Origin of the sequence: Sphingobium sp. TB-6 (assembly GCF_012927365.1) — a bacterium.
Classification (GTDB): Bacteria; Pseudomonadota; Alphaproteobacteria; order Sphingomonadales; family Sphingomonadaceae; genus Sphingobium.
Window position 1 is genome coordinate 55492 of sequence record NZ_JABBGL010000005.1, and the last position, 229871, is coordinate 285362.

208 protein-coding genes and 3 tRNA genes (2 of these 211 only partly in view) are annotated in these 229871 nt (G+C 63.6%); 103 read left to right on the forward strand and 108 right to left on the reverse strand.

Annotated elements, in window-relative coordinates:
- On the forward strand, window positions 1-17 hold the 3' portion of the coding sequence (locus HHL26_RS08680) for a WYL domain-containing protein (protein WP_082748618.1). Its footprint begins 757 nt before the window's first position; the window shows 17 of its 774 coding nt (coding positions 758-774); its start codon lies beyond the left edge, outside the window; the stop codon is at window positions 15-17.
- Complete coding sequence (gene ligA / locus HHL26_RS08685; RefSeq protein WP_066558926.1) at window positions 17-2152, forward strand: NAD-dependent DNA ligase LigA; 2136 nt, start codon at window positions 17-19, stop codon at window positions 2150-2152. Before HHL26_RS08680 ends, ligA begins: the two co-directional genes overlap by 1 nt.
- A 131-nt stretch (window positions 2153-2283) precedes the next feature.
- On the opposite strand, the gene yghU is transcribed toward ligA, so the two are convergent.
- Window positions 2284-3153 (reverse strand): glutathione-dependent disulfide-bond oxidoreductase, encoded by an 870-nt coding sequence (gene yghU / locus HHL26_RS08690; protein ID WP_066558923.1) that lies wholly within the window; start codon window positions 3151-3153, stop codon window positions 2284-2286.
- Between the two features lie 160 nt (window positions 3154-3313).
- A complete protein-coding gene (locus tag HHL26_RS08695) occupies window positions 3314-6271 on the reverse strand; it encodes a TonB-dependent receptor (protein ID WP_237230066.1) in 2958 nt (985 codons plus the stop codon).
- A 463-nt stretch (window positions 6272-6734) separates the two neighbouring features.
- Here HHL26_RS08695 and groES point away from each other — a divergent pair, with 463 nt between their 5' ends.
- The gene (gene groES, locus HHL26_RS08700; RefSeq protein ID WP_066558920.1) at window positions 6735-7022 is read left to right on the forward strand and encodes a co-chaperone GroES; all 288 of its coding nucleotides are present in this window, start codon (window positions 6735-6737) and stop codon (window positions 7020-7022) included.
- A gap of 76 nt (window positions 7023-7098) precedes the next feature.
- Window positions 7099-8745 (forward strand): chaperonin GroEL, encoded by a 1647-nt coding sequence (gene groL / locus HHL26_RS08705; RefSeq protein WP_066558918.1) that lies wholly within the window; start codon window positions 7099-7101, stop codon window positions 8743-8745.
- Between the two features lie 179 nt (window positions 8746-8924).
- Here groL and HHL26_RS08710 read toward each other — a convergent pair whose 3' ends face one another.
- Window positions 8925-9137 carry a hypothetical protein gene (locus HHL26_RS08710; RefSeq protein WP_145907343.1) on the reverse strand — a complete coding sequence of 71 codons (213 nt, stop codon included), beginning with the start codon at window positions 9135-9137 and terminating at the stop codon, window positions 8925-8927.
- Window positions 9138-9180: 43 nt separating this feature from the next.
- On the opposite strand from HHL26_RS08710, the gene guaB reads away from it, so the two are divergent.
- From guaB to HHL26_RS08725, 3 genes are all read left to right on the forward strand, one after another.
- The gene (gene guaB, locus HHL26_RS08715; RefSeq protein WP_066558913.1) at window positions 9181-10638 is read left to right on the forward strand and encodes an IMP dehydrogenase; all 1458 of its coding nucleotides are present in this window, start codon (window positions 9181-9183) and stop codon (window positions 10636-10638) included.
- 46 nt (window positions 10639-10684) lie between these two features.
- Window positions 10685-11860 carry an RsmB/NOP family class I SAM-dependent RNA methyltransferase gene (locus HHL26_RS08720; RefSeq protein WP_066558911.1) on the forward strand — a complete coding sequence of 392 codons (1176 nt, stop codon included), beginning with the start codon at window positions 10685-10687 and terminating at the stop codon, window positions 11858-11860.
- 92 nt (window positions 11861-11952) lie between these two features.
- Window positions 11953-12471, forward strand: coding sequence for a tetratricopeptide repeat protein (locus HHL26_RS08725; protein ID WP_066561869.1), 519 nt, complete (start codon window positions 11953-11955; stop codon window positions 12469-12471).
- A gap of 48 nt (window positions 12472-12519) precedes the next feature.
- On the opposite strand, the gene HHL26_RS08730 is transcribed toward HHL26_RS08725, so the two are convergent.
- The 5 genes from HHL26_RS08730 to lptD form a co-directional block, all read right to left on the reverse strand.
- Window positions 12520-13311, reverse strand: coding sequence for a transporter (locus HHL26_RS08730; protein ID WP_066558910.1), 792 nt, complete (start codon window positions 13309-13311; stop codon window positions 12520-12522).
- Between the two features lie 28 nt (window positions 13312-13339).
- Window positions 13340-14182, reverse strand: a complete 843-nt coding sequence (gene rsmA / locus HHL26_RS08735; protein WP_066558909.1) for a 16S rRNA (adenine(1518)-N(6)/adenine(1519)-N(6))-dimethyltransferase RsmA — start codon at window positions 14180-14182, stop codon at window positions 13340-13342.
- A gap of 5 nt (window positions 14183-14187) precedes the next feature.
- Entirely contained in the window at window positions 14188-15225 is a 1038-nt protein-coding gene (pdxA, locus tag HHL26_RS08740; protein WP_066558906.1) for a 4-hydroxythreonine-4-phosphate dehydrogenase PdxA, read from the reverse strand.
- On the reverse strand, window positions 15203-16588 hold the full coding sequence (locus HHL26_RS08745) for a peptidylprolyl isomerase (RefSeq protein ID WP_066558904.1): 1386 nt from the start codon (window positions 16586-16588) through the stop codon (window positions 15203-15205). The genes pdxA and HHL26_RS08745 overlap by 23 nt, the downstream gene beginning before the upstream one ends.
- A gap of 86 nt (window positions 16589-16674) precedes the next feature.
- Window positions 16675-18939, reverse strand: a complete 2265-nt coding sequence (gene lptD / locus HHL26_RS08750) for an LPS assembly protein LptD (protein WP_066558902.1) — start codon at window positions 18937-18939, stop codon at window positions 16675-16677.
- Window positions 18940-19128: 189 nt separating this feature from the next.
- On the opposite strand from lptD, the gene HHL26_RS08755 reads away from it, so the two are divergent.
- From HHL26_RS08755 to ndk, 3 genes are all read left to right on the forward strand, one after another.
- Window positions 19129-20589 (forward strand): leucyl aminopeptidase, encoded by a 1461-nt coding sequence (locus HHL26_RS08755; RefSeq protein ID WP_066558898.1) that lies wholly within the window; start codon window positions 19129-19131, stop codon window positions 20587-20589.
- A 14-nt stretch (window positions 20590-20603) separates the two neighbouring features.
- The gene (locus tag HHL26_RS08760; protein WP_066561868.1) at window positions 20604-21041 is read left to right on the forward strand and encodes a DNA polymerase III subunit chi; all 438 of its coding nucleotides are present in this window, start codon (window positions 20604-20606) and stop codon (window positions 21039-21041) included.
- Between the two features lie 81 nt (window positions 21042-21122).
- Entirely contained in the window at window positions 21123-21545 is a 423-nt protein-coding gene (gene ndk, locus HHL26_RS08765) for a nucleoside-diphosphate kinase (protein WP_066558896.1), read from the forward strand.
- 241 nt (window positions 21546-21786) lie between these two features.
- Here ndk and HHL26_RS08770 read toward each other — a convergent pair whose 3' ends face one another.
- Window positions 21787-22461 carry a glutathione S-transferase family protein gene (locus HHL26_RS08770; protein WP_197672720.1) on the reverse strand — a complete coding sequence of 225 codons (675 nt, stop codon included), beginning with the start codon at window positions 22459-22461 and terminating at the stop codon, window positions 21787-21789.
- A gap of 173 nt (window positions 22462-22634) precedes the next feature.
- Here HHL26_RS08770 and HHL26_RS08775 point away from each other — a divergent pair, with 173 nt between their 5' ends.
- A complete protein-coding gene (locus HHL26_RS08775; RefSeq protein WP_066558895.1) occupies window positions 22635-23426 on the forward strand; it encodes a sulfite exporter TauE/SafE family protein in 792 nt (263 codons plus the stop codon).
- 260 nt (window positions 23427-23686) lie between these two features.
- Here HHL26_RS08775 and HHL26_RS08780 read toward each other — a convergent pair whose 3' ends face one another.
- From HHL26_RS08780 to HHL26_RS08790, 3 genes are all read right to left on the reverse strand, one after another.
- Complete coding sequence (locus HHL26_RS08780; protein ID WP_169576067.1) at window positions 23687-24586, reverse strand: zincin-like metallopeptidase domain-containing protein; 900 nt, start codon at window positions 24584-24586, stop codon at window positions 23687-23689.
- A gap of 599 nt (window positions 24587-25185) precedes the next feature.
- Window positions 25186-26742, reverse strand: coding sequence for a HEPN domain-containing protein (locus HHL26_RS08785; RefSeq protein ID WP_169576068.1), 1557 nt, complete (start codon window positions 26740-26742; stop codon window positions 25186-25188).
- Window positions 26739-27374 carry a hypothetical protein gene (locus HHL26_RS08790; RefSeq protein WP_169576069.1) on the reverse strand — a complete coding sequence of 212 codons (636 nt, stop codon included), beginning with the start codon at window positions 27372-27374 and terminating at the stop codon, window positions 26739-26741. Before HHL26_RS08790 ends, HHL26_RS08785 begins: the two co-directional genes overlap by 4 nt.
- A 134-nt stretch (window positions 27375-27508) precedes the next feature.
- On the opposite strand from HHL26_RS08790, the gene HHL26_RS08795 reads away from it, so the two are divergent.
- The 4 genes from HHL26_RS08795 to HHL26_RS08810 all read left to right on the forward strand — a co-directional run bounded on the left by HHL26_RS08795 (window position 27509) and on the right by HHL26_RS08810 (window position 30268).
- On the forward strand, window positions 27509-27697 hold the full coding sequence (locus HHL26_RS08795) for a hypothetical protein (RefSeq protein WP_169576064.1): 189 nt from the start codon (window positions 27509-27511) through the stop codon (window positions 27695-27697).
- 285 nt (window positions 27698-27982) lie between these two features.
- A complete protein-coding gene (locus HHL26_RS08800) occupies window positions 27983-28417 on the forward strand; it encodes a DUF488 domain-containing protein (protein WP_346765574.1) in 435 nt (144 codons plus the stop codon).
- A complete protein-coding gene (locus HHL26_RS08805; RefSeq protein WP_169576070.1) occupies window positions 28401-29192 on the forward strand; it encodes a hypothetical protein in 792 nt (263 codons plus the stop codon). The genes HHL26_RS08800 and HHL26_RS08805 overlap by 17 nt, the downstream gene beginning before the upstream one ends.
- 68 nt (window positions 29193-29260) lie before the next feature.
- Entirely contained in the window at window positions 29261-30268 is a 1008-nt protein-coding gene (locus HHL26_RS08810; protein WP_169576071.1) for a DUF3644 domain-containing protein, read from the forward strand.
- Here HHL26_RS08810 and HHL26_RS08815 read toward each other — a convergent pair.
- The 12 genes from HHL26_RS08815 to HHL26_RS08870 form a co-directional block, all read right to left on the reverse strand.
- On the reverse strand, window positions 30261-31367 hold the full coding sequence (locus HHL26_RS08815) for a Fic family protein (protein ID WP_169576072.1): 1107 nt from the start codon (window positions 31365-31367) through the stop codon (window positions 30261-30263). The two genes, HHL26_RS08810 and HHL26_RS08815, sit on opposite strands and share 8 nt — an antisense overlap.
- Before the next feature lie 183 nt (window positions 31368-31550).
- Window positions 31551-34538: a DEAD/DEAH box helicase family protein gene (locus HHL26_RS08820; protein WP_206377409.1), complete on the reverse strand. Its 2988-nt coding sequence runs from the start codon at window positions 34536-34538 to the stop codon at window positions 31551-31553.
- Complete coding sequence (locus HHL26_RS08825; protein ID WP_169576073.1) at window positions 34535-35050, reverse strand: gamma-glutamylcyclotransferase family protein; 516 nt, start codon at window positions 35048-35050, stop codon at window positions 34535-34537. Before HHL26_RS08825 ends, HHL26_RS08820 begins: the two co-directional genes overlap by 4 nt.
- Window positions 35050-36990: a site-specific DNA-methyltransferase gene (locus HHL26_RS08830; protein WP_169576074.1), complete on the reverse strand. Its 1941-nt coding sequence runs from the start codon at window positions 36988-36990 to the stop codon at window positions 35050-35052. The genes HHL26_RS08825 and HHL26_RS08830 overlap by 1 nt, the downstream gene beginning before the upstream one ends.
- 21 nt (window positions 36991-37011) lie before the next feature.
- Window positions 37012-37782: a DUF4391 domain-containing protein gene (locus tag HHL26_RS08835; protein ID WP_169576075.1), complete on the reverse strand. Its 771-nt coding sequence runs from the start codon at window positions 37780-37782 to the stop codon at window positions 37012-37014.
- The gene (locus tag HHL26_RS08840; protein WP_169576076.1) at window positions 37779-40979 is read right to left on the reverse strand and encodes a helicase-related protein; all 3201 of its coding nucleotides are present in this window, start codon (window positions 40977-40979) and stop codon (window positions 37779-37781) included. Before HHL26_RS08840 ends, HHL26_RS08835 begins: the two co-directional genes overlap by 4 nt.
- Before the next feature lie 11 nt (window positions 40980-40990).
- Window positions 40991-41323: a HigA family addiction module antitoxin gene (locus HHL26_RS08845; RefSeq protein ID WP_169576077.1), complete on the reverse strand. Its 333-nt coding sequence runs from the start codon at window positions 41321-41323 to the stop codon at window positions 40991-40993.
- Window positions 41324-41407: 84 nt separating this feature from the next.
- On the reverse strand, window positions 41408-44167 hold the full coding sequence (gene mobF / locus HHL26_RS08850) for a MobF family relaxase (protein WP_169576078.1): 2760 nt from the start codon (window positions 44165-44167) through the stop codon (window positions 41408-41410).
- Complete coding sequence (locus HHL26_RS08855) at window positions 44167-46002, reverse strand: type IV secretion system DNA-binding domain-containing protein (RefSeq protein ID WP_169576079.1); 1836 nt, start codon at window positions 46000-46002, stop codon at window positions 44167-44169. The genes mobF and HHL26_RS08855 overlap by 1 nt, the downstream gene beginning before the upstream one ends.
- A complete protein-coding gene (locus HHL26_RS08860; protein ID WP_169576080.1) occupies window positions 45999-46370 on the reverse strand; it encodes a hypothetical protein in 372 nt (123 codons plus the stop codon). The genes HHL26_RS08855 and HHL26_RS08860 overlap by 4 nt, the downstream gene beginning before the upstream one ends.
- Before the next feature lie 207 nt (window positions 46371-46577).
- Entirely contained in the window at window positions 46578-47132 is a 555-nt protein-coding gene (locus tag HHL26_RS08865; protein WP_206377410.1) for a hypothetical protein, read from the reverse strand.
- A gap of 112 nt (window positions 47133-47244) precedes the next feature.
- Window positions 47245-47418, reverse strand: coding sequence for a helix-turn-helix domain-containing protein (locus HHL26_RS08870; protein WP_169576081.1), 174 nt, complete (start codon window positions 47416-47418; stop codon window positions 47245-47247).
- Between the two features lie 439 nt (window positions 47419-47857).
- Between HHL26_RS08870 and HHL26_RS08875 the strand changes: the two genes are divergently transcribed.
- Both HHL26_RS08875 and HHL26_RS08880 read left to right on the forward strand, forming a co-directional pair.
- Window positions 47858-48703 carry a macro domain-containing protein gene (locus tag HHL26_RS08875; protein WP_206377411.1) on the forward strand — a complete coding sequence of 282 codons (846 nt, stop codon included), beginning with the start codon at window positions 47858-47860 and terminating at the stop codon, window positions 48701-48703.
- Window position 48704: 1 nt separating this feature from the next.
- Window positions 48705-49265, forward strand: a complete 561-nt coding sequence (locus HHL26_RS08880; protein ID WP_169576082.1) for a TIR domain-containing protein — start codon at window positions 48705-48707, stop codon at window positions 49263-49265.
- A 265-nt stretch (window positions 49266-49530) separates the two neighbouring features.
- Here HHL26_RS08880 and HHL26_RS08885 read toward each other — a convergent pair whose 3' ends face one another.
- The 3 genes from HHL26_RS08885 to HHL26_RS08895 form a co-directional block, all read right to left on the reverse strand.
- Complete coding sequence (locus tag HHL26_RS08885) at window positions 49531-50412, reverse strand: hypothetical protein (RefSeq protein WP_169576083.1); 882 nt, start codon at window positions 50410-50412, stop codon at window positions 49531-49533.
- Window positions 50413-50419: 7 nt separating this feature from the next.
- Entirely contained in the window at window positions 50420-51628 is a 1209-nt protein-coding gene (locus HHL26_RS08890) for a site-specific integrase (RefSeq protein WP_169576084.1), read from the reverse strand.
- A gap of 165 nt (window positions 51629-51793) precedes the next feature.
- Window positions 51794-51867, reverse strand: a tRNA-Cys gene (locus HHL26_RS08895).
- A gap of 203 nt (window positions 51868-52070) precedes the next feature.
- Between HHL26_RS08895 and HHL26_RS08900 the strand changes: the two genes are divergently transcribed.
- The 6 genes from HHL26_RS08900 (at window position 52071) to HHL26_RS08925 (ending at window position 61278) form a co-directional block, all read left to right on the forward strand.
- Window positions 52071-52703: a protein-L-isoaspartate O-methyltransferase gene (locus HHL26_RS08900; protein WP_066558893.1), complete on the forward strand. Its 633-nt coding sequence runs from the start codon at window positions 52071-52073 to the stop codon at window positions 52701-52703.
- 19 nt (window positions 52704-52722) lie between these two features.
- On the forward strand, window positions 52723-54189 hold the full coding sequence (locus HHL26_RS08905) for a TolC family outer membrane protein (RefSeq protein WP_066558888.1): 1467 nt from the start codon (window positions 52723-52725) through the stop codon (window positions 54187-54189).
- Window positions 54190-54257: 68 nt separating this feature from the next.
- On the forward strand, window positions 54258-54749 hold the full coding sequence (locus HHL26_RS08910) for a DUF2497 domain-containing protein (protein ID WP_066558884.1): 492 nt from the start codon (window positions 54258-54260) through the stop codon (window positions 54747-54749).
- A 217-nt stretch (window positions 54750-54966) separates the two neighbouring features.
- Complete coding sequence (locus HHL26_RS08915; RefSeq protein WP_066558882.1) at window positions 54967-57009, forward strand: S9 family peptidase; 2043 nt, start codon at window positions 54967-54969, stop codon at window positions 57007-57009.
- A 40-nt stretch (window positions 57010-57049) separates the two neighbouring features.
- Entirely contained in the window at window positions 57050-59749 is a 2700-nt protein-coding gene (locus tag HHL26_RS08920) for a valine--tRNA ligase (protein ID WP_066558881.1), read from the forward strand.
- A 77-nt stretch (window positions 59750-59826) separates the two neighbouring features.
- Window positions 59827-61278, forward strand: a complete 1452-nt coding sequence (locus tag HHL26_RS08925; protein ID WP_066558880.1) for an MATE family efflux transporter — start codon at window positions 59827-59829, stop codon at window positions 61276-61278.
- A 4-nt stretch (window positions 61279-61282) separates the two neighbouring features.
- On the opposite strand, the gene HHL26_RS08930 is transcribed toward HHL26_RS08925, so the two are convergent.
- Window positions 61283-62941, reverse strand: a complete 1659-nt coding sequence (locus HHL26_RS08930) for an ATP-binding protein (protein ID WP_066558879.1) — start codon at window positions 62939-62941, stop codon at window positions 61283-61285.
- A gap of 185 nt (window positions 62942-63126) precedes the next feature.
- Here HHL26_RS08930 and HHL26_RS08935 point away from each other — a divergent pair, with 185 nt between their 5' ends.
- Complete coding sequence (locus HHL26_RS08935; RefSeq protein ID WP_066561866.1) at window positions 63127-64209, forward strand: acyltransferase; 1083 nt, start codon at window positions 63127-63129, stop codon at window positions 64207-64209.
- On the opposite strand, the gene HHL26_RS08940 is transcribed toward HHL26_RS08935, so the two are convergent.
- The 11 genes from HHL26_RS08940 to HHL26_RS08990 all read right to left on the reverse strand — a co-directional run bounded on the left by HHL26_RS08940 (window position 64177) and on the right by HHL26_RS08990 (window position 74772).
- Window positions 64177-65193: an LLM class flavin-dependent oxidoreductase gene (locus HHL26_RS08940; protein ID WP_066561864.1), complete on the reverse strand. Its 1017-nt coding sequence runs from the start codon at window positions 65191-65193 to the stop codon at window positions 64177-64179. The genes HHL26_RS08935 and HHL26_RS08940 overlap by 33 nt on opposite strands.
- Before the next feature lie 53 nt (window positions 65194-65246).
- A complete protein-coding gene (locus tag HHL26_RS08945; RefSeq protein ID WP_066558875.1) occupies window positions 65247-65687 on the reverse strand; it encodes an Hpt domain-containing protein in 441 nt (146 codons plus the stop codon).
- A 57-nt stretch (window positions 65688-65744) separates the two neighbouring features.
- Window positions 65745-65981 carry a sulfurtransferase TusA family protein gene (locus HHL26_RS08950; RefSeq protein ID WP_066558873.1) on the reverse strand — a complete coding sequence of 79 codons (237 nt, stop codon included), beginning with the start codon at window positions 65979-65981 and terminating at the stop codon, window positions 65745-65747.
- Window positions 65968-67338, reverse strand: a complete 1371-nt coding sequence (gene der / locus HHL26_RS08955; RefSeq protein WP_066558871.1) for a ribosome biogenesis GTPase Der — start codon at window positions 67336-67338, stop codon at window positions 65968-65970. Before der ends, HHL26_RS08950 begins: the two co-directional genes overlap by 14 nt.
- A gap of 117 nt (window positions 67339-67455) precedes the next feature.
- The gene (locus tag HHL26_RS08960; protein WP_197672719.1) at window positions 67456-68805 is read right to left on the reverse strand and encodes a PQQ-binding-like beta-propeller repeat protein; all 1350 of its coding nucleotides are present in this window, start codon (window positions 68803-68805) and stop codon (window positions 67456-67458) included.
- 8 nt (window positions 68806-68813) lie between these two features.
- Complete coding sequence (locus HHL26_RS08965) at window positions 68814-69512, reverse strand: tetratricopeptide repeat protein (RefSeq protein WP_066558863.1); 699 nt, start codon at window positions 69510-69512, stop codon at window positions 68814-68816.
- A gap of 74 nt (window positions 69513-69586) precedes the next feature.
- Window positions 69587-70459, reverse strand: coding sequence for a 3-methyl-2-oxobutanoate hydroxymethyltransferase (panB, locus tag HHL26_RS08970; protein ID WP_066558862.1), 873 nt, complete (start codon window positions 70457-70459; stop codon window positions 69587-69589).
- A 161-nt stretch (window positions 70460-70620) separates the two neighbouring features.
- On the reverse strand, window positions 70621-73095 hold the full coding sequence (locus HHL26_RS08975; protein WP_066558860.1) for a TonB-dependent receptor: 2475 nt from the start codon (window positions 73093-73095) through the stop codon (window positions 70621-70623).
- 165 nt (window positions 73096-73260) lie between these two features.
- Entirely contained in the window at window positions 73261-73452 is a 192-nt protein-coding gene (locus HHL26_RS08980) for a YezD family protein (RefSeq protein WP_025549910.1), read from the reverse strand.
- 97 nt (window positions 73453-73549) lie between these two features.
- Window positions 73550-74218: an alpha/beta hydrolase gene (locus HHL26_RS08985; RefSeq protein ID WP_066558859.1), complete on the reverse strand. Its 669-nt coding sequence runs from the start codon at window positions 74216-74218 to the stop codon at window positions 73550-73552.
- A gap of 173 nt (window positions 74219-74391) precedes the next feature.
- Entirely contained in the window at window positions 74392-74772 is a 381-nt protein-coding gene (locus HHL26_RS08990; RefSeq protein WP_066558857.1) for a PRC-barrel domain-containing protein, read from the reverse strand.
- Between the two features lie 87 nt (window positions 74773-74859).
- On the opposite strand from HHL26_RS08990, the gene HHL26_RS08995 reads away from it, so the two are divergent.
- Window positions 74860-75291, forward strand: a complete 432-nt coding sequence (locus HHL26_RS08995) for an OsmC family protein (protein ID WP_066558855.1) — start codon at window positions 74860-74862, stop codon at window positions 75289-75291.
- Here the strand turns inward: HHL26_RS08995 and HHL26_RS09000 are convergent.
- The 12 genes from HHL26_RS09000 to HHL26_RS09055 form a co-directional block, all read right to left on the reverse strand.
- Window positions 75283-76188: a DMT family transporter gene (locus HHL26_RS09000; RefSeq protein WP_066558854.1), complete on the reverse strand. Its 906-nt coding sequence runs from the start codon at window positions 76186-76188 to the stop codon at window positions 75283-75285. The genes HHL26_RS08995 and HHL26_RS09000 overlap by 9 nt on opposite strands.
- 50 nt (window positions 76189-76238) lie before the next feature.
- Complete coding sequence (locus HHL26_RS09005) at window positions 76239-77045, reverse strand: class I SAM-dependent methyltransferase (RefSeq protein ID WP_066558851.1); 807 nt, start codon at window positions 77043-77045, stop codon at window positions 76239-76241.
- A gap of 125 nt (window positions 77046-77170) precedes the next feature.
- The gene (locus tag HHL26_RS09010) at window positions 77171-78697 is read right to left on the reverse strand and encodes a CpaF family protein (RefSeq protein WP_066558849.1); all 1527 of its coding nucleotides are present in this window, start codon (window positions 78695-78697) and stop codon (window positions 77171-77173) included.
- A gap of 72 nt (window positions 78698-78769) precedes the next feature.
- Window positions 78770-79333: a hypothetical protein gene (locus HHL26_RS09015; RefSeq protein ID WP_066558847.1), complete on the reverse strand. Its 564-nt coding sequence runs from the start codon at window positions 79331-79333 to the stop codon at window positions 78770-78772.
- Window positions 79330-81300, reverse strand: a complete 1971-nt coding sequence (locus tag HHL26_RS09020) for a hypothetical protein (RefSeq protein WP_066558845.1) — start codon at window positions 81298-81300, stop codon at window positions 79330-79332. Before HHL26_RS09020 ends, HHL26_RS09015 begins: the two co-directional genes overlap by 4 nt.
- A gap of 124 nt (window positions 81301-81424) precedes the next feature.
- Complete coding sequence (locus HHL26_RS09025; RefSeq protein WP_013846041.1) at window positions 81425-81679, reverse strand: ATP synthase F1 subunit epsilon; 255 nt, start codon at window positions 81677-81679, stop codon at window positions 81425-81427.
- Between the two features lie 117 nt (window positions 81680-81796).
- Window positions 81797-83242 (reverse strand): F0F1 ATP synthase subunit beta, encoded by a 1446-nt coding sequence (atpD, locus tag HHL26_RS09030; protein ID WP_066558844.1) that lies wholly within the window; start codon window positions 83240-83242, stop codon window positions 81797-81799.
- A gap of 24 nt (window positions 83243-83266) precedes the next feature.
- Window positions 83267-84151: a F0F1 ATP synthase subunit gamma gene (locus HHL26_RS09035; protein ID WP_066558838.1), complete on the reverse strand. Its 885-nt coding sequence runs from the start codon at window positions 84149-84151 to the stop codon at window positions 83267-83269.
- 3 nt (window positions 84152-84154) lie between these two features.
- On the reverse strand, window positions 84155-84781 hold the full coding sequence (locus HHL26_RS09040) for a LysE family translocator (protein WP_176392265.1): 627 nt from the start codon (window positions 84779-84781) through the stop codon (window positions 84155-84157).
- A gap of 3 nt (window positions 84782-84784) precedes the next feature.
- Complete coding sequence (atpA, locus tag HHL26_RS09045) at window positions 84785-86314, reverse strand: F0F1 ATP synthase subunit alpha (RefSeq protein ID WP_066558832.1); 1530 nt, start codon at window positions 86312-86314, stop codon at window positions 84785-84787.
- 2 nt (window positions 86315-86316) lie between these two features.
- The gene (locus tag HHL26_RS09050) at window positions 86317-86871 is read right to left on the reverse strand and encodes a F0F1 ATP synthase subunit delta (protein WP_066561862.1); all 555 of its coding nucleotides are present in this window, start codon (window positions 86869-86871) and stop codon (window positions 86317-86319) included.
- Between the two features lie 218 nt (window positions 86872-87089).
- The gene (locus HHL26_RS09055; protein ID WP_066561859.1) at window positions 87090-88628 is read right to left on the reverse strand and encodes a serine protease; all 1539 of its coding nucleotides are present in this window, start codon (window positions 88626-88628) and stop codon (window positions 87090-87092) included.
- A gap of 116 nt (window positions 88629-88744) precedes the next feature.
- Between HHL26_RS09055 and ada the strand changes: the two genes are divergently transcribed.
- Both ada and HHL26_RS09065 read left to right on the forward strand, forming a co-directional pair.
- On the forward strand, window positions 88745-89806 hold the full coding sequence (gene ada / locus HHL26_RS09060) for a bifunctional DNA-binding transcriptional regulator/O6-methylguanine-DNA methyltransferase Ada (protein ID WP_066558828.1): 1062 nt from the start codon (window positions 88745-88747) through the stop codon (window positions 89804-89806).
- A gap of 85 nt (window positions 89807-89891) precedes the next feature.
- Window positions 89892-91385: a hypothetical protein gene (locus tag HHL26_RS09065; protein ID WP_237230064.1), complete on the forward strand. Its 1494-nt coding sequence runs from the start codon at window positions 89892-89894 to the stop codon at window positions 91383-91385.
- On the opposite strand, the gene HHL26_RS09070 is transcribed toward HHL26_RS09065, so the two are convergent.
- The 3 genes from HHL26_RS09070 to HHL26_RS09080 are packed head-to-tail and all read right to left on the reverse strand — an operon-like array spanning window position 91354 to window position 94393.
- Complete coding sequence (locus HHL26_RS09070; RefSeq protein ID WP_066558826.1) at window positions 91354-91509, reverse strand: DUF1289 domain-containing protein; 156 nt, start codon at window positions 91507-91509, stop codon at window positions 91354-91356. The two genes, HHL26_RS09065 and HHL26_RS09070, sit on opposite strands and share 32 nt — an antisense overlap.
- Window positions 91509-93680: a primosomal protein N' gene (locus HHL26_RS09075; RefSeq protein WP_066558823.1), complete on the reverse strand. Its 2172-nt coding sequence runs from the start codon at window positions 93678-93680 to the stop codon at window positions 91509-91511. Before HHL26_RS09075 ends, HHL26_RS09070 begins: the two co-directional genes overlap by 1 nt.
- 47 nt (window positions 93681-93727) lie before the next feature.
- The gene (locus HHL26_RS09080; protein WP_082748616.1) at window positions 93728-94393 is read right to left on the reverse strand and encodes a DUF2490 domain-containing protein; all 666 of its coding nucleotides are present in this window, start codon (window positions 94391-94393) and stop codon (window positions 93728-93730) included.
- Between the two features lie 143 nt (window positions 94394-94536).
- Between HHL26_RS09080 and fsa the strand changes: the two genes are divergently transcribed.
- From fsa to HHL26_RS09095, 3 genes are all read left to right on the forward strand, one after another.
- Window positions 94537-95190: a fructose-6-phosphate aldolase gene (gene fsa, locus HHL26_RS09085; protein WP_066558821.1), complete on the forward strand. Its 654-nt coding sequence runs from the start codon at window positions 94537-94539 to the stop codon at window positions 95188-95190.
- Window positions 95191-95288: 98 nt separating this feature from the next.
- Window positions 95289-95618 carry an antibiotic biosynthesis monooxygenase gene (locus HHL26_RS09090; RefSeq protein ID WP_066558819.1) on the forward strand — a complete coding sequence of 110 codons (330 nt, stop codon included), beginning with the start codon at window positions 95289-95291 and terminating at the stop codon, window positions 95616-95618.
- Window positions 95619-95814: 196 nt separating this feature from the next.
- Window positions 95815-97860: an acyltransferase family protein gene (locus HHL26_RS09095; protein WP_240962410.1), complete on the forward strand. Its 2046-nt coding sequence runs from the start codon at window positions 95815-95817 to the stop codon at window positions 97858-97860.
- On the opposite strand, the gene HHL26_RS09100 is transcribed toward HHL26_RS09095, so the two are convergent.
- Window positions 97831-97907: transfer RNA gene (locus HHL26_RS09100), tRNA-Arg, on the reverse strand. The two genes, HHL26_RS09095 and HHL26_RS09100, sit on opposite strands and share 30 nt — an antisense overlap.
- An 86-nt stretch (window positions 97908-97993) precedes the next feature.
- On the opposite strand from HHL26_RS09100, the gene HHL26_RS09105 reads away from it, so the two are divergent.
- Window positions 97994-98713 (forward strand): queuosine precursor transporter, encoded by a 720-nt coding sequence (locus tag HHL26_RS09105; protein WP_066561854.1) that lies wholly within the window; start codon window positions 97994-97996, stop codon window positions 98711-98713.
- 2 nt (window positions 98714-98715) lie between these two features.
- Here the strand turns inward: HHL26_RS09105 and truA are convergent, their stop codons facing one another.
- Window positions 98716-99462, reverse strand: a complete 747-nt coding sequence (gene truA / locus HHL26_RS09110; protein WP_066561852.1) for a tRNA pseudouridine(38-40) synthase TruA — start codon at window positions 99460-99462, stop codon at window positions 98716-98718.
- A 4-nt stretch (window positions 99463-99466) separates the two neighbouring features.
- Window positions 99467-100375 carry a methionyl-tRNA formyltransferase gene (gene fmt, locus HHL26_RS09115; protein ID WP_066561850.1) on the reverse strand — a complete coding sequence of 303 codons (909 nt, stop codon included), beginning with the start codon at window positions 100373-100375 and terminating at the stop codon, window positions 99467-99469.
- Between the two features lie 187 nt (window positions 100376-100562).
- On the opposite strand from fmt, the gene recR reads away from it, so the two are divergent.
- Window positions 100563-101159 (forward strand): recombination mediator RecR, encoded by a 597-nt coding sequence (recR, locus tag HHL26_RS09120; RefSeq protein ID WP_066558817.1) that lies wholly within the window; start codon window positions 100563-100565, stop codon window positions 101157-101159.
- Between the two features lie 31 nt (window positions 101160-101190).
- On the forward strand, window positions 101191-101721 hold the full coding sequence (gene def, locus HHL26_RS09125) for a peptide deformylase (RefSeq protein WP_066558815.1): 531 nt from the start codon (window positions 101191-101193) through the stop codon (window positions 101719-101721).
- Between the two features lie 211 nt (window positions 101722-101932).
- On the opposite strand, the gene HHL26_RS09130 is transcribed toward def, so the two are convergent.
- The 3 genes from HHL26_RS09130 to HHL26_RS09140 form a co-directional block, all read right to left on the reverse strand.
- On the reverse strand, window positions 101933-103288 hold the full coding sequence (locus tag HHL26_RS09130; RefSeq protein ID WP_066558812.1) for an amidohydrolase: 1356 nt from the start codon (window positions 103286-103288) through the stop codon (window positions 101933-101935).
- Window positions 103289-103390: 102 nt separating this feature from the next.
- On the reverse strand, window positions 103391-104182 hold the full coding sequence (locus tag HHL26_RS09135) for a 3-hydroxybutyrate dehydrogenase (RefSeq protein ID WP_066558809.1): 792 nt from the start codon (window positions 104180-104182) through the stop codon (window positions 103391-103393).
- A complete protein-coding gene (locus HHL26_RS09140; RefSeq protein WP_066561847.1) occupies window positions 104179-105357 on the reverse strand; it encodes a DUF3734 domain-containing protein in 1179 nt (392 codons plus the stop codon). Before HHL26_RS09140 ends, HHL26_RS09135 begins: the two co-directional genes overlap by 4 nt.
- A gap of 157 nt (window positions 105358-105514) precedes the next feature.
- Here HHL26_RS09140 and HHL26_RS09145 point away from each other — a divergent pair, with 157 nt between their 5' ends.
- Window positions 105515-106387 (forward strand): neutral zinc metallopeptidase, encoded by an 873-nt coding sequence (locus tag HHL26_RS09145; RefSeq protein WP_066558806.1) that lies wholly within the window; start codon window positions 105515-105517, stop codon window positions 106385-106387.
- 6 nt (window positions 106388-106393) lie between these two features.
- Here the strand turns inward: HHL26_RS09145 and HHL26_RS09150 are convergent, their stop codons facing one another.
- Both HHL26_RS09150 and HHL26_RS09155 read right to left on the reverse strand, forming a co-directional pair.
- On the reverse strand, window positions 106394-106711 hold the full coding sequence (locus HHL26_RS09150) for a hypothetical protein (RefSeq protein ID WP_066558803.1): 318 nt from the start codon (window positions 106709-106711) through the stop codon (window positions 106394-106396).
- A 239-nt stretch (window positions 106712-106950) separates the two neighbouring features.
- Entirely contained in the window at window positions 106951-107142 is a 192-nt protein-coding gene (locus tag HHL26_RS09155) for a hypothetical protein (protein WP_066561846.1), read from the reverse strand.
- Window positions 107143-107213: 71 nt separating this feature from the next.
- Here HHL26_RS09155 and HHL26_RS09160 point away from each other — a divergent pair, with 71 nt between their 5' ends.
- The 6 genes from HHL26_RS09160 (at window position 107214) to xth (ending at window position 113259) form a co-directional block, all read left to right on the forward strand.
- Complete coding sequence (locus HHL26_RS09160) at window positions 107214-109913, forward strand: bifunctional [glutamine synthetase] adenylyltransferase/[glutamine synthetase]-adenylyl-L-tyrosine phosphorylase (protein ID WP_066558800.1); 2700 nt, start codon at window positions 107214-107216, stop codon at window positions 109911-109913.
- A gap of 2 nt (window positions 109914-109915) precedes the next feature.
- On the forward strand, window positions 109916-110377 hold the full coding sequence (gene bcp, locus HHL26_RS09165; RefSeq protein WP_066558798.1) for a thioredoxin-dependent thiol peroxidase: 462 nt from the start codon (window positions 109916-109918) through the stop codon (window positions 110375-110377).
- Window positions 110374-111183 carry a ferritin-like domain-containing protein gene (locus HHL26_RS09170; protein ID WP_066558796.1) on the forward strand — a complete coding sequence of 270 codons (810 nt, stop codon included), beginning with the start codon at window positions 110374-110376 and terminating at the stop codon, window positions 111181-111183. The genes bcp and HHL26_RS09170 overlap by 4 nt, the downstream gene beginning before the upstream one ends.
- A 107-nt stretch (window positions 111184-111290) precedes the next feature.
- Window positions 111291-112013 carry a M23 family metallopeptidase gene (locus HHL26_RS09175; protein ID WP_197672718.1) on the forward strand — a complete coding sequence of 241 codons (723 nt, stop codon included), beginning with the start codon at window positions 111291-111293 and terminating at the stop codon, window positions 112011-112013.
- 79 nt (window positions 112014-112092) lie between these two features.
- Window positions 112093-112419, forward strand: coding sequence for an iron-sulfur cluster insertion protein ErpA (erpA, locus tag HHL26_RS09180; protein WP_066558789.1), 327 nt, complete (start codon window positions 112093-112095; stop codon window positions 112417-112419).
- A 66-nt stretch (window positions 112420-112485) separates the two neighbouring features.
- Window positions 112486-113259: an exodeoxyribonuclease III gene (xth, locus tag HHL26_RS09185; protein ID WP_066558787.1), complete on the forward strand. Its 774-nt coding sequence runs from the start codon at window positions 112486-112488 to the stop codon at window positions 113257-113259.
- Window positions 113260-113311: 52 nt separating this feature from the next.
- Here xth and HHL26_RS09190 read toward each other — a convergent pair whose 3' ends face one another.
- Window positions 113312-114193: a metallophosphoesterase gene (locus tag HHL26_RS09190; RefSeq protein WP_066558781.1), complete on the reverse strand. Its 882-nt coding sequence runs from the start codon at window positions 114191-114193 to the stop codon at window positions 113312-113314.
- A 67-nt stretch (window positions 114194-114260) separates the two neighbouring features.
- Between HHL26_RS09190 and HHL26_RS09195 the strand changes: the two genes are divergently transcribed.
- Complete coding sequence (locus tag HHL26_RS09195) at window positions 114261-115181, forward strand: diacylglycerol kinase family protein (protein ID WP_066558779.1); 921 nt, start codon at window positions 114261-114263, stop codon at window positions 115179-115181.
- Window positions 115182-115189: 8 nt separating this feature from the next.
- Here HHL26_RS09195 and HHL26_RS09200 read toward each other — a convergent pair whose 3' ends face one another.
- Entirely contained in the window at window positions 115190-116347 is a 1158-nt protein-coding gene (locus HHL26_RS09200; protein WP_066558777.1) for a GNAT family N-acetyltransferase, read from the reverse strand.
- A 155-nt stretch (window positions 116348-116502) separates the two neighbouring features.
- Between HHL26_RS09200 and HHL26_RS09205 the strand changes: the two genes are divergently transcribed.
- Complete coding sequence (locus HHL26_RS09205) at window positions 116503-117570, forward strand: fatty acid desaturase (protein ID WP_066558774.1); 1068 nt, start codon at window positions 116503-116505, stop codon at window positions 117568-117570.
- Between the two features lie 51 nt (window positions 117571-117621).
- Here the strand turns inward: HHL26_RS09205 and lptG are convergent, their stop codons facing one another.
- On the reverse strand, window positions 117622-118725 hold the full coding sequence (gene lptG / locus HHL26_RS09210; RefSeq protein WP_066558773.1) for an LPS export ABC transporter permease LptG: 1104 nt from the start codon (window positions 118723-118725) through the stop codon (window positions 117622-117624).
- A gap of 3 nt (window positions 118726-118728) precedes the next feature.
- Complete coding sequence (lptF, locus tag HHL26_RS09215; protein WP_066558771.1) at window positions 118729-119949, reverse strand: LPS export ABC transporter permease LptF; 1221 nt, start codon at window positions 119947-119949, stop codon at window positions 118729-118731.
- A 131-nt stretch (window positions 119950-120080) separates the two neighbouring features.
- On the opposite strand from lptF, the gene HHL26_RS09220 reads away from it, so the two are divergent.
- The gene (locus HHL26_RS09220) at window positions 120081-120575 is read left to right on the forward strand and encodes a DUF2141 domain-containing protein (RefSeq protein ID WP_066558768.1); all 495 of its coding nucleotides are present in this window, start codon (window positions 120081-120083) and stop codon (window positions 120573-120575) included.
- Between the two features lie 10 nt (window positions 120576-120585).
- Window positions 120586-121554: a diacylglycerol kinase family protein gene (locus tag HHL26_RS09225; RefSeq protein ID WP_066558766.1), complete on the forward strand. Its 969-nt coding sequence runs from the start codon at window positions 120586-120588 to the stop codon at window positions 121552-121554.
- A 45-nt stretch (window positions 121555-121599) separates the two neighbouring features.
- Here HHL26_RS09225 and phoB read toward each other — a convergent pair whose 3' ends face one another.
- From phoB to HHL26_RS09260, 7 genes are all read right to left on the reverse strand, one after another.
- Window positions 121600-122301 carry a phosphate regulon transcriptional regulator PhoB gene (gene phoB, locus HHL26_RS09230; protein ID WP_066558764.1) on the reverse strand — a complete coding sequence of 234 codons (702 nt, stop codon included), beginning with the start codon at window positions 122299-122301 and terminating at the stop codon, window positions 121600-121602.
- A 2-nt stretch (window positions 122302-122303) separates the two neighbouring features.
- Entirely contained in the window at window positions 122304-122999 is a 696-nt protein-coding gene (gene phoU / locus HHL26_RS09235) for a phosphate signaling complex protein PhoU (protein ID WP_066558761.1), read from the reverse strand.
- 19 nt (window positions 123000-123018) lie between these two features.
- The gene (gene pstB / locus HHL26_RS09240; RefSeq protein WP_269465587.1) at window positions 123019-123819 is read right to left on the reverse strand and encodes a phosphate ABC transporter ATP-binding protein PstB; all 801 of its coding nucleotides are present in this window, start codon (window positions 123817-123819) and stop codon (window positions 123019-123021) included.
- Between the two features lie 5 nt (window positions 123820-123824).
- Window positions 123825-125069: a phosphate ABC transporter permease PstA gene (pstA, locus tag HHL26_RS09245; protein ID WP_066558759.1), complete on the reverse strand. Its 1245-nt coding sequence runs from the start codon at window positions 125067-125069 to the stop codon at window positions 123825-123827.
- Complete coding sequence (pstC, locus tag HHL26_RS09250) at window positions 125066-126460, reverse strand: phosphate ABC transporter permease subunit PstC (protein ID WP_066558757.1); 1395 nt, start codon at window positions 126458-126460, stop codon at window positions 125066-125068. The genes pstA and pstC overlap by 4 nt, the downstream gene beginning before the upstream one ends.
- 10 nt (window positions 126461-126470) lie before the next feature.
- A complete protein-coding gene (locus HHL26_RS09255; RefSeq protein ID WP_066558755.1) occupies window positions 126471-127526 on the reverse strand; it encodes a substrate-binding domain-containing protein in 1056 nt (351 codons plus the stop codon).
- 154 nt (window positions 127527-127680) lie between these two features.
- Window positions 127681-128949, reverse strand: coding sequence for an ATP-binding protein (locus HHL26_RS09260; RefSeq protein ID WP_066558752.1), 1269 nt, complete (start codon window positions 128947-128949; stop codon window positions 127681-127683).
- Between the two features lie 98 nt (window positions 128950-129047).
- Here HHL26_RS09260 and HHL26_RS09265 point away from each other — a divergent pair, with 98 nt between their 5' ends.
- From HHL26_RS09265 to HHL26_RS09285, 5 genes are all read left to right on the forward strand, one after another.
- Window positions 129048-129473 carry a hypothetical protein gene (locus HHL26_RS09265; RefSeq protein ID WP_066561843.1) on the forward strand — a complete coding sequence of 142 codons (426 nt, stop codon included), beginning with the start codon at window positions 129048-129050 and terminating at the stop codon, window positions 129471-129473.
- A gap of 111 nt (window positions 129474-129584) precedes the next feature.
- Complete coding sequence (locus HHL26_RS09270; protein WP_066558750.1) at window positions 129585-130769, forward strand: glycosyltransferase; 1185 nt, start codon at window positions 129585-129587, stop codon at window positions 130767-130769.
- A 67-nt stretch (window positions 130770-130836) separates the two neighbouring features.
- Window positions 130837-131118, forward strand: coding sequence for an HPr-rel-A system PqqD family peptide chaperone (locus HHL26_RS09275; protein WP_066558747.1), 282 nt, complete (start codon window positions 130837-130839; stop codon window positions 131116-131118).
- The gene (locus tag HHL26_RS09280) at window positions 131115-131978 is read left to right on the forward strand and encodes an HprK-related kinase A (RefSeq protein ID WP_066558744.1); all 864 of its coding nucleotides are present in this window, start codon (window positions 131115-131117) and stop codon (window positions 131976-131978) included. Before HHL26_RS09275 ends, HHL26_RS09280 begins: the two co-directional genes overlap by 4 nt.
- Complete coding sequence (locus HHL26_RS09285) at window positions 131975-132964, forward strand: nucleotidyltransferase family protein (protein ID WP_066558739.1); 990 nt, start codon at window positions 131975-131977, stop codon at window positions 132962-132964. Before HHL26_RS09280 ends, HHL26_RS09285 begins: the two co-directional genes overlap by 4 nt.
- Window positions 132965-133043: 79 nt before the next feature.
- On the opposite strand, the gene HHL26_RS09290 is transcribed toward HHL26_RS09285, so the two are convergent.
- A complete protein-coding gene (locus HHL26_RS09290) occupies window positions 133044-133892 on the reverse strand; it encodes a methyltransferase domain-containing protein (RefSeq protein WP_066558737.1) in 849 nt (282 codons plus the stop codon).
- A gap of 41 nt (window positions 133893-133933) precedes the next feature.
- Between HHL26_RS09290 and HHL26_RS09295 the strand changes: the two genes are divergently transcribed.
- The 5 genes from HHL26_RS09295 to HHL26_RS09315 all read left to right on the forward strand — a co-directional run bounded on the left by HHL26_RS09295 (window position 133934) and on the right by HHL26_RS09315 (window position 136420).
- Window positions 133934-134692, forward strand: a complete 759-nt coding sequence (locus HHL26_RS09295; protein ID WP_066558730.1) for a ComF family protein — start codon at window positions 133934-133936, stop codon at window positions 134690-134692.
- Window positions 134693-134736: 44 nt separating this feature from the next.
- The gene (gene grxC / locus HHL26_RS09300) at window positions 134737-134994 is read left to right on the forward strand and encodes a glutaredoxin 3 (protein ID WP_066558728.1); all 258 of its coding nucleotides are present in this window, start codon (window positions 134737-134739) and stop codon (window positions 134992-134994) included.
- Between the two features lie 4 nt (window positions 134995-134998).
- A complete protein-coding gene (locus HHL26_RS09305) occupies window positions 134999-135829 on the forward strand; it encodes a carbon-nitrogen hydrolase family protein (protein WP_066558725.1) in 831 nt (276 codons plus the stop codon).
- On the forward strand, window positions 135826-136308 hold the full coding sequence (locus HHL26_RS09310) for a DUF1178 family protein (protein WP_066558722.1): 483 nt from the start codon (window positions 135826-135828) through the stop codon (window positions 136306-136308). The genes HHL26_RS09305 and HHL26_RS09310 overlap by 4 nt, the downstream gene beginning before the upstream one ends.
- A 35-nt stretch (window positions 136309-136343) precedes the next feature.
- Window positions 136344-136420 (forward strand) — tRNA-Arg (locus tag HHL26_RS09315).
- A gap of 149 nt (window positions 136421-136569) precedes the next feature.
- Here HHL26_RS09315 and HHL26_RS09320 read toward each other — a convergent pair.
- The 3 genes from HHL26_RS09320 to HHL26_RS09330 form a co-directional block, all read right to left on the reverse strand.
- Window positions 136570-137088 carry a GNAT family N-acetyltransferase gene (locus HHL26_RS09320; protein WP_066558716.1) on the reverse strand — a complete coding sequence of 173 codons (519 nt, stop codon included), beginning with the start codon at window positions 137086-137088 and terminating at the stop codon, window positions 136570-136572.
- Between the two features lie 107 nt (window positions 137089-137195).
- Complete coding sequence (locus HHL26_RS09325; protein ID WP_066558714.1) at window positions 137196-138944, reverse strand: MFS transporter; 1749 nt, start codon at window positions 138942-138944, stop codon at window positions 137196-137198.
- A 14-nt stretch (window positions 138945-138958) separates the two neighbouring features.
- Window positions 138959-140401 carry a DcaP family trimeric outer membrane transporter gene (locus HHL26_RS09330; protein WP_082748912.1) on the reverse strand — a complete coding sequence of 481 codons (1443 nt, stop codon included), beginning with the start codon at window positions 140399-140401 and terminating at the stop codon, window positions 138959-138961.
- Between the two features lie 179 nt (window positions 140402-140580).
- Here HHL26_RS09330 and acs point away from each other — a divergent pair, with 179 nt between their 5' ends.
- Entirely contained in the window at window positions 140581-142533 is a 1953-nt protein-coding gene (gene acs / locus HHL26_RS09335; protein WP_066558707.1) for an acetate--CoA ligase, read from the forward strand.
- Window positions 142530-143150 (forward strand): response regulator transcription factor, encoded by a 621-nt coding sequence (locus HHL26_RS09340; protein WP_066558705.1) that lies wholly within the window; start codon window positions 142530-142532, stop codon window positions 143148-143150. The genes acs and HHL26_RS09340 overlap by 4 nt, the downstream gene beginning before the upstream one ends.
- On the opposite strand, the gene HHL26_RS09345 is transcribed toward HHL26_RS09340, so the two are convergent.
- Window positions 143140-146469 (reverse strand): PAS-domain containing protein, encoded by a 3330-nt coding sequence (locus HHL26_RS09345; protein ID WP_066558701.1) that lies wholly within the window; start codon window positions 146467-146469, stop codon window positions 143140-143142. The two genes, HHL26_RS09340 and HHL26_RS09345, sit on opposite strands and share 11 nt — an antisense overlap.
- A 115-nt stretch (window positions 146470-146584) precedes the next feature.
- Here HHL26_RS09345 and HHL26_RS09350 point away from each other — a divergent pair, with 115 nt between their 5' ends.
- Complete coding sequence (locus tag HHL26_RS09350; protein WP_066558698.1) at window positions 146585-147205, forward strand: glutathione S-transferase; 621 nt, start codon at window positions 146585-146587, stop codon at window positions 147203-147205.
- A gap of 34 nt (window positions 147206-147239) precedes the next feature.
- On the opposite strand, the gene HHL26_RS09355 is transcribed toward HHL26_RS09350, so the two are convergent.
- From HHL26_RS09355 to HHL26_RS09365, 3 genes are all read right to left on the reverse strand, one after another.
- Window positions 147240-147611: a YciI family protein gene (locus HHL26_RS09355; protein WP_066561837.1), complete on the reverse strand. Its 372-nt coding sequence runs from the start codon at window positions 147609-147611 to the stop codon at window positions 147240-147242.
- A 103-nt stretch (window positions 147612-147714) separates the two neighbouring features.
- Complete coding sequence (locus tag HHL26_RS09360) at window positions 147715-148566, reverse strand: hypothetical protein (protein ID WP_237229812.1); 852 nt, start codon at window positions 148564-148566, stop codon at window positions 147715-147717.
- Window positions 148566-149672: an endonuclease/exonuclease/phosphatase family protein gene (locus HHL26_RS09365; protein WP_145907340.1), complete on the reverse strand. Its 1107-nt coding sequence runs from the start codon at window positions 149670-149672 to the stop codon at window positions 148566-148568. The genes HHL26_RS09360 and HHL26_RS09365 overlap by 1 nt, the downstream gene beginning before the upstream one ends.
- A gap of 458 nt (window positions 149673-150130) precedes the next feature.
- On the opposite strand from HHL26_RS09365, the gene HHL26_RS09370 reads away from it, so the two are divergent.
- On the forward strand, window positions 150131-152668 hold the full coding sequence (locus HHL26_RS09370; RefSeq protein ID WP_087573385.1) for a TonB-dependent receptor: 2538 nt from the start codon (window positions 150131-150133) through the stop codon (window positions 152666-152668).
- A gap of 51 nt (window positions 152669-152719) precedes the next feature.
- On the opposite strand, the gene HHL26_RS09375 is transcribed toward HHL26_RS09370, so the two are convergent.
- The 7 genes from HHL26_RS09375 to HHL26_RS09405 form a co-directional block, all read right to left on the reverse strand.
- Complete coding sequence (locus HHL26_RS09375; RefSeq protein WP_066558696.1) at window positions 152720-154066, reverse strand: HAMP domain-containing sensor histidine kinase; 1347 nt, start codon at window positions 154064-154066, stop codon at window positions 152720-152722.
- A gap of 1 nt (window position 154067) precedes the next feature.
- Complete coding sequence (locus HHL26_RS09380) at window positions 154068-154751, reverse strand: response regulator transcription factor (protein WP_335339735.1); 684 nt, start codon at window positions 154749-154751, stop codon at window positions 154068-154070.
- Window positions 154720-156180, reverse strand: a complete 1461-nt coding sequence (locus HHL26_RS09385) for an ectonucleotide pyrophosphatase/phosphodiesterase (protein WP_082748612.1) — start codon at window positions 156178-156180, stop codon at window positions 154720-154722. The genes HHL26_RS09380 and HHL26_RS09385 overlap by 32 nt, the downstream gene beginning before the upstream one ends.
- A 4-nt stretch (window positions 156181-156184) precedes the next feature.
- Window positions 156185-158506, reverse strand: a complete 2322-nt coding sequence (locus HHL26_RS09390) for a TonB-dependent receptor (protein ID WP_066558693.1) — start codon at window positions 158504-158506, stop codon at window positions 156185-156187.
- Window positions 158507-158728: 222 nt separating this feature from the next.
- On the reverse strand, window positions 158729-159478 hold the full coding sequence (locus HHL26_RS09395; protein WP_066561831.1) for an SDR family NAD(P)-dependent oxidoreductase: 750 nt from the start codon (window positions 159476-159478) through the stop codon (window positions 158729-158731).
- 71 nt (window positions 159479-159549) lie between these two features.
- Window positions 159550-161784, reverse strand: coding sequence for an amylo-alpha-1,6-glucosidase (locus tag HHL26_RS09400; protein WP_066558691.1), 2235 nt, complete (start codon window positions 161782-161784; stop codon window positions 159550-159552).
- A 31-nt stretch (window positions 161785-161815) separates the two neighbouring features.
- Window positions 161816-162910, reverse strand: coding sequence for a glycosyltransferase family 4 protein (locus tag HHL26_RS09405; protein ID WP_066558689.1), 1095 nt, complete (start codon window positions 162908-162910; stop codon window positions 161816-161818).
- A gap of 277 nt (window positions 162911-163187) precedes the next feature.
- Here HHL26_RS09405 and HHL26_RS09410 point away from each other — a divergent pair, with 277 nt between their 5' ends.
- The 9 genes from HHL26_RS09410 (at window position 163188) to epsC (ending at window position 171872) form a co-directional block, all read left to right on the forward strand.
- Window positions 163188-163727 carry a hypothetical protein gene (locus HHL26_RS09410; RefSeq protein WP_066558687.1) on the forward strand — a complete coding sequence of 180 codons (540 nt, stop codon included), beginning with the start codon at window positions 163188-163190 and terminating at the stop codon, window positions 163725-163727.
- Between the two features lie 129 nt (window positions 163728-163856).
- A complete protein-coding gene (locus tag HHL26_RS09415) occupies window positions 163857-164309 on the forward strand; it encodes a hypothetical protein (protein WP_066558684.1) in 453 nt (150 codons plus the stop codon).
- On the forward strand, window positions 164306-165016 hold the full coding sequence (locus HHL26_RS09420) for a response regulator transcription factor (protein ID WP_066558682.1): 711 nt from the start codon (window positions 164306-164308) through the stop codon (window positions 165014-165016). The genes HHL26_RS09415 and HHL26_RS09420 overlap by 4 nt, the downstream gene beginning before the upstream one ends.
- Before the next feature lie 207 nt (window positions 165017-165223).
- Entirely contained in the window at window positions 165224-165922 is a 699-nt protein-coding gene (locus HHL26_RS09425) for a carbonic anhydrase (protein WP_066558679.1), read from the forward strand.
- 4 nt (window positions 165923-165926) lie between these two features.
- Window positions 165927-167423, forward strand: a complete 1497-nt coding sequence (locus HHL26_RS09430; RefSeq protein ID WP_066558677.1) for a SulP family inorganic anion transporter — start codon at window positions 165927-165929, stop codon at window positions 167421-167423.
- A gap of 292 nt (window positions 167424-167715) precedes the next feature.
- Window positions 167716-168558 (forward strand): TorF family putative porin, encoded by an 843-nt coding sequence (locus HHL26_RS09435; protein WP_066558674.1) that lies wholly within the window; start codon window positions 167716-167718, stop codon window positions 168556-168558.
- A gap of 191 nt (window positions 168559-168749) precedes the next feature.
- Window positions 168750-169460 (forward strand): response regulator transcription factor, encoded by a 711-nt coding sequence (locus tag HHL26_RS09440; RefSeq protein ID WP_066558671.1) that lies wholly within the window; start codon window positions 168750-168752, stop codon window positions 169458-169460.
- Window positions 169457-170776, forward strand: coding sequence for an ATP-binding protein (locus HHL26_RS09445; protein ID WP_066558669.1), 1320 nt, complete (start codon window positions 169457-169459; stop codon window positions 170774-170776). The genes HHL26_RS09440 and HHL26_RS09445 overlap by 4 nt, the downstream gene beginning before the upstream one ends.
- A gap of 91 nt (window positions 170777-170867) precedes the next feature.
- The gene (gene epsC, locus HHL26_RS09450; protein WP_066558668.1) at window positions 170868-171872 is read left to right on the forward strand and encodes a serine O-acetyltransferase EpsC; all 1005 of its coding nucleotides are present in this window, start codon (window positions 170868-170870) and stop codon (window positions 171870-171872) included.
- A gap of 113 nt (window positions 171873-171985) precedes the next feature.
- On the opposite strand, the gene HHL26_RS09455 is transcribed toward epsC, so the two are convergent.
- Window positions 171986-173650 carry an alkaline phosphatase family protein gene (locus HHL26_RS09455; RefSeq protein ID WP_066558665.1) on the reverse strand — a complete coding sequence of 555 codons (1665 nt, stop codon included), beginning with the start codon at window positions 173648-173650 and terminating at the stop codon, window positions 171986-171988.
- A gap of 77 nt (window positions 173651-173727) precedes the next feature.
- Between HHL26_RS09455 and HHL26_RS09460 the strand changes: the two genes are divergently transcribed.
- The 9 genes from HHL26_RS09460 to HHL26_RS09500 all read left to right on the forward strand — a co-directional run bounded on the left by HHL26_RS09460 (window position 173728) and on the right by HHL26_RS09500 (window position 183649).
- Window positions 173728-175749: a protein-disulfide reductase DsbD domain-containing protein gene (locus HHL26_RS09460; protein WP_066558663.1), complete on the forward strand. Its 2022-nt coding sequence runs from the start codon at window positions 173728-173730 to the stop codon at window positions 175747-175749.
- A complete protein-coding gene (locus HHL26_RS09465) occupies window positions 175749-176486 on the forward strand; it encodes a TlyA family RNA methyltransferase (protein ID WP_066558661.1) in 738 nt (245 codons plus the stop codon). The genes HHL26_RS09460 and HHL26_RS09465 overlap by 1 nt, the downstream gene beginning before the upstream one ends.
- Window positions 176487-176573: 87 nt before the next feature.
- Window positions 176574-177632, forward strand: coding sequence for an efflux RND transporter periplasmic adaptor subunit (locus HHL26_RS09470; protein ID WP_066558655.1), 1059 nt, complete (start codon window positions 176574-176576; stop codon window positions 177630-177632).
- Window positions 177633-177644: 12 nt separating this feature from the next.
- Window positions 177645-180749, forward strand: coding sequence for an efflux RND transporter permease subunit (locus HHL26_RS09475; protein ID WP_169576085.1), 3105 nt, complete (start codon window positions 177645-177647; stop codon window positions 180747-180749).
- A 20-nt stretch (window positions 180750-180769) separates the two neighbouring features.
- Entirely contained in the window at window positions 180770-181318 is a 549-nt protein-coding gene (locus HHL26_RS09480; protein WP_066558651.1) for a TspO/MBR family protein, read from the forward strand.
- 46 nt (window positions 181319-181364) lie between these two features.
- Entirely contained in the window at window positions 181365-181655 is a 291-nt protein-coding gene (locus HHL26_RS09485; RefSeq protein ID WP_066558646.1) for an accessory factor UbiK family protein, read from the forward strand.
- A gap of 92 nt (window positions 181656-181747) precedes the next feature.
- Window positions 181748-182254, forward strand: coding sequence for a YbjN domain-containing protein (locus HHL26_RS09490; protein ID WP_066558644.1), 507 nt, complete (start codon window positions 181748-181750; stop codon window positions 182252-182254).
- Between the two features lie 10 nt (window positions 182255-182264).
- The gene (locus tag HHL26_RS09495; RefSeq protein WP_066558642.1) at window positions 182265-183077 is read left to right on the forward strand and encodes a pyrroline-5-carboxylate reductase; all 813 of its coding nucleotides are present in this window, start codon (window positions 182265-182267) and stop codon (window positions 183075-183077) included.
- A gap of 68 nt (window positions 183078-183145) precedes the next feature.
- A complete protein-coding gene (locus HHL26_RS09500) occupies window positions 183146-183649 on the forward strand; it encodes an asparaginase domain-containing protein (RefSeq protein WP_066558638.1) in 504 nt (167 codons plus the stop codon).
- Window positions 183650-183731: 82 nt separating this feature from the next.
- On the opposite strand, the gene HHL26_RS09505 is transcribed toward HHL26_RS09500, so the two are convergent.
- The 8 genes from HHL26_RS09505 to HHL26_RS09540 all read right to left on the reverse strand — a co-directional run bounded on the left by HHL26_RS09505 (window position 183732) and on the right by HHL26_RS09540 (window position 191393).
- Entirely contained in the window at window positions 183732-184163 is a 432-nt protein-coding gene (locus tag HHL26_RS09505; protein WP_066558636.1) for a DUF2147 domain-containing protein, read from the reverse strand.
- Window positions 184164-184296: 133 nt separating this feature from the next.
- Window positions 184297-185289 carry a type II secretion system F family protein gene (locus tag HHL26_RS09510; protein ID WP_066558635.1) on the reverse strand — a complete coding sequence of 331 codons (993 nt, stop codon included), beginning with the start codon at window positions 185287-185289 and terminating at the stop codon, window positions 184297-184299.
- 16 nt (window positions 185290-185305) lie between these two features.
- Entirely contained in the window at window positions 185306-186304 is a 999-nt protein-coding gene (locus HHL26_RS09515) for a type II secretion system F family protein (protein ID WP_066558633.1), read from the reverse strand.
- A 71-nt stretch (window positions 186305-186375) separates the two neighbouring features.
- Window positions 186376-187662 (reverse strand): pilus assembly protein CpaE, encoded by a 1287-nt coding sequence (locus HHL26_RS09520; protein WP_066558630.1) that lies wholly within the window; start codon window positions 187660-187662, stop codon window positions 186376-186378.
- 1 nt (window position 187663) lies between these two features.
- Complete coding sequence (locus HHL26_RS09525; protein ID WP_066558625.1) at window positions 187664-188332, reverse strand: CpaD family pilus assembly protein; 669 nt, start codon at window positions 188330-188332, stop codon at window positions 187664-187666.
- Between the two features lie 17 nt (window positions 188333-188349).
- Window positions 188350-189849, reverse strand: a complete 1500-nt coding sequence (locus HHL26_RS09530; protein WP_066558622.1) for a type II and III secretion system protein family protein — start codon at window positions 189847-189849, stop codon at window positions 188350-188352.
- Between the two features lies 1 nt (window position 189850).
- On the reverse strand, window positions 189851-190867 hold the full coding sequence (cpaB, locus tag HHL26_RS09535) for a Flp pilus assembly protein CpaB (RefSeq protein WP_066558619.1): 1017 nt from the start codon (window positions 190865-190867) through the stop codon (window positions 189851-189853).
- Window positions 190868-190919: 52 nt separating this feature from the next.
- The gene (locus HHL26_RS09540; protein ID WP_066558617.1) at window positions 190920-191393 is read right to left on the reverse strand and encodes a prepilin peptidase; all 474 of its coding nucleotides are present in this window, start codon (window positions 191391-191393) and stop codon (window positions 190920-190922) included.
- 42 nt (window positions 191394-191435) lie between these two features.
- On the opposite strand from HHL26_RS09540, the gene HHL26_RS09545 reads away from it, so the two are divergent.
- Genes HHL26_RS09545 through HHL26_RS09555 form a run of 3 tightly spaced genes read left to right on the forward strand, consistent with a single transcriptional unit; the run spans window position 191436 to window position 193702 of the window.
- A complete protein-coding gene (locus tag HHL26_RS09545; RefSeq protein ID WP_082748608.1) occupies window positions 191436-192401 on the forward strand; it encodes an alpha/beta hydrolase in 966 nt (321 codons plus the stop codon).
- The gene (locus tag HHL26_RS09550; RefSeq protein ID WP_066558614.1) at window positions 192398-193501 is read left to right on the forward strand and encodes an FAD-dependent oxidoreductase; all 1104 of its coding nucleotides are present in this window, start codon (window positions 192398-192400) and stop codon (window positions 193499-193501) included. The genes HHL26_RS09545 and HHL26_RS09550 overlap by 4 nt, the downstream gene beginning before the upstream one ends.
- A 24-nt stretch (window positions 193502-193525) precedes the next feature.
- Window positions 193526-193702, forward strand: a complete 177-nt coding sequence (locus tag HHL26_RS09555) for a DUF1508 domain-containing protein (RefSeq protein ID WP_082748606.1) — start codon at window positions 193526-193528, stop codon at window positions 193700-193702.
- 16 nt (window positions 193703-193718) lie between these two features.
- Here HHL26_RS09555 and HHL26_RS09560 read toward each other — a convergent pair whose 3' ends face one another.
- Window positions 193719-195047 carry an oligosaccharide flippase family protein gene (locus HHL26_RS09560; RefSeq protein WP_066558611.1) on the reverse strand — a complete coding sequence of 443 codons (1329 nt, stop codon included), beginning with the start codon at window positions 195045-195047 and terminating at the stop codon, window positions 193719-193721.
- A gap of 119 nt (window positions 195048-195166) precedes the next feature.
- Here HHL26_RS09560 and HHL26_RS09565 point away from each other — a divergent pair, with 119 nt between their 5' ends.
- Entirely contained in the window at window positions 195167-195934 is a 768-nt protein-coding gene (locus HHL26_RS09565; RefSeq protein ID WP_066558608.1) for a phosphocholine cytidylyltransferase family protein, read from the forward strand.
- Here the strand turns inward: HHL26_RS09565 and HHL26_RS09570 are convergent.
- Genes HHL26_RS09570 through HHL26_RS09580 form a run of 3 tightly spaced genes read right to left on the reverse strand, consistent with a single transcriptional unit; the run spans window position 195922 to window position 198529 of the window.
- Window positions 195922-196350 carry an HIT family protein gene (locus HHL26_RS09570; RefSeq protein WP_066558605.1) on the reverse strand — a complete coding sequence of 143 codons (429 nt, stop codon included), beginning with the start codon at window positions 196348-196350 and terminating at the stop codon, window positions 195922-195924. The two genes, HHL26_RS09565 and HHL26_RS09570, sit on opposite strands and share 13 nt — an antisense overlap.
- Window positions 196347-197441, reverse strand: a complete 1095-nt coding sequence (locus tag HHL26_RS09575) for a CDP-alcohol phosphatidyltransferase family protein (RefSeq protein ID WP_066558602.1) — start codon at window positions 197439-197441, stop codon at window positions 196347-196349. The genes HHL26_RS09570 and HHL26_RS09575 overlap by 4 nt, the downstream gene beginning before the upstream one ends.
- On the reverse strand, window positions 197438-198529 hold the full coding sequence (locus HHL26_RS09580) for a glycosyl transferase (RefSeq protein ID WP_066558600.1): 1092 nt from the start codon (window positions 198527-198529) through the stop codon (window positions 197438-197440). Before HHL26_RS09580 ends, HHL26_RS09575 begins: the two co-directional genes overlap by 4 nt.
- A gap of 153 nt (window positions 198530-198682) precedes the next feature.
- On the opposite strand from HHL26_RS09580, the gene HHL26_RS09585 reads away from it, so the two are divergent.
- From HHL26_RS09585 to lpdA, 8 genes are all read left to right on the forward strand, one after another.
- Window positions 198683-199471, forward strand: coding sequence for a succinate dehydrogenase iron-sulfur subunit (locus HHL26_RS09585; protein WP_066558598.1), 789 nt, complete (start codon window positions 198683-198685; stop codon window positions 199469-199471).
- 34 nt (window positions 199472-199505) lie between these two features.
- Window positions 199506-199937, forward strand: coding sequence for a PaaI family thioesterase (locus HHL26_RS09590; RefSeq protein ID WP_066561829.1), 432 nt, complete (start codon window positions 199506-199508; stop codon window positions 199935-199937).
- Entirely contained in the window at window positions 199934-201061 is a 1128-nt protein-coding gene (zapE, locus tag HHL26_RS09595; protein WP_066558595.1) for a cell division protein ZapE, read from the forward strand. The genes HHL26_RS09590 and zapE overlap by 4 nt, the downstream gene beginning before the upstream one ends.
- A gap of 284 nt (window positions 201062-201345) precedes the next feature.
- Entirely contained in the window at window positions 201346-202308 is a 963-nt protein-coding gene (gene mdh, locus HHL26_RS09600) for a malate dehydrogenase (protein ID WP_066558590.1), read from the forward strand.
- 104 nt (window positions 202309-202412) lie between these two features.
- Window positions 202413-203297, forward strand: a complete 885-nt coding sequence (gene sucD, locus HHL26_RS09605; RefSeq protein ID WP_046764645.1) for a succinate--CoA ligase subunit alpha — start codon at window positions 202413-202415, stop codon at window positions 203295-203297.
- Window positions 203298-203383: 86 nt separating this feature from the next.
- On the forward strand, window positions 203384-206179 hold the full coding sequence (locus HHL26_RS09610) for a 2-oxoglutarate dehydrogenase E1 component (protein ID WP_066558588.1): 2796 nt from the start codon (window positions 203384-203386) through the stop codon (window positions 206177-206179).
- Between the two features lie 8 nt (window positions 206180-206187).
- Window positions 206188-207435, forward strand: a complete 1248-nt coding sequence (gene odhB / locus HHL26_RS09615) for a 2-oxoglutarate dehydrogenase complex dihydrolipoyllysine-residue succinyltransferase (RefSeq protein ID WP_066558585.1) — start codon at window positions 206188-206190, stop codon at window positions 207433-207435.
- A gap of 131 nt (window positions 207436-207566) precedes the next feature.
- Entirely contained in the window at window positions 207567-208967 is a 1401-nt protein-coding gene (gene lpdA / locus HHL26_RS09620) for a dihydrolipoyl dehydrogenase (protein WP_066558582.1), read from the forward strand.
- Window positions 208968-209050: 83 nt separating this feature from the next.
- Here lpdA and HHL26_RS09625 read toward each other — a convergent pair whose 3' ends face one another.
- The 3 genes from HHL26_RS09625 to gph all read right to left on the reverse strand — a co-directional run bounded on the left by HHL26_RS09625 (window position 209051) and on the right by gph (window position 211812).
- Window positions 209051-210223 (reverse strand): GGDEF domain-containing protein, encoded by a 1173-nt coding sequence (locus HHL26_RS09625; protein ID WP_066558579.1) that lies wholly within the window; start codon window positions 210221-210223, stop codon window positions 209051-209053.
- A 150-nt stretch (window positions 210224-210373) separates the two neighbouring features.
- Window positions 210374-211147, reverse strand: a complete 774-nt coding sequence (locus tag HHL26_RS09630) for an enoyl-CoA hydratase-related protein (protein WP_066558577.1) — start codon at window positions 211145-211147, stop codon at window positions 210374-210376.
- Window positions 211144-211812 (reverse strand): phosphoglycolate phosphatase, encoded by a 669-nt coding sequence (gph, locus tag HHL26_RS09635; RefSeq protein WP_066558575.1) that lies wholly within the window; start codon window positions 211810-211812, stop codon window positions 211144-211146. The genes HHL26_RS09630 and gph overlap by 4 nt, the downstream gene beginning before the upstream one ends.
- Before the next feature lie 151 nt (window positions 211813-211963).
- Between gph and glmU the strand changes: the two genes are divergently transcribed.
- From glmU to glmS, 3 genes are all read left to right on the forward strand, one after another.
- Window positions 211964-213256 carry a bifunctional UDP-N-acetylglucosamine diphosphorylase/glucosamine-1-phosphate N-acetyltransferase GlmU gene (gene glmU, locus HHL26_RS09640; RefSeq protein ID WP_237230062.1) on the forward strand — a complete coding sequence of 431 codons (1293 nt, stop codon included), beginning with the start codon at window positions 211964-211966 and terminating at the stop codon, window positions 213254-213256.
- Between the two features lie 29 nt (window positions 213257-213285).
- Window positions 213286-214110 (forward strand): metallophosphoesterase, encoded by an 825-nt coding sequence (locus HHL26_RS09645; protein WP_066558569.1) that lies wholly within the window; start codon window positions 213286-213288, stop codon window positions 214108-214110.
- Window positions 214111-214192: 82 nt separating this feature from the next.
- The gene (gene glmS, locus HHL26_RS09650) at window positions 214193-216016 is read left to right on the forward strand and encodes a glutamine--fructose-6-phosphate transaminase (isomerizing) (protein WP_066558566.1); all 1824 of its coding nucleotides are present in this window, start codon (window positions 214193-214195) and stop codon (window positions 216014-216016) included.
- On the opposite strand, the gene HHL26_RS09655 is transcribed toward glmS, so the two are convergent.
- Window positions 216003-216197 carry a KTSC domain-containing protein gene (locus tag HHL26_RS09655; RefSeq protein ID WP_066558564.1) on the reverse strand — a complete coding sequence of 65 codons (195 nt, stop codon included), beginning with the start codon at window positions 216195-216197 and terminating at the stop codon, window positions 216003-216005. The two genes, glmS and HHL26_RS09655, sit on opposite strands and share 14 nt — an antisense overlap.
- 121 nt (window positions 216198-216318) lie before the next feature.
- Between HHL26_RS09655 and HHL26_RS09660 the strand changes: the two genes are divergently transcribed.
- Window positions 216319-216831 carry a GNAT family N-acetyltransferase gene (locus HHL26_RS09660; RefSeq protein ID WP_066558562.1) on the forward strand — a complete coding sequence of 171 codons (513 nt, stop codon included), beginning with the start codon at window positions 216319-216321 and terminating at the stop codon, window positions 216829-216831.
- Between the two features lie 22 nt (window positions 216832-216853).
- Here HHL26_RS09660 and HHL26_RS09665 read toward each other — a convergent pair whose 3' ends face one another.
- Together HHL26_RS09665 and HHL26_RS09670 are read right to left on the reverse strand one after the other, a co-directional pair.
- Window positions 216854-218467, reverse strand: a complete 1614-nt coding sequence (locus HHL26_RS09665) for a carbon-nitrogen hydrolase family protein (protein WP_169576086.1) — start codon at window positions 218465-218467, stop codon at window positions 216854-216856.
- Between the two features lie 101 nt (window positions 218468-218568).
- On the reverse strand, window positions 218569-219789 hold the full coding sequence (locus HHL26_RS09670; RefSeq protein ID WP_066558559.1) for an NADP-dependent isocitrate dehydrogenase: 1221 nt from the start codon (window positions 219787-219789) through the stop codon (window positions 218569-218571).
- A 178-nt stretch (window positions 219790-219967) separates the two neighbouring features.
- On the opposite strand from HHL26_RS09670, the gene HHL26_RS09675 reads away from it, so the two are divergent.
- Together HHL26_RS09675 and HHL26_RS09680 are read left to right on the forward strand one after the other, a co-directional pair.
- On the forward strand, window positions 219968-220702 hold the full coding sequence (locus tag HHL26_RS09675) for a phosphatidylserine decarboxylase (RefSeq protein ID WP_066558558.1): 735 nt from the start codon (window positions 219968-219970) through the stop codon (window positions 220700-220702).
- The gene (locus HHL26_RS09680) at window positions 220702-221478 is read left to right on the forward strand and encodes a phosphatidylcholine/phosphatidylserine synthase (protein ID WP_066558557.1); all 777 of its coding nucleotides are present in this window, start codon (window positions 220702-220704) and stop codon (window positions 221476-221478) included. The genes HHL26_RS09675 and HHL26_RS09680 overlap by 1 nt, the downstream gene beginning before the upstream one ends.
- Before the next feature lie 3 nt (window positions 221479-221481).
- Here the strand turns inward: HHL26_RS09680 and HHL26_RS09685 are convergent, their stop codons facing one another.
- Window positions 221482-221709, reverse strand: coding sequence for a hypothetical protein (locus HHL26_RS09685; protein ID WP_066558554.1), 228 nt, complete (start codon window positions 221707-221709; stop codon window positions 221482-221484).
- Window positions 221710-221957: 248 nt separating this feature from the next.
- Here HHL26_RS09685 and rpsB point away from each other — a divergent pair, with 248 nt between their 5' ends.
- From rpsB to bamA, 9 genes are all read left to right on the forward strand, one after another.
- Window positions 221958-222716, forward strand: coding sequence for a 30S ribosomal protein S2 (gene rpsB, locus HHL26_RS09690; RefSeq protein WP_066558552.1), 759 nt, complete (start codon window positions 221958-221960; stop codon window positions 222714-222716).
- A 99-nt stretch (window positions 222717-222815) separates the two neighbouring features.
- Entirely contained in the window at window positions 222816-223745 is a 930-nt protein-coding gene (gene tsf / locus HHL26_RS09695) for a translation elongation factor Ts (protein ID WP_066558550.1), read from the forward strand.
- A gap of 214 nt (window positions 223746-223959) precedes the next feature.
- Window positions 223960-224685, forward strand: a complete 726-nt coding sequence (gene pyrH, locus HHL26_RS09700) for a UMP kinase (RefSeq protein WP_066561828.1) — start codon at window positions 223960-223962, stop codon at window positions 224683-224685.
- 6 nt (window positions 224686-224691) lie between these two features.
- Window positions 224692-225249, forward strand: a complete 558-nt coding sequence (gene frr, locus HHL26_RS09705; protein ID WP_066558549.1) for a ribosome recycling factor — start codon at window positions 224692-224694, stop codon at window positions 225247-225249.
- Window positions 225250-225292: 43 nt separating this feature from the next.
- Window positions 225293-226072, forward strand: a complete 780-nt coding sequence (locus tag HHL26_RS09710; RefSeq protein WP_066558547.1) for an isoprenyl transferase — start codon at window positions 225293-225295, stop codon at window positions 226070-226072.
- 5 nt (window positions 226073-226077) lie between these two features.
- Window positions 226078-226857: a phosphatidate cytidylyltransferase gene (locus tag HHL26_RS09715; protein WP_066558545.1), complete on the forward strand. Its 780-nt coding sequence runs from the start codon at window positions 226078-226080 to the stop codon at window positions 226855-226857.
- Complete coding sequence (locus tag HHL26_RS09720; RefSeq protein ID WP_066558544.1) at window positions 226857-228014, forward strand: 1-deoxy-D-xylulose-5-phosphate reductoisomerase; 1158 nt, start codon at window positions 226857-226859, stop codon at window positions 228012-228014. The genes HHL26_RS09715 and HHL26_RS09720 overlap by 1 nt, the downstream gene beginning before the upstream one ends.
- Window positions 228011-229144: an RIP metalloprotease RseP gene (gene rseP, locus HHL26_RS09725; protein ID WP_066558543.1), complete on the forward strand. Its 1134-nt coding sequence runs from the start codon at window positions 228011-228013 to the stop codon at window positions 229142-229144. The genes HHL26_RS09720 and rseP overlap by 4 nt, the downstream gene beginning before the upstream one ends.
- 113 nt (window positions 229145-229257) lie before the next feature.
- On the forward strand, window positions 229258-229871 hold the 5' end (the start) of the coding sequence (gene bamA / locus HHL26_RS09730; RefSeq protein WP_066558541.1) for an outer membrane protein assembly factor BamA. 2053 nt of this gene lie beyond the right edge of the window; 614 of the gene's 2667 nt are visible here — the first part of the coding sequence; the start codon lies at window positions 229258-229260; its stop codon lies off the right edge, out of view.

The window sequence follows — 229871 nt, forward strand, 5'->3', positions numbered from 1 at the left end:
TCAAGAATCAGGGCTGATGACCGACCCCACGCAAATGACCGAAGCCGAAGCCGCCAATCGCCTGATGCGCCTGGCGCGCGAGATTGCACGTCACAACCGCCTTTATCACGATCAGGACGAGCCGGAGATTGCGGATGCCGACTATGACGCGCTCGTCCGCGAAAATAATGCGCTGGAAGCCGCCTTCCCGCATCTCATCCGCAGCGACTCTCCCAACGCCCAGGTCGGCGCAGCGCCCACCTCTTCGCTGAAGAAGGTGCAGCATGCCGTCCGTATGATGAGCCTCGACAACGGCTTTTCCGACGAGGACATAGCCGAATTCATCGCCCGCGTCCGCCGCTTCCTGGCGCTGCCCGAGGATGCCCCGGTGGCGCTGACCGCCGAGCCCAAGATCGACGGCCTGTCCTGCTCGCTGCGCTATGAAAAGGGCGAACTGGTCCTCGCCGCCACGCGCGGCGACGGCACGACCGGCGAGGATGTCACCGCCAATGTCCGCACCATCGACGACATCCCGCAGTGCCTGACGGGCGAAGCCATCCCCGATCTTTTCGAGGTCCGGGGCGAAGTCTATATGGCCAAGGCCGATTTCGTTGCCCTCAACGCGCGTTTGGCGGCCGAAGCCGAAGACCCGGAAAAGGCCCGCCAATTCGCCAACCCCCGCAACGCAGCCGCCGGATCGCTGCGCCAGAAGGACGCCGCCGTCACCGCCAGCCGCCCGCTGCGCTTCCTGGCCCATGGCTGGGGTGAGGTCAGCGCGGTCCCCGCCGAAACCCAGCTCGGCGTCATGCAGGTGATTGCGAACTGGGGCTTGCCCGTTTCCGACCGGCTCACCTGCGTCGACACGCTGGAAGCGCTGATCGCCCATTATCGCGCCATAGAGGCGGCGCGGGCCGACTTGCCCTTCGACATTGACGGCGTGGTCTATAAGGTCGATCGGCTCGACTGGCAGCAACGCCTGGGTTTCGTCGCCAAGGCTCCGCGCTGGGCCATCGCCCATAAATTCCCCGCCGAACGCGCCCAGACCACGCTGGAGGCGATCGATATCCAGGTCGGGCGCACCGGCAAGCTGACGCCGGTGGGCCGTCTGACCCCCGTCACTGTCGGCGGCGTCGTCGTTTCCAACGTCACCCTGCACAATGCCGACGAGATCGAGCGTCTGGGCGTACGTCCCGGCGACCGCATTGTCGTGCAGCGCGCGGGCGACGTCATTCCGCAGGTGGTCGACAATCTGACCCGCGATGCCGTGCGCGATCCTTTCACTTTCCCCGATCATTGCCCCGTTTGCCATTCGGAAGCCGTGCGCGAAGAGGGTGAGGTCGACATCCGCTGCACCGGCGGCCTGATCTGCGCGGCGCAGCGTTTCGAACGGCTGCGCCATTTCGTCAGCCGCGTCGCGCTCGATATCGAGGGGCTGGGCGAGAAGAGCATAGAGGAATTTCTCGATCTGGGCTGGATCACCGAACCCGCCGACATTTTCCGCCTGAAGGCTCACCGCCCAAGCCTGTTGGGCCGGGAGGGCTGGAAGGAAAAATCGGTCGACAATCTCCTCGCTGCCATAGAGGCGAAGCGTCGGCCCGACGCCGCCCGTCTGCTCTTCGGCCTGGGTATTCGTCATATCGGGGCGGTGACGGCGCGTGATCTGCTGAAACGCTATACGACGCTGGAGGCGATTCACGCGCTTGCCCGAGAGATCATCGCCCTGCGCGATGCCGCCGAGCCTGCGGAGGGGGAAGAGGAAGGCCGCTTCCGCAACCGCCTCGACAAGGCGATCGCGGAACATATCGGCGTCGAAAATGTGGGCTCAGCGGTCGGCCATGCACTGGCCGATTTCTTCCACGAGCCGCATAATGTGGAGGTGTGGAACGACCTGCTGAGCGAAGTCTCTCCGCCCGATTATGTGGTCGAAACCACCGCCAGCCAGGTCACGGGCAAGACGGTCGTCTTCACCGGCAAGCTGGAAACCATGAGCCGCGACGAGGCCAAGGCGCAGGCCGAACGGCTGGGCGCCAAGGCCGCCGGCTCGGTCAGCGCCAAGACCGACCTGGTGGTCGCCGGTCCCGGCGCCGGCTCGAAACTCAAACAGGCCGCCGCGCTCGGCATTGAAGTGATCGACGAAGCCGCCTGGGCGGAGATCGTGAAAGCGGCGGGATAGTGTGTGTGTGGCCGGTTTTGGACATTTCCAAGACATCCCCCTCCCGCAAGCGGGAGGGGGAATGGCGGGAAGCCACCCGGCGCAAAATTTCAAAACCGCCTAGGCAAAACCGGACAAGGATAAGGTCGCCCTCAGCTCGCCCCCTCCAGCTTGTCCTGCGTGCGCGTCGCAAAGTCGCCCGCTTCATGGCGTTCGTGTAGCTGTTCTTCCAGCGGCCCGTTCGCCTTGTTGACCATCCGCCCGCGCTTCACCGCGGGCCGCTCGTCGATCTGCTTCGCCCAGCGCAGCACATTCTTGTAGCTCTGCACGTCGAGAAACTCCGCCGCATCATAGGCGCGGCCCAGCGCGACGCCGCCATACCAGGGCCAGATCGCCATGTCCGCTATCGTATAATCCTCGCCCGCTATATATTCATGCTCGGCCAGTTGCCGGTCCAGCACATCGAGCTGCCGCTTGGCCTCCATCGCATAGCGGTTGATCGCATATTCGAATTTCTCCGGCGCATAGGCGAAGAAATGGCCGAAGCCGCCACCCAGGAGCGGCGCGCTGCCCATCTGCCAGAACAGCCAGTTGAGCGTCTCGGTGCGCTTGGTCGGATCGGTCGGCAGGAAAGCGCCGAATTTCTCGGCCAGATAGACCAGGATCGAGCCGGACTCGAACACCCGGCGGGGCGGAGAGACGCCATGGTCCATCAGCGCCGGGATCTTGCTGTTCGGATTGACCGAAACGAAGCCGCTGCCGAACTGATCGCCATCTCCGATACGGATCAGCCAGGCGTCATATTCCGCATCCTTGCCTGCCTTCAGCAACTCTTCCAGCAGGATCGTCACCTTTTGCCCATTGGGCGTGGCGAGCGAATAAAGTTGCAACGGATGTTTGCCGACCGGCAGCGCCTTTTCATGGGTCGGTCCCGCGATCGGCCGGTTGATGTTGGCAAAGGCGCCGCCATTATCCTTGTCCCAGGTCCAGACGCGCGGCGGAATATAGGCTGTGTCGGTCATGCAGGCGATCCCTCTAAAGGCTTCTAACAGGGGCGGCGGGTAGCGAGGAGGTCCACCGCTCCGGCGCTAGGTAAGGATCGCCCGCCCGCGATACAAACGCGCGCGCGCAAAAAAAGGGCGGCCCAAGGGAGGCCGCCCTTTCTCCCCCTTTAACGGAAGATCAGAATTTGAAGCTTGCCCCCGCCTTGAAGGTGCGGCCGATCAGCCCGGCATAATGCCAAGTGGTCAGGAAATTGGGCGAGCTTGTATAGGAAGCGGGCGCCAGCGGAGCCCGGCGACCGAACACATTGCCGACATTGGCGAAGAAGGTGAAATTCTCGTTCACTTCCACCTGAGCGTTCATGTCGACATTGATGAAGCTTTTCACATGGCAGAATTTGTCGGAATAGAGCGGATTGCTTGAATAGAGATTGTGGGCGCAGGAAAGGTCGAGCGATCCTTCGTCCGCCGCCACCGCCTTGATCTTGCCGACATAATAGGCCGTCGCGGTCAGGGCGAATTTCCTGATCTGCAACGTATTCTGCCAGTTGCCGCGCCAATCGGGCGTGCCGTTACCCGACGACAGCTCATAGGGGCCCATGGTGCCCGCATATTTCTGCACGCCCTTGGCAGTGTGCAGATCATATTGGATCACATGGGTCGCTTCGATCCGGCTCGTCCACATGATCTCGTCGCCCAGCGGAATCTTGGCGGTGGCCGAGAAGTCGACGCCCGACGTCACTGCATAGTTGGCGTTGACGAACGGTGCGTTGATGATCAGCACGCGGGGCAGGGCATTGGGGAATGCCGGGTCGGGCGCGTCGATGGCGTAGCAGCTATAGCCCGGCCCTACGGCAGCCACCGCAGCACAGGCAGCGGCCACGTTCGACTGTCCATAATAGGCGTTTCGAGCATCGCCTGTTTGCGGCCCCGCGACGATCAGGTCCGATTTCTTCACATTATAATAATCGACGGTCAGGCTCAGCCAGCGGGTCGGCTCGAAGATGGCGCCCGCCGTGAAGCTGCGCGACACTTCGGGCTTCAGGTCGGGATTGCCGGTCAGGCCGGACCCTAGCCGATATCTCTGCGAATAGCCGTTATTGCCATGCGCCAGTTGGAAGGAGGTTGGCGGCGTGAAGTTGGAGAAGCCCGCAAACTGGCTGCGCGGGTTCGATTCCGCGAAGGTCGGTGCCCGGAACCCCTTGGAGAAGGTGCCGCGCAGCGCCAGTTGCCGGATCGGCGTGAACTTCACCCCCAGCTTGGGCGAGAAGTGGCTGAACCCTTCCGAATAATGGTCGTAGCGGCCGGATGCGTTCACCTCCAGACTGTCGAGGATCGGCGCCTGCACTTCGAAATAGGCGGCCGAAACGGTATGTTTGCCGAAGGCCGCGGATGTCGTCAGCGTCCAGGTGTCCAGCGCCGCATTCTGGTTGTTGTTCTCCAGCATCTCATGGCGCACCTGCCCGCCGATGGCGATCTGGAGCGGGCCGCCCGGCAGGTCCATCAGCTTCTTGGTCACGGACGCATCGACCGAATACATTTCCGAATGCGACGGCGTGGTGATGTCAGGCGACACGAAGTCCCGCACCGCCTGGCTGTTGGCGGAGGGATTGACGAAATTATAGGCGCCCGTGTTGATCGCGTTCAGCGTGTTGGCGATGTTCAGATAGCCATATTGCGTGATCTTGAGGTTGTCGCGGGCGTAAACCCCGTCGATCTTCCAGTTCCAGTCGTCATTGATGCTGCCGCTGAAGCCGCCGGCGAAGCGCCACACCTCATTGGTGCGGTCGCTGCCCGCCGGAATGTCCCCGAACAGATAATGGATGCGCGCCGCGCCATTGGCGGGATCGTTGGCGAAGGCGGCCGCAAAGGGGTTGTTCGGATTGAGCTGACGATTGGCCGCCGTGGCGCAATTGACGCCCGCCGAGCAGATATAGACCGGCAGCACGATCCCCGGATTGTTCGACGCCAGCGATGGCGAAGCGCCGAAGGGCTGGGTGGCGCGCAGGGCGCGTGGCTGGTTGATGATGCTGACGAAGCTGTTGGAATACATGCCGGTCAGATAGGCTTCGACATTGTCGTTGATCCGCACGCTGATGCGGCCGCTAAAGGCATAGCGCCGCTGAAGGGGCGCGAGCTGATTATATTGATCCTCCAGATTATATTTGCAGACGGTGCCGACCTGCGCTCCCGTCTGGGTATAGGTGCCGTTGGCGCAGTTCAGGTTGAGCGCTTGATATTGGTTCGTCAGCAACGTGCCGCCGCCGGCAAGCGGATTGTTGAGGTCGGTCTGGCTGACCCGGGTTACCACTGCGGTCGGCGTGCCGTTATCTGCCTGGCCGGTCAGCGTGCTGTCATTATTATTGTTATCCAGCCCGCCGATGGAGGTCAGGTCCAGCGTGTTGTACGGAAAGCCACGGCTGTGGTTGGTGACGCGGCCGTCGCGCTGATATTCGCCGTTGACGTAGATATTCCAGCCCTGATCCTCATAGTCGCCATAGCCGGCGGTCAGGTCCAGCCGCTGGTGCGCGGCATCGCCCTGGAAGGCGGCGCCCGCCTCGGCGCTGCCCGCAATGCCGTTGAAATGCTTCTTCAGGATCAGGTTGACGACGCCGCCGATCGCATCGGCGCCATAGGTGGAGGACGCGCCGTCCTTCAGCACTTCGACCCGCTCGACCAGGCTGAACGGAATGGAGTTTAGGTCGACATAGGCATTGTGCCCGTCGTCGTTGATCGGGAAGTTGGTGGAGCGCAGCCCGTCCACCAGAACGAGCGTGGAGGACACGCCCAGGCCGCGCAGCGACACGGCCGAACCGCCAGCGGAAAAGCCGCTCTGGAAGCCGGTGCCGATGGATCCGGCGCTGTCGGCGGACACGGACCGGATGGCGTCGGAAGCAGTGGTGATGCCCGCCTTTTGCAGCGTCTCGGCGGTGAGAACCGTAACCGGGGATGGCGTTTCCGTATTGGTGCGGCGGAATAGTGATCCGGTGACGACGATGGTTTCGCCCTCATCGGCGGTGGAGGAGCTTTGCGGAGAGCTTTGGGCCAAGGCTGGTGTCGCCGCGACGGCGCTCAAGCTGGCAAGGGCAAACACGGAAAGGGCCGCGCCATCACGCAGCCGGGCAAATGTCTTCATCATAGACATCAGGCTATCCCCTCTGTGGCGCGCGCCGCGGTCTGGGAATGCCGCGACATCACGCTGCTTTTGTCCGACCATCCGCTATCCGGTTGAGCCGACAGGGGAATGTTGCTGTTCTGTTTTATTCACGTAAAGCAGTATTTCCCCGGCATCGGCCTGCATTTGTCGTATTTTTTGCACGTAGAAGCATTTTGGCAACAGTTTGACTGTCTCTGTCCGCACGGAAGTCTTATAGCGGCATCGTCATAATCTCTTTCGTTCTGCGTTCGGAAAATTCCGGGTCCAAAAAAATACGGGTGGCTCTTGATCTCCGGGCTTTCCCGTCCATATGAAACGGCGCTGGCACTCCCTGATCGGGAGTGCTAACAGACACGGGTTCATCGGGAGAAGGAGCCGGAGTCGCCGTCCATGGCGGTTCCACCTCATCCCATTTAAACGTCGTAAAGAGGGAAAGGCACACAACATGGCATTTCGTCCGTTGCATGACCGCGTTCTCGTTCGCCGCGTAGAGGCGGAAGAGAAGACTGCCGGCGGCATCATCATCCCCGACACCGCCAAGGAAAAGCCGCAGGAAGGCGAGATCGTCGCTGTCGGCACCGGCATCAAGGCCGAAGACGGCAAGGTCACTCCGCTGGACGTGAAGGCGGGCGACCGCGTGCTGTTCGGCAAGTGGTCGGGCACCGAAGTCAAGGTCGACGGTGAAGACCTGCTGATCATGAAGGAATCGGATATTCTGGGTGTTGTCGCCTAAAGGCGACGGGCTGGGCGTCGTCGTCTGACCTACTCAAGATTTCCCCGCACACACATTTGCAAGAAGGTTTTTACCCATGGCTGCAAAAGAAGTAAAATTCTCCCGCGACGCCCGTGAGCGCATTCTGCGCGGCGTCGACATCCTGGCCGACGCGGTCAAGGTGACGCTCGGCCCCAAGGGCCGCAACGTCGTCATCGACAAGAGCTTCGGCGCCCCCCGCATCACCAAGGACGGCGTCAGCGTCGCCAAGGAAATCGAACTGAAGGACAAGTTCGAGAATATGGGCGCCCAGATGGTCCGCGAAGTCGCTTCGAAGACCAACGACATCGCCGGTGACGGCACCACCACCGCGACCGTTCTGGCCCAGGCGATCGTTCGCGAAGGCATGAAGTCGGTTGCCGCCGGCATGAACCCGATGGACCTGAAGCGCGGCATCGACCTCGCCGTCGCCAAGGTCGTCGAAGACGTCAAGGCCCGCTCGAAGCCGGTTTCCGGTTCGCAGGAAGTCGCCCAGGTCGGCATCATCTCCGCCAACGGTGACGTCGAAGTCGGCCAGAAGATCGCGGAAGCGATGGAAAAGGTCGGCAAGGAAGGCGTCATCACCGTGGAAGAGGCCAAGGGTCTCGACTTCGAACTGGACGTCGTCGAAGGCATGCAGTTCGACCGCGGCTATCTGTCGCCCTATTTCATCACCAACCCGGAAAAGATGGCTGTCGAGCTGGCTGATCCGTACATCCTGATCCACGAGAAGAAGCTTTCGAACCTGCAGTCGATCCTGCCGATCCTCGAAGCCGTGGTTCAGTCGGGCCGTCCGCTCCTCATCATCGCTGAGGATATCGAAGGCGAAGCGCTGGCAACCCTGGTCGTCAACAAGCTGCGCGGTGGCCTGAAGGTCGCTGCGGTCAAGGCTCCCGGCTTCGGTGACCGCCGCAAGGCCATGCTGGAAGACATCGCCGTCCTGACCAAGGGCGAAGTGATCTCCGAAGACCTCGGCATCAAGCTCGAAAACGTCACCCTTGGCATGCTCGGCACCGCCAAGCGCATCACGATCGACAAGGACAACACCACCATCGTCGATGGCGCCGGTGATGGCGAAGCGATCAAGGGCCGCACCGAGCAGATCCGCGCTCAGATCGAGACCACCACGTCCGATTATGACCGCGAAAAGCTGCAGGAGCGTCTGGCGAAGCTGGCTGGCGGCGTGGCCGTCATCAAGGTCGGCGGCGCCACCGAAGTCGAAGTCAAGGAGCGCAAGGACCGCGTCGACGACGCGCTGCACGCGACCCGCGCAGCCGTTGAAGAAGGCATCGTCCCCGGTGGCGGCACGGCTCTGCTGTACGCGACCAAGGCTCTCAATGGCCTCAAGGGCGCCAATGACGACCAGACCCGTGGCATCGACATCATCCGCAAGGCCATCGAAGCGCCGCTGCGCCAGATCGCCCAGAATGCGGGCGTCGACGGCGCCGTCGTCGCTGGCAACCTGCTGCGCGAGAATGACGAGACCAAGGGCTTCAACGCCGCGACCGACACCTATGAGAACCTCGTCGCCGCTGGCGTCATCGACCCGACCAAGGTCGTTCGCGCCGCGCTGCAGGACGCCGCTTCGGTGGCCGGCCTGCTGATCACGACCGAAGCGACCATCGCTGAACTGCCCGCCGACGACAAGGCGCCGATGGGCATGCCCGGCGGCGGCATGGGCGGCATGGGCGGCATGGACTTCTAAGTCCTGCCCTCAAGCGAAACAGAAAAGGCTGGCGGAGCAATCCGCCAGTCTTTTTCTTGTGGCCGTTTTGGGTGGGGAGCGGCCTTCATTTCCGCCATCCCGGCGAAAGCTGGGATTTCAGGCGATAGCGCTCGACCTAGCCTCACGAGAACCCAGCTTTCGATGGGATGACAATATCATCAAACGCTCACTTTTTTGGCCATTTCCGGACATTTTCGAAGTTCGTCATTCCCGCCTTCGCGGGAATGACAAAACAGGAAGCGTCCGCCTTCCACCCAATCTAACCCCTCGACACCCCGTCCAAAATATCCCCGCAATAAAATACCATCGGGGGTCTGGCCGTTTTGCTGGTTAATGGTTACATGGGCCGCCACGAATCCCCCAGCGATCATGCTATGCCCCTGCATGGTCCGCGCAGCAGAAAGTGGCTTTTACATGGATATTCGCCTTGGCCTCACCTTCGACGACGTGCTGTTGCAGCCCGCCGAATCCGATGTGTTGCCCAGCCAGGCGGACACCAGCACTTACGTAACCAAGGCGATCAGGCTCAACATCCCGGTCCTGTCGTCCGCCATGGACACGGTGACGGAAGCCGACATGGCAATCGTCATGGCGCAGTTGGGCGGGATCGGCGTGTTGCACCGCAATCTCTCGATCGAGGAACAGGCGGACGCTGTGCGCGCGGTCAAGCGCTTCGAAAGCGGCATGGTGGTGAACCCCATCACCATCACCCCCAATGCCACGCTGGCCGATGCCCAGATGCTGATGGCGCGCCACAAGATCAGCGGCATTCCAGTGGTCGAGGCTACGGGCAAGCTGGTCGGCATCCTCACCAACCGCGACGTGCGCTTCGCGGAAAACCCGGCCCAGCCGGTGAGCGAATTGATGACGCACGACAATCTTGCGACGGTGAAGACGGGTGTGGGCCAGGATGAGGCGATGCGCCTGCTGCACCAGCGGCGCATCGAAAAGCTGCTGGTGGTGGACGATCATTATCATTGCGTCGGCCTCATCACCGTCAAGGATATCGAGAAGGCCGTCACCTATCCGCAGGCGACCAAGGACGCTTCGGGCCGCCTGCGCGTGGCGGCGGCATCGACCGTGGGTGATGCAGGGCTGGAGCGCAGCAAGGCGCTGATCGACGCGGAGTGCGACCTGATCGTCATCGATACCGCCCATGGTCACAGCAGGCAGGTCGCGGTCGCCGTCGAGGCGGTGAAGAAGCTGTCCAACCATGTTCAGGTCGTGGCCGGCAATGTCGCCACCGCCGAGGCGACCAAGGCGCTGATCGGGGCGGGCGCGGATTGCGTGAAGGTGGGTATCGGGCCGGGGTCGATCTGCACCACCCGCGTGGTCGCGGGCGTGGGCGTGCCACAGCTTACCGCCGTCATGGATTCGGCGGAGGAAGCTGCCAAGCAGGGCGTTCCGGTGATCGCGGACGGCGGGTTGCGCACCTCGGGCGATGTGGCGAAAGCGCTGGCGGCGGGCGCAGGCTGCGTCATGGTTGGCTCACTGCTGGCGGGCACGGCGGAGGCGCCGGGCGAAACCTTCCTCTATCAAGGGCGCGCCTATAAGAGCTATCGCGGCATGGGCAGCGTCGGCGCGATGGCGCGGGGGTCGGCGGACCGCTATTTTCAGGCGGACATCAAGGATCAGATGAAGCTGGTGCCCGAAGGCATTGAGGGTCAGGTGCCCTTCAAGGGACCGGCGAAGGATGTCATCCATCAGCTCGTCGGCGGCGTGAAGGCGGCCATGGGCTATACCGGCAGCCGCACGATCAAGGATCTTCAGGAGCGGGCGCGCTTCGTTCAGATCACCAATGCCGGATTGTCGGAAAGCCATGTGCATGATGTGACGATCACGCGGGAAGCGCCCAATTATCCGACGCGTTGAAGCCTTGTAAATTCCCCTCCCGCTTGCGGAAGGGGGGAGTGTTTTGATGACCCCTTCCGCTCGTGTCCAAGCCGCCATCGAACTGCTCGACGCCATCATCGCCTCGGCGCGGGATGGCGGTCCGGCGGCGGACACGCTGATCGCCCGCTATTTCAAGGAACGGCGCTATGCCGGGTCGCGTGACCGGCGGGCGGTGCGGGACCATGTCTATGACGCCGTGCGGCGCGTGGCCGATCGGCCCGAGAGCGGGCGCGCCGCCATGGTCGGGCTCGTACGGGAGCGGGCGGAACTGGCGGCGCTGTTCGATGGGTCGGCGCATGGCCCTGCGCCGATCACCGATGCGGAAGCGGGCGCCCTGGCCGGCATCGTGCCCAGCTGGATCGAGCCGCTGCTGGCCGCGCCGGTGGAGCGCGAGGCGTTGCTTGGTCGGGCGCCCGTCGATCTGCGCGTCAATCGGTTGAAGGCCGATCTGGACAGGGTCGCGCCGCATTATCCTGAAGCGATCCGGCTATCGGGACTGCCCGACGCGTTGCGCCTGCCCGAAGGCGCGCCCGTCGAGCAGAGCGATCCCTGGAAATGGGGTCAGGTCGAGGTGCAGGATGCGGGCAGCCAGTTGATCGCGCTCGCCTGCGCCGCCGCGCCGGGCATGACCGTGATCGATCTTTGCGCCGGGGCGGGCGGCAAGACGCTGGCGCTGGCCGCAGCGATGGCGGGCAAGGGGACGCTGATCGCCGCCGATACCATCCGTTCGCGCCTAGCCCGGCTCGATCCGCGGGCCGAGCGGGCCGGGGCGACCTTCATCGAGACACTGCTGCTCGATCAGGGGCATGAGGCGGGTGCGCTGGAAAGTCTGAAGGGCCGGGCGGATGTCGTGCTGGTCGACGCGCCCTGTTCGGGGACCGGCACCTGGCGGCGCAATCCGGAGGCGCGCTGGCGGCTGACTCCGGCCCGGCTTGACCGGCTGGTGGCGGAGCAGGCACGTATCCTCGATTTCGCGGCGCCCTTGCTGGCGCCGGGCGGTGCGTTGGTTTATGCTACCTGCGCGCTGACGGACCGGGAGGGGCGGGATCAGGTGCGGGCATTTCTGGAACGGCATGACGGTTGGACCGCCGAAAGGATCGAAGCGGCGATGGGCCGTGCCCATGGCGATGGATTGCTGCTGACGCCGGGCCATGACGGCACCGACGGTTTCTATGTCGCGCGCCTGCGGCGGGCCGTTTGAAAGAGTCGATGGACAAGCGGGCGCAAAATCGCGACACTTGTCAGCCGGAATTCGGGTCGGAATCAATGCCTGAAACATGGCTGGAGTTGTGCATGCGTTTTACCCCTGCTTCGATCGCCTTGGCTGTCCTGCTGACTACCGTTTCCAGCGCAGGCCTGTCGCAGCGGCCGGATTCGCAGATATCGCCCTTGTCGGTAGAGTGGCAGAAGGCGGGCGAGACGGCGCGCAAGGCGGGCAATTATCAGGGCGCGACCGATGCGCTGGAAAGCGCGCTGGCGGTCGATCCGCGCAACCGCTCCGCCTATATCGAGCTGGCGCAGGTCGCTCGGGCGCAGGGTTTGCAGGGCAAGGCGATCCGCCTGTATCGCGAGGCGCTGTTGCTGGAACCCAATGATGTTGCTGCTCTGGTGGGACAGGGCGAGGCGATGGTCGAAAAGGGTGCGATCGCCAAGGCCAAGGAAAATCTCGCCCAGGCGCAGGGGCTGTGCAAGGCGAACTGTGCCGCCGTGGGCCAGTTGGCGGCAGCGATCGAAAAGGGTCCGCCCGCGACGGTGTTGAGTTCGAAGGATGCGGTGCCAGCGCCCAAGGCGGCGGCGACCGAAACGCCCTGATGGCTTACCTTCGGATGCAGGAACACATCTGATTAAACTGGAGACGTTTCAAAAACGTCGTGACAGGCCGATATAGATTTCCGCGTCCGGCGTAGCGTGGTTGAGGCCGAAATTCGCCCCGGCATCCAGCATGAGAGACGCCTGCGGCTTGAAGGCGAGCGAAACGGAGCTGAGGGTCTGGGTCGACGATTCCTCCGGGTCTCGATCGTGAATGACCTGCATTTCCAGCGAGGCATTCCATTTCTCGCCAAGATCGGCGGACAGGCCGCCCGCGCTGCCATAAGCGAGGTGGCGGCCATGGCCGCCTTCATCGGCGGCGGCGTCGATTTCCGGGGTGGCGATCAGGCTGAGATTGTCGGTCAGCGCATAGCTGAAGGGGAGCTGGAAGGAAGCGCTCCAGGTGCCGTCGCTGACGGCATCGCTTCCGGTCGGCAGAGTGATCGTCGCCGCGCCCGCGAGCGATAGCGCATCGCCATCGGGATTGAACAGGGCGCGTTTGAGACCCAGGCTGAGGTCGCCCATGCCGGACGCATGACTGCGCCCACCACTGAGCCGATCAATGTCGCGCCGCCATAAATAGGCTGTCCAGGCTGCGTGCAGTTCGGTGTTGCCGTCGAGGCCGTAGCGCCATTCGGTGTCGCCCAGAGTGACGCTGGTCGTCTTCCGCTCGGGCGTCTTGTCGCGGGCAAGGTCGGCCAGACCGATTTCCACCTGCCAATGGCCCTTGTCCAAAATGCAGGGCGGGGTGTCGAGGCCGGGGCGTTCCGGGCAGAAATCGCGCAGTTGCGCCTGCGCCGGGCTGGCGAGAAGGGCGAGAAGAAACGGGAGGGTACGCAGCATGGACGGCCTTTGAAAGCTTGGCGATTCGTCAGGAACGGCCCATCATCCGTGCGGTTGCGACGAATTCCTCGACGCTTACGGTTTCGGCCCGGCGTTGAGGGTCGATGCCGACCACCTCCAGCGCGTCCAGTGCGCCGGGCAGGCCTTTCAGGCTCTGGCGCAGCATCTTGCGGCGCTGGCCGAAGGCGGCTGCGGTGAGGCGTTCGAGATGCTTCAGTTGCACGCCTTCGGGCGCGGGTTTGGGGGTGATGTGGACGACTGCTGACATCACCTTAGGTGGGGGCGTGAAGGCGCTGCGGTGGACCTTCATCGCAATCTTGGCGTCGCTCCGCCATTGGGCGAGCACCGCGAGGCGGCCATAATGGTCGCCGCCGGGCTTGGCGGCGATGCGCTCGGCTACCTCCATCTGGAACATCAGGGTCAGCGTCGACCACCAGGGGAGCGGAGCCCACTCTGCCGAAAGCCAGCCGATCAGCAGGGCCGTGCCGACATTATAGGGCAGGTTGGCGATGATATGCGCGCCTTCGCCCGCTTCGGCGCGGGCATTGATCTGCATGGCGTCGCCGGAAATGACGCGGAGCTGGCCGGGAAAGGCTTCGGACAGTTCGGCCAGCGCCGGAAGGCAACGACGGTCGCGTTCGACGGCGACCAGATTCGCGCCCGCCCTCAGGATCGCGCGAGTGAGGCCACCGGGACCGGGGCCGACTTCGAAGGCCGACTGGTCCTTGATCGGGCCGGGGATGGCGGCGATGCGATCCAGCAATTGCTCGTCCAGCAGGAAATTCTGGCCGAGCGCCTTGCTCGCCTGAAGGCCGTGGGCGGCGATGACCTCCCGCAGTGGTGGGAGCTTGGGGCGGATATCAGCAGTCATGAGGCTCAGCAGCCGGGGGTCAACCGGGCGCGGGCGGCTTCGGCGGCCATCCGGATCGCGGCCATCATCGCGCCGGGATTGGCGCTGTCCTTGCCTGCTATGCCGAAGGCGGTGCCATGGTCGGGCGAGGTGCGCACGATGGGAAGGCCCAAAGTGATGTTGACGCCCTCATCGAAATTCAGCGTCTTGATCGGGATCAGCGCCTGATCGTGATACATGCAGAGCGCGGCGTCATAGGTTTCGCGGGCGCGGGTGTGGAACAGGGTGTCGGCGGCGAGTGGGCCGATAATGTCGTAACCCTCGGCCTGGAGCGATTCCACGGCCGGGCGGATGATGTCGATCTCCTCCCGGCCCAGCGCCCCGCCTTCGCCCGCATGGGGGTTGAGCCCGGCGACGACCAGGCGCGGACGACCGATGCCGAAATTGCGCTGGAGTCCCTTGGCGGTGGTGATGGCGCGGGCGCGGATCAGATCGATCGTCAGCACGGACGCCACATCGGCCAAGGGGATATGGATGGTGATCGGCACGACCTTCAACGACGGCCCGGCCAGCATCATCACGGCGTTATGCGGCGCCACGCCGCAACGTTCAGCGATGAACTCGGTCTGCCCCGGATGGGTGAAGCCGACGCCGTAAAGCTGTTCCTTGCCCACCGGCGCGGTGACGATCCCCGCCGCGGAACCGCTGCGGGCGAGGCCGACCGCGACTTCCAACGCCTGAAACGCCGTGCGCGCGCCGTCCATGCTGGGCGTGCCGGGGATGATTTCGCCAGCATCGGCCACCTGCAGGCAGGGGAGGGCGTCGTCGAACGCCATGATCGCTTCCTCCGGCGAGCTGACCATCTGGACCGGGCCGGACCAGACCGCCCGCAGCGAAGCGGCGTCACCGACCGCGAAGAAAGGCGACAGGCCGCGTGCCTCCCGCATCACCCAGCTTTTGGCGACGATTTCCGGCCCAATGCCCGCCGGATCGCCAAGCGAGACGGCGAAGGGCGGCCCCATCGCGTGAGGGTCCGCCGGATCAGTTATAGTCGATAACGGCATCGCGGCGGAGATCGCGCAGATAGATGCGCGCGCGCTTGTTGACCCGTTCCTCCTCAAGCTGCGCCATGATCTGTTCTGCATTGGGCGCAGCGGCGGAAGTGGCTTCGTCACGGCCGCAGACGACCAGCACGCGCACGCCGTCCGCGATCGAGCCGAAGGGCGGCGTCGCCTCGCCCACCTGGAGGTTGAGCAGAATGTCCTGCAACTGCGGCGGCAGATCGCGCAGCTTCACATTGTCATTGTCGACCACGTCGGCGCCGATCTTGCCGCCCAGTTCATTGGCTTGGCCGCAGCCCTTGATGGTCTTGACCTGCGCGGCGAAGGCCGCAGCTCTGCTGCTCGCCTGTTCCTTGGTCGTGCCGGCGGGGAAGCTGACGGAAAGCTGCTTGAGGCTGAGCAGGGCATCGCGCGGATCGGCGGTCAGCACCTTACGCTTGTCCATGACATAGATGACCGACACGCCGCCGGGCACGCTGATCGGCCCCGCGATCTGGCCGACCTGCATTGCGGCCGCGGCCTGCGCCAGTTCGTCGGGCAATTGGGCGGGACGGACCCAGCCCAGATCGCCGCCGACCGCCGCCGTCGAAGCCTCGGAGAATTGGCGGGCATAGGCTGCGAAGCTGCCGCCCTGCTTGATCTGCTCGATGATGTTGCGGGCGTTGGCCAGGATCTGCTGCTGATTTTCGGGCGTGGCCGAGAGATAGATCTCACCGATGCGGAACTCGTCGCTGCCCTTGGCCGCATTCATGCGGTCGACCACCGACTTCACCTCGTCCTCCGACACGTTGACGAAGGGCTGGATGTTGCGGCGGAGCAGGCGGCTCCAGGCCAGTTCGCCCTCGATCTGGCGCTTGATGCTGGCGGACGCGCTGCCCTGCGTGCGCAGATATTGGTCGAACTGGGCGGGGGACTGGCGGAAATTGGCCGCGACCCTTTCATAGCTTTGTTCGATCTCGGCCTTGTCGACCTTGATGTCGTTGGCGGCGGCTTCCTGGATCTGCAGCGTCTCGTCGATCAGGTTGCGCAGAACCTGGACGCGAAGCCGCTCCTTCTCCTCGTCCGACACCTTGCCGCCATTGGCGGTGATGATCAGGGCCAGACGCTGGTCGACGTCGGTGCCGGTGATGATGCGGCCGTTGACGATGGCGGTCGCCTTGCGGACATTGGGATCGCTCTTGCCGAAGACGGTCACGTCCTTGGGCAAGTTGAGCTGCTGGGTTCCGACATTGTCATCGTCATTGACCGTCTGGGCAGCGACGCTTTGCACGCCCGTCGCCAGGAGGGCCGAGGACAGGAGCATGGTGCGAAGACCCGACCGGACATGGCGGCCAATGCGGTAAAACGGGAAAACGACAGGCTGCATCGTCGACAAAACTCTCCAATCGGTTCGGCACGAGATGCGCCGATCCGCCTTAACCGGTGCTGAGCGGAAAGCGGGAAGGCTGATCCTTATATGCCAATATTCCGAAAAGCCAGCCGAAGCTGGAAGCTATTGCCCTTTCGTGCATCGCCCAACACCTGATAGTCGCGCCGCCAGGTAAGGCCGAGCGTCAGGCAATCATCCTCATAGGCGATGCCGAGGCGGTGGCGGACGGGTTCATAACCGTCCGCGACAGACAGCGGATCTTCCTTCGCATCGGTGAGGTCGATGACGGTCGAGCCGAAGACCGACCAGAAGCGCGCGAACTGGACGCGGGCGCCCAGACGCAGTTCCTCGCGGTCCTGCAAATCCTCCAGATTGAGATTGGCATCGCGGTTGAGCCGCAAATAGCCGACCGTCGCATAGGTCTTGCGGCTGCCGATGGTGGCGTCGATCTCATTGCGGCGGACGGAGAGGTTGTCCTTGTCCAGCCGGAATCGGTGGGTGAAGCTAATGAAATCCTTGTAGCGGACGGTGGTGCGGCCGACGATGTCGGACAGGCGATCCGACAGGCCGGTGCCATCGGGCAGGATGCTTTCCCGGCTGTTGAGGCGATAGCTCTGCCCCACCACGCTCTCCAGCGAGAAGTTCGGGAGCGACAGGCTATATTCGAGGCCATAGGTGATGCGGCTCGAATCCTCGAACCGGTCGTAGCCGGAAAAGCGGTTGAGCGCGAAGAGGTTGCTGTCCTCCAGGTCGATGGCGCGGGCGTCTTCATTGGGGACGGAGAGATTGGCGATCCTGGGCGCGGCGACCATCTGCACGCGTGGGGCGATGCGCTGGACGCCGCCGAAAGCCTCGCCCATGAAGGGCCAACGCACGTCGATCGCCGCCGCCGCGATGCCGCGCGCCTTCCAGCCCGGATCGCCGGCATAGCTCACCACGCTGGTCAGCAGATTGTCGCTGCTGTGATAGACGTCGCCGCGCAAATAGGTGGTGAAGGTCACTTCCTGGCCCATCGGGGTCAGCTTGCGCAGATTCCATTCGAAGGCGGCGAAGGCGCGCTGCGTATCCTGGCCATGGGTGCGGGTGATGGCCAGGCTGTTCGCCTGCAACTGCACCACGCCGCCCAGCAGCGGATCCTTCATCCGCAGGCGATAGTCGATGACAGGCAGCGCGATCGGCATCTGCCCCTGCGAATCGCCGGTGCGCAGCGTCTGCACAGCCCAGCCGGCGATCGAGAAATAGCTGTTCTCCCCGATCCGCTGCGCATTGAGGGTCGAACGCAGCCGGTCGTCGCGGCTGATGTCGTAACGGCGCAGGAAGGTACGGTCCGTCGCGGTCCGAATCGATCCGCCGATGCTCCATTCCGGCGTCAGTTGTAGCGCGCCGCTGGCGTCCATATAGCCGCGGAAATCCTTTTCCGATCCCGCCGGGGTCGTGGAGGAGGCGCCGCTGGTGGCGACGCGGCTGCCATAGGTGGCATAGCCGGTGATCTGATAGGCGCCCCGGTCCCACAGATGGCGGTAATTGGTCTCCAGCATCGGCAGCGTGTCGGTATAGACATGCGGCGTGATGGTGAGGTCGCGATTGGGCGCGAGCTTCAGATAATAAGGCAGCGCGACCTCGAACCCGTTGGTGCGGTCGTAGCGCAGGTTTGGCACCAGCAGGCCGCTGCCGCCATTGTCGCCCACCGGATGGGAAAAGCCGGGCATCGGGATCAGCGGCAGGCCGAACAGCTCGATGCTGGCGTTGGTATATTTGACCCGGGCCTTCACCGGATCATAGACGACCTTGACCGCCTTGATCTGCCAGGTCGGCTCCTTGGGGCAGCCTTCATGATCCTCGACCACGCAGCCGGTATAGGCGGCCTTGCGCAGCGTGTAGACGCCGTTCACCCGCTGGCCGTTGGCGGCGGCCAGGCGTCCGCCCGATTGCAGCACCAGCAGCATGTTCTGGACCATGCCGTCCTGGAGGGAATCGGTGACGTCGAACCTGTCGCCATAGGCGATATTGCCTTCAGGGTCGGTGACGGAGACATTGCCGGTCGCTTCGACCTTCCCCGTATTGCGGTTCCAGATGACCTTGTCCGCGCGCAGCCGGTTGCCCTCGCGCAGCAATTGCACATTGCCGCTGGCGGTCACGACCTCGCTGTTGCTGTCATATTCCAGGGCGTCGGCGGCAAAGCCGATCTGATCGTCATTTTCCGGCACTGGGGCGTCGGGCGTGCTGATCGTGGTCTGCGGTTCCTGGAGCTGTTGGGCGGTGGCATGGGGCGCCAGCGCGAGGCACGGAAGGGCCGCGCCTACCGCCAGAACCTGTTTGAAATTCAAGAGGGATGGGGAATGATGCAAAGGGATGGAGCCTCTTTGAGGGGGCGCTTTGTTTCCCGCCTATCGCATGCCCTATTGCACCGCTTTGTCTGCGCTGCAATCGTCTGGACCAACAGTTTTGCCGGAAAATCGGTCGAACGGCTTTGCCAGACAAGCTAAGCCGCACTATCTGACAGGCATAGAATGTTTGCAGGAAATAAAGGATCCTAGATGGAAATCGCGTTCAGCCCGATCCGTCCCGAAGCCGATACATTGGTCTTCGCCGTGCCGAAGGGCGGCTTCGATGCGCTGCCGCTCGGCGCGGCGCCGGTGTTGGCGGCTGGCGCTGCCGCGGCGCGCTTCGCCGGGGAAGCGGGGTCGAGCTTCGAGAGCTTCGTGGAGGAAGGCGGCAAGGTGCTGCGTGTGGTGCTGGTCGGCACCGGGGTGGGCAGCGACGCGGATTATGAGCGCGCGGGCGGCGCGCTGACGGCGCGGCTGGCGACCAGCGGCGCGGCCCATGCGGCGGTCGAATTTTTCGGCGGCGCGAGCGGGGAGAAGGCGGCGCAACTGGCTTTCGGGGCGCTGTTGCGCGGCTGGCGAATCGAAACATATCGCACGCGGCAGCCGGAAAAGTCCAAGCCGACGTTGCAGAAGATCACGCTGGTCTCGGCCGATGCCGGGGCGGCATGGGAGAAGCGGGCGGCGGTCGCGTCGGGCGTGGCCTTCACCCGCGAGCTGGTGTCGGAACCGGCGAACATCCTCTATCCCGAAAGCTTCGTCGAACGCTGCAAGCCTCTGGAAGAGCTGGGCGTCAAGATCACCGTGCTGGACAAGGCGGCGATGGCGGACCTTGGCATGGGCGCGCTGCTGGGCGTGGCGCAGGGTTCCGTGCGCGAGCCGCGCCTGCTGGCGATGGAGTGGGACGGCACGCCATCTGCGGGTGCTGGTGGCGCGACCGAAAAGCCGCTGGTCTTCGTCGGCAAGGGCGTGACCTTCGATACGGGCGGCATTTCCTTAAAGCCCGGCGCGGGCATGGAAGACATGAAATGGGACATGGGTGGCGCCGGGGCCGTGGCGGGCGCGATCAAGGCGCTGGCCGGGCGCAAGGCGAAGGTCCGCGTCGTCGGCATTTGCGGCCTGGTCGAAAATATGCCCGACGGCAATGCGCAGCGGCCGGGCGACATCGTCACCTCCATGTCCGGGCAGACGATCGAGGTGCTGAACACCGATGCCGAGGGGCGTCTGGTGCTGTGCGACGTCATTACCTGGGCGCAGAAGACCTATGCGCCGGAGGTTATCATCGATCTCGCCACGCTGACCGGGGCGATGATCATTTCGCTTGGCAATGAATATGCGGGCATCTTCTCTAATGATGACGGCCTGGCCGACGATCTGATCGCGGCGGGCAAGGCGGCGGGTGACCAATTGTGGCGTTTCCCGCTGGGCGACGCCTATAACAAGCTGATCGACAGCCCGATTGCCGACATGAAGAATATCGGTCCGCGCTATGGCGGTTCGATCACCGCGGCGCAGTTCATCAAGCGCTTCGTCGACGAAGGCGTCAAATGGGCGCATCTCGACATTGCCGGCATGGTCTGGGCCGACAAGCCCGGCGCGACCTGGGACAAGGGCGCGACCGGCTATGGCGTGCGGCTGCTCGACCGCTATGTCGCGGACAAGTTTGAAGGTTGATGCCAGAAAGTCCGATACAGGTCGACTTCTACCAGCTCAGCCGCGATCCGGTGGAACAGGTGCTGCCCGCCATTGCGGGCCGCATTCTGGGACTGGGCGAGCGGTTGCTGGTGGTGGCGCAGGAATCCGATCGGCTGGATCGGATTTCCGCAGGCCTGTGGGCCGGACCGCCAGAGAGCTTCCTGGCGCACGGGAAGGTGGGCGAGGGAGCCGAGTCGATGCAGCCGGTTTTGCTGGCGACGGATTGCGTCGCCGCCAATGGGGCACGGCATGTCGCATTGGCGGACGGCCTATGGCGCGAGGAAGCGCTGGAATTCGAGCGCGCCTTCTATTTCTTCGACGCGGAAACCATTGAAGCCGCTCGGGCAAGCTGGCGCGATCTTGCCAAGCGCGAAGGCGTGACTCCCCGCTTCTGGCGGCAGGAAGGCCGCAAATGGGTCCAGGGGCCGTAAATCAGCCCCTCTTGCGATAGGCATCGGCCCGGTCTAAAGGCGCGCCATCTTATCCCAAATAATTCGGAGCTTTTGAGCCTCATGGCCGTTACCCGCACCTTTTCGATCATCAAGCCCGACGCGACCCGTCGCAACCTGACGGGCGCCGTGACAAAGAAGCTGGAAGAAGCGGGCCTGCGGGTCGTCGCTTCGAAGCGCATCCGCATGAGCCGCGAGCAGGCCGAAGGCTTTTACGCCGTGCACAAGGAACGCCCTTTCTTTGCCGATCTGGTCGCGTTCATGATCTCCGGCCCGGTGGTCGTGCAGGTTCTGGAAGGCGAAGACGCCGTGAAGCGCAACCGCGACATCATGGGCGCCACCAACCCGGCCAATGCCGATGAAGGCACGATCCGCAAGGATTATGCCGAATCGATCGAAGCCAATTCGGTCCATGGTTCGGACAGCGAGGAAAATGCCGCGATCGAGATCGCCTATTTCTTCAAGACGGACGAAATCGTCGGCTGATCCGGCGCGATAGTTTGGAAAAAGGGCCGGGGGCGATAAGCCCGCCGGCCCTTTTTTGTGGTGGAAATGGGTGGAAGGCGGACGGTCTGCTTCGCGCTGCTTTTCTTGAAGCGCATCGTGCTCCTGCGAAGGCAGGAGCCCAGTTCCTATGGTGCGATGATCCACCAGCGGCGGAACTGGGTTCCTGCCTTCGCAGGAACACGGATCCGCTCAATTGCAGCAATTGGCCACTAACGACCACTCATCCCAATTGCGGCGGAACTTCGAAACGGTCGATCACCCATTCCTCCGCCTGGGCGCCGCCGATCCATTCCTGCATCCAGGGATGGTTGATGACTGCGCGCATATAGGCCTCGGCAAAGCGGGCCACGGGGAGTTGATAGGTGATGAAGCGGGTCACGACCGGCGCGAACATCACGTCGACCGCGCCGAACTCCCCGAACAGAAACTCCCCCTCACCGCCATAGCGGGCGCGGGCTTGCGCCCAGAGCTGCATGATCCGGCCGATATCTTGCGCTACCGCTTCGGACGGCGGGACGGGCGCATAGATCTGGCGGATGTTCATGCTGTGCTCGCGGCGCAGCGCGGCGAAGCTCGAATGCATTTCCGCCGCCATTGATCGGGCCATGGCGCGAGCGGCAGTGTCGGCGGGCCAGAATTTGTCGCCGCCCGACTTTTCATTGAGATATTCGACGATGGCCAGGCTATCCCAAACGACCATATCGTCGCCGTCCCAGAGAATCGGCACCTTGCCGGACGATGGCGCGAATTCGTCGCCCTCGCGCCGCTTCTCCCACGCTTCGTCATAGAGCGGCACGACCACTTCCTCGAAAGGAAGGCCGGACAGCTTGCACGCCAGCCAGCCGCGCAGCGACCAGCTCGAATAGGCTTTGTTGCCAATGAACAGCTTCATCATGCTTTGTCTTTAGACGGCGGGAGCAAGGGAAGTCGAGAGCATCGCGCTATCGGCGCGGTGAACAGCATTTGTTTTGATGGCGATAAATTTCCAATCCAAAAAGGGGGCTGGCTGGCGCGGGCTTTGGGCTCTAGATGTCTACCAAATTACTCATAGAGAGTTTGGGGCGGAATATGGATTGGTTGCACGCGATCGCAGGCCTTTTTGTGGGCCTGATGGTCGGCATGACCGGAGTGGGGGGCGGGTCGCTGATGGCGCCGATCCTGATCCTGCTGTTCGGCGTCGCGCCCACGACGGCGGTCGGCACGGACCTGTGGTTCGCATCGGTCACCAAGGCGGTCGGGGGCGCGGTGCATCACCATCAGGGCGGCGCCGATGGCGGTCCGGACTATGAAGTGGTGAAGCGCCTGATGATCGGCAGCATCCCTGCCTCCCTGATCGTATTGGCGATCCTGTCGCAAATGCATATCGGGCAGGTCAAGGCCGGCGTGATCACGGGTGCGCTGGGCGTGGTGCTGATCGGCACGGCGATCGCGACCTTGCTGCGCGGGCGTTTCCACAAATGGGCGCTGGCCCGCAGGGTCGGCACGGCCGACCGCTTCACCCGCTGGCAGCCGGCGCTGACCGTGCTGGCGGGAGCCTTGCTGGGCGGGATGGTGACGCTGACCTCCGTCGGGGCGGGCGCGATCGGGGCGACGCTGTTGCTGGCGCTCTATCCGCTGCGCATGCGGATGCAGCGGCTGGTGGCGACGGACATCGTTCATGCCGTGCCGCTGACGCTCGTCGCGGGGCTTGGGCATTTGTGGATCGGAAACGTCAATCCGGTCCTGCTGGTCAACCTGCTGGCCGGATCGCTGCCGGGCATCGTGATCGGATCGCTGCTGGCCACGCGCACGTCGGATCGCGTGCTTCAGCCCTTGCTGGCGACGGTGCTGGTGGTGGTGGGGTGGCGCCTGATCGTTTGACCGGCATGATATCTGGAGGCCGAGCCGGAATCGAATTGATAACAAATTTGTTTGGTTTTTCAGAGATATAGTGATTACCATTCGAAAAATGGGCCCCCAAAAAGGCCACAGTTCGGTCAGGCTGCAATCAGGAATCACATTGATTTCCCAATACTTATACCACGAGGCCAGGCCGAAGGGAACGTCCCGCGCATAGCTGGGTGGTGGGTAGCTCAAACAAGGTGGCCGCCCCTGATTGGGCGGCCCTGATCGTTGCCGGGCTATGCTGCCTCTTTGATCGCTTTGGGGTTCGCCAGTTGCTGCAGATAGGCAACGGCGCGCTCGGCATGGGCTGCGGCCTGCACAATGGCGCGCGAATCGTTTTGCAGCACCTTGATCCAGCTTGCGATGTAGCTCGCATGATCTGGGCGCGGCTCGATGCAAAGCCCAAGGTCGGCGGCAAGGAAGGCCGCGCCTAGCTCGGCAACCAACTCCTCGCGGGCATAGCCTTCGTCACCCCATTTCTCGCGGCGAAAGCTGCGATCAAGGCGGCTCTCATGGCGAGTCCAGTGCACGGTTTCATGGCCTCTGGTGGTGTAATAGCCGTGGGCATCGTGGAAGGCCCCGAAGGGCGGAAGCTGGATGCGGTCGGCTGACGGCACATAATAGGCCTTATCGCCGCCGTGGTTCACGGTTGCGGGGATGCTGGCAAAGAACGCCTCGGCCGTTTCGATTCGCTCCACCTCCGGCGAGGGTTCCACGATACGGAATCGCTCGGGCAATCCGTCGATCTGCGCCACGTTGAAGACGGTATAGGTCTTCAGGAAACGGAACGTCTTTTCCCGGTCCTCGCCGCTCGCCTCGTCATGCACGGTCCCGCTGCTGTCGCCATAATAGACCACGGTTGCGCCGCGCTCGCCCTTGCGCACCTGCGCGCCCAAGGCTTGTGCCTGCTTGTAGGTCATCCATGACGGGCTGACGAACCCGGATGCTTGGGCCTCTATCCACAACAACAGAACATTGATCCCGCGATAGGGCTGGCCGGTGGCGCGCAACGGTCGGGTCTGCCCCGATGCGGCCATGTCGCCCCCGCTCCACGGTCTGATCCACGGGCGGGCGCCTTGTTCCAGTTCGGCCAATATGCGGTCGGTGATGCGGCTGTGGGGGTCTTGCTTGGTCATGATCTTCACTCCCTTCCAATCCGCGCAGCGGGTCATGCCGCGCATGACCCCTGCCGACCCGGCGAGGGGCGGAGAGAGAGGGGGCAAGGTCTGGTGCCGGTGGGTGGTGCGGGCGCAGCGCAGCGAGCCACGGCCACCAAAGCATGGCCTTGCAGGGAGAGAGAGGCAGCGCCTCTTTCTTCCTCGAATCGGAGAAAGGTCGCGCCACTGCGGCGCTCAGCGTCGGGCAGGCCTGCCCGCCCTAGCTTACGTCAGGGATGGCAACCGTCCGGTCTTGTCGAGGTTATTCACCGCAACAAGTGCGGCGAATCGGGCCGTCATTCACCGCTTCCAACTTGCGCTGGGTTTGGATCGGCAGGCTGCTCCTTGCAGCGGCTCGAACGCCGATGTTGGGAAGCAAGGTTACAGCTAACCCAACCCATAAGCTGGGCGTTGAGTGGATGACCGGAAGCTGTGTTGGCATTTTAGGATTGAGGAACTCAATTTGCGATTGAAAAAGTCAGTTTGAGTGAATGGAGGCAAATTTCTCTCAACTTTGAATTGGAAAAGTCAGTTTTGCGGAATGAGCGCCTGAAACACTGCAATCCCGACTGATTTTGTCAGCCGACCGATTCGTTCGCGCGATTTTCCTCAAACATTCTTGTGCGCCCGAAACGCAATCTCCCATCGGGTTCCGCCATATATTCAACCGTCGCGACAATCGGTGGACGGCTCTTGTCGCAATAGCGCACGGTAATGGTGTCGTCCCTGATGGCAGGGCAAAGGCCGGAGCCATAGAGAATGTCCGCCAGCGCGTCGAAGGTCGTTGCCTTGGCGCGATAGGCTCCGGTCCAACGTACCGCCCAAATGTCCTCGTTGGCTTTGACGCGGTAGCCCGCCCGCTCTGCAACGACCATGACTGCGCCCAGCACCGTGTCCGCGCGCACATTGAAGTCCAACACGGCGGACGGGTCGGCGGGTTTGGAACGGGCTGCCTGCGCTGGATAGACGGACCTCACCTGCCATAGGGCCTCCGCGCCAGCCATAAAGAAACACAGGCCGATCATAGCCAAGGGGATACGGTCAACCCATCGCATGAACCTGTCCGAACGCCAGAAACGGTGAACGGGAATGAGCCGATTCCATCGGACCCGCAAAGGGCGCGCGCGGCGCGCAACCCGCCATGTCCGTTGCAGCATATTGGCGCGGTGGATGGGCTGGGGAAGCGTGGCAATCATGATTCGTTCTTTGGGTGGCGGGAGCGTCGGCGCTGGCGGCCCTGCGACAAGCGAGGCTTGATGATCGGCGCAGACGCACTCCGCCCGTTCCGCCAATATTTCGACTCGCGCGAACGCCCATGCCAGTTCCTGCGGCGAGATGCGGTAGGATCGCCCATAGCGCGCCTCGACATAGGCTCGGCGGATGCAACCGAAGGCGCGGCGCTCGAACCGGCTGACTCGCGGCCACGCTGAACACAGGCGCGCGTCGAGCGCTTCGGCGGCTTCGCGCAATTCGTCCAGCGCGTGGGTCCGCGGGCCGTGGAGGGTGATCGACCACAGCACGCATTGATAGAAATGTTCGCACGCCTGATGCAGCAGCAGCGCCGCCAACGGCGCGTTGCCCTGATCCCGGTAGAAGGTGGCGCCCGCCAGAAAATCGCATCCGTTCCTGTGCCAGCGCCGATACTCCGCGACGCCGCGTATGGCCCGGTCGCGCACGGGGAGATCACGCGGCGCTTGCAGGCGCAGGCCATCCATCTGGTAGAGGGCTATTCCTTGCTCCGCGATGGTGACGAAATGCGGAACGCCCTCGACAAGAGCGCTGTTGATCCGCTCCAGACTTTCGACGGTTAGCCGCACCGGGCGGGTGATCTCGCCAAACTCCCATGCGCGGCGCAACCGGTCCCGCACCAGCCGCCAGTCGCCTTCACTGCGGGCGAGGCGGGGATAATTGACGATCGCCAGCAGGCGGAACGATTCTCCCGGCGCGAGCTGTTCCCAATTCTTCTCGGCATGGGGGCCATGCAGGATCAGGGTCAGAATCTGGCCCTCCCGATACTGCTGCGACAGCCTACCCTTGGCTGTTTCCTCGAATGCCTCGAACAGGATCGTTGCGACGCGAAGAAGCTCAGCCCGGATCGGCATGGGCAGATGGTCGGCATCGGTTCGCAGCATCATGACTGCACCTCCCGCTGGCGGCGCTCAAATCCCTGTGGGCGGGGGTGGCCGGTTCCGTCTGCCACGCGGTCTAGCAAGGCGCGCACAAGCGGACGGACCCTATCAGGCGTGAAGCCGCCGTCATCTATGGGTGGGTCGCCGATCAGGTGCGGATAGCCCCATTTCCAATAGGGCGAGAGGATGACCGCGAGCCGCGCCATGTCAGGGCAGTCATGCCCAAACCCTGTAGCGTTGGCGTAGGCCAGGGCCTTCGCAATGTCCTGCTGGATATGGGCCGCGTTCCAGTCATCGGGGAAACCAATGTCCAGAAGATAGGCGCACAACGCCAGCTTGGCGATGGCGCCCGCCTGATGCAGCGTCACGCGGACGTGTTGCGCGAAGAAACCCGCCTCGATCGGAGCGAGTGCGATTTCCGCGCTATCATAGCGGTCGCGACTGAGCGCACGGCCTGTCTTGGTGCGAACAAGGGTGGCGGGTTCGTCCTCATAACGTTGGTGAAGCGACGCCAACGCCGTCGCCCAAGGCGAGGCGATCGTCGAGGCGGTGATAGGCGCTACGGTCAAGCCATGCAGCAATGCGCGTCTGGAAGTGACGATTCTCGAATCGAGCGGTGGGCAGTTGCGTAAGCTCATCAGCCTTCCTTCCTTCAGCCCTCGGATACGCAGCAGTCGCACCGGAACCTATAACCGGCACCGCTTATAGCGCGAAAGGGAGGAAATATGCAATAAGCGGTGCCGGTTATTCTGCTTCAGGTTGAACAGGTGCCATGCGCGGCTACGACAACTATATGGGAAGACCGCCGCTCAACTTAAAATCGACCAATGTTCGTTTGCCCGAAGGGTTAGGCGAACGAATTGACAAGCTAGTCGGGCGTCAGCGGCGTGCGGCTTTCATCCGGGACGTGCTGGAACGCGAAGTCGAGCGGTTGGAAAGCGACAAAGGCAAAGCAGGATGAATGACTGCCGGTTAACCGAACAACTCATGCTGGTCCCTACCAACGTAGGAAGGTTAGCTTTACTCTTGAACCGGTCATTCGCAGGTCGACGAATTGAAGGGCGGCCGTGCGCCCGCCGACAAGGGGATGGAGCTGCAAATTTGCATAGTGCATCGATGTCCGATGGAAATTCGCACGCTTCTCGCCTAGGTCGCCGGTGATGATATCGGTCGCCAATTCGCCCGGGAGGCAGAGCTGAACAAGATTTACACGCTGGGATATGAAGGCGCCACCGTTGCAGATTTTATCGCGACATTGAGGCAGGCTGGTATTTCCTTGCTGCTCGATGTGCGTCAGTTGCCTCAGTCCCGCCGGCCGGGGTTCTCCAAGCGTGTCCTGTCGGAAGCGCTGGAGGAAGCAGGCATCGGTTATCGGCATATGCGACAGCTGGGCGATCCCAAGCCTGGGCGTGACGCCGCGCGCCGTGGTGACATGGTCGCGTTCCGCTCGATTTTTGGAGCCCACTTGGAATCCGAGGAATCGCAGATCGCCATCCAGGTTGCAGCCACCGTGTCCCAAGAGGAGACAGTGGCGCTCATGTGCTACGAGCGTGCACCGAAAGATTGTCATCGATCTATTGTAGCGGAAAGGATTCGCGACATAGTATCGGCGGAGATCGTTCACCTTGGGGTACAGCCTGGTCGAGCGACCGGGAGAACCATTGATGGCGTTAGTACCTGAGGGATCACTAGAACACGTCGAAGACGAAGCCTTCATCATCGTAAAGGCGGCCCCTCGTGCAAGCCAGACCTATGGTGAGACGGTCTGCATTGCAGCGATCGACCATAATGGTTGCTGGGTGCGGCTTTACCCGGTGTCCTTTCGCGATCTTTCCGACGCTCAGCAGTTCGGTCGATGGGATCGCATCACCTACCGCTGGCGCAAACCGACTGCCGCAGCCGATCGCCGTGTCGAATCCCGCCGTGTCGATCAGGGCAGTATCGTCATCACGGGAAAGATGCGCGATAGCGACCGACACGCGTTCCTGAACCGAGCCGCCGTCACCTCGCTCAAGGCGGAGCGGGAAAAGGATCGTAGCCTCGCGGTCCTGCGCTGCGAAATCCTTGAGTTCTGGCCTGAGCGCCAATCGGCCGAGGAAATGGAAAGGCAACGTGCCGTCTATGATGGCATGCGGCAGCAGAGCGACTTCTTCAGCCAAGCGAACCTCATTCCGCGCGAAGCGTGCCCATTCGTCTTCAAATACCGCTACCGTGATGATGATGGCGTGCATGTCGGCACCTGTCAGGACTGGGAAACCGAGGCCACGTTCCTTCGCCGTCGCGGTGAAATGCATAGCGAGCAGGCCGCGCTCGATTGGATGGTCCAACGGTTCGGTGTCGAATTTCCAAGGGACGGTATGGCGCTTGCCATGGGAACGCACAGGTATCGGGCAGACCAATGGCTGATCAACGGCGTGCTCAGGATGAAACCGACGAACCAGATGACGATGCTATAGCCGTGGCGTACCCAGCACTGCACGAAGCTTAACCGGACGGAGCGACCGGATTGCCGACCCCGAAGTATATGTTGCTGGTTGCGAAGTCCCGAGCGGCCTGTCTTTCCGCCGTCGAAAGCTACAATAGGGCTTCCTCGCTGTATCGCGAGGAGACCTTCGCCATCCTGATGATCAACGCTTGGGAGCTGCTACTCAAGGCTCGCATCATGCGCGAGCATGGCGGCAAGGCCAGCGCTCTGCATGAATTTCGCCAGCGGAAGAAGAAGGACGGGACGCCGAGCAAATTTAAGGAGGTCAAGATCACCCGGTCCGGCGCACCGATGACGATAGGCATCGACCGTTGCTGGAACCTGGTGTCCAACTACTCCAAGGACAGGATCGACGCCCATTGCATTGCTAACATCGAGGCGTTGATGGAGATTCGCGACAGCGCAACCCACTTCGTCGCCACCGATGCGCTGCTCCGCAAGAAACTCACCGAGATTTCGTTGGCTGCGGTGCGCAATTACGTCGAGGCGGCGCAGTCCTGGTTTTCCATCTCGTTCTCCGATCTCAACATTGCGTCGATCCCCATCTCCTTTGACCTCGATCAGAAGGAGGTTGATGCAGTGGCGAAGAAATCCGCCGATGCGGTGATCAAGTTCCTGGCGCACATGCAAAAGGTCGAGGCTGCCTTGCCCAACGACCAGTCGCCCTATTCCTTCACCGTCCGCGTCGATTTCGATCTGATCAAGAAAAAGGATGGCGCTGCCGTCAAAGCCGCAGTCGTCGCAGGAGCGGAGGCCGATCTGACGGTCACGGTGGAAGGGGATAAGGTGCCAGCGGGTTTCAGCCTGACGTATGATGCGCTGATTAAAAAGCTCAAGGAGCGGTATTCCGACTTCAAGCAGAACGTCGATTTCCACGCTCTGATGAAGGCAGTGAAATCGAACGAAAAGCTCTGCTACGAACGATATCTCGATCCCGATAAGCGCAAGGGCACCAAGAAATCCTACTTCAACCCCAACGTATTGAAGGAATTCGACGCGCACTATACGCGGAAGGAGGCAACCCTGTTTGAGCCGGCGCCTACGTAACTTCCGGCGCGAGCGAATAGCTGGTGCTGCGCCCGCCAGCGGGGTCTTTCACAAGGATGCCGCGTTGAATCAGATCGCTGATGTCACGCAATGCTGTGTCGGACGACGCCTTGGTGATCGCCGCCCATTTTGCATTCGTCAGCTTGCCCTCGAAGCCCTCCAGCAAGCGGCTGACGACCTTACGCTGGCGTTCGTTCAAAGGCTGATCCGCAACCGATTCCCAAAACCGGGCCTTGCGCATGACGCTGGCGAGGATGGTTTCAGCCCGGTCGAAAGCGCGATCAAGGCAACCGATGAACCATAACAACCAGGGTGTAATGTCCAAGTCGCCCTTCTGCGTCGATTCCAGCATATCGTAATAGGCTTTGCGTTCGATGCGGATTTGCGCGGACATGCTGTAGAAACGCTGCGCGGTTCCCTCCGCGCGCGCCAGTGCAAGATCGGCGATGGCACGGGCGATCCGCCCGTTGCCGTCATCGAAAGGGTGGATGGTGACGAACCACAGATGCGCGATCCCGGCTTTCAGGGCAGGATCGGGCGTTGCCGTCTCGAACCAGTCAAGGAAACGCGTCATTTCCGCATCCAGCCGCTCCGATCCCGGTGCTTCATAATGAACACGCTCACGGCCTATCGGCCCCGACACAACCTGCATCGGTCCGCCTTCGGCGGCGCGCCACGCGCCTACGGTGATCCGGCTCATGCCGCTGCGCCCAGTGGGGAACATCGCCGCGTGCCAGCCGAACAGCCTTTCGGCGGTCAACGGCTGGACATAGTTCTGCGTAGCATCCAGCATCATTTCCACGACGCCTTCGACGTTGCGATCCGCTTCGATCAAGCCGCCGATGTCCATACCGAGACGGCGGGCGATGGAGGAACGCACTTGTCCCCTGTCTAGCATCTCCCCCTCGATCTCGCTGGATTTAAGGACATCTTCAGTCAGGGCGTAGAGCACGGCCTCCGCACGTAGCGGGAAGCCAAGCGCCTCCATATGGCCGATCAGCCGCCCCTGCCGATGACGCATGGCGGCAAGCGGCTGAGCAATTTGCTCGTCGCTCCAGCGCAGGTTCGGCCAATCGGCTTGCTCATGGATGTATGTCATTATCACCGCACCTTCTGCGGTGATAATAGTGGTCATTCACCGCAAAGTGCAAGAGTATTCACCGCAAAATATGCAGCGAATCTCCTCCGGCTGTAAGTCGTCAAAGCGCGTCCGGCGCTTTTTAGTCTCGCCGTTGCGCAGAACGGTGTCGGGTAGCGGAATGGGCGGCCTTGCCCGCCCATATCAGCAATGTTCCATCAGGTCGCCGATCTTGGTGGCTTTCACGTAACGGGCTGGGTTCTCGCTGACAGCAAGCGCTTTGAAGTGAGCTTCGCCACAGGCGATCTTTGCGGCTTCGTTGTCGCGCAGGTCGTCTGTGAACAGACTGCCCTTGGTTTCGACCACGAAATAGAGATGTTCCGCTCCGTCAACTTGCACCAGCACCGCCCAATCGGGATTGTAGGTGCCAAGCGGTGTGGGGACTTTGAACCAGCCGGGCAATTTGGCGTAGACTTTCACTGCCTCGTTCTTTTCGAGCTGTTCGGCGAAGGTGCGCTCGACGCCGCCGGAGTCGTAGATGACGTGCTCGAACACGGATTTCTGGGCATTCTGAAGCATATTCTTCAGGTAGCCGGTCAGTTCCTCCTGCTCGAACAGCTCCTGAGCGTAAAAATGATCGTCGCCGATCCGCTGATATTTGATGCCGTCCACAAGTGCGAGGCGTTTGGTGCGGCTGATGGTTTCCGCCGCAAGCTCGATGAAGGCTTGGGGATTGCGCTTGAAATCGTCAAGCCTGTCGCTGCTGGTCAATATGGTGACGAGGCTGCGGCGCGTCAGTTGTGTACGGTCCTGAAGGTCGGTCAGTACGTCGGGAAGGGCGATGTCGCCCTCCTCGATGGTCACGGGGCCGGAGGTCGCGGTTTCGGTGGCGATCACGCCGCCCTGGCCGATGGCGAGGTCTGCCTTGCGGATGATGGCCTTCGCTTTGGTAATCGGCGGGGCGCTGGCGATGGCCTTGGTGCAATCCTCAATCAGCTTGGCGTTGTCAAAGTGGACGCGATACGTCGTCCGGTGCTTGATGCGGTCCCATAGCGCCTGAAACTCGGCGCTATGCAGTACTTCCTTGCGCACACGCACCGCCTTGCGGTCGTCGGCGTTCTTGATGTCGAGCCTGCCCGCGATCTTGCGCAGGACCGCCTTGATCTGCGGAAGGTGCGCGACGTGTTCGTCGGGAACCGTCAGCGTTCCGTCTTTAAGCGCAGTGCGCAGCTTGTCCTGCACCTTGCCCTTGGCGTCGATGAAGTCGGCGTTTTTGAGATATTCGCAGATCGCGGCGGATTCCTCGAAGCCCAGCATGGTGAGCGTTCCGTCTTTCCGCTGGACGGGGATGGCCGCGAACTGGTGCTTCTCGACGATGCCGAAACGGATGCCGGAATCGGCCTCGATCTCCTTCTGGAGATTTTCGGCAAAGGCTTCGTAGCTCTCGGTGGCGATCACGGTGAGGGTGTTGATCTCGAAGCCGCGCAGGCGTTCACCCTGCTGATTGACACAGAGACGCAGGCCGCGCCCGATGGTCTGGCGGCGTTCACGCTCGGTCCCGATTTCGCGCAGTGCGCAAATCTGGAACACGTTGGGATTATCCCAGCCCTCTTTCAGCGCCGAGTGGGAGAAGATGAACTTGAGCTTCGTATCGAAGCTCAGCAGCTTCTCCTTGTCCTTCATAATGAGGTTGTAGGCGCGTTCGGCGCTGTCGCGGCCCGCCTGATTGCTCTCGGCGGTGTTCGTCCATCGCTTGTTCTTGTCGATGGAGAAATAGCCGTCGTGGACGTCCTCGGCGTCGGTTGCGAGGTCCACTTCCTTGAACATGCTCGCGAATTCGGGTAGTTTGGCGGCCCGGCGATATTCTTCCTCGAAGATCGTCGCATATTTGCCTTTCACCGCGCTTCCGTGTTCGTCGTAGGAACGGTAATGTTCCACGGCGTCGATGAAGAACAGGCTCAGCACCTTGATCCCAAGCGGCGCAAGACGGCGCTCCTTCTCAAGATGCTCAGTGATGGTGCGGCGGATCATCAGCCGCCTGATGGCGTCGGCGTCTACGTCACCGATTGCCTGACCGACAGTGAGGAAGGACTCGGACCCCGCTGTTTTTACCTCAAGCAGAGAGTCGCCGCTTGCCACGCGGATTTCGCCGATGCGGCAATCCTTGTAGATGGCGCGACCTGTTGTGTCCTCCAGGTCGTCGCCGTCCTGCACTGTGACTTCCTTGCGGCGCACCTGCCCGCCCTGCTGCACGTCGATTTCGACGCGGGCGGTCACGGCACCGCGCGCATTGCTGGCGGATAGAAAACGCAGATAGGCTTTGTTGTGCCCACCTTCGATTTCGAGCGAGGCCACTTCGATCTGCTTGACCAGCTTGCGCTCATAGGCGTCCACCGCGTCCAGCCGGTAAACCATGTGGTGTTTGTCGGCATGGGTCGCCGAATAGCGCAGCGTGCAAAGAGGGTTCATGGCGCTTAGGGCTTCTTTGCCACGCCCTTCAAGGCCACCGTCCACGCTCTGCGGTTCGTCTACGATAATGACTGGGCGGGTGTTACGGATAAGATCAATAGGGGCTTCGCCACCTGTTTGTTCATTCGCGCCCTTGCCGTAGATGTTATTTACGTCCTTCTTGTTGATCGCGCCCACGGTCACGACCATGATTTGAACGGTCGGGCTGGTGGCGAAATTACGCACCTGACCCAGCTTGGCGCTGTCGTAGAGGAAATAGTCAAAGGGCTGGCCGGAATAGAGGGCCTTAAAATGATCCTCAGTGATCTGAAGTGATTTATAGACGCCTTCCTTGATGGCAACGGACGGCACCACGATAACGAATTTGGTGAAGCCGAAGCGTTTGTTCAGCTCGAAGATGGTGCGCAGATAGACGTAGGTTTTGCCGGTACCCGTCTCCATTTCCACGGTGAAGTCGCCGGATGCGAGGCTCGCGGATGGCGGCAGGCCATTGCAAAGCTGAATCTCGTTCAGGTTGGAAATGATCTCGTCGTCGAGCAGGGTCAGGCGATTGCCGATACCCAGCGCGTTTTCGACAAGGCCAAGCTCCTGCTGCGCACCGCCACCAGCTTGTCTGGTGACGGTAAATTCTGTGCGGTTGATTTCCTGTCCGCGAAACAGGTCGCAGACGGCTTCGATGGCAGTGTGCTGGTAATCAAGGTCCGGTTCGAAATGCAGTTTCATGCGCGTGCCCCCTCGATTAGCACTATGCGCTCATCGTGGCGTGCGCGGTTGGCATCCTCGTTTGCTGACACGGATTCCAGTGAAGCGATATAGGGGGCGGGCAACTCATGCTCTTGCGCGCCCGCGATGACCAAGGCGCGATACCAAGTGTAGGGACGGAGTGCGGGATCGGTGTCGGTTGCCCGATAAGCCCTGGCTTTTACCAGATCGCCGTCACTAAGAACCTCGACCTCGATTTCTTCGTAACCGGCACCCAGACCCTCGGCTCTGTCAAGCGCGGCCTTCTCTTGGTCCGCGATCTCATAGAGTACACCAAAGACCGAAAGGCCAGGGGTGGCGCTAGCGACAATGTCGCACTTGCCCGATCCGTCCTTGCTCCGCTTGTGCCAGCGCAGCTCATGGCCGGGTAGCTCGGCAATACCGAGTGGGCGTGCGGATGGACACCGTTCGCGCAGACGCGCGACAGGCATATTGGAACCAAAGGCGAACGAGACGAAACTACCCGCGCTCATTACAGGCTCCTCACGTCGAGGATACCGTTCTGGTTGAGGACCGCTGCCATGTTGGCTTTCGCCACATCATCGACGAAGCCGGAATCCTTGAACACAACGCGGGTATCGACGGCGGGAGCCAACTCCTTCCGCCACGCGACGATGCCATTTGCGAGCGTTTCGACGGTATCCTTGGTAAGACCATCGGCAAGGCAAACGATCAGCGCGCCGCCACCGATGGAATGAACTGCCTTTCCGGCAATGTCCTTCTTCTCGATGGGGACGCACAGGTCGAGGCCTAGCTTGAGCAACAGCTCGTAGAGCACGTCCTGCTCGGTGCGGCCCGCCACAAGATGTTCGGTGCTCGCGAGCAGAGTGTCTTCCAGCGCGGTGGGATTTGGATCCCATGAAACGAGGTTGGAGGTTTCCAGCTTATAGACACGAAAGCCTAGATCGCCTGCCAAGCCTGGCGCATCAGCCTTCAACCTAGCGGCAGTTCGGCGCAGGCGCTCCTTGGTTAACTCTGCTATATTTTGCGGCTTTTCGATACGCTTGCAAAAATCGGCTGCAACCTTCTGATCCTTGTTGCTCGCGTCGAGCGGCTCGGGAAGTTGTACTAGCATGTAACGACGTTTCCGGCCATCTGCCGCATTTTGAGCCAAAGTGGCATGAGCAGAGGTTCCAGACCCGGCAAAGAAGTCTAGAACAATGTCGCCGTCCTCAAGAGCGGAGAGCTCAATGACGTGTTGCAGCAAACCAACTGGCTTCGGAAATGTAAAAACCTTTTCACCGTCAAACAGAGCTTTAAGGTCGCGAGATGCCTTCTTGTTCCCTTCCAGCTTTGACCAAAAATTAGAAGGCTGCTTCAGGCGACCCTCAAGATAGAATTTCTGGTAAGGCTGCCACTCGTAGCTATTACCCTTCTTGGCCTTGGCCCATTCAATGAGTCCCTCTTCGACCATTTCGTTAAATCGGTCGAGGCCGCAAATCCAACGACTTTCGTACCCAGCCGGTGCAATCGGGTAAACCACCGTCTCGTCGGGCGCCGTGAGAGGGTAAAACATGCTCGGCCGATCTTCTCGGCGATCCTCTCCGCCCGTTCTTCTGAGGGTGCGGGTAAGGTATCTACCTTGATCGTCTTCCTTGTCGTAGATTTTGGCATCTTCCTCGGTGAAGTTCACCCCCTCAATTTTCGCATCTGGACTGCGAGAATAAACCACGATGTAGTCAATTTCTCCGACTAGGGCTTTATTTCCTCCACCGGTCGGGGTTCCAGTCGCCCTTGAAATACAGCCCACTAGGCATTCTGGACCGAATATCTCGTCGCAAACTCCCCTTAGATTATGAACCTCAGATTCATCGATAGAAATGAAGATCAAGCCATCTGCACGGAGTAGCGACCGAGCCGTCTTGAGGCGAGGATACATCATATTGAGCCAGTCCGTATGGAAACGGCCCGACGATTCGGTATTGGAAGATACCTTTTGCCCGCCTTCATCAATCTGCCCAGTCAAACTGAGATAATTCTTGATGCTGTCCTGATAGTCGTCGGGATAAACAAAGTCCTTCCCAGTATTGTACGGCGGGTCGATGTAGATAAGCTTGACCTTGCCTGCATAGCTTTTTTGCAAGAGTTTCAGCACCTCAAGGTTGTCGCCCTCGATCATGAGGTTCTGCGTGTTATCCCAATCGACGCTCTCATCCGGGCACGGCAAAAGTGTGCCGGTGGACGGCGTCAACGCGATCTGCCGTGCCTTGCGCTTGCCGTGCCAGTTCAGCCCGTATTTCTCGTCCTTCTCATCGACGGCTCCACCCAGCAGTTGACGGAGCACATCGAAGTCGATGCCACCATCCTTGAATGCATCGGGGAACAGAGCTTTCAGGGAATCGACGTTCCCGGCCACAATGTCGGCGCTTTTGGTAGCAGGATCATCCAAAACGAGTTTCTTGAGTTCAGGCATGTAAGGCGGCTTCCCTGTGAGTCACAGTTGGTTCATGTAAGCAGCGAGGTCGGCCTCGCGGCGCTGAATTTCGAGGTTAAGGTCCACGCGGCGGCTAAGCTGCTTCTCGCGCTTCGCCTTGGCGCGCAAACCTTCAATTGCTTTAGAGAGTCTGGCGTGCGCGTCCAGCGCCTCGTGGCGGCGGTCGATGGCCTCATGGTCGTCGGTCGCGGCGTACACGCCCGTCACGCAGGCGGCATTGATTGCCTCTATCCGCGCAATCCAGCCCGCATAGAGGGCGAACAGGTCGGTGCGCGGCTGCTGCGCCAGCGCGAGACTTTTCAGGAACGCGACCTGCGCGGAATCTAGGGCACCCGCCCGCAGGCCGCTGGCCGTGACGACCTGCTCGATCACCGTGCGGCCTGCTTCGTTCTGCGCATGGCGCTTATGCGCCGCCGACATGGCAAGGCCGCCTTCGTCGGCGGTGACAAGCAGCAGCGGATAGGGAATGGCGCGGTGCATCAGCTCGATCAGTCGAGCCGCCTTGGCACCGGAACGGAATGCGCAGCCGACAACAGCGATCTCAAGATATTCGCGAGTATCGTCGGAAAAGGTCGGCACGCCGATGGTGGCGGGCTTGCAGGCAGCGAACCATTGCAGTTCGTCGATCCCGTCCTGAATGGCGCCCTTATCGGCGGCGGTCGGCGCACCCTGCTCGATCAGCAGTTTCTTTGGAACACGGGCATCGACGCGCGCGCCGGGCGGGAGTCCCAGCGCATTGACGATCGTGAGGAAGTCCGTGCTTGCCGTCATGCGCTCTCCGTTTCCGGCAAGATGACGAGAAAGGCGATGACCTCGAAGTCGTTGATACCGGCAAACTCGCCCCTCAGGCCGTGGGTGCCGCCGGGGCTGAACAGGCTAGCGACTGCGCGCTCCTCGCTCTTGCCGGCGATCGAGGCGACGGCCCGCGCAAGAAGTGTCTGATAGTCCTCCATATCTCGCCCGAATTTGGTTTCCTTGTCGAAGCGCGCACACGCTCCGGCATCCGGTAGGTCGCGACCGATGGCGGCTTTCTTGAGCCGGTCGAGCACCTGCTTAGCCTGCGTATAGGGTAACAGCACCTGGCCATCATCGCCGACATGGACGACGAAATTGGGACTTAAGGGGTATCCGGGTTCGGCGGCGCGTTCCGCTGCTTCACCAACAGCTCGCAGGCAGAAAATGGCGCCGGGCGGTAGGTCGTTTTCAGAGGCGGATGCGTCGGGCGCTGGCACGACGGCATAGGTGCCGGGCGGCAGGCTCTCCAGCCGCTCGCGGTGTTCGCGTATATATCCGGCCAGGTCGATGCGGAAATCGTTGAGAGTGAGGTCGGCGATGGAAACGCCGCTGGACAAGTCCTCAAGGTCGATCACCGCATCCTGCAATTTTTGCAATTGGGCACGGCGATATTCGAGGTCGTTCATCTGGTTTCCAGCCTGAAACTCGATGACGTTTTCCTCGCCGGTCGCCGACACGTCGAGCAGCACCATGCGCCCGCTAACGCGAGATTCGAGGTCCAGATATTCGTCCAGCTCCATGTTGGGCCAGAAATTAACCAACTGGATGCGGGTATTGGTCGAGCCGATTCGGTCGATGCGTCCGAACCGCTGGATGATCCGCACGGGATTCCAGTGAATATCGTAGTTGGTGAGAAAATCGCAGTCCTGAAGGTTCTGGCCTTCAGAAATGCAATCGGTGGCGATGAGCAGGTCAATCTGGCCTTCGGCGCTTAATTCCTCGGGGCGCTCTTTTGAGCGCGGCGAGAAGGCCGAGAGGATCGAACTCATTTCACCGCGTAGTCCGCGCAGGGTCGTCTTGTTCGCGCCCGTCCCGGTGACGACAGCGGTTTCAAGGCCAAGCTCGTTTTTCGCCCAGCTCGAAAGCTGCGCGTAGAGATAGTCTGCCGTGTCCGCAAACGCCGTGAACAACAGGATTTTGCGGTTCTCGCCATTGATCGGCGCAGCGACCTTGCTGGCGATTACTTCGCGTAGCGCGGCCAGCTTGGCGTCGCGTTCCGACGTGACGGCCTGCGCGGCGGACAGCAACGTCGCTAGGCGGTTGCGGTCCTCGATCAAATCCTGTCGCCAGCGAACACGGTCAACGTCGTGGAGCAAAACCTTGACCTTGCGTCCCACCAGTAGAGCCTCGAAGGCGGGATCGTCTATATTGACATCATCTACGGCGATCTCGTCCACGCTCTCCTCGTGGGCGTCGATTTTCGCCAGCAGCGCGTCCACGTCGGCAAGCTGGCGCTTGATGGTGAGCGCGAAGGACGCGACCGAGCTTTCCATGCGCTTGAGGATGTTGACGCGCAGCAGGTGAATGAGACTTTCCTCGCGGTCCACCTGACGGAAAAAGCTTTCGCCGCCCCTGATCTTGGTGCTGTATTTCTCATCATAGACGGCCTGCTTGTGGGGCACGACGTAGCGCAGCGGCGCATAGGCCGCGAGCGTAAGCCGCCTGATCTCGTTGTTGATCTCGCGGATGGGGCGGAACTCTCCGGCCAGGTCCACGTCCGCCTTGATGTTAACGGGGCGCAGGCGCTCCGGGAACTGGCCGGTTTCCTCCGTGCCGTAATAGCGTTGGACGTGTTTGCGGGACCGAGCGATGGTCAGTAGGTCGAGCAGCTTGAAATAATCGAAGCCGAGCATGTCCATGAGGCGCGCGGGGCGGCGGTCGGCTTCGGGTAGGTCCAACCAGCGGTTAAACTGCGTCTGCGCTTTGCGGATGGTCGCCTCGATGCTCTGGATACCGTGGCCCATAAGCGCGAGGTCATTGCCCTCGGTCATGAAAGCAATCTGATTCTTGAGGTCGGCCAGCCGGTTGTTGACCGGTGTGGCGGACAACATGAGTACCTTAGTTTTGACGCCCGATTTGATGATCCGCTTCATCAAATGATCGTAGCGGGTATCGCGGTCCTTATGGGTCGCTTTGTTGCGGAAGTTGTGGGACTCGTCGATCACGACTAGGTCGTAGTTGCCCCAATTGACGTGGCTGAGGTCGATGTCACCCGACAGGCCGCCCTCACGAGACAGGTCGGTGTGATTGAGCACGTCGTAGTTGAAGCGGTCGGACGCAAGGATATTGCGGCGGTCGTTGGCTTTGTAGAGCGTCCAGTTGTCGCGCAGGCGCTTAGGGCATAGGACCAGGACGCGGTCGTTGCGCAGCTCGTAGTATTTGATGACGGCAAGCGCCTCGAAGGTTTTGCCGAGGCCGACGCTGTCGGCGATAATGCAGCCGCCGATACGCTCCAGCTTGTCGATGGAACCAACGACACCGTCGCGCTGAAACTTGAACAGCTTTTTCCAGACGGTGGTGTTGCGGATGCCGGTGGCGGATTTGATGATCCGCTCCTCGTCCAGCTCATCGCCGATGTCCTTGAACAGCTCGTAGAGCACCTTGAAATACAAGAGCGACGGTGGTCGGTGCGCCGCAGCATCGTTGAGGCTGGCGGTAATCTGACTTGCTGTCGGCTTCACGCTGGACCAATTCGCGTGAAACCAGTCGGCATAGGCAGCGGCTTCCGCATCCGTGTCGGAAAGCTGGACAAGGCCAAGCCGGTCGCCCGGCGTGACGCCCAGGCCCTCGGTCGTGAACGGGCATGTACCGGTCAAAACATGGCGATTGTCGTTGTTGGTTACGACGATCATGGATTGGGGCGGCGCTGTGGGGACGTGTCGAACCTCGGCGTGCTTGTCCAGCCATTCACCGGCCACTTTGGCGAGCCAACGCCCTTGCAGTTTGCCTCGCGCGGCAATGTCGCCCAGCCCGCCGTAGAGGGAATCGACGACCGCGCTGTCGGCACCGAGAAGAATACGGCAGCGTCCGACCTTTTTCAGGTGGTCGTGAGTTTCCGCAAATGCGTAAAGCGAGAAGTCTGGTGACACAAGATCAATTGCTGAACCCGCTTGAAGCCAGTTCCGAAGCCGATCAATAACGCGCTCATTTCCGCTATTTCGTAGAAGTTGCATTCAAGGTCCGCTCAAATGGAGGCCGAGGGCTGATTAACCAGTTTACCCTTATATGGAGCGTCCTTATTTTCTGCTTCTCGCTTGTGGGTCTGCGTGATGTCGTGGCTATTTTGCATTCGTTTGCGGGTATCTATCAACACGCCCAACGCCTTCTCGATCCGCAACGCCATTTCCGGTGACAGTTTCACGCGCTCATTGAGCAAGGTCGAATGTGTCGCGCACGTCACGCCCAGCACCTCCGCCGCAGCCGTGACGAACCGGGCCAGCGGCTCGATGATCTCATGCTTGATGAAACCGCCGGGATGGGCGGGGTTCTTCAAGCGGATGTCTGCAATCGCGGCCATAAGCCTCGCCCCCCTGCATCGTGCGCCGTTGAGCGACACTATAAAGTTATCGTAACGCGGACAACCTCGCTCCTCTCCCTATCTTTACCCCATCTCAGCCCCTGCTGCCTTGTCGGCCGCAGGCGTAGGCATAACCACCTGCGCGATGGCGGTTTGCACCTCTCCAGCGCGCTCGCTGATGGCGGATACCAGCTTGCCGCGATCGTTAGTGAAGATGGTCGCCGATTCTTTGGCGCGGGAAATCCCCACGTAGAAGCTCTTTTGATCGACAAGGTTGGTCGCGCGGCTGTCGGCATGGATCATCACATGATCGGCGGTGCGGCCTTGGGCGGCAAAAGCGGTGTCCACATAGGCATGGGCAATGTGCCGGTCGCGGGCGGAATCGAGGTTCAGCGTCTCGATCCTGCCCTGCGCGGTCTGGATCGTGGCGGTACGGATCTGTTCGTCCACGGCGATCACTTCGCCGCGCCCACCGTTGATCCGGCCTGACTCGCGGTCGTTGCGGGTGAACCGGATGCTGTCGCCGGTTTTCAGGTCCATTGGCTGCGGCGTAAACGTCTGCACCTTGCCCGCACCCCATTGCCGCAACCGCCAATCCACCTCGTGCCCATCCTCTGATTTGAGCGTGATGGCGGCTTTAGCCGAGTCGATGGATTCCACGCGGTAGGCTTCGCCGCGCGTCACGCCCTTGTCGGCATAATCGCGGGTGAAGCGAACAACATCGCCCTTGTTGTAGCTCAGGGGATCGCGGGCTTCGGCACGGGTCAGCCCTTTGTTGGCAAGGCTCTGCATGGTGACGGCGGGGCCGGTCAGTGCCCCCGATCTGGAAAGCGCGGCGCGAATGTCGGCGGTCAAGGCATCGCGCCCTTCGCGCGACGGCTCGATAACGAGGGTGCGGGCGCGCTTGGCCTTGTCCAGCGCCGCATATCGCTCGGCGATGGCAGCGAAGCGTTCGGCGCGGTCGGCATTCTCGACAATTTGGCCGCCGCCATTATCCAGCGCGACCAGGGCTTTCCTGGCATCGCCTTCGATAGACGCCAGCACCGCCTCCTTGGTGGCGTCGTTGGTCTGCCGCACGATCTCGTCCAGCCTGGCGGTTTCCATTCCCGCGCCCTGCAACTGGGTGAAGGCTGCGCCCGCCTCAACGGAACCAAGCTGCTTCACGTCGCCGACAAGGATGACGCGGGCATCATGCTTGTCGGCCAGGTCGAACAGGCGGGCGGTATCGCGGGCGGATAATAAAGAAGCCTCGTCCACGATCCACGCGGCGGACTGGCCCGGTTGGGGCCGCTCAGGCGACAACAGGTGCCGTGCAACGGTATCGCCGCGCGTGCCCAGTGCCTCGCCCAACACCATCGCCGCCGACGCGGTGGGGGCCAATGCCGTCACGGCCATCCCGCGCGCCTCGGCCTCGCGGGCAAAGGTCGCCAAGACGGTCGTGGTCTTGGCGGTGCCCGCGTAACCCTGCAAGGCGGTGATCCGGTTGCGGCTGGTCAATAGCTGCTCGGTGGCGGCGCGCTGATCCGCATTCCAAGAGAAACCTGCCCGTTCCGCCCGTGCCGATGCGGCAGCGATGGCCTTGGCGGCAGCAAGCTCTGACGCGATGGGCGCGAACACGCCGCGCCCCTCCGCCTCGATCCGCAGCATCCTGGATTCGGTTTCGACATTCTGACGGGTGGTGAACCCCGCAAACTCCGCACCGCGCCGATCCTGAAAGGCCCGGTCGATCAACTCGCCCTGTTTCGTCGCTGCCCCTATGGCGGTCCCGATCTGCGCATAGCCGATCTTGCCCAGCCCGATCCGTCCGGCTTCTTCCTGCAAGGCGGCTGCGGAAAATACTGATTGCCGTTCGCCCAGCTTGTCGACCGCATGGGCAACGGCCCGATCCGCCATCGTCGCTTGGTGATCTATATCGGCGTGACGGGAAGGATCGGCGGCCTTGGCCTCGGCCTGTTCGATCATCGCCAAACGCGCCTCCGGCTCAAACCCGGCCTTGCTCGCCGTCTCGCGCCAATCCGCGACAAGGGAGGCATGATCGGTCGCGACCTTGGCTTGCCGGGTGTCGAGCGTGGCAACCTGCTTCTCAACGGCGCTGGCCGTGTCGCGGGACGTGCCGCGTTCCGCCAATGCCGCCTCGATCTCGGCGCTGCGGGTGCTGAACGCAGCCATCACTTCGGCGGATAGGCCCTTGATCTCGAACATCGAGTCCTTGCCCGTCTCGATCTCATAACCCAGTTCGCGCACCTTCAAGGCCAGTTCCTGCCGGTAGATCGCGCCGATCTGCTTTTGAAGCTGGTAGATGGCGCGCGGCTCAAGGCTGCGCCAAGCGCCATCCTCGTCCCGCGTCGCGTTCATGATGACATTGTGCGTATGAAGCTGCGGGTCCTGAGCGCGACTGGTGCCATGCTGGAAACTGGCGATCACAAGATTGCCGGTCGCCTCACGGGTGACGGTGCCGCCGTCGCGGACGCGGGTGGCGGCCATATGTTTCTCGACATGGGCCATCGCGGTACTGACCGCTTCGCCATGCGCGGCGATTAACCGCCGGTCGCCCGCCACCTCGGCGATGATGGAAATTGACTTGGGCGCGCTCAATGTCACGTCCCAGCCGGGGCGATGCTCAAGCTGGCCGTCGCGAAAGGTGCCAAGCTGCTGATCGGCGATCCTGCCATCCAGCAGGGCGCGGAACTGGTCGCGGTTCACCTCGCCGGACAGGCCCAACGCCTCCGCGCCCGCGCCCTGCCATTCGGAAGGTGAAAGCCCGCCTTCCGAATAATAATCGTCGGCTTCATAATAGCTGCTGGCCTGCGCCGAACTGGTCAGCGCCGATACCGACGCCACCATTACACCGGCCCTTGGCTGGCGGGTGAGGGCGGGGTCGGCGACGGCACGGGTGCAGCGGCTGCCGTCTGCTTCCAAAGCGTGGTGTCGGGATCGCCCGCAATGAATCCAGGTTGGCGAGGTGCGCCGCGCCGCGCGACATGATCGGCGGTGAGCCTGATGCGCGCCACCGGCAAGCCATCAGGGAACAGCAAATACCCCTCGAACTTGGGCAGGCGCAATTCGCTTTCCAACACGGCGGGCCGCATCTTGCGCATCCGGCCCAGGGTGGTGCGGGCTTCGTCATCGCCCTCGGCCAGCGCGTCGGTCATGGTCTGGATTTCGACCTCGCACTCGCCGATGGTCTGGCTGGCCCATTGCCGGGTTTCGCTGTCGATGGTTTGCAGGAACAGCTTGGTATTGCAGCAGCCCAGCATGGATTCGGCGATCTGCGGCCCATAGCGATGCCGCATCTGGCCCAGCGCCTGAAAGGTCAACACCACGGCGGCCCCGAACTTGCGCCCTTCGGGCAGGAGTCGCGCCAGATTATCGACGCGGGGCAGGTCGGCCAGTTCGTCCAGCACGAACCAGATGCGCCGGTCGGGCGAGGGGGGAAGCCCCAGCACGGCGCTTGCCGCGCATTCCAGCCAGCAGGCGAGCAAGGGCTTCGAGGCCTCGAAATAATCCTCCTTGCGGGGGACGAAAATCCACGGGCGCGCCCCGGTGCGCTTATCCAGCCCGTGAATGAAGTCCCGGAAGGCAAAAGGTTCACCGCCGCTGCTGTCCGCGCGGAGGAACTGTATCAGGTTCGCGGCCTTGGCGAGCATGAACAACACGCTGCCCGTTGCCCGGTCGGCATCCTCGGCGAAGGTCCGCGCCGACGAACTGCCTGCCAGCCAGATTTTGAGGTCGTCTTTCGTTCGGTCCTGAAGCGCGTCCAGCAGGTCCGGCAAGGTGCCTTTGCCTTCCCGCCACAAGGCGCGGATCATATTGGCGACAAGGATGCGGCTGGTTTCCAGCCACACGTCGCGGTCACTCTGGCCCGTCTCGGTGATAAGCTGGTGCGCGATGCGATCGGCGTCGGCGGGATGGGCGATCTCGGCGAAGGGCGACCAGAAGGCGCATCGGGCATCGAAGGGATTGAGGATGATGTCGCCGCGCTCGGGCCGGTAATAGTGCGCGATGAACTCGCCGCTGGTGTCGTAAACCAAGGCAGCTTCGCCGCGTGCCTCGATCCCGTCGAGCAACTGACGCAGCGCCGTGGTCTTACCTGAGCCGGTCGTGCCAATCATCGACAAGTGCCGGGTTTCCAGCCGCGACGGGATCGGCACTGTGCCGATGGCGAGCGCGCGGGAATCTGCTTCGGCGCCGGTCATCTTGGCAAGCTGCTTCTCGGTTGTGACCAGGGTTCCGGCGATGACGCGATCCCGCAAGGCGCGTTCACGCCGCCGCCGGACGGCCCCGCGAAACAGAAACAGGCAGGACAGCCAAGCGGCGAAGCCGAGTCCGCCCCCGCGCTTGGCATCAGCATAGGCCAATTCAACCGATTGTCGGCAATAGGGATGCGCGATCACGGCGCGGGCGGACCGGCCGGGATAAGTCTGGCCGCCGATGCGGACGCTGACCTCGGCATCGGCGAACGTGCCCGAAGCGAGCCACAGCTTCGCCCTCGCCACAGACCAGGCGGTAAGGGCATCCACCCTGTCCTGATCCAGCGTCGCATAAGGCGCGGCGACCGCGCCCAGGGCAACGGATGACAGCATGATACCGGTCTGCCGCTTGAAGCGGGACCACTGGTTGCCGCGATATTGCCGCCGCAAGGCGTCTGCGTGGATGCGGCGATCATGGGGTTGTATCATGGCCGCTTCTCCTGGGAGAGTCTGCGCTGGCGATCATAGGCGGCGTTGATCTCGGCGGTGATGACCTCATCGCTCTTGCGCGCGCCGGTCGCTGCGCTGCGGGCGTAGCAATAGGCGGCGCAGGCAGTGAACAGCGCCCGGTCCAGCATCCGTTCGACATCGACCATACGGGTGCTGACCGATGCCAGTTCGGCGACCATTTCACTATCGCCAGTGTCGCGGGCTGGCGGACTTATCTGTGTCGCGATCCCGGCTTTGACGCTGCGCTGGAGCATCGCATAGGCGCTGATGCCTTGCCGTTCGGCCAGCGTCCGCAGGGTCTTGTCGAGCGCCACGGGCAGGCGGAGGGTGTGACGGACCAGCTTCATTGCCTGCCTCCACCGCGACAGCGATCCGCTGTCTCGGAACGTGGCTGAAATCCAAGCTTTGATGGCCGACGAGAAACGGTGCTGTCTGATCGCTGTCCCGAAAAATGACGGAAAAGCTGGATGCACCCGTGCGTGAGGTGTGTATCTGAATTGCTGGCTCGATGCGTAGCATCGCAGCCCCGCAATATTGCCACATGTGCGTCCGGCTCAGGCATGGTCCGGCCCTTTCCGGCTATCGGACGGGGGCACCGGTTCCGGCTCTCCGAACTGCTTCGCCACCCATTGGGCGATGACAGCTCGGGCCGCCTGGTCAGCCTTGTGTCGGTCGATCTCCCGGAGGGCGCGCGGCTGGTCGTAAAGGTCATGCTCGATGATCCAGTCACGAATGGCCCGCTCGACTGCTTTCTGCATCCGTCTGTCGAGCCGGTCGGCTTCGACGGGATCGAGATGAGCGGTCACGCCGGGAGACTCGATCAATCCGCCAAGCGGAAGATAGCTCGTGCCCGCGTTCTGCAAGGGGCCGTCGATACGCACGGTCGAAACCTCGCCCCGGTGAATATGGAGCGGCGGACGCTCGTTCAAATGCCAATGCGCAATGGAGCAACGATAGGTCTCGCCGTCCTCGCTATCGGCGAGTAGCTTCTTGATGAGCGGCAAGGCGACGCAGGCAGTGCGATAGTCGGCGGTGAAGCGCAGAGTGACCTTGCGGCCCGTCCAGAGGGAATCGGCAAGCCGATCCAAGGTGCGATGGAAAATGAGCATGGGATATCCTTTCGTGAAATCACGATGGCGGGTGTTCATTGAGGTTGAGGGGAAGCGCAGGCGCGAAGCGGCCCGCCCACCAATCAGGCTGGGGTTGTCGAGCGGCTGTAAATCAGGCGACGGGTCGTGATTGCGCCAAGCGCCGGATAGACTCGGTCGTCAGCAAGGTTCGCCTGCCGATCTTGATGGCGTCCAGTCCACCAGATTTGATCAGGACGTAAACCGATGACCGCCCGACGCCGAGTGCCTTGCAGGTGTCATTGATGGAAATGGCAAGAGGTTCCATGTGCGTCTCCGTGTTTGCCGATTCGCGGCGAGAGACGGTTCAGGTTGCACACGTTCGCCTGTGCGTCGTCCAGTAATGGGAAGGCCGTGGGAAACTGCCGATGATGCGCGGATACGAAAATAGATGGCGTCGTCCGAAAATCTTTATGCCGTAGCCAAAAATCGGACGTGTTGCTGATTCCTGCCAACCTAACTCAGCGATCCAGATAATGACCCGCATGGGGTATCAGAAAAATTGCTTTCGGGTGCGCAGACTGGGGAATCGGATGTTTCTCCAGTGGCAGTTTCTCGACTGCTCCGCGCCATTTTCTGACTGTAACGTTTTCTATTAGTGGTCTTTAAACTGCTCTTTGTCCACGCAGGCAGGGGTGGATTACAATCTGCGAACACATTAGAACCCGTTTCGGCTGCGTACCTTTTGCGGCAGGCGGGGAATCAAAATGCAAGCGTTGTCGGATTTATGGCATGGCGTAAGCCGTCATCCTTGGAAAACGATAGGCTTAGTCTACCTAGCCTTCAGTGCTCTGTTTACGTTGTTTCAGGCAGTCAACTTCTTTGACAATAAAGTTAAATTTGAGGGATTGATTTACCTCGCTCTATTGACTTCCCTCAGTGTAGCCTTCGCTTTTTGGAGGGTCTGGAAACCTTCCAGAATTAGCATTTCTGTCGATCATACAAATACATCTATTGAAATCGTATTTGGCGATTTATTCCGCATGCCCGGAATAAAAATAATATCGGTCAATAATTTTTTTGACAGTGAGCTTGGAAAGCCCGTGTCGGACAAGAGTCTCCACGGGATATTTATCAAGCGCTCGTTTGGCGGACATCCACAGGGTTTTGATGCACAAGTTGATGCCCAATTGGCAAATGAACCATCTGTCGATGTGCCACAAAAGCAGGCTGGCAAAACAAAATCATATGAGATCGGCACAACTGCACTGATCGATGTAGCGGGTGACACATACATCTTGGTTGCTCTGGCTGAGAGTAACCCGGCTACATGCAAAGCATCTTCGGATGTCACGAAGATGTGGCTTGCTCTTCACGGTGCTTGGCAACGCGCTCGGATCGAAGCAGGTGGGCACGATATCAATGTGGCTTTGGTCGGAAGTGGGTTGGCGGGGCTTGGACTGCCGACGCGTGATCTCCTAAATCTGATCATTCTTTCTGCGATAACTGAAACGAAGGCGCAAGAAATTACGAGAAAAATCAGGATTGTTCTCTATCGTGATCGCTTCGAAGATTTAGATCTTCGTGATGTTAAGCAGCATTGGGAAGAATAGTATGGCTTATCGAAACGGAACCTACGTAGCTTTTCATGCCAATGGGACGAATATCCCCGGTGGAAACTCGGATATTGATTATTATAATTTATTAAAGGCGTGGTCATCCAAGACAGATGACGATTTTACGATGTGCAATAGCCACGAAAAAACAGCGGCAGTCAGAGATACAAGTAGCAGCGAACGACTCATGGAAGTACTGCGCGATCGCCTTAAAAATTCAAAAAATATGATCCTGATAATCGGGACTACCACAAAGCTTGATGACGACTGGGTTCCATTTGAAATAAGTCAAGCTGTAGACAAGTTTAAAATACCCATCATTGCTACTTATACGAATATATCAACGCCGATTAAGAATCCATCGGTATATAAGGCGAGGTGGCCTGCAGCGCTAGCAACAAGAATTAACAACGAGACCGCGAGCGTTATCCATATTCCCTATAAGAAAACTGTATTGCTTGATGCTATTGGACAATTCAGTCACAATAAGTTGCCCAAGGGCAAGGGTTTGGGCTTCTACAACGATGATGCATATCGGAGCTTTGGAATCGTTGGCTGAAAACCTGAAAGTCGTCCAAGTCAGTGCCTTTAACTGGCCGCAGAGGGAACGGCAACTTACGTAAATCTCTCACTCGTGGGTTGCCAGTCCGCTACCGCCATTCTCAGCGGGAAACGGTGCCGAATTGAATGGCTGCTTTCGAGCGTTGCGATTTGGCACGGGAATGACGACGAAATGGTCGAATCCGGCCAAGCAGTTCGCCGCCAGACGAGTCATCGTAAGTTGGAATTGCGAGTTAGGTTCGCTGGAATCGGCGGGGAGTCGGTTAACTGCCCTTGGCAGGGGCGATTTTCTCCAAATGCGCGCAAATTTTTTCTGCATAGGGAGCCAGAAGGTCGCCGCGTGGCACGTCGCCGGACTCGTCGGCATGTTCCTCAAACCATTCCGAGAGCCGCTTCTTAATCGCCCTGATCGCCGCTGCCCGGTTGCTCAGGTCCAGCGCGCTGAACCGACCGTCGCCGATCAGAGATATAAGAGCGTCGCTATAGGCATATTTCGCGTTCCGGCCTGGACCACCGGCCCGCTTGGGCTTGATGCCGAGTTCCGTGATAATTTCGTCGGGGTCTTTCTCGATCTTGATCGCTCCGGAAATCCGGTTCCCGCCCGGCGCGAGGCAAAGCGCCCGGACGGCGGCAAATTCTGATAGAAGCAGGACCCGCAAATTCCCGAAGAAATAACGGCGCTCCAGATAAATCGGGGTGCCCCTCCAGTTGCGGTAGTAGGCCCTTGGTGCGCTTTCGCGCTGGAGATAGGCAAAGAGCTTTTCAAGCGTTTCCCGCGTCTCGTTGCTGGCGTTGGCGTAGATTGCCTCTCGCGGCTTTCGCAGCCTTCCGGTCCCGTATTGGAAACGACGCCAGAGCAACGCCATGAACAGCGGAATGAGGCAGGCTGCGATAGCTATGCTCAAGAAGCTATCGGCAACCGCTTTGGATGCCAGCGCCGCGAAAATGGAGAGTATCAGGCATAATGCGGGAATTGTGAGAATGACGGGAACAGACCACGTATAGACTGATGCTTGCCGTCCTATGTGATCTTCTACCGCCTGGATGACGCTATCCAGCTCATCGCGCGCCTGGTCTTCATTTTCATTCAGGATGCGCAAGGCGATTCTCCGAAGTGAGCGGTCATCGTCATTGCGATCCATCATTTATCCCTCATCGTCGGACTGGTGTATTGCCGCTATCGCGCAACTGGTCCAGATAGTTGCTCCACCATTGCGCCATTTCAATACGTTCGCCCCAATAGGCGGACTGGTTGTAAATGCGTCGCACGCTGCCCGCGACCATATGTGCGAGCGCCCGCTCGATGGCATCGGGATTCCATTTGCCCGATTCGTTCAGGAGCGAGGACGCGGACGTGCGGAAGCCGTGCGCGGTCATCTGGTCCTTCGAATAACCCATTCGCCGCAATGCCGCGTTGATCGTGTTATCGCTGATCGGCCTCGCGCGCGTCCGTATTGACGGAAAGGCGTAGCGCCCGGAGCCGGACAGGGATCGCATCTCCGAAAGGATCGCCAACGCTTGCCGGGACAAAGGCACCGAATGGGGCTGGCGCATCTTCATCTTCTCTTCCGGGATGATCCAGACCGCTTTGTCGAAGTTGACCTCTGTCCATTCCAACTGTCGGATTTCACCGGGGCGCTGGAACACATGCGGCGTGAGTTTCAGGGCATACATAACGGCGGGATCGCCCTGATAATCCTCTATTGCCCGGAGCAATGCGCCGAACGTCGCGGGATCGGTGATCGCTGGGAAGTGTTTGACTTTCGCTGTGGTCAGCGCACCTATCAGCAGTTGAGCCGGGTCGCGCTCTGCCCGTGCCGTTGCCACCGCATAGCGAAACACGCGGCTGGCGAAAGATCGTAAGAGATTCGCCGTCTCCAGTCGGCCTCGCCGTTCATGTTTCCTCAGTTCATGCAGCAGTTCCTGCGGCGTGATCTCCGTTATAGGACGCTTGCCGAAATCGGTGCCAAGCAGCTTCACGAACCAGCGCATCTTTTCCAGCGTCGGCTCCGCCAGCCCCTCCCGCGTTTTCTTCTCGATCAGTTCCTCGGCCACGCTGCCGAAGCTGTTGCTGGCGCGGATGCTTGCCTCGATCCGCGCTTGCCGTTTGGCACTGTTCGGATCAATCGAATGAGCAAGCTGTCTGCGGGCGGCATCACGCGCCGCGCGCGCCTCGGCCAGCGTGATCTCCGGGTAAGACCCCAGTGCCAGTTTGCGCTCCACGCCATTCATTCGGTATTTGAGGCGCCACAGCTTGCTGCCCCTTGGGTTGACCAGTAGGTAAAGCCCCTGAGAATCTGTCACCTTGTAAGGCTTCGCTTTTGGCTTGGAGTTTCGGATTGCCGTATCGGTCAGCGCCATTGGGGGCCTCGATAATGTGGGGGCCTCGCGAGGCCCCCAAGACAGGCCCCCATCGTCTGCGGTTACAGGCAAATAGAGGCGGTCGCTGCCAATCAGCGATTACCTGTAAACTAGCGGAAATAAGGGGTTTTTTCAATTATCAGCGAGCATTGGCTGACAGCAATCTGGAGGCCCGAGCCGGAATCGAACCGGCGTGCACGGATTTGCAGTCCGCTGCGTCACCACTCCGCCATCGGGCCTCGGCGTGGGTGGCCGCAAATGTGCGGCTTTTGATGCAAAGTCAAGCAGCACTGTGATATTGTCGGGCAAGATTCCGGCACTCGGGCACGCAAAGCCGCTTGGCGTGGCCTTTGCGCTGATTTAGAGGTCCGGAATTATATCCTTTGCTGTATTGCCTTATTAATACAGTCGTCATAGAAGCTATCCTGATCGAGGAATTGTCGTGACCGAGCAGAATTTTTCATCGATGCGGACCGCCATGGTCGAAAGCCAGCTTCGCACCAGCGATGTGGATGATCAGCGTGTGATCGCGGCGATGGCGCATGTCGCGCGGGAGGATTTCGTGCCGGCCGAGCGGCGCGCGATGACCTATGTCGACCGGCCGATTCCGCTGGCGGGAGGGCGCGCGCTCAATCCGCCGCTGGTGACCGGCCGCCTGCTTAAGGAAGCGCAGATCGTTGAGGGCGACAAGGTGCTGCTGATCGGTGCCGCCACCGGCTACAGCGCGGCGCTGCTGACGGCGTTGGGCGCGCAGGTGACGGCGGTCGAGGAAGAAGGCGGGGCCGAGATTTCTGTCGAGGGCGTGACGGTCGTTCGCGGTCCGCTGAATGCCGGTGCGGCTGCCGGGGCGCCTTATACTGTGCTGTTCATCGACGGCGCAGTGGAGGAAGTGCCCGCCCCGCTCGTTCAGCAGCTTGCCGATGGCGCGCGGGTCGTGACGGGCATCGTCGAGCGCGGCGTTACCCGTCTGTGCAGCGGCCGGGTGGTGTCGGGCGTGCTGGGTCTTTCCAGTCTCGCTGATTTGGAAATGGTTGTGCTTCCGGGCTTTGCCGCGCCGGAACGGTTTGTGTTCTGAAGGACCGATTGGGGGAGACATGACGGCAAGACATCGGTTTTCTGGGCGTTGCGCCCTGTTCCTGTTGCTGTCGGTGTCCTCCGCCATGGCCGGCGCGGCCCATGCGGAGACGTTGCAGGGCGCGCTCGCCAAGGCCTATCGGTCGAATCCGACGCTGACGGGCGCACGCGCGGGGCAGCGGGCGACGGATGAGAATGTGCCGATCCAGAAGGCGTCGGGGCGGCCCGCGCTGGATGCGACGGGCAGCTATTCCGAAAGCATTCTCAAGCCGACGATCAGCTTCACTTCGCCGCAGCGGACGCTGAATGCGAATGCGCAATTGAGCGTGCCGCTTTATACAGGCGGGAGCGTGCGCAACGGCATCAAGGCCGCCAAGACACGGGTGGCCGCCGGGCAGGCCGATCTGCGCGGCACGGAGGCGAGCGTCTTTTCGCAGGTCGTCGCCGCCTATATGGACGTCATCCGCAACGGGGCGGTGGTTGCGCTCAACCAGGCCAATGTGCGGGCGCTGGAGGTCAATCTCCAGGCGACCAGCGACCGGTTCGAGGTAGGCGACGTGACCCGCACCGACGTCGCGCAATCCGAGTCGCGCCTGGCGCTGGCACGGTCCGACCTGCAGGGCGCTGAGGCCAATCTCATTACCGCCCGTGAAAATTACATCGCGCTGGTGGGCGAGGCGCCGGACGCTCTGGAGCCGCCGCCGCCCTTGCCGGGCCTGCCCGCGACCCCGGACAGCGCCGTGCAGGTGGCGCTCAAGGACAATCCGGACATTCTAGTCGCGAAAAAGCTGCGGGAGGCTCAGCAATTCGACGTGCGCGCGGCCAAGGGCACGGTGCTGCCGACGGTATCCGCCTTCACCCAGGCGGGCTACACCAACTATCTCGACACGCTGACCAGCAGCGCGACCGGATCGCAAATCAACAAGCAGGCGTCGGCGGGTGTCCAACTGAACATCCCCTTCTATCAGGGCGGCCGTCCGGCGGCGCAGGTGCGGCGCAGCCAGGCGCTGGAATCGCAGGCGATGGAGAAGGAAATCGAGGTCGAGCGCGGCGTGATCGCGCAGACCCGGTCCGCTTATGCGAGCTGGCAAGCCTCGCTGGAGAGCATCCAGTCGAACCAGAAGGCGGTCGACGCCGCGAACCTGTCGCTGGAAGGCGTGCGTGCGGAAAACTCGGTCGGCAGCCGCACCATCCTCGACATATTGAATGCCGAGCAGGAGGCGGTGAACGCCAAGGTCCAGTTGGTGACGGCGCGGCGCAATGCCTATGTCGCGGGTTTCAGCCTGCTCGCCGCCATGGGCCATGCCGAGGCGGACGATCTGAACCTGGAAGCGGGCACGCTCTACGACCCGATGGTCAATTATGATCGGGTGAAGGGCAAGTGGTTCGATTGGGATTTCGACCCCGCGCCGAAGCTGCAATCGACGCGGACCGTTGACTCGCCGGCGCAAAACGCCAATGTGGACCCCGGTTTGGCGCAGCCTTAACGCAATTTTAACCCCGAAAGCGTTCCTTTGTGGTATAGCGTTAACGGGAACTGGAATAGGGGTTAACCATGGGCGATATGAGCAAGGAACCCTCGATGGAGGACATTCTCTCGTCCATCAAGCGGATCATCGCGGAAGAAGGCGAAGAAGCTGTGCAGACCTTGCCGCGCCGCGTGCGGGGAGAGGCGGCGCAGAAGGTCCGGCCTGGACCCGTCGCGGAGGCAGTGCCGGAGCCTGCCAGCGATGAAGTGCTGGAACTGACCGACGAGGTTGCTGTGGAGGAACCCATGCCTGCCCATCGAACGTCCCGTGCGCCCCGGCCCGTGGCTGAACAGGAGGGTGTGTCCATCCTGTCGGTCGAGAGCGAGGTTGCGGCCCGCCATTCGCTTTCGGCCCTGTCGTCCATGCTGGTGACGCCCAAGGAGGGCGAGGACAATACGCTCGACGGGTTGGTCCGCTCGATGCTGAAGCCGATGCTGAAGGAATGGCTGGACCTGCGGTTGCCGCAGATGGTCGAGGATATGGTCGCCAAGGAAATCGCCCGCATCACTGGCCGTTGAGTCGAGAAGTCTTGGTGATTCGCGCGCGCATGGCGGGCGGTTGCTTGTCCTATGTTCCGCCTGCGCTTAACTGAACGCCGATTTCATCGTCTTTGTTCTTTTATTACGCTTTGGTGGTTGATCCTTGCGAGCAGGCGAGGCGTTGCCTACACCCTTTCCATAGCTGTCGACGCTGCCCCCAAGAGAGCGGCGCGACCTGATTCAAGGGTGTTCATCCATGAAATATCTTCTGCACGCGGGACTTGGCGCTCTGGCCTTGGCCCAATCGGCGCTGGCCGTTTCGCCGGCGTCGGCCCGGCCGTTCACGCCCAGCGACATGGCCAGTCTCCATCGCGCGTCGGCCCCGGCGGTTTCGCCTGACGGGCAATGGCTCGCCTATCAATTGCGGGTGACCGATCTTGCCGCGAACAAGGGACGGACGGACCTCTATCTGCTGGACTTGAGCAAGGCGGGCGCGGCGCCGCGCATGGTCGCCTCGGTCGCGGACAAGAATGAAAGCGCACCCGCTTTTTCGGCTGATGGGAAATCGCTTTATTATCTTTCCAATCAGAGCGGCGATGATCAGCTTTGGCGGGTGACCGTCGCGGGCGGCAAGGGCGAGCAGGTGACTCAGGCGCCAGGCGGGATTGCAGGCTTTCTGCTGAGCCCAGCGGGAGATCGGGTCGCGCTGTGGGCGGACCGGCCGGTGGGGGCGAAGACGATCGACGATGCAAAGCCCGCGACGCCGCCGGGCGCTGGTACGGGGCGCGTCTATGAACAGCTTTTCGTGCGTCATTGGGACACATGGGCGGACGGGCAGCGCTCGCAGATCTTCGTGATGCCGCTTTCGGGCGGAAAGGCGGTGTCGGTGATGGGCGCGCTGGTCGGGGACAGCCCGTCCAAGCCCTTTGGCGGGGCCGAGGAGATCGCGTGGAGTGCCGACGGCAAGACGCTGTTCTTCGCGCTGCGCGAGGCGGGGCGGATCGAATCGCTGTCGACCAATCTCGATATTTTCGCGGTTCCGGCGGATGGCAGCGCGGCGCCGGTCAATCTGACGGATGCCAATGATGCGACGGATACCATGCCGACCGTGTCGCCGGATGGGAAATGGCTCGCTTATGCGGCGATGAAACGGCCCGGCTATGAGAGCGACCGGCTGGTGCTGATGCTCCGCAACATCGCGACGGGCGAGACGAAGGCGCTGACCGAGGCTTGGGACCGTTCGGTGGCATCCATCGCCTGGGCGGCGGATGGGAAGGCGATATTCGTCACCGCTGATGATGTGCTGGACCATCCGGTCTTTCGAGTGGATGCTGCTTCGGGCAAGGTCACGCGGCTGACACAGGCGGGCCATGCGGGCAGCGTCGTGCCGCTGCCCAAGGGTGGGTTCGTCTATACCCTCGACAGCATCCAGTCGCCGACCGATTTCTGGAAAATGCCGGCCAAGGGGAAAGCCGTGCGACTCACCAGCGTCAATGCGGAGAAGCTGGCAGGGGTGGATGACGTGTCGGTCCAGCGCTACAGCTTCAAGGGCGCCAATGGCGACACCGTCTGGGGACAGATCGTGAAGCCCAAAGGTGTGACGGGCAAGCTGCCGGTGGCCATGCTGGTCCATGGCGGGCCGCAGGGAAGCTTCAACGATAGCTGGTCCTATCGCTGGAATCCCAAGGCTTTCGCGGCGCATGGCTATGCCGCCGTCATCGTCGATTTCCATGGCTCGACCGGCTACGGCCAGGCCTTTGTCGACAGCATCAACCAGGATTGGGGCGGCAAGCCGCTGGAGGATCTGAAGCTGGGCCTGGCGGCGGCTGCGGCGAAGGATGCACAGGTCGATGCGGGCAATGGCTGTGCGCTCGGCGCAAGCTATGGCGGCTATATGATGAACTGGATCGAGGGCAATTGGCCCGACGGCTTCAAGTGCATCGTCCAGCATGACGGCGTGTTCGACGCCCGCGCCATGGCTTATGAGACCGAAGAGCTATGGTTCGACGAATGGGAACATGGCGGGTCTTATTATGAAAAGGCGCAAGAGTTCGAGAAATGGAATCCCGTCAACCATGTGACCCAATGGAAGACGCCGATGCTGGTGGTGACGAGCGAGAAGGATTTCCGCATTCCCTATACCCAGGGGCTGGCGGCCTTCACGGCGTTGCAGCGGCGCAATGTGCCTTCCAAGCTGCTGGTGTTTCCCGATGAGAATCACTGGGTCTTGAAGCCGCGCAACTCGCTGCAATGGTATGATGAGGCGCTGGGCTGGCTTGACAAGTGGACCGGCAAGTAAAGCTGGAATGCCATGAGAAGGCGCATTAAGGCGCCTTCTCATGACCGAATTGCCCAAGACCTTCGACCCCGCCGATATCGAGTCCCGCTGGTACGCCCATTGGGAGAAAAATGGCTTGTTCCGCCCGGAGCGGTCCGGCGCGGAGCCCTTCACCATCGTCAACCCGCCGCCGAACGTGACGGGCAGCCTGCATATCGGCCATGCGCTGGACAATACGTTGCAGGACATCGTGATCCGCTATGAGCGGCTGCGCGGCAAGGATGCGCTGTGGGTGGTGGGCACCGACCATGCAGGCATCGCGACGCAGATGGTGGTCGAGCGGCAGATGGAGGCGCGGCAGGACAAGCGCACCAATTACACCCGCGACCAGTTCGTCGAGAAGGTCTGGGAATGGAAGGCCGAGAGCGGCGGCGCGATCACGCGCCAGCTTCGCCGTCTGGGCTGCTCGATGGACTGGGCCAATGAGCGCTTCACCATGGATGAGGGCTTTTCGAAGGCCGTCATCAAGACGTTCGTGGAACTGCACAAGCGCGGCCTGCTGTACCGCGACAAGCGCCTGGTGAACTGGGACCCGCATTTCCGTTCGGCCATCTCCGACCTGGAGGTCGAGACCAAGGAAGTGAAGGGCGGCTTCTGGCATTTCCGCTATCCGCTAGCCGATGGCGTGAAACTGGCCAATGGCGCGGACCATATCGTCGTCGCCACCACGCGGCCCGAGACGATGCTGGCGGACATGGCGGTCGCCGTGCATCCCGAAGACCCGCGCTACAAGGACGTCATCGGCAAGGATATCCTCCAGCCGATCACTGGCCGCCGGTTCAAGATCGTGGGCGACGATTATGCCGACCCGGAACTGGGGTCGGGCGCGGTGAAGATCACGCCGGGGCATGACTTCAACGACTTCGAAGTCGGCAAGCGCGCGGGCTTCAAGGCCGCCGACATGCTCAACATGTTCGATGCCGAAGCCAATGTGATCCAGACCGCCGACGGCCTGATCCCGGAGCGCTTCCTGGGCCTGCACCGCTTCAGCCGCGACGGCGTGGACGGCGCGCGCGAGCTGGTCGTGGCGGAGATGAAGGCGCTGGGCCTGCTGGTCCCGCACATCAGCAAGACCAAGGAAGGCGAGGAAGTCGAATCCGACGCCGAGCCGCGCACCATCCAGACTCCCTTTGGCGATCGTTCGGGCGTGGTGATCGAGCCGTGGCTGACCGATCAATGGTATGTCGATGCGGAGAAGCTGGCGGTTGCCCCCATGCAGGCGGTGCGGGACGGGCGGATCGAGATCGTCCCCAAGACGTGGGAAAAGACCTTCTTCAACTGGATGGAGAATATCCAGCCCTGGTGCGTCTCGCGCCAGCTCTGGTGGGGGCACCAGATTCCGGCGTGGTATGACGAGGACGGTAATCCCTATGTCGCGGAGAGCGAGGAAGAGGCGCAGGCGCTCGCGGGCAACAAGACGCTGACCCGCGATCCTGACGTCCTCGACACCTGGTTCTCCTCTGCGCTCTGGCCGTTCGGCACGCTTGGCTGGCCGGAAGAGACCGATACGCTCAAGCGCCATTATCCCAACGACCTGCTGATTTCCGGCTTCGACATCCTGTTCTTCTGGGATGCGCGCATGGCGATGCAGGGGCTGGAGTTCATGGGCGATGTGCCGTGGCGCAAGCTCTACCTCCACGGGCTGGTGCGCGCCGCGGACGGGCAGAAAATGTCCAAGTCCAAGGGCAATGTCGTCGACCCGCTGGGCCTGATCGATAAGTTCGGCGCCGACGCGCTGCGCTTCTTCATGAGCGCCATGGAAAGCCAGGGCCGCGACGTGAAGATGGATGAGAAGCGCGTCGAGGGCTATCGCAACTTCGCGACCAAGCTGTGGAACGCGGCGCGCTTCCTGCAATCCAATGGCGTCACCGCTTCGACCAGCCATGAGGCGCCCCATGCGGAGGCGCCGGTCAACCGCTGGATCATTGCCGAGACGGTCGCGACCGTGCAGGCGATCGACACCGCGATGACCGAATTGCGTTTCGACGCGGCGGCGAACGCCATTTACCATTTCGTCTGGGACCAGTTTTGCGACTGGTATATCGAACTGACCAAGAGCGCGATGGATGACGAAACCCGCGCCGTCGCGGGTTGGGCGTTCGATCAGATATTGGTGATGTTGCATCCCTTCATGCCCTTCATCACCGAAGAGCTGTGGCATCTGACGGGCGAGCGGGAGACGGCGCTGATCGTCGCGCGCTGGCCGCAGGCGCTCTATGCTGTGGATAGCGAGGCGCAGGCGGAGATCGACTGGCTGATCCGCCTGATCAGCGCGATGCGCACGGCCCGAACCGAACTCAACGTGCCGCCGGGCGCGAAGCTGGGCGTGGTCGTCCAGGATGCGTCGGAGGAAACCCGCCGTCGCATCGATCGTCAGGGCGCGGCGCTGGCGCGGTTGGGCCGGGTCGAGAGCCTGTCCTTTGGTGACAGTGTCGAGGGCGGCGCGGCGCAGATTGTCGTCGACGAGGCGACCTTCATCCTGCCGTTGGAAGGCGTGATCGACACCGCCGCCGAAAAGGCCCGTCTCGCCAAGGCGCTCGCCAGCGCGGAGAAGGAACGGGATTCCCTCTCCGGGCGTCTTTCCAATCCCAGCTTCGTCGAAAAGGCTAAGCCCGAAGCCGTCGCCAAGGCGCGCGAGGACCATGGCGAAAAAGCCGCCGAAGCGGAAAGATTGAAGGCGGCGCTGGAACGGCTCGCCTGATTTGCCGGCGCATCCGATCGGGATGCGCTGACCAAGGGCCAGCAGGTGCCGCGCTGCATCCGCAAGGGGGAACGGTCATGGCTATAGGGGAACATCGGGCCAGGGATCTGACGCAAGGGCCGATCGCATCGACCCTGCTGCTGTTCGCCGTCCCGACGCTGGCGTCCAACATCCTTCAATCGCTGAACGGCTCGATCAACGCCGTCTGGGTCGGCCGTTTCCTGGGGGCGCAGGCGCTGGCGGCCACCGCCAATGCGAACATCACCATGTTCCTGATGTTCTCCGTCGTTTTCGGCTTCGGCATGGCGTCGACCGTGATGATCGCGCAGGCGGCGGGGCGGGGCGATCTCGACGCGGCGCGCCGCGCTTTCGGTTCGGCCGTCGGCTTCTGTACCCTGTTGGGTCTCATCGTCGCGACCGCCGGCTGGATCGGCGCACCCGCTTTGCTGCGGCTGCTGGCGACGCCGGTGGAGGCGTTCGACCTGGCGCTCATCTATTTGCGGGTGATCTTCATCGCCATGCCGGCTTCCCTGCTCAGCGTCATGATGATGATGGGCCTGCGCGGGACGGGCGATGCGCGCACGCCGCTGATCTTCATGTTCGTGAGCGTGGGCGTCGATCTGGTGCTCAACCCGGTGCTGATCCTGGGCCTGGGGCCGATACCGGCGATGGGCATCGGCGGGTCGGCCGCGGCGACGGCGACGGCGGGTGTCATCAGCCTGATCGGCCTCATCCTCTATACCTATGCCAAGGATCTGCCGCTGCGTCTGCGCGGGCGGGAACTGGCCTATCTGCGCCCGGCGCCGGAGCAGATGCGGGTCTTGTTCGGCAAGGGGTTGCCCATGGGACTGCAGATGATCGTCATGTCCGCTTCCGGGCTGGTGATGATCGGCCTCGTCAATCGGGAGGGTTTCCTCGTCACCGCTGCCTATGGCGCGGCCCAGCAGATCTGGACCTACCTCCAGATGCCGGCGATGGCGATGGGCGCGGCGGTCAGCGCCATGGCGGCGCAGAATATCGGCGCCGGGCGATGGGACCGGATCAGCCGGATCACCGGCTATGGCATGGGCTATCTGTTGCTGATCACCGGCACGATGGTGGCCGTGATCCTGCTGTTCCACGCGCCGCTGCTGTCGCTGTTCCTGGGGCGGAACGAAGCCGCCATCGCCGCTGCATGGCATATGCAGCTTTTGGCGAGCTGGAGCTTCGTGCTGTTCGGCTGCACGATGATCCTGTTCGGCGTGATGCGGGCCAATGGCGTGGTGGTAAGACCGCTGCTGATCCTGATCTTCACCCTCTTCGCGGTGCGGCTAGGCTTCTATCATCTGGGTTATCCGCATATCGGGGCGGACGCGCTGTGGCTCAGCTTCCCGGCGGGTTCGGCAGCGGCCTTCCTGCTGGCCGGGCTGGTCTATTGGCAGGGGGGCTGGCGCAAGGCGAAGCTGCTCGTCCCCGTGAACGAGGAAGAGTGCCGCGAAAGCATTAATGCGGAGAGCGAGCCTGCCGGCCGGATCGTCCCGGCAGGGTAAAGTCTTACCGCCCCTGACTGCGCCAGCGGGTGATGGTGCGGTCGAGAATCTCCGCCTCGCCGCCTGACTGACGCCACAGCTCCGTGAAGCTCGGGTCGCCCGAGGCCGGACGCCGTTCTTCTTCCAGATTGTCGAGCGCGACGCGGATCGGTACGGCGACGCCTTCGCCGCAGATGATCGCCTCGCGGTTGCGCAGCGCGGGGATGGAATCGAGGAAGCCGCGCGCGCCTTCGGGCATGGCGGCCTTCACGAAGGCCTGGTCGCGGTCGTTGTTGAGGCGCATCGAGATGATCGTGCCGCATTGCGACAGCACGCCTTCGGCCAGGTCCGACGGACGCTGGGTGATGAGGCCCAGCGATACGCCATATTTACGGCCTTCCTTGGCGATCCGCTCCAGGATGCGGCGCACGGCCTGACCCGATCCGGTGGTGGAGGAGGGGATGTAGCGATGCGCTTCCTCGCAGACCAGCAGGATCGGCCGTTGCGGCTCGTCACGCGCCCACAGGGCATAGTCGAACACCAGCCGGGACAGCACCGACACGACGACCGACGTGATGTCGGACGGCATGGAAGACACGTCGATGATGGAGATCGGCTTGCCGCCCGAGGGCAGGCGGAAGATCTTGGCGATGAATTCCTGCATCGAATCCGCGACCAGCATGCCGGAGAACATGAAGCTGTAGCGCGGATCGCTCTTGATCTCGTCGATCTTGGTCTTCAACCGCATATAGGGCAGCGATCCGGTGCCCTTGTCCAGCTTCCCCATCTCGTTCTGAAGGATGTTGGTGAGGTCGGAGAGCAGATAGGGAACCGGCGAATCGACCGTCAGCCGCCCGATGCTCTCCGCCAGCCGGTTCTTCGACCGTGCGGCGAGCAGGCATTTGGCGAGGATGTCGCAATCAACGGTCCGCTCGGAACCCTCGGAGGTGACGAACACCTCGCAATGCTCCTCGAAATTCATCAGCCAATAGGGGAGGGCGAGGTTGTTGACGTCATAGACCGCGCCATTGGTCTGGAAAGCCGCGCCATATTCGCCATGGGGGTCGATCATCACGATATGGCCCTGCGGCGACAGGTCGCAGATGCGGTGGAGGATGAGCGCGGCGCTGGTCGACTTGCCGGTGCCGGTCGACCCCAGCAGCGCGAAATGCTTGCCCAGCATGGAGTCGACATAGAGCGCGGCGCGGGTGTCGGCGGTGGGATAGACGGTGCCGATCTGCACATGAGGGCGGTCGTCGGCGGAATAGATCTGCTGCATGTCCTGGCTGGACACCGGATAAACCTCCGTCCCCGGCGTTGGATAGCGGGTCACGCCGCGGCGGAAGCGGTAGATGCGGCCCGTCAGCTTTTCCTCATCGCCTTCGCCCAGAAAGTCGATGTCGACGACGATGCTGTTGCTGTCCTGGCGGTCCATCGCCATGCGGCGCACGCTGGCGATCAGCCAGACATGGCCGACGCGCATCTTCACCTGGGAGCCGACTTGCCCCGCCATGGCAAGGGAAGGATCGGGATTATGCGACAGCGCGGCGATCCGCGTGGCGTCGATGATCAACTGCGAACTGGACCCCGCAATCTGGAAAACCATGCCCATGGCGTCGACCGAAGCCTGAAAGACATGCGGCTGCGCGCCTGCGAAATGGTCGGCACCGTGCATCTGGGTCATGAACCTTTTTCCCCTCGACCGGACGGGATTCCGGCACGTCGGATCGATTTAACCGGCGACTGGTAAAGAATCTGCTTATTCCGGCCCCATAAACAGGAAGCGGCCGGACGCCTGCGCCGCGATGTCAGAGGAAATGCGTGTCAGGCCTGGTCGTTGAAACATTTGCCGAAAATCGGGAAAATCGCTTGACCGCCGTGCTGACGACCGATGCGGCGCGGCGTTCCGATGCGATCTCCATCGCTCGCGTTATCTGCATTTTGGGAGTGGTGTACGTCCACGCCTGGACGGGTCTGAGCGGCCATGATCTGGAAAGCCTGCGGGGAACGCCGCAGGACAGCCTGCGTTGGGGATTGATGGAGATTTTCGGGCGCAGCGCGGTGCCGTTGCTGGGCCTGATTTCCGGTTGGCTGGTCGCGGGATCGGCGCGCACGCAGGATTGGGTGCGCCATGTCGGGCGCAAGGTGCGGACGATCCTGCTGCCGATGATCCTGTGGAATGCGCTGGCGATCCTGTTCGTGTCCGGCGCGGCCTGGGTGCTGGGCCTGTCCGCGCCCGTGCCGTCGTCCACCGACTGGATGTTCCAGGAACTGTTCATCGTCAGCCGCAATCCCGACATCAATGTCCAGATGCCGTTCCTGCGCGACCTGTTCCTGTGCATGATCGCCGCGCCGCTGTTCGTGCGCCTGCCCGGCTGGGCGCTGGGCGCGGTCGCGGCGATGGCGGCGTTGTGCCAGATCATGGGCTGGGGACCGCCGGTACTGATGCGGGCGACGATCCTGTTCTTCTTCATCATGGGCATCATTGCCCGGCGCGAGGGGCTGGCCGATCGGGTGGCGGCGCTGCCCTGGACGGTCGCGGCGCCCCCTTTCGCGCTGCTGATGACAGCGCAGCTCCATGTTTCCCTGCATGTGGGCGCTTTGCCGCCGGGCATCGGCATGGCGGTGCTGGACATGGCGGTGCGGATCGCGGCGGCGCTGTTCTTCTGGCGGCTGGCCTGGTCCTTGGCGGCCAGCGCGGCGCGCGGGATGCTGCTGCGGATCGAGCCCTTCGCCTTCTTCCTCTTCTGCTCGCACCTCATCCTGATCTGGCTGGGCGGACCGGTGCTGGGGACGCTGTTCGGCAAGCTCGGCTCGCCTTTCTATCCCGCCTATCTTCTGGTGCAGCCCCTGCTGGTGTTGGTCGCCGTGGTGCTGCTGGGATCGCTGCTCAGCCGCGCCGCGCCGGGACTGGCAAAGCTATTGAGCGGCGGCCGCCTCATGGCCGCCTGACACGGCTCGCCCTGCGGCGATGGCGATTTCGATGCTGCGCTTGCGGGCCTCCAGATCGTGGATATGGCCGCCGATGATGATCTCATCGACCTGGGTGCGGCGGATGAAAGTGGCCAGATCCCGCTCGACATCGGCCTGGGTGCCGATACTCGAAGCGCTCAGTACGTCGGCCAGCATGGCCTGCGCCTGGGGCGGCAGGCTTTCATAATAGCCGGGAACAGGGGGTTGCAGCTTGCCCGGTTGGCCAGTGCGCAGCCGGACGAAGGCCTGCTGCATGGAGGTCGCGATCAGTTGCGCTTCCTCCACGGTGTCGGCGGCGAAGACATTATAGCCCGCCATCACATAGGGATATTTGAGTTGCGCCGATGGCCGGAAATCGCGGCGGTAGATGGCGATCGCCTCGTCCAGAGCGCCCGGCGCGAAATGGGAGGCGAAGGCATAGGGCAGGCCGAGCGCGGCGGCCAGTTGCGCCCCATAGAGGCTGGAGCCGAGAATCCAGAGCGGCACATCCTCGCCAGCGCCGGGCGTCGCCTGGAAGCCCAGGCGCGCATCGCCCGCGAAATAGGCTTGCAACTCCATCACGTCGCGGGGGAATTCATCCGGGCCGCCGCTCAGCGTCCGCCGCATCGCCTGTGCCACGCGCTGGTCCGAACCGGGCGCCCGGCCCAATCCCAGATCGACGCGGCCGGGAAACAGGGCGGCGAGCGTGCCGAATTGCTCCGCGATCAGCAGCGGCGCATGATTGGGCAGCATGATGCCGCCCGCGCCGATGCGGATGTGGCGGGTAGCCTGTCCGATATGCGCCAGCACCACGGCGGTTGCGGCCGACGCGATCCCCGGCATGCCATGATGTTCGGCCACCCAATAGCGGTGGAAGCCGAGGCTTTCGGCATGGGCGGCAAAGGCGGCGGCGCGGCGGAGCGCTTCGCCGGGGCTGCTGCCTTCATTGACGGGGACGAGGTCCAGAACGGAAAAACGAGTCATGGCCCGCATATGGGGGGATGACCCGTTTTATTTCAATACTTATGTGACGCGGTTCAGACGGCGCGGCCGAATCCCTGCGCGGGACCGTCGACGCGGCGGCCGAAGCCCTGGGGCCGACGGGCGACCAGCGGATTGGCGTCGCGGTCTAGCAGGGCCATCGTCTCGGTAAAGCAGGGGCGCAGCGCGACCACATCCTCGATCAGCTCGTCCGGGCCTTCCCGGCTTTCGACGCAGCGGCGGGCGACCATCTCGATCTTTTCGGCCATGGCGCTCAGACGATAGGCGCCGAACTGCGCCGACTCGCCCTTCAGCGTATGGGCCGGGGTGACGAGCGCGGCGGCGTTGCGCGCGCGAAAGGCTTCCTCAATCGCGCCGATCGCCTTGCCGCCATCTTCCCGGAAATAGCCGAGAATCCGCAGGAAGGCGGTACCCAGCTCCGATCGGGATTTGGCAAAATCGGTCCAGTTGACCAGTTCGGCCTCTTGATATGACACGCTGCGACACTCCCTGTTCTGCCGCAGCGAGTATAGAAGAGGGGCGTAAATATGGGGTTAAGCTGTGATGGCCATGGGCTGGGGCGACCGGCCAATCGTGAAGAGGTGCGGCCCTTTGGCCGTGAAGGTCCAGCCTTGCTGCCGGGCCAGCGCCTCCAGCTCCGTCGGCGCGATGGGATCGTCAGCCTCGATCGTCACCGCATCGCCCGAGCGCATCGCCCGCGCCACACGCAGCGCGGGCCAGGGACATTTCATGCCCCTGGCGTCGATATGTGCCGCATCACTTGTTGGCATAGGGGTTTTTGGCGCTGCGTAGCGTCAGGCGTACCGGCACCGCGCCGAAGCCCAGTTCCTTGCGGATGCCGTTCACCAGATAGCGGCGATAGCTTTCCGGCAGCTCGTCCAGCCGCGTGCCGAACAGCACGAAGGTCGGCGGGCGGGTCTTGTTCTGGGTGATGTAGCGCAGCTTGATCCGCTTACCGCCGGGCGCGGGTGGCGGATTAGCCTCCAGCGCGCGTTCGAACCAGCGGTTGAGGATGCCGGTAGACACGCGCTGCGACCAGGCGGTGCGGGTTTCGAAGGCGACGCGGATGAGGTCGTCCAGCCCTTTGCCGGTTGCCCCCGACACGGTCATGATCGGCACGCCGCGTATCTGCGCGAGGCCGTCGGACAGCGCCTGCTTGATGCCCTGGTAAAGCGCCGAGCCGTGCTCCACCGTATCCCATTTGTTGAGCGCCACGACCAAGGCGCGGCCTTCCTCCACCACCTTGTCCGCGATGCGCAGATCCTGCGCCTCCAGCCCGCGGGTGGAATCGAGCAACAGCACCACGACCTCCGCGAAATTGACCGCGTTGAGGCCATCGGACACGGCCAGCTTTTCCAGCTTGTCCTGCACCTTGGCGCGCTTGCGCATGCCAGCCGTGTCGATCAGGCGGACGGGGCGTTCATTGCCGTCGGGGCTGGTCCATTGCCAGTCGACGGCAATGCTGTCGCGGGTGATGCCGGCCTCCGGGCCGGTCAGCAGGCGGTTTTCACCGAGAAGCCGGTTGATGAGCGTCGACTTGCCCGCATTGGGGCGGCCGACAATGGCCAGCTTCAACGGCGCGGATTCGAGGTCGGCCTCGTTCAGCTCGCCTTCTTCCTCTTCCTCCTCCTCACGGTCGATATAGGGGAGGAGAGCCTGGAACAGATCGGCCAGCCCCTGGCCATGTTCGGCGGAGAAGGGGATGGGGTCGCCCAGGCCCAGGCTGAACGCTTCCATCACGCCATCATCGCCCGCCCGGCCCTCGGCCTTGTTGGCCATCAGCACGACCGGGGCGTCGCCCTCGCGCAGCCAGCGGGCGATTTCCTCATCCAGTGGTGTTATCCCGGCTCGGGCGTCCACGACGAACAGTGCGACGTCGGCATTTTCCACTGCCGCTTGCGTTTGCATGCGCATGCGGCCGGGCAGGGTCTGCGGATCCTCATCCTCATAACCGGCGGTGTCGATGATGGTGAATTCGACGCCGAGAAGATTCGCCTGCCCCTCCCGCCGGTCGCGGGTCACGCCGGGCTGGTCGTCGACCAGCGCCAGCTTCTTGCCGACGAGCCGGTTGAACAGGGTGGACTTGCCGACATTGGGGCGTCCTACGATGGCAACGGTGGGCAGCATAAAAGGCCCGTATCCTTCAAAATATTGGTGCTCCTGCGAAGGCAGGAGTCCAGTCCAAACAGCGGAACTGGACTCCTGCCTTCGCAGGAGCACGGTTACTTAACATCATTGAGGGCGTTAACGAAACGCCGTCAGCTTGCCGTTGTCGGCAAGGATATAAAGCGTGTTGTTCGCCACGACCGGCGAGAGCGACATCGACCGGTCGAGATCGATTTCCGCCTGGATCTTGCCCGTCGTCGGATCGACATAGTTGAGGTCGCCATGGGTCGAAACCAGGATCAGGCGACCGCCCGCCAGCACCGGCCCGGTCCAGCGGATCGCCTTGTCCTTCTTCTTTTCCTTCTCCCAGCGGCGCAACTGGCTGATCCAGCGGATCTTGCCGGTCGCGCGGGCGACGCAGAGCAGCTTGGCGTCGCTGGTCACCGCAAACACCCATTCGCCCACGACCGAGGGGGTGGAAATGCCCGCAATGTTGATTTCCCAGAGGCGCTGGCCGCTCACCAGTTCATAGCTGGCCATGCGGCCGCCCTGACCGATGGCGAAGACGCGACCACGATCGATCACCGGATCGGCGTCGATATCGGTGAGCGATGCCACCGCCGTCGAGATGCTGGTGCGCGACAGGGCGTCGCCCCACAGCGTCCGGCCATTTTCATAGCGATAGGCGGTCAGCTCGCCCGAGCTGTAGCCTGCTATCACCGTGCCCTGCGCGGCGGCCGGAGCGGCCACGCCGAAAATGCCCGTGACTTGCAGCGTGCCGCTGTCGGTCCACTGCACTTCGCCGTCCGTCTGGTTGAGCGCGAAGATCTGGTTATCCTGGCCCATCACATAGACATGGCCGTTGGCGAGCGTCGGCGCGCCACGCAGCGGGCCGCCAGGGCGCTTCTTCCACAGGACTGCGCCCGTATTGGCGTCTATGGCGGCGACGTCACCCACGCCGGTGCTGGCATAGAGCTTGCCGTCGATCACGCTGACGCCGCCGCCGAACAGGGCGCGGCCGCTGCCTTCGGCGGGCAGGGCGGTCTGCCACAGCTTCGCGCCGCTGTTGGCGTCGAACGCGATCACCCGCGCATCGGCGTCGATGACATAGAGCTTGCCGCCGACCACCACCGGGGCGGAGGCGAGGCGCGCCTGAGGCGTGCTGCCCGAGATGGAGGCGGTCCATGCCTGCGAGGGCGAAGCGCCCAGCGCGAGATTGCCCATGGTCTTGGCGGGGCTGCCGCCCGGCTGCGACCATTGGTCATTGGCATAGGGTTCGGGCAGGGCCACCGGCACGTCGGCCAGGGTCGGATCGACCTCCACACCCTGTTCATTGCTGAGGATCGAGGTGCGCTTGCCGATTACCGGGGTCTTGGGGCCGCCCTTCTTGCCGCCGATCACGCCGCAGCCCGCGAGCAGGGCGATCATCGCGGCCACAGTCACGGCGCGGCTGGCGCCCGAAAATTTCGTCATGCTGTGCTTTCCCATGCGCCCAATCATTCCTGTCCCGCCACGATCGGCGTTTCGACTGCATCCACACCCAATAAGCCCGCCATCTGTCGCGCGCGTGAACGGATCGACTGCGGCACGTTCCTGTCCTTCGCCATGGCGGCGAACAGTGGCCCGGCCAGGTCGGGCTTGCGCAACTTCATATAGGCGATGGCGACCAGTTCCCCGGCGCTGCCGAACCAGGGCGCGCCCTCGACGGCGAGGGGCTTCAGGCGATCGATCACCTGCTGCGGAGCCAGGCTTTCATATTCCAGCGTGGTCTGGCGGATCAGCGCCAGGTCGCGATAGGGCTGGTCGAGCGAGCTGTCGCTGGCCATCGCCTGATAGGCGGCGATCGCGGCCTTGCTGTCGCCCTTGCGCGCGGCGGTGCCGGCCTTCACCAGCAGGGCAGAAGCGCGGAAGCCGGGCTGGCTCGCCTGTGTCAGCGTTTCGAGCTGCTTCACATCGGGCGTGCCCCCGCCGACCGCCGTGGCGATCACCTTGTCCATCTCTTCCGAAACGGCCTGCGATTGTGTCTTCGTATAATGCTGCCAATAAAGCCATCCGCCGAACGCGGCGAGCCCCAGGATCACCAGCACGACGATCCAGCGGCCGAAGCGCTGCCAGAAGGTCAGCAACTGGTCCTGCCGGACGGCCTCATCGACCTCACGCATGAAGGCTTCGCTGTTTTGCGGCGTCAGGGCCACTTGGGTCTCCAGAAATTCGTCAGATAAGGCACGCGGAAGGCGCGATCATTAGCGGCGCACTGCGCTCACGCAAATCACTTTTTGGGCCGATAGACCTGATCTTCGGTCGGAAAGTGCCGGTTTCGGACATCTTCGGCATAACGGGAGGCGGCGTTGCCGATCGTTTCCGCGATATTTTCATAACGCTTCACGAAGCGGGGCACGCGCTCGAACATGCCCAGCATGTCCTCCGCCACCAGCACCTGCCCGTCGCAATGGGCCGATGCGCCGATGCCGATCACCGGCACGTCGACGCTGTCGGTGACGGCGATGGCGATGTCCTCCATCACGCCCTCGATCACCATGGCGAAGGCGCCCGCCTGCGCGACGGCGCGGGCGTCGGAGATGATCTTGGCATGCTCCTCCTGGCTCTTGCCGCGCGCGCCATAGCCGCCCAGCGCGTTCACCGCCTGCGGGGTGAGGCCGATATGCGCCATCACCGGAATGCCGCGCTGGCTGAGGAAGGAGATGGTTTCTGCCATCGCCACGCCGCCCTCCAGCTTGACGCCCGCGCAGCCGGTTTCGGCCATGATGCGGCTGGCGCTGGCAAAGGCCTGTTGCGGGGAGGCTTCATAGCTGCCGAAGGGCATGTCGACGAGCACGACGCTATGATAGCTGCCGCGCACCACGGCGGCCCCATGGGCGATCATCATGTCGAGCGTGACAGGAAGGGTGGAGGGCAGGCCGTACACCACCTGGCCCAGAGAATCCCCGACCAGCAGCATGTCGCAATGCGGGTCGAGCAATTGCGCCATCCGCGCCGTATAGGCGGTCAGCATCACCAGCGGCTGCTGCGTCTTGCCCTCGAACTTGCGGCGCTGGATGGCGGGCACCGTCAGGCGCTTCATCGGCGCGGGCGTGGGATTGGCGCGGCTGGTCGACGTATCGAGCGTGAAGGTCGTGGACATGGGACGCCCTCTACCCCAGCCTGATCGCTGGCGCAAATCGGGCAGAAGTCCAATCCGATCATGGCGGCATCGAAAAATGCGGGGAGCGACAGGGCTGTGTCGCTCCCCGCAGGGGTGAACCTCGTTGGATGCCGGCCTCGATCATGAGGCCGTGGGCGCTATCAGAACGAGAATTTGATCGTTCCGCCCCAGGTCTGCGGGTCGCCGGGCTGACCGGCGATCAGGCCGGTGTTGCCGGGCGCAACCTGGAGATTTTCGATATAGTTCACGTCGAAGGCGTTGCGGACCCAACCGAAGATGTCGAACCCTTCGCCACGGAAACCGGCCCGGACGTTGGTCAGCGCATAGCCCTTCACCTGCGTGTAGATTGACGGCGAGGCGTTCGAATTCCAGTGCGAACGATAATTGCCGTCGACGCCCAGATAGATCTGGCCTTCCTTCGCCAGCAGCGTGACCGGAATGTTGTATTCGGCACCGTAGGAGAAGGCCCATTTTGACACGCCGGGCAGACCCTGGCCCGAGATGTCGCATGCCCGCGGGCTGAGCGATGCTCCGGGATGAGTGGGCGTGTTGCCGGCCTGGCCGGGTGCGTCCGGCGTCTGGGTGCCAGTCACGAACGTGCCGCCGGACAGTTCGGGCGGGCAGGGCGCGTTGGTGAACTTCTTGTACTTGGCGTCGGTATAGGCGCCATTGGCATAGGCGGTGAAGCGATCGCTGGCGACGATCTTGAGGTCTGCCTCGATACCCTGCGACCGGACCTTTTCCGCATTGGCGAGGTAGCCGCGCACCGTGCCGAACTGTCCGCCGTTCACCGTCGCCTGGAAATTCTTGATCTCCGTGCGGAAGGCGGTGAGGTTGAAGGTCGCCCGGCGATCCCAGAACTGCGTCTTGAGGCCGATTTCATAATGGTTGACCGATTCCGGCTTCACCGTGCCGGCGGCGTAGTTCACCGTATTGTCGGAATTGAGCGGCAAGCCGTTCTGGTTGATGCCCAGCGTCTTGAAGCTCTTGGCGTAGGTCGCATAGGCAAGGATGTCCTGCGCGATCTTGTAATTGACGTTGAAGTCGTAGGTGAAGTTCCAGGCGCTGTCGGACGGCGAGCTGACCTGCGGCTGATAGACGCCGCACTGCGCTGCGAGGACCGTGCCGGCGGTCGGGGCTGGAGTGCAGGAAATGACCTGGCCTGTGCCATTGGTCACGACGCGCTGATAGAAGCCCGACTTCTTGTCATAATTGAGGCGAGCACCCGGCTGGATAGTCAGCGCGTTGGTCACTTTCCAGCTCAACTGGCCGAACAGTGCCGCGCTCGTGCTCTTGAGCCATTGCGTATTGCTGGCGGTCAGACCCTGAAGGATGCTGGGCGTGGTGGCCTGCGTGCCGGTCAGGCTCCAGCGGCTGGCGTCGGCACCCTGTTGCTCGGTGCCCTGGGTGTCGATCCGCTGCTTGAAGCCGAACAGGCCGAGGACGAAGTCGACCTTCTGGCTTTCGTAATTATAGCGGAACTCCTGGCTATACTGGTCCTGCTGCGAGGGGTTCTGCGATTTCGACACGACCGACAGGCCGGTGAAGTCGCGGTCGTTTTCGGGCTTCCAGTCCCAGAAACGCCATGCAGTGACGGAGGTCAGCGTGCCGGGGCCGACATCCCACTTTATCTTCGCCGACACGCCGCCGATCTTGTTGCCTGCATTCAGGTTGCTGTCGAGATCGGTCAGCCGGTCGTAGGGATTGCGGCTGGGGGTCGCATAGTTGCGGCCGGGATTGGCAGCGTTGATCGCTGCGACGAGCGCGTCATATTGGCGCGTGATCGGGCGTTGGGTCGTGCCGACGCGCACGAACACCGTGCCGCAGCATTCCGGATCCTGCTTGCTATAGTCGCCCGACAGGGTGATGCTGAAATCATCGGTGGGCTTGAACAGCAACTGGCCGCGAATGCCCAGATTGTCCTGTTCGTTGATCCAGCGTTTGCTCGTCACATTGTACAGCGTGCCACGGCGGCTGGTCGAGGCGATCGCGATGCGGGCGGCGATCGTGTCCGACAGCGGGCCGGAAATGGCGGCCTTCGCCTGCTTGTAGTTGAGGTTGCCGACGGTCAGCTCGGCGCGGCCCTCGAAATCGAAGGTCGGCTGGTTGGTCGTGATGTTGATCGCGCCTGCCGTGGTGTTCTTGCCGTAGAGCGAACCTTGTGGACCGCGCAGCACTTCGACCTGGGCGACATCGAGGAAGTCGAAGGTCGCGGCGGCGACGCGCGAATTGTAGACGTCGTCGACATAGATGCCGACGCCCTGCTCAAAGCCGTCGCTGGTCAGACCGAACGGCACGCCAAGGCCACGGATGTTGACCGAGGTGTTGCGCGGGTTGGTGGTGTAGACCTGCAGCGTCGGCGCCAGTTGCTGAAGCTTCACGACGTTGAAGTTGCCGGTCGCCTCGATGCTGTCGCCGCGGATCACGGAGATCGCCAGCGGCACTTCCTGCGCGGTTTCCTGCCGGCGGCGGGCGGTGACGATGATCACTTCCCCGCGGGCAGTGGCTTGCTCGGCGCTGTCCGCAACGGGTTGAGGCGCGTCCTGCGCAGATGCACTGGACGCAATGATGGATGCGCTCGCCACCCCGGCGAGCCACAGAAAACGCGCAATCATGTATATTCCCCTTCCGGATGTCCGGTGAATGTTGATCGCGGCCTCTGCGGTGATCCGCTCAAAGCCGTTGGTCTGGGAATGGAAAATGTGGCCCACCCCTTGCCACTTGTTATTCGGCCCTTATGCGGGCCTTATTCGACAACCCTGCGTGCCCCCGCGCTTCTTTCAGGCGGTCAGGCGTGTCTTTTCCGTAACGTCGATCTGCACCACGCGCGCATCGTGAACGGTCAACGTGACCGACCCGAAACGAAGCGCTTCGAGCACGCTGCGCACCTTCTCGATGCTGACGGCGATGTCGTGGCGCTGCCCATCGCTGCGGCCGTTGCGGGCAAATTCAATCGATCGGTTTTCACTCATAAACACCTCTTAGCCGCTCTTTATCTCAACTGGATTGATAGACAAAAAAGCAAATATAAGGGGCGCTCAAGTTTCTCTTGTCGCGCCCCGGAAAAATCTAGCCGTTGACCCGCAGCGCCGCCAATCGCCGCTCCTGATGCGCCAGTGGTATGGCGGGCCTTAATTGCCGCATCGCAGAGGCCTGCTCATGCGCATTGTCGATCAGTTTTTCGAGCAAGGCTTGACCGAAGCGCCACTCGCCCAGGCCCGCTTCGGCGTTGATATGGCCGCAAAAGCCCGCGTCGACGAAGCTGCTGCCCCAATTCTTGCCGACGCTATGGGCGCGTTCGAAGAAGATATAGGGGTCGTTGCGGCTCGCCACGACGATCGACGGGAAGGGCAGTTGCGCGCGGGGTGTGGGGCCGAAGCCGCCGATCGTCTCGGGCGTTTCCATCCGGTCGCAGTCGGGCGGCGCCACCAGCAGCGCGCCGGTCACCGGCCAACCATAGGCCTGGCTCTGCAAGGCGCCCCACCAGGCCACCGCGAGGCAACCCAGGCTGTGCGCGGCCAGGATGATCGGTCCGTCCGCTGCCCGGATCGCCGCGTCCAGCCGCGTGACCCAGCTATTGCGGCTGGGGCTGGCCCAGCTTCCCAGATCGACGCGTTCGCAATCCCCGCGCGTTTTTTCCCACAGCGTCTGCCAATGATCGGGTCCGCTATTGTTGAGACCCGGTATGGTCAGCACGACCGGCTGGCGCGCGTCACCTGAATGTCCGAATCGCTCCATGGTCAGATCCTCGTCCTATTGTCGAGGGAGAGATAATTCTATTTATCCAGTAGACAATGGCCAAGCGACAAAATGTGTCGGAATCTGGGCAGCCCGATTCATCTGGCGTTCATGTAGCCGGAAGGGTCGCTCAATACCTCCTTTGCGCGCCCATCTACAGCGTTTGAGACCCGTTACCAGGGGTAGATCAGCCCATAATATTGGAAGACGCTGCGGCCATAGGCGTCGTCATAATCGGGCCGTTCGTCGGGCAGATGCCGGGGCGCGTCGTCCAGGGTTTCCTTGGCCAGATCGACGACATAGCCGCCCTTGTCGGTATCGTAGCTCAGCATCGACCAGGGCAGCGGATAATGATCGTTGCCCATGCCCAGAAAGCCGCCGAAGGACAGCACGGCATAGCGCACCTGTCCGCTTCGCTTGTCGACCATGAAATTGGAGATATGGCCCAGTTTCTCGCCCTGGCGATTATAGACGGTGGTGCCTTCGACCCGGTCAGACGCGATCAGGTCGTGATGATTTTCCGCGGCCAATTCGGCCCCAACTAAGTCAGACATTGTCACTCTCCTGCGAAAGAATCGCGCTATGGTGATGAAACCAAGGGGCGGCGGCGGGGTTCCCCATCCGCAGACAGGAGGACGGTCATGAAGATCAATCGCAGCGGATCGGCAGTGTGGAGCGGCGGCCTGAAGGACGGCAAGGGCGCGATTTCGACCCAGAGCGGCGCGCTGGACGCGCATCCCTATGGCTTTGCGATGCGCTTCGAAGGGGTGCCGGGCAGCAATCCGGAAGAGCTGATCGCCGCCGCCCATGCCTCCTGCTTCACCATGGCGCTGTCGCTGATTCTGGGCGAAGCGGGGCTGACGGCGGAGAAGATGGAGACGAACGCCGTCGTGACGCTGGAGCAGCAGGAGGGCGGTTTCGCCATCACCGCCAGCAGGCTGAGCCTGAAAGCGACAATCCCGGGCGCGGACGATGCGCAGTTTCAGGAACTGGCGGCCAAGGCGAAGGCCAATTGCCCGGTTTCGAAGCTGCTGAATGCGGAGATCAGCCTGGATGCGGAACTGCTAGGCTGATCGGAATCGCCTGGCGCGGACATGTTCGCGCCAGGCGATGTACAGGCCGCTCGCGATGATCAGGACCGCGCCGATCCAGGTCGTCGCCATCGGCCAATTGCCCCAGATCGCCCAGCCAAGCAGCGTCGTCCAGACGATCGAGCTATAGTCCATCGGCAGCACCACCGACACGGGCGCCCAGCGCAAGGCGGCGGTCATGCAGATTTGCGCGATCCCTCCCGTCACGCCGATCAGCAGCAGCAGCCCCCAGGTCGCGGCGTCATGAGCCTGTCCATAAAACAGCATGGCCGCGCCCAATGGCGGCAGGGACAGCAGGGTGAACCAGAAGACGATCACCCCGGCATTTTCCGTCCGCCCCAGTTCGCGCAGGACCAGGCTGACGCTGGCGGTGATGAACGCGGCGGAGAGAGCCACGGCGACCCCGATTGCGGGGAAATGCCCCGCATCCGGTCGGACCATGACGATCACGCCCAGAAATCCGACCAGAACGGCGCTCCAGCGGTGCACGCCGGTCGCTTCGCGCAGGATCAGGGCAGACAATATGGTGCCGAAGATCGGCATGGTGAAACCGATGGTGACGGCTTCCGCCGGCAGCAGCAGAATATAGGATAGGAAATTCAGCACCATGCCGGTCAAGCCGATGACCATGCGCGTGGCATGAACGCCGATGCGGCGGGTGCGGATCGACCCGGCGCCGGTGGTCGCCGCGATCCAGGCGAAGACCACGGGCAGCGCCAGCGCCTGGCGGTAGAACAGCGATTCGACGACATGCACGCCGCGCGCGTCGGCCAGCCTGACCGTCACGAACATGATCGACAGGCAGATCACCGCAACCAGCCGCAGCGCGATGGCGGTAAGCGGGCGATGGGGACGGCTGGAAAGGGACGAGGGCGGCACGCGACCGCCTTAGCCCGGCTGCGCGATGAAGCAACAGCTTAGGTGCCGCGTTACTTCACCGGCTTGCGAAACCGCAGCGTCATCCGGTCGCTTTCCCCGATGGCGATATATTTCGCCTTGTCGACCTCCCCATTGCGCAGTGTCGGGGGGAGCGTCCACACGCCTTTCTCCCAATCGGCGGTGTCCATGGGATTGGCATTGATCTCCGACGACCCGGCATATTCGAACCCGGCCGCTTCCGCGAGGCGGCGGATGGTCGAAACCTTAAGGTAACCGCTGGTCTTTTCCTGCGCCGTATCGCGTCCTTCGGGCAGGCGATGATCGACGATACCCAGCGTCCCGCCCGGCTTGAGCAGATCGTAGAAAGCCTTGAACGTCGCCGTCTCGGTGCCGCCCATCACCATATTATGGACATTGCGGAAGGTGAGGAGCGTGTCGACGCTGCCTGCCGGGATCAGGCTGGTCTGGTCGGGAAAGGGAACCAGCTTCACCTTGCCGTAAATCTCCGGCTTTGCGGCCAGAAATGCCTTGTAGCCGTCCAGGTAGCGGCCTGTCGGCTGGAGCGCGTAGAAGATACCCTTGTCGCGGAGCAAGGGCGCCAGGATTTCCGTGTACCAGCCGCCGCTGGGGGCATATTCGACCACGGTCTGGTCTGGTTTCACCCCGAAAAAGGCGAGCGTTTCGGCTGGGTGGCGGTATTTGTCGCGCGCGATATTGGCAGGCGTGCGGCTGGGGGCTGCAATTGCGGCTGCGATCGGATCGGCCGCCTGATGGTGCCCCGAATGCTGGGCGGCCAGGGGAAGCAGGGGCAGGGAGAGGCCGGTCAGCAACAGGGCGGTGCGGGCGAGACGGTTCATCGGCAATCCTCTCTTCACGGGGAGAGGGGATGATGTGCCGGCGATGCGGGGCTGGCGCAAGCGGGCCGGCGAGAAATGTCCCGCCGGCAACAGATTGTCACAGATCGGCTTTTACGGGCCGGTCGTTACAGGCAGGCTTCCAGGAAAGGCTGGTCGAAACCGAACATCCGCGCCTTGTCGAGCGTGTAAGGACGCAGGCCCATGGAGCGATATTCTCCGATGATCTTCCCGCTGTCATCCTCGTCATGATATTCGAACTTGAACAGTTCCTGGGTGACGATGACGTCGCCTTCCATGCCGATGACTTCAGTGACGTTGGTGACGCGGCGCGAACCGTCGCGCAGGCGCTTCACCTGCACGATCAGGTCGACCGAGTCGGCAATCTGCTTGGAAATCGCCTCCTTGGGGATCTTGATGTCGCCCATCAGGATCATATTCTCCATACGGCCCAGGCATTCTCGCGGGGAGTTGGAGTGGAGCGTGCACATGGAGCCGTCATGGCCCGTGTTCATCGCCGCGAGCAGATCGAAACATTCCGCGCCACGAATTTCGCCCAGGATGATGCGGTCGGGACGCATACGCAGCGCGTTCTTGACGAGGTCGCCGATGGTGATCGCGCCTTGACCTTCCAGGTTGGGAGGGCGGGTTTCCAGCGGCAGCCAGTGCGGCTGTTGCAGCCGAAGTTCCGCCGCATCCTCGATGGTCAGCACGCGCTCGCCCGGATCGATCATCTTGGAGAGCGCATTGAGCATGGTGGTCTTGCCCGAGCCGGTGCCGCCCGAAATCACGATGTTGAAGCGGCAGGCGCCCGCGATCTTGAGCGCGGTGGCCATTTTCTGGCTCATCGCGCCCCACTGGGCGAGCATGTCGATGGTGATCGGCTTGGCCGAGAATTTACGGATCGAGATGGCGGTGCCGCGCAGCGACAGCGGCGGCACGATCACGTTCACGCGGGAACCGTCGGGCAGGCGGGCGTCGGCCAGCGGCGTGGTCTGGTCGACGCGGCGGCCGACCTTGTTCACGATGCGCTGGGCGATCTGGAACAGATGCTCCTCGTCGCGGAACTTGATCGGCGCGATCTGGAGCTTGCCCTTCTTTTCGATATAGGTCTGGTCGGGGCCGTTGACCATGATATCGGTGACGTCCGGATCGGACAGCAATTCTTCGAGCGGGCCGAGGCCCAGAAGCTCGTCGACCAGCACCTTTTCCAGCGCGAACTGCTCGCGCCGGTTCAGGGTCAGTTTGAGTTCGGCCAGCACTTCCATGATGATCGGCCGGAATTCCTCGGCCAACTCATCCTTGGTCAGCGTCGCGGCGGCTTCAGGATCGACGCGCTCCAGCAGGCGGGGCAGCACCTGCTCCTTGATCTTGTGGACTGATGCTTCAAAGCCCTGCGGCCCGGTATCGACGGCATGTTCGGCATTGGCGCGATCCGACAGGCGCTGCATCGCATCGGCATTGCGCAGCATCTGGCCGGTCGGCGCGGAAAGGGGATCGAGCGGGGCGTCCGTGGGCAGCGCCGTCATGTCCAGCGGCGGGAATTGCTCGCCGCCCTTGATCTCCTCCTTGGGCGCGCCTCCCTGCATTGGCCGAGCGATGCCGAAACCCGGCTTGATGCCGGCGGGTCCATTTTTTCGTCCAAACGCGCTCATAATTCTCCGCCGAAATAATCTGGATCAGCTCTGATTGTTAAAGGTGAATAGAGTGGAAACTTTGATAAATGGCTAATGGCGTGGCGTCGGCGAAGGCGCGGTAACGAAACGCGGGTCGGCGCCGAACCAGCCCCCGATCATCCGCCCACCGGCCAGCAGGCGCCGCCCCTGCGGGGTGATATGGATGCGTCCCTGGTCGATGCGGATATTGCCGGACAGGGTCTGTTCCGCCACGCGCCGGTCGATCTGGCGCATATCGCCCAGATATTCCCGCACATAGAGCTGCTCCAGCCTGGCGGTGTCCAACGCCCCGTCATGGCGCTCGATCCGGGCGAGCAGGAACATGGTGATCGACCGGTCGAAGGTCACGGGGAAGGTGATGAGGAAGCAGATGTTGAAAGACAGCGAGAGGGCAATCGCGCCGACCAGCGTCGGATGGTCCAATCGCAGCCGGTGACGTAGCAGCAGGCCAGCGATCAGCATCAGCAGGGCGGCAAGGCCCGCGATGATGATCCCCCGATAGAAGAGGATGCCGACATCGCTTAGCAACGGGCTGCGGATCAGGCCGATATAAAGGAGGAAGCCGATCGCCATCGTCAGCGCATAGGCGAGGACGAGCGTGATGAGGGTTTTCATGGACGATCAGCCTTTGGCACGGGGGCGATGCAGATGAACTGCGAGCGATATACGCAGGGGAAGGCTGCGGGCGGTCCGCCATGGCGGCGCCAGATCGGATCGCGCTGAGCGAACAGCAGATAGTCGATATGCGCGGTGCGGACGCGGCGGAGGGTGTCCTGTGCGGGGAGAGGGCGGGTAAAGATCGGAGACAGCGAGGCCATGCGATCTGCGGTCGCTTTTACCCCGGCGCCGAAAAGATAGGCCTGCTCATCAGCGACGGCAGGCCAATGGCGACCGTAAAGACCGAAATCCACGGCTCTTAACGTAATGGAGGGATTGTGCTGCAACACGGCGTCGGGCGGCAGATGGCGATCTGCCCATTCATAGGCCTGTCGTTGCGCATAGCTGGTGGACGGGGAGTTATTGAGTCCGATCGGCCGTACTGCAAACAGGGGCAGTCGAATGAGGCGCATGCCAAACAGATCCCAGGCTGTTCCGGCTGAACCCAATGCCAGAAGTGCAAGCGCCATCGGGTGGAGTTTGCGGATGGACGGGACGCTCTGAGCCAGTCTCAGGGTCCAGATCAGCACCGCCATTACGGGGAAAAGAACGGCGCGCCAGCCCAGATCATTGTTGATGATGACGGATTTGAAGAAGCTGCCGATAAATAGCGTGGTGATCGTGCTCCACAACAGAAGTTGGCGAACGGCCAGACCCCGGCTGTCCGGCCGCCGGTGCCTGCGCCAGTAGAGATAGGCGCCCAGACCGCAAAGGCCGAATTCCAGCCCATAGTTAAGGGGGAGAAGGATCAAGCACCAAAGCTGCGTCGTCGGCGTATCGGCCGCGAAGAGAACAGTGAAGGGCCGGACGCTGAAGGCGATAGGAAAGGCCTCTGGCGCGCGGCCGTGAATGATGTCGTGCAATTGCGGGAACGACAGCAGGAGAGCGATCGCCCCCGCTATGAATAGCGTGAAGTCCCGTCGCGACAATCGCAGGATTGTCCACCCCATGAGCAGCGGCGCAATGGCCAGGGCGATCCATACCGACTCGCCAAACATGGTCGCGAACGCGGCTCCCGCTGCCGAACCGAGCAATAGCCGGTTACGTGGCGTGGCCCGTGTTACCAGCAACATCCCTGTCCATGCGGCGGCCATCGCGGATACATGATGCGGTACCCAAAGAACGGACGTCCCCAACATGCGGATTTCTGTGTTCCAGCTATCGAGTTCCGGTTCGATGCGATGGACCACAAGATAGCGCAAAAGCATGAACAACAGGTCGGCGCCCGCGACGAAACACAGGATGGCGGCCAGCAACAACAGGCGTGGGCCGCGACCGGGACGGATGAAGGCGGCATCGGCGGCAACGCGCCAAAGGAGCGCCACCACGCCGAAACCCGTCCAGTAGATCGTACCGCTGAAAGCCATGCGGGCGCTGATCGCTTCTCCGCCGATCCATTTGATCGCGGCGGGCCATGCATAGAAATAATGATAATAGCCCGCGATGCCATCACGCGCGAAAAAGGGATCGGCAAACGGGATGCCGTGGTGGACGATCTGCTCCACCACAGCGGCATGCTTGACCATGTCGACTGCGATCAGGCTTTGATAAAGCTTACCCTCCATGTCGACATCGACGAGGCTCCAGGCGCAGATCAACCACCAGATGACGGCAAGCAAAAGAAAGGGAATAAGGGATGTGATCCGGTCCCGGCCCTTAAGCAAGGGCGTCCCCCAAAGGGCGAGCATGCCGTTCAACAGGAGCATGCCCGGAATGCCCGCGACGCGGATCAGCAGCGTGTCGAAGACGGGCAGGATCGCGAGGCCCAGCAGCATGGCCCAGCCGATCCGTTGCCAATAGGTTTCGATCGCAAGTCCCGCTCGGGATAGCAGACGGACAAGGCCCAGACCCGGCAAATACAAGACCAGCGGCGCCAGCAATGTGGCGAGAGCAAGGCCTGCAAGGTCTTGGAACATATAGGACATGGATACTCCCCAATTGAGCATCCGATTACCGGCGCAAAGTTAAGGAGCTGCTAACCAAAAAGGCCGCGCTCCGATACGGGAGGCGGCCTTTTGCTTGTGACGGGAGCGGGCGGTCTGTGGCTTGTCAGCCGGCATGTTCCGCAAGGACGGTCAGGCCCTTTTCATTCACTTCGGCAAAGCCGCCGCGGACCGGGATGACTTCAGGCGCGGAACCCGCGCTGGCGAAGATCTGGATTGCACCGTCGCGGACGGTCGACATGAAGGGCGCGTGGCCCTCCAGCACGCCGAAGTCGCCATCGGTGCCGGGGACGACCACCTGATAGACCTCTTCCGAGCGGACGAGCTTTTCCGGGGTCACGAGTTCGAAATGCAGTGCCATTTTTCTCTATCTCCCCCCTCCCTGTAGGGAGGGGTCGGGGGAGGGGATGTTCGCGGAGGGCGCGCCGTTACAGGCCCTCCCCTAACCCCTCCCTAAAGGGAGGGGAATGTAGAAGTCTTACGCCGCTTCCGCAGCCAGCTTCTTCGCCTTTTCGATGGCTTCGTCGATGCCGCCGACCATGTAGAAGGCGTTTTCGGGCAGATGATCATATTCGCCTTCGACCACGGCCTTGAACGACTTCACCGTGTCTTCGATCTGGACGAACTTGCCCGAAATGCCGGTGAAGACCTCCGCGACGTGGAAGGGCTGCGACAGGAACTTCTGGATCTTGCGGGCGCGGGCGACGGTCAGCTTGTCCTCTTCCGACAGCTCGTCCATGCCCAGAATGGCGATGATGTCCTGAAGCGACTTGTACTTCTGCAGGATCGCCTGAACCGCACGGGCGGTTTCGTAGTGCTCCTGACCGACGACGCGGGGTTCCAGAACGCGGCTGGTCGAGTCCAGCGGATCGACCGCGGGATAGATGCCCAGTTCCGAAATGGCGCGGTTGAGAACGGTGGTGGCGTCCAAGTGCGCGAATGAGGTCGCGGGCGCCGGGTCGGTCAAGTCGTCTGCGGGGACGTAGACGGCCTGCACCGAGGTGATCGAACCCTTGTTGGTCGAGGTGATGCGCTCCTGAAGGGCGCCCATGTCGGTGGCGAGGGTCGGCTGATAGCCCACGGCCGAAGGAATACGGCCGAGCAGAGCCGACACTTCCGCGCCCGCCTGGGTGAAGCGGAAGATGTTGTCGACGAAGAACAGCACGTCCTGGCCTTCCTGATCGCGGAAATATTCCGCGATGGTCAGGCCCGACAGGGCGACGCGCGCGCGGGCGCCCGGCGGCTCGTTCATCTGGCCGTAAACCAGGGCCACCTTGGAACCTTCGCTGATCGCGTTGCCGTCGGCGTCCTTGGCGATAACGCCGGCGTCGAGGAACTCGTGATAAAGGTCGTTGCCCTCGCGGGTCCGTTCACCGACGCCCGCGAACACGGAGGTGCCGCCATGGCCCTTCGCGATGTTGTTGATCAGTTCCTGGATGAGCACGGTCTTGCCGACGCCCGCGCCGCCGAACAGGCCGATCTTGCCGCCCTTTGCATAGGGGGCGAGAAGGTCGATGACCTTGATGCCGGTGACGAGGATGCTGGCGTCGGTCGACTGGTCGACGAACTCGGGAGCCTTGGCGTGGATCGGGGCGGAGAGGGTGGTTTCCACCGGGCCGCGCTCGTCGATCGGCTCACCAACGACGTTCAGGATGCGGCCGAGCGTGGCCGGGCCGACGGGAACGCGAATCTGCGCGCCGGTGTCGGTCACTTCCTGACCGCGGGTCAGGCCGTCGGTCGAGTCCATCGCGATGGTGCGGACGGTGTTCTCACCCAGATGCTGTGCGACTTCCAGCACCAGCCGCTGGCCGTTGTTGCTGGTTTCCAGCGCCGAGAGAATGAACGGCACCGCATCGGGGAAGGTCACGTCGACGACAGCGCCGATGACCTGCGAGATGCGGCCTACATTGTTGGTGGTTGCCATGACTGCTTCCTTGCGTGCGTGATCTTAGAGGGCTTCGGCGCCCGAGATGATTTCGACGAGTTCGGTGGTGATCGCGGCCTGACGGCTGCGGTTATACTGAATGGTCAGTTTATTGATGAGGTCGCCGGCATTGCGGGTCGCATTGTCCATGGCGGTCATCGAAGCGCCCTGTTCGGACGCATTGTTTTCCAGCAGCGCCTTGAAGATCTGCACCGTGATGTTGCGCGGCAGCAGGTCGTCGAGGATCGCTTCCTCGCTCGGTTCATATTCCACCGTCGCGGCGATGGCATTGCGGTCGGCATCCTCGGGGATCTTGACCGGGATGATCTGCTGCTCGGTCGGGATCTGCGCGAGGGCCGACTTGAAGCGCGAGAAGAAGAGATACGCGACGTCGAACTTGCCGTTCAGATACATCTGCGTCAGCTCGTGCGCGATTTCTTCGGCCTGCGAATAGCCGGGTTCCTTCGCGCCGGTGGTGTCGAACTGGGCGACGATCATGCCGGGAAAGGTGCGGTTGATGACCGGACGGCCCTTGCGGCCGATGAGGTAGAAGCGGACGGTCTTGCCCGCGTCGATCAACTCCTGCGCCTTGGCGCGCGCGGCCTTGACGATGTTGGCGTTGAACGCACCGGCGAGGCCACGGTCGGAGTTGGCGACCACCAGCAGATGGACCTCATCCTTGCCGGTGCCGGCCAGCAGCGGGGAGGCGCCTTCGCCCGAACCGCCCGCGATCTTCGAAGCCAGCGAGGCGACGACCGCTTCGAGGCGGCTGGAATAGGGGCGCGCGGCTTCGGCAGCGGCCTGCGCCTTGCGCAGCTTCGCGGCAGCGACCATCTGCTTGGCCTTGGTGATCTTCTGGGTCGACTTCACCGACCCGATCCGCAGCTTCAGTTCCTTGAGGCTAGCCATAGTTCAAACATTCCGAGCAAGGGCCAGACGGCCCGCGAGACCAAAGAAACCGACGCCCATGGCGCCTTCGAACCAGCGCATCGCGCTGCTCTGCCCGACCTTGCGGCCCGCCTTGACGGCGAGAGCCGCTAGAAGGGCGCACCAGAAGAAGCCCAGCCCATAGACGATCGCGATCAGCAGCATGCCCTGCCACGGTGCGTCCGGGCCGGTGCCGACAAATTGTGGCAACGCGGCGAGGAAGAAGATCGCGACCTTCGGGTTCAGCACGGTGCTGATGAAACCCTGGGCGAAGGGCGATCCGCCGATCCGCAGTTTAGGCGTTTCCGACGCGGGCGCGGGCTTAACAGCGCCGCGCAGCATCGAAAGACCGAGCCATGCGAGGTAGATCGCGCCAGCAATCTTCACCGCCACGAACAGCCCCGGCACCGCGTTCAAGACGCTGAGGAAGCCGAAGCCGCACAGCGCCATGTAGAACAGCCCGCCGAGCTGGATGCCGCCGATCGCCGCCATTCCCGCCTTCAGCCCGCGCCGTGCCGCGTGACCAGCCACCAACATGGTGTCCGGTCCCGGCAGCAGCACCAGACCGATCGCCATGACGGTCCAGGCAAGGAGGGAATGGGCGGTCAGCACGTCTTAGGCGAAGGTCTTGCCGAACGAGTCCAGCGCGGCCTTCAGCTTGGCCTTGGGCTCGTCGCCCAGATCCTTGCTGTCGCGGATCGCGGCGAGGACATCGGCATGGTCGTGACGCAGATAGGCGAGCATCAGCTCTTCATAGCGCGTCACATCCTTGACCGGCACGCTGTCCAGATAGCCGTTGGTGCCCGCGAAGATCGACGCGGTCTGCTCCTCGAAGGGCAGCGGCGAGAACTGGGCCTGCTTCAGCAGTTCGGTGAGGCGCGCACCACGGTTCAGCAGCTTCTGGGTCGAAGCGTCGAGGTCCGAACCGAACTGGGCGAAGGCCGCCATTTCGCGATACTGAGCCAGCTCCAGCTTGATCGAGCCGGAAACCTTCTTCATCGCCTTGGTCTGCGCGGCCGAGCCGACGCGCGATACCGACAGGCCGACGTTGATGGCCGGACGGATGCCCTGGTAGAAGAGGTTGGTTTCGAGGAAGATCTGGCCGTCGGTGATCGAGATCACGTTGGTCGGAATGTAGGCCGACACGTCGCCCGCCTGCGTTTCGATGATCGGCAGCGCGGTCAGCGAGCCGGCGCCGTTGGCGTCGTTCATCTTCGCCGCGCGCTCCAGCAGGCGGCTGTGCAGGTAGAACACGTCGCCGGGGTACGCTTCACGGCCCGGAGGACGGCGCAGCAGCAGCGACATCTGGCGATAGGAGACGGCCTGCTTGGAAAGGTCGTCATAGACGATCACGGCATGCATGCCGTTGTCGCGGAAATATTCGCCCATGGTGACGCCGGTATAGGGCGCCAGATACTGGAGCGGAGCGGGCTCCGAAGCGGTGGCGGCGACGACGATGGAATATTCCATCGCGCCATTTTCTTCGAGCTGCTTGACGATCTGCGCGACAGTCGAGCGCTTCTGGCCGATGGCGACGTAGATGCAGTAGAGCTTCTTGCTTTCGTCACCCGAAGCGTTGATGCCCTTCTGATTGATGAAGGTGTCGATCGCGACGGCGGTCTTGCCGGTCTGACGGTCGCCGATGATCAGCTCGCGCTGGCCGCGGCCGACGGGGACGAGGGCGTCGATGGCCTTGAGGCCGGTCTGCACGGGTTCGTGCACCGACTTGCGGGGGATGATGCCCGGAGCCTTCGTTTCGACGCGCTTGCGCTCGGTATATTGGATCGGACCCTTGCCGTCGATCGGGTTGCCGAGGCCGTCGACGACGCGGCCGAGCAGACCCTTGCCGACCGGAACGTCCACAATGGTGCCGGTACGCTTGACGGTGTCGCCTTCCTTGATCTCGGCGTCCGAGCCGAAGATCACGACGCCGACATTGTCGGCTTCGAGGTTCAGCGCCATGCCCTGCACGCCATTGGCGAACTCGACCATTTCGCCCGCCTGGACGTTGTCGAGGCCATGGACGCGGGCGATGCCGTCACCCACGGTCAGCACGGAACCGACTTCGCTCACCTGCGCTTCGGTGCCGAAATTGGCGATCTGGTCCTTGATGACCTTCGAAATTTCTGCGGCGTTGATATCCATGTTCAGCCTTTCATCGCCAAAGCGAGACTATTCAAACGGGTGCGGATGGAGGAATCGATCATCTGGCTGCCGATCTTGACGACCAGCCCGCCCAGGATCGCGGGATCGACCTTTTCATCGACCGCGACGTCGCGGCCGACACGGGCCTTGAGGCTCTTCTGCAGAGCGGTAATCTGGGTTTTGCTGAGCGGATGGGCGCTCGTCACTTCGGCGCGGGCTTCGCCCTTGTGATTCGACAGCAGCGTCTCATAGGCGCGGATGACGGCGGGAAGCTGCGACAGGCGACGGTTCTGGGCGAGCACGCCAAGAAAATTCGTCGTCAGCGCATCGATCGCCATGGAGGATGCTACGGCCGCGATCGTCTTGCCTGCTGCGTCGCGGCTGAGGACGGGGCTGTTGATCAACCCCTTGAAATCAGTCGATTCGGCCAAAGCCGCCTTGAGCGCCGCCAAGCTCGCCGCGACGGTGTCGAGCGTCTTGCCGTCGCGGGCCAGATCGAACAGCGCCACCGCATAGCGGCCGCTGAGGCTAGCCTGAATACCGCCGGTAGTCTCCACGCGCTTACCGTCCTCCACTTGATTTCCTGGCATTTGATTTGCCGGTCATGCAAAAAGGGGGCGCGGTTCTGATCCGTCCCGGTCCCCTGTTGGGGGGCCGGTTAGCAGTGGGATTGTGACTATGCAAGTCATGGAACGCGATTCGACCGTTCGGATGAAAACATCGCGATTTGACTGAGTTTTTATGACGCCCGAATCGACGATTTTGTAGGCCGTCTTCACCGGACGGCCGGAGCGAGCCGACCCTTTTGGCAATGATAGACGATCCGCTCATTGGGCTGGGCAGGCAGCAGGGCGGCAAGATCGCTCTGCAACGAGGCGATTTTCGCCAGCAGCGCGGAATCGTTGCCGCAGCCCTTGATCGGCCCGTCCCCCAGCGCACGGATCTTGGCCATGGTGTCGATATCGGGCAGCCAGCGCTGAACCCGCAGCATGCCCGTGGCGGGATCGAAGCGGCTGACCGTCACGAAACCATGGTCGTCGGGCACGTTCGCGCGCTGCCAGCCGGTGCCGGACGAGACATATTGGGTGTTGCCGTCGACGCAGCCGCCCTCGGCCCAGTGGAACCCGATGTCATTGGGTTCCGATATGGTGAGCCGGCTGCGATTCACGTCCACGCGACAGATATTGTCGCCCGCCCAGGCATAGGCATTGTTGCCGGTGACGCTCTTGTCCTCGGGCAACTGGATGCGTTCGTCGATGCTGGAGAAGCTTGGCTTCAGGAAGAACAGCCCGATCGCACCGAACAGCAGCAGGCCGCCGCCCGCCAGCCACCAGGTCGCGCGTTTTTCCCGTCCCTGGCTGTAGAAAAGGCCGCCCGCGCCAAGCCCCAGCACGGCCAGCGCCAGCAGCACAGCTGCGCCGGCCATGGCATTCTCCCGGGCGGAGATGACATCGCGCTCGGCGGTGTCGCGGGCCTTGTTGATCGCGGCTTCGCGGGCATCGGCGCGGGCGCGTTCGGATTGCTCGCTCCGCGCGTCCTCGCGCTGGGTGAGGGCGGCTTCGGCGGCGTCGGCCTCCGCCATCGACCGGCAGGGGACGACGGTATGCAGCGATGCAACGCCTGCTTGCCGCAGGAAGGATGCGATTTCCCGCCACGACACCGCAAATCCGAACTCCGCATCGTTGCCGTCCGACACGGAACCGAAACTGTTGACCCCCAGCACCCGGCCGCAATCGTCCACCAGCGGCCCGCCGCTATTGCCCGCCGCCAGCGGCGCGGTATGCAGCACCGTATCGAAATTCTGGCTCGCCCGGCCGGAGGAGACATTGCCGCTGGTCTTCACCGTGCCCAGCGGTTCGACCAATTGCTTGAGGCCCAGACCCTGGGCGCGGTCGACCGTGCCGGGATAGCCTATGGCGGTGACATGCTGCCCATCGCTGACCGCCCCCGCGTAAAAGGTGCTGACCGGCAGCCTGCCTTCCTCCAACTGGATCAGCGCCAGGTCGTTGCCGGGCGAAAAGGCGATGATCTTACCGCCATATGTCTTGGTCCCCTCCGAAGGGATGACGCCGATGACGAGATTTTTTTCCTCCCGCATCAACTCGACCACATGGGCGTTGGTGATGATCTTGTCCGGCGCGACCGCAAAGCCGCTGCCATGCCCCACGAAATAGGCGTCGGAGCCGTTGGTCGCCACCAGCACGACGCGGACCACCCCGCGGGCGGCGGCGGCGATATCCTGCTGCTCGGCGCGCGCGCTCAAGGGCGCGACAAGAGCGAGGATTAGGGCGAGGCGACGGAGTAGTGCGACCATGATTGGCGGCATTCATATGCGATGGTGGGATTGAGGCAATGCGGAAATGCGCGAAACCGCTTTTTGACCGCAAGCGGCGGGAAGTCTGATGTCTTCCCATCGGCTATGCCCTATCTATGAACGAGATGAGACAGCCCCAAGCCCCAATGCATGCCATGCCGGATGCCGATGCCTGCTGGGACGCATTTCTGCGCCGGGATCGCGGCTTCGACGGGCGGTTCGTGGGCGCCGTGCTGACCACCGGCATCTATTGCAAGCCAAGCTGCGCCGCGCGGCACCCCAGGCGGGAGAATATGATCTTCCTGCCTGACCCGGAGGCGGCGCGCGCGGCGGGTTTCCGCGCCTGCCTGCGCTGTCGCCCCGATGAGGTGGGGCGCGACCGGCTGGCGGTGGAGGCGGCGGTCGCTTTCATCGCCGCCGCCGAAACGCCGCCTTCGCTGGAGGAAGTGGCCGGTCATGCCGGCTATGCGCCGCATCATTTCCACAGGCTGTTCAAGCGGGAAACGGGCATGACGCCCGCCGCCTACGCCCGGTCGCTGCGCACCGAACGGCTGAAAAGCGCGCTGGAGGAAGGGGGCAGCGTCACCGGCGCCATCTATGAGGCGGGCTATAATGCGCCCAGCCGCGCCTATGCCGATGCGGAGCGGCATCTGGGCATGACGCCCAGCGCCTGGAAGGATGGCGGCCGGGGCGTGGCGATTCGCCATGCCGTGGTGCCGACCAGCCAGGGTCCGGTGCTGGTGGCGGGCACGGCGCGAGGCCTGTGCCGGATCAGCTTCGACGAGGATGAAGCGGATTTGCGGCGGCGCTTCCCCAAGGCGGAGATCCTGCCGGCGGACAAGGCGCTGGCAGGATTAGCGGAGCAAGTTGCGCGGCTGGTGGATGATCCGGCGCATGCGCCTGATTTGCCGATGGACCTGTGCGGAACGGCTTTCCAGCAGGCGGTCTGGGCAGCGCTGCGCGCGATCCCGCCGGGGCAGACGCGCACCTATGGCGAAATCGCGGCGGCGATCGGCAGGCCGGGGGCGGTGCGGGCCGCCGGAACGGCTTGCGGGGACAATAATCTGGCCGTGCTGATTCCCTGTCACCGGGTCTTGCGGAGCGACGGGAGCCTGGGCGGCTATGCCTATGGCGCGCAGCGCAAGCAGGCTTTGCTGGAGCGGGAAAGACAGGGCTGAGACACCGCTTTTCGCTTTTCTTACAGCAGGCTATCCGCCATGAACGCGACCATGGTTCAATGCCATTGCAGGGGGTGGCGTGAAGATTCTGGGGTTGAAGGGGCTGCTGGTCCTGGCGGGCGCGCTGGCGCTTGTTCCGGGAACGGCGCAGGCGGCATGGTTGCAGGCGAAGAGCCGGCATTTCACCATTACCAGCGATGGCGGCGAAGCGAAGCTGCACGAATTTGCCGAGAAGCTGGAAAAGTTCGACGGCCTGTTGCGCAACGCGACCGGCATCGACGATCCCGAGGCTGGCAGCCCGGTCCATGTCTATCTGCTGTCGAACGACTCCAAGGTGAAGGCGCTGGCGCGCAACCCCAATATCGCGGGCTTCTATACGACGTCGGATCGCTTCGCCTATGCCGTCCTGGCGCGCGGCGCGAAGATGAGCGAATATGATGTGGGCGCCGAGGACATATTGTTCCACGAATATAGCCATCATTTCATGCTGCACCATTTCCCGGCGGCCTATCCGGCCTGGTATGTGGAGGGCTTCGCGGAATTTTTCTCCGTCGTGAAATTTCCCAAGGATGGGTCGATCCAGTTCGGGCGCATCCCGATGGCGCGGGCGCCCACGCTGGTGCAGGATTCGCCCTATCCGCTGAAGGATCTGTTCGCCCGCGACACCGAAGGGCTGGGGCTGCGGGATGGAGACCGCTATTATGGCACGGCCTGGCTGCTCACTCATTATTTCCAGTACAAGACTGACCGGCGAGCGGAAATCAGCCATTATCTGAAGGATTTGACCGCCGGCGTGCCGGATATGAAGCTGGATGGCTATTTTGCCGGCGGCATCGATGGGCTGGAAAAGGACCTCAAGGCCTATATGCGCCGTCCGCTGTCGGCATCGCGGCTCGACCCCAAGGCAGTGACGGTCGGCGCCATCACGATTAGCCCGGTCGATCCGGCGCGGGGCGCGCTGATCGAGGATGAATTGTGGCTGATGAACCATCCCCGCACCGAAGACCTGCCCCAGATCGTCAGCGCGATCCGGGCCACTGCCGCCAAATTCCCTTCGAGTGGCTATGCGCTGGCGCTGTTGGCGGAGGCGGAATGGGATGCTGAGGAAAAGGCGGCGGCGCTGGCCGACGCCGATCGGGCGATCGCGCTCGATCCCGGACTGTCGCGGGCCTACAGCATCCGGGCGCGGGTGCTGCTGGAGCGGGCGCGTGACGATGACCGGGAGGAGGATTGGAAGGCTGCGCTCAAGGCCATCGTCAAGGCGAACCGTGCGGACACCGAGGATCCGGTGCCGCTGGCGCTCTTCTACCGCTATCATGCGATGAAGGGCGGGCCGATGCCGGATATCGGCTATGACGGCTTGGCCAAGGCTTTTGAGCTGCTGCCGCAAAGTCCGGAATATCGCATGACCTATGTGCAGGCCCTCGCATTCCGGGGGAAATATGCCGAGGCGTCCCGGTTGCTCGATCCGCTGGCCTATTCGCCGCATCCCTCCGGCATGCGCGACGCGGCGCTGGCGCTCAAGAAACGTTTCGATGCGGAGGCGGCTAAGAAGAAAAGCCCTTCAACCGTTCCATGATCGCCCGCCGCTGGGCCTTGCTCATGCCCGTCCAGCGCCGGATTTCGTCGGTCGTCCGCCCGCAGCCGGTGCAGATGCGCCCGGCCTTGTCGAGCTTGCAGATGTTGACGCAGGGGCTTTCCATCACATGAAGCTGTAGGGATCGACGTCCACCGCGACGCGCGTGCCCGACTTCCAGGTAAGGTTGCCCAGCCATTCGCGGATGGCGCCCTGCACGTCGACCTGCCGCGTGGCGTGGATCAGCAGGCGGTGGCGATGCCGTCCGCGCAGCATGGAAAGCGGCGCGGGGGCGGGTCCGTAGACGCGCATCCCTTCGATCAGCGGGGCCGACTTGCCGATCAGTCGGGCGATTTCGGCGGCTTCGTCGGCATTCTCGCTGGAAACGATGATCGCAGCGAAGCGGCCGAAAGGCGGGGCGTTGGCGTGACGGCGATTGGCTGTCTCCACCTCGTAGAAGCGTTCCGAATCGCCCGCGATCAGCGCCTTGATCACCTCCGCCTCGGGCATGCGGGTCTGGATGAAGACGCGGCCGGGCTTCTGCCCGCGTCCGGCGCGGCCCGCCACCTGGACGATCTGCTGGAAGGTGCGCTCCGACGCGCGCAGGTCGCCGCCTTCGAGGCCCAGATCGGCGTCGATCACCCCCACCAGCGTCAGGTTCGGAAAATGATAGCCTTTTGTGACGAGCTGCGTGCCGATGATGATGTCGACCGCGCCCGCCTCCACCGACTTCACGAATTCGGCCACCTTGGCAGGGGACCAGAGCGTGTCGGAGGTGACGATGGCGGTACGCGCATTGGGCCAGAGTGCCTTCACCTCGTCCGCGATCCGTTCGACGCCGGGGCCGCAGGCGACGAGGCTGTCCTCCTCCTTGCAATCGGGGCAGAAGCGGGGGGCCGGGATGACATGGCCGCAATGATGGCAGGCAAGGCGATGGGTCAGCCGATGCTCGACCATCCAGGCGGTGCAATTGGGGCACTGGAAGCGATAGCCGCAATGGCGGCAGAGCGTTAGCGGCGCATAGCCGCGGCGGTTGAGGAAGAGCAGGCTCTGCTCCTCCTTGGACATATTTTCATCGATGGCGCGAACCAGTGGCGGGGCGATCCAACGCCCGCGTTCCGGCGGGTCGGTCAGCAGGTTCACGCCCTCGATCGCAGGCATTTGCGCGCCGCCAAAACGGGAGGGCAGCTTGATCTCGCGATAGCGGCCCAGTTCCACCTGATGCCGCGTCTCGATGGCGGGCGTGGCGGAGGCCAGGATGACGGGGAATTTCTCGATCAGTCCCCGCATCACCGCCACGTCGCGGGCGTGATAATGAACCCCGTCCTCCTGCTTGAAGCTGGCTTCATGCGCTTCATCGACGACGATCAGGCCCAGATTGGGATAGGGCAGGAATAGCGCCGATCTTGCGCCCACGACCACCGCCGCCTCGCCCGCCGCGATTGCCCGCCAGGCGCGCCGTCGTTCGCTCTGGCGCAGGCCGCTGTGCCAGTTGACCGGCACGGTGCCGAAGCGCTTTTCGAACCGTTCGAGGAAAGGCTCGGTCAACGCGATTTCGGGCAGCAACACCAGCACCTGCCGCCCCCCCCGAATGGCGGCGGCGATGGCCTCGAAATAGACCTCCGTCTTGCCCGATCCGGTCACGCCGTCGAGCAGGAAGGGGGCGAAGGCCCGTTCCCTGACCGCGTCGATGAACTGATCGGCGGCCGCGCCCTGCTTGTCGGACAGCAGCGGCGGGGCATGATCGGGGTCGGGCGCGGGGAAGGGCGTGTCGACGCTGACCTCCACCGCTTCGAAGGCGCCCGCCTTGATCAGCCCGCGGATCACCGCGTCGCTCACCCCGCCGATCATCGCCAGCTCGCGGATCAGCCCCTGCCGCTCACCGATGCGCTCCATGGCTTGGGCACGCTGCTCGGTCATCCGGTCCGGCAATTCACCCGTAGCGCGATATTCGATGACGGTCCGCGCGCCCTCCAGCGCCGCCATCGACGCCAGCGTCATGCGCAGCACGGCGGCGATCGGGGCGAGATAATAGTCCGCCGTCCATTCGATCAGGCGGCGCAGCGTTTCGGGCACCGGCGGCGCGTCGACCAGCCCCACGATATTGCGCAGCCGATTGTCGCCCACCGTCTCGATCTCTGGGAAGCTGTCCTCCTCCCACAGCACGCCGACGATCTGGCGCGGCCCCAGCGGCGCGACGACGATGCTGCCGGGCCTGGCGTTCATCCCGTGCGGCACCCGATAGTCGAGCGGCCCCAGGGCGGCGTTCAGCAGGATGACACGGGCGCGCGAACTCATGGCCTCCTCCCTAATGGCAGGGGCGGGTGAGGCAAGGCCAAGAAGCGTCAGATTTTCCAGTTCAATGTCAGCCAGGGGATATGCGCGACCGCATCGGGACGGGCATCGCGGAAGGTCTGCTGGCGCATATAGAGCAATTGCACGTCCAGCGCCTTGCCGATCGGATGGCGCAGGCCGATCTGGTTGCGCATGACGGCAAGGCCGGTCTTGTCGCTCGGGCGGGCGCGGTTCAGGTGGAACATCAGCTCGGTCGTGGCGATCAATGTCCATTTTTGCGCCGAATCGAGCGGGATCGATGCCTGCACCCGCTGGCGCAGCCGCCAGCTTGCCTCGTCGGCGGTATCGAAAAAGCGCTGTTCGATCCGGGTGCGGGAAAGCCATATCCCCCTGGTCAGCGTCACCTGCTGGAACAGCCGCATTTCCTGCTCCGGCCCCGAATGGAAATAGGCAAGGCCGCCGCCGATCTGCACGCCGGTCGCGATTCGATGATCGATCAGGATGCGCGTCGTCTGCTGACCGCCGTTGGAGGCGTCGCGGCGGAAGCGCTGGCTGAGGTCGAGGCTGATAATGTCGGCATCGCTGGCCTTGATCGTCAGCGTTTCGGTCAGCCATGCCTGGGTTTCGCTGGTCGCCGCGACGGCGGGTGCGGCTGCGAATATTGCGATGGAGGCAAGCGCGTCCCATATATGGCGCGGACGCAAAAGGCGGAGCATGGATCGGTCCTTTGGAAAGGTACCGCCGTCATAATGTTGCGCCGGGCCCAAGGTAAAGGGCCGGGCTCGGGCAATAATGGCTAATCGGGCATGGAGCGGCTAAAGGAGACGCGATTCGTCCTTACCCTCCCTGGAGCAGACCCATGAAATTCTTCGTCGACACCGCCGACACCAACGAAATCCGCGAACTGGCCGCCACCGGCCTGCTGGACGGCGTCACCACCAACCCCTCGCTGATCCACAAGTCGGGCCGCAAGTTCCTGGAAGTGGTGGAGGAAATCTGCGGCATCGTCGAAGGGCCGGTCTCGGCCGAAGTCGTCGCGCTCGACCATGAGACGATGATGAAGGAAGCCGCCGTGCTGCGGAAAATTGCCGACAATGTCTGCATCAAGGTGCCGCTGACCATCGATGGGCTCAAGACCTGCAAGGCGCTGACCGGCGAGGGCGTGATGGTGAACGTCACCCTCTGCTTCTCGGCCAATCAGGCGCTGCTGGCGGCCAAGGCGGGCGCGAGCTTCATCTCGCCCTTCGTTGGACGGCATGACGATAATGGCTTCGACGGCATGAAACTGATCGAGGATATCCGCCTGATTTACGACAATTATTCCTTCGCTACCGAAATTCTGGTCGCGAGCGTGCGTCACCCGATCCACGTGCTGGAAGCCGCGAAGATCGGCGCCGACGTGATGACCGCGCCGCCCTCGGTCATCAAGGCGCTGTTCAACCATGTGCTGACCGAAAAGGGCATTGCCGGCTTCCTGGCGGACTGGGAAAAAACCGGCCAGTCGGTTCTCTGATTTTCTCTTCGGTGAAGGGCGCGCGGGGAACCGGGCGCCCTTTTTCTGTCGCAACTTCTGCCGCCGCGCATCATTCTCTCCAGAAAAGGAGAGAGCCGATGTTCGTCGCGGTCTATTGGTGGCGTGTCCACCCCGGCAAGGAGGAGCAGTTCCGCAAGGCCTGGCGCCGGGGAACCGACCTCATCCGCGAAAAATATGGCAGTTATGGATCGCGGCTGCACCGCGATGCGGACGGGCGTTTCGTCGGCTATGCCGAATGGCCGGACGAAGCGACCTGGCGCGCCGCCTTCGACCAGAAGATGGTCTATGACGATCCGCAAACTCGCGCCGCCTTCGTCGATGCCATTGCGGAAGTTCCGCCCGACACCGATCCGATCTTCACCATGACCGTGATCGACGACCTGCTGCTGCGATCGGCAGCGGCCTGACCAATCGGCCTAAGCCCGCATCCCTTCCGTTCGCTTCCCCTGCGCCTTCCAGCCAGCCCTCTAACACCTTTGACCCTTGCGACTGTCCCGATGCGCTGATGCGCCGGGCGATACAGGCTCTATCACCATGATTGCCTGCCAAGTCCCTGGAAAAGAGGAGCGAAAGAGCATCGCCGCCAGCGCATCCTGTTCCGTCTTGCCGGTCCCCCTGGCGATAGAGGGGGGTTCCGCCTCAGCCTATCGGCGCGACATCGATGGGTTGCGCGCTTTGGCGGTCCTGCCGGTGCTGTTCTATCATGTCCGCCTCTGGCCCTTTTTCGGGGGCTTTGTCGGCGTCGACATCTTCTTCGTCATCTCCGGCTATCTGATCGCTTCGATCATCGCGCGGGAACTGGCGGAAGGCAGGTTCAGCCTCACCGCCTTCTATGCGCGGCGCATCCGCCGCATATTCCCCGCTTTGTTCGCGACGATCGCCGTCACCATAGTGGCGGGCAGCCAGATACTGCTGCCGCTTGATTATCGAGCGCTCGGGATGAGCGCGACGGCAACGGTGCTGTTCGCCAGCAATCTCTATTTCGCTCGGCACAGCGGCTATTTCGGCAGCGCGGCGGAGGAAGCGCCGCTGCTCCACACCTGGTCGCTGGCGGTGGAAGAGCAATTCTATATCCTGTTCCCGCTGCTGATGCTTTGCGCTTTCTGGGCGGGAGGACGGACCCGGCTTTTGCTGGCGGCGATGGCGCTCCTCTCCTTCGACTTCGCGCTGTTGCTGGTCGACCGGGCGCCCGTCCTGGCCTTTTACCTGCCTTTCCCCCGTGCCTGGGAGTTTCTGGCGGGGGCGCTGCTGGCGACCGGCCTGTTGCCGCCGTTGCGGAGCGGATGGGCGGCGCAGCTTTGCGCGCTTGCCGGTATCGTCTCGATCGGCTGGGCGGTCTTCGGCTTTTCCGGCGGGACCGCCTTTCCCGGCCTGAACGCCCTTTACCCCGTGCTGGGGGCGATGCTGATCCTGCATGCGGGACAGGGCGGTTCGGCGGTCGGCCGGATGCTGAGCGGCGCGCTGCCGGTGGCGATCGGCCGCATCTCCTATTCGCTCTATTTGTGGCATTGGCCGATCGTCGTTTTCTGGACCTATCGCACCGATGGCGACTGGCGGTTGCGGGAACAGGTGCTGATCGTGCTGCTCTCGCTGCTGGTCGCCGCCCTTTCCTGGCGTTTCATCGAAGAACCGTTCCGCAGGGCGCACTACTTCACGATCGGCCGCGCCTTCGCCTTTGCCGGAGCGATGGTGGTTGCCGGGTGCGGGGCGGGGGCATTGCTTTACCTTTCCGGCGGCCTACCTGCGCGGGTGGCGCCCTCGGTCGCGGCGCTCGACGCGGCGAGCCGGAGCATGGCCTATCTGCCGGAGCGCTGTTCGGGCATGGCGGCGGTGCGGCACCGAACGCTGTGCGCGGTGGGCGCGCATAACGGTACGGCGCCCAGCTTCCTGCTGTGGGGCGATTCCCATGCCCATGCGCTGAAACCCGCTTTCGATCAGGCAGGCGATGCGCTGGGACTTTCCGGGCGGATCGCATCCTATCCCGCCTGCCCGACGCTGCTCGGCCTCGACCGGCTCGACCAACCGCCTAGCCATGATTGCAGCGCCTTCAATGCCCAGGTGCTGGCGATGTTGCGCGACAACCCGACCATCCACACCGTCTTTCTCGTCTCTCGATGGGGTCTGTGCGCCAATGGCCGCCGACCCGAAGGGGGAACGCCCTGCTATCTCGGCCGAGATGAGAATGACGACAAGAGCCTCAGCCGTGACGCCCTGCTGTTCCGCTCGGGCCTGAACGAAACGGTCGGGACGCTGACGGCCATGGGCAAGCGGGTCATCCTGGTCGCCCCCATTCCGGAATTCCGCCGCAACGTGCCCGAAAGCCTGGCGCGGGCGGAACTCTACAGCGAACCGACGCAACTGGTGCTGTCGCGCGCGGACTATCTGCGCCGTCAGCGGCAAGTTTTCGGCGTTTTCGATGAAATGCAGCGGCGTTTTGCGGTCGGCATCATCTATCCGCACCATCTCCTCTGCCGCAGCGGTCAATGCGCGACGGTGGCGCATGGCGTGCCGCTTTATTCCGACGACGACCATCTGTCACGCCAGGGCAGCCTGCTTTTAAGCGGCATGGTCTATGAAGCGATGCGGCCGATCCGTGGCCCCGCGGACCGAAAAGGAAAATGGCGACCCCGACAGGATTCGAACCTGTGACCATTCGCTTAGAAGGCGAATGCTCTATCCAGCTGAGCTACGGGGCCGTTGGGGCGTTCGATAGCGGGGCTTTGGCCGGCTTGCAATCATAGGCGGCATTGCATTTGCCCGCCGGGCCGATATGCAGGGGCGCATGACCGATCCGGGGGTAAGGAAAATCGATGCCTATGCACTGGGCGCCCGCCCTTTGCGCTATTTCGATTTCTGCATGGCGGCCTTTGTCGCCATATTGCTGCTGTCCAACCTGATCGGCGCGGCCAAGCTGTCGACCGTGGGCGGCTTCACCTTCGGCGCGGGCATCCTTTTCTTTCCGCTGGGCTATGTTCTGGGCGACGTGCTGACCGAAGTCTATGGCTATGCGCGGGCGCGGCGCTGCGTCTGGGCGGGCTTCGGCGCGATGCTGTTCATGGCGCTGATGAGCTGGGTGGTGGTGAAGCTGCCCCCGGCGGAGGGCTGGCCCGACCAGAAAGCCTATGAGGCGGTGTTCGGCAGCACCTGGCGCATCGTCTTCGCCTCGGTCACGGCCTTTTGGGCGGGGGAGTTCGCCAACAGCTTCGTCCTCGCGAAGATGAAGTTGCTGACAGAGGGCAAGCACCTGTGGATGCGCACGATCGGGTCGACCGTCGTGGGGCAGGGGGTGGACAGCCTGCTTTTCTATCCGCTGGCTTTCTATGGCGACTGGACCAATGCTCAGGTGGTGACGGTGATGATCACCAACTGGCTGATGAAAGTGACCTGGGAAGCGGTGCTGACGCCTGTGACCTATGTGGTGGTCGGCAGCCTCAAGCGCGCCGAAGGGCTGGACGTGTTCGATGAGAGCACGAATTTCACCCCGTTCCGGGCGAGTCTTTAGCTTCACTCGCCGGGATAGCGCGCGCTCACGAAATATAGCCCGTCCGGCGGTGCATTCAGCCCCAGCGCCGCCCGATTCTTCGCATCCCGCGCAGCCTCCAGATTCCCGATCGACCAGCGCCCCATGCCGACCATGGCAAGGCATCCCACCATCGACCGCACCTGATGATGCAGGAAGGACCGTGCCTCCGCAAATATGGCGATCCGGTCACCTGAACGCTCCACGTCCAGCCGGTCCAGCGTCTTCACCGGACTTTCCGCCTGGCAATGGACCGAGCGGAAGGTGGTGAAGTCATGCCGCCCGACCAGAAGCTGCGCCGCTTCCTGCATCGCGGCGGCATCGAGCGGCTGGATCACCCGCCAGACCAGCCCATTTTCCCAGGTCAGCGGCGCGCGGCGGTTGGCGATGCGATAGACATAGGACCGGCCGATGCAGGAAAAGCGGGCATGCCAGTCATCGGGCACCACCTCGCAGGCCAGGATCGCGACGGGCGCGGGTCGAAGAAGCGCGTTCAGCGCCTCCATCAGACGAAAGGGCGTGAAGTCCTTCGCAATGTCCGCATGGGCGCGCATGGCAAGCCCGTGGACGCCCGCATCGGTGCGCCCGGCGGCATGGATCGCGACCCGCTCACCCGTGACGGCAAAGATCGCCTGCTCGATCGCCTGCTGGACGCTGGGGCCATGGGCCTGCCGTTGCCAGCCCATGAAGGGGCGGCCGTCAAATTCGACGGTGAAGGCGAATCGCGTCATCTTTTCAGGCGTCGACCCGGCTGCCCGCAGGCATGTCATAGCCGCGCAGCAATTCGCCCGCTAACATCGCGCCCTTGCCCGCGCGCTGGATCAGCGTCGGGCGGATCGCGCCATGGCCGCATCCGATCAGCAGGCTGTTGTCGAGCAGTTCCCCGGCCGCGCCTTCATTTTCCTCGACATGGGCGGCCAGGATGCGAAAGCGCTCGCCGCGATATTCGAAGAAGGCGCCGGGGACGGGATTGAAGGCGCGTACCTGCCGCTCGACCTGATGCGCGTCGCGGTTGAAATCGATGCGCGACTCCGCCTTGTCGATCTTGGACGCATAGGTGACGCCCTCTTCCGGCTGCGCGATGGGTGGATGGAGCGCGATATCGTCCAGCACCTCGACCATCAATTTTGCGCCCGCATCGGCCAGCTCCTCCGTCAGCGCGCCGGCGGTCTTGTCCTCGACCGGGGTGACATGTTTGGCGCGCATCGGGCCGGTGTCGAGCCCCGCCTCCATATCCATGATGGTGACGCCGGTGACATTGTCCCCTGCGAGGATGGCGCGCTGGATCGGGGCCGCGCCACGCCAGCGGGGGAGGAGGGAAGCGTGGATATTCATGCAGCCGAAGCGCGGCGCGTCGAGAATCGGGCGCGGCAGGATCAGGCCGTAAGCGGCGACCACCGCGACATCGGCTTTCAGCGCGGCGAAAGCGGCCTGCACATCGGCATCTTTCAGCGAAACCGGCGTGCGGACCTCAATGCCCATTTCCTCCGCCTTGGCGTGAACGGGGGAGGGGCGCAGCGCCTTGCCGCGCCCGGCTGGACGAGGCGGCTGGCTGTAGACGGCGACGATCGCATGCCCGGCCTTCGCCAGCGCGACCAGTGCCGGAACGGCGAAATCAGGGGTTCCCATATAGACGATACGCATGGTGGGCCTTTTATCGGGTTTCGGCACCGGCCCGCGCCCCCACCCGGCCACCCATATGATACTGCCGTTGGGTGGCCGGGTGGGGGGGCGGGCCGGTGCCGCATCTGAAATGCGCCGAAGGCGTATTTCCAAAGACGCCCTCTCAAACCCCTTGTGTCCACGACTTGCAAGCCCTTATTCCGGTTCCATGGCTTCTCCTGAAATCGAAGCGCTGACGCAGGCGCTGTCCCGCCTGCCCGGCCTTGGCCCGCGGTCCGCGCGGCGCGCTGTCCTGCACCTGCTCAAGAAGCGCGAATCCGCGCTGGAGCCGCTTTTGCGCGCCCTTGACGCAGTGAACGACCGGCTGGTGACGTGCAGCCTATGCGGCAATGTCGACACGGTCGATCCCTGCGGCATCTGCACCGATCCGCGCCGTGATGCGCGGGCGCTCTGCGTCGTGGAGGATGTGGCGGACCTCTGGGCGCTGGACAAATCGCGGCTGTTTCCGGGACGTTTCCATGTGCTGGGCGGGCGGCTCTCTGCGCTGGAGGGCGTGCGGCCGGAGGATTTGAGCATCGATGCGCTGGTGGCGCGGGTCGAGGCGGGCGGTATCGACGAGGTGGTGCTGGCGATGAACGCCACGCTGGAAGGGCAGACCACCGCCCATTATCTGGCCGAGCGGCTGGAGCGGTTCCCGGTGCGGCTGACTCAATTGGCGCATGGCGTGCCGGTCGGCGGGGAGCTGGATTATCTGGACGAAGGCACTTTGGCGCAGGCGCTTCGGGCGCGGCGGCCGATCGCTTGAATTTTTCCCGCCGCCGGATTATTTTAGGGCGATGGCCATTATTCCAATCCTAGAGGCGCCCGATCCGCGCCTGCGTACCATCTCGTCTCCGGTGGAGGCGATCGATGACGATTTGCAGCGTCTGATCGACGATATGCTGGAAACCATGTATGACGCGCCGGGCATCGGCCTGGCCGCGATCCAGGTGGGCGTGCCCAAGCGGGTGCTGGTGATCGACCTGCAGGAACCGGAGTCTGACGAGGAAGACGCGCCGTCGGTCAAGAAGCCGATGGTGTTCATCAATCCGGAGATTCTGGAAGGCTCGGAAGACCTGTCAGTCTATAATGAAGGCTGCCTGTCGGTCCCCGACCAGTTTGCGGAAGTGGAACGGCCTGCAAGCATCCGGGCGAGCTGGATGGACCGCGATGGACGGATCCATGAGGAGCGGCTGGAAGGTCTGCTTGCCACCTGCCTCCAGCATGAGATGGATCATTTGCAGGGCGTGCTGTTCATCGACCATCTCTCCCGGTTGAAGCGGGATATGCTGATGAAGAAGCTGACCAAGGCGCGCAAGGCGGCCTGAGCGGTTCGGCTTGTGGGGTAGGGGAGGCCGGTTTTGGCCAATAGGGGACGTTGATAATATCGTCATCCCAGCGAAAGCTGGGATCGCGTTAGGTTAGGTCGTACGCTATCGCCTAAGTCCCAGCTTTTAAGTTCCCAGCTTTCGCTGGGATGACGGCAATGGTGTCGGCTTCCCACCCTACTCTACCATTCCCGAATTCGCCTCTTTCGCTTCAATCCTGCTTCAATATATGCATTGCCAGCACCGTCATGGCCTCGCTGGCGGTGGCGATGACCTTGTCGGCCTCGGGCGCCCAGAAGGGGCTATGGAGCGAAGGGAGGCTGATCTCGCCCGCCGCGGCCTTGGCCATCTGGTCCGCCGGAACGCCGCCGACCCAGAAGATGAAGCTTTCGATGCTCTTGTCAGCCCGATAATAGCGGCCGAAATCCTCGCCCGCCATGGACGGCTTGGTCTCGTTGACCGTGTCTGCGGGGAAATGCGCCTTCAGCACATCCGCCATCCGGTTGGCGAAGGCGGGCGGGTTGTAGGTGGATGGGGTGAATTCGTCCTTCACGGAAATCACCGGCATTTTGTCGTCGGGAACGCCCGCCGCAATGGCTTCGCCCCTGGCGATGCGCTCTATGCCCCGGATCAGCTTTTCCCGCGTCTCGTCCGAATAGCTGCGCACCGTCAGCAGCAGCTTCGCATCATCGGGAATCACATTATGCTTGGCGCCGCCCATGAAGCTGCCGACCGTGACCACGGCGGGGTCGAACGGGTCTTGTTCCCGGCTGACCAGTGTTTGCAGCGCGGTCACGATACGCGCGCCCAGCACGATCGGGTCGCGTGTGGTCTGCGGGTAGGCGCCATGGCCGCCCGTGCCCCGCACCAGCAAGTCGACGCTGTCGACATTGGCGAGCGCGAAGCCGGGCGTATAACCGATCTTGCCCGCCTCCAGATTAGCGGCGTCGTGGAAGGCGATGGCGTGGGTCGGCCTCGGGAAGCGGGTGTAGAGTCCGTCCTCCAGCATCAGCCGGGCGCCGCGTCCCACTTCCTCGGCGGGTTGGAGGATCATCACCAGCGTGCCCTTCCACTCCTCCTTCATCGAGGACAGGAGCCGGGCCGTTTCGATGAAGGCGGTCATATGCGTGTCATGACCGCAGGCGTGCATGACGCCGGTCTCGGCACCTTCGGCCGTCTTGGCCTTGACCTTGGACGCGAATTCCAGGCCCGTCTGCTCGGTGACGGGCAGGGCGTCCATGTCGGCGCGGATCAGCAGCACCGGGCCGGACCCGTTCTTCATCACGGCGACGACGCCGGTGCCGCCGACCTTCTCGGTAACGGCGAACTTCATCGCCTTGAGGCGGCGGGCAAGCTTGGCGGCGGTGGAGAACTCCTGCTCCGACAGTTCGGGATTGGCGTGCAGGTCGCGATACAGCGTCATCAGGCCGTCCATGTCCTTCGCGATGGTCGTCGCGATGGCACTGGGCGGTGGGGCGGCCATTGCGGGCGTCACCGCATCGGTCTGCGCATGGGCAACAGAAGAAAGGCTGGCGGCGGCCATGATGGCCGTCAACGCTTGACGCATCGATTGGTCTCCCTGGAAGGCTGCGGCAGCATAGGAGGAATTTGTCGGGGTTTTAAGAGGGGGTGGAATTTCCCCAATTGGCCGCTGCTCCCAGCCGCTTGTTTATTGCGCGGTCCAGCCGCCGTCGATGCTCATATTGGCCCCGGTGATGTTGGCCGCGACATCGCTGCACAGATAAAGCGCCATGGCGGCGACCTGTTCGACCGTGACGAACTGCTTGGTCGGCTGTCCCGCCAGCAGCACATCGTTCATCACCTGCTCGCGCGTCATCCCTCGCGCCTTCATCGTGTCGGGAATCTGGTTTTCCACCAGCGGCGTCCAGACATAGCCCGGCGAAATGCAATTGGCCGTGATGCCGAAGGTCGCCAGTTCCAGCGCCAGCGTCTTGGTAAGGCCCGCCAGCCCATGCTTCGCCGTCACATAAGCGCTCTTGAAGGGCGAGGCGGTCAGCGAATGCGCCGACGCCGTCTGGATGATCCGCCCCCATTTCTTCGACTTCATATAGGGAATGGCGAGACGCGAAGTGTGGAACGCGCTGTTGAGATTGAGCGCGATGATGAGGTTCCATTTGTCGACCGGGAAATCCTCGACCGGCGCGACATGCTGCATCCCGGCATTGTTGATCAGGATGTCGACGCCGCCAAAGGCACCCGCTGCCTCCTTCATCATCGCTTCGATCTGGTCGGTCTTGGTTAGGTCATGGCCGCTATAGAGCGCCCTGGCCCCGCTCAGCGCCTCCAGCTCGACCCGTTCCTTCTCGATCGCGTCTGCATCCCCGAAGCCGTTGATGACCACATTGGCGCCTTCCCCGGCCAGCGCCTTGGCATAGGCAAGGCCGATGCCGGAGGTCGATCCGGTGATGAGGGCGGTCTTTCCGGCGAAGGATTTGCTCATGCCTGCTTCTCCTTGAGATGGTCGGGGGCGTCGAGGTCGAAGGTGGAGCTTTTCCCGTTGACGATGTTGCGGGCGATAAGGTCGCCCTTGTGCATCACTTCCTCCACCGCGTCGCGGCCCTGAGACCAGTGATCGAGCATGGTGGAGCGGGAAAATTCGAAATCGCGCGCGCCGCTTTCCCAGGCGCGGCTGCGATAGATGAGGTGGACGATATTGACCGAACCCACGTCCAGCAACTGGCGCAGCCGCTGGGCGTCGGCATCCTCCTGCAATTCGGGCGGCAGCTTGTCGAGCAGGGCGCGGATGGCCTTATGCTCCTTGCGCAGCCGCAGATACTGGTCCGTCACTTGCCGGGTGCGGCTGGAAAACTGGATATCCTTGGCGCGGGAATAAACGTCCGTCATCTGCCGGGGGAACGGCCCTTCGGCGGGGAACAGGTCGACCTGGAACACCAGCATGTCGTCGGTCTGATGATCCAGCACATGGGCGAGCGGGGTGTTGGACACGATGCCCCCGTCCCAATACCAGCGCCCGTCGATCTCGATCGGCGGCAGGCCTGGGGGCAGGGCGCCCGACGCCATGATATGGCGCGCGTCGATCCGGGTGTTGCCGCCGTGACCGCGCGTGTCCCAATAGGCGAAATTGCCGCTTTCCACGTCGACCGCGCCCACCGACAGCCGTACCGGCCCGTCATTCAGCAGATCCCAGTCGACGCAGGCGTCCAGCGTGTCCTTCAGTGGCGCGCTGTCATAGAAGCTGATCGCGCCCGGCGTGCCTTCGGGCATCAGCGGCGCGGGCCACAGGCGGGGGCGGAACATGCCCGGCACGCCGAAAGTGGCGACGGTCCCGGCCGCCATCAGATGGGCGGCTTCGCGGATATGATCGATTTCCGGCAGGACAATGTTGGGCATGCCGCCCGAAACGGTGAGCCAGAATTTCTTCAGGCGGCCGAGCCGTTTGTGCGGGGGATTGCCCGCGATGATGGCGGCGTTGACCGCGCCGATCGAAATTCCCGCCACCCAGCTTATGTCGACCCCCAACTCGTCGAGTCGCTGATAGACCCCTGCCTGAAAGGAGCCGAGCGCGCCGCCGCCCTGCAACAACAGGGCGACCTCGCGGGGAAGGGGCAGCGGCGTATTGGCGCGGTGGCGCGGCTGGGGTTCGATATCGGCCATGTCGCAGCGCAATATAGAATTCTGCCGCATCATTCCAACTGAATGTCTCGTTACAATCTGTTCATCGGGCCGCTCATGCGCAGCAACCCGTGGCGCAACGGGACGTTTCCACAGGCGGCCGAATGGATTAGGCAGGGTTAGGAAAGAGAGGGACGAGATGCGGCTGGACGATGAACCGGAAAGCACCAATTTCGAAGTCCAGGACGGCCGTGGCGGCGGCATGGGCGGCGGGCTTGGCGGTGGCCTTGGGTTGCTGCTGCCGCTGATCGGCAGTCGCTTCGGCTGCGGCGGGATCGTCGTGGTGCTGATCGTCCTGGCGGTGATGGGCGTCAATCCCCTCAGCCTGATGAGCGGCGGCGGTCAGATGCCGCAGAGCGGAGAGGTGAGTCGCGACGCGTCCAAGCTGAACGATATCCAGCATTGGTCATTGAAGGTGCTGGGATCGACGGAACGGGTCTGGCAGCAGGCCTTCCAACAGGCGGGCCAGCAATATCAGCCGACGGTGCTGTCCTTCTATTCACAGAGTGGATCATCGGGTTGCGGCGCGGCGCAGAGCGCCATGGGCCCTTTCTACTGCCCGAACGACAAGAAGGTCTATCTGGACACGGACTTCTTCACCGAACTGCGCCAGCGCTTCGGCGCGCCCGGCGATTTCGCCCAGGCCTATGTGATCGCGCATGAGGTCGGCCATCATGTGCAGGATCTGGAGGGCACTCTGGGCCAGGTGAACCAGCAGCAGCGCGCCGTCAGCGAAGAAGAGGGCAATGCCTTGCAGGTGCGGGTGGAATTGCAGGCGGATTGCTATGCGGGCGTCTGGGCCAAGCGCACGGGGCTGATGGAAGCGGGCGATCTGGAGGAAGGGATGAAGGCCGCGCAGGCGATCGGTGACGATACGCTGCAAAAGGCGGCTGGAAGGCGTCCGGTGCCGGAGAGCTTCACCCATGGCACCAGCGAGCAGCGGATGAACTGGCTGCGCAAGGGACTGGACAGCGGCGATCCCGCCCAGTGCGATACGTTCAAGGGGGCGTGACGCCCCTTATCGGGGTACTTCGTCCGGCGGCGGCGGAGCGTTCTCGACCGGAGGCTGCGATACAGCAGGAGCATCGGGCAGGCCCGCGCCCGGCGTCAGAAAAGGTTTTCCGGCCTCGGGCATGGGCTGACCGAAAGAGGCAATCCCGTCGGAGCTGTCACTGACCGGAAGTGGAGGCGGAGCGGGTTGGACCGTGGGCGCCGCAATGGATGCCGGAATTGCAGGCGCCATCGTCTCTTTCGTCTGAGGCACGAAACTCTGTACCGTCAGCACCACTATCGGTGCAGCGATCAAGGTCACGGCGGCAAAGGCCTTGTAGATCATATGGCACGTCCGTTGATGATCGCGCCATCATAGGTGCGGAGCGTAAACAAAATGCTGCTGCTCTGGGCGGGAAGCCGACATCATTTCCGTCATCCCAGCGACCCGAAGGGCGGCATAGTCAACGCCGGGATCTCAGGCGATAGCGCACGGCCTGACCTCACGAAATCCCAGCTTTTGCGGGGATGACGACATTCTCAACATCCACTTTTGACCAAAACCAGCCAAATCCCCCAACAAACCTAATGCCGGTCGAGTTTCGCCAGCAGATCCAGCATATCGTCCGGCATCGACTCGCGTCCGGCACGGAAGGTGGAACGCAGCGCATTGCCGATGCCCTCATAGGGCTGCGGCACGCCGATATTCAGGACGCGGCGCATCGCGCCATCCTGTATCTTGGCCGACCGGCTGAGGGGTTTACGCTGCATTTCCATGTTCAAATAACTGTCCAGGCACATAAAAGTTTCTGGCATTCGTCGCAAACGCACGCGATATCGGCTCCATTATGGGAGAGACTTGGGTGACGGACGGTAAGGCGGCTGCGGCCAGGATGCGGGCGCATTCGCCTTTTCTGGCGCGGCAGTTGGATCGCTTCCCGGATGTCGCCGGGCTTTTGGAAAGCGGAGATTTCGAGGGCGCCTGGGCCGCCGCGCAGAAGGTTGCCGCCCCGGACGACGGCATTGCGCGCTCCTTGAGGCGCAGGCGTGGCGCGGTGGCGCTGGTCACGGCGGCGGCTGATCTGGCGGGAGCCTGGGGATTGGACCGGGTCACCCGCACCCTGTCCGACTTTGCCGACCAGGCGCTGGAGGAAGCGCTGGCCGCCGCCATGGCGGAGCGTTATCCCGATGCGGAAAACCGGGGGTTCGTCGTTCTGGCGCTCGGCAAACATGGTAGCCGGGAACTGAATTATTCCTCCGATATCGACCCGATCCTGCTCTACGATCCCAAGACCCTGCCGCATGGCGAGCGGGAGGATCCGGCGGATGCGGCGGTCAGGATCGGACGGCGGGTCAGCGAATTGCTGAACGCCCGCGACGGCGACGGCTATGTGTTCCGCGTCGACCTGCGGCTCCGGCCTTCCCCGGAAGCGACCCCGATCGCGCTGCCGGTGGAGGCGGCGATCGGCTATTATGAATCGACCGCGCTCGGATGGGAGCAGGCAGCCTTCATCCGGGCGCGTCCGGCGGCGGGCGATCTGGCGCTGGGCGATTATTTCATGCAGGCGATCCGCCCTTTCGTCTGGCGCCGGAGCCTGGATTTCGGAGCGATCGATGCGATCACCGACATTTCCCGCCGCATCCGCGACCATTATTCGCAGGGGCAGGCCTTTGGGCCGGGCTATGACCTCAAGCGCGGGCGCGGCGGTATAAGAGAGGTCGAGTTTTTCGCGCAGGTGCATCAGTTGATCCATGGCGGGCGCGATCCCTCGCTGCGGTCCGGCAATACGCGGGAGGCCTTGCGGGCGTTGGCGGCGGCGGGGGTGTTCGAGCCGGAGGTCGCTGCGAAGCTGGACGATGCCTATGTGCTGTTCCGCACCGTCGAGCATCGCCTGCAGATGGTCGAAGACCGCCAGACCCACGAACTGCCCAAGACGGCGGAGGCGATGGACAATGTCGCGCGGCTGCATGGGGTGGCGGATGGCGCGGCGCTGCTCGACCTGCTCCGCCCGCATGTGCAGTGGGTGGGGAGCAATTATGACCGGCTGACCCCGGCGGCGGCCGAGGAATCCCTGTACCATGATGAGGATCGGTTGAAGGCGCAGCTTGCCGAACTGGGCTTTGCCGATCCGGAAACGCCGCTCGCGCGCATCACCCGTTGGCGTTCCGGCACGATCCGGGCCTTGCGCAGCGGGGCATCGCGGGAAGCGCTGGAGGAGTTACTGCCCGGCCTGATGCGCACGCTGGCGGCGGCGCCCGATCCGGCGCGGGCGCTCAATCGGCTGGACGACCTGATCGGACGCCTGCCAAGCGCGATCAACTTCTTCAAGCTGCTGGCGGCCCGGCCCGGCCTTGCGGAACTATTGGTGGAACTTTTGAGCCACGCGCCCACCCTGGCCGATGCCTTGGGACGGCGGGCGGAATTGCTCGATGGCCTCATCGATACCTCCGCCTTCGATCCGCCGCCCTCTGTGGAAGTGCTGGCTGAACAATTTGCGAGGCTGGAGGAGGGCGAGGATTATCAGGCCTTGCTCGACCGGGTGCGGCAGCGGGTCAACGACCGACGCTTTGCCCTGGGCGCGCAGATCATCCGGGGCGGCGATCCGCTGGAGGCGGGGCGGGGCTATTCGCGGGTGGCGGAGGCGGCCATCGAGGCCTTGAGCGCCGCCACCGTTGCCGAGTTCGAACGCGCCCATGGGAAAGTGCCCGGCGGGGAGATGGTGATATTGGCGCTGGGCAGGCTAGGGGGCGGGGTATTGACCCATGCCTCCGACCTTGATCTGGTCTATTTGTTCACGGGCAGTTTCGAGACGGAGTCCGATGGGCCGAAGCCCTTGGGCGCGACGCAATATTTCAATCGCCTGGGGCAGCGGATCACCAATGCGCTGTCCGTCTCGACAGCCGCCGGGCCGCTTTATGAGGTCGATACGCGCCTCCGGCCCTCCGGCGCGCAGGGCTTGCTGGCGGTCAGCCTCGACAGTTTCGCCCGCTACCAGCGGGAGGAGGCCTGGACCTGGGAGCATCTGGCGCTCACCCGCGCCCGGCCGCTATTTGGTTCCGACGCGGCGCGGGCGGCGCTCAATGCGATTCTGACCGAAACGCTGGAGCGGCCCCGGGATTTCGACGAACTGGCGCGCCATGCGGTGAAGATGCGCGGCGACATCGCCAAGCATAAGCCGCCGGCCAGCGACCTCGACGTGAAGCTGGTGCCGGGCGGCCTTGTCGACCTGGAATTCCTGATCCATGTCATGCAGTTCCGCCATAATATGGCCTTCGACCCCGATCTGCGCGAGGCATTGGAGCAGTTGGTCGCGGCAGGCCATCTGCCGGATGATCTGATCGCCGCGCATGACCTCATCACGCGCTTTCTCGTGGTCTCCCGCCTCGTTTCGCCCAAATCGACCGAGCCGCCCGAAGCCACCCGTCCGCTGGTGGCGCGCGCCTGCGGCGTCGAAAGCTGGGAAGCGCTGCTTGAAAGCTACGCGCAGGCCCGGCAAAGGGTCGGGGACGCATGGACGGCGCTCGCCGCGTCCTATCAGGAGGAATGACTATGCTGGACGTGGGTGATGCTGTCCCGGAAGTGGTGCTGAAGGATGCCGAGGGCGCCGACTTCACCCTGTCGCGCTATCGGGGCAAGCCGCTGGTCGTCTATTTCTACCCCAAGGCGGATACGCCCGGCTGCACCAGTGAGGCGAAGGATTTCACCGCGCTGTCCGCCGATTTCGCGGCATTGGGCGTGCCGGTGGTCGGCCTGTCCAAGGACAAGCCCGCCAAGCTCAAGAAATTTGCCGATAAATATGGCCTGACCGTCACGCTCGCCTCGGACGAGCCGGGCGAGATGTGCGAAGCCTTCGGCGCCTGGGTCGAAAAATCGCTCTATGGCCGCAAATATATGGGCATAGAGCGGGCGACCTTTCTGGTGGGCGCGGATGGGAATATCCTGCGCGTCTGGCCGAAAGTGAAGGTCAAGGGCCATGCTGCCGAGGTGCTGGAAGCGGCAAAAGCGCTTTGACCCTGCCCGCTTCCATTGAGGGCGTGGGCGCGGCCTGCGCGCATGTGCTGTTGACGCCCGATCCCGTGTCGAAGCTGATGACGGCGCGGGCGGTAGCGCGGAACTGGCGGCTGGGGCGGCTGGCGCACCGCTTTGACGTCGCGATGCCGGACCGGCCCGCCCGGCCGGAAAAGCCCGAACTCCTGCCGCCCAATCAAATGCCCAAGCGTGGCAAGATCGGCTCCGAACGGGCGCGGATCGCGATGCTCCACGCGCTCGCTCATATCGAATTCGTCGCAATTGACCTCGCTTTCGACCTGATCGGACGCTTCGGGGCGGAGTTTCCGCCGGAATTTACTGAGGAGTGGATGCGGGTCGGCGCCGATGAAGCGATGCATTTCGCGCTGCTGGACCGGCGGCTGCGGCAGCTTGGCAGTTCTTACGGCGCACTGCCCGCACATGACGGCCTTTGGCAGGCGGCCAGCGAGACGGCGCATGATGCGCTCGCGCGCCTCGCGATCGTGCCGATGGTGCTTGAAGCGCGTGCCCTCGACATCACGCCCGCCACCATAGAGCGGTTTGAGGGGGCGGGGGACGAAGTCTCCGCACGCATGTTGCGCCGGATCATGACAGATGAGATTCGGCACGTCGCGGCCGGGACGACATGGTTCGGCCACGCGACGAAGCGATTGGGCGTGAACCCCGCAAATCATTACCAAATCCTTGTGAAACGCCACTTTCGTGGTGCGTTGAAGCCTCCGTTCAACGACTCGGCGCGCCGACAAGCCGGTTTAACGCGGGAATTTTACACTCCGCTTGCACTATGAGTCGGGACATGTCCTCTTGATGACAGCGGGGGCGGCATCAGCCGCATTTTGGTTAACGTGGGGAGAACCGAGAGGCAAAAGCCTCCGGTCATATAGTCGGGGTCGGCATGTTGGTTCTTCATTCTGATAATGCGCGCGCTGCGCGATGGTTCCGTTCTGTCCTTAAAATTGCTGGCGCAGCCGGCATGGCGGGAGCGCTTTGCGCCGCAGTGCCTGCCCAGGCCAAGGCGGACGAAGACGATCCCTATGGGGACGCGTCGGAAATCAACACCAGCGCGCTCGGTCCGGCCGATGTCGGCTTTTCCAATCTCTTCTCCAGCCTTCAGCGGCTCGATGGCCAGGCCAAGTCGGCCAACTACATCCCTTCGGGGCGTCCGGTCGAGAAACTCTCCCTGACCTCCAACTTCGGCGTCCGCTCCGACCCCTTCAACGGCGGCGCCCGGATGCATAAGGGCATCGATATTCCGGGTCCGCTCGGCACCAAGATCTACGCGACCGCCGACGGCATCGTCAGCCGCGCCGGCTGGGCCAGCGGTTATGGCAATCTGGTCCAGATTTCGCATGGCGGCGGCATGGAAACGCGCTACGGCCATATGTCGAAGCTGCTGGTATCGCCCAACGCCTATGTCCATCGCGGCCAGTTGATCGGCCTGATGGGCTCGACGGGCCGCTCGACCGGCAGCCACCTGCATTATGAAGTGCGCGTGGACGGTCAGGCGATCAATCCGATCCCCTTCGTCGCCGGACCGGACTATCTGGTGGCGATGAACACCAAGCCGCCTATCGCCATGGGTGGCCCGACCAAGGCCCAGGAAAAGGCCGCCGAATAATCGGACATTCCGTCTCCCTTTTCAAAGGCCCGGTCCGCGAAAGCTTGCCGGGCCTTTTGCTTGATCCTATCTAAGCGGCATGACCGATATCGATCTGACTCCTTCTGCCGCGGCCCGCGTTGCCGCTATTGCCGCCAAGCAAGGCAAGCCCGCCATCTTGCGCCTGGCTGTGGAGGGGGGCGGTTGTTCGGGTTTTCAATATCGTTTTGGGTTGGCCGATATGGTGGAGGCCGATGACGTCACGGTCGAGCGGGATGGCGTGACGCTGGTGGTCGACGATGTCAGCATCGACCTGGTGCGGGGCTCGGCGGTCGATTTCGTCTCCGATCTGGGCGGGAAGGCGTTTAAGGTGACGAACCCCAATGCCACTGCCGGTTGCGGTTGCGGCACCAGCTTTTCGGTTTAATCGCCGCACTGCCCTTGCCGGAGGGCACTCATCCTCTTTAGGGATGCGCGCAAGGAGATTTCGTCCATGCGCATCGCCACTTTCAACATCAACGGGATCAAGGCGCGCCTGCCGCGTCTGCTGGAATGGCTGGACGAAACCCGCCCCGACATTGCCTGCCTTCAGGAAATCAAGACCTCCGACGACACCTTCCCGGTCAAGGACATCGAAGATATCGGCTATGGCGCGATCTGGCATGGGCAAAAGGGGTTCAACGGCGTCGCCATATTGGCTCGCGGCGAAACCCCGGTGGAAGTGCGGCGGGGTCTGGAAGGCGAGCCGGAGGATGAGCATAGCCGCTATCTCGAGGCCGATGTGAAGGGGCTGCGCGTCGCCAGCATCTACCTGCCCAACGGCAATCCGCAGCCGGGACCGAAATTCGATTACAAGCTGCGCTGGATGAAGCGGCTGCGGACCCGTGCGGCGGAAATCTGGGCGGAAGAAGTGCCGGCGATCCTCGCGGGCGATTACAATGTCATCCCGCGTGACAAGGACGTCTATTCGGTAAAGGCCATGGCGGACGATGCGCTGATGCAGCCGGAAAGCCGTGCCGCCTATCGCCGCTTGCTGGGCGATGGCTGGACGGACGCCATAGCATCGCGGCATCCGGCGGGCGGGCTATGGACCTATTGGGACTATCAGATGAACGCCTGGCCGCGCGATGCTGGGTTCCGGATCGATCATCTGCTGCTCAGTCCCGCCGCCGCCGACCGGCTGATCGACGCCCAGGTCGACAAGGACTTCCGTGGGCGGGAGAAGGCCAGCGATCATGCCCCAACCTGGGTGGAACTGACCGAGTAGGTTTCGGCATCGTCATCCCAGCGCCCCGAAGGGCGGCATAGCCAACGCATCCCTAAACCCGCGCCTTCTCTGCCACCTGGATACCAGGCAATGCCCCAGGATCGACCATATCCAGTCCGATCCACGCGCCGTTCCGTTTAAAATAGGCGATATGGTGCCCCCGTTGGAAGCTGGCGCCATCCCACACCACCACCTGCAATTCGATCTCGTCATGGCGGTGGACATGCAGCCAGTTGAAGCTCTGCGGCTCGGCATTGCGCAGCCGGGTGGAGGTCGCCGTCCCCGCCTGGATCACCAGCGCCGCTCCGGCATGGGCCACCATCTTTTGCGCCGCCTCCGCATAGGTGCGATGGAAATGCCCCGCCAGCGCGATGTGGATTCCCGCCTCGGCCGCCGCCCGCACCGCGTCTTCATGGCGCCCGACGGCTTCGCTCAACTCCCCGCCCTTGCCGATCGGCATGGCGAACAGCGGATGATGGGTGACGAGGATACGCGTCTTCTCCGCCGTCACGCGCGCGAAACGGTCCCTCAGCAGCCGCATCTGGTCATGATTGATCCGCCCGTCCTTGATGGTCAGCGACCGTGCGGTGTTGAGGCCCAGAATCGCGATCTCGTCATCTTCGTAAAAGGGGCAAAGATCATTGCTGATATACCGCTTGTAGCGACGCAGCGGCGCCCCGAAGCGGCGGGCAAGATTGTAAAGCGGCACGTCATGATTGCCCGGAATGACCAGCAATTTCATGCCCGCCGCGCGCAGCCGATTGATCCAGGCGCTGGCGTGCCGGAACTGGTCGCGTTTGGCGCGCTGAGTGAAATCGCCGCTGATGACGACCAGGCCGGGCTGATGCTGTTGCAGCCAGGCTTCGGTCGCGGCAACGATCTTGGGATCATGCGCGCCGAAATGGATGTCGGACAGGTGAGCGATGCGGGCCATGAGTCATGAACGAGCGCGGGCCGATATTGGTTTCGGACCCTGCCGCGCATTGGGGCGTTGTTGAGGCATGGAAATGAAATCCTTGCCGCAAGAGGCGGTGCTGATCGTCAATGTGCATTCCCGCCGAGGGGAAGCGCTGTTCAAGGACGCCAAAACCTTGCTGGAGCAGGCGGGCCTGCGCCTGATCGCCGCGCATGCGGTGAAGGAGCCGGACCGCTTGCAGGAGACCGTGGGGCAAGCGGTGGCGAAGGGCGCGCCGATGGTGATCGTCGGCGGCGGCGATGGGTCACTGTCCGGAACGGTGGATGAACTGGTGGGCAAGGATTGCGTCTTCGGCGTCCTGCCGCTCGGCACGGCGAACAGCTTTGCGCGGACGCTCGGCATTCCGCTCGATCTGAAGGGAGCGGTGGCGGCCATTGCCGGCGGTCGGCGGCGGCGGATCGACCTTGGCATGATCGATCAGGATTATTTCGTGAATGCGGCGTCGCTGGGGCTGTCACCGAAGATCGGGGAAACGGTGCCGCACAGGTTGAAGCGCTATCTGGGGCGGATCGGCTATCTGCTCTGGGCGGTCAAATGCTCCATAGGCTTTCGCGCCTTTCGGCTCGCGCTGGACGATGGGACCAATCAGCGCAGGATGTGGTCGACGGAGGTGCGCATCCTGAACGGCCCCTATCATGGCGGGGTAGAACTGTCCGATCAGGCCGATGTGGACACGGGCGAGATCGTGATCCAGGCGGTGGTGGGACGCAGTCATGCGCGGCTCGCCTGGGACTGGTATGCCAAATTCTTCAAGCTGCGCGACAGGGATGCGCATACGGAGGAATTTCGCGGAAAATCCTTCCGGGTGGAGACGGTGCCGCCACAGCGCATTTCCATCGATGGAGAAGTGCTGGCGAAGACGCCCGTGACGGTGAAGATCGCGGCGGGAGCGGTGGATGTAGCCGTGCCCCAGGCACGGTCATCCCCCTCCCGCGGACAGGGCTGAGACGCGCCTTACAAATCCTTCTCGTAGACTTGATAGACCTTGTTCACCTTGCTTTCGATCGCATCGGCAATGGCGTTCATGCCCTGATTGTCGTCCAGCACCCAGCCGATCTCGCCACGGGTCGCGCCATAATGCGCAGTCGCGTTGCGGCGGATATATTCGATCATCATGAAGGCGAGCTGGCTCGCCATGCGGGACGATTGCAGCCGCTGCACCACGCCCATCAGCGGCACGCGCATGGTCCGCACCTGCGGCTTCCGGAGCCACCAGAGCAGCTTCGCCCAACCGAAGGGAAAGAGCGATCCGTTGAGTGGCGCTATCGCCTCATTGAGATCGGGCAGCGTCATCATGAAGGCCACCGGCTCCCCTTCCAGCTCCGCGATCATGATGAGGTCGTTGAACACGATCGGCTTCAACTGCTTGCCGAAATGCGCCACCTCTTCATCGGTGATCGGCACGAAGCCCCAATTATTGCCCCAGGCGTCGTTCAATATGGCAAGGATGATCGCCGCCTCGCTGTCGAATTTCGATTTGTCGACCTTGCGGATGCGGATGCGTTCATTCTTCTCGCCCGACTGGACGATGCGCTGGATCAGCGGCGGGAACGGCCGGGTGATGTCCAGCTCATAGGTTTTGAGCTGCTTGATCGGCCTGTAGCCCGCGCCCTCGACCATCGCCTGATATTCCGGCTTGGCATGGCCCATCATCACCGTGGGCTTATGGTCGAAACCTTCGATCAGCAGGCCCGGCTCCTCCCAGATCGACAGCGAGATCGGCCCAAGCGAACGGGTCATCCCCTTGGCCCGCAGCCAGCCCTCCGCCGTCGCGATCAGCGCCGCGCCGACTTCCGCATCTTCCGCCTCGAACAGGCCGAAATTACCGGTGCCCGGCCCCATGCCTTGCTCGGACGGCTGGGCAAGCGCCAGACGATCAAGATGCGCCGACACGCGCCCGACCACTTTGCCACCCCGGCGGGCGAGGAAATATTGTGCCTCCGCATGGCTGAAAAAGGGGTTCTTGCCCGGCGTTATCAGGCTGTAAACCTCATCCTTCAACGGCGGAACCCAATTGGGATCATGGGCATAGATTCGCCAGGGCAGGTCGACAAAAGCCTTGCGGTCGGCCTTGGACATGACAGGAGTAATCACCAGTTCTTGATTGGCCACGGCGGAGCTTTCGCTGGAGAGATTTGGGTTAGTCCCAGAGCAGTTCGTCGCTTGTTTGGAGAATGTCAATCGGGACATGATCGGATGGCCCAACAGGACGAAATCGTCATGTTGTTGCCCCAATTGCAGCGCATTTACCCCTTAGGAACCAGGGCATGACTGTGCACGACCCCCTTATTGCAGCCGCGTCGCGGACGAAAAGCACGATCCCCGACGATGCGGCGATGCTGCGCGCCGCGGCCGACCTGACGCGCGAGCTGTCGACGGCCAGGCGTTCCATTTACTGGCCCGACATGCTGGCATCGGCCCTCTTTGGATATGCCGCGTTGGCAGGAGCGATCCTGACCGGTGATGCCGCGCTGGCGGTGGCGTTCGGGCTGGTGGCGATGCTGGCGCTTTATCGCGCGGCAAGCTTCATCCATGAACTGACCCATATCCGCAAGGGCGCCCTGCCGGGCTTTCGCTTCGGCTGGAACCTGATCGTCGGCATTCCGCTGATGATCCCCTCCTTCCTATATGAAGACGTGCACACACAGCATCATGCGCGCACCCGTTACGGTACGGCGAACGATCCGGAATATCTGCCGCTGGCGTTGATGAAGCCCTGGTCGCTGCCGCTGTTCATCCTGGTGGCGGCGCTGGCGCCGGTCGGCCTGATCCTGCGTTTCGGCGTGCTGACGCCGCTCAGCCTGATCATCCCGCCGCTGCGCCGCAAGGTGGTGGCGGAATTTTCCGCTCTCTCGATCAATCCCGCCTATCGCCGCCGCGCGCCGGAGGGGGAGTTCGCCCGCCAATGGGCCTGGCAGGAAGCGGGCGCGTCCCTCTTCGCGCTGGCGCTGATCGGCAGCGTCTTCGCCTTCGGCTGGAAGCCGCTGCTCATCTATATGGCGGTGCATTCAGCCATGACCGTCATCAACCAGCTCCGCACGCTGGTCGCGCATCTCTGGGAAAATGAGGGCGAGGCTATGACCGTGACCGCGCAATATCTGGACTCGGTCAATGTTCCGCCGCCGTCGCCCTTCGCCGCGATCTGGGCGCCGGTGGGGTTGCGCTATCATGCATTGCACCATCTGTTGCCGAGCGTACCCTATCACGCGCTGGGCGAAGCGCATAAGCGGCTGGTGGCGACGCTGGCGAGCGATTCTCCCTATCACAAGGGCAATTACCCCGGCATGTGGCCGCTGGTCGGCAAGATTGCCCGCTCGACGATGGTGCGCCGCTAGACGTTCAGCGTTTCCGTGCTCCTGCCTTGGCGGGAGCACGTCACCGGATTTTCATTCTTCCGTCCGGAACAGCACCGTCTCACCCACCAGCAGGAACAGCAGGAACGGCGCCCAGGCCGCCAAAAAGGGCGGGTAAGCCCCCAAATTCCCCATGGCGAGCGAGAAATTGTCCGCCACGAAATAGGCGAAGCCCAGCGCCATCCCCATCACGGCGCGCACGAACAATTGCCCCGAACGTGCCAGTCCGAACGCTGCCACGGACCCCAATATCGGCATCAGCAGCGCGGACAAAGGCCCCGACAGCTTGTGCCACAGGCTTCCCTCCAGCTCCGCCGTAGGGCGTCCCGCGTCATGCAGGTCGCTGATCGCCGCCTGCAACTGGCTGAAGGTCAGCGCATCGGGATCGACCTTGGCCAGAGTGAACTGATCGGGGCGGATATCATGGCCGAAGCGGACCGTGCCGATCTGCCGCTCGGTCCCCCTTGCCACGTCGAACTGCCGCGCCCCCTCCAGCACCCAGCTTTTGCTCGCGGGATCATAATGGCCCTTGGGCGCCTGGACGATGGTGGTCAGCGTATTGTTGATGCGGTTGAAAATCTCCACCTTGCGTAGCTGGACCCCCGTGCCGCGACCGGCGACGATCGCTGCCGTCACCAGATTATTGCCGTCACGCACCCAGGGGCTGGCCTTGATGCCGGTTTCGGGGGGCAGGGGGCCATATTCCACTGCCTGCCAGGCCGAAAGCCGGGCGGTGGAGCGGGCCACGATCCTCTCGTTGAAGGCATAGCTGATCAGCGCCACGCCCAGCGCCGCGGCCAGCAATGGCGCCAATATCTGGTGCGCGGACAGCCCCGCCGCCTTCATCGAGATGATCTCGCTGTTCTGGTTGAGGCTGGCGAGCATGATCAGCGTGCCGAGCAGCACGGAAAAGGGCAGGAAGCGAGCCACGATCTGCGGCGCCCGCAGCGCCACATAATGCCAGAGCTGCGCGTCGCCATTGCCTGCATAGGCCAGGACGTCCCCCGATTCGCCCAGCAGATCGAGCGTCTGGAGCACAGCGACCAGCATCGCCAGCACCGCGAAGGTCCGGGTCAGGAACAGCCGCGCCATGTACCAGCTAAGCTGACGCGACGGGAAGAAATTGAGCTGATGCATGGGTCAGACGGCTCCTTCCGCCATGGTTTGCACCCTTGGCCGCCGCCGAATACGGCCCAGCAGCCGGAAGACCTGCTTGGCGATCTTGGCGAAGGCATATTCCAGCGCGGCGATCGGCTGGCCTCCGGGCCGATGCGCGATCACATGGTACATCCACAGGATCAGCCCCGCGAACAGCAGGAACGGCGCCCACAAAGCGATGATCGGGTCGATCTTGCCCAGCGACCCCACGCCCTGCCCATATTCGTTGACCTTGTGATAGGTCACGATGAACACGATCGACAGGAACACGCCCAGCGCCGACGTGGATCGTTTGGGCGGGATGGCGAAGGCCAGTGCGGCCAGCGGCAACAGCAGCATCATCGCCACCTCGACCATGCGGAAATGGAAATTGGCGCGAATCTCGTTGCGCAGCTTGACGGGCGTGCCCGGATCATGGCCGATCACCACCAGTTCGGGGATGGTCTTTTCCCGATCCACGTCGCGCCCACGGAATTTCTCGATCTGCGGCAGGTCGATCGGCAGATCGTGGCTGGAAAAGGACAGGATTCGCGGTGACTTATATTTGGGCGCGTCATTGACCAGCACGCCGTCGCGCAGGCGGAAGATGATGGTGTCGGGATCGTCGGTGGCCAGGAAACTGCCCTGTGCCGCCGTCACCGCGACGGTCTGTCCATCCTTGCCCACGGCGCGGACGAAAATCCCTTGCAGGTTGCGGCCTTCGTCCAGGCTGCGCTCGATCCGCAGGGTCATGCGCTTGCCCAGATTGGTGAACTCGCCCACCTTGATCGACGCGCCCAGCGCCCCTGAACGCAGCTCGAAACGCAGCGCCTCATAGGCGTGGCGGGACAGCGGCTGAACGAAGCCGACAATGCCGAAATTGAGCAGAGCCAGCGCGATCGCAAACATATAGGGCACGCGCAGCAACCGGCCGTAGGAAAGCCCCACCGCCCGCATCACGTCCAGTTCGGAAGACATGGCAAGCCTCCGGAAAGCCAGCAGGATGCCCAGCATCAGGCCGATGGGAATGCCCAGCGACAGATATTCGGGCATCATATTGGCCAGCATGCGCCACACGACGCTGACCGGTCCGCCCTCCGCCGCGACGAAGTCGAACAGGCTCAGCATCTTGTCGAGCACCAGCAGCATCGCGGAGATCACCAGCGTTCCCAACATGGGCAAGGCGATCAGGCGGGCGAGATATCTGTCGGTGGCTGTCAGCATTTCTCTATGTGGTCGTCCCATCACCATGATTTGGCCGCAAACCCCCCCCATATGCGAGTCAGGTCGATTTGCGGGGCGAACAGGGGCTCGCCGTCCGGTTTCAACGGGCGGCTATAGCTTCACGGAGTTGGATGGTCATGTTCAAAGTTGCATTGGGTCTGATGTCGGTGGGGGCTTTGTTCGCCGCCGCCCCGGCAATCGCCCATGGCATGGAGATTGGCAACGACCTGGATCGTTGTTCCGCTTCGGCCAAGGGGCCGGCGGTTCTGGTCGACGTGCGCGGTTTTTCCGCCGCGACCGGGACGGTGCGTGTGCAATCCTATCCCGCGACCAAGGCGGCCTGGCTGGCCAAGGGCCAATGGCTGGGCCGCATCGACGTGCCGGTCAGGGCCAGCAATGGCGAGATGCGTTTCTGTATGCCGGTGCCGCAGCCGGGCAAATATGGCATCGCCGTGCGCCACGACCGCGACGGCAATGGCAAGACCGACATTTCACGCGACGGCGGCGGCTTTTCGAACAATCCGTCGATCAACATCTTCAACCTGGGCAAGCCGGGGGTCGAAAAGGCGGCCTTCTATGCCGGTCCGGGCGTGACGAAAATCACCATCAACCTCAAATATATGTGATCCCCCGAGCATGGTCCGCGTCGCCCTTTTGTCCAATCCCAAATCCACGGGCAACCGGCAGACGCTTCCGCGCGTGCGCAGCTATTGCGCCAGCAACCCCGACATCTTCCATTATGAAGTGGAGCATGTCGACCAGATCGGCCGGGCGCTCCAGACCATCGCCCGCGTCGATCCCGTCGTCATCGTCATCAACGGCGGCGACGGCACGGTGCAGGCGGCGCTGACGGAACTCTATCAGGGCGAGCATTTCCAGGGCCGCGTGCCGCCGATCGCGGTGCTGCCCAACGGCAAGACCAACCTGATCGCGCTCGACCTTGGCATTCATGGCGATCCGATCAAGGCGCTGGAAAGGATCGTCCAGATCGCCAAGGCGGGCGTCGACGATCATGTTGTGGCGCGGGAATTGATCGCGCTCTCCGACGGGCAGGCGGAAAGCAGGCCGGTGCTGGGCATGTTCCTAGGGGGCGCGGGACTGGCCGATTACATGCTCTATTGCCGCAACCAGATCTATCCGCTGGGCCTGTCCAACGGCCTCAGCCATTTCCTGACGGCGCTGGCGGTTGTCGTGTCGCTGCTGTTCGGCGTTCGTGCCCGATTCCTGCCGCAATCGAGCCATCCGGTGCGCATCTCGCTGATTCGTGACGGGCAATTGGCCGGACGCTTCGCGGTGCTGATCGTGACGACGCTGGAGAAGCTGTTGCTGGGCGTACAGCCGGGCGACAGCCGGCGCGGCAATATGAAACTGATGGCCGTCGACCAGAACCTGCCCGCGCTGTTGCGTCTCGTCTGGGCGAGCGTCACCAACCGGGTGGGGAAGGCGCAGATGCAGGGCATCCATCTGGAACAGGGCGACGTGATCCGCATCGAAGGGGACCACAGCAGCGTCATTCTGGACGGCGAACTGTTCGAGGCGTCGGAAGGCAAGCCGATCGTCCTGCGCTCGACCGAACCCGTGCCCTTCCTGCGCCTGGCCGCGTAAGCCCAGCCGGATGGGTGCGTTCACGAAGCACCCGCAGCGGCCGTCCTAGGCTACTCCATCCGTATCCAGCGCATAACCTGCCGACCGCACCGTGCGGATGATGTCATGATGGCGCCCATCCGCGTTGATCGCCTTGCGCAGGCGGCGGATATGCACGTCCACCGTGCGCAGTTCGATATCGCTGTCCTGCCCCCACACGCTGTCGAGCAAACGCTCGCGTGAGAAGACCCAGCCGGGATGCTCCAGGAAATGCTTGAGCAACCGGAACTCGGTGGGGCCGAGCGGGATCACCTGCCCGCCGCGGCGGACCTTGTGCCCGACCGTGTCCATTTCGACATCCGCGAAGGTCAGCGTTTCCCCCGCCAGCGCCGGACGCACGCGCCGCAGGACCGCGCCGACGCGCGCCACCAGTTCGCGGGGCGAGAAAGGCTTGGTCACATAATCGTCCGCGCCCGTTTCCAGACCGCGCACCCGGTCCTCTTCCTCGCCACGCGCCGTCAGCATGATGATCGGCACGTTCGCCGTGCCGTTCATGCGCCGCAACCGGCGGCAGACCTCTATCCCCGACAGGCTTTCGACCATCCAGTCTAGCAGTACGATGTCGGGCACATTTTCCTGCGCCAGCAGCAGCGCTTCCTCGCCGTCGACGGTGTGCGCGACCTCGAAATCCTCCCGCTTGAAGTGCCAGATGAGCAGTTCGGCCAGCGCCGCGTCATCTTCCACCAGCAGCATCTTGGCCCGGGCCATGCTCAGTCCTCCTGGCTCTGCGCACCGCCGCGTTCGCGGTCGGGCAGGGTCTGGCCGGTCGCGGCATAATAGACCATCTCCGCGACATTGGTGGCATGGTCACCGATGCGCTCGATATTCTTGGCAATGAACAGCAGATGCGCGCATTCGCTGATCGTCTTGGGATTTTCGACCATGAAGGTGACGAGCGTGCGGAAGACGCTGTTGTAGAAATCGTCCACGACCGTATCGCGCTCTACCACCGCGACGGCCAGGTCCGCATCGCGCGCGGCAAAGGCGTTCAGCGCATCCTGCACCATCTCGCCTGCGACCTGGCCCATGGAAGGAAGAAGCGCGATCGGCTCCTGCGTGCGTTGGTTGGCGGCGATCAGCGGAACGCGCTTGGCGATGTTCTTGGCATAATCCCCGATGCGCTCGACCACGCCGACGATCTTCAGCGCGGCGATCACGTCGCGCAGATCGTTCGCCATGGGCGCGCGCAGGGCGATGATCTCGATCGCCAGCTTTTCGACTTCCGCCTCGATCGCGTCGATGCGCTTGTCCTCGGCCACGACTTCCGCCGCCAGTTCCTTGTCATGGCGTTGCAGCGCCAGCATCGCCTTTTCGATGGCCGATTCCGCGCGACCGCCCATTTCAGCGATCAGACCGCGCAGCTTGTCCATTTCCTGGTCGAACGCCTTGATCGTATGTTCTGCCATTGTCTTTTTCTCCCCCGGTTCAGCCGTAGCGCCCGGTGATGTAATCCTTGGTCCGCTCCTGCCGCGGATTGGTGAAGATGTCGGACGTCACACCATATTCGACCAGCTCGCCCAGATGGAAAAAGGCGGTTCGCTGCGACACGCGGGCGGCCTGTTGCATATTGTGTGTCACGATCACGATGGCGTAGCGGCCGCGCAGCTCGTGGATCAGTTCCTCGATCTTGGCCGTGGCGATCGGGTCCAGTGCCGAGCAGGGCTCGTCCATCAGGATGACTTCCGGCTCGACCGCAATCGCGCGGCCGATGCACAGGCGCTGCTGCTGGCCGCCCGAAAGGGCCGTGCCGCTGTCATGCAGCCGGTCCTTCACCTCGTCCCAAAGCCCGGCGCGGCGCAGCGACTTTTCGACGATCACGTCCAGGTCCGCCTTCGCATGGGCCAGGCCATGAATGCGCGGGCCATAGGCGATATTCTCGTAGATCGACTTGGGGAAGGGATTGGGCTTCTGGAACACCATGCCGACGCGGGCGCGGAGCTGCACCACGTCCATGCTGGCGGCGTAGATATCCTCGCCGTCCAGCGTGATCGTGCCTTCGGTGCGGGCGCTCGCCACGGTGTCGTTCATGCGGTTCAGCGTCCGCAGGAAGGTCGACTTGCCGCAGCCCGACGGGCCGATGAAGGCGGTGACATTGTCCATGTCGACATCGATCGACACGCCCTTGATCGCCTGTTTTTCGCCATAGAAGACCTTGACGTCCCGCGCCGTCATCTTGGTTTCGACGGCGGGCGTCATGCTTTGTTGTTCATGGATCATGGCTGTCATCGCGGTTACCACCGCCTTTCGAACTTGTTGCGCAGGTAGATGGCGAGGCCGTTCATCGCGAGCAGGAACACCAGCAGGACGATGATGGCGGCGGAGGTCTTTTCGACAAAGCCCTTGGAGACTTCGTCGGACCAGAGGAAGATCTGCACCGGCAGCACGGTCGCAGGGTCGGTGATCCCGCCCGGCGGCGTGGCGATGAAGGCGCGCATGCCGATCATCAGCAGCGGCGCGGTTTCACCCAAAGCGCGGGCCATGCCGATGATGGTGCCGGTGAGGATGCCGGGCAGGGCCAGCGGCAGCACATGGTGGAACACAACCTGCACCGGCGAGGCGCCGATGCCGAGCGCGGCGTCACGGATGCTGGGCGGCACTGATTTGATGGCGTTGCGGCCCGCAATGACGATGACCGGCATGGTCATCAGCGCCAGCGTCATGCCGCCGATCAGAGCGGCCGAGCGCGGCAGGTGCAGGAAGTTGAGGAAGATCGACAGCCCCAGCAGGCCGAAGATGATCGAGGGAACGGCGGCGAGATTGTTGATCGACACTTCGATGATGTCGGTCAGCCAGTTTTTGCGCGCATATTCCTCCAGATAGACGGCCGTGGCGACGCCGATCGGGAAGCTCAAGGCCAGCGTCACCAACATGGTCAGCAGCGAGCCCTTGAACGCGCCCCAAATGCCGACCTGCGTCGGATCGGTGCCGTCGCTCGCGGTCAGGAAGCTCCAATTGATGCCGGTCGTCAGCAGCTTCGCCTTATTGAGACGCTCTACCGCTGTTTCAGCGTCGGGCGAACCCTTGCTCTTGGCGGCGAGGTCTATCGCGGTCGATGCGGGCAACTGAATCGTCACCGTCCGCGCCAGGATTTTCGGGTCAGCCTTGATCTCATCACGCAACACCGTCCAGGCGGTGGGCGACACCCACTCCTCGGCATCGGCGCCCAATGCCTTCTTCACGATCTCGCCCGTCACCATCGGCAGGTTCGCGTTGGCTAGCGCCTGGTCGGTGATGGCATTGGGATCGAGCAGCAGCGGGGAGGCGGGAAAGTCGACCTTAACCGCAATCTCGGTCCGGGTGAAGCCGCGCAGGCCGTTGCCCAGCATGCTGAACAGCAGGAAGGCAAGGAAGGCGGCGGAGAGCGCGACGGCCAGCAGACCCGCCGCCTTGAAGCGGCGCTCCGCGGCATAACGCCGGGCGATCCGCTTGCGCATCGCATCCGACTTCCAGTCGGTGGGGTTGCGGGTAGCGGTCATTCGTAAGCCTCGCGATATTTCTTCACGACCCGCAGGGCCACGATGTTGAGCAGCAAAGTGACGATGAACAGCACCAGCCCCAGCGCGAAGGCTGCCAGCGTCTTGGCGCTGTCGAATTCCTGGTCGCCGGTCAGCAACTGGACGATCTGCGTCGTCACTGTCGTCACGCTGGCAAAGGGATTCAAGGTAAGGTTGGCGGCCAGACCCGCCGCCATCACCACGATCATCGTCTCACCGATGGCGCGGCTGACCGCCAGCAGCACGCCGCCGACCACGCCGGGCAGGGCGGCGGGAATCAGCACTTTGCGGATCGTCTCGCTGGTGGTGGCGCCCATGGCCAGGCTGCCGTCGCGCATCGATTGCGGCACGGCGGCGATGCTGTCGTCGGCCATGGAGGAGACGAAGGGAATGATCATCACGCCCATCACCAAACCGGCGGCGAGGGCGCTTTCGGAAGAGGCGCCATGAATGCCGATCTTCACCGCGAAGTCGCGCAGGGCAGGGGCGATAGTGAGCGCCGCGAAATAGCCGTAGACCACGGTCGGCACCCCGGCGAGCACCTCCAATATCGGCTTCATCCATTTGCGGAAGGTGGGGCTGGCATATTGCGTCAGGTAAATGGCGCTCATCAGGCCCAGGGGGATGGCCACGACCATGGCGATGATCGCGCCGATGAAGATCGTGCCCCAGAACAGCGGCACCGCGCCGAAAGCATCGTCATTGCCATAGCCGAGCGCGGCGGACTGCGGGCTCCATTTGGCGCCGAACAGGAAATCGATCGGGTTGACCATGGAGAAGAAGCGGAAGCTTTCCCACAGCAGCGAGGCGACGATGCCCAGAGTGGTGATGATCGCCAGCAGGGATGCGATCAGCAGGGTCGCCATGACCAGCCGCTCGACCCGGGTGCGCGCCCGGAAATCGGGGCGGACGCGGGTAAAGGCATAGGCGCCACCGGCAAAGGCCAGCACGAGGGCAAGGGCTGCGCCCGCCAGACCATATTTGCCGATAGCGCCCTTATAGGGTTCGACCAAGCCCTGCGAGGGCGGATTGAACGCCCCTGCCTGCATGCCCGTGGCGATCGCCCGCGCTTCGCCCAAAATGGCGGAGCGCGAGAAATCGTCGGCGGGCAGGCTCTGCGCGGCCGGGCTGCTCAGCACTTCCTGCGTGATGAGGCCGGGGGCGACATTCGCCCAGACCGCCAGGAAAATGCCAGCGGGCACCAGCGTCCAGAGCGCGACATACCAGCCATGATAGCCCGGCAGGCTATGCATGGCGTCGCGGCGGCCCGACGCCCGCGCCGCGCTTTGCAGCCGCATCGCGCGGGCGCGGGCGCTGACCCAGGCGATCGCGCCCAGGCCGGCCAGCAGCAGAAGGATTGCAGGACCTGTCATATTCCCTGTCTTATTTCAGCTTGGAGCCGTCGAGGACCGCCAGCGACTTGACCGTTTCGGCGCTCGCCTTGCGCACATCTTCCGGCGCCGCGATCATGCCGCGCTTGGTCAGCGCGCCATTGGGATCCCAATTGGCCGCAAAGGTGTTGAGGAACGCCTGAAGACCGGGGATCGCGGTCATATGCGCTTTCTTCACATAGATGTAGAGCGGACGGGCGCCCGGATAGGTGCCGGTGGAGACGGTTTCATAGGTTGCCTCGACGCCGTTGATGGTGACGTCCTTCAACGTGTCCTTATTCTCTTCCAGGAAGCTGTAGCCGAACACGCCGAGCGCATTGGGGTTGGCGCCCAGCTTCTGGACGATGAGGTTATCATTCTCGCCCGAGTCCACATATTTGCCGTCCTCGCGGATGCGGGTGCAGGTGGCCTTGAATTCCTTCTCGTCCTTTTCCTTGAGCGCCTTCATCGCCGGGTCGGTTTCGCAGCCCTTGGTCAGGATCAGCTCGGCCAGCGAATCGCGGGTGCCGCTGGTCGACGGCGGGCCGAAGACGCTGATCGGCGTGGCGGGCAGGCTGGGGTCGACATCCTTCCAGGTCGCGGCCTTGTTCGGACCCTTGCCATAGGGATTGGCGGCCAGCGCCTCATAAACGATCTTCGGCGTCAGCTTCAGGCCGGGGCCATTCTTGGCTTCGGCAAAGGCGAGGCCGTCGACGCCGATCTGGATTTCGATGATGTCCTTGACGCCATTCTTCTGGCAGTCCTCAAACTCCGACTTCTTCATGCGGCGCGAGGCATCTTCAATGTCCGGATGCTGGGCGCCGACGCCCGCGCAGAACAGCTTCATGCCGCCGCCGGTGCCGGTCGATTCGATGATCGGGGACTTCATGCCGGGATTGCCCTGAACGAACATCTCAGCGACCGCCGTGGCGAAGGGATAGACGGTGGACGAACCAACCGCGCGGATCTGGTCGCGGGTGCCGCCGGCCGCGCCGCCGGACTGCTGACCGCAACCGGCGAGAGTGAGTGCGGCCGCAGCGGTGGCAGCCATCAGAGCGAAATGCTTCACGGGATATTCTCCTTCGTCAAAGGCCGCGATTCGCTTCTCGCCGCCCCCCTCTGGGCATGCGCCGTAGCCGCGGTACGTCGCGCCTTTGTGACAATTGGATTGCACTTTTATGACAATGAGGCCGGAAGCCCGGCCTGTCGCTGTCTTTTTTTGTTCAAGCCTTTGCCGCGAGCGCCTTTTCTTCCACGGCGATGCGGGGCAGCAGAATGGAGATGGTGGTGCCCTTGCCAAGCACGCTGGCGATGTCCAGCCGCCCGCGATGCCGCTCCACGATATGCTTGACGATGGCGAGGCCCAGACCCGTACCGCCAACCGCGCGGCTGCGCCCCGAATCGACGCGATAGAAGCGCTCGGTCAGGCGCGGCAGATGATCGGGGCCGATGCCTTCCCCTTCATCCGCGACGCTGAGCCGCATCATGCCGCTAGGCCCCTCGTTCAAAGTCACGCGGATCGTTGTGCCTGCGCGCCCATATTTGACCGAATTGCCGATCAGATTGTGGAGCAGTTGCGATAGCTGCGCCCGGTCGCCCTGCACATCGGGCAGGTCGGGCGCGATCTCCATCTCCACCTCGCGCCCCCGCTCGCCATGGCTGGTGCGGAATACGCCGACCACCTCGGCCACCAGCCCGGACAGGTCGACCGCGCTGTCGGGCGCGCGATATTTCTCCGCCTCGATGCGGGACAGGGAGATGAGATCGTCGATCAGCCGCTGCATCCGCCGCGCCTCGCCGTCCATGATCTTCAGGAAGCGCTGCCGCGTTTCGTCATCCTTGCCCAGATCGGGGTCGGCCAATGTCTCTATGAAGCCCAATATCCCCGCCAGCGGCGTGCGCAGCTCATGGCTGGCATTGGCGACGAAATCGACGCGCATCTTTTCCGCCGCATGCGCGCCGCTATGGTCGGCCAGATGGACCAGACGTCGCACCTTGGTGTCGTCGCCGTCGCTGGCCCCGACCGGGGCGATCCGCATCTGCCAGCGCTGGTCGCGGCTGCCTAGGCCGACCAGCTCGATCATCACCGGTTCGGCCATCGGCGCCACGCTGGCGAGCCGTTCGGCGGCGGCGGGATGACGGATGGCGATGCGGGCGTCTTCCCCCTCGATATGCGCGCCCAGCAAACGCTGCGCTGCGCGGTTGGCCGAGATGATCCGGCCCCGCTCGATCAGCATCAGCGGATCGGAAATGCCTTCCAGCAGGCTCCGGGCATCGGGATGGGAGATGATGTCGGTGGCATCCGCAGCCGCTGCGGGCAACTCTTTCGCCTGGACCTGGCCGCCTCCCGCCGCGATGATCAGCACCACCAGCCCCGCCAGCACCGGCAGGATGATGTCGAGCGGCTCCGCGCCGATCATCAGCGCCCCCCCGGTAGCCAGCAGCAGGACGGCAAGCGAGGCGGTGATCTGGGAAGCGGTCAGGCGATTCATGGTTACCATGCTGGAAATTTGACGCATTTGCTGCAAAGACCGTCGCAATAGCGTGCAATTTTTACAGTTTGGCAAGCGCGATAGCGGATCAGGATGACATGAGCGAGCCTTTGCCCCCTCGGAACAATGCCGAGTCGCAGGACGACGGACCGGACCTTGCCGTGCCGTCGCGCCGTCAGTTGCTGATGGGCGGAGCGGTCGCGGCATCCGCCATCATATCGATCCGCCCGGCGCTGGCGAACACGGCCGCGTCGGTCCTCAATTGTACGATCCCCGTTCCCGACCAGGGCCGTTCGGGCAATTATATCGCCGCCAATGGGCAGGTCGTGCCGGCGGGCACGCAGGGCGCCTTCCCCGGCGCCGGGCAGGGCTTTACCGGCGATCAGGTGAAACAGGCGCTGCGAGGGGGCCGTCTGCCCGGCACCAGCTATGACCAGAATCAGGCCTATCTGAACTATATCCGCCGCCTTCAATCCGGCACGAGCGGCTTTACCTGCTACGCATCGCTGCAAATGCCCCGCTGAACGAAGGCGGGATTTTCGACCGAACTTTTTACGGCCCGAACTTTTACGGATCACCCGCGTTGACGGCGTCGAGACTTCGACGATCCCGTCAGACGCAGCAAGGGCGACCCCATGTTCCATACACCCCATTGGGTGACGCAAAATTGTTCGGTCGCGATCTATCTCTATGAACCCAGCGATGGCGGCCTGGATCGGGTCGCGATCCTGCTGGCCAATCATCTGCTGATGCGCGGCGTGGATGTCGAACTGTGGATGACGCGGGTGGACGGCCCTGTGGCCGGGCTGATCGACCCGCAGTTGACCGTGCGCCGGGTGCCTGCCCCGCCTCTCAACCGGCGGCTGTCGATGATCGCGCAATTCCCCGCTCTGGCGGCCATGGTGCGACGGTACCGCCCCGATATTCTCTATTCGGCGGGCAATCAGAGCAACATGCTGTGCGCCCTGGCGGCGCTGGGCACGGCGACGCAGGCGGTTTGCCGCATTTCCAACCCGATCGTCCGCCCGCACCAGCGGGGGCTGTCCGCCTGGGTCAGGCGCAGCCGTTTTCGCGCCATCGCCCGGGCCAGCGCCATGACCATCGTGATGGGTGAGGCGGACCGGCTGACCTTGGCTGAAGCCGGGCCGCTGGAGGGCCGTCGCGTGACGCTGCTGCCGCGCCCGACCGTCACCCCCTTGCTGCAACGGTTGCGGCAGGATCGCGAGGCGAGGTCGGAGGGGACGCCCCGGCATTTCCTGATGGTCGGGCGGTTGGCCGAGCAGAAGGATCAGGCGACGGCGCTGCTCGCGCTTGCCCGGCTAAGGCATCTCGATTGGCGGTTGAAGATCGTCGGGCAGGGGCCGTTGCGCCGCGACCTGGAGGCGCTTTGCCAGCGGCTGGACATAGCCGGGCGGGTCGAATTTCTGGGCTTTGTGAATGATCAGGCGGAACTGGCGGCGCTGATGGCCGAGGCCGATCTGCTGCTTCAACCGTCGCGCTGGGAGGGGTTGGTCGCGACGCTGATAGAGGCGCTGGGCTGCGGAACGGGGGTGGTGGCGACCGATTCCACGCCCAATATTCATCCGGCGTTGGCTGCTGCGGGCCAGCATGCGCCAGTGCCGGTGGGCGATGCGGATGCCTTTGCCGAAGCGATCCTCTGGGCGCTGGAGCATCCGGTTTCGCCTGCGCGCTTGGGGGAGGCGGTACGGGAGCATTGCGTCGAAAGCGCCCTTGACGCCTATTTGCGCGCCTTTGCCCGGCTCGTCCGGACCGATGGCGTGCAATGGAACGGCATCGCGCAAAATAGCCTGACGCGTTAGGCACTTGGCTACTCCTTTGTCCTAAGGATGGCGCGACATTCCCATCCGAAGGCTCCGTTTCGTGACCATGCCCCGCCGCTATTGCCAGGACAGTCCGGACGCCATCGCCTCCTGCGTGCTGGAGGATATGGTGCTGCTTTATCACCGGCCTTCGGGACAGACCCATATGGTGATCAGCCCGGTGCCGGAGATATTGGCGACGTTGGAGGAAGGCGCGGCGCTGACGGCGGGTGAGGTCCATGCCGAACTGACCCGGCTCTATGATCTGGGCCCGGCGGAGGAGGCGGTGCCGCAGATCGAGGCGCATCTCACCGAATTGACCGAACTGGGATTGGTCCGCATCGCGTGAAGCATGTGCTGTCCCTGAAGATCGGTCCGGCAAGCTTCCGCATCGGATCGGCCTGGCGCCAGCCGGTGGAGGCGCTGGCGCGGCTCTATGCCGATTATCCCACGCCCGTGGACGAGGTGGCCGATTTCACCGTGCGGCTGGAGCCGGCGGGCCTGTTCCGGCGCTGGTTCCGGCCATCGATCTATATCACTGGCGATCACGGGCTGGCCGATGCCGCGCCGATGAGCCTCGCCCATGGCCTGTTGGCGGCGGAAATGGGGATGAACCTGCAAATGGCGCTGGGCTGGCGGCGGCATCTGTTGCTGCATGCCTCCAGCGTCGAGAAGGACGGAAGAGCGCTTGTGATGACGGGCGAGTCCGGTTCCGGCAAATCCACTTTGGCTGCCCAATTGGGTGAGCGCGGCTGGCGGTTGATGGGCGACGAGTTCGCGCTGCTCGATCTGGCGACGGGCGCGGTCTTTCCCTTTCCGCGCCTGGTCTCGCTCAAGAATGGCGCCATCGACGTGCTGGCGGCGGAGGCTTCGCCGGCGCGCATGGGGCCGCTGCTCGCCGGGACGGCCAAGGGCGACATCCGCCACCTCATCCCCCGCAGCGAGGCAGTCGGGCGGATGGGGGAGGGCGCCTTGCCCGCGCTGCTGCTGTTTCCCCGTTTCGGTCATGAGGCGGATGTCCGTTCAGTCGGGCAGAGTGAGGTCTTCATGCGGCTGACCCAGGCGTCGACCAACTATGTCGCTCTGGGCGAGCCGGGCTTTGCCGCCCTGACCCGCTTCGTCAAAAATGTGCCTGCCCGCGCCATCGATTTTCCCTCGGGAGATGACGCCATAGCCCTGGTCGAGCGGTTGTGGGGGGAACTGGCATGAGTGCGCGGCTGCTCGTGCAGGCCTTGCGTGATCCCGATGGGGTCATGGCGCTGGATGCGCGCAGGTGGAACGACCTGATCGCCATGGCGCGGGCGGAGCGGCTGATCGGCACGCTGGCCTTGCGGATCGAGGACCGGCCAGTGCCCGAAGCGGTGCGGCCGATATTGAGCGATGCGCGGCTGGAGGCGGAGCGAGAAGCGCGGCAGGCGCTGTGGGAGGCGGATCGTGCGGCGGAGGCGCTTGCCGGCCTCGACGTGCCGGTCGTGCTCCTCAAGGGGACTGCCTATGCGGCGGCGGGGCTGCGTGCGGGGCAGGGACGCTTCATCGGGGATCTCGACATATTGGTGCCGCGGGAGGCCATAGGGCAGGTCGAGCATGCGCTGCTCCGCGCAGGGTGGGAGTGGGTCAAGGATGACCCTTATGACGACGCCTATTATCGGCAATGGATGCATGAACTGCCGCCGATGATTCATGCTGGGCGCGATCGGATGATCGACGTGCACCATACCGTCCTGCCCCTGACCGCGCGTCAGACGCCCGATGCCGGAGCGATGATTGCTGAGGCGGTTCCCATTACCAATGAGTTATACATGCTCTCCACGGAGGACAGGGTCTGCCATGCCGCAGCGCATCTGCTGGCCGATGGCGATTTGGCGGGGGGGCTGCGCAATCTCTGGGATATCCACTGCTTGTTCGACGAGGTGGATGCTGACGCGCTGAAGGCTCGGGCGGCGCGGCATGGCCTTGCGGCCCATGTCGGACAGGCGCGGCGGCTGGCGGCGGCGCTTTATGGCGAGGGCGCGCGGTTGACGGTCTGGGACCGGATCGTCGCCGCCCGGCTGCTGGCGCGGGACGGATGGGGACGGGAGCGGCGCAAGCTGCTCCGCTTTGCCTTTTATCTGCGCTCGCACTGGCTGCGGATGCCGCTCGCCATGCTGGCGCGCCACTTGTTCACCAAATGGCGCAAGGGGCACCGGCCCGCTTAGCCGATAAAGATCGCTGTGTGTGTGGTGGCCAAAAATCCGTTTCGTCTCATGCCTGTCCCTCAAATCTATCGCACGGCCGTCAATGCTTCGGCTTGAGCGCCTCGGCCAGGGACATGTTCGCACTTCCCCGTCGCGCAGGCTGGGCCTGGCTCGGATCGGCCTTCCACCCGCTCAGATACAGGATCGCCATCTGCTCCGCCGTCCGCCCGTCGCTATCCGCAGCCGCCGCGAAATGCTCGGCCGCGCCGCCCAGCACTTCCCGCCGCAGCGCGGGCGGCCGCGAAACCAGCACATTGCCCGCTCCCATCCCCCGCAAGTCGTGCATCAGCCGCAGGACATCGCCATAGCGGACCGTCAACACATCCCCATCCGCGACCGGCATGGTGAATCCAGCCCGCGCCAGCAGATCACCCGCCGAACGCACATCGACCTGCGGATGGATATGCTGCCCGGCCCGGTCCCCTTCGCCCGCCATCAGCGCCGCCCGCAGCCGGGGCAGCGAACCAGCGCCGGTAAAGGCCGCCAGCATCAGCCCATCCGGCCGCAACACCCGCCGCATCAGGATCAGCGCGCCCGGCAAGTCATTGACGCTGTCGAGTGTTCCGCAAGCGATCACCAGGTCGAAACTTTCATCGGCAAAGGGCAGGGCGTCCTCATCGGCCTGCACGCCGCCCTGCGCCTTCGCCGCCGCAAAGCCGGGATCGGCGCAGACGACGCGCTTGCCCATCGCCTCCAGCGCTGCCCTGGCGCTGTCGTCGGGACAGCCGATGACCAGCACTTCGGCAAAATCCCGCTGCACATCGCCTAGCCTGTCGAGCAGTTCGTCCAGCATCGCGCGATAGAGAAAGTCATGCTCGGCAAAGCGAGCCATCATCCGGTCGCGCCGCCTGGCGCGCAGCGCGCGGTCGAAGATGTCGGCATTGGTCATGGCGGGCCTTGTGCAACGGCGAAGGAGCGGGAACAAGGGAGATGATGTCCCTTTCGCCGCTGCACAAGACCGCCCCATTTGTCAAAAGCCTGTTGCGCCCGGCGCTCGATTACGCCCTGCCGCCGCGCTGCCCCGGTTGTGGCGAAATCGTGGACGCGGACGATGCCTTCTGCCTGAGTTGCTGGAGCGGGATGCGGTTTCTGGGCGCGCCGTGCTGCGCCCGGTGCGGCGTGCCGTTCGACTATGATCGCGGTGCCGGAGCGGAATGCGGCGCCTGCCTGGCCGATCCGCCGCCCTTCGACAGCGCGCAGGCGGTGCTGGCCTATGGCGATATCGCCCGTGCCGTGGCGCTGCGCCTCAAATATGGCCGGCGCATCGGCCTTGCCCGGCTGATTGCCAAGCAGATGGCGCGGCAGGTTCCGGCGGTGGAGAATGCCGTCATCGTGCCGGTGCCGTTGCATCGCTGGCGGCTGTGGTGGCGCGGCTTCAACCAGTCGGCCCTGATCGCCCGGCATCTGGCGCGGCTGACGCGATTGCCGGTGGATAATCACGCCCTGCTGCGTAGCCGCCGGACCAAGCCCCTGCGCGGGATGACCCCGAAACTCCGGGCCAAGGCGGTGCGTGGCGCCTTCGCCCTGACCCCGCAGCATGGGCTCAAGGGCCGCGCGGTGCTGCTGATCGATGATGTGCACACCAGCGGCGCAACGGCGGCGGCTTGCGCCCGGACGCTGAAACGCGGCGGCGCGGCAAGCGTTCACCTGCTGTGCTGGGCGCGGGTGCTGCCGGACAGTGCCGATTGACAAACGGCTGTCGAACCACAATTTCGACGGTCAAGGAGTGAAATATGGCGAAGGTCGAAATCTATACCAAGGCCTGGTGCGGCTATTGCGCCCGGGCAAAGGCCTTGCTCGACGGCAAGGGCGTGGCGTTCGAGGAATATGACATCACCATGGGCGGGCCCAAGCGCCAGGAAATGCTGGACCGCGCCCAGGGCGGGAACACCGTGCCGCAAATCTTCATCGATGGCCAACATATCGGCGGCAGCGACGACATGGCGGCGCTCGACCGGCAGGGCAAGCTCGACGCGTTGCTGGGAGCATAGCCGGATGCGCGCCGCGATCTTCCAGATGACCAGCGGGATCGATCCCGCCGCCAACGCCGCCGCGATCGTGGACATGGCCGCGCGCGCCAAGGGGGAGGGTGCGGACATGCTCTTCACCCCGGAAATGGCCGGTTATGTGGACCGCGACCGGCAGCGGGCGGCGGCGACGCTGCGTTCGGAGAAGGACGATCCCGTGCTGGCCGCCGTGCGCGAAGCGGCGGCGAAACAGGGGCTGTGGGTGCATCTCGGCTCCCTTCCGCTGAAGGAGGAGCGAACCGACGGGCGCTGGGCCAATCGTAGTTTCATGATCGATGGCAGCGGCGAAATCCGTGCCCGCTATGACAAGATCCACCTGTTCGATGTCGATCTGGCAACAGGGGAAAGCTGGCGCGAATCGTCGGTCTATGGTCCGGGCGAGCAGGTCGTCGCGGTCGATACGCCCTGGGCGCGCATGGGCCTGTCGGTGTGCTACGACATGCGCTTTCCCGATCTCTACCGGGCGCTGACCAATGCGGGCGCCACGGTGCTGCTCACGCCTGCGGCTTTCACCGTCCCGACCGGCAAGGCGCATTGGCACATATTGCTCCGCGCGCGGGCGATCGAGGCTGGCTGCTTCGTTATCGCCGCCGCGCAGACCGGCCATCATGCGGACGGCCGCGACACCTACGGGCACAGCCTGATCGTTGACCCATGGGGGGACATAGTGCTCGACATGGGCGAACAGGCGGGTCTTGCTCTTGCGGAGATCGACCTGTCGCGCATAGAGGACGTGCGCGGGCGGGTGCCTGCGCTCGCCAACCGGCGATCCTTGCCCATGGATGTGACAGTGTCGTGATTGTTTTCGACCTCAAATGCGAATCCCAAGGCCATGTGTTCGAGGCGTGGTTCGGCTCCAGCGCCGATTATGAGGATCAGAAGGCGCGAGGCCTGTTGGCCTGCCCGCTCTGCGGCGATGAACATGTGGGCAAAGCCGTGATGGCGCCGGCGGTCGCGCCGAAGGGCAACAGCCGCCCGGAAACCGTGCCGCAAATCACATCCTCGGGCGACGCGTCCATCACCATGGGCGCGGGCGAGGAGGCGAAGATGCGCGAACTGGTGCAGGCGCTGGCCAAGGCGCAGCAAAAGGCGCTGGAGGATTCCACCTGGGTCGGGCGCGGCTTTGCCGAACAGGCCCGCGCCATGCACTATGGCGAGCAGGATCGGGCCAGCATCCATGGCGAAGTCGCGCTCAGCGAGGCGCGAGCCTTGATTGCCGAAGGGGTGGAGGTGGCACCCTTGCCTTTTCCGGTGGTTCCCCCCGAAGCGAAGAATTGACCGCGCCCTTTTCGCATAATAGAGCCGTCACCGGAGCACCCGTAGCTCAGCAGGATAGAGCATCAGATTCCTAATCTGAGGGCCATGGGTTCGAATCCCGTCGGGTGCACCATTTTTCCATGAGTTGTGGGTCGGTCGTCAATGCGGGGCAGTTTTTCGCTGCGAGGTATAGCGGCGATGCGAGCCAAAAATTGCAGTCGGCGGTGCTCAGCAATGGCCATGGAACCGACTTGCGCGAAGCGCTCATCATGCTTCCCTTGTTCAGCGGAATGTCTTGGCAAGGATGACCAGGGTCGGATCGCCCTCGACAGCTTCGACTGCGAAGCCCTTTTCGCGCTCCAGTTCGATGGTGCCGTGATTGTCGCGGCTTTCGATTGAGATGACGCGCCGCACGCCGCGCTTCTGCGCCTCGCTGGCCAGATGGTCGAGCACCGCCCAGCCCACGCCCCGGCCCTTATAGTCCCCGCGCACCGAAACGGCGACTTCGGCCGTGTCCAGCGCATTGTCGCAGGCGAGGATGCCGGAGGCGACGAGATCGCCGGTGGCGCCATCGAATGCCAATATGCTTTCGCTGCGGAAATGATCGGCATGGATCAGCGGGTCGAGCTGTTCGTGGCCGACATGCGGGATGGCCGAGAAGAAGCGGAAGCGCCGATCCTCGTCGCTGACCTGGTCGAAGAAGGCGGCGAGCAGAGGTTCGTCGCTTTCCTCCGCGGGGCGAACGTGAAGCTGGAGGCCCGAACGGGTCGGCAGGGTGAGGATGTGCGTGGCGTCGGTCATGAAAACGTCTCCCTTTTCAAGGGTGCCAGATTTAGAGGGCCAAGTGCCGGCGCGCATTGATCCTCGACAATGTCGGAGGATTTTGGGCGCGCCGGCCGGGGGTTCCGCTATCCGTCGATATTACGCCGGAAGGTTTCGGGAAGGAAGATCAGGCCCAGGACGACGGTTCCCGCCGCCACGATGACCGGGTACCAGAGGCCGTAATAGATGTCGCCGGTCGCGGCGACCATCGCGAAGCCGATCGCCGGCAGCAGCCCGCCCAGCCAGCCATTGCCGATATGATAGGGCAGCGACATGGAGGAGTAGCGGATGCGGCTGGGGAACAATTCGACCAGCATCGCGGCGATCGGGCCGTAAACCGCCGTCACCAGCAGGACGAGATAGAAGAGCAGCGCGACGACGAGCGGCTTGTTGATCTCGGCGGGGTTGGCCTTGCTGGGATAGCCGACCCGGGCAAGTTCACCCTCGACCGCGGGCTGGGCGGCGACGGCTGGCTTGTCGCCTTCGGCCGCCTTTGCGGGGCTGGCGGGCGCGCCGATCAGTTGGGCGGAGAAGGCCGCGATGGCCGCTTTTTTCTCTTCGCCCGAAAGCCGGGACGGATCGGGCGCGGTGAAGCGCTTGTCACCGACCGCGACGGTCGCGACGGTGCCGGGCGCGGCGACGACATTGGTGTAGTTCACACCAGCCTTGGCCAGCGCGTTCTTGACGATGTCGCAGCTCGTCTTGTCGAACTTGTTCGCGCCGACCGGGTCGAACTGCGAAGAGCATTCCGACGGGTCGGCGGTCACGGTCACCGGGGCGGCGGCCTGCGCCCGGGCGAGCGCGGGGTTGGCGGCATTGGTGAGCGCGTGGAAGACCGGGAACAGCGTCAGCGCGGCGAGCGCGCAGCCCGAGAGAATGATGGGTTTGCGGCCGATGCGGTCGGACAGCCAGCCGAAGAACAGGAAGAAGGGCGCGGCCATCATGAGTGCGATGATGATGAGCGTGTTGGCGGTCAGGCCGTCGATCTTCAGCATCTTTTCAAGGAAGAACATCGCGTAGAGCTGGCCGCAATACCAGACCACCGCCTGGCCCGCGATCGCGCCGAAAAAGGCGATGAGCACGATCTTGAGGTTCTTCCACTGGCCGAACGCCTCCTTGATCGGTGACTTGGAGCCGGTGCCCTCCGCCTTCATCTTCTGGAAGACGGGCGATTCATGCAGCTTCAGACGCAGCCACAGGCCGACGATGAGGAACAGGCCGGAGACCAGATAGGGAATGCGCCATCCCCAATCCTTGAACGCTTCCTCTCCGACGCCGGTGATGGGCGAACGGACCGTGATGACGATCAGCAGCGCCATTGCGAGACCGGCGGTCGCGGTGATCTGAATCCAACTGGTGTAGAAGCCGCGCCTGTTGTTGGGCGCATGCTCCGCGACATAGGTCGCCGCGCCGCCATATTCGCCGCCGAGCGCCAGACCCTGGAACATGCGCAGCACCACCAGCATGATCGGCGCGGCGACGCCGACCGACTTGTAGGTGGGAAGGCAACCCACGAGGAAAGTCGACAGACCCATGACGAGCAGCGTGATGATGAATGTGTAGCGGCGCCCGAACAGGTCACCGATGCGGCCGAAGAAGATGGCGCCGAAGGGGCGGACGATGAACCCGGACGCGAAGATCAGCAGGGCCATGATGAAGGAGGTCGTCTGGTTGAGGCCCGTCAGGAACTGCGCCGCTATGATCGCGGTCAAAAGGCCGTAGAGATAGAAATCATACCATTCGAACACGGTGCCGAGCGAGCTGGCGGTGATGATGAGCTTCTCGCTTCGCGTCGCCTGGTGATGCTTTGGCAGTCCGTCATATGTCGAAGCCATAACAGTCCCTCCTGTTAGAAATTATACTTCGCCGCGACGTCGAAGCGATCGACGTGGCCGTTGAGATCGTTGACGAGCCGGCGCTCGCCATGTCGGTACTCGATGCCGAGGTCGACATTCTTCACCGGGGAATAGAAGAGGTTGCCCGCGACACTCCATGCCTGACGATTGAACATCGCTATACCCGCAGTCGTCGCTGGATTGAGGGTATCGGCGTAGAAGATGCGCTGGTAGCTTGCGATCAGATTCACGCGCCACTGGTCGTTCAGGGCATATCGCCCCGCGCCGAACAGCGCGAGGTTGCGGACGCCGGCGAGCTGCCCGTTGGTCTGGAGAACCGCGTCAGGCCCGAAGTTCAGACCGAGATAGCGCCCGATCCCTTCGCCATAGGTCGCCTGGAATCGGATGTCGCTGCCATGTTTGGCGTCCAGGAATATCTTGCCGGAGGTGCTGATGCCCCATCCAAGCCGGGAGTCGACGATATGGGCAGCGCCCGTCTTCGCATTGTCGACGCGCAATTGGCGCCCCAGCACTGCAAGGTCGAGGAAGCCGAACCCACCCGCATATTCGAGGCGGCCGGTCATGTCGGGCGCATGATCCTCGCCATTTTCGATGAGGGCGGGCGCGCCGGCGGTGGCGGAAGCGGTTTCCGGATTTTCGGCGGCCAGATGAAGGGTCAGGCCGTGGCTGAGCGGCATGCTGTAGCGCACCATCGGCTGGCGCACGAAGATCAGGCCGTCGACGCCGCCGACATAATCCGTGCTCTCCGGGAAAACCGCCGGGTTCGAGAAATTGGTGAAGTCCTGGCCGAAGGTCCAGCGATCGAACTGGATGAGGGCGCGGCGCATCGCCAGATCATAGGCGTTGGTCGTGCGCTGCGTGCCCTGGCCCAGCGCCTGTGGGGTGCCGGGCGCGGCCTGGAAATCGAACTCGATATAGGCCTTGAGCGCATGCTTGCCGAGCTTGGTCGTGGCGTCCACCCAGAAGCGCGTCTGCTTTGCGGAGAAATCAGTGACGCGGGTGGGTGAAGTCGGGGAGGCGGGATTGAAGACCGGGACCGACTGCGGCAGATAGAGATCGCGGCCGAGCGTATTGCTCGGATCGTCGCCGCCGCTGTACCGGGCGCTGCTTGCGAGCAGCTTCACATAGCCGGACAGGACGACATTGCTATTGCCCGATCGGAAACCGAGCTTGGGCGTGCTGTCCGCCAGTCGGGTCATTTGGGCGGACGTCTCGTCGCTCTTGCGGACGGCGGTGGCTGCGGTGGCCGCGGTTTCGTCCTGCTGACTGCGCGCTGCGGCGAGTTCGGTCCGGAGCTGGGTGACTTCGTTCTCCAGCCGTTCCAGACGCGCCGCCAGATCCGCCTCCTTCGTGGTCTGCGCATGAGCCAGTTGGGGCGCGGCAAGCGCCGTCGCTCCCAGCAGGATGCGCAACAATGGCCTCATTTGCTTTGGCATCGACCTCTCCATGGCCCGGCTCGTTGTCCGGATAGGGAGAAGATCGCGCATGCCACGGCAAGGCGACAGCCGAACCATGGTCGGGGATCTACGACCTTCGTCTAGGGTCCGATATGCGCCAGCGGCCTTTAGGATGCGGTCCACGGATCGGTAGCGATCGAGGAGAGGAGTGCGAGACTATGGACCAGGGCGTTTATCCCGTTCCGAAACAGTGGGCGAAAGAAGCGCTGGTCGACGCCGCGCAATATCAGGAAATGTATGCGCGCTCGATTGCGGAGCCGGAGCGTTTCTGGGCCGAAGAAGCCCGGCGTCTCGACTGGATGCGGCCATTCAGCCAGGTGAAGGCGACGAGCTTTTCGGCGGAGGATTTTGGGATAAGCTGGTTCGCGGATGGCACGCTGAACCTGTCGGCCAATTGCCTCGACCGCCATCTGGAGGAGCGCGGCGACGCCATAGCGATTCTCTGGGAGCCGGACGATCCGGCGGAGCCCGAGCGGCGCATCAGCTATCACGCACTGCACGAGGCCGTGTGCCGTTTCGCCAATCTGCTCAAGGCGCGGGGCGTGAAGCGGGGCGACCGCGTCACCCTCTATCTCCCCATGGTGCCGGAGGCGGCGGTCGCGATGCTGGCCTGCGCCCGCATCGGCGCTATCCACTCGATCGTCTTCGCCGGCTTCTCACCCGAAGCGCTCGCCGGTCGCATAGAGGACTGCGCGAGCCGCATCGTCGTCACCGCAGACGAGGGTCTGCGGGGCGGCAAGAAGGTTCCCTTGAAGGCGAATGTCGACGCCGCTCTCGCCCATTGCCCCGATGTCGAGACCGTCATCGTGCTCCGCCGCACGGGCGCCGGGGTGAACATGGTCGAAGGACGCGACATCGACTGGACCACGGCGGTCGAAAACCAGTCTGCCCAGTGCGAGTCGGAGGAAATGGGCGCCGAGGATCCGCTGTTCATCCTCTATACCTCAGGTTCGACCGGCAAGCCCAAGGGGGTGCTGCACACGACCGGCGGCTATGCCCTGTGGGCCGCGATGACCCACCAATATGTCTTCGACTATCGCCCCGGCCAGATCTATTGGTGCGCCGCCGATATCGGCTGGGTCACGGGGCACAGCTATGTCGTCTATGGGCCGCTGATGAACGGCGCGACGACCGTGATGTTCGAGGGTGTGCCCAACTTCCCCGATCCCTCCCGTTTCTGGCAGGTGGTCGACAAGTTCGGCGTGGAGATTTTCTACGGCGCGCCCACCGCCCTGCGCGCGCTGATGCGTGAGGGGGACGAATGGGTGCGCAAGACCAGCCGCAAGACATTGCGCCTGCTTGGCAGCGTCGGTGAACCGATCAATCCCGAGGCTTGGGAATGGTATCACCATATCGTGGGGGAGGGGCGTTGCCCCATCGTCGACACCTGGTGGCAGACCGAGACCGGCGGCGCGATGATCAGCCCGCTGCCCGGCGCCACGGCACTGAAGCCGGGTTCCGCGACATTGCCGATGTTTGGCGTGAAACCCGAGCTGGTCGATGGCGAGGGGCGGCTGATCGAGGGGCCGGGCGAAGGCTGTCTCGTCCTGGCGGATAGCTGGCCGGGCCAGATGCGTACCGTCTGGGGCGATCATGACCGCTTTTTCCAGACCTATTTCACGACCTTCGCCGGGCGCTATTTCACTGGCGACGGATGCCGGCGCGACGAGGATGGCTATTATTGGATCACTGGCCGCATCGATGACGTCATCAACGTTTCCGGCCATCGCATGGGCACGGCGGAAATCGAAAGCGCGCTCGTCGCGCATCCCAAGGTTGCCGAGGCCGCCGTCGTCGGCATGCCGCATGAGGTCAAGGGGCAGGGCATCTATGCTTATGTCACGACTAATGCCGACGTAGAGCCGGACGAAGCGCTGCGCGGCGAGCTGATCCGCTGGGTCCGCAGCGAGATCGGCCCGATCGCCTCGCCGGACGTGGTGCAGTTCGCGCCCGGCCTGCCCAAGACGCGCTCCGGCAAGATCATGCGGCGCATCCTGCGGAAGATTGCGGAAAACGATGTTTCGAACCTTGGCGACACGTCGACGCTTGCCGATCCCTCCGTGGTCGATAATCTGCTGGCCAACAGACCACGGTTGGAAGAGGCGCAATAGAGACGATTCTCATCGCGGACGACCACCCGCTCTTCCGTCAGGCGCTGATGGTGGCGGTGATGAAGGTCGCTCCGCAAGCCAGCATCATCGAGGCAGGCACGCTCGCCGCCGCCGTGCGGGCGGCGAGCGAGGCCACGTCCCTGCGCCTCATCCTGCTCGATCTGAAGATGCCGGGCGCGGTCGGCTATTCGGGCATCGCGCTGCTGCATGCCGAACAGCCCGGTGTGCCGATCCTCGTCGTTTCAAGCGCCGATGGGGCGAAGGCGGCGGAGGAAGCCCAGGCGCTGGGCGCGGTCGGCTTCCTCTCGAAGGACAGCGACCTGCCCACGATAGAGACAGCCATTGCGCGGGCCATGGGCGGCCATAGGCTTCCGCCCGCTCCGCCACGGCCCGAAGATGCGGTGCAGAAGGAGATCGCCTCCCTGACGCCGACGCAGTTGAAGGTTCTGCTGGAAGTGCTGCATGGCAAGCTCAACAAGCAGATCGCGCACGACCTCATGATGAGCGAGGCGACCGTGAAGGCGCATATGACGGCGATCATGCGCAAGCTCGATGTGAACAACCGCACCCAGGCGGCATTGGTTGCGCGTTCGCTGGGACTCGATCTCAACCACTGACGCGCGCGAGGAAGGCCGAAATGGCTTCCGGCGCTGCGGGTTTGGAGATGAAGGCGACATTGAGCATGGCGGCGCGTGCAGCAAGGCTCGCCTCATCTTCCGCCGTGACCAGCGCGGCGGGCAAGGCCGGTTGTCGACGCCGCAGCGCCGCGATCAGGGCGAGGCCGTCCTCGTCGCCGCCAAGCTGAAAGTCGACCAGCGCCGCGTCCGCTCTACGCGCGAGCTTTCGGGCGGTCTCGCCATCCCCGGCGGTCAGGGCACGGTGGCCTAGGCTGGCCAGCAGCGCCTCCGTCGCCGCCACGATCATCGGATCGTCATCGACCACAAGCACGGCAAGGTCTCGCGCCTCCGGGAGAGCGGCCTTGACTGCTGGGGCCGGTTCCGGCGCGGTCCGCCCTGTGCCTTCGGGCATGAGCAGGCTGAACCGGCTGCCTTTTCCCGGAACGGAATGCACCTCGATGCTGCCGCCGAGCAGCCGGACGATCCGGCGGGCGAGGGCCAGGCCAAGGCCCAATCCTTCGACGTCCAGCGCCCCCAGGCGGGTGAATTCCCCGAATATTGCCTCGATCTGGTCGGCGGCGATGCCGACTCCGGTGTCGACGATGTCGATGCGGATCATGTCGCCCCTGCGCCTGACGCCGAGCAATATCCCGCCATGCTGCGTGTAGCGCAGGGCGTTGGAGACGAAATTCTGCAACACGGAGCGGAGCAGGCCCGGATCTGTATCGAGATGACCGGCAAGCGGGCCGGTCAGCAGACGCAGCCCCTTTTCCTTCGCCATCGGCGCGAACCCTTCAGCGAGATTTGTGAGAAAGGGGGCGAGATCGATCGGCTCCGGACTCGGTTGCACGCCACCGGCATCGAGCTTGCTGATGTCGAGGAGCGCGCGCAGCAGACCCTCTGCCGCAACGATCGCGCCGTCGATGCGCTGGGCAAGCATATGCGGCGTTCCCTCGACCTCGCGTTGCAGGGCCGCGGCGAACAATCGCGCTGCGTGCAGCGGCTGGAGCAGGTCATGGCTCGCGGCGGCGAGGAAACGGGTCTTGTCCTTCGTCGCCTCGGCAAGCCGTGCATTGGTGTCGCTGAGTTCCCGGGTACGGTCCGCGACACGGGTCTCCAGCTCTCCCAAGGTCCGGCCAAGTTCGTCGCGAATGCGGGCGTCCTCGGTAATGTCGATGAAGCTCGTGACATAGCCGCCGCCCGGCATCGGGCCGCCGATGGTCTTGATGACGCGGCCGTCCTTGCGCCGCCTCTCGAAACTGTGCGGCAGACCCCGGCGCATATGGCGCAGACGTTTCTTGACGTGGAATTCGATATCCTCACCCCCGAAATCGCCCAGCCGGCCATTATAGCGGATAATTTCCGCGATCGGGGCGCCCACCCGCAGGAAGCCGGGAGGAAAGTCGAACAGGTCGAGATATTGGCTGTTCCAGGCGACCAGGTTCATGTCGGCATCGACGACGCTGATGCCGGCGTCGATATGCTCGAAGGTCGCGGCCAGCAGCTCGCGGGAGAAGCGCAGCGATTGCCCTCTTTCGCCAAGCAGCCGGGTGACGTCGGAGAGGCTCATCTGTCCCCCGGCCAGCGCTGAGGCGACCAGGGCGCGGGCCGATGAGGCGCCAACGACGCGCGCGATCAACTCGCGGGCGCGTTGCGCCGACCGCCTGTCGATGGGCGTGCCGCGTGCCGCTGCCGGAAATTCGCGGGCCGCCTCTTCGTCACCGACGAAGCTGGCGGTGAGCTGCGCGAGTTCGGCAAGATCGGTGATCGGGCGTTGGCTGCCGAGGCGGGGAAGGACGGGCGCCTTCACCTTGCGCGCCGCGACGAGGGCGAAGACGAGAAGGTTGGCGCCAAGGCTCCATGCGACGCCGTGCACCAGCGGGGAGGCGGCTCCGATGCCGAACAGGCGCAGCGGATCGAACGCGCTTCCCGCAAGCGCGGCCAGCCAGGCGGACGGCAGGATGGGCGGCAGGGCGAGGGTGTAGAACCAGATGACCAGCCCGACGGCGAGGCTCGCTCGCGCCGCGAGGGCGTCGCGGCCCGGCGCGTAGGTGGCAAGGATCAGGTGCGGGGTGAACTGCGCCATGGCGGCGAAGGCGACGAGACCGATCGAGGCGAGCGATTGTTCGGCCGAAACCAGCAGCGCCCAGGCGAGCGCCGCCGCGATGATGGCGACGATCGAAAAGCGCCGCACGAGCAGCATGCGCCGGCCGAGCGTCCCCGCACCAGCCTCCGCCCCGCTCTCGCGTGCCAGCAATGTGGGAAAGAGGAGGTCGTTCGAGACCATCGTCGCCAGTGCGGTCGAATCGACAACGACCATTGATGCGGCCGCCGCGATCCCGCCCAGCAGGGCGAGGGCAAGCACAATGCCCTGTCCGTTCATTTCGGGCAGTTGGAGCATGTAGAGATCGGGCTGGGCGCCGTGCAGCAGGCTTGCGCCAGCCAGCGCGATGGGCAGCACCATCAGAGCCATCGCGCCGAGATAGGCCGCGAGTCCCCAGCGGGCGCCCACCAGATCGCCCGGCTCGCGGGCCTCGACCAGCCCCATGTAGAATTGCCGCGGCAGGACGATGATCGCCATGACCGAGATGAGGAAGATGATTCCGACCTCGATCGACAGCCTCTCCGGCCGGAAATTGGCGGACAAGATGGCGACGCCCCGCGCCAGACCCGTGGCGTCCGCCTGGCCCAGCAGGAAGAGGGCCAGGATCGCCACGGTCGTCAGCGCGATGATCTTGAGCAGGGATTCGATGCCGATGGCATAGACGAGACCCTCGCTGCGCCCGGCCAGTTCGAACCGGCGGGCGCCGAAGAGCATGGCGAACAGGGAAAGCAGCCAGGCGGCGGTCAACATGGCCAGCGTGGCGACGGGACGGCCCGTCACGATCGAGATCGCACCGCCGATGGAGCGGAATTGCAGGGCGACATAGGGAACGGTTCCCAGCAATGCGATGACCGTGACGAGGCGGGCCACGACCACATCATGGCCAAAGCGGGCGGCGATGAAGTCGGAAACGGTCGTTGCCTGCTCCTCCGCGACCGCCTCAGCGAGCTTGCGCAGGAATCGCGGGGCGGCGATCAGCAGGCAGATGGGCGCGAGATAGATGGGCAGATAGTGCCAACCGTCGCGCACGGCGCTTCCGACCGCGCCATAGAAGGTCCAGCTCGAACAATAGACGCCCAGCGCCAGCGCATAGGCGCCGTGGCGCACATCGTAACGGCCGAAGGCAAGGCCGCCGCGCCTTTCCACGATGGTGGCGATCCCGAACAGCAGCAGGACGATCGCAAGCGCGAGAAGGGCCGCCGAAAGCAAACTCATAGCCGATGTCTATCTGTTCCTCTGCGCTGGAACAACGCGTGGGTTGCGGCGATCGCAATGGCTTGATCGAGCGGCGAATTGGGATAAGCGGCAGGGATTGATTGCTGGACGAGCTATGACCGCCATCCTCTACAGTTTCCGCCGCTGTCCCTATGCGATGCGGGCGCGCATGGCTTTGCTGGCAAGCGGCCAGCCCGTGGAACTGCGCGAAGTGGTGCTGCGTGACAAGCCCGCGCAGATGCTCGCTTTGTCACCCAAGGGCACGGTGCCGGTGTTGGCCTTGCCCGATGGGCGGGTATTGGATGAGAGTCTGGACATCATGCGCTGGGTGCTGGCGTGCAATGATCCCGAAGCCTGGCTGGCGGGCGACGATCCCGAATTGATCGCCGCCAATGACGGGCCGTTCAAACATCATCTGGACCGCTACAAATATGCTAGCCGCCATGGGGCGGACCCGTTGGTCCATCGCGCCGAGGCTGCTGCATGGCTCGACAAGCTGGAGGCGCGGCTGGAGCGGAACTATCAGCTATGCGGCGACAGGCGAACGATGGCGGATGTCACCCTGTTTCCCTTTGTGCGTCAATTTGCGGCGACCGATCCGGACTGGTTTTCGGCTCAGCCTTTTCCACGCTTGCAGGCGTGGCTGGCGGGGCATGTCGCGTCGGAGGTCTTCACCCGCGTCATGATCCGCGTTGCAGCCTGGCGGGAGGGCGATCAGCCGGTTTTCCTGCGTTGATTGGCCTTGTCGTTTGTCCCGGCGTCTCCACCCCCTATGTCGGCAAATCGGCCAGATCATATAGTGGCCGGATTTCGATCTCGCTCGGTCCCGGCATGGGATTGGGGCAGCGCTTCACCCAGGCGACCGCCTCGTCCATGTCCTTGACTTCCCACAGCCAGAAACCGGCGACCAGTTCGCGGACCTGCGCGAAAGGCCCGTCGATGACGGTGCGGCCGGCGCCGTCGAACGCGACGCGCTTGCCTTGGGAGGAGGGCGTGAGGCCGTCGGCGGTGAGCAGGACGCCGGCCTTGGCCAGTTCGTCATTGAATTGGCCCATCGCCTTCATCGCTTCCATCGCCTCGGGCGTGGGGGCGAAGCCCCGTTCGCTGTCTTCGGTGGCCTTTACGAGCACCATCACGCGCATCATCTGTCTCCTGCTTCCGGCAGCATCAGAGTGTAGGAGAAGTCCCGGATGATCAACAGGCTCGGAGCCGCAGATGCGCTTCTCCGGCATGCATCGATTGCGGCTATCGTTCCGCCGGGGCGGGAGCGATCTCGCTGGCCACGACCATGTTCTTCGCCCGGTCGATCGACCAGAGGCGGCGCGGCTGCACAGGATCCCAGTCGATCGCCTGTCCGGGCGTTGCGATGCCGATGGTGCGGCGCAGCTCCAGCGTGGAGCCCGCTTCCGGGAAGGCAAGTTCGTAAAGTTCCGGCCGGTCATGGCCGGTCACGTAAAGCCGACCGTCCGCACTCCAACTGGCGCCCGAGCAGCTATAGGGGGTGAAGCGGGCCAGCACTTCCGGCGGAAAGGTCCAGGCGGCCTCCTGCCGGAATCGGTCGTCCATGCGGACCAGCAAGGTATAGCGCGTGTCCCGGCCCGGCTCGCCGCCCTTGCCCGCATAATTGGCGAAGATCGCCCACCATTTGCCGTCATGCCGGTCCAGCGCCGTCAGCGATCCGGGGCCGAAACCCAGGCTGACCGTGCGGACATGGCGCAGCGTGGCGGTGTCGAAAAATTCGACCGCGCTGGTCTGCGGCACCGCCGGATAGTTGGACGCGGCGCAAACCAATTCGCGATCCACCACGGTGCAACTGTTCATATGCGGGAAAAGCCGCCGTTCCCCCTGCCATTGGGCGACGCGCTCGCCGGTGGCGATGCGATATTTGCCGATCCGGTCATTGTCGATGGCATAGATGAACCTGCCGTCGGACGCCGCGCCCTGATTGGCTTCGGGGGCGGTCATGCGGAATGTCACCGGGGACGGAGCGGGCGACGGGGCGTCGGATGGCTGCGCGCCTGCCATGCCGCCGATGGCGGGGATCATGACTGCCGCCAGCAGTGCGGCGGACAAGCGTCCCAGGGGGCTGCGGTACATCAATGCATGTCTCCCAGGCGGGTGGGCAAGGGATCGCGATTGGCGAAGTGGACTGGTTCATGCAAGCGGCGGACCGGCGTACGGTAGCGGATGACATAGCCGAAATGATCTGACAGCGGTTCGCCTCCGGCTTCGGTGCCGAAGGGTACCCGCGCCTGAAGGACAGTCAAGGGCATGTCCTGTCCGTCGCGGGCGAAGATCCAGTCCTTGCCATGTTCGACCGCGTGGAGCAGGTCGAGGCGCGCGCCTTTGTCTGCGGTCGTCTGGGCCAGGGCTTGGCGGGCGCCGTCGAGAGCGGGCGCGACAAAGCGCAGGCCGGACCGGGCGAATCCCGTGAAAAAGGCGGTCCGGCGCTGCATGTCGCTGCCGATATTCATGTCGCCGCCCAGGATCAGCGCCTGTCCTTTGGGCACATGGCGGGCCACGAATCGGGCCATCAGATCGACCTGCCGCCCAAAGGCCTGCTGCGTTCGCTCGACGGGCACCATAGCCGCCTTGCGTGCATTCAGATGCGCATTGACGATGCTGATGGGGCCGGTGCCCGGCACATGGAGATGGGCGATCAGCACCCCTTTGTTCGCCATGCAGTCCAACCCGGCGCAGGCGAAGTCCGGAAAGGCCATCCGATCGATCCCCGTGATCGGATAGTCGGACAGGATCATGAGCCCGCTGCTCAACGATTTCCCCATGCGCTCGCCCCGGTCCCAGCGCGCTGACTGGAGATAGGCGATGTCGGCTGCGTCCGTTGGGGCGTTCGTTCGAAGTCCGCTATCGGGGCCGAAGGCGATGTTCCTATAACCGGCCTGTTCGGCAAGCGTCTGAGCTTCCGACGAGAAAGCTTCCTGCAACAGCACGACATGGGGTTGTTGGCCCGCCTGGCGCATGGCCGCCAGTCTTCCGCCGATCCGGCTCAGCGCTTCGTCGCGGCCCAGGGCCAGCGGCCAGGGCAATCCCTTGATGTTGTAGGTCATGACGGACAGCGCATGGCTGTCCGTCGCCGCCGTAGCTGGCGCCATCAGTGCAAGATGCGGATCTTCCCTGCCTGATCCTGACGTGGCAAGCATCGCCAGCCCGACGAAGAGCAACGGCTGAAATGCCTTGAGCATGATGATGACCCCCCGCTTTGGGGGCGCAACTAGCAGGTCATTGAGTCAGAGCAGTGGCGGTAGCGCTGCAATGGGATGAAATTTAAAAGTCGACCTTTTCACCGAAATGCAATCTGTCTGTCATGATTTCGTTTCGGAATGGGTATATTCCGGTTCGGTCCATGTCTCTCATTTTTATTTATCGTTGAAAATAATTTTGGATAATTCATACAATATAATGAAATATAGTTTGATTTATTGAGAAATAATTATTGATAATAATCGATAAATTCACAATTCAATTTTTGATTAAACTGAAATATTATTTGATAATTTCTATAATAATATGAATTATGAAACGAAAATTACAGGACATGTAGAGTTATTGTTACAATCAATGTAACAAAAATGTTGTGATCGAGACCTAATGGCGGCCCCGCAAAACATCCACTCGATGGATTTGAAAAGGGGTTACACGCATGATTCGTCCTTCCGCCTCCTTGCTGCGCGCGTCGCTTTGCGGCCTGCTGCTGGCGTCGGTTTCCGCGCCTGCGCTGGCCAGCGCCGCGACCGATGAGCAGCAGCCCGTCGATGCCGCCGCCGCCGTCGACGACGCCGGTCTCGGCACGATCGTCGTCACCGCCACCAAGCGCGAAACCAATTTGCAGGAAACGCCGATCTCCATGGCGGTGATGAGCACCGAGGCGCTCAAGGACCGCCATGTGTCCAGCCTCTACGATCTCGCCGACGGCGCCGTCCCGTCGCTGCGCATCGCGACCTTCGAAGCGCGCCAGTCGGCCCTGACCATCGGCATTCGCGGCATCGTGCCGCTCGACGCCAACCAGCCCGCCCGCGAACAGGGCGTCGGCATCTATGTCGACGGCGTCTATATGGGCCGCCAGCACGGCCTGAACGCCGCGCTGTTCGACGTCGAGCGCGTGGAAGTGCTGAAGGGACCGCAGGGCACGCTGTTCGGCCGCAACACCGAAGGCGGCGCGCTCAGCATCGTCAGCAAAGCTCCCACTGGTGAGTTCGGCGGCCGCGTTGAAGCGGGTACGGGCAATTATGGCGGCCGGACCGCCGATGCCCACATCGATTTGCCCAAGATCGCAGGCTTCTCCGTCAAGCTGGACGGCGTGATCCAGCATCAGGACGCCACCACCCGCAACCCGATGGCGGGCCAGGCCGGCTGGAACTATTACAACCGCAAGGGTCTGCGCGCTGCCGTGCGCTGGCAGCCGACCAGCACCATCACCAACGACTTCTCCTATGATGTCGCCAAGGATGAGAACACGCCCTTCTACAGCCAACTGCTGAACTACAATCCCAATGGTTGCCAGGGCACCACTGCAACTAGCGCCAGCACGCTGCAGTCGGCTGTCCCCGCCTGCTATCTGCCGGGCACCAACTACACCGACCTTACCGGCACGGTAAAACCGCGCCTGCCCGGCCTCGTCACCAATGGCGACACCCGCATGGGCGTGGCCGACATCGGCGTGCCGCAGCAGGTCAGCGTCGACAAGACGCACGGCTTCACCAACTTGCTGAAGTGGGAAGTCTCGCCTGAGATCGAACTGCGCTCGATCACCGCATGGCGCGGTGTTGATGCGACCCAGTGGGACAATAGCGGCGGTGGCCACCGTCCGCCGGTGGTGGCCAACCAGGCTGCGTGCACCCTGGCCCAGCCCTGCGCCTTCAGCCGTTACAGTCTTGCCGACCTGCGTCAGCGCCAGTTCAGCCAGGAACTCCAGGCCGTCGGCACGGTCGGTTCGATCGACTATGTCGCGGGCTTGTTCTACTTCAATGAACATGTCAGCGACGATGCCGCAACGCCCAGCTCAATGGGCCTGGCTCTGGTTGGCGGCACGCCGACCTATGTCCGCATCCCGTTCTGCACCACGTCCACGCCAGCCTTTGTCGGCTCGGCGGTCAATGGCTGCTCGATCGACCGCGCTTCGGAAGTCTGGTCGAAGAGCTATGCCGCCTATGGCCAGCTCACCTGGAACGCCACGGATGCTCTGCACATCACCGTGGGCGGCCGCTACACGCGTGACGAGAAGAAGGGCGTCCTGCACTATTCGCGCAACGTGAACTATGACCTCACCCCGCCCGCTGCCAGTGTCGGCTACAAGCCGCTGGACGCGACGTGGAACCGCTTCAACCCGATGGCGACCGTCGCCTATGACTTCAACAAGGATCTGCACGTCTACGCCAAATATGCGACCGGTTATCGCGCAGGCGGCGCCAGCTCGCGCACGTCCAACTATCAGGCCTTCAATCCTGAAGATGTGAAGTCCTATGAAGTCGGCCTGAAGTCGGACTTCTGGAACAACCGCGCCCGCTTCAACCTGGCCGGTTACATCATGGACCGCAAGAACAGCCAGGTGGATATCAGCTCGATCCAGTTCGTGGGGACGAGCAGCTTCAACAACCTCGTCACCATCAATGCGCCGGGCATCACCAAGATCCGCGGTATCGAGGCCGACCTGACGGTGGAACCGATCGATGGGCTGACGCTCAACGCCTCCTATGCCTATACCTATACGAAGATCCCGCCGGTGCTGATCACCGCCACGGATTCGGCGAACCGTTCGACCAGCGTTTACCAGAACTTCTACATCGTCTTCACGCCGCGCAACGCCGCTAGCGGGTCGATCGACTATGCTCTGCCGATTGGCGGCGGCGACACGAAGCTGAAGTTCCACTTCGACGGCAACTATTCGCAGGCCACCCAGGCCTTCGACCAGTTCGCCACGAAGAATGACAGCTCGCTGATCTTCAATGGCCGCATCTCGCTGGCCGACATCGGGACGGGTAATGGCCGCAACCTGACGCTCAGCATCTGGGGTCGCAACCTGTTCAACGAGCAATATGTGTTCCGCCGCGATCCGTCGAACAGCCTGCCGGGCGCGCCCACGGGTAACGTGACACAGGGCAGCGTCAACAACGTCCTGGGCGACTATGGCAATTTCAATGCGCCGCGCACCTATGGCGTGGAAGCGTCCGTGAAGTTCTGATTTCCGAAGAAAGAAAAAGGGGGCCGTGGCTTACGCTGCGGCCCCCTTTTTTCATGCGTGGTGGAAGCGTAGCGTCACCCGCAGTCCTGGCAGCGCATCGCTGAGTTCCAGCGTGCCGCCATGCAGCCGCGTTATGGAAGCGATCAAAGGCAGGCCGAAGCCATGACCCTTGCCCTCCATCGCCCCATTGCCCTCGACGGTCAGACGACCGAAGTGATCCAGCGCGCGTGCCCTGTCCTCCGCCGCGATGCCGGGGCCGTTGTCGGACACGATCAGGGACGTAACCTCCGTTCCCTCTTGCAAGGTGATTGTCATGTCCGTGCCCGCAGGGGTATGCCGCAGGATATTCTCGATCAGGTTGACGATCATCTGCGTCAACAATGGCCGGTCGCCATTCAGCACCGCCGGTTCCAGCGTCAGCGTGGCCATGCGGTGGCCGCTTTCCTCGATCACCGGCTCCAGCGCTTCGATCGTCTCCTCGACCAGCGCGCGCAGGTCCACGGGGGCGAAGTTCGCCCGCCGCGCCCCGCTGTCCACCTCCGCGATGCGCAGCAATGCCGCGAACAGCGCCAGCAGCCGATCGGCCTCCGCCTGCGCCTTTTCTATGCCGGGACGCACACGCTCCGCCCCCGGATCGGCCGCGATCAGGCTGAGCTGATTACGCAGCCGCGCCAATGGCGTGCGCAATTCATGCGCGACGCCGTTGGTGACGTTGCGCACCTCCTCCATCAACTCATTGATGCGGTCCAGCATCCGGTTGAAGGCGGCGGCCTGTCTGTCGAAGGCGGTGCCCGATCCGTCGACCGGCACCCGCTGCGACAGGTCGCCGTCGAATATCGCCTCCACCGTGCGGCGCATGTCGACGATACGCCGCCGCACGATCAGCGTGAAAGTGGTCGCGGCCGTCAGGGCGATGGCGATGATCGATCCGAAGCCGATCAGGTAGATGCGCGCCCGCGCCGCATTATAATGGTCGAACGGCTCGGTTTCCGCGATCACCGCCAGGCGCAGGCCGTTGCCCAGATCCCGCACCAGCACCTGGCCGTGGCTGAGACCCTTGATCCTGTCCGCAACGTCGACCCGCGACACGCCAAGCGGCAATGGCCGGGTCACCCGGACATTGCCCGCGATCTGCCGCCCATTTTCGGACAGGATGAAGCCCAGATCGCCCGTGTCCCGGTCCCGCGACGCGGTCATGATCCGCAGGCCGATGCGCCGCGCCCGATAGGCCTCACCCTCCGGCGCGATCACATTGCTGGCGCTTTCGATGCGCTGGCCGACCAGATGGTCGATCGTCCGGAAGGTCGCGAAATAGATGCCGAAGGCGGTCGCCAGCGTCGCGCAGAGAAAAACCGCAAGGAAGGCGAGCGTCAGCGCCCGCAGCGATCGCAACTGCAAATCATCCCCTCAACATATAGCCGACGCCGCGAATGGTCCTGATGGGATCATCGTCGCCAAATTCGGTGAGCTTGATCCGTAACCTGCGGATATAGGCCTCTACGATGTTGGTCGCCGGTTCGAAATCATAATTCCATACGCGCTCCAGCAACATGGCGCGCGTGACCGTGCTGTCGGCATTGCGCACCAGTTCGGTCAGCAGCTTGAATTCGATCTTCTGGAGGTTGAGCACCTTGCCGTTGCGCCAGGCGCAATGCTTTGTCGGGCTGACGAGCAGGTCGCCTGCGCGCAGCGTTTCGTCCGATCCGTGCTCCACCCAGCCGCGCGCCCGGACCAGCGCCTGGAGCCGGGCGTTGAGTTCGGCCGGATCGACCGGCTTCACCACATAATCGTCGGCGCCGCTGTCCAGCCCTTCGATCTTCTGCCGGGACTGGCCCAATGCGGTCATCATGATCACGGGGGTCAGGATATTATTGTCGCGCAGGCTGCGCAGCACGGCGATGCCGTCCATGCCGGGCAGGATGCGATCCAGGATGATCGCATCGAATTGGGTGCCCGCCACCGCTTCGATGGCGCGCCGGCCATCCTGCACGATGCTGCTGCTATGCCCAATCAGGCGAAGCTGTTCGGCAAGTTGCAGGGCGAGAGGTTCGTCATCCTCGACGATCAGCAGATGCAGGGCCACTTATCCATTCCAATGATGAGATTGTCCCCTGCCGATCGGCCTTAGCATTCCCGTCCTGCAATGCCAATGAAATGCGGGGCCGGACCGATCGAGGCCGCAAGTCGATGGGCGGCTTCCCGGCGTCCGGCAGGCTTGCCCCCATGATCCGGGCCAAGGTGGGGGCAATGGCGCGCATGTCGATCTGGCCCAGCGTCTTGCCCGCGGGAATGTCCTTGCCCATCAGGAGAAAGGTCGACTGCAAATTGGCCGGTCCCGGAAAATAGCCATGCATGCCCTTGACCGGGGCAGGCGCCACGAGCGGCGCGCCCGGTCCGCGAAAAATGTCGGTCACGAAGCCGGGCTGGAGATCGACATAGAAGGCTGCCTGCGGATTGCCGCCCATTTGCGCGATCTGCCCGCGATCCGCGATCCGCGCGATGCCATGAGCGGGATCGGCCGCCAGCCTGTCGAGCAGCGCCCTGACCCGCGCGGTCAGAGCCTGATCCTTCGGCTGGGCGAGCATGATCGCCGCCGATCCGCCGGAAATCCAGGGCATGGCCAGCCAGGAGGCGACCTTGCCGTCCTTGTCGAGCGTGATCAGCTTTTCATCGATGAAGGGACGGAACAGGTTGACGGCGCTGTGCGTCGCCTGGAACCCATGGTCGCTGACCAGCGCGATGGCCGCGTCGGGATGCGCCCTGCGTTCCGTGGCGATGAGCTGGCCGACGATCCCGTCGATCTTCTCCAGCACGGCCTTTGCATCCGGCGTGCCCGGTCCCTTCGCATGCTGCTCATGGTCGAGCGCGGTCAGATAGACGGTCAGGAAATCGGGCTTGTGGTTTTCGATCAGGGCGGTGGCGAAGCGGCCCCGATTTTCGTCGCCGGGCAGGCTTTCGTCGATCCCCATGGCATAGGATGCGCCGGTCGCCCTTTCCAGTTCCGCTCTCAGGCCGGGCGTCGACAGCGCGTCGAGCAGCTTCGCGTCGTCCGCATGGCCGGTGCGCCAGATCTGCGGCAGGTTCCAGGTCACGCCCTTTGCCGCGACGCTGACCGGCCAATGGACGTTGCCGGTGGTGAGACCCGCCTTCGTCGCCGCTTCCCACAAGGTCGGCACCTGTATGTCGGAGGCATACCAGGTCCAGCCGCCCTGATTGATCTGCATGGGATCGAAGCTGTTATTGGCGGTGATGCCATGCCGGGCGGGCGCAACGCCGGTGATCAGCGTCGTATGGCTGGGATAGGTGAGGGTGGGCAGCACCCCCGTCACCCCCGATGCCGATGCGCCTTCCTTGACGAAGCGGCGCAGATTGGGAATGGCAAGGCCGCGCTTGTCCGCTTCCAGCACGTCGCCGGGCCGCAGCCCGTCGATGGAGATCAGCAGGACCGGGTTCGCCAGCGCCGCGCCGGGAAGGGCGGCGAGGGCGATCATAAGCAGCGCGGCCTTGGTCATCGGCTCAGAACCCCGCCTTGAGGGTGGCGAAGAACTGCGCCGGGGCGCCGACCAGCAGGGTCTGCGCGTCGCCGCTATTGCCGAAGCCGCCCGACCCGATGGTGCCGACATAGCGCTTGTCGAGCAGGTTGGTGGCGTTGAGCTGCAATTCCAGATGCGGGCTGAAATGATAACCGACGGTCGCGTCCACGATCACCCGGCCCGGCACTGAGGCATCATTGGTATAGCTGTAATAGCGCCGCGACATGTAATTGACGCCGATCCGGCCATAGGCGCCCTCATGCTCATAGTTGATCTCGCCCCGGGCGATATGTTTGGGGCTGTCCACCACGGTCTTGCCCTTGATCGCCGCGACCAGCGTGCCGTCGCCGTTCACCACATCGTCGCGATAGGTGGCGTCCGTATAGCTGTAGGAGGCGTAAAGACCGAAGCCGCCGCCCAGCTTCAGGTCGCCCGCCGCCTCGACGCCGACAGCGCGGACATTGCCGACATTCTGGAGCGCGGAGGCAAAGCCCTGGATCGGGCTGCCGACCTGCACCGCGAGCAGGCGGTTGCGGAAGTTGACCAGATAAGCGCCGACCACGCCGTTGAAAATCGGCGTGTTGTAGCGCAGGCCCAGTTCATAGGTGTCCGACTCTTCCGGCTTCAGATTGTCCTTGATCGCGTCGAAACCCTTCTGGTTGGTCGAGAAGGGACCGGTCGTCGTGGCGCTGGCAAAGGCGCGGGTCGCCTGGGTGAAGCCGCCGAAGACTTCCGCCTCCGGGGAGAGTTCGACCGCGAAACCGGCATGAGGCTGGAACCAGTCCTCCGCCTTGATGCGGCCCTGCGGGAAGGTCGCTTGGACCACGGCGTCGGCCTCGTTCGTGACCTTGAAACCCTTCCAGCCCAGGTTGATCTTCACCATGCCGAAATCGATCTGGTCCTGGACATGATATTGGATCGTGTCGGTGGTGAAATCGAACTCCCACTGGGTCGCGAAGGGATTCTTCGGATAGTCGCGGAAGCTCAGGCCCGGCTCGGTCCGGCTGGCGAAGGCGTAGAAGCGGCGGGCCTGGTTGAACTTGTTATTCTCATACCAGCCGCCGACCGTGAAATTCTGGATGCCCAGCGCGAAGTCGACGCTGCCGAACACGCCGATCCGGTCCATCTGATATTCGGTGGTGCGCACAGACATCGGCACGCCATTGGGGCTGGGGGTATAGGGCGTCGCCCACAGGCCCATGCCCTTGTTGTTGTGATAATAGCCCTTCAGCTTCAAGCTGGCATGCTCGCCCAGCGGCGCGGAGACGCCGATCGCGCCCAGCCAGTCCTTGCGCAGGCCCGACGCGTCATAATAGGCGTCGTCGGCGCTGGTGACATTGCCGGGATAGACCTGACCTCCGGCAACCAGCGCGCCGCTATAGTCGTAGCGCCCGTCGGGGAAGGGCGACCCGCCGCTGTTGCTGATCCGATCGACGTCGTTGAGGCGGCTGGCATAGTCGATGGCGCGGGCATAGTCGGGATATGTATTGTCCCAGTTCCAGCCCAGCCGCTGGATCATCGACATCGACATGTCCTGATAATCCTGCTCGCGCCGGTCGGAATAGCTGAGCCAGCCGTCGACCGTCACGTCACCGACGGGGATCACGACCTTGGCATTGCCCATATGCTGGTCCTGCGTGCCTTGCCCCTTATATTTATCGGTCGAGCCATAGCCGTAGGAGACATAGCCCCGAATGCCGTCCCGGCTGCCCAGAGCCAGACGGGCGAAGGCGCGCCAAGTCTCGTCGCTGCCATAGGTGAGGTTGCCCTGACCCGAAAGCGCGCCGCCGCTCAGATAATCGGCGGGGTCGGCGGAGAAGCTTTCCACCGTGCCGCCCAGCGCGTTGGTCGCCTGGGTGCCGATGGAACCGGCGCCCTGCGACACGCGCACGCTGCCGATATTTTCCGAACTGATCGCGCGGGTGATGTGCAGGCCGTTATGATTGCCATAGCTCATGTCGCCAAGCGGAATGCCGTCGAAGGTGAAGCCGAGCTGGTTCTGGTTGAAGCTGCGGATGGTGACGCGCTGCGACCATTCATAATTGCCGAACGGGTCGGCCGACTGGAAATTGACGCTGGGCAGCTTTTCGATGGCTTTCAGCGCATTGGTGCCGGGCGTCAGGGTGACGATGTCCTGCGCCTTGATCTCCTGTACCTGGCGGGTTTCGCCCCGGCCAAAGACGATGATGTTCGCGCCTTCGGCGGCGGCATCGGTGGAAGATGGGGCGGGCGCAGGTTCCTGCGCGAAGGCTGGCATGGCGGCCATGGCCGTGGAGGCCATCAGCAGGATGGTGGCGATACGCATGTGGACTTCCCCTTTTTCCGCAATCGTGGATTGGGGGGCGCCCTAGCCGTTCAATATTGCACTGCGATGTGCGGTGCTTGACCGAGGAGAGACAATTTCGTGACGATGGTGTCACAATTGGGCGGTGAACAGCGGCAGTTGAGTGATCGGGCAGGCCATCCTCATCCGTCATGCTGAAACAGGTTCAGCATGACGGATGGGCGGGAGGCCGGAATTTCATTCCTAACCTTCGCGCGCGACCTGGAATCCGGCGAAGGACTGGCTGACCGGCATCAATTCGATCCGATTGAAGTTGAGATGGGCCGGCTGGGTGGCGACCCAGAACAGGGTTTCCGCTATATCGTCCGCCGTCATCGGATTGGCGGTGCTATAAAGCGCGTCGGACGCCGTCTGGCTGCCCGTGCGGACCAGGGTGAATTCGGTTTCGACCATGCCCGGTTCGATCGATGTCACGCGGACGCCGGTGCCGTGCAGGTCCGATCGCAGGCCCAGCGAGAACTGGCTGACGAACGCCTTGGTCCCGCCATAGGCATTGCCGCCCGCATAGGGGTAGGTCGCCGCGACCGAACTGATGTTGATGATCGCGCCCTTGCGCTCGATCAGGCGCGGCAGCAGCTTGTGAGTGATCGTGACCAGCCCGGTGATGTTGGTGTCGATCATCTGGCGCCATTGACCCAGATCGGCCTGCTGCGCGGGCGCGGTGCCCAGCGCCAGCCCCGCATTGTTGATCAGCAGGTCGACATCGGCAAAATCGGCGGGCAGGGTAGCCAGCGCCGCGTCGATGGCGGATTCGTCGCGCATGTCGAAGCTGATCGCGTGAACCTTGTCCGCGCCCAGTTCCGCCACCAGCGCGTCCAGCCGTTCGGCGCGGCGTCCGGTGATCACCACCTTCCAGCCCGCCGCCACGAACCGTCGTGCCGATGCGGCGCCGATGCCCGCGGTTGCTCCGGTGATCAGCGCCGTTCCTGCCATGCCTTTTTCCATCCTTTCAGCCCAATGGCTGGGGATGTAAGCCTATTTCCGGCAATGCCAAGCGCCATTTGTCAGGCAATGGTCACGACGCGCGCCTGGCCCTTTCGATCGAGCGGCTTCACCACCACCTTGTCGCCCATCCGGTCGAAAGCGATGTCGACGGCCGCGTCCCCCACGCGCAGCCCGTAGAGCGTGAGTTCATCGATGAAGCGGGGCAAAGTGGGCTCGCGCAACAATATCTCCGCGGCGCCGACATCGAAGCCGAGGCCCAGGCTCGACTGGATCAGCGACAGGGGCGCCGCTGCCGACCAGGCCTGCGGGCTGCAAGCGACCGGGTAGAAGGTCGGTCCCTGCGCCCGTCGCCGGGGGAAGCCGCAGAACAGTTCGGGCAGGCGCATCAGGTCGACATAGGTTGCCGCCGCGAACAGCCCTTCGAAGATCTTCGCCGCCTGCGCCGGGTAGCCGTAGCGCGAAAAGCCCGCCGCGATCAGCGCATTGTCATGCGGCCAGATCGAGCCGTTATGATAGCTCATCGGATTGTAGCGCGCCTCGGTCGAGGCGATGGTTCGGACGCCCCATCCCGAAAAGGAGGCGGGCGCCATCAGCGTATGGACTACCATCTCCGCCCGCTCTTCCTTGGCCAGCCCGGTGAACAGCACATGGCCCGCATTGGAGGAGCGCACGCGGCAGGGCCGTTTCTCGCCGTCGAGCGCCAGCACATAGGTGCCGATCCCGGCATCGAAAAAGGCGGCGTCGAACCGCTCCCGCAGATCCTCCGCCCGCGTGCGATAGTTCAGCGCCTTGTCCGGATCGTCCAGCATGATGAAGATCGCCTCGGCCGCCCGCCAGGCGCCGTAGACATAGGCCTGCACCTCCGCCAGCGCGATCGGCCCGCGCGCGATGCTGCCGTCGGCGTGGAAGATGGAATCATGGCTGTCCTTCCAACCCTGATTGACCAGTCCCTGATCGGTGAAGCGCCCATATTCAACGAAGCCGTCGCCGTCGCGGTCGCCATGCTGGTCGATCCAGGCCAGCGCGGCTTCGATATTCGGCAGGATGGAGGCGATGAACGCGCTGTCCCCGGTCCGCTCCAGATAGGCGCCTGCCAGCATCACGAACAAGGGCGTGGAATCGATGCTGCCATAATAATGTCGGAAGGGCACTTCGCCCAGTTCGGCCATCTCGCCATGACGCACTTCGTGCAGGATCTTGCCCGGTTCGGCATCGGCGGTGGCGTCGAACGCGGTCGCCTGATGCGCGGCGAGATAGCCCAGCACGCCCCGGCTGATCGCCGGGTCCATCCATAAGGTCTCCAATGCGGTGATGATCGCGTCGCGCCCGAACACCGTGCTGAACCAGGGTATGCCCGCATAGGGGTAGGGGCCATATTCGGTGTCGGTCGACAACATGGAGATGTCGGCCACGGACCGCCGGGCGACTTCGTTGAAAAGCTGGTTGGAGGAGCACAGCGTCGCGCCGCGCGATCGCGCCTGCTTGAGCGCCTGCATCGATTCCCGCAGGGTCTTGAGGAAATATTTGGAAAGATCCCCGACGGGCTGCTCCTTGGGCTGGCAGCAGATATTGAGATAGATGGTGCGCCGCTCGTCCGGCGGCACCGTCACCTGGAACCGGGCCTGGCTCTCGGTCAATGTCTGGGGGACCGGGTCGAAGCGCAGCAGCGTCTCGCGCCGCTTGTCGTCCCGCCCGTCATAGCCCAGCAGCACGGCGTCCGCGCCGATCACCGGCTCCCGCAGCGTGCCCCGCCGCAGCCGCGTCATGCCCCGTATCTCGAAGAGGTCCGCGAAATCGGCGGCAAAGCCGATATTCACCTCGACCGTGCGGATTTCGGTGTCGAAATTGCGGATGGTGATGCGCTCATGCACCGCCCCTTCCCACAGGAAGCGGGTGCGGCGCAGGTGGATAAGGTCATGCTCCACCGTCACCCGGTCGTCCCCCCCGGTGAAGTCGGGATTGGTGAGGTCGCATGTCAGCATCGCATTGTCGTCGCGAAGCCCGGAACTCAGCAGGATCGGCCGCGTGTCGTTGATGGTGAGGTAGAGATGCGACAAATGCCGCGTGTCGCGGTGATACAGTCCCTCCGGACTGCCCGGCCCAGCGATCGCATCGCCGCTATGGTCGAAGACGGCGAAGCTGTCCCCATGTTTCAGCGTCCGGGGGCGGCGTTCATGCAGCGACGCCGTGGCCGGAATGAAGAACTGGGTCTGCGCCTGCGACAGAGCCTGTCCGGGATTGATGTTCTGGACTGACGGGCCTGGGTTTTCCGGCTGCAACTGGCTTGCCGTCATGCCACTCTCCTGTGATCGTTTCGAAAATCGCTCATCCCACGATCTGAAGTTCCGCGCCTTCTCCGCGCAATCGGCGCAGCATGGCGGCCTCTGTCCGCGCGCCGGGCAGGTCATGATAAAGCTGGACGTAATCGGCGGCCATCCGCTCTGCCGTGAAGCGTGCGTCAAAGGCGGCGCGCACCCGCGCGCGGTCCAGCGCGTGCAGATTTTGGACGGCGGCCACGGCTTCATCCTCGCTCTCGACGATGAAACCCGACACGCCATGGTCGATCACCTCGGGCACGGAGCCGCAGCGGAAGGCGACGACCGGCGTGGCGCAGGCCATGGCCTCGATCATCACCAGCCCGAAGGGTTCGGGCCAGTCGATGGGAAAGAGCAGGGCGCTCGCCCGGCCCAGAAACTCGGCCTTCTGCGCTTCATTGATCTCACCGATATAGTGGATATTGGGGTAGCGCTCGACCAGCGGCGCGATTTCCTGTTCCCAATAAAGCCGGTCCACCGCATCGATCTTTGCCGCGATGCGCAACGGCAACCCTGCCCGTGCGGCGATGTGGATCGCTCGGTCGGGCCGCTTTTCGGGGGAAATGCGGCCCAGAAAAGCCAGATAGCCGTCGCTTGCCCCCGTTCGGGCCGGCAGCAGGTCCGCCGGCAGGCCGTGATGGATGGTCCTTGCCCAGTTGACCGGCGGCATGGGCAGACGCTGATGGTCGGAGATCGACACCATGCTATGATCGGGAAAGGCGCGGTAGAAAGCGGGCAGGTCGGGCAGGTCCAGCCGCCCATGCAGTGTCGTCACGCAGCGACCGATGAAATCCTGCACCAGCGGCATGTGGATGAGGTCGATGTGGAAATGCAGCGCATCGAATTCGTCCGCCCGGCGGCGCACCGCGTCCAGCAACATCATATGATAGGGAATGGGATCGCGTACCTCGGGGTTCAGCCGCAGCGCCATCTCCGTCACCGGGACCAGTTCCGCCCTCGTTACCGAATCGCCGCTGGCGAACAGCGTCACCTCATGGCCCTGGCGCACCAGTTCTTCGGTCAGATAGGATACGATACGTTCGGTGCCGCCATACAGGCGCGGCGGCACGCTTTCGGCAAGTGGGGCAATCTGGGCGATTTTCATGGCCGGGCATTCCTTTTGAAGAGCGCGCCGTCACCGATCCCCCGACCATGCAGCGTGCGCCCTTCCTAAAAGCCTGAGAGCGCCGCAAGTTGCAAAGTGATTGTGGCCGCATGTCCGAATTTTCCGGGCGCTGACCCTGTTCGGCTGGTCGCCGGAAAGCGCCCGTCCGCATCATTTTTCGCGCGGCTGACTTCGGACTGACATAGTCCCCTTATAGGAAGGGAGCATCGAAAAGCTGGCTGGCCGGTCTGAAGAAGGGCGGACACGGCCTTGAAATATGGAGAGTAAATTGACGATCATCACGATCGATTTCGAGGCGTCGTGCCTTCCCCGGCACGGCCTGTCCTATCCCATCGAAGTTGGCATCGCCTGTGATGGAAAGGCGCAAAGCTGGTTGATCCGGCCGCATGATGACTGGGCCGGATGGCATTGGTCGGCCGAGGCGGAGGCGCTGCATGGCCTGAGCCTCGACCAAGTGAATCGCGAAGGCCTGCCAGTCGAAACCGTGCTGGCCGAATTGGCCGCCGCCTGTCAGGGGCGGCGCATGGTGGCCGACAGCATGATCGACCAATATTGGCTCGATACGCTGGCCGATGCGGCGGGGCAGGCGACGCCCTTCTTCATCGATCATGTCTCGCTGTTGCTGGACGAACATCGGGCCGATGAACAGCGGATCGGCGCTGCCGTGGCCTTTGCCGATGGACGCCACGCCGATCGGCACCGGGCGGCGAGCGATGCGCTGTGGCTGTCGGCGCTGCTGGATCATATCGCCGGTCAACCTGCCATGGAGCGGCGCGCGCTGGTGCGGATGAATTAGCCTCTGTCTGATGGACTAATCCTGCCCATATTTCGCACCAGCAACAATTTGTAACGCCCGGCAAATTACGGAGACATTCAGGAGGCCTAAATCCCGATCGACCATTTCCGGTTGTTGAGGAGAACTCCCATGTTTCTCATTCTCGCGTCCAGCGCGGCTGCCCTTGCCGTTGCGACCCAGATCCACAGCGCTGAAATCAGCCATGCGTCCAACGCCTATACGGCGAGCTACAAGACGGAATCGACCGTTCGCTTGCGCCAGGTCGAATCCCGTTTCGCCAACCGCCCGTCGGTGCCGGTGTGTCGCTGGCAGGCTGAGCTGGTGGTGAACCGCGACGTCGCGGTGCAGGGCCGCACGCTCGCTGCCGTCGCCAAGCCGATCCACCGTTTCGCCCCGTTGTCGGGCAGCCACGCCGGCAACTGCACTGCCGCCCGTGGCCAGATCGAGGCGGAAGTCGCCCGCCATAACGGCGCCCGTTCGGTTGAAGCCGTCACCGTGGCCCGGCAGGACCGCGCCGTTCTGGTCAATGAACTGGACGGCATTCACGCGCTGTCCGTGAAAGGCGCCGTGACAGGCGGATGAGCCCACCGCTGATATTGATCGCGGAGGCTCAGCGGGAGGCGCGCCATGAGGTGCGCCAGTCGCTGGAGGAGAGCGGTTTTCGCGCCCTCTCCGCCGCCTCCGCGAGCGACATTTGGAATGCGATGGACAGCATGGCCGTGGGTGCGGTCGTGCTGGACGCCGCGCTGCGCGGGCCGGACGGCATGGATTTGTGCCGTGACGTCCGCGAACGCAGCGACGTGCCGATCATCCTGGTCGGCGCCAACAGCAGCGAAGTCGACCGGGTCGTCGGGCTGGAGCTGGGCGCCGACGATTATATGGCGAAACCCTATTCGACCCGCGAACTGGCCGCCCGGCTGCGCGCTGTGCTGCGCCGAGGCCGCAATGAGCGCGCCCTGGGCCAGCGGCGCCCGACCGAGGCGCGCTTCGATGGCTGGGTGGTCGATTCCTCCCGGCGCGAGGTTCTCGACCCCGACGGCGCGCAGGTCGACCTCACCGCCGCCGAATTTTCGCTTCTGCTTGTGTTGCTCGATCATCCGCAGGTGGTGATCGCCCGTTCCCGCCTGATGGAACTGGCCGGAGTGCGCGACACGCCATCCTCCGACCGCAGCGTCGATGTGCTGGTCAGCCGCTTGCGGCGCAAGCTCAGTCATGGCGGGCGGACGGCGCCGATCGTTACGGTGCGGGGCGGCGGATATATGTTCAGCGCCGTGGTCGACCGGCGCTGAGTCGCTTTGGAATGGCCGAATATTTCCCATTCATTGCATTGATTTATCCGGAGAAATCTGACGAGCTGCCGCACCGATCGCGCTTTCGATCGCTCAGACATATTATTTAACAAAGCCGCTGCGCCGCAGCAAAAACGCTTCCCTATCTTTCATCGTCAAGGCCGGTCTTCCCCCTGACCGGCCATCAGACAAGAAGGATGCAATGACATGAACGATCTGATCGGTCGCGTCTTCAGCTTCGAAAGCCATGTCTTTCCGAACCAGAGCGCGCTCTACAACCGCCTCGCCAGCGACGGGCAGAACCCCAAGGCGCTGATGATCTCCTGCGCGGATTCGCGTATCGTGCCCGAACATATCATGCAGGCCGATCCCGGCGACCTGTTCGTCTGCCGCAACGCCGGCAACATCGTGCCGCCCCATGCCACCCAGAATGGCGGCGTCACCTCGACCGTCGAATATGCCATCATGGTGCTGGGCGTGCGCGACATCATCGTGTGCGGCCATAGCGATTGCGGCGCGATGAAGGCGCTGTCCACCGACGCCGATCTGACGGCCATGCCCAATGTCGCCGCCTGGCTGCGCCACAGCCATGCCGCGCAGAAGGTCTGCCGCGAAAGCTATCCCGCCGATCTGAGCGACGCGGAGAAGCTGTGCAACATGGCGCTGGAAAATGTCGTGGTCCAGCTCGCCCATCTGCGCACCCATCCCTCGGTCGCGTCGGGCATCGCTCGCGGCGAGATCGCGCTGCACGGCTGGTATGTCGACATTCATGCGGGTCAGGTTCTGGGTCTGGACGGCGAGACCGGCCGCTTCCTGCCCCTGCGCGAAGGCCAGCCGCTGCCCGTCGCGCTGCCGCATGCCCGGCGTCTGGCGGCCGATGTCGCTTATGCCGAGGCTGCGGAGTAAGTCCATGCTCAAGGCATTTTCCGGCGGCACTTTCAGCCGCGACTTCACGGCCTCCATCGTCGTCTTTCTGGTGGCGATGCCGCTCTGCATGGGCATCGCCATCGCCTCCGGCGTGCCGCCGGAAAAGGGTCTGATCACCGGCATGATCGGCGGCCTGATCGTCGGCCTGTTCGCGGGATCGCCCCTGCAGGTGAGCGGCCCGGCGGCGGGTCTGGCTGTCATCGTCTTCGAAATCGTGCAGAAACAGGGGCTGTCCGCCCTTGGCCCGATCCTGATCCTCGCCGGCGCCATTCAGGTGGTTGCGGGGCTGCTGCGCGTCGGCGGCTGGTTCCGCGCCATCTCGCCCGCCGTGGTGCACGGCATGCTGGCGGGCATCGGCGTGCTGATCGTCGTCGGCCAGTTCCATGTGCTGTTCGACGACAAGCCGCTGTCCAGCGGCCTTGCCAATCTGGTCGCTATGCCGGGTCAGCTTTTCGGCCTCTCCAACCAGGACGCGGCCACCGCCTTCGCGGTCGGCCTGGTCACCATCGGCGGCATGCTGGGTTGGGAAAAGCTGCGCCCCGCCTCGATGAAGCTGCTGCCGGGCGCGCTGGTCGGCGTGGTGCTGGCGACATTGGTCGCCTTTTTCCTGGGCCTGCCGGTTGCGCGCGTGGTCGTGCCTGAATCGATCGTCGCTGCGATCTCGCTGCCGGAACAGGGGCTGCTCCAGCAGCTCATGAACCCGGCCGTCATCACCACGGCCATCGCCATCGCCTTCATCGCCAGCGCCGAAACGCTGCTGTCGGCGGCGGCGGTCGACCGGATGCATGACGGCGTCCGCACCAATTACAACCGCGAACTGAGCGCGCAGGGGGTCGGCAATCTGCTCTGCGGCGTGGCGGGCGCGCTGCCGATGACCGGCGTGATCGTCCGCAGTTCCGCCAACGTCCAGGCCGGGGCCAAGACGCGGCTGTCGACCATTTTGCATGGCGTCTGGATTTTGGGCTTCGTTGCCCTGCTGCCCTGGCTGCTGCGGGAAATTCCGATGGCGGCGCTGGCGGGCATCCTCGTCGTCACCGGCATCCGTCTGGTCAGCGTCGACCATGTGAAGCATCTCCTCCACCGCTACGGCCCGCTCCCGGCCGTGGTGTGGGCGGCGACGCTGATCTGTGTCGTGGCGACCGATCTGCTGACCGGCGTATTGGTTGGCATCGGCCTGTCGCTGATCGAGCTTCTGCCCCATGCTCGCCGCCTGCGCCTGGGCATGGACGAAGAAGCGCGCGACGACGCGCATGAAGTGGCGTTGCATGGCACCGCCACCTTCCTCAGCCTGCCGAAGCTGTCGGCCATGCTGGAATCCGTACCCGCCGGCCGCCTTGTCATCCTGAATGTCGAGCGCCTTGGCCATATCGACCATACGTGCGCGGAAATGGTCCGCGAATGGGTCGATCGCCGCCGGGGTACGGGGGCTGAGGTCGAACTGTTCGGCGCCACCGGCCGCATGCGTCACCTCGTCGCCTGACACCCATCCCCCTCGTCAGGCGATGAACGAACCGCCGCATCATCTCCCAGTGATGCGGCGGTTTTATGTTGTCGAACAGAAATGAAATAGAAACATTCGGAATGGTCCAAGAAAATAATCGTGTTGCCTATAGCACAGTGCGGCCCTTCCCTTTCGCATCTGCGAAAAAGCTGTTTCCCCAACCCTTCATATCTCCGTAATCTGCTTTCGATCCGCCGGTATCGAAGACGAACAAACAACAGATCTTCGGACGGAGCGGACGCAGGACGGAACATTCTTGCCTAAAAGGGGAATGTTCATGAAGTATCAGATTGCCTGTGCCGCGCTTGCGCTGCTTTTCAGCGCTCCGGCTTTCGCTCAGGAAGAGCCCGCAGGCCCTGTCACCGTTTCCGGCAGCGTCGCGCTGGTGTCCGACTACCGCTTCCGCGGCGTGTCGCAGTCCGACAAGGCCATGGCCGTTCAGGGCGGCGTCACCGCCACGCATGAAAGCGGCGTCTATGTCGGCACCTGGGGATCGAGCCTGGCCGGCTGGGGCCAGTTCGGCGGCGCCAATATGGAACTCGACCTGTTCGCCGGGTATGCGATTCCGCTGGGCGGCGCGACGCTGGACGTTGGCCTCACCTGGTACATGTATCCCTCGGGCGCGGACATCACCGACTTCGCCGAACCCTATGTGAAGCTGTCGAGCCAATTGGGTCCGGTCAAGGGTCTGATCGGCGTCGCCTATGCGCCTAAGCAGGAGGCGCTGGGCAAATGGTGCAGCGATGCCGCCTGCACCGTCTTCGATCCGGGCGACAAGGAAGACAATCTCTATGTCTGGGGCGACATCAGCGGCGCCGTGCCGAATACGCCGGTCACGCTGAAGGCGCATCTGGGCTGGTCGAACGGCAACTCCGGTCTTGGTCCCAACGGCACCTCGGTCGCGCCGACCGGCAAATATCTCGACTGGCTGGTGGGCGCGGACGTCGCCATTCCCGGCACGCCGCTGACGCTGGGCATCGCCTATGTCGACACGGACATCGCGCGGGTCGAGGAAAATTATCTCCGCCCGAACTTCATGGTTCAGGACGCCGATAATTTCGGCAAGTCGATCGCGCGCAGCCAGCTGGTCTTCTCCCTTTCGGCCGCCTTCTGACGCGATGCATGCCGGGCCTCCATGCGAGGCCCGGCATGACAAAAATTGCTGCGGCAGAACAGATGATTGTCTCGAGCGTGACAAATTGTTGCTAGGGTTCCTTCGCCCTGTTGCTGCGGCAACGTCCGGTTGACCCTCCGCCCGGTGGCACCTATCTCGCTCCCCATGTGCAAATTTCACTGCCTTCCGGCATGACCGCCCCGACCATCATCCTGGTAGAGGACGACCCGCCGCTGCGTACCCTGACCGCGCGGGCGTTGCAGGAACATGGCTATCAGGTCCGTCCGGCTTCTTCCGGCCCTGAAATGTGGGTGGCTTTCGATGCGGGCCCGGTCGATCTGGTCGTGCTGGACGTCATGTTGCCGGGGACCAACGGCATCGACCTATGCCGCCAGATCCGGCGCAAGAGCGACGTCCCCATCATCTTCATCAGCGCCAAGGGCAGCGAGACCGACCGCATCGTCGGGCTGGAACTGGGCGCGGACGATTATCTGCCCAAGCCCTTCGGCACCCGCGAGCTGATCGCCCGTATCCGCGCCATATTGCGCCGCGTCGGCGTGGAGCGCGGCCCGGACGAGCATCGCGAAAATGAAGCGCGCTTCGACGGCTGGACCGTCAACTTCCCCCGCCGCGAACTGCGCTCGCCCACTGGCGCGGTCGTCGACCTGACCGGCGCGGAGTTCGACCTGCTGGGCAGCTTCCTCAGCCACCCGCAGCGCGTCATCGCCCGCGAGCGGCTGATCGAACTGTCCCGCACCCGCATGGGCGACAGCAGCGACCGCAGCATCGATGTGCTGGTCAGCCGCCTGCGCCGCAAGCTGACGACGGATGATCGGTCGGCGCCGATCACCACCGTCCGGGGCGTCGGCTATATGTTCAATGCGGAGGTCAGCCGCGCTTGAGACGGCATGTCAGCCTGGTCGGGCAGATTTTCGCGATCCTGCTGCTGACCCTCATGCTGGAATTTGCCGTCGGCACGCTGGTCTATGAGCGGGCCAACCATCTTTCGTTGCAGGATGACGAGGCCCGGCGCCTGGCCGAGCATCTGGTCATCGCCCGCAAGCTGCTGATCGAGCAACCGCCGGACGAGCGTCACGCGCTGGCGCTGCAACTGACCACCGACCGTTACGACGTGCACTGGACCCCATCCTCACCGCCGCCGCCGCCGCTGGCGCCGGGGCTGGAGCGGATGCGGCGCCAGATCATCACCTGGGAACCGTCGCTGGAGCAATCGGGTCTCTGGCTGAGGCTCGCTTCGCCGGGGCGCGTGTCTGAGATCAATGGCGGCCTCAGGCTGGCGGACGGAAGCTGGCTCTATTTCGGTATGCGGCATAGCGGCGGCAAATGGACCTTCACCATCGGGCGCATGGGATTGGCGCTGATCCCGGTGCTGGCGCTGCTGATCGTTGGCGGCATCCTGATCCGCCGCACGCTGGCGCCGCTGCGCGACCTGACCAGGGCGACGGAGCGCATCGGCCTCAGCGACGAAGTCGTGGTGGAGGAGGGCGGCTCCAACGATGTCCGCAACCTCATCCGCGCCTTCAACGCGATGCAGACGCGCATCCATCGCCTGATCACCGAGCGGACCGAGACGCTCGCCGCCGTCGGGCACGACATGCGCACGCCGCTTGCCCGGTTGCGGCTGCGGCTGGAAAGCCTTCCCGACAATGAAGCGCGGGAGGCGATCGAGGGCGACCTCACGGAAATGGGCGAGATGATCGACTCGCTGCTCGCATTCCTGGGGGGCGAGAAAAATGGCGAGCCGCCGGTGCGTACCGATCTGGCGGTGCTGGTGGCGACGGTGGTCGACGCTTTTCAGGATCAGGGCAGGGATGTGGACTATGCCGGGCCCGTCCATCTGGAAATGGTGGTGCGCTCGCTCACCCTGCGCCGGGCGATCGTCAACCTCATCGAAAACGCCCTGCATTATGGCAGTCGCGCACGCGTCACGCTGGCGCGTCAAGACCGGGAAGTCCTGATCCGCGTCGATGATGACGGTCCCGGCATCCCCCGCGACAAGCTGGATGAGGTGTTGAAGCCCTTCGCCCGGCTGGACGAGGCGCGGCAGCGCAACACGCGGGGGCTTGGCCTGGGTCTCGCTATCGTTGCGCGGGCGGTGGAGCTGGAGGGGGGCGATCTGACCCTCGCCAATCGGCCGGAGGGCGGATTGAGGGTGGAAATCTGTCTGCATCTTCCGGCCGATGTCCAGAAACGCTGACAAAGAGAATCTGCCCACCCCCAAGCAAAACTCATTTACCGCGGAGCGAGATGCCGCGCTATGCCGGGCACCTGTATCAAAAGAGGCGCATATGACGGCAGAAGGCGAAAAGGAAATCGCCCAGGGTTATTGGGATATAGACCGGCTGGCGGCCGAATTGGGCGCGGTGCGGCGGCGCTGGCGGCAGGCGCAGGATCATCATGCCGAATATGGCGCGGAGGGATTTCCCTCCCGCGCCACGCTGACCAAGATCATGGCGGCGCTGTGCGGCGCGCTGTTTCCGCTGCGTCTCGGCCCCAGCTTCGTGCGCCTGCATAATGAGGACGCCTATGTCGCCCAGACGTTGCAGACGGTGCTGAGCCGCCTTTACGGGCAAATCCGGCTCGAACTCATCTACGCGATGAAGGACGATCCGATCGAAACCGTGGACCGGGAAGCGATGCGCATCATCGGCGCCTTCGCGGAAAGTCTGGCGGCCCTGCGCGAACTGCTCGACAGCGATGTGGAGGCGGCCTTTCTGGGCGATCCGGCAGCGCGCAGCGTGGACGAGGTGCTGATCTGCTACCCATCGATGATGGCGATCACCCATCATCGCCTGGCGCATCGGCTCTATCAATTGGGTGCGCCGCTGGTGGCGCGGATCATCTCCGAAATCGCGCATGGCAGCACAGGGATCGACATTCATCCGGGCGCGACGATCGGCCGCAGCTTCTTCATCGACCATGGCACCGGCGTGGTGATCGGGGAGACGGCGATCGTGGGGGACCGGGTGCGCATCTATCAGGGCGTGACGCTCGGCGCGCGCAGCTTTCCGGCGGATGAGAAGGGCGCGCTGGAAAAGGCTCTGCCGCGCCATCCGATCATCGAGGATGATGTGGTGATCTATGCCGGCGCGACGATATTGGGCCGCATCATCATTGGCAGCCGGTCAGTGATTGGCGGCAATGTCTGGCTGACCGACAGCGTGCCCGCCGACAGCAATGTCCGCCAGGCCAAGGCGCATTATGAAGTGACCAGCCGGGTGGAAGTCTCCGCCCCCCATCGCGTTCACGCGCTGGTGGAGGAAGGACGCGAAGGGATAGCGGAGAATATTTAGGCAGCGCTAAGCGCCTCGTGCTCCTGCGCAGGCAGGAGCCCAGTTCCACAGTTGATCCGATGAGGCCAGGTTTGAACTGGGCTCCTGCCTGCGCAGGAGCACGGTGCTTGATATTAATTGGCGCAGCTATCCCCATCCCCCGCGATCAGGTCCAGGCAGCGACCGTCGATCTCATCCTTCTGCACAGGCAATTTGATCAGCGCGGCCAGCGTCGGCATGATGTCGACCGTCTCGATACCCAGCGGCTGTTCGAAATGAGTCAGCCTCTTGCGCCAGAACAGGATCGGCACGCGGCGGTCGGTATCCCAGGGCGAGCCATGGGTCGCGACCGATCCCATCACCGCCTGTTCGGGGATCGACATGACTCGCGGCTTCAGTAGCAGAAGCAGATCGCCCGAACGCCGCGGGTCGAAGCTGGCCCGCGCCTCCTGGATCAGCAACCAGCTTTCCGGCGGGCCGGAAGGTGAAGGCGTGGCGGCGATCTCCGCCTTGGTGAACACGGTTTGCACCTGGGGATGGGCGCGCAGCAGGGCGAGCGTTGCGGCCTCCACCTTGGTCCGCTGCGCCGCCGTCAGGCTACGGTCGAAATAAAGATCGCCCGCCGGGCCGTCGCCCCAGATCAAGGTCTTGCCCAAGATGCCGGTCTTTTCCGCGATGGCCGCCGACAGAGCCTTGGGCGTCAGCGCCTTGTCGACGCGCTGCTCCATCGGCATGGCGTTCAGCCGATGCCGTTCGGGCAGGTCATGGCCGCCATGATCGGCGGTCAGCACCACCACATAGTCCAGCCCATCCTTGTCCAGCCGGTCGAAAAAGGCTCCCAGTTCGCGGTCGAGCCGGTCGACCTGGATGCAGCTTTCCGTGCCTTCTGTGCCGTAGGTGTGGCCGATATAATCGGTGGCTGACAGGCCGATGGAGATGATGTCGGTCTGCGCCTGCTTGCCCAGCGCCATATTCTCGATCGCCGCCGCCGCGAAGGCCAGGGTCATCGCGTCCTGCTCGGGCGAGATGCGGAAACCCTTGTAATCGCCCGCTTCCCGCGCGAAACGGCCAGTGCCGACGGTGCGGTCCCCAGCCTTCACCGGGAAATCCTTGGCCATGCATTGCGGCGGCAGCTCGAAGCCGGGATTGGGCTCTGCCAGCCGCTGGGCCATGACGTCGTTGACCTTGGCCACCAGTGGCGGCGTCGCCACGCCCTTGTAGCTGACATAGCCTTTCGGTCCGCCAAGCCACCAGACCTGATCGGCGGTCGGCCCGCCCATCATGATGGCGGCGCGGTCCTTGCCCGCGACCGATACGACGCGGGTGGCCGGATTGGCGATCTTCATCCGTCCGCCCAGCGTCGGCACCTTCAGATGCACCGGAGAGGCCTGATAATTGTCGCTGCTTGTTCCCGGCTGCGTCTCATCTTCCGCGCAATAGACCGACTTGTCGGCGCGGGCGGCGCCAAGGTCGAACCAGCTATTGGCGATGATGCCGGTGCGCGAAGGGCGGCTGCCGGTCAGGATGGTGCTGTGGCCGGGGCAGGTTTCGGTCGCGGCGTGGCTCTGATAACCGCGAGGGAAGACGATGCCCTGTTCGGTCAGCCGCTTGAGGCCGCCGCTGTAATATTGCCGGTATTCGCTGAACAGATCAGCGGAAAACTGGTCGACGGAGATGGCGACGATCAGCTTGGGCGGAGTGACGGGAGCGGTTGCCGGGGCGGGAGGCGCCGCCGGGGTCTGGGCCAGGGCCGGCAGCGAACTGGCCAGAAGCAGGGCGGCCACGATATTTTTCAACATTATGGGATACCTTCTGATGCCTTGACGGCGGATGCATCGGGACCTAGCCCCCTTGCGTCTACCGGAACAGAGGCCCGATGCGGTTTTTTCATGTCCTTCTGATGACAGTCTTTTTGCTGCTCGCGCCGACTGCGGCGCGGGCGCAGGGCGCCTTTGGTCAGGGCACGCCCCATATCGCGGCGGAACTGACCACCGAAAGCGCGACGCCGCAGCCGGGGAAAGGCACGGCCATCGCCTTTTCCATGACGCCCGAGCCGGGCTGGCACGGCTATTGGGAAAATCCGGGCGATGCGGGCCTGGGCATGACGGTCAAATGGACGTTGCCCAAGGGCGTGACCGTCGGCGCGCTGCGTTATCCGGTGCCGGAGACGCTGCTGATCTCGGGCCTGATGAACCATGTCTATGAAGGCTCCTATGGCGTGCTGGCGAACCTGACTATCGCGCAGGACGTGCTCGTGGGCACAAAGCTGCCGATCCGGGTCCGCGCCGACTGGCTAGCCTGCACGGACAAGGTCTGCGTGCCCGAAGGCGCCGAACTGACGCTGGACCTGACCGCAGGCGACGGCGCGATCCTGCCCGGCAACAGGGCGCAGTTCGACGGCTGGCGCAGTCACCTTCCACGCCCCCTGGGCAGCGAGGCGAGCTATGCGGTTGTCGATGGCCGCCTGCGCCTGTCCGTGCCCTTCCCGGCGGCGGCGAGCGCCCGCGACGTCCATCTGTTCGCGCTTGCCGATGGCCTGACCCGCTATGCCGCCCCGCAAAAGGTCACGCGCCAGGGCGACCGGCTGCTGATCGAAACCGAAGCCGGGCAGGGCTTGAAATCCGGTCCGGTCCAGGCCGTCCTGCGCACCGGCGATCATGTGGGCTTCCTGTTGACGGCCCAGCCCGGCGCCGTTCCCGCCGTCCGGTCCGCCACGCTCCACACCGTCCTGATCGCGCTGGGTGGAGCGCTGCTGGGCGGTCTGCTGCTCAACATCATGCCCTGCGTCTTTCCGATTCTCGGACTCAAGGCGATGAAGCTTGCCCGCGCGGGCGGCGATGAGCGCATCGTTCGGCACGAAGCATTGGCCTATAGTCTCGGCATCATCCTTACCTGCCTCGCTCTGGGTGGCCTGCTCCTTGGCCTGCGCGCCGCAGGTACGGCGGTGGGCTGGGCCTTCCAGTTGCAGGATCCGCGCATCATCCTGCTGCTGCTGCTGCTGGTGACGGCGATCACGCTCAACCTTGCCGGACTGTTCGAACTCAGCGCTTTTGGCGGCGGCGACAGGCTGGCGGGGAAGGGTGGGGCTTCCGGCGCCTTCTGGACCGGCGCGCTGGTCGCCTTCGTCGCGACGCCCTGCGCTGGGCCGTTCATGGGCGCGGCCATGGGGGCGGCCCTCATCCTGCCGTTGGCCGCGGCGCTGGCGATCTTCGCGGGCCTTGGCCTTGGACTGGCGCTGCCCTTTCTGGCGCTGGCCTATGTCCCCGCGCTCCGCACCCGCCTGCCCAAGCCCGGTCCGTGGATGGGGCGCCTTCAGAAGATATTGGCGATCCCAATGGCGCTGACCGCGCTTGGCCTGCTGTGGCTGCTCGGCCAGCAAAGGGGCGTTCCGGCCATCCTTCTCGGTCTTGGCGCGGCGCTGATGCTTGCGGTCTTCCTCTGGTGGCTGGGGCGCAGGCAGCGGCACGGCCTGCGCGGCGGGCTGGCGGTGGTCTGCGCCGCGTTCATCCTGTTCGCCGGAGCCGCAGCGATGCTCCCCACCCACGCGCCTGCCGCTGCGGCATCGGCAAGGGGCGTGCCCTTCGACGAAGCCCGTCTCGCCAGCTTGCGCGCCGCCAGGAAGCCGGTCTTCCTCTATTTCACCGCCGACTGGTGCCTTACCTGCAAGGCCAATGAAGCCGCCGCCATCGACCGCAGCGAAACCCGCGCCGCTTTCGGGAAGGCAGGCGTCACCGTGATGGTGGGCGACTGGACCAATGCGGACCCCGCCATCACCCGGTTTCTGGAAGGGCAGGGGCGTTCCGGCGTCCCGCTCTATCTGTGGTACGCCCCCGGCAGGGAGGCGCAGACATTGCCCCAACTCCTGACCCCCGCCACCCTGACGGCTTTGGTGCCCTGATGGCCAAGATCCGCGCCGATCAGTTGCTTGTCGACAACGGCCTGGCCGAAAGCCGCGCCCGCGCACAGGCGCTCATCCTCGCCGGCCTCGTCTTCTTGGGCGATAGAAAGATCGAAAAGGCGGGCCAGCAGGTCGCCGCCGACGCCGAGCTGGAGGTGAAGGGCCGCGATCATCCCTGGGTATCGCGCGGCGGCATCAAGCTCGCCCATGCGCTGGAGCATTTTCATATCGACGTGACCGGCGCCGTCGCCATCGATGTGGGCAGCTCGACCGGCGGCTTCACCGATGTCCTGCTCACCCATGGCGCGGCGCGGGTCTATGCGGTCGACAGCGGCACCAACCAGCTTGCATGGAAGCTGCGCTCCGACCCCCGCGTCATCGTCCATGAACAGACCAGCGCCCGCATCCTGACCGCCGATCATATCCCGGAGCCGGTGGATATCATCGTCTGCGACGCCAGCTTCATCTCGCTCGCCAAAGTGCTGGACCGCCCGTTGAGCTTCGCCCGCCCCGGCGCGCGCCTCGTCGCCCTGATCAAGCCGCAGTTCGAAGCGGGGCGGGAGGAAGTCGGCAAGGGCGGCGTGGTGCGCGACCCTGCCATCCATGAACGGGTGTGCAACGAAGTCCGGGACTGGGCGCTTTCCAAAGGATGGCGGGTCGAAGGCATCACCGCCAGCCCGATCACCGGACCGCAGGGCAATGTCGAATTTCTTCTCTCCGCAATATTTGGTGGATAATCCCGCCCTATTCGTTTCGTCGCTATAGTTACCATTCGCGACAAATGCCCATTTGAGTCGCTTGCAAAGGCCGATTAGCCCGATCCCATGCGCACCATCCTGCCTATCTTCCTGATCGCGCTGACCCTTTCCGCCTGTGGCGGTCAAAAGGAAAAGAAGGCGCGTCCGCCAGCGTTGGTCGAAGCCGCGCCGATCGCGTCCGAAAGCTTCACCGACAATCTGGACGCCGTCGGCACCGCCTTCGCCAACGAACAGGTGGTGCTGTCCGCCCCGGTGACGGAGCGTATAACCTCTATCCATTTCAGCGACGGGGGCTTTGTCAGCAAGGGGCAGGTGATCGCCACTCTGGCCGTGGGGCAGGAACAGGCCGAACTCGCCGCCGCCCAGGCCCAGGCGCTTGCAGCCCAGCAGCAACTGGACCGCATCCAGGCGTTGAAAGCGCGTGGCTTCGCGACCGCCGCCAGCCTCGACCAACAGGTCGCGCTGGCCAATGCCGCCCGCGCCAGCGCGCAACAGGCCCGCGCTTCCATCAGTGACCGGGTGATCCGCTCGCCTTTCCCCGGCTGGGTCAGCCTGCGCACCGTATCGCCCGGCGCCATCGTCACCGCCGGCACGCCGATTGCGACGGTCAGCGATATTTCGCGGATCAAGCTGGACTTCACCATTCCCGAAACCCGCCTGTCGATGATCCGGGAAGGGCAGGCGATCAAGGCGGTCTCCGCCGCCTGGCCCGACCGGCCCTTCACCGGCACGATCGCGACCATCGACCCGGTGATCGATCCCGCCACCCGCGCTGTCAGGATACGCGCCATCCTGCCCAATCCCGACCGCGCCCTGAAACCCGGCATGCTGCTGACCGTCAACGTGATCGCAAAGCAGCGCCAGTCGCTGGCCGTCCCCGAACTGGCGGTGGTGGGCGACGGCGAGGATCGCTTCGTCTTCGTGGTGGAGGAAGGCAAGGCCAAGCGGACCAAGGTCGATACCGGCATCCGCCAAAACGGCCTGGTGGAGATATTGGGCGGGGTGAAGCCGGGCCAGACCGTCGTCACCGATGGTGTCGTCAAGCTGACCGATGGCGTGCCGGTGCGCCTGCCGGGCGACAAGCCGGAAGCGAAAAGCGCGAGCGCCGACCGGGCGGCCGGTTAGGGAGGCAGGGCCATGCAGCTTTCGGACCTGTCCGTCCGTCGTCCGGTCTTCGCGGCGGTCATCGCGGTGCTGCTCTGTATCGTCGGGGCGGTCGGCTATCTCAGCCTTTCCATCCGCGAATATCCCGATACCGACCCGCCGATCGTTTCGGTCGAGACCAGCTATACCGGCGCGGCGGCTTCGGTGGTGGAAACCCGCATCACCCAGATTATCGAGGATGGCGTCGCGGGCGTCCAGGGCATTCAGAACATCACCTCGACCTCGCGGGACGGCGTTTCATCGGTCAGCATCGAATTCGATCCGTCGCGGGACATCGATTCCGCCGCCAATGACGTGCGCGATCGCGTCGGCGGCGTCGTGGAGGATTTGCCCGAGGATGCGCTGGCCCCGGAAATCCGGAAGGTCGATGCCGATGCGCGGGCGATATTGTTCATCGTCTTCACCAGGGATGGCTGGACCCCCACGCAGATTGCCGACTATCTCGACCGCAACGTGCTGGACCGCTTTTCGGCCATTGACGGCGTCGCCCGCGTTACCGGCGGCGGCGACGAGCGGCCCTCCACCCGCATCTGGCTGAATGCCGAGAAGCTCGCCGCCTTCGGCATCACGCCCGGTGACGTCGAAGCCGCCCTGCGCGCCCAGAATGTGGAGCTGCCGGCCGGACGCTTCGAATCGAAGGACCAGAACCAGACGCTGCGTGTCGAGCGCGCCTTTTCCACCCCAGAACAATTTGCCGGGCTGGTCGTCGGGCGCGGCGCGGACGGCTATCAGGTGAAGCTGGGCGATGTGGCGCGGATCGAGCAGGGCGCGGAAAATCCCTACACCTCCTTCCGCTCCAATGCCGCGACCGGCGTCGGCGTGGGCATCATCCGCCAGTCGGGCGCCAACACGCTGGACGTCGCGGAAAAGGCGAAGGCGCTGATCGCTGAACTGCGTCCCACGCTTCCGGCGGGCATGAAGGTCACCATCGGATCGGACGAATCGCTGTTCATCAGCCGCGCCATCGACAATGTCTATGACACGCTGGGCGAAGCGGCCTTACTGGTGGTCCTCGTCATCTTTCTCTTCCTCGGCTCGTTGCGGGCGACGATCATCCCGTCGATCACGGTGCCGATCTGCCTGCTGGCGACCTGCGCGGTCATGTGGTTGCTGGGCCTGTCGATCAACCTGCTGACCCTGCTCGCCTTCGTGCTGGCGATCGGGCTGGTGGTGGACGACGCCATCGTCGTGCTCGAAAATGTCTATCACCGCATCGAACAGGGGGAAGACCCGCTGGTCGCCTCCTATCTTGGCACGCGGCAGGTGGGTTTTGCGATCATTTCGACGACGCTGGTGGTCTGCGCGGTGTTCGTGCCGGTGATGTTCCTGGCCGGGCAGACCGGCCTTTTGTTCCGTGAACTGGCCATTGCGATGATCGCCGCCATCGCCTTTTCGGGCTTCATCTCCTTGAGCCTCGCGCCGATGCTCTGTTCGAAGCTGCTGCGGCATTCCGAAAGATCCCGCCTGTCGCATTGGGTGGATGCCCGGTTCCAGCGGTTGGAGGCGGCCTATGCGCGCCTGCTCGACCGCGTGCTTCAACGGCCTGTTCTGGCCATCGTCCCTGTGCTGCTGTTCCTCGCCGCCGCGGGCGCCCTGTTCACCATGCTGCCGACCGAACTCGCCCCGGCGGAGGATACCGGCGTCGTCGATGGACAGGTGACGGCGCCCGAAGGCACCGGCTTCGACCGCATGAAGACCTATATGCAAAAGATTGAAGCCGATCTTCAGCCGCTGCGCGACCAGGGGACGCTTCAGGTGCTGAACATCCGCGCGCCCGCCGGTTTCAGCAGCAGCGACGATTTCAACGGCGGCAACATCATCGCCTTCCTGCGTCCGTGGGAGAATCGCACGATCACCACGGCGCAGGTGGCCGACACGATCAACAAGGTGATCGCCAACCAGCCGGGCGTGCGCGGTAATGTCGCGCCGCGTTCGGGGCTTGGCCGGGGGCGTGGCCTGCCGGTCAATCTGGTGCTGGCCGGATCGACCTATGAGGGGCTGGTCGCCGCGCGCGACCGCATCATGGCCGCCGCCGCGACCAATCCGGGCTTCATCAACCTCGATTCCGATTACAAGGAAACCAAGCCCCAGATGCGGATCGAGGTGGATCAGCAGCGGGCGGGCGATCTGGGCGTGTCGGCCAACGACATCAGCCAGGCGTTGCAGACCCTGCTCGGCTCCCGCCGCGTCACCACCTATGTCGACCGGGGCGAGGAATATCGCGTGCTGGTGCAGGCCGAGCGGGAGGGGCGTCAGACCCAGGCGGACCTGGAACGCATCAATGTGCGCAGCCGCACAGGCGCCCTGGTGCCCTTGTCCGCCGTCGTCACCGTCCGCGAAGTCGCCGGCCCGCGCCAGCTCAACCGCTATAACAAGCTGCGCGCTATCACCCTGACCGCCGCGCTGGCGCCCGGCTATTCGCTGGGCGAGGCGCTGAACTTCCTGGAAGACCAGGCCCGCCAATCGCCGGAGATCCTTGCCATCGGCTATCGCGGGGAGAGCCAGTCGCTGCGCGAAACCGGCGGGTCGATCTGGCTGGTCTTCGGGCTCACCATATTGATCGTCTATCTGCTGCTGGCCGCGCAGTTCGAAAGCTTCATCCATCCCGGCATCATCATCGCCACCGTCCCGCTGGCGGTCGCGGGCGGCGTGCTGGGCCTTGCGCTGACGGGTGGGTCGGTCAATCTCTACAGCCAGATCGGCATCGTCATGCTGGTGGGGCTGGCGGCGAAGAACGGCATTCTGATCGTCGAATTCGCCAACCAGCTACGCGACGAGGGGCTGGAGATCGGCGCGGCCATCCGTCAGGCCGCCGCCCGCCGCCTGCGTCCGATCCTGATGACGTCCATCGCCACGGTCATCGGCGCGGTTCCGCTGGTCATTCGCGGCGGGGCGGGGGCTGCGGCGCGCCATTCGATCGGCGTGGTGGTGGTGTCCGGCGTCAGCCTGGCGACGCTGATCACGCTGTTCCTGATCCCCATCCTCTATTCGCGGGTTGCAGGACGAACCGTTTCACCGCAAACCGTCAGTCGGCGGCTTGACTCGGCCTTGAAGGATTCGCCCGAAGCCGCTGAGTAAAAGGTGGAGCTTCGTTGCCGATGAACGAGATTGCGTCTCCGGGTCAATTACGTCTTGCCTATGCGCGCTGGGCATTGATTACTGTGCCCGCCATTGTTTTCCTTGGCTTTCTTTCCGGCAAGCTCGCCAATAGTGGTTATGGCAATCGCTGGTTCGCGGCGCTGGCCAAGCCGGATCTGATCCCGCCCGGCTGGGCCTTCGGCGTGGCCTGGACGGTTCTCTACATATTGATGGCCCTGGCCTTCGCCATCGTCCTGCATGCGCGTGGCGCAAGGGGGAGGGGGACGGCCATCGTCGCCTTCGTCGCGCAATTCATCCTCAACCTCCTCTGGTCTCCTCTTTTCTTCCGCGCGCATCAGGTGGATCAGGCTCTGGTCCTGATCGTCGCGCTGGCCGTGCTGGTCGCTGTCACGACCGTGCTTTTTTGGCGCGTCCGCCGCGTCGCGGGCCTTTTGTTGCTGCCCTATCTGTGCTGGCTGGCCTTCGCCTCCTACCTCAACTATGAGATCGGCCGCCTCAATCCGGATGCGGAAAGCCTTGGCAAACCCGCATTCCAGACCCAGATATGATTTTTGGCGCCGGACAGAATGGCGCCGCACGGAAGGACGAAGCATCATGCAGAGCGAAAACCGCTTTTTCGACGACCTTGCCAAGCTGGTGAACGGCGCGGCCGGAACGGTTGCGGGCATGAGCCGGGAATTTGAGACCAACGCCCGCGAAAAGGCCAAACAATGGATCGGCGGCATGGATTTCGTCAGCCGCGACGAATTCGACGCGGTCAAGGCGCTGGCCGCCGCCGCCCGCGAGGAGGTGGAGTTGCTGAAGGCCCGCCTCGACGCGCTGGAGGGCAAGGCGCCCGAACCGGTCAAGAAGACGGTACGCGCCAAGCCCAAGGATGGGGAATAACTGCCGGTTTCCACGGCAGAAGCGAAGTTGTCCACGCATTTTCCACCTCGCCCCGGTTTCCTCCGGCGGTAAAAATGCTTTAAGGCGCGCAAATGATGGACAGCGACGAATATGAAAATGGCGGCCAGGAGGCTGCGCCGATCGACATGCTGGCCGCCTATTTCGAGGCGCATGGCTGGAGCTACGATCAGGTCGGTGAGGATGAAATCGTCGCCAGCACGCAGGGGTCGTGGGCGCAATATGAGTTGCGCGGCATCTGGCGCGACGAGGATCAGGTGCTGCAATTGCTCGCCCTGCCCGACATCCGGGTGAACGAGGACAAGCGCTCCGCCATCTATGAAACGCTGGGTCTGATCAACGAACAGCTCTGGCTTGGCCATTTCGAACTCTGGTCGTCGAGCGGCATCGTCCTCTTCCGTCACGGTGCGCTGCTAGGCGCAGGCGGCGTGCTGACGCTCGACCAGGCGCAGATACTCGTCGAAACCGCCATCGACGAATGCGAGCGCTTCTACCCGGTGTTCCAGTTCGTGCTGTGGGGCGGCAAGACCCCGGCCGAAGCCATTTCCGCCAGCCTCATCGAAACCCGCGGTGAAGCCTGAGACATTCCCCATGACCGATATTTGGCCCGACCATCTTTTCCTTGTCGGCTGCGGCAATATGGCGGGACAGATGCTGCGGCGGTGGCTCGCCTGCGGCCTCGATCCGGCAAAAGTCACCGTGCTGCGCCCGAGCGGCAAGGCGGTGGCGGACGGGGTGGCCGTGGTCACGGACTATCCGGCATCGCTGCCCGCCGGCACCACGATATTGCTTGGCATGAAGCCCTATCAGCTTGGCGATGTCGCGGCCTTTCTCGCGCCGCTTTGCGGTGCCGATGTGCGGATCATCTCGATTCTGGCGGGAACGCCGCTGGCCGATCTGCGCTCCGCCTTTCCGGCGGCGGGCGAGATCGTCCGCGCCATGCCCAATCTTCCGGTGGGCATAGGGGAGGGTGTGACCGCGCTCCATGCGGATGCTGGCATCGCGGCGCCGTCGCGAGCGGCGGTGGAGGCGTTCATCGCCCCGCTCGGCCTTGCCGAATGGATCGCGGATGAGGGCCAGTTCAACGAAGTCACCGCGCTGTCCGGATGCGGCCCCGCCTTTCTGTTCCGCTTTATCGACGCTTTTGCGCGTGCCGGTGAAGCGCTTGGCCTGCCCGCCGATCAGGCCGCCCGCATGGCGCTCGCCACGGTGCGCGGTTCGGCCAGCATGGCGGCCATGGCCAGCGAAAGCCCCGCCGTGCTGGCCGACCGCGTAGCCAGCCCCGGCGGCATGACGCGGCAGGGGCTGAACGTGCTCGACGCCGATGATCGGTTGCTGAAGCTGCTTACCGATACGTTGGTCGCCGCCCGCGACCGGGGCGAGGAAATGGCCAGGGGTCAATAAGGCCGCGGCGGTTCACGTCACTACGGAAATGCTTTAAGGGGGCGGCCTTCCCCCTCTGGAGTCCTGCAATGCTGTCGCCCGAAACGCCCATTCTTGTCCTCACCACCGGCGGGACGATCGACAAGATTTATTTCGATGCGCTGTCCGATTATCAGGTCGGGGAGACGGTGATGGCGAAGCTGCTCGACATCGCTCGGGTCAAGCGGCCCTTCCGCATCGAGGAAGTGGTGCGCAAGGATAGTCTGGAACTGGACGATGCCGACCGGGCGCTGATCCGCGATCGCGTCGCCGCCGCGCCGGAAAGCCATGTCATCATCACCCACGGCACCGATACGATGACGGAAACGGCGAAATTTCTCTCCGCCATCCCCGGCAAGACGGTGGTTCTGGTCGGTGCGCTTGCCCCGGCGCGCTTCGGGGAGAGTGACGCCAGCTTCAATCTCGGTATGGCCTTCGCCACGGTCCAGGTCGCGGCGCCCGGCGTCTACATCACCATGAGCGGGTCCGTCTTTAACGCCGGCAAGGTCGTGAAGGATCGCGTCAAGGGCGCCTTCGTTCCGACCAGGGATTGAGTGCGTTTGCCTCCGTCATTCCCGATTTTCCGGGAATGACGATCATGGCAAGGGCGGGAATCCAGCCAAACCGAACACCAACTCAACGCATCGGCGTCCAGGTCTGGGTTTTGCAGAAGAACATGATGCAGCCCTGCACCTTCAGCGTGCCGTCGCCATTGCGGCTGACCTTGCTGTTATAGGTCTTGCCGCTTTCCGGATCGTAGATCGAACCCTTCCAGAGATCGCCCGCATCTTTAAACCCGGTGAGCAGCGCTAGGCCCGCCAGTGGCTTGCTGCGCAGGGCGGGATCGGGGTTCTTGATGTCGGTCTGCGGACGCCCGGGGGTGGGCTTCACGATTTTCTCGATCCTGCCGCACAGCGTCTTTCCGCAAGGGGCGATCTGGACGATGGCCTTGCCGTCCACTGTGGCCCAGCGGCCGGTGATGGGCTGCGCCGCCTTGGCGGGCAGAGCCGTGACCAGGGGCAGGATGAGCAGCGCGGCGCGGGCGGCGATGCGGGTGATGGCGACCATGGACCTCTCCGGATTTGCGTCTTTGCGGAAGGGGATAAGACAGGATCGGACGCTTCGCCAAGGCCGAAAATCAACGGCTTTCCGTGGATTTCGAAGGGACGCTACGGCAGCGCCCCTTCGCCCCCTCTTATTTTTAGAAGGCCTTGCTGATCGAGCAGGCGGCCGGGCCCAGAATGACGACGAACAGGGTCGGCAGGATGAAGAGAATCAGCGGCACGGTCATGATCGCGGGCAGGCGCGCGGCCTTTTCCTCGGCGCGCATCATGCGCTCATGGCGGAACTCGGCGGACAGCACTCGAAGTGCGGACGCCAGCGGCGTGCCATATTTCTCGGTCTGGATCATGGTCGTCACCACGCCCTTCACCGCATCCAACTTGACGCGGTTGGCAAGGTTTTCGAACGCCATGCGCCGTTCGGTGAGAAAGCTGAGTTCGATCGCCGTCAGGTGAAACTCGTCGCCCAGTTCCGGATAGGCCTTGCCCAATTCGCGGGCGACGCGGCTGAAGGCGGCGTCGACGGTCAGGCCCGCCTCGGCGCAGATCACCAGCAGGTCGAGCGCGTCGGGCAGCCCCTTGCGGATCGCGGCGGAGCGCTTGGCGATCTTGTTGTCGATGAAGATGTCGGGCGCCTTGTAGGACAGCAGCAGCGCGGCGGCGAAGGCCATGAAGCGCTTGGCCCCGCCCCATTCCGGGAAGATGCCGACGGCATAAAGCAGCAGCGCGGCCATGCCGCCGATCACGATCGGCAGGATCATGCGGCTGAAGATCACCGCGACGGCCCAGTCCTTCGACCGGATGCCCGCCTGCGCCAGCTTGATCTGCGCGTCCTTAAGCTGATCGTCCTGCAAAACCTTCAGGCTGGAGAGGAGCGACCGCATCTGATCGGTCGCCTGATTCTTCTTCACCAGCTTGGCGCGGCGGCGGGCGGTGGAGGCGGTGATGCCGGCCTTCAACTGTTCGCGCCGTTCGTTCAATGCCTTGACGCGCTTCGCCATCGGGTCGCGCACGGTCATCACCGCATAGAGCGCGAAGAGGGTCGCCAGCGTCGCCAGCGCGGCCAGCAGCGTGCCGAAATCGGTGGCGGTCAGACCGAACAGTGTGCCGGCGGGGACGGGAACATTTTCCATCTGGTCGGCTTCCTCGTCAGATCTCGAAGTTGATCATCTGTGCCATGATGAAGGCGCCGATCGCCATCCAGCACATGCCGCCGATGCCGATGACCTGCATGGTCGAAAGGCCGAATACTCCCGCCGGATCGGGCGTGAAGAAGGGCGACATATAGTTGTAGTTGATATAGCAGATCAGGCCGAAGACCAGGAACGGCAGCACGCCGATAATATAGGCGGATGCCTTGGATTCCGAGGACATGGCGCGGATCTTGAGTTTCATCTGAGAACGCTGGCGCAGCACGGTGGCCAGGTTCGACAGGGTTTCGGCCAGGTTGCCGCCCGTCTCGCGCTGGATAGCCAGGCTGATCACGAAGAACTGGAATTCCGGCGTGCCCAGCCGGTCGGCGGTTTCCTGAAGCGCCTGGTCCATGGTCTTGCCGATCCTGATCCGCTCCGTGATCATCTTGAATTCCTCGCCCACCGGGCCGGGAACTTCGGTCGACACCACGTTCAGGGTTTCCGCGATGGGAAGGCCCGAGCGCAGACCGCGAGTCAGCAGTTCCAGCGCGTCCGGGAATTTGGCGTTGAACTTCTGCACCCGACCCTTGATCAGCCGGCTGACCCACATATGCGGCAGGCCCAGTCCGGCGGCGAGGCCCAGCATCACCGCGAACAGCGGCGGGAAGCCGCGCAGCATCAGCAGGGCGCACAGGACCAGGAATATGACCGCGCAAGAGGTCATATATTGGCTGACCGTCCATTTCTTGCCGGTCATGCGGATGCGCTTGGCCAGATTTTCCGGATTGGGCACCAGCGACACCAGCATCGTCGATTCGGTGCCGACGGGGCGGTTGGAAATCGCCTTGCGCATGCGCGCTTCCAGAATCGCGTCGGTGGAATCGCTGTGCCGTCCACGGATCAGCTCCATGCGGCGTTTGCGGGCCTTGTCGGGCGAGGGGCCGCCAAAGGCCATGGCGACCAGACCCAGCAAGGTTGCGAGCAGCACCGCGATCAGGATGAAATTGCCGTTCATGTGCCTGCCCGTTCCAAATCCGGTTCCGTCAAAGGAGTCATGCCGCGTTCAAGCGGCGTGACCCGTCATGCTCAGGCCGAAGCCTTGTCCTTGCGGCGCGAGGGGATCATGCTCTTGAGATCGGTGATCTTGCCGAGCAGGGAATCCCCCTTCTTGGCCGGGGGAGCGCCGTTTTCCGCCGCTTCGCCTTCCTCCGCCGCGCCCAATACGCTGTCGAGCAGCATGGTGCAGGCGGCGCCGACCTTGCTGCCCTTCGCGGTTTCCGCCAGCGTCTTGCCGAGCTTGGCCGCCTGCGACGCGACCTTGATGTCGAACGGGATGAGGATGTCGACCTTGCGTTCGATCGACTGTTCGAAATCCTTGCGGCTGATTTCCGGCGAGCCGGGATGGACGCGGTTGGCAACCACCAGCACGCGGGACTGCGGCGCATTGGTCTTGAGCCAGGACAGGATGCGGATCGAATCGCGTGCCGCCGCCAGCGTCAGTTCGGTGACGACCACGGTGACGTTCACGTCGCTCATCAGGTGCGGATGCTGAATCAGCATGGCGCGCGGCAGGTCGATGACGCTGCATTCGAAGGCGGCGCGGAACTCCTCCAGCAATTGGTAGAAGGCGCCGCCATCGGTCAGCAGCGGCTGGCTGATCGGCGCTTCGGCTGACAGGATGGCCAGCGTGTCGCTGGCGCGGACCATGGCGCGTTCGATGAACAGCCCGTCGATGCGGCTGGGATTTTCGATCGCGTCGGTCAGGCCACGACCCGGCTCCAGGTCCATCGCCAGCGCATTGGTGCCGAAATGGACGTCGAGGTCGAGCAGCGCGGTCGGTCGCTTCTTCTTGTCGCTCAGCAGCCAGGCGAGCGAGGTGGCGAGGCTGGACGCGCCCACGCCGCCACGCGTGCCGATGACCGCCGTGGTCATGTGCGGGCGTTCAGGCCCAGCGTCACGGGGTGCGAAGAACACCGCCTGCGCCTGCGCCAGCGCGTCGCGCAACTGATCGGCGCCGAAGGGCTTGAGCAGATAGTCCTGAATGCCGCTCGCCAGCAGGTCGCGATAGAGGCGCACGTCATTGACCTGACCCGCCGCGATGACGACCGTGCCGGGTTCGCACACTTCCGCCAGGCTGTTGATGTCATTGAGCGGATCGCCGCTTTCCGACATGTCGATGAACAATATCTGCGGCGAAGCGGTGATCGACAGGCTCTGCACTGCGTTGCGCATGCCGCCCTTGTTCACTTTTTCCGGCGCCCAACCCATTTCGGCTGCGACCACGCGCAGCAGATCGAAGCTGTGATCGTCGCAGACGAAGGCGTGGAAGGGGTCACGCTGGCCGGACGCGCCGGGTTTCCAGGGTGCGTTCATATCACTTGCCTCCCGACAGGGTCTTGAGGTCGCCAGAGCCGGTCGGCGCCTTTTCGCGATAGGTGGAAATCGCCCGGTTGGACGTGGCGGTGCGCAGGTCGCTGTCGGTGGTCTGGCCGCGAACCAGATCCTCCGGATTGGCGATCATCGCCGCCAGATTGCCGTTCACGCCGCAGCCGAAATTGGTCGATGCGCCCAATTGGATGTCGGTTTCCGGCTTGTCCGACCAGTTGGGGCAGCCCGGCACGCTGGCGGTGGCGCGGCGCACGATCAGGCGGACGGCGCCCTGCGGCGCGGTGCCGGCGACGGCAGAGCTGTCCTCTCCCACCAGCATGCCGTGGCGGGCGACGACATCGGCTATGCCTTCGCGCAGGGCAGGGCTGTAATAGGCTGCGTCCGTCGCCACGGCGACCTGGTCGCCATAGCCAAGACCGATGGAAACGAACCAGTCGTCCAGGCGGCGGGCCTCCGAAACGGTCAGGCCGCCGTCGGGGCCGGCCTGCACGTCATAGGTGAAGGCGTTGTGGCTGACGACCGGCTGGCGCACTGATTCCACGCCGCGATTGGCGGCCTGGTCGGTCTGGCAAGCGGCCAGCGGCAATGCCATCAGGGCCAGAGCGCCGAGGCGGACACCGAAGCGGACGGGGGTTTTGCGAGACTGGAAAGTCATGTCTTTCGTCCTTCGGATCAGAAGCTGAAGCCCGGTGCGGCGTCCTTCGAACGCTTTCCGGAGTCTCGGGCGGCGATGGGCGGCAGGGCGGCCGATGTCTGCGGGCCGGGTGCCGGGACGGGGCCGTTAGGCGCGCGACTCGGCATCGGGGCGCGGGCGCCGCTGATGCCGTCATGCATCTGCTCCAGGAACAGACCCTGGCCCTCATTGGCGTTGCGGAACCCATCGGTCGGCAGGCGCACGTCGGATGCGTTGATCGGCTTCACCAGATAGGGGGTGACGACGATGACCAGTTCCGTCTCGTGGCGCTGGAAACTGCGCGACTTGAACAGGCTGCCCAGGATCGGCAGGTTGCCGATGCCGGGAACCTTGTTGATATTGTTTGCCGTATCGTTGTTGAGCAGGCCGGCGATCATGAAGGCCTGGCCCGAACCCAGTTCCACCGTTGTTTCGGCGGTCCGGCTCTTGAGTGCCGGTACGCTGGAGTCGACCGAAAAGTCGAGGCTCGACACCGTCGGGCGGACACGCAGCGAGATGCGGCCATCGGCCAGCACGGTCGGCGTGAACGCCAACTGCACGCCATATTGCTTGAATTCGATGCTGTTGCCCTGCGTGCCGTTGCTGACCGTATAGGGATATTCGCCGCCTGCCAGGAAGCTGGCGGTTTCACCCGACAGCGATGTCAGATTGGGTTGGGCGAGGGTGGTCGCAAGGCCGCTCGATTCCGCGAGGTCCAGCACGGCGCCAATATCCAGGCCCAGCACGCGCGCGACACCGCCAAGGCTGTAACCGCCATCCGCGGTGAAGTTGAATGTTCCCCCACCGCCTGCGTTGAAGGTGAGGGCATCGCGCGTGCCGCCGCCGATGCCGCCCGCCCACTTGCCTCCGCTGACGTCTTGCGATTTCCAGTTCATGCCGATCTTGTGCCCGATATCGCGGGACACTTCGGCAATCTTGACCTGCAGGTTGACCTGCAGCGGCGTCGCGGTGCGCAGGCGGCTGACCACCGTCACATCCTTGCCGACAAAGGCCTGGGTCAGCCGTTCGGCCTCCGCCGCATCTTCCGGCGCGGCGATGGTGCCGGTCAGCAGGACCATGCCGTTCATCTTGTTGACCGCGATATCGGCGTTCGGCATCGCCAGCTTCAGCATCTGATCGAGGCTGGTCAGGTTGTTGCCGACGCGCACCGTGCCGGAAAACAGCACCTTGCCGTTGGTGGCCGTGACGAAGACCGTGGTTTCGCCGGCCGCTTTCGCGATCAGGTAAAGCTGGTTCTGCGACCGGACATGGACGTCGACGACATTGGGATCTCCGATCACCACGTCCGACATCTTGGACGGCAGGTTGATGACCTTGCTTCCGCCTACGGATAGCAGGATCGCATTGTCCTGCATGGCGGCAGGCGCAGCGTTGAGCGCGGTGGTCGGCGCCGCGGCGGCGGCAACCGCCAGACCGATCGCGATGGCCGGGCCGAGCAGCGGCCTGGCCGCGCCGGTATGGACAGTGAACCCCTTCATCTTACTTCCCCCCGACCGGAACGACGGTCACACTGGTGCCGCGGGCGATGCGGATCACCGGGCCTTGGCCCACGGCAGCCATGGAGGGCGCGCCGCCCATGGGAACGCCGCCTGCGGGCATGGCTTGCAAAGGCTTGGCGGGGACGCTGCTGCGCTGGTAGCGCGAAACGTCGGCGCCGGTGGAATAGGTGCTGCCCTTGTCGACCGGGCGGGCCGAAAGGCTGGCGAGCAGCTTCTTTTCGGCATTGGGATTGCTGGCAGCGGACAGGTCGACATCGCTGCCCGCAATGGCGGCGTCCAGTTCCGACGAATTGTCGGCCAGCGAACGCAGCGTGAGCGAAAGGGAGCCGATGGTCTGCGCCACCGCGATCTTCTCGGCAATCTTGGGCGTCACTTCGATGGTGACGTTGGAATAGGTCTGGACGACGGGCTTGCCGTCGGCGCCCAGCGCGTCCATGCGCTGGTCGGTGGCAAGCACGCGCAGATTGCGCAGGATGGTTTCGGACACTTTGAGCGGTTCGCCATCGCCACCGCCGCTAACGCTCTGCGTCAGCATCAGGTCGACGCGATCGCCCGGAAAGACGAAGCCCGCGACCGAATTCTGCGCCGACACCGGCACGGTCACGGCGCGCATGCCCGGCCCGAGCGCTGCGGCCAGGAAGCCGCGCTCACCCGGCTTGATCACCGAACCCAGCGTCATCGGCTGGCCGGCGGAAATGGCGGTGCGGATGACGCTGCCCACCAGTTTCTGCGGATCGGACTGGCCCTTGATATAATAGGCCTGTTCGACAAGGTCCTTGGGCCAGGGCTGGAAGCGGAAGCTTTCCGCGTCCAATATGGTGCCCACCGGCAATGCCTTGGTCGCGACCAGCACATGGGGCTGGTCCGCTTCGACGGGCATGGATGATGCGCCGGCCTGAGGCGTGCCTGACGAACTCAGCATGTTGCGTGCGAGCAAGGCTGTAGTGATCGCTATGATAAGCGCCCCCACCAGCAGCACGATCTTCTTGGCATCCATGATGAAATTCGCCTCCCTCAATCAGACGAGTTGCGTCCGAGCCCCCGGATATTCACGCAAATTGGTTAATATATCGTTCGCCAAGCAGCCAAAGCGCGGCGAACGAGATCGCAATGCCATAGGGGATTTGCGGCTGACCCAGCCGCCGGGTCATGCGATGGTGCACGACAGTCACGATGGTGACGACGCCCCCCAGCACCGCCATCAGCATCAGCATCGACAAGGTCGCCTGCCACGGGAACCAGAGCGCCAGCGCGCCCAGCAGCTTGACGTCGCCGCCGCCCATGCAGCCAAGAGAGAACAGCACGGCAAAGGCGATGAACACGATCAGGGCTGCCAGCAGTTGCACCGCTATGCCCGGCCACAGCGGCAAACCGCAGGCCAGCCACCAGAGCGGCGCCAGCGCGGCCACCGTCAGGTTCAGCCGGTTGGAGATGATGCGTGACCGCAAATCCGTGACAGACGCCACGATCAGCAGCAGTGCCAGGGCGCCGATCAGCGCCATTCTGAAAATATCCCCCGTCATGGATTCGAAACAGTAGACCCGATGGCTTACCAAAGCGTAACCATGCCGCCGATGGATTCGCCCCGCTCCGTTCCCGCCCTGTTTGATCGCCGCGCCTGGCCGATGGACGGGCGGCTCGATTACTGGACTGCCCCCGACGGCTGGCCGCTGCGTCGCTATCGGCTGGGCGATGGCGCGCGCGGCCGGATGCTGGTGCTGGGCGGCCGGGGCGACATGATCGAGAAATATCTCGAAGTGATCCACCATTGGGCCGGACGCGGATGGGCCGTCACCAGCTTCGACTGGCGTGGGCAGGGTGGTTCCGGGCGACTGACCGACGATCCGCTTTGCGGGCATATCGGGGATTTCGGTCAGTGGATCGCTGATCTCGACGCCTTCGCCGCCGACTGGCGCGCGGAAGGAGACGGGCCAACAGTGATCGTCGCGCACAGCATGGGCGGGCATCTGCTGCTGCGCGCCCTGGCCGAGGGGATGGCGTCGCCCGATGCCGCCGTGACGGTCGCGCCGATGATGGGGGTGCATAGCGCGCCCTTGCCACGCTGGCTGGCGGTGGCGATTGCCGAGACGATGTGCGCTTTGGGCTTTGACCGGAAGCAGGCCTGGACGCAGAAGGAGGAGTCGGAGCGCCAGCGGCACATGCGGCAAAAGCGTCTGACCCATGATCCGGAGCGCTATGCCGATGAGCTGTGGTGGCGCGACCATAGCCGGGACGTGGCGCTGGGGCCGCCGAGCTGGAAATGGGTGGAGCAGGCGTTGCATTCGACCCATGCGCTGGAGCAGGGGCGAGGGATTGAGGGGATTGCGGTGCCCTTGCTGATTCTGGCCGCGCAGACCGACCAGCTCGTTTCGACACCTGCCATCAGGCGGATCGCGGCCCGGATTCCGGGCGCGCGGTTGCACGTCTATGGGCGTGAGGCGGCGCATGAAATATTGCGGGAGCTGGACCCGGTGCGGCTGGATGCGCTGGCGCGGATCGACGGCTTTCTGGATGAAGTCGCACCCCGATGAACAGGCCCGATATCGTCATCGTCGGCGGCGGGATCGCCGGGGCGAGCCTTGGCGCGACACTGGCCGGGCGCGCGCGCGTGCTGCTGCTGGAGATGGAGCCGAGCGCGGGCTATCACGCCACTGGGCGGGCGGTTTCCTTCTGGGAGGAAACCTATGGCGGGCTGGCGGTGCAGCCGCTGACCACCGCGTCGGGGCCAATGCTGGCCGCGCCCGATCCGGAATTTTCCGACGCTTCCTTTCTGACGCCGCGCCGGACACTGCATGTCGGAAGGGTGGGCGATGCGGCGGCGCGGGATCGGCTGCTGGAGGAATTTGGTGGCAAGGTGGCCTTGCACATGGTCGATCCTGCCGCGCTGGTGCCGGGACTGCGGCCGGAATGGACGCTAGGCGTGCTGGAGCCGGGGGTGTGCGACATCGACGTGGCGGCGCTGCATCAGGCCTGGCTGCGGCGGTTCCGGCGCCTGGGCGGAGAGGTTCGGCTGGCGACGGCGTTGCGGCGGGCCGAGGCGTTGGACGATGGCTGGCGGATCGAAACGGATGAGGGCGCGATCGACTGCGGTGTTATCGTCAACGCGGCGGGCGCCTGGGCGGACGATGTGGCCAGAGCCTGCGGGGTGGCGCCGATTGGGATCGCACCGCTACGGCGGACGGTGGTGCAACTGCGCGTGCCAGCCATGCCCTCCGCCGATCTGCCGCTGGTCATGGACCTCGCCTCGCAATTCTATTTCAAGCCGGAGGGGGAGGGGCGCGTCTGGTTGACTCCTCATGATGAGGAACCCTCACTGCCTTGCGATGCCGCGCCTGAGGAACTGGCCGTGGCTGAGGCGATTGCGCGGTTCGAGGCGGTGGTGGATTGGCCGGTGGAGGCGGTGGAGCGCAAATGGGCGGGACTGCGCAGCTTCTCCCGCGATCGGGCGCCAGTCTATGGTTTCGATCCGGCGGCGCGGGGCTTTTTCTGGTTCGCGGGACAGGGCGGATTCGGTATCCAGACTTCTCCCGCCGCCGCCTTGCTGGCTGCTGACCTGCTCAGAAGCGAAGCGCCGTCACAGGCAGTTGCCAGCATCGATGCGGCGCCCTATTCTCCGGCCCGGTTTCGGTAACGCAACAAGCCCGGAGGATGGACCATGGCGCACAAGTTCGTGATCGAGAAGAACAAGGCTGGCGAGTTCGTCGCCAAGTTCAAATATAATAGTGAAACGATCTTCTGGACCGAAGGCTACACCAACAAGGCTGGGGCGAAGAATGCTATCGAATCCATCTTGAAAAACGGCCCCGGCGCGGCGGTTGAAGAAGCGGAATAAGGTTTCGGATACTCCATTATTCGGCGTTGTCGGCACGCCGTCCCACGGCCTGCCGGCTCGCCAATCCCATCATCGCGAAGCCCACGATCGAGGCGATGATATTCGCGCTTGCCGCTCCGATCGTTCCATAGATCGGCAGTAACGCCGCCTGCATTCCCAACAGCAGCGCCGTCGAAATCAACGTGATGCGCAGCGACAGGCTGGCCCGGTCGGTCGCCATCAGCAGCGGGCGGTAGCTCACGCCGACCAGATCGATGCAGGCCGCGACGCCCAGCAGCAGCAGCAGGGGATAGGCGGGCAGAAATTCCTTGCCCGCGATCAACCCCAGCAGAGGATGCCCGATGGTCAGGATCAGGGCGATGATGACCGCGCCTGCGATCAGCGCCAGCCTGTTCGTCCGCCGGAATAACGTGCCTAGCGCTTCATGGCCATGGCTCGAATGCGTGCGGCTCAACTCCACGAAGATGCTGCGCGACAGCAGGCTGGAAATCTTGGTCAGGGAATTGGCGAGCTGGTTGGCAAGCCGGTACAACCCCGCTCCGGCCGGACCGACGAACAGGCCGACCACCAGCACGGCCACCTGCTGGCCGACCGAAGACAGTGTCGTCTGCAAATTGGTCGCCGTGAGAAAGCCGACGATGCCGGGATTTTCCGCCCGCGCGTCCAGTGCCCGGCCCGCCCGCCAGTTCCCCAGTTTCTCCCCCCCGGCCCGCAGCGCCAGCCACCAATAGCTGACCGCGCACAGCAATTCCGCCGCGCCCCAGGCGATCAGGAAGCCGGTCACGTCGGGCATCAGCACCCAGGCCAGCCCCGCGCCGATCATGCGTCCGACCGGGATCATCGTTTCGGCAAAGGCGCCGGAATCGAAGCGGTCGAACAGCCGCAGCACGCCGGTCGGACTGGACCGGATGGTGATCATCATCACCATGCAGAAGATCCAGGCCTGCCACCCCAGGGCGGACGACAATTCCATCAGCGATCCGAAGGCGAGGATGATGAAGGCCGCGATCAGCCCGCCCGCGACGGCCGAGGCCAGGTCGATCAGGATGCAGAAGCGCAGCACCCGGTTCAGCGCATCGCCATTGCCTGCGGCCAGATGCGGCTGGCCGTAGCGCACGACGATCTGCCAGCTATCGAAGCTGACCAGCGTCTTGATGACGTTGGCGGCGCTCAGCACCAGCGCGAACCGACCGAAATCCGCGACGCCCAAGGTGCGCGTGACGATGGCCAGATAGGCAAGGCTGAGCACCGCGCCCACGCCCTTGCCGCCCAGCAGCCAGCCGGTGTTCGCCAGAATGCGGGCGAAGCCTTCCTGAGCGCCACCCGATCCGCGCTTGCTCGTCACTTGAGTTCCGGCCTTTCCCTGGCGCGCCGACCGACCGGCGCGCGCCTATCTAGGATCGGCCAGGGTGCGATGCAACACACGCTGTTCCTGGCGTTCCATTTGCGTTAAGGGGGCGCCCCATGACGATTTCCAAAGCCATCATCCTTTCCGCAGGCCAGGGTTCGCGTCTGCTTCCGCTGACCCGCGACGTGCCCAAATGCATGATCGACTTCAACGGCCGCACCCTCATCAGTTGGCAGGTCGCCGCGCTGGTGGCCAATGGCGTGACCGATATCGTCGTCGTCACCGGCTTCCGCACGGAACGGGTGGAGGACCATGCGCTGCAACTCTATCGCGAAACCGGCGCGCGCATCCGCACCGTGTTCAACCCCTTTTTTCAGGTGGCCGACAATCTGGGCACCTGCTGGATCGTGCGGGAGGAGATGGACCGCGACTTCATCATCCTGAACGGCGACACCATCGTCTCGGACGAGATTGTGGGCAAGCTGATCGATGGGGCTGAAGACGCCATCACCGTCACCGTGGACGTCAAGCATGGCGACTATGACGATGACGACATGAAGGTGAACCGGGACAAGACGGGCCGCCTGCATGCGATCGGCAAACGGTTGCTGCCACATGACACCAACGCCGAATCCATCGGCATGCTGGCTTTCCGGGGCGAAGGGCCGGCGATTTTCCGCAACCAGATCGACCAGATGATGCGCACGCCCGAAGGCGTGGAGCGCTGGTATCTGCGCGCCATCGACATCATCGCCAAGGGCAACCGCGTCGGCACCGTCTCGATCGAGGGGCTGGACTGGCAGGAAGTCGACTTCCCGCAGGATGTCGAGGCGGCGAAGGCGCTCACCGCCCGCTGGCTGACCGAGGACCGCTACGCGAAATAAGGCTTGAGCCAGCCGGTCAGCGCGGCGATCTGCTCAGCGCTGAGCTTCACCGCAATGCCGAGGTCGGGCTGCCCTGGCCATCCGGCGTCGGTGATCTCAAGACCTGCATGATTGCGGCTGCCCTCATGGCGGGGCAGCACATGGAAATGGACGTGTGGGTCCACCATCATCAGCATCAGATAATTGATCCTGGCATAGCCTACCGCCTGTCCGAGCGCGCTTTCGATCGCCTTGGTCACGGTTGCCAGTTCGGCATGAGCTTCCGGCGGCAGGTCGCCAAAGGCGGTGGCGTCGGACTTCGCCGCAAGCACCAGCGACCCCAGCGTCGGTTGGGCGGGGCGCAGCAACACCACCCAATGCGCGAACTCCGCGATCAGGGTGGCGGGAAAGCCGAATTTCTCGATGGTCGCGTTCATGCCCTTGCCTCCATCCAACTGACTATGGGCTGCCCGGAGCGCTTCGCGCCATAGGCCTGCATCAGCCGCACGGCATGGACGACCAGCGAGATGATCGTCCACCAGGCGAGCGCGATCAGCCCGATATCCGGTCGCCCGGCCAACAGCGCGACGAACAGGATCACCATATTCGGATTACGCCGCGCGGTGATCAGGCGGAACCAGCTATCGAACCGGCCCCAGACATGAATGTCCATCCCGAAATCCTTGATGAACATGCCCTCGATCAACCGTTGCAGCACATAGCCCGCGATCACCGCCGCCATGACCAGCGCGAAGCTCTGCGTCGACAGCGCCAGCCCCCAGGCCGACAGTCCCACGCCCCAGAAATACCACCAGAAGGGCGGATGGACGAGGTCGACGCCATGGTCAGCCACATTGCCCCATTTGGACGAGGTGATGGTGCAGCGGGCAAGCTTTCCGTCCACCGTGTCGAGCACCATGAAGACGAACCCGGCAAGCATGCCCGTCCAATAAAGCCCCTGCGCGAAGAACCAGGTCGCCGCCACGCAGAGCGTCGCGCCGATTGCCGTCACCATATTGGGCGTCATGCCGATCGAAGCCGCCAGCCGCGTCAGCCATAGCGCCAGTTCGGGCCAGAGATATTTGGTGAGGAGGTCCGTGACGCCCTTATAGGCGCCGAAATAGCTGCGCCGCTCAATCTCCCGCCGGGTCGTGGGGGTCAGTTCCTTGACGAAGGGCTGTTCCAGCTTGCGCAGTTGCCGGTTGTAGAGCTTCCGCCCGTCGGACAGGTCTACGACATGCGCAGCCTTCAGCGGATCGCTGCCCGCAGGCACCTGTCCGACGACCGGCGCGGCGCCCCAGACGAAGACCGTCCCCGGCTCCTCCAGCACCAGCCGCAGCAGCATGGGGTCGAAGGCATAGCCGAGGTTGAACAGAAGCTCATGGCCCTCCGCCAACAGGCTGCCGTTCTGCGCGGCGCTTTCGGCCATGCGGCGGCAGCGTTCGGCATTGGACATGCCCCAGATGCGGGTCGCATTGTCGCCCAGCAGCCGCACCGGCCCCAAAGCGGTCGTGATCGTCTGCGTCATAGGGCGGCCGTCCTTTCGGATTTCCGGGCAAAATCCAGGATGAGGTCGGCCTGCCGCTCCGAGGCGGGGGTGGGGGATCGGTCGATGGAATCGGACATGGCCGCTTCCTGAGCATCAACGAACGCCGCTTGCAAGCCCGCGGCGCGCTCCAGCGCCTGGGGCAATGCCGCCATATCCTCGATCACCGGCCCCAGCCGCCAGTGCGCGAAGGTCTCATCGCCGCGCCAGTCGCACCGTTCGAGGTTCAGGAAGATGCATGGGCGAGGTTCGAGAAGGAACTCGTAGACCTGGCTCGATACGTCACCCAGATAGACATCCGCACTCATGGTGTAGCTCATGTCGATCGAATGGCGGCTGCCCATGTCGACGCGGATATGCGAGGCTGTGGTCCGGATGGGAGCGGCGCGTGCGGCGAGCTTGGTATGCGGGGCGATGATGACGTTCCAGCCCTCCAGCGCCTCCAGCGTGGCGAGCACCTCCTGTCCATGCCGCACCCATGACGAAAGCTTTGCATCGAAATGGGGATTGTAGAGCAGCACCGGCAGATCATTGTCGAAGAAACGCTGTCGCTGCGCCTTCAGCTCGAACTTGGCATAGCCGCCGACGGCGCAATTCTCCGGCGTGCAAAGACCCCGGCTGATCATGCGCCGCCGGTCCTTTTCTCCACCCACCAGGGTCAGGTCGAAGGCGGCATGGCGCGCCTTGTAGCCGCCCTCGCGGTCGCCCGCGCCATGCTTGATGAGCGCCATGCGCGAGGAAAAACCCGGCACCTTGCGCAACCAGCCGCTCGATATCTCGGTCGTGACCAGCAAGGGATAGCGGCGGATGGTCGAATAGTTGAGCGCCAGCGTCAAAAGCCGCGAAGGCTGCCGGAACAGCGAGTCGGGCGGGAAGGGCGGACGGCGCAGGCGCACGAGGTGGAGCGCCCCGTCAGGATCGTAGCTCGCCGCCAGGTCGAGAATGCTGGCGGATGGCGAAAGCACATGCACCTTGACCCCCGCCCGGCGCGACAGCGCAAGGGCTGCCGGCAGCCAGTGGTAGATTTGATGGGCTTCGGCAATGGCCAGAAAGGCTATGTCGGTCGGCAAAGGCGGGCTCTCCAGGATGTGCTGCGCCGTAACGACAGAAACGGCTTCAAATCAAGCAAGCCCGTTTTTGCATTGCGTCAGTGCTGGACCTTTGCAGATTTTTTGTTATGCGCAACGCCGACTGAAGGATCATCCGAAGAGGCGTGACGAGCAATGGCCGAATTTGCGTTGCCCAAGAACAGCAAGATCAGCGCCAAGGGCGTAACCCACAAGGCGCCTGACGGCGCCACCAACGTCAAGAGCTTCAAGGTCTATCGCTACGACCCCGACTCCGGCCAGAACCCGCGCTACGACACGTTCGAGATCGATCTCGACAATTGCGGCCCGATGGTTCTGGACGCGCTGCTGAAGATCAAGAATGAATATGATCCGACGCTGACCTTCCGCCGCTCCTGCCGGGAGGGCATTTGCGGCTCCTGTTCCATGAACATGAACGGCCGCAATGGCCTGGCCTGCACCACCTCCATCGAGGAATGTTCGGGCAAGGAAGTGCGCGTCACGCCGCTGCCGCACATGGACGTGATCAAGGATCTGGTGCCCGATTTCACGCATTTCTACGCGCAGTACAATTCGATCAAGCCCTGGCTGCAAACCGTCAGCCCGCCGCCGAGCGGCAAGGAGCGGCTCCAGTCGCCCGCCGACCGCGAAAAGCTGGACGGGCTTTACGAGTGCATTCTGTGCGCGTGCTGCTCGACGAGCTGTCCCAGCTACTGGTGGAACAGCGACAAGTTCCTGGGCCCGGCGATCTTGTTGCAGGCCTATCGCTGGCTGGCCGACAGCCGCGACGAATATACCGGCGAGCGTCTGGATGAGCTGGAAGATCCCTTCCGTCTCTATCGCTGCCACACCATCATGAACTGCGCGAATGTCTGCCCCAAGGGTCTGAGCCCGGCCAAGGCGATCGCGGAAACCAAGAAGATGATGGTCGAGCGGCAGCTCTGATAGGGTGAGCGACGGAGCGGGTCATCTGAGCCCCGTGGCCGATGGGCCATGGGCTGGCTGGCTGTCCTGGACCGACACGGTGCCGGGAACGTTCCTCGACTCGGCCATCGGCACCAGCTATTCGCGCAGCGATGCGGCGGGCAAGGCGACGGTCATGCTGGAAAGCCGGCCGTCGCACGCCAACCGGCTGGGCGCGCTGCACGGCGGCTTTCTCGCCGGTTTTGCCGATCATGCCTATTTTGCCGCGCTGGCGGCTATGGGCCGGCCGGAACAGGCGGCTGCGGTGACCGTTGACCTTTCCATGCAATATTGTGGTTCAGGCAAGATAGGGCCGCATCTGTGCGCGGAAATCGAATTGCTGCGCGAGACGGGGCGGTTGATGTTCCTGCGCCTGACCATTTCACAGGATGATGAACTGATCGCGGCATCGACCGCGACCGTGCGCAAGGCGTCTGTCGCGAAGTGACCAGCGTCATCGCCCGATATGACGCGCTCGTCGCGGCAGGCGAATTGCGGCGCGATCCTGATCAGCGGGCGGCGGCGGAGAGACTCGACCGGCTGCAGCACGAACTGGAAGCGACGCCCCCGCGCGGTTCGACGCTGTGGAAACTGCTCCGCAAAGCGCCGGAACCGCCGCGCGGCCTTTATATGTGGGGCGGCGTCGGGCGGGGCAAATCGATGCTGATGGACCTGTTCTTCGACACGGTTCATGTCCAGCGCAAGAAGCGCGCGCATTTCCACGAATTCATGCTCGACGTGCATGCCCGGCTGGCAGAGGCGCGCAAGTCGGAGACGGGCGATCCTATCCCGCCGGTGGTCGAGTCGCTGGCGGAGGAAGCGCGACTGCTTTGCTTTGACGAGATGGTCGTCAACAATATGGCCGACGCCGCCATCATGTCGCGGCTGTTTACGGGTTTGCTGGAAAAGCGGGTGACGATCGTCACCACCTCCAACCGCGAGCCGGACGAACTCTACAAAAACGGTCTCAACCGCCAGCTTTTCCTGCCTTTCATCGATCTGATCAAGTTGAAGCTGGACGTCATGACGCTGAACGGGCCGACCGACTACCGGCGCGATCGCCTGGGCGATGCCGAGCTTTGGCATGCGCCCAATGGTCCGGCGGCGACCAAGGCGCTGTCCGAAGCCTTTTTCCGCCTGACCGACTATCCGGTCGAGGATCGCGCCAAGGTTCCGGCCGAAGACATAAAGGTGCAGGGCGGACGCACGCTGCATGTGCCCAAGAGCCTGAAGGGCGTGGCCGTCTTTTCCTTCAAGCGCCTCTGCGCCGAGGCGCGCGGCGCGCCCGATTATCTGGCGATCGCGCGCAAATATCACAGCGTCATCATCGTGGGCATCCCGGTGCTGGGGCCGGAAAAGCGCAATGAGGCGGCGCGCTTCGTGACGCTGATCGACGCGCTGTACGAATATAAGGTGAAACTGCTCGCTTCGGCGGATGCGGAGCCTGCGCGGCTTTATCCGGAAGGCGACGGCGCGTTTGAATTTGAGCGCACCGTATCGCGCCTCATGGAAATGCAGTCGGACGACTATCTGGCCCTGGGTCACGGAGAGAATGGCCAGGGCGAGAAATAATCTCGGCCTGCCGCACGTCCGTTCATCTCGTAACAATCTATTATCAGGAAAAAGAGCCCGCACGCTCCCTTAAAGGGAGGCGTGCGGCAGGTGGCCGCTGTGGGGAAGGGCCATGCGCCAGGGTAGGAGCGCTTGGATGACAGAGGCAAAAGCCCCACTAATGCAATTGCGAATAAATTGCAAAGATAATTTGGAATCAGCGCTTTTGCGCGGTTGAAACGTCGGGCAGATAGGCTTAAGCGCTTCGGCAATTCCGGTTTTCATGGCTTGGAGGATGATTACATATGGCCCGTAAGAAGATCGCGCTTATCGGCGCTGGTAATATCGGTGGTACCCTCGCGCATCTCGCGGCCCTCAAGGGGCTTGGTGACATCGTCCTCTTCGACGTCGTGGAAGGCGTGCCGCAGGGCAAGGCGCTCGATCTGTCGCAATGCGCTTCGGTCGAAGGCTTCGACGCCAAGATCACCGGATCGAACGACTATGCCGACATCAAGGACGCCGATGTCATCATCGTCACCGCCGGTGTCGCCCGCAAGCCGGGCATGAGCCGCGACGATCTGCTGGGCATCAACCTCAAGGTCATGAAGGCCGTGGGCGAGGGCATCGCCGCCAACGCGCCCAACGCTTTCGTCATCTGCATCACCAACCCGCTCGATGCTATGGTGTGGGCGCTGCGCGAATTTTCCGGCCTGCCGCACAACAAGGTCGTCGGCATGGCGGGCGTGCTCGACTCGTCGCGCTTCAACCATTTCCTGGCGGAAGAATTCAATGTGTCGGCCAAGGACGTCACCAGCTTCGTGCTCGGCGGTCACGGCGACACGATGGTCCCGGTGATCGAATATTCGACCGTCGCGGGCATCCCGGTTCCCGACCTCATCAAGCAGGGCCGTTCCACCAAGGAGCGTATCGACGCCATCGTTCAGCGCACCCGTTCGGGCGGCGGCGAGATCGTCGCGCTGCTCAAGACCGGCTCGGCCTTCTATGCGCCCGCCACCAGCGCGATCGCCATGGCTGAAGCCTATCTGGGCGACAAGAAGCGCCTGCTGCCCTGCGCCGCGAACCTGACCGGCCAATATGGCGTCAACGATCTCTATGTCGGCGTTCCCGTGATCATCGGCAAGGACGGCGTCGAGCAGGTCGTCGAGATCGCGCTGGACGACGAGGCCAAGGCGAACCTTCAGGTGTCCGTCGACGCCGTCAAGGAACTGCTGGAAGCCTGCAAGGGCATCGACCCCTCGCTCGCCTGAGCCTTTTTAAGAGCTGCACCAGCCCGCTCCAGGTAAGTGCGCAGCCTGGGGCGGGCTGCTTTTAGACCCAAAGTGCCACGTCCACAGAAGATAAAGGGACTGACATGTCCATTCTGGTGAACAAGAACACCAAGGTCATCACCCAGGGTATGACCGGTGCCACCGGTACCTTTCACACTGAAACCGCGCTTGCCTATGGCACGCAGATGGTCGGCGGCGTCACGCCGGGCAAGGGCGGCACGACCCATATCGGTCTGCCCATGTTTGACACCGTTGCCGAAGCCAAGTCGAAGACTGGCGCCGACGCTTCGGTCATCTATGTTCCGCCGCCGTTCGCGGCCGACTCGATCCTGGAAGCGATCGACGCCGAAATCCCGCTGATCGTCTGCATCACCGAAGGCATTCCGGTGCTGGACATGGTGAAGGTGAAGCGCTCCTTGTCGGGCAGCAAGTCGCGCCTGATCGGCCCGAACTGCCCCGGCCTGCTGACGCCCGGCGAATGCAAGATCGGCATCATGCCCGGCAACATCTTCTCCAAGGGTTCGGTCGGCGTCGTGTCGCGCTCGGGCACGCTCACCTATGAAGCCGTGTTCCAGACCACCAATGCGGGCCTGGGCCAGACCACCGCGGTCGGCATCGGCGGCGACCCGGTCAACGGCACCAACTTCATCGACGTGCTGGAACTGTTCCTGGCCGACGACGCCACCGAATCGATCATCATGATCGGTGAAATCGGCGGCGACGCGGAAGAACAGGCTGCCCAGTTCCTGATCGACGAAGCCAAGAAGGGCCGCAAGAAGCCGATGGCTGGCTTCATCGCGGGCCGCACGGCGCCTCCGGGCCGTCGCATGGGCCATGCCGGCGCGATCGTGTCGGGCGGCAAGGGCGACGCCGAGAGCAAGATCGCGGCGATGGAAGCGGCCGGCATCAAGGTTGCCGCCAGCCCGTCGGAACTCGGCACGACCCTGCTGGAAGTGTTGAAGGGCTGATCAAGCCATGTGAGATGGCCGGGCTGCACCCCGGCCATCTGTTACCCCGCTCCGCGACTGCACGCGGTCGGCATGGGACGTGAGAAATGGGCTACGAGAACCAGGATTTCGAAATCGAGCGCGGGCCAAGCTGGGCGCGCACCAACTGGCCGCCGATCGATACCGACGACCTGACCGGGGCGCTTGACCCCACGCAGATGCAGGTGGCCGTGAAGGCCGCCGCCAAGGCTGCGGGCAAGGCGGTTTCGGATACGGATGCCGTCAGTGCGGCCGACGATGCAATCCGCGCGCAGATGCTGATCCGCACCTATCGCGTCCGCGGACATCTGGCCGCTAATCTCGATCCGCTGGGCCTGACCCAACGTGACCTGCCGGCGGACCTGACGCCGGAATATCACGGCCTGACCGATCTGGATAAGAAGGTCTATCTGGGCGGTACGCTGGGCGTGCAATATGCGACCGTTCGCGAGATCGTGGCGATCCTGCGCACCAATTATTGCGGCAATGTCGGCCTGGAATATATGCACATCGCTGATGTGGAGGAGCGTCGCTTCCTGCAGGATCGCCTGGAGGGCAAGGACAAGGAAATCCACTTCACGCCGGAAGGCAAGAAGGCGATCCTGTCCAAGGTGATCCACGCCGAACAATATGAGAAGTTCCTGGGCCGCAAATATGTCGGCACCAAGCGCTTCGGCCTGGACGGCGGCGAATCGATGATCCCGGCGCTGGAAGCCATCATCAAATATGGCGGCGCGCAGGGCGTGCGGGAGATCGTTTACGGCATGGCCCATCGTGGCCGCCTGAACGTGCTCGCCAATGTGATGGCCAAGGGCTTTCGCGTCATCTTCCACGAATTTTCGGGCGGTACCGCCAATCCCGAAGATGTCGGCGGTTCGGGCGACGTGAAATATCACCTCGGCACTTCGACCGACCGGGAATTTGACGGCGTCAAGGTTCACATGTCGCTGGTTCCCAACCCCTCGCACCTGGAAACCGTCGATCCGGTGGTGCTGGGCAAGGTCCGCGCGCAGCAGACTTTCCGCGACGACCTGACCAAGCATGAGCAGGTTCTGCCCGTGCTGATCCATGGCGACGCGGCATTTGCCGGCCAGGGCATCGTTTGGGAATGCCTCGGCTTCTCGGGCGTTTCCGGTTACAATACCGGCGGTTGCATCCACTTCATCGTCAACAACCAGATCGGTTTCACGACCTCGCCGCAATTCTCGCGCGGGTCGCCCTATCCCAGCGATGTCGCGAAGGGCGTTCAGGCGCCGATCCTGCACATCAATGGCGACGATCCGGAAGCGGTTACCTTCGCGTGCAAGCTGGCGATGGAATATCGCCAGACCTTCCACCGCGACATCGTGATCGACATGTGGTGCTATCGCCGCTTCGGTCACAATGAGGGCGACGAGCCTTCCTTCACCCAGCCGCAGATGTACGCGAAGATCCGCCAGCATCCGCCGGTCAGCGACGTCTATTCGGCGCGATTGAAGGCTGAAGGCGTGGTCGACGACGATTTCGTCAGCCAGGTGACGGGCGATTTCGTCAACCATCTGGAGGAAGAGTTCGAGGCGGCGAAAAGCTACAAGCCCAACAAGGCCGACTGGTTCGCCGGTCGCTGGTCGGGCCTGCACAAGCCCGCCGACGCCGAAACCACCCGCCAGAGCGTCGAGTCCGCGATCAGCCAGAAGCTGTTCGACAGCCTGGGCAAGACGCTGACGACGATCCCGGAAGGCCATAACGTCCACAAGACGTTGAAGCGCGTGATCGACGCCAAGGCGGAGATGTTCAAGACCGGCGAGAATTTCGACTGGGCGACCGGCGAGGCCTTGGCTTTCGGTTCGCTGCTGTCGGAAGGCTATGGCGTCCGCCTGTCGGGTCAGGACTCCGGGCGCGGCACTTTCAGCCAGCGTCACGCCGTCTGGACCGACCAGGATACGGAGAACAAGTACATCCCGCTCTCGACCGTGCCGCATGGCCGTTTCGAGGTGCTGGACTCGCCGCTCTCCGAATATGGCGTGCTCGGCTTCGAATATGGCTTCGCGCTGGCGGACCCGAAGAGCCTGGTGCTTTGGGAAGCGCAGTTCGGTGATTTCGCCAACGGCGCGCAGATCATCTTCGACCAGTATATCGCTTCGTCGGAGACCAAGTGGCTGCGGTCCAACGGCCTGGTCTGCCTGCTGCCGCATGGCTATGAAGGGCAGGGTCCGGAACATAGCTCGGCCCGTCTGGAGCGTTATCTCCAGCTTTGCGCGGAAGGAAATATCCAGGTCGCGAACATCACGACCCCGGCCAATTATTTCCACGTCCTGCGCCGTCAGATGCTGCGGCCTTTCCGCAAGCCGCTCATCATTATGGCGCCCAAGTCGCTGCTGCGTCACAAGTCGGCGGTCAGCAAGGCTGAGGACTTCCTGGGCGAAACGCACTTCAAGCGCATCCTGTCGGACCCCAATGCGGCGCCCGACCAGGATACCAGGCGGCTGGTTCTATGTTCCGGCAAGGTCTTCTACGACCTGATGGAAGCCCGGGACGCCGCTGGCGACACGGACGTGCAGATCGTTCGCATCGAACAGATCTACCCGTTCGCGACCGAGGCTCTTGCAAAGCGCATCGAGCGCATGACGAAGCTGGAGCATGTCGTCTGGTGTCAGGAGGAACCGCGCAACAACGGCGCCTGGTTCTTCGTGGAGCCCTATATCGAGGAAGCGCTGGCCCAGGCCGGCAAGGCGCCGATGCGCGCTCGCTATGCCGGTCGCAAGGCCTCGGCGTCGCCCGCAACGGGCCTCGCCAAGCGCCATGTGGCCGAACAGGGCGCCCTTGTTGCCGATGCGCTGGGTCACAGCGTCCGTGAAGAAATCCGTCGCCAGAAGAAAGGCTGAACAAGCTCATGGCCACCGAAGTCAAAGTCCCCACGCTGGGCGAATCCGTTACCGAAGCAACCGTTGGTCAGTGGCTCAAGAAGCCCGGTGAGGCCGTGAAGGCCGACGAGCCCATCGTGTCCCTGGAAACCGACAAGGTCGCGGTCGACGTGCCCGCGCCGGTTGCGGGCGTGCTGGGCGACATCGTTGCCAAGGAAGGCGACACGGTTCAGGTCGGCGCGCTGCTGGCCTATGTGAATGCGGGCGCGGGCGCTGCGGCTGCTCCTGCCGCAGCGCCCGCCGCCAAGGCAGAGGCTGCTGCAACGGCGCCAGCGGCTTCGGTTGCGGCGCCTGTCGCTTCCGATGAGGACGAAGGCGGCAATCTGACCCTGTCGCCGGCGGTTCGCCGTCTGGTGCTGGAACATGGCCTTGACCCGAGCAAGATCAAGGGCACCGGCAAGGATGGCCGCCTGACCAAGGACGATGTCGTCGCTGCTGCCGCTGCGGGCACCGCCAAGGCTGCCGCTTCGGCCCCTGCCGCAGCGCCTGCCGCCGCCGCTCCCGCCGCCGGTCCGAGCCGTGCGCAGGAACGCGTCAAGATGACCCGCCTGCGCCAGACGGTCGCCAAGCGGCTGAAGGAAGCGCAGAACAACGCCGCGTTGCTCACCACCTACAACGACGTCGATATGACCAACGTCATCGAGGCGCGCGCCAAATATAAGGATCTGTTCGAGAAGAAGCATGGCGTCCGCCTGGGCTTCATGGGCTTCTTCACCAAGGCCGTCTGCATGGCGCTGCGGGACATCCCTGGCGTCAATGCGCAGATCGAGGGCGACGAGATCGTCTATAACGACTTTGCCGATATCTCGGTGGCGGTGTCGGCGCCGAACGGTCTGGTCGTGCCCGTGATCCGCAATGCAGAGAGCCTGAGCGTTGCCGAGATCGAGAAGACCATCGGCAGCTTCGGCAAGAAGGCCAAGGATGGCACGCTCACCATGGACGATATGAAGGGCGGCACCTTCACCATCTCCAATGGCGGGGTCTTCGGTTCGCTGCTGTCCAGCCCGATCATCAACCCGCCGCAGTCGGCGGTGCTGGGCCTCCACCGCATCGAGGACCGTCCGGTCGTCCGCGATGGCCAGATCGTCATCCGTCCGATGATGTATCTGGCGCTCAGCTATGATCATCGCCTGATCGACGGTCGCGAAGCGGTGACCTTCCTCGTCGCGGTGAAGAATGCGATCGAAGATCCGACCCGCCTGTTGATCGACCTGTAAGGTTTGTCCATTCATCCCGTTCGGGCTGCGCCTGTCGAAGCCCCGTCCTTTTTATGGGACGAAAGAAGTAATGCCCTTTGACAGGTTGGACCGAGGCAAGTGACTCGGTCCAAGGGCGAACGGAGATTGTTATGGCTGACTTCGACTATGACGTCCTTATAATCGGCGCGGGTCCGGGCGGCTATGTCGCCGCAATCCGCGCGGCGCAGCTTGGCCTCAAGACCGCCTGCGCCGAAAGCCGCGAGACGCTGGGCGGCACATGCCTCAATGTCGGCTGCATCCCGTCCAAGGCGCTGCTGCACGCTTCGGAACTCTACGAGGAAGCCGCGAACGGCGCGCTCGCCAAGCTGGGCGTGAAGATCGACAAGATGAGCCTGGACCTCGACACCATGCAGGGCCAGCGCAAGGAAGCGGTGAAGGGCCTGACCGGCGGCATCGAATATCTGTTCAAGAAGAACAAGGTCGACTGGCTGAAGGGTCTGGCGACCTTCACCGGCGCCAACACGGTGGAAGTCGCGGGCAAGAAGGTGACGGCGAAGAACATCGTCATCGCCACCGGCTCGTCGGTCACGCCGCTTGCCGGAGTCGCGGTCGATAACAAGGGCGGCAAGATCGTCGATTCGACCGGCGCGCTGGAACTGGATAAGGTTCCGGGTCATCTGGTCGTCGTCGGCGGCGGCGTCATTGGGCTGGAGCTGGGTTCGGTGTGGCGTCGCGTCGGCGCGAAGGTGACCGTTGTCGAATATCTCGACCAGATCCTGCCCGGCATGGACGGCGAAGTCCGCAAGGAAGCGAACAAGATCTTCAAGAAGCAGGGCTTCGAGTATAAGCTCGGCACCAAGGTCACGGGCGCTGAGGTCGGCAAGAAGGGCGTGACGCTGACCGTCGAACCCGCTGCAGGTGGCGCGGCCGAGAAGATCGAGGCCGATGTCGTGCTGGTGTCGATCGGTCGCCGTCCGAACACGGAAGGCCTGGGCCTCGACAAGATCGGTCTGGAACTCAATGCGCGTGGTCAGATCGAAACCGATCATGAGTTCGCGACCAAGGTTCCGGGCGTCTGGGCGATCGGTGACGTCATTCCGGGGCCGATGCTCGCGCACAAGGCCGAGGATGAAGGCATTGCCGTGGCCGAGAATATTGCGGGTCTGACCGGCATCGTGAACCATGAGGTGATCCCGTCGGTGGTTTACACCAAGCCGGAAATCGCCGGCGTGGGCCTCACCGAAGAAGCCGCCAAGGAAAAGGGCGCGGTCAAGGTCGGCAAGTTCCCGATGATGGCGAACAGCCGCGCCAAGACCAATCATGAGCCGGACGGCTTCGTGAAGATCATCGCCGATGCCGAGACCGACAAGGTGTTGGGCGTTTGGATCATCGCTTCGGTCGCGGGCACGATGATCGCGCAGGCGGCGCAGGCGATGGAATTCGGCGCGTCGAGCGAAGACATTGCCTATACCTGCCATGCGCATCCGACGCACAGCGAGGCGATCAAGGAAGCGGCCATGGCCGTGACCGGCAAGCCGATCCATATTTGATCGGCGCCTACTTCGCGCGGGAATGAGGAGGCTGCCCTTTTGGGGCGGCCTTTTTCATTTTGGAGCCAGGTGAGGCCAGCGCTTTAAGCGTTGCAAGCCCGGGATTGCGGATCGACCATGGCTGTGTCCGGTGCCGATAGCGCCCGCCGTACGCAAACCCGGTTGCGGCCGCGCGTCTTGGCCTGATAGAGCGCCGCGTCGGCCCGCGCGATGGCGTCATGAATCGAGGCATCCCCGCGCTGGGCGGTCGACAGGCCGAAGCTGGCGGTGAGAGGACGCGACAGACCGAACTGATCAGCGACTTCTTGCGCGATGCTCTCGCGAATGTCGTTGGCGATCCCGGCTGCTCGGGCTGCATGGGTATCGGGCAGGAACAGCACGAATTCCTCGCCGCCGAAGCGGGCCGTGACGGCGCCGACAGGCGCAAACCGGGCCAATATCCTGGCCAGCGCGACGATCACGCGATCGCCCAGGGCATGGCCATAGGCATCGTTGATCGTCTTGAAATGATCGATGTCGCAGACGATGAGGCTGCCCTGCGTCGGCTGCTTGCGTATCCGTTGGTTGATGGCATCGTCAAAACCCCGCCGGTTGAGCAGGCCGGAAAGCGGATCGTGCAGCGCGTCGCGCTGATAGCGGGTGAGCAGATCGAGCATGTTCGCCGCGAGCGCGGCCAGAGCGAGGAAAAGGCCGAAAATGCAGGCCAGCGCCTGCATCAGAAAGGCATAGTCGCTGCTCTGGAAGCTGCCGCCAGACAAGGTGAGCGGCACAGTGCTGCCCCGCGCCAGATTATCCAGAGCAACCAGCGCCGTCGCGCTGAACAGGATGCGGTCGGACCAGTTGCCGAGATGATCCTTGCCCGCGACCAGCGGCAGGCCGATCAGCAGGAAGCAGCCGAAATCGGACGCAACCAGTTCGAGGGGCAGATTGCCCAGCGCAAGAGCGACCGCACAGAGCAGCAACGACAAAGCCCAGATCGCGATCCGCGCCCGCAGCAGCCAGTTCGGCCGCCATCGCTCCAGCAGAGCCTGGCTGAACAGCAGGAAGCCGCTGGCGAACAGCAGGTCCGCCACGAAACCCCAGACGGGCGTGGGAACCAGCGCGAATCCCGCCGGCACCGCAAAACCGCCCGCCACGCAGATATAGGCGCCGCTCCAATATCCGGCGGCGCGCACGCGCAGGCTCCAGACAAAGCCGAAAACCACGCCGAAGCTTGCCATCATGACGGGCAGGAAGAAGGCGAAATTCTCTCCCACTCTGTTGGGCCTGTTCCTTTTATCGTCGAAGGTCGTGCGCGCTTCAGCCTGACTTACACGCCGGGCAAGCGGTATAAGCTGATCCTTAACAAATATTTCCGGATCGGATGAGATGTTAGTCCGATTTGGATGAAATTTGCGGTAGTTAGGTCAGAAATCAGGACGCCGCTTTTCGCGGAAGGCCGTTACCCCTTCGCTGAAATCGGGGAGGGTGAAGGCGTCGCGGAACATGGCCAATGTGACGGCATCGTCATCGGCCTGCCCATCCAGGATGCGGCGGATGATCGCCTTGGACGAGCGGATCGAATGCTGGGCGTTGCCCGCCATCACACGGGCCAGTTCCATCGCCGTCTCCAGCGGGGCAGGCGCGATCTGGTCAATGAGGCCGATGGCGAGCGCTTCCTGCGCATCGTGCAGCGCGGCGGTGAACAGGATGCGCTTGGCCCGTGCCGGTCCGACCAGATCGACCAGCAGCTTCGTGTCGAACAGCGAATAGACGATGCCGAGCTTGGCCGGGGTGATGCCCAGACGCGCGGCGGGGCTGGCGATCCGCAGATCGCAGGCGATGGCAAGCCCGCACCCGCCGCCGATCGCATCGCCGTCTATGGCCGCGATGACCGGCTTTTCAGCGTGGGCCAGGGCATATTGGGTGGCGCGGATCGCGGCCTGATTGGCGATGCGCCAGCTTTCCTCGCCTGAATGGAGCGCGAATTCGTGAATATCCGCCCCCGCGCAGAACAGGCCGGGAGCCGCGGATGTCAGAATCAGCACGCGGATCGCGTCGTCGGCCATCGCCTGCTGCACCAGTTGCGGAAATCGCTCCCACATCGCCTGGTTCATCGCATTATGCTGCCGGGGCCGGTCGATCAGCAGCGTGGCGATCGCGCCGTCGCGCTCCAGCCCCAATCCCCCCGGGCGCGTCATGCCGGCCAGCGTCCCAGCAGCGGCAGCAACTCGTCATAATGGTGGATGATGGCGTCCGCCTCCAGATCCTCCACCGGGCCGTCCAGGAAGCCGAAGCTGACGGCGATGCTGGGGACGCCCGCATTGCGCGCCCCGGCAATGTCGTTGATCGTGTCGCCCAGGAAGATCGTCCGCCCGCCGCCTGCACGCTCGATCATGGCGTGGATCGGCGCCGGATCGGGCTTCGCGATGCCGACCGTGTCGCCGCCGACGACGCTGGCGAAGCGCTCCGACAGGCCGATCTGGTGCAGCAGCGGAATGGTGAAGCGCTCCGCCTTGTTGGTGCAGATGGCGAGCTTCACGCCCGCCGCCTCCAGCGCGTCCATCGCCGCGATCAGGCCGGGATAGGGAAGGGAATGGATGGCCAGATTCTGCTCATAATAATCGAGCAGGATCGGCAGCATCTTCGCCAGCATGGCCTCGTCATAGCCGCCCGATGCGTCAAGCGCCCGCTGGAGCATCACCTTCGCGCCCTTGCCGACGAAGGGGTGGATCGCCTCGACCGGGAAGGGCGGGCGGCCGTCGGTGGCGATGGCGTAGTTGACGGCGGCGGCCAGGTCGCCGCTGGTATCGAGCAGGGTGCCGTCGAGGTCGAAGCCGACAATGTCGAAGGGGATAGATGCCATGCCCGGCTCATGCCGCCTCAGCGGTGGCAAAGGCAAGTCAAACGTGTCAGAGAGCGCTCAGATTCTTGGCCTCTTTTTGTGAAGGATGCCCCTCGTGACTGCCAGCCGCCCCCTCGCCGTGATCATCCTTGCCGCCGGGCAGGGCACACGCATGAAGTCCGCCAAGCATAAGGTGCTGCACCCCATAGCGGGGCGGCCGATGCTGCTGCATCTGCTCGCCAGCATAGCCGAATTGCAGCCCGAACGGCAGGTCGTGGTGGTCGGCGCGGGCCGGGATCAGGTGGAAAAGGCGGTCGAGGGCAGCGGCGCCGTCATCGCCGTGCAGGAACAGCAGCATGGCACCGGCCACGCCGTGGCGCAGGCGCATGATGCGCTGGCCGGGTTCGCGGGCGACATATTGATCCTCTATGGCGATGTGCCGTTGGTGCGGACCGAAACCATGCGGACCATGCTGGAGCGCTTGAATTGGGGCGATGAGCCGCGCGCCGTGGTGCTGGGCTTCCGTCCGGAAGATGCCGCCGCTTACGGCCGGATCATCGTCCGGGAGCAGGGCGTGATCGAGAAGATGGTCGAATTTAAAGACGCCGACGCGGAGGAGCGGGCGGTGACGCTGTGCAATTCGGGGCTGATGGCGGTGCGCTCGACCGATCTGTTCGTGCTGCTCGACCAGATTGGTAATAACAATGCGGCGGGCGAATATTATCTGCCCGACATCGTCATGTTGCCCGGCGCGCAAAGTGCGGTGATCGAGGCGGAGGCCTGGGAAGTGGCGGGCGTCAACAGCCGCGCCGAACTGGCGGGGGTGGAAGCTGTCTGGCAGGACCGCCGCCGTGCCGAGGCGATGCGCGAGGGCGCAACGCTGATCGCGCCGGAAACCGTGTTCTTCGCCCATGACACGGTTTTGGGCCGCGATGTGGTGATCGAGCCCAATGTCGTCTTCGGCCCCGGCGTCAGCGTGGCGGATGATGTCACGATCCACGCTTTCTCCCATCTGGAAGGCGCGACGATCGGGAAGGGCGCGGAAATCGGCCCCTATGCCCGCCTGCGTCCGGGCGCGAAGATCGGCATAAAGGCCAAGGTCGGCAATTTCGTCGAGGTGAAGAAGGCCGAACTGGGCGAGGGCGCGAAGGTCAACCACCTGTCCTATATCGGTGACGCCAGCGTGGGGGCGGGCGCCAATATCGGCGCGGGCACCATCACCTGCAACTATGACGGCTTCTTCAAATATAAGACGGAGATCGGGGCGGGCGCCTTCATCGGTTCCAACAGCGCGCTGGTGGCGCCGGTGAAGATCGGGGCCGGCGCGATCGTTGCTGCGGGCAGCGTCGTGACGCAGGCGGTGGATGCCGATGCGCTCTGTCTCGTCCGGCCCAAGCAGGAAGCGAAGCCGGGCTGGGCGGCGCGCTTCCGGGCGAAGATGCAGGCGCGCAAAGCCTCCAAGTGACGGCGCTTTTTCGAAAGCGGCGCTGGCTTATGGCGCTGCTGTTCCTGTTGCTGCTGCCGGTGGGAACGCTATTCTGGCTCGTCGCCAATGCGCGGGCCATGCCGGTCGTGCGGCGGCTGGATGTTACGCTGCCCTTTCCGGCGGACGCGCCGCGGCGCCCGGTGACGGTGGCGCTGATGACCGACAGCCATTTGTCGGGACCGGACAACAGCCCGGAACGCATGGCGCGGATCGTCGCGCAGGTGAATGGCCTCAAGCCCGACCTGATCGTGTTGGGTGGCGACTATATCGGGGATGCCAAGGGTGGGGCCATCTATGGTCCCGTGCAAAGCATCGCGCCTTTCGCCGCCTTGCGCGCGCCGCTGGGCGTGGTGGCCGTGCTGGGCAATCATGACGCCCGCAAGCATGCGCTGATCAGCCGCCGCCAGTGGGGCGTTCTGTTCGCCCGGATCGGCATTCGCCTGCTCGACAATCAGGCGGTGCGCCGGGGGCCGCTGGCGATCGGCGGATTGCGCGACATCTATACCGGCCGGCCCGACATCCCCAAGACGCTGGACGCGATGCAGGCAGTGGGAGGCGCGCCCGTTATGCTGTCCCATGGGCCGGACGCCTTTCCGCTGCTGCCCGACCAGCCGATGCTGACGCTCGTGGGGCATACCCATTGCGGACAAGTCGCGCTGCCCTTTGCGGGGATCGTCTATGTGCCCTCGCGCTATGGTTTGCGCTATGCCTGCGGCGTCTATCGGGAGGGTATGCGGACCATGGTCGTTTCGGCGGGCCTTGGCACCAGCGGCCTGCCGATCCGGATGCTTGCCGCCCCGGATGTCTGGCTGATTACAATTCATCCACGATGACGCTGGCCCCTGTCACCGGCGGCGCGAACGTGGCATAGGCGGCGCAAGCATATAGTTTTCACGGCTTTGGGACTGACTATCCATGTGCGGTATCATCGGAATCATCGGCAAGGACGACGTGGCGGAACGGCTGGTCGAAGGACTGAAGCGCCTCGAATATCGCGGCTATGACAGCGCGGGCGTTGCGACCGTTCATGACGAGATGATCGACCGCCGCCGCGCCGAGGGCAAGCTCGCCAATCTGGTGAAGGAGCTGGAAGCCGCACCCTTGCCCGGCACGACCGGCATCGCCCATACCCGCTGGGCGACCCATGGCGCGCCGACGACCAGCAATGCCCATCCCCACGCCACGAAGGAAGTGGCGCTGGTGCACAATGGCATCATCGAGAATTTCAAGCCGCTGCGCGAGGAGCTGATGGCGCGTGGCCGAACCTTCCACAGCCAGACCGATACGGAGGTCGTCGCCCATCTGGTGAGCGAGCTGGTCGAGCAGGGCGCTTCACCCAAGGACGCGGTGGCGCAGATATTGCCGCGCCTGCATGGCGCCTTCGCGCTGGCGATCCTGTTCCGCAGCCATCCTGACATGCTGATCGGCGCGCGCCTGGGTTCGCCGCTGGTGGTCGGTTATGGCGAGGGGGAGACCTATCTTGGCTCGGATGCGCTGGCGCTGGCCCCGCTGACGCAGCGCATCGCCTATCTGGAGGAGGGCGACTGGGTCGTCATCACCAGGGACGGGGCGGAAATTTTCGACAAGGACAACAATCCCGTCGAACGCCCCATCACCATTTCCGGCGTGACCGGCGAGCTGATCTCCAAGGGCAATCACCGCCACTATATGCTCAAGGAGATTTATGAGCAGCCGGTGGTCGTCGCGCAGACGCTGCGGTCCTATTTGCAACGGATGGAGGACCGGGTGTCGTTGCCGATCCCGGATTTCGACCTGGGGTCGATCCGCCGCGTCACCATCGTCGCCTGCGGAACCAGTTTCTACGCGGGCATGGTCGCCAAATATTGGATCGAACAATTTGCCCGCGTGCCTGTCGACATCGATGTGGCAAGCGAGTTCCGTTACCGCTCGCCGGTGATGGAGGATGGGGGACTGATGATCGTCATCAGCCAGTCGGGCGAAACCGCCGATACGCTGGCGGCGCTGCGCCATGCCCGGGCCGAGGGGCAGAAGATCGCCGCCGTCGTCAATGTGCCGACCAGCACCATGGCGCGGGAGGCCGACCTGCTGCTGCCGACCCATGCGGGGCCGGAAATCGGCGTGGCGTCGACCAAGGCCTTTACCTGCCAACTGGCCGTGCTGGCCGCCTTCGCCGCCAATCTCGCCCGCGCCAAGGGGCGGCTGGACGCGAAGGCCGAGAAGGAACTGGTCCGCCACCTTGCCGAAGCGCCCGCCGCGCTCAACGGGGCGCTGGCTTATGATGAGTCGATCGAAGCGATGGCCCATCTGATCGCTGGCGCGCGCGACGTGCTCTATCTGGGGCGCGGGCCGGACTATCCGCTGGCGCTGGAGGGCGCGCTCAAGCTCAAGGAAATCAGCTATATCCATGCCGAAGGCTATGCCGCGGGCGAGATGAAGCATGGCCCGATCGCGCTCATCGACGACAAGGTGCCGGTGATCGTGCTGGCGCCCAGCGGGCCTTTGTTCGAAAAGACCGTCAGCAACATGCAGGAAGTGCAGGCGCGCGGCGGCAAGGTGGTGCTGATCTCCGACTATGACGGGGTGCAGGCTGCGGGCGAGGGCTGCATCGCGACCATCACCATGCCGAAAGTCCATCCGCTGATCGCGCCGATGGTTTATGCGGTGCCGGTGCAGTTGCTCGCCTATCATGTAGCGGTGGCGAAGGGCACGGACGTCGATCAGCCAAGGAACCTCGCCAAGAGCGTTACCGTCGAGTGAAGCGATAGCGGTCCCGGATGCGGCGGTTGAAATAGCCGCCCTTGGAGCTGGCCGCACGCATGCCTTCCGCGATCTCCGCCGGCACGTCATGATAGCTGTAGCGCCTCCCGCTGACGAACTGCACGTCCAGCCGGCGCTGGGCGGCGTCATAGTCGAAGCGGGCGATGGCGGTCGAGGGCATGGCGGATCAATGCGCGGCGGCGCGCGATGTTTCCTGCCGCCGGAGAATGCCGCTCGTCGCGTCCCGGAGAGCCTGTTGCCCTCTCGTTGCGGGCTGGAACAGGCTGCCCTATCCTCCCGCAATGATCGAAACGGAACGATTGAGCCTGCGCCCCTACACGCTCGCTGATTTTACACCCTATCTCGCCATGTGGTCCGACCCGGAAAATGTGCGGCACATAGGCGGACAGCCCCTGTCGCGGGAAGATGCATGGAACCGCCTTTTGCGTTATGCAGGCCATTGGACCTTGCTGGGCTACGGGATTTTCGCGGTGATCGAAAAGACATCCGGCCGCTATATCGGAGAGACCGGGCTGGCCGATTTTCATCGCGGCCTTGGCGAGGATTTCGACGGGGCCGGTGAAGCCGCATGGATTTTTGTATCGGACGTGCATGGACGCGGCTATGCGCTCGAGGCTGCCCAGGCCGCCCATGACTGGTTCACCGAGCGCATGGGCGCTGCGCGGACCGTCTGCCTGATCGATCCGGCCAACCAGCCTTCGCTCAGCCTCGCGGGCAAGCTGGGCTACGAACCGTTTGGCCAAGCGGTGTACAAAGGGCGGACCGCCGTCATGTTGGAAAGATCGTCCGCATAGAAGCGGCCGAAGCGGGTCCAGGTCACCCGCCGCCCGGCGCATTATGGCCGCCTGCCGGCACCGGCCCGCCGCTCGGCGCATGGGCGTGGTCGGGATTGTTGTCCCAGTCGATATGATAGAGGTCGAACCGCCGGTCGCGCAGGTTGCGCACCGTGCCTTCCGCCCGCGCCCAGCTCAGGTCGGCCAGATTCACGTCCGCCATGGTCAGCGTCTCGACATTCTCGGTCGATTCCGCCGCTATCCCGTCCCGCGCAAAGGGCAGGTCGCAAGGCGTCAGGATCGCGCTTTGGGCATATTGGATGTCCATATTGTCGACATTGGGCAGATTGCCGACATTGCCCGACATGACGACATAGCATTGGTTCTCGATCGCCCGGGCCTGCGCGCAATAGCGCACGCGCATGTAACCCAGACGCGAGTCGGTGCAGAAGGGCACGAAGATGATCCGCGCGCCCTGGTCCACCAGCCGCCGCGCCAGTTCCGGAAATTCGCTATCATAGCAGATGAGCACGCCGATCGGCCCGCAGTCCGTCTGGATCACGTCCAGCGAATCCCCGCCCTTGATGTTCCACCAAAAGGCTTCGTTCGGCGTAGGGTGGATCTTCTCCTGCGTATGGAGCGACCCGTCGCGCAGGGCGACATAGGCGATGTTCTGAATGTCGCCATCGTCGGCGCGCGTCGGATGGGAGCCGCCGATGATGTTGATATTATATTCCAGCGCCATCCGCTCCAGTTCTTTGGTCAGGCGCGGGGTGTAGCTGGTGAGCTTGTCGATCGCCTCGATGGGAGAGAGCTTTTTCGTTTCGTAGGAGAGCAGCGGCAGGGTGAACAGTTCTGGGAAGACGATGAAGTCGGAGCGGTAGTCCGCCGCGACGTCGACGAAATATTCGATGTTGCGGATGAACTCGTCAAAATCCTTCACGGCGCGGGCCTGCAACTGGCAGGTGGCGAGGCGGACGCTTTCGACGCCGCGCGGCACCCGCATTTCGGGCGCTTCGTCAGGGTCGACATAGGGATTACGCCAGACCAGATGGGCGGCATGGCCGTCCGACGGCTTGTCCTCCGGCAGATAATTTTCCAGCACGCCCAGCGGTTCGAACTGGTTCTTGAGCTGGAAGCTGATCACCTGATCGCGGATCTTGCCATGCACGACCTTGTCGAAATAGTCGGCCGGACCTTGGACGCGCCGTTTCGCGCGGGCATAGCCGGGCATGCGACCAGCGATGACGATGCCGTGCAGGTCCAGTTCCTCGGCCAGTTCCTTGCGCTCGTCATAGAGGCGCTGGCCGATGCGCAGGCCACGCAGCTTGGGGTCAACGGCCATTTCATAGCCGTAGAGCCACTCGCCCGCCGCGCTGTGCCGCGTGCCGAAGCCGTTGGCGGTGATCTCCTCCCAATCATGAGGGGAAAAGGCCATCGCCTTGCTGACGCGCATGGTCGCGCAATAGCCCACGACCTTATTGTCGTAGAGCGCGACGAAGCAGCCGGTCGGGAAATTGTTGATCTGGCCGCGCAGGGTGGCCAGCGAATAATTGGGGAGGCCCGGATAGACGCGGGCGATCAGCCGGTGGATGCCGCGCACGTCCGCCGGAACCGCAGCCCGAACTTCCAGTCGTTTCTTGGCTGTCGTCGTCATCAAGCATCTCCCGGCCTCATGGAAAAGGCGACGCCGTGCTGCGGCGCCGCCTCGTTCCGTTACCGTATTGAACCGCGGAAAGGCGGATCAGTTCCGCCAGATTATTTCCACTGGCCCATGGCGGTTTCGAGGTTCACGCGGATCGCCTCGAAGAACTGCTCGGTGGTCATCCATGCCTGCTCCGGACCGATCAGCAGGGCCAGATCCTTGGTCATCGCGCCGTTTTCGACGGTTTCGATGCAGACCTTTTCCAGCGTTTCGGCAAATTTGGTGACTTCCGGCGTCTCGTCGAACTTGCCGCGATAGGCCAAGCCCTGGGTCCAGGCGAAGATCGACGCGATCGGGTTGGTCGAGGTCGCCTTGCCCTGCTGATGCTGGCGATAGTGGCGGGTGACGGTGCCGTGCGCGGCTTCGGCCTCGACGGTCTTGCCGTCGGGCGAGAGCAGCACGGAGGTCATGAGGCCGAGCGAACCGAAGCCCTGCGCCACGGTATCCGACTGGACGTCGCCGTCATAATTCTTGCACGCCCAGACGAACTTGCCGCTCCACTTGAGGGCGGAGGCGACCATGTCGTCGATCAGGCGGTGTTCGTAAACGGCGCCCACCGCCTTGAACTGGTCGGCGAACTCCTTGTCGAACACTTCCTGGAACAGATCCTTGAAGCGGCCGTCATAGGCCTTGAGGATGGTGTTCTTGGTCGACAGGTAGAGCGGCCAGCCGCGGCCAAGCGCATAGTTCATGCTGGCGCGGGCGAAATCGCGGATCGAATCGTCCAGATTGTACATGCCCATGGCGACGCCGGAGCTGGGGAAGTTGAAGACGTCCTTCTCGATCTTCTCGCCATTTTCGCCGTCCCACACCATGCGCAGCTTGCCGGGGCCGGGGACGAGGAAATCGGTGGCGCGATACTGGTCGCCAAAGGCGTGGCGGCCGATGACGATCGGGTCGGTCCAGCCGGGCACCAGGCGGGGCACGTTGCGGATGACGATCGGTTCGCGGAACACGACGCCGCCCAGGATGTTGCGGATGGTGCCGTTGGGCGACTTCCACATTTCCTTGAGGCCGAATTCTTCGACACGGGCTTCGTCAGGGGTGATGGTGGCGCACTTCACGCCGACGCCATGTTCCTTGATCGCGTTGGCGGAATCGATGGTGATCTGGTCGTTGGTTTCGTCGCGCTTCTCGACGCCCAGATCGTAATATTTCAGGTCGATGTCGAGATAGGGGAGGATCAGGCGCTCACGAATCCATTCCCAGATGATCCGGGTCATTTCGTCGCCGTCGATTTCCACGACGGGGTTTTTCACCTTGATCTTTGCCATAGCGCCTGTTCGCCTTCTTCGTTCGGGTGGAATTTGCGAAACGCCCTAGGGAAAGCGGCGGCAATGTTCAACTGTCCAGTGCATTGGACAATGGCGTTTGCGAGGCAGGATCATTTCATTGTCCTGGGACGGTATCGGACGTTGTCACTGCAAGTGACTGTGCCTAAAGACGGTGCCCATGGAAAATGACGAACTGACCGTCGCGCTGGGCGGCAATGTGAAATGGCGATTTCCCTCGATTCATCCCGAAGGCGTCAAATTCGGCCTGATCGCGGCGGCTATCACGGCGCTGCTGTTCCTGGTCGGCTGGGAGATTCCCGGCTGGCTGATGGTGATGGTGACGATCTGGGTGCTGGCCTTTTTCCGCGATCCGGTCCGCGCCGTGCCGCAGGACGAGCGCGCCATCGTCGCCCCGGCCGATGGGCTGGTGACGCTGATCCAGCGCGTGCCGCCTCCGCGCGAGATGGCGGGGCCGGACGGGCTGGGCGATCAGCCGATGATCCGCGTGTCGATCTTCATGAGCGTGTTCGACGTGCACATCAACCGCACGCCGATCGGCGGCACGGTGAAGTCCGTGGTCTATATTTCGGGCAAGTTCCTGAACGCCGATCTTGACAAGGCGAGCGAGGATAATGAGCGCCAGCATATATTGGTCGAGCGGCATGACGGCGTGCGCATCGGTTTCACGCAGATTGCGGGCCTTGTGGCGCGGCGGATCGTGCCGTTCGTGAAGCCTGGCGACATGGTCGCCGCCGGACAGCGCATCGGCCTGATCCGCTTCGGTAGCCGGGTCGACGTCTATCTGCCCGCCGGAACCGCGCCGCGCGTGGTGCTGGGGCAGCGCACCGTGGCGGGCGAGACGATCCTTGGCCAGATGGGCGACATGCGCGTGATTTCCGGGATTCAACAATAATGCGACAGCGCCGAACCATCCCGCGCGGCCTGCGCCGGGGGATCACCCTGCGGATGGTGGCGCCCAATGCCGTGACGGCGATGGCGCTATGCTTCGGCCTGACCGGCGTGCGCTACGGCATTTCGGGGGAGTGGGAGAGGGCGGTACTCTCGATCCTCATCGCCGGGGTATTGGACGGGCTGGATGGCCGCATCGCCCGGCTGTTGCGGGGTGAAAGCCGTTTTGGCGCGGAGCTGGACTCGCTGTCGGATTCCATCGCTTTCGGCGTGGCGCCCGCATTGGTCCTCTATCTCTGGTCGCTCTATGCCATGCCGAAATTCGGCTGGATCTTCGCGCTCGCCCATGCGCTCTCCTGCGCGCTGCGGCTGGCACGCTTCAACGCCAATATCGATGCCGACGTGCAGCCGCATAAATCGGCCGGTTTCCTGACCGGCGTTCCGGCTCCGGCGGGGGCGGGGTTGGCCTTTGTGCCGCTCTATATCTGGCTGGTGACGGGCGAGCCGCTGTTCCGTGAGTGGTATGTGGTGGCGCCCTGGACCGCTTTCACCGCTTTCCTGATGATCTCCAACATCGCGACCTATAGCTGGTCGGCGCTTCGCCTGCGCAAGCGGATCAGGCTGGAGGCGATCGCGCTCGCCGGTCTGCTGGCGGCGCTGCTGATCACTGATCCCTGGCTGACGCTGCTCGTCCTGTGCGCCCTCTATCTCTCGCTCATCCCCTTCGGCATGATGTCCTATGCCAAGGTGCGCAGCCAGCGGTTGAGCGAGGGACAATAGCCTTTAGGCGGCTAAGGCGGCTGCGGTGAAGGCCGGGGCTGCCTGTCGCGTCGAAGGAGTGGCGCGGCGGCGGCTGATCCGCAGGCGATAAACCGGCACTTCCTGCGGGATTGGCTCGAAGGTCAGCGCGGCGACCATCTTGTCGTGATAAGCCAGGAACATGCCGATGATGGTGCCTGCGGCGAGCAGGAACGATCCGATGAAAACAAGTGCTGCGACCAGTGCGAACATAAGCAGATCACTTTCTGTCTTGCCATTTTCACGGCTTGGTTCACTATACCGGCGCAAACCGCGAAAATCCGCTGTTTGTTCCCGATGTTCTCCTTATGTTCCATCCGAAATGGAGAGTCAACCCCCTTGCATTGGCTTTCTTGCGGGGCTAAAGGCGCGCCCATTCCACATGGGAATCGACATATCCGGTGCTGCGGCGTGACGCTCAGTTCCTGATTCCCAGAGGTGTAACCGGAAGGAGAACTATTATGGCGGCCCCTGTCGTCACCATGCACCAATTGATCGAGGCTGGCGCCCATTTCGGCCACCAGACCCACCGCTGGAACCCGCGCATGAAGCCGTACATCTTCGGTGAGCGCAACGGCATCCACATCCTTGACCTGTCGCAGACCGTGCCGCTGTTCGGCCGCGCGCTGGACTTCGTGTCGGCGACCGTCGCCGCGGGTGGCAAGGTGCTGTTCGTCGGCACCAAGCGCCAGGCGCAGGATCCGATCGCTGAAGCCGCCCGCAAGTCGGGCCAGCATTTCGTCAACCACCGCTGGCTGGGCGGCATGCTCACCAACTGGAAGACGATCTCCGGTTCGATCAAGCGTCTGAAGACCCTGGAAGAGAAGCTGTCGGGCGACACCCACGGCTTCACCAAGAAGGAAGTCCTTCAGATGACCCGCGAGCGCGAGAAGCTCGAGCTGTCGCTGGGCGGCATCCGCGACATGAACGGCATCCCTGATGTCATGTTCGTGATCGACGCCAACAAGGAAGAACTGGCGATCAAGGAAGCCAACACGCTGGGCATCCCGGTCGTCGCGATCCTCGATTCGAACGTCTCGCCCGACGGCATCGCCTTCCCGGTTCCGGCGAACGATGACGCCAGCCGCGCCATCCGCCTCTATTGCGACGCCATCGCTACCGCCGCCACCAAGGGCAACCGTGGTGCGCAGCAGGCTTCGGGCGTCGATCTGGGCGCTCTGGACGAGCCTGAGGTCGAAGAGGTCGTCGCTCAGGCCTGAGACGCGGTCTTCGAACTGCAAGATTGACAGGCTAGGGCGCGCTCCGAATGGAACGCGCCCTAGCGCTTATTTGAACCATTAAACTTTAGGAGCCGAAACATGGCCGAGATTACCGCTGCCGCCGTCAAGGAACTGCGCGACCGTTCGGGCGCGGGCATGATGGATTGCAAGAAGGCGCTCACCGAAGCCAATGGCGACATCGAGGCCGCAACCGACTGGCTGCGCGCCAAGGGTCTGGCCGCCGCGCAGAAGAAGTCGAGCCGCACCGCCGCCGAAGGTCTGGTCGGCGTTGCCGTCGCCGGCACCAAGGGCGTCGCCGTCGAAGTGAACAGCGAAACCGACTTCGTCGCCAAGAACGACCAGTTCCAGGATTTCGTCCGCACCACTGCCGAAGTCGCGCTGAACAGCGGCGTTGCCGATGCCGAAGCGCTGGGCGCGCAGGCGCACCCGGCTGGCGGCACCATCTCGGAAAAGCTGGTCGCGAACATCGCCACCATCGGTGAAAACCAGACCCTGCGCCGCATCGGCCAGGTCGAAGTGAGCCAGGGCGTGGTCGTGCCCTATGTCCACAACGCGGCTGCTCCGGGCCTGGGCAAGATCGGCGTGCTGGTCGCGCTGGAAGGCGATGCGTCGGCTGACGTTCTGGAGCCGCTGGGCAAGCAGATCGCGATGCACATCGCCGCGGCCTTCCCGCTGGCGCTGTCGGCTGCCGACATCGATCCGGCCCTGCTGGAGCGTGAGCGCGCCATCGCCGCTGAAAAGGCTGCCGAATCGGGCAAGCCTGCCGAAATCGTCGCCAAGATGGTCGACGGCGCGGTCGCCAAATATGCCAAGGAAAACGCGCTGCTCAGCCAGCTCTTCGTGATGGACAACAAGACCCCGGTCGCTGATGTCGTCGCCAAGGCGGCGAAGGAAGCCGGCGCGTCGATCACGCTGAAGAACTATGTCCGCTTCCAGCTTGGTGAAGGCATTGAGAAGGAAACGAGCGACTTTGCCGCTGAAGTGGCTGCTGCCGCTGGCGTCGCCTGATTTCCTGGGCCTGATTTCTTGAGCTTGATCTGACAAGCCGTTCGTTCCGGGCGACGTTGAGAGGCTGAGGTTTCTCGACAAGCCCGGAGGGGACGCTAAGGAAGCGAGAGGCGGTCCAAAAGCCTGCTTCACATCATGGCGCGCACTGCCTAAGGTGCGCGCCATTTCCTTGCCCGGTAAAATGGGCCTGACTATGAATGGAATATTGTCCGGCATGACCCGACCCGCCTTCAAGCGCATCTTGTTGAAACTCTCGGGCGAAGTGCTGATGGGGCAGGGGCAGTTCGGCATCGAGCCGGAGACCGTGGATCGGGTCGCGCGGGAGATCGCGGCGGCCAAGGATGCCGGTTTCGAACTGTGCGTGGTCGTCGGCGGTGGCAATATCTTCCGCGGTCTGGCGGGGGCGGCCAAGGGCTTCGACCGGGCGAGCGCGGACTATATGGGCATGCTTGCCACCGTCATGAACGCGCTGGCGGTGCAGAATGCACTGGAAAAGATCGGCTATGACACCCGCGTCCAGTCCGCCATTCCGATGGCCTCGGTCTGCGAACCCTATATCCGGCGCAAGGCGGTGCGGCATATGGAGAAGGGCCGGATCGTCATCTTCGCGGCGGGCACCGGCAGTCCCTATTTCACCACCGACACCACGGCGGCGCTGCGTGCGGCGGAAATGAACTGCGACGCGCTGTTCAAGGGCACCAGCGTCGATGGCATCTATAATGCCGATCCGAAAAATGTACCGGACGCCGCGCGCTATGAAGAGATCAGCTTCGATCGCGTGCTGAACGATAATCTCAAGGTCATGGATGCGAGCGCCATTGCGCTCTGCCGCGAAAACAATATTCCCATCGTCGTGTTCAATATCCGCGAAACCGGCAATCTGGCCAAGGTGCTGGCCGGCGACGGTGTGGCGACGATCGTGCAAAATCAGGAGCGCTGAAATAAAATGGCTCAATATGACAAGGCTGACCTTGAACGCCGCATGCACGGCGCCGTCGAATCGCTGAAGGGCGATCTTGCCGGTCTGCGCACCGGTCGCGCCAATATCCAGTTGCTCGATCCCGTGACGGTCGAGGTTTATGGCGCGCACATGCCGCTCAACCAGGTGGCGACCGTTTCCGCGCCCGAACCGCGCATGCTGTCGGTGCAGGTGTGGGACAAGACCAATGTCGGCCCCTGCGACAAGGCGATCCGCTCGGCGGGCCTTGGCCTCAACCCGATCGTCGATGGCCAGACGCTGCGCCTGCCGATCCCGGACCTGACCGAGGAACGCCGCAAGGAACTGGCCAAGCTCGCCAGCAAATATGCCGAAGGCGCCCGCATCGCCGTCCGCAATGTACGCCGCGACGGCATGGACAGCCTCAAGGCTGACGAGAAGAAGGGCGAAATCAGCGAAGACGAGCGCAAACGCCTGGAAACCGAGGTCCAGAAGCTAACCGACAGCACGATCGCGGACATCGATGCGGTGACGGCGGCCAAGGAAAAGGAAATTCTCGGTCAGTGAGCCGGGATCTTCCGCCCTTCCTCATGGCGCGATCGACCATCTGATGGCCAGCCAAGCCAAACCCGATCTGACCAGCGGCGCGCCAGCCCATGGCGCACGCCACGTCGATGGCATGCGCGCGGGCTCTCCCGGACCTCGCCACGTCGCCATCATCATGGACGGCAATGGCCGTTGGGCGAAGAAGCGCTTCCTGCCCCGCGTCGCCGGCCATCGCGCCGGGGTGGAGGCGGTACGCCGGGTCGCCCGCGCGGCTCAGGAGTTGGGGCTGGAATGCCTGACGCTCTACGCCTTTTCCTCCGAAAACTGGAAACGCCCGGCGAGCGAGGTGGCGGACCTGATGGGGCTGCTGCGGCATTTCATCCAGGCCGATCTGGACGAATTCCACGCCAATGGCGTGCGGCTGCGGATCATCGGTAATTATCAGGCGCTCGATCCATCGCTGGTCGACCTGATCGAAAGCGCGGTGGCGCGCACCGCCGGGAACTGTGGCCCGATTATTGCCATTGCGCTCAATTATGGAGCGCAGGACGAACTGGTGCGGATGGCGCAGAGTCTGGCGCGCCGCGTGGCCGCTGGTGAGATCGCGGCGGAGGAGATCGGCATCGGCGATGTCGATGCCGCGCTCTACACCGCCGATCTGCCGCCGCTCGACCTCATGATCCGGACCTCGGGCGAGCAGCGGCTCAGCAATTTCATGTTGTGGCAGGCCGCCTATGCGGAGCTTTATTTCACCGACATGCTGTGGCCGGATTTCGACGGGCGGGCCTTGGCCGCCGCGCTGGATGCCTTCCGCTTGAGGGACCGCCGTTTCGGCGGGCTGTGACACGCATGTCGAGCGAGCTTCGGACGCGCGCGATCGTCGGCGCCATCCTCATTTTCGTGGCGCTGGGCGCGCTGTTTTCGGGCGGTTTTCTCTTCTGGCTGTTGCTGGTCGTGGCGGGCGTGCTGATGCAGGGGGAGTGGGGCGATCTGACGGGCGCCACGCCGGAAAACCGCAAGCTCGCCATGTTCGCCATATCGGTGCCGCTGGCGATTCTCTGTCCGCTCGCCGCAGGGGTGTCCTGGTTGGCTTTCGGGCTGATGGCAGCGGCCTTTTTTTTCGTCGCGCTGGTCGGCCGGTCGGTGAAGCTGGCGCTAGGCGTGCCCTATATCGTCGTGCCGGTGATGGCCTTGCTGTATCTCCGCGCTCAGGTGCCGCCAAACCCTTCGGGCCTGCTGCTGACCCTTTGGGCGCTGGCGTTGGTCTGGGCGACCGATATTGGGGCTTATTTCGCGGGCCGGTCCATTGGCGGGCCAAAGCTGGCTCCGCGCATCAGCCCGTCCAAGACCTGGTCGGGCCTGGGCGGCGGCGTGCTGGCGGCGCTGCTCGTCGGGTTCCTGCTCTATCGTTTTGCCGGGTTGCCGGTGCAGCTCGCGGCGGCCAGCGGCCTGCTGGCGGTGGCGGCGCAGTTGGGCGACCTGCTGGAAAGCTGGATGAAGCGCCGCGCAGGGGTGAAGGATAGCGGTACGCTGCTTCCCGGCCATGGCGGGGTGATGGACCGGCTGGACGGCGTGGTCGCGGCGGCGCCTTTGGCGGCGATCTGCTATATGATGCTGGTGCTGCCCTGATGAAGACGATTTCGATCTTTGGCGCGACCGGATCGGTCGGCATGTCGACGCTGGATCTGGTCCAGCGCGACCCCGACGCCTATCAGGTCGTCGCGCTGACCGCGCATAGCGACGTGGCGGGTCTGGCCGCGGCTGCGCGGCAGAGCAATGCCAAACTCGCCGTCATCGGCCATGACGCCCATTATGAGGCGTTGAAGGACGCGCTGCGCGGTTCCGGCGTGGAAGTGGCGGCGGGAGAGGGCGCGCTGGTCGATGCCGCGCAAGTGGGCGCGGACTGGAGCATGGCCGCAATCGTCGGCTGCGCGGGCCTGCGCCCGACCATGGCGGCGCTGAAGGCGGGCGGCACGGTGGCGCTGGCGAACAAGGAATCGCTGGTGTCGGCGGGCGCGCTGATGATGGACGCGGTCGCGGCGTCGGGCGCGACGCTGCTTCCGGTCGACAGCGAACATAATGCGATATTCCAATGTCTTGCCGGAAGCCGTTGGGAAGATGTGTCAAAAATCACATTGACGGCCAGCGGCGGCCCCTTCCGCACCCGCAGCCGGGAGGAGATGCGCGGCATCACCCCGGCGCAGGCGGTCGCCCATCCCAATTGGTCGATGGGCGCGAAGATCAGCGTCGACAGCGCCACGATGATGAACAAGGGGCTGGAACTGATCGAGGCGGCGCATCTCTTTCCTGTCGGGCTCGACCGGATCGAGATACTCGTCCATCCGCAGTCGGTCATTCACTCCCTGGTCGAATTTCGCGACCGCTCCACCCTGGCGCAACTCGGGTCGCCCGACATGCGCATTCCGATCGCCCATGCGCTCGCCTGGCCGGAGCGGATCGCCACGCCCTGCCAGCCGCTGGACCTGACGCGGATCGGGCGGCTGGATTTCGAGGCGCCCGATGAGCTGCGCTTCCCCGCGCTGCGCCTGACCCGACAGGCGGCGCAGGCGGGCGGCGCGGCCCCCGCCATATTGAACGCGGCCAATGAGGTCGCGGTGGCGGCCTTCCTTAAAGGCGCCATCGGCTTCCTTGATATCGCCATGATTGTAGAGGATGTCCTGAACCGCTATAGCGCGCCTGTGCCCCGCCAGATCGACGATGTGCTGGCGGCGGATGCGCAGGCGCGTAATATGGCGGGCCTAGTGATGGAAAGATTGACCGCTTGATCCAGAATCCCGGTTTCCTGCTGACCATATTCGCTTTTGTCGCAGTCATCGGACCGCTCGTCTTCGTGCATGAGCTGGGCCACTATCTGGTGGGTCGCTGGTGCGGCGTGAAGGCGGAGGCGTTTTCCATCGGCTTCGGTCCGGAAATCGCGGCATGGGTCGACAAGCGCGGCACCCGCTGGCGTATCGGCGCGCTGCCCCTGGGCGGCTATGTGCGCTTCAAGGGCGACATGAACGCCGCCAGCCAGGCCGATCCGCGCTGGCTGGAAATGCCCGCCGCTGAGCGGGCGCAGAGCTTTCCCGCCAAGCCGCTGTGGCAGCGCGCGGCGATCGTCGCGGCGGGACCGGCGATCAATTTCCTCTTCGCCATCCTGATCCTGGCCACCTTCGCCTTCGTCCATGGCGAAAGCCGCACGCCCGCCGTCGCCGGACAGGTGCAGCCGGGCAGCGCGGCCGCTGCGGCCGGCATCCTCGCGGGGGACCGCATCGTCTCGCTCAACGGGCGGGAAATGGCGACCTTCGACGACATCCGCCTGTTCGCGCAGATCCGCCCCGGCGAGCCCGTCGCCATCGTGATCGACCGCAAGGGCAAGCTGTTCGAAAAGCAGGGCAAGGTCGGCGCGGTTCAGGAAGATGACGGTTTCGGCAATAAATTCCGCATCGGCCGCTTGGGGCTGGCGCCCGGCGAACCGGTGATCGAGCCGGTCAGCCTGTTCCGCGCGCCGGTCGTCGCGATCGAGCGGACGGGTCAGATCATCCGCACCATGGTCGAGACGCTGGGCCAGATCGTCGGCGGCGGCCGGTCGGTCAAGGAACTGGGCGGCCCGCTCAAGATCGCGGAGGTTTCGGGTCAGGCGGCGACGCTGGGAATTGAGAGCTTCATCTTCTTCATGGCCCTCATCTCGATTAATTTGGGGTTCATCAACCTCTTGCCAATCCCCATGCTGGATGGCGGTCATCTGCTGTTCTACGGGGTGGAGGCGATACAGCGGCGGCCCGTCAGCCCACAGGTGCAGGAATGGGCCTATCGCTCGGGCCTGGCTGTCCTGCTGGCGATGATGGTGCTGGTAACATTCAACGATTTATCCTCTTTCGGTCTCTGGGATCGTCTGTCCGGCTTGATCGGCTGAGCCGTATCGGGCAGGAGGACGCGATTTGGCGCCGTCTTTTCCGGATGTGAACGGAAATGGCCCGGCGTAAACGACATGTTGCTTTTTTGTAGAAGGTGGAGCGGGTGACAGCGATGATGAGCAGCAACAGGCAGCGCCCGGTCGTCGTGGCCCTGTTGGCGACGACGATGATCGCGGGCATGTCTGCGGTTCCGGCGACGGCCCAGAACGCCCCACCGGCTGCCCCAGCGCCCGTCCCGGCGGCAACACCTGCGGCCGGAACGATCCGCAGCATTTCCGTCACCGGGCAGCAGCGCCTGGAGCCGGATACGGTGCTGTCCTACACCAAGCTGCGCATCGGTCAGACCTTCACCCAGGAATCGCTCGACCAGGCGCTGCGCGACCTTTACGAGACGGAGCTGTTCGCCGACGTCCAGATCCGCAACGACAATGGCGCCTTGACCGTCGAGGTGAAGGAAAACCCGGTCATCAACCGCATCGTCCTTGAAGGTAATAAGCGCCTCAAGGAAGACAAGATACGTCCTGAAATAAAACTGGCTCCCCGCCAGATCTATACGCGCTCCAAAGTGCGCGCCGACGTTGCCCGCATCATCGAACTGTACCGCCGCCAGGGCCGCTTCGCCGCCACGGTCGAGCCGAAGATGGTGCAGCTCGACCAGAACCGCGTCGACATCGTGTTCGAAATCTCCGAAGGGCCCAAGTCGAAGGTCCGCCAGATCAACATCAT

Bases quoted from the DNA above. Each gene is read 5' to 3' on its own strand.
- lptF (WP_066558771.1), bottom strand. From the start codon at position 119,949: ATGCTGACAGCCACCGACAGATATCTCGCCCGCCTGATCGCCTTGCCC.
- HHL26_RS08835 (WP_169576075.1), bottom strand. From the start codon at position 37,782: ATGACGGCAAGCACGGACTTCCTCACGATCGTCAATGCGCTGGGACTC.
- glmU (WP_237230062.1), top strand. From the start codon at position 211,964: ATGAAGTCCGCCAAGCATAAGGTGCTGCACCCCATAGCGGGGCGGCCG.
- HHL26_RS09145 (WP_066558806.1), top strand. From the start codon at position 105,515: ATGCGGCTGGACGATGAACCGGAAAGCACCAATTTCGAAGTCCAGGAC.
- HHL26_RS09440 (WP_066558671.1), top strand. From the start codon at position 168,750: ATGACCGCCCCGACCATCATCCTGGTAGAGGACGACCCGCCGCTGCGT.
- HHL26_RS09405 (WP_066558689.1), bottom strand. From the start codon at position 162,910: ATGAAAATCGCCCAGATTGCCCCACTTGCCGAAAGCGTGCCGCCGCGC.
- HHL26_RS09415 (WP_066558684.1), top strand. From the start codon at position 163,857: ATGTTTCTCATTCTCGCGTCCAGCGCGGCTGCCCTTGCCGTTGCGACC.
- ada (WP_066558828.1), top strand. From the start codon at position 88,745: ATGAACGAGATGAGACAGCCCCAAGCCCCAATGCATGCCATGCCGGAT.
- HHL26_RS09360 (WP_237229812.1), bottom strand. From the start codon at position 148,566: ATGTACCGCAGCCCCCTGGGACGCTTGTCCGCCGCACTGCTGGCGGCA.
- HHL26_RS08845 (WP_169576077.1), bottom strand. From the start codon at position 41,323: ATGGCCGCGATTGCAGACATCCGCTTGAAGAACCCCGCCCATCCCGGC.
- xth (WP_066558787.1), top strand. From the start codon at position 112,486: ATGCGCATCGCCACTTTCAACATCAACGGGATCAAGGCGCGCCTGCCG.
- HHL26_RS08720 (WP_066558911.1), top strand. From the start codon at position 10,685: ATGACCCCTTCCGCTCGTGTCCAAGCCGCCATCGAACTGCTCGACGCC.
- HHL26_RS08885 (WP_169576083.1), bottom strand. From the start codon at position 50,412: ATGATGGATCGCAATGACGATGACCGCTCACTTCGGAGAATCGCCTTG.
- ligA (WP_066558926.1), top strand. From the start codon at position 17: ATGACCGACCCCACGCAAATGACCGAAGCCGAAGCCGCCAATCGCCTG.
- HHL26_RS08980 (WP_025549910.1), bottom strand. From the start codon at position 73,452: ATGAGTGAAAACCGATCGATTGAATTTGCCCGCAACGGCCGCAGCGAT.
- HHL26_RS09430 (WP_066558677.1), top strand. From the start codon at position 165,927: ATGCTCAAGGCATTTTCCGGCGGCACTTTCAGCCGCGACTTCACGGCC.
- HHL26_RS08710 (WP_145907343.1), bottom strand. From the start codon at position 9,137: ATGATCGCTGGGGGATTCGTGGCGGCCCATGTAACCATTAACCAGCAA.
- HHL26_RS09320 (WP_066558716.1), bottom strand. From the start codon at position 137,088: ATGACCGACGCCACGCACATCCTCACCCTGCCGACCCGTTCGGGCCTC.
- HHL26_RS09265 (WP_066561843.1), top strand. From the start codon at position 129,048: ATGAGCGAGCCTTTGCCCCCTCGGAACAATGCCGAGTCGCAGGACGAC.
- HHL26_RS09525 (WP_066558625.1), bottom strand. From the start codon at position 188,332: ATGACTTTCCAGTCTCGCAAAACCCCCGTCCGCTTCGGTGTCCGCCTC.
- gph (WP_066558575.1), bottom strand. From the start codon at position 211,812: ATGGCATCTATCCCCTTCGACATTGTCGGCTTCGACCTCGACGGCACC.
- HHL26_RS09670 (WP_066558559.1), bottom strand. From the start codon at position 219,789: ATGGCAAAGATCAAGGTGAAAAACCCCGTCGTGGAAATCGACGGCGAC.
- HHL26_RS08915 (WP_066558882.1), top strand. From the start codon at position 54,967: ATGAAATATCTTCTGCACGCGGGACTTGGCGCTCTGGCCTTGGCCCAA.
- HHL26_RS08795 (WP_169576064.1), top strand. From the start codon at position 27,509: ATGCGCGGCTACGACAACTATATGGGAAGACCGCCGCTCAACTTAAAA.
- HHL26_RS09475 (WP_169576085.1), top strand. From the start codon at position 177,645: ATGCAGCTTTCGGACCTGTCCGTCCGTCGTCCGGTCTTCGCGGCGGTC.
- rpsB (WP_066558552.1), top strand. From the start codon at position 221,958: ATGGCGGCCCCTGTCGTCACCATGCACCAATTGATCGAGGCTGGCGCC.
- HHL26_RS08920 (WP_066558881.1), top strand. From the start codon at position 57,050: ATGACCGAATTGCCCAAGACCTTCGACCCCGCCGATATCGAGTCCCGC.
- HHL26_RS09425 (WP_066558679.1), top strand. From the start codon at position 165,224: ATGAACGATCTGATCGGTCGCGTCTTCAGCTTCGAAAGCCATGTCTTT.
- pyrH (WP_066561828.1), top strand. From the start codon at position 223,960: ATGACCCGACCCGCCTTCAAGCGCATCTTGTTGAAACTCTCGGGCGAA.
- HHL26_RS08925 (WP_066558880.1), top strand. From the start codon at position 59,827: ATGGCTATAGGGGAACATCGGGCCAGGGATCTGACGCAAGGGCCGATC.
- HHL26_RS09355 (WP_066561837.1), bottom strand. From the start codon at position 147,611: ATGCGCGTGATGGTGCTCGTAAAGGCCACCGAAGACAGCGAACGGGGC.
- pstB (WP_269465587.1), bottom strand. From the start codon at position 123,819: ATGACAGCCATGATCCATGAACAACAAAGCATGACGCCCGCCGTCGAA.
- HHL26_RS08975 (WP_066558860.1), bottom strand. From the start codon at position 73,095: ATGATTGCGCGTTTTCTGTGGCTCGCCGGGGTGGCGAGCGCATCCATC.
- HHL26_RS09055 (WP_066561859.1), bottom strand. From the start codon at position 88,628: ATGGTCGCACTACTCCGTCGCCTCGCCCTAATCCTCGCTCTTGTCGCG.
- odhB (WP_066558585.1), top strand. From the start codon at position 206,188: ATGGCCACCGAAGTCAAAGTCCCCACGCTGGGCGAATCCGTTACCGAA.
- HHL26_RS08785 (WP_169576068.1), bottom strand. From the start codon at position 26,742: ATGATGCTGCGAACCGATGCCGACCATCTGCCCATGCCGATCCGGGCT.
- HHL26_RS08840 (WP_169576076.1), bottom strand. From the start codon at position 40,979: ATGCAACTTCTACGAAATAGCGGAAATGAGCGCGTTATTGATCGGCTT.
- HHL26_RS09685 (WP_066558554.1), bottom strand. From the start codon at position 221,709: ATGTTCGCACTGGTCGCAGCACTTGTTTTCATCGGATCGTTCCTGCTC.
- HHL26_RS09520 (WP_066558630.1), bottom strand. From the start codon at position 187,662: ATGAACGCACCCTGGAAACCCGGCGCGTCCGGCCAGCGTGACCCCTTC.
- phoU (WP_066558761.1), bottom strand. From the start codon at position 122,999: ATGGCAGAACATACGATCAAGGCGTTCGACCAGGAAATGGACAAGCTG.
- HHL26_RS08790 (WP_169576069.1), bottom strand. From the start codon at position 27,374: ATGAGCTTACGCAACTGCCCACCGCTCGATTCGAGAATCGTCACTTCC.
- bcp (WP_066558798.1), top strand. From the start codon at position 109,916: ATGCTGGACGTGGGTGATGCTGTCCCGGAAGTGGTGCTGAAGGATGCC.
- HHL26_RS09510 (WP_066558635.1), bottom strand. From the start codon at position 185,289: ATGGAAAATGTTCCCGTCCCCGCCGGCACACTGTTCGGTCTGACCGCC.
- grxC (WP_066558728.1), top strand. From the start codon at position 134,737: ATGGCGAAGGTCGAAATCTATACCAAGGCCTGGTGCGGCTATTGCGCC.
- erpA (WP_066558789.1), top strand. From the start codon at position 112,093: ATGACCGATATCGATCTGACTCCTTCTGCCGCGGCCCGCGTTGCCGCT.
- truA (WP_066561852.1), bottom strand. From the start codon at position 99,462: ATGACGCGATTCGCCTTCACCGTCGAATTTGACGGCCGCCCCTTCATG.
- HHL26_RS09490 (WP_066558644.1), top strand. From the start codon at position 181,748: ATGATGGACAGCGACGAATATGAAAATGGCGGCCAGGAGGCTGCGCCG.
- HHL26_RS09330 (WP_082748912.1), bottom strand. From the start codon at position 140,401: ATGCCAAAGCAAATGAGGCCATTGTTGCGCATCCTGCTGGGAGCGACG.
- guaB (WP_066558913.1), top strand. From the start codon at position 9,181: ATGGATATTCGCCTTGGCCTCACCTTCGACGACGTGCTGTTGCAGCCC.
- HHL26_RS09530 (WP_066558622.1), bottom strand. From the start codon at position 189,849: ATGAAGGGGTTCACTGTCCATACCGGCGCGGCCAGGCCGCTGCTCGGC.
- HHL26_RS08940 (WP_066561864.1), bottom strand. From the start codon at position 65,193: ATGACTCGTTTTTCCGTTCTGGACCTCGTCCCCGTCAATGAAGGCAGC.
- atpD (WP_066558844.1), bottom strand. From the start codon at position 83,242: ATGGCAACCACCAACAATGTAGGCCGCATCTCGCAGGTCATCGGCGCT.
- HHL26_RS08810 (WP_169576071.1), top strand. From the start codon at position 29,261: ATGTTGCTGGTTGCGAAGTCCCGAGCGGCCTGTCTTTCCGCCGTCGAA.
- mobF (WP_169576078.1), bottom strand. From the start codon at position 44,167: ATGGTGGCGTCGGTATCGGCGCTGACCAGTTCGGCGCAGGCCAGCAGC.
- HHL26_RS09515 (WP_066558633.1), bottom strand. From the start codon at position 186,304: ATGAACGGCAATTTCATCCTGATCGCGGTGCTGCTCGCAACCTTGCTG.
- HHL26_RS09270 (WP_066558750.1), top strand. From the start codon at position 129,585: ATGTTCCATACACCCCATTGGGTGACGCAAAATTGTTCGGTCGCGATC.
- HHL26_RS08870 (WP_169576081.1), bottom strand. From the start codon at position 47,418: ATGGAACCTCTTGCCATTTCCATCAATGACACCTGCAAGGCACTCGGC.
- HHL26_RS09555 (WP_082748606.1), top strand. From the start codon at position 193,526: ATGGCGCACAAGTTCGTGATCGAGAAGAACAAGGCTGGCGAGTTCGTC.
- HHL26_RS09220 (WP_066558768.1), top strand. From the start codon at position 120,081: ATGGTCATGTTCAAAGTTGCATTGGGTCTGATGTCGGTGGGGGCTTTG.
- HHL26_RS09400 (WP_066558691.1), bottom strand. From the start codon at position 161,784: ATGACGGCAAGCCAGTTGCAGCCGGAAAACCCAGGCCCGTCAGTCCAG.
- HHL26_RS09550 (WP_066558614.1), top strand. From the start codon at position 192,398: ATGAACAGGCCCGATATCGTCATCGTCGGCGGCGGGATCGCCGGGGCG.
- HHL26_RS08860 (WP_169576080.1), bottom strand. From the start codon at position 46,370: ATGAAGCTGGTCCGTCACACCCTCCGCCTGCCCGTGGCGCTCGACAAG.
- HHL26_RS09295 (WP_066558730.1), top strand. From the start codon at position 133,934: ATGATGTCCCTTTCGCCGCTGCACAAGACCGCCCCATTTGTCAAAAGC.
- HHL26_RS09410 (WP_066558687.1), top strand. From the start codon at position 163,188: ATGGAGAGTAAATTGACGATCATCACGATCGATTTCGAGGCGTCGTGC.
- HHL26_RS08830 (WP_169576074.1), bottom strand. From the start codon at position 36,990: ATGCCTGAACTCAAGAAACTCGTTTTGGATGATCCTGCTACCAAAAGC.
- yghU (WP_066558923.1), bottom strand. From the start codon at position 3,153: ATGACCGACACAGCCTATATTCCGCCGCGCGTCTGGACCTGGGACAAG.
- HHL26_RS09390 (WP_066558693.1), bottom strand. From the start codon at position 158,506: ATGCGTATCGCCACCATCCTGCTGATGGCCTCCACGGCCATGGCCGCC.
- HHL26_RS09305 (WP_066558725.1), top strand. From the start codon at position 134,999: ATGCGCGCCGCGATCTTCCAGATGACCAGCGGGATCGATCCCGCCGCC.
- HHL26_RS09155 (WP_066561846.1), bottom strand. From the start codon at position 107,142: ATGGAAATGCAGCGTAAACCCCTCAGCCGGTCGGCCAAGATACAGGAT.
- HHL26_RS09190 (WP_066558781.1), bottom strand. From the start codon at position 114,193: ATGGCCCGCATCGCTCACCTGTCCGACATCCATTTCGGCGCGCATGAT.
- HHL26_RS09675 (WP_066558558.1), top strand. From the start codon at position 219,968: ATGGAAAATGACGAACTGACCGTCGCGCTGGGCGGCAATGTGAAATGG.
- HHL26_RS09505 (WP_066558636.1), bottom strand. From the start codon at position 184,163: ATGGTCGCCATCACCCGCATCGCCGCCCGCGCCGCGCTGCTCATCCTG.
- HHL26_RS08770 (WP_197672720.1), bottom strand. From the start codon at position 22,461: ATGATGAAGCTGTTCATTGGCAACAAAGCCTATTCGAGCTGGTCGCTG.
- HHL26_RS09350 (WP_066558698.1), top strand. From the start codon at position 146,585: ATGACCGCCATCCTCTACAGTTTCCGCCGCTGTCCCTATGCGATGCGG.
- HHL26_RS09645 (WP_066558569.1), top strand. From the start codon at position 213,286: ATGGCGCTGCTGTTCCTGTTGCTGCTGCCGGTGGGAACGCTATTCTGG.
- tsf (WP_066558550.1), top strand. From the start codon at position 222,816: ATGGCCGAGATTACCGCTGCCGCCGTCAAGGAACTGCGCGACCGTTCG.
- HHL26_RS09150 (WP_066558803.1), bottom strand. From the start codon at position 106,711: ATGATCTACAAGGCCTTTGCCGCCGTGACCTTGATCGCTGCACCGATA.
- HHL26_RS08775 (WP_066558895.1), top strand. From the start codon at position 22,635: ATGGATTGGTTGCACGCGATCGCAGGCCTTTTTGTGGGCCTGATGGTC.
- HHL26_RS09565 (WP_066558608.1), top strand. From the start codon at position 195,167: ATGACGATTTCCAAAGCCATCATCCTTTCCGCAGGCCAGGGTTCGCGT.
- recR (WP_066558817.1), top strand. From the start codon at position 100,563: ATGGCTTCTCCTGAAATCGAAGCGCTGACGCAGGCGCTGTCCCGCCTG.
- HHL26_RS09345 (WP_066558701.1), bottom strand. From the start codon at position 146,469: ATGAGTTTGCTTTCGGCGGCCCTTCTCGCGCTTGCGATCGTCCTGCTG.
- HHL26_RS09575 (WP_066558602.1), bottom strand. From the start codon at position 197,441: ATGACGCAGACGATCACGACCGCTTTGGGGCCGGTGCGGCTGCTGGGC.
- HHL26_RS08995 (WP_066558855.1), top strand. From the start codon at position 74,860: ATGAAGATCAATCGCAGCGGATCGGCAGTGTGGAGCGGCGGCCTGAAG.
- HHL26_RS09010 (WP_066558849.1), bottom strand. From the start codon at position 78,697: ATGAGCGCGTTTGGACGAAAAAATGGACCCGCCGGCATCAAGCCGGGT.
- pstA (WP_066558759.1), bottom strand. From the start codon at position 125,069: ATGACCGCTACCCGCAACCCCACCGACTGGAAGTCGGATGCGATGCGC.
- HHL26_RS09290 (WP_066558737.1), bottom strand. From the start codon at position 133,892: ATGACCAATGCCGACATCTTCGACCGCGCGCTGCGCGCCAGGCGGCGC.
- HHL26_RS09720 (WP_066558544.1), top strand. From the start codon at position 226,857: ATGAAGACGATTTCGATCTTTGGCGCGACCGGATCGGTCGGCATGTCG.
- HHL26_RS09710 (WP_066558547.1), top strand. From the start codon at position 225,293: ATGGCCAGCCAAGCCAAACCCGATCTGACCAGCGGCGCGCCAGCCCAT.
- frr (WP_066558549.1), top strand. From the start codon at position 224,692: ATGGCTCAATATGACAAGGCTGACCTTGAACGCCGCATGCACGGCGCC.
- HHL26_RS08985 (WP_066558859.1), bottom strand. From the start codon at position 74,218: ATGGAGCGATTCGGACATTCAGGTGACGCGCGCCAGCCGGTCGTGCTG.
- HHL26_RS09385 (WP_082748612.1), bottom strand. From the start codon at position 156,180: ATGACCAAGGCCGCGCTGCTTATGATCGCCCTCGCCGCCCTTCCCGGC.
- acs (WP_066558707.1), top strand. From the start codon at position 140,581: ATGGACCAGGGCGTTTATCCCGTTCCGAAACAGTGGGCGAAAGAAGCG.
- rsmA (WP_066558909.1), bottom strand. From the start codon at position 14,182: ATGACTGCTGATATCCGCCCCAAGCTCCCACCACTGCGGGAGGTCATC.
- HHL26_RS09420 (WP_066558682.1), top strand. From the start codon at position 164,306: ATGAGCCCACCGCTGATATTGATCGCGGAGGCTCAGCGGGAGGCGCGC.
- lpdA (WP_066558582.1), top strand. From the start codon at position 207,567: ATGGCTGACTTCGACTATGACGTCCTTATAATCGGCGCGGGTCCGGGC.
- glmS (WP_066558566.1), top strand. From the start codon at position 214,193: ATGTGCGGTATCATCGGAATCATCGGCAAGGACGACGTGGCGGAACGG.
- HHL26_RS08905 (WP_066558888.1), top strand. From the start codon at position 52,723: ATGACGGCAAGACATCGGTTTTCTGGGCGTTGCGCCCTGTTCCTGTTG.
- cpaB (WP_066558619.1), bottom strand. From the start codon at position 190,867: ATGGATGCCAAGAAGATCGTGCTGCTGGTGGGGGCGCTTATCATAGCG.
- HHL26_RS09015 (WP_066558847.1), bottom strand. From the start codon at position 79,333: ATGAAAACCCTCATCACGCTCGTCCTCGCCTATGCGCTGACGATGGCG.
- HHL26_RS08805 (WP_169576070.1), top strand. From the start codon at position 28,401: ATGGCGTTAGTACCTGAGGGATCACTAGAACACGTCGAAGACGAAGCC.
- HHL26_RS09105 (WP_066561854.1), top strand. From the start codon at position 97,994: ATGACCGATCCGGGGGTAAGGAAAATCGATGCCTATGCACTGGGCGCC.
- HHL26_RS09090 (WP_066558819.1), top strand. From the start codon at position 95,289: ATGTTCGTCGCGGTCTATTGGTGGCGTGTCCACCCCGGCAAGGAGGAG.
- HHL26_RS09655 (WP_066558564.1), bottom strand. From the start codon at position 216,197: ATGCCCTCGACCGCCATCGCCCGCTTCGACTATGACGCCGCCCAGCGC.
- HHL26_RS08745 (WP_066558904.1), bottom strand. From the start codon at position 16,588: ATGCAGCCTGTCGTTTTCCCGTTTTACCGCATTGGCCGCCATGTCCGG.
- der (WP_066558871.1), bottom strand. From the start codon at position 67,338: ATGCTGCCCACCGTTGCCATCGTAGGACGCCCCAATGTCGGCAAGTCC.
- HHL26_RS09260 (WP_066558752.1), bottom strand. From the start codon at position 128,949: ATGAATCGCCTGACCGCTTCCCAGATCACCGCCTCGCTTGCCGTCCTG.
- HHL26_RS09570 (WP_066558605.1), bottom strand. From the start codon at position 196,350: ATGAACGCGACCATCGAGAAATTCGGCTTTCCCGCCACCCTGATCGCG.
- HHL26_RS08695 (WP_237230066.1), bottom strand. From the start codon at position 6,271: ATGATGAAGACATTTGCCCGGCTGCGTGATGGCGCGGCCCTTTCCGTG.
- HHL26_RS09460 (WP_066558663.1), top strand. From the start codon at position 173,728: ATGCGGTTTTTTCATGTCCTTCTGATGACAGTCTTTTTGCTGCTCGCG.
- HHL26_RS09075 (WP_066558823.1), bottom strand. From the start codon at position 93,680: ATGAGTTCGCGCGCCCGTGTCATCCTGCTGAACGCCGCCCTGGGGCCG.
- HHL26_RS09500 (WP_066558638.1), top strand. From the start codon at position 183,146: ATGCTGTCGCCCGAAACGCCCATTCTTGTCCTCACCACCGGCGGGACG.
- HHL26_RS09610 (WP_066558588.1), top strand. From the start codon at position 203,384: ATGGGCTACGAGAACCAGGATTTCGAAATCGAGCGCGGGCCAAGCTGG.
- HHL26_RS08880 (WP_169576082.1), top strand. From the start codon at position 48,705: ATGGCTTATCGAAACGGAACCTACGTAGCTTTTCATGCCAATGGGACG.
- phoB (WP_066558764.1), bottom strand. From the start codon at position 122,301: ATGGCCCGGGCCAAGATGCTGCTGGTGGAAGATGACGCGGCGCTGGCC.
- HHL26_RS08855 (WP_169576079.1), bottom strand. From the start codon at position 46,002: ATGATACAACCCCATGATCGCCGCATCCACGCAGACGCCTTGCGGCGG.
- HHL26_RS08780 (WP_169576067.1), bottom strand. From the start codon at position 24,586: ATGACCAAGCAAGACCCCCACAGCCGCATCACCGACCGCATATTGGCC.
- HHL26_RS09195 (WP_066558779.1), top strand. From the start codon at position 114,261: ATGGAAATGAAATCCTTGCCGCAAGAGGCGGTGCTGATCGTCAATGTG.
- HHL26_RS08755 (WP_066558898.1), top strand. From the start codon at position 19,129: ATGGAAATCGCGTTCAGCCCGATCCGTCCCGAAGCCGATACATTGGTC.
- HHL26_RS08730 (WP_066558910.1), bottom strand. From the start codon at position 13,311: ATGCTGCGTACCCTCCCGTTTCTTCTCGCCCTTCTCGCCAGCCCGGCG.
- HHL26_RS08725 (WP_066561869.1), top strand. From the start codon at position 11,953: ATGCGTTTTACCCCTGCTTCGATCGCCTTGGCTGTCCTGCTGACTACC.
- HHL26_RS09455 (WP_066558665.1), bottom strand. From the start codon at position 173,650: ATGTTGAAAAATATCGTGGCCGCCCTGCTTCTGGCCAGTTCGCTGCCG.
- HHL26_RS09035 (WP_066558838.1), bottom strand. From the start codon at position 84,151: ATGGCTAGCCTCAAGGAACTGAAGCTGCGGATCGGGTCGGTGAAGTCG.
- HHL26_RS09225 (WP_066558766.1), top strand. From the start codon at position 120,586: ATGGTCCGCGTCGCCCTTTTGTCCAATCCCAAATCCACGGGCAACCGG.
- HHL26_RS08960 (WP_197672719.1), bottom strand. From the start codon at position 68,805: ATGGGAAAGCACAGCATGACGAAATTTTCGGGCGCCAGCCGCGCCGTG.
- HHL26_RS09080 (WP_082748616.1), bottom strand. From the start codon at position 94,393: ATGCTCCGCCTTTTGCGTCCGCGCCATATATGGGACGCGCTTGCCTCC.
- HHL26_RS09395 (WP_066561831.1), bottom strand. From the start codon at position 159,478: ATGGCAGGAACGGCGCTGATCACCGGAGCAACCGCGGGCATCGGCGCC.
- HHL26_RS09495 (WP_066558642.1), top strand. From the start codon at position 182,265: ATGACCGATATTTGGCCCGACCATCTTTTCCTTGTCGGCTGCGGCAAT.
- HHL26_RS09715 (WP_066558545.1), top strand. From the start codon at position 226,078: ATGTCGAGCGAGCTTCGGACGCGCGCGATCGTCGGCGCCATCCTCATT.
- HHL26_RS09285 (WP_066558739.1), top strand. From the start codon at position 131,975: ATGAGTGCGCGGCTGCTCGTGCAGGCCTTGCGTGATCCCGATGGGGTC.
- HHL26_RS09275 (WP_066558747.1), top strand. From the start codon at position 130,837: ATGCCCCGCCGCTATTGCCAGGACAGTCCGGACGCCATCGCCTCCTGC.
- HHL26_RS09135 (WP_066558809.1), bottom strand. From the start codon at position 104,182: ATGAGCAAATCCTTCGCCGGAAAGACCGCCCTCATCACCGGATCGACC.
- lptG (WP_066558773.1), bottom strand. From the start codon at position 118,725: ATGCATCAGCTCAATTTCTTCCCGTCGCGTCAGCTTAGCTGGTACATG.
- HHL26_RS09160 (WP_066558800.1), top strand. From the start codon at position 107,214: ATGGGAGAGACTTGGGTGACGGACGGTAAGGCGGCTGCGGCCAGGATG.
- HHL26_RS08890 (WP_169576084.1), bottom strand. From the start codon at position 51,628: ATGGCGCTGACCGATACGGCAATCCGAAACTCCAAGCCAAAAGCGAAG.
- ndk (WP_066558896.1), top strand. From the start codon at position 21,123: ATGGCCGTTACCCGCACCTTTTCGATCATCAAGCCCGACGCGACCCGT.
- HHL26_RS09665 (WP_169576086.1), bottom strand. From the start codon at position 218,467: ATGACGACGACAGCCAAGAAACGACTGGAAGTTCGGGCTGCGGTTCCG.
- HHL26_RS08930 (WP_066558879.1), bottom strand. From the start codon at position 62,941: ATGACCCAGATGCACGGTGCCGACCATTTCGCAGGCGCGCAGCCGCAT.
- HHL26_RS09205 (WP_066558774.1), top strand. From the start codon at position 116,503: ATGACTGTGCACGACCCCCTTATTGCAGCCGCGTCGCGGACGAAAAGC.
- pdxA (WP_066558906.1), bottom strand. From the start codon at position 15,225: ATGCCGTTATCGACTATAACTGATCCGGCGGACCCTCACGCGATGGGG.
- HHL26_RS08875 (WP_206377411.1), top strand. From the start codon at position 47,858: ATGCAAGCGTTGTCGGATTTATGGCATGGCGTAAGCCGTCATCCTTGG.
- HHL26_RS09130 (WP_066558812.1), bottom strand. From the start codon at position 103,288: ATGCGTCAAGCGTTGACGGCCATCATGGCCGCCGCCAGCCTTTCTTCT.
- HHL26_RS09140 (WP_066561847.1), bottom strand. From the start codon at position 105,357: ATGGCCGATATCGAACCCCAGCCGCGCCACCGCGCCAATACGCCGCTG.
- HHL26_RS09025 (WP_013846041.1), bottom strand. From the start codon at position 81,679: ATGGCACTGCATTTCGAACTCGTGACCCCGGAAAAGCTCGTCCGCTCG.
- HHL26_RS08825 (WP_169576073.1), bottom strand. From the start codon at position 35,050: ATGAGCGCGGGTAGTTTCGTCTCGTTCGCCTTTGGTTCCAATATGCCT.
- panB (WP_066558862.1), bottom strand. From the start codon at position 70,459: ATGTCCACGACCTTCACGCTCGATACGTCGACCAGCCGCGCCAATCCC.
- HHL26_RS09480 (WP_066558651.1), top strand. From the start codon at position 180,770: ATGAACGAGATTGCGTCTCCGGGTCAATTACGTCTTGCCTATGCGCGC.
- HHL26_RS09435 (WP_066558674.1), top strand. From the start codon at position 167,716: ATGTTCATGAAGTATCAGATTGCCTGTGCCGCGCTTGCGCTGCTTTTC.
- HHL26_RS09585 (WP_066558598.1), top strand. From the start codon at position 198,683: ATGGCCGAATTTGCGTTGCCCAAGAACAGCAAGATCAGCGCCAAGGGC.
- HHL26_RS09070 (WP_066558826.1), bottom strand. From the start codon at position 91,509: ATGGAAAGCCCCTGCGTCAACATCTGCAAGCTCGACAAGGCCGGGCGC.
- HHL26_RS08950 (WP_066558873.1), bottom strand. From the start codon at position 65,981: ATGCCAACAAGTGATGCGGCACATATCGACGCCAGGGGCATGAAATGT.
- HHL26_RS09545 (WP_082748608.1), top strand. From the start codon at position 191,436: ATGCCGCCGATGGATTCGCCCCGCTCCGTTCCCGCCCTGTTTGATCGC.
- HHL26_RS09540 (WP_066558617.1), bottom strand. From the start codon at position 191,393: ATGACGGGGGATATTTTCAGAATGGCGCTGATCGGCGCCCTGGCACTG.
- HHL26_RS09005 (WP_066558851.1), bottom strand. From the start codon at position 77,045: ATGAACCGTCTCGCCCGCACCGCCCTGTTGCTGACCGGCCTCTCCCTG.
- atpA (WP_066558832.1), bottom strand. From the start codon at position 86,314: ATGGATATCAACGCCGCAGAAATTTCGAAGGTCATCAAGGACCAGATC.
- HHL26_RS09020 (WP_066558845.1), bottom strand. From the start codon at position 81,300: ATGTCCTATATGTTCCAAGACCTTGCAGGCCTTGCTCTCGCCACATTG.
- groES (WP_066558920.1), top strand. From the start codon at position 6,735: ATGGCATTTCGTCCGTTGCATGACCGCGTTCTCGTTCGCCGCGTAGAG.
- HHL26_RS09485 (WP_066558646.1), top strand. From the start codon at position 181,365: ATGCAGAGCGAAAACCGCTTTTTCGACGACCTTGCCAAGCTGGTGAAC.
- HHL26_RS09470 (WP_066558655.1), top strand. From the start codon at position 176,574: ATGCGCACCATCCTGCCTATCTTCCTGATCGCGCTGACCCTTTCCGCC.
- HHL26_RS08865 (WP_206377410.1), bottom strand. From the start codon at position 47,132: ATGCTCATTTTCCATCGCACCTTGGATCGGCTTGCCGATTCCCTCTGG.
- HHL26_RS08990 (WP_066558857.1), bottom strand. From the start codon at position 74,772: ATGTCTGACTTAGTTGGGGCCGAATTGGCCGCGGAAAATCATCACGAC.
- epsC (WP_066558668.1), top strand. From the start codon at position 170,868: ATGACGGCAGAAGGCGAAAAGGAAATCGCCCAGGGTTATTGGGATATA.
- groL (WP_066558918.1), top strand. From the start codon at position 7,099: ATGGCTGCAAAAGAAGTAAAATTCTCCCGCGACGCCCGTGAGCGCATT.
- sucD (WP_046764645.1), top strand. From the start codon at position 202,413: ATGTCCATTCTGGTGAACAAGAACACCAAGGTCATCACCCAGGGTATG.
- HHL26_RS08910 (WP_066558884.1), top strand. From the start codon at position 54,258: ATGGGCGATATGAGCAAGGAACCCTCGATGGAGGACATTCTCTCGTCC.
- HHL26_RS09175 (WP_197672718.1), top strand. From the start codon at position 111,291: ATGTTGGTTCTTCATTCTGATAATGCGCGCGCTGCGCGATGGTTCCGT.
- def (WP_066558815.1), top strand. From the start codon at position 101,191: ATGGCCATTATTCCAATCCTAGAGGCGCCCGATCCGCGCCTGCGTACC.
- HHL26_RS09370 (WP_087573385.1), top strand. From the start codon at position 150,131: ATGATTCGTCCTTCCGCCTCCTTGCTGCGCGCGTCGCTTTGCGGCCTG.
- fsa (WP_066558821.1), top strand. From the start codon at position 94,537: ATGAAATTCTTCGTCGACACCGCCGACACCAACGAAATCCGCGAACTG.
- pstC (WP_066558757.1), bottom strand. From the start codon at position 126,460: ATGACAGGTCCTGCAATCCTTCTGCTGCTGGCCGGCCTGGGCGCGATC.
- HHL26_RS08820 (WP_206377409.1), bottom strand. From the start codon at position 34,538: ATGAAACTGCATTTCGAACCGGACCTTGATTACCAGCACACTGCCATC.
- HHL26_RS09660 (WP_066558562.1), top strand. From the start codon at position 216,319: ATGATCGAAACGGAACGATTGAGCCTGCGCCCCTACACGCTCGCTGAT.
- HHL26_RS09325 (WP_066558714.1), bottom strand. From the start codon at position 138,944: ATGGCTTCGACATATGACGGACTGCCAAAGCATCACCAGGCGACGCGA.
- HHL26_RS08815 (WP_169576072.1), bottom strand. From the start codon at position 31,367: ATGACATACATCCATGAGCAAGCCGATTGGCCGAACCTGCGCTGGAGC.
- HHL26_RS09365 (WP_145907340.1), bottom strand. From the start codon at position 149,672: ATGCTCAAGGCATTTCAGCCGTTGCTCTTCGTCGGGCTGGCGATGCTT.
- fmt (WP_066561850.1), bottom strand. From the start codon at position 100,375: ATGCGTATCGTCTATATGGGAACCCCTGATTTCGCCGTTCCGGCACTG.
- HHL26_RS09465 (WP_066558661.1), top strand. From the start codon at position 175,749: ATGGCCAAGATCCGCGCCGATCAGTTGCTTGTCGACAACGGCCTGGCC.
- HHL26_RS09630 (WP_066558577.1), bottom strand. From the start codon at position 211,147: ATGACGCGCCCGGGGGGATTGGGGCTGGAGCGCGACGGCGCGATCGCC.
- HHL26_RS09680 (WP_066558557.1), top strand. From the start codon at position 220,702: ATGCGACAGCGCCGAACCATCCCGCGCGGCCTGCGCCGGGGGATCACC.
- mdh (WP_066558590.1), top strand. From the start codon at position 201,346: ATGGCCCGTAAGAAGATCGCGCTTATCGGCGCTGGTAATATCGGTGGT.